Raw genomic sequence first — 230,686 nt, forward strand, 5'->3', positions numbered from 1 at the left:
AAAAAACCGCCGTCTCCCTCGAACGTAACGTTCAAGAAGAGACGGCGGTCATTAAATTGAGCATAATTATTGACGGGAAATAACTTATTTCACATAAGGGGCAGCAGCCTGAGTGAACCGCTCCAGCGCTTCGGCAAGAACGGAACGCGGACAGGCCAGATTGATGCGCAGATGGCCTTGTCCTTCCGTTCCGAAGACAGAGCCTTCGTTAAAAGCCACCTTGGCCTCGCGGTACATCAGGTTCTTGAGTCCGTCCGCATCCAGCCCCAGGGCCCGGCAATCGATCCACAGCAGATAGGTAGCTTCGGGTTTCATTGGCTTCACCTGTGGCAAATGCTCTGCGAGGTAGCTGATGGCATACTCCGCATTGCCGCTGATATGCTGCACCAGCTCATCCAGCCATTCTCCGCCTTCATTATAAGCCGCCTCAACCGCCTCCGGCGTGAAGAATGCCGACATATGCAGACTGAGTGCCTTCAGCTTGTACTCGAATTTCCGCTTCAGCTCGGGACTAGAGGTTACGATATACGAAGTTTGCAGGCCCGGCAGATTGAAGGTTTTGGTCGCTGCCAGCGTAGTCAGTGTAATATCCGACAGCTCCGGCGACAGGGACGCAAACGGGATATGCTTGTAGCCCGGCATTGCCATATCGCAATGGATCTCATCCGAGATTACCGTTACACCATACCGCAGGCACAGCTCACCAAGACGCAGCAGCTCTTCCCGCTCCCACACTCTGCCGCCAGGATTATGCGGACTGCACAGCAGCAGCAGCTTGGCGCCGCCGGCCATCAGCTCTTCAAGCTGGATATAATCCATAACATAATGGCCTTCTTCCAGCTTCAGCGGGTTAATCGCCACCTTGCGGTCATTCATCCGGATTACATCATAGAAAGGATAGTAGACCGGCGACTGCAGAATCACCTGATCTCCCGGCTGGCTGAACAGCTCTACGGACAGGCTGAGCGAGGTCACAATTCCCGGAGAATCGGTGATCCATTCCTTCTGAATCTCCCAGTCATGACGGCTGCGGTACCACCCGGCAATCGCCTCCTTGTAGGAGTCACTCGTCACACTATAGCCGTACACCCCTTCCTGTACACGGCGCAGAATCGCTTCCTTCACGGCAGGGGGACTCTCAAAGTCCATATCCGCGACCCAAAGCGGAAGAATCTCCTTGTCTCCGAACAGCTTCTCGGACTGGTCCCATTTGTATGAGCGGGTATTGCGGCGGTCAATGATACGGTTAAAATCATACTTCAACTAAAATCACCCCATCCTTTCTGCTTGTCCGTTTATTGTAACATGGAGAGAGCCTTCCGGCATCCTGATTCAGTCTGGCGCTTCAGCTTCCCTTATGCAGCCGTTCGAGTGACTGGCCCAGGCGGACCTCCTCCAGGGGCTTCAGCACATAATCCACAATGTCTTGGTCGAAGGCCCATAGGGCATGCTGTTTGCTCTCGGTGACAATCACAATCTGAATATCCGGCAGCTTCTTTTTTACACGTTCGGCTACAACTATTCCCTGCTGGCCGGGCAGTTGAAGATCCAGGAACAGCACATCCGGCTGCAGCAGGACAATTTTGTCCACGACGTTCTCGGGATAGGCCGACATTCCAATCACATTCACCTTGCCTGTATGCTGCAGCATGGAAGACAGCTTATAGAGATCCTTCTGGTTCATATCCAGCAGAAATGCCTTGATCACTCGGGTTCCTCCTCCTTCCGGACGGGTGAATTACGCAGTCTATCGGTACAGGTGTCTAAAAAAAGTGCTGTCCCCCCGTTTGCTCCAAACGTCAGAGGACAGCCATTGTTATTATTATTTTGCAGCCTTCATTGTTGTCTGAGCTGCTTCTGAAGTGAACTTTACTTGAAGGACGCCGGCAGCAGGCTGCGCAGATCCTCCATATTTACAACCAGATGAATGTTGTTCATGGTCCGCAGAGAACCGGAGATAATTCCCGCAAGCTGGCCATGTGTATCCAGCAACGGACCTCCGGACATCCCGCTTGCCACCTGGGCCGAAGTCAGAATCCGGCTTCTTCCATTGATCTCCGCAGCAGGCGTGTTGACAATTCCTTCGGTGATGATCGCTGTATTCTTAAGCGGATAGCCCAGTGCGAATACAGCTTCTCCATGCTTCAGCACGTCTTTGCGCAGAGGAAGATATGCATATGCATTGCCCTTCTGCTTCATAGCAGCAGGACTCGGCAGTTCAAGGACAGCCACATCCTTAAGCTCATCGAATTTCGTGACTTTGATCGGACTGATAATACTTCCATCCGCCATCACCCCTTCCATCCGCTCCGCGCCTTTGACCACGTGATACGCCGTTGCCGCTGTTCCGGCCGGAGACAGGATAATTCCTGTCCCCGTGGAACTTGCGGTACCGTCACTTTTGAGTACCCGCAGATAGAACATGGCTTCATTCGCAATTCCGTAGCTCTGTTCAGCGTTATACACACTTGGTGTATCGGCGCTGGTAGTGCCTGAATAGAAGAGCACTGCCGAGATCAACGAGAAGATCAGGCTTACGGCAAGCAGTTTTGTTTTCATCCGCCAATCTCCTTCATAAAAGAATTACAAATTATTGCACAACCGACATGATATCTTTGTAAGCCCAGTGTGTTGCCGGAAGATCCTTGAAGCGTACTGCTGTTACAGCCAGCTTCTTCGTACCGGCAATCCGGTTGATCAGCACTACAGCCTGAGCACGGGTAATCGGTGATCCCGGTTTAAATGTGCCGTCAGGGAAGCCTTGCACATAACCTGCTTTGGACAGGGCATTCACATAATTCTCTGACCAGTGGCCCTTCAGATCCGATTGCTTCGTAACTCCGGTATCTGTAACATCCAGCTTCAGCACTGTAGTCATGATCTTGGAGAACTCGGCTCTCGTTAAGCCCTTCGTTCCGCCGAAGCCGCCGTCCGGATAGCCTTCAATAATGCCTGCCGAAGCGAAGAATCCGGTCAAAGCCTCGTTGCCTGCACTTACATCATTGAACAGGTTTCCTACATTCACGTCTTCCATATCCAGCAGCGGAGCAAGGGATTGGATCAGCTCATATCTGGTAATGGCTGCATTAGGCATAAACAAACCATTCGGATAAGCAGCGATGTACTTAATTTCTCCCGCATTGCTCTTCAGGCTGTATTTGGCATTCTCCACTACATACTCAATGGTAGTCACAGTATCATCTTTATCTGTGATCATTTTGATCGTCATGGTCTTGGTAATCAACAGCTCACCGGTATATTTCGCGCTGTTTACTGTCGGCGTGCTTCCGTCCGTTGTATAGTAGATCGTCTGCCCTTCCGGAGCGGTCAGCTTCAGCTTGCTGTTCTTGGCAATCTTCACTGGAGCTTCACTGTCTCCATTCACCGTCGTAGTACCGGCAATAGCGGTAATCACCGGAACAGGAGTTGGTGTTGGGGTCGGCACAACTGCACCGCCACCGCCACCGCCACCGCCGCCTCCACCACCGCTGGAAACTAATAGCGTCCAGGTCCAGGCCGATACCTTGCTGTATTCTTTACCCGGAACAATGGTGATGGCTTTAACAGTCGTCTTGTCCTTCAGCACAATCGCTTCGCTGTATAGCTGGGAAGCTTCCGTAGGATCTGTGCCGTCGAGCGTGTAATAAATTTGGCCGCCCGGCTCCGCTGTTGTCAGCTCTACTTTCACTTCCGTCGAGAAGCTCAACTCCGCAGGTGTTGCAGTTGGTGCAGCTGCCGAGCCAGGGTATTGCAGTGCAGCCGCATTAACTGTAATGCTTCTGCTCTGTCCTCCGGCTGTTGCCTTCAGTACTGCGCTGCCGCCCTGTTTCAAGTTTCCTGCAGCACCGTTCACATCTGCCTTGGACGGATCTGCACTCCATACCAGTGCTCCGCTGCCGCTCAAGCTGAATGCTGAACCTACACGGTTAATCAGATCCTGCGGGTTCAGTATTACGGCCGCTGAAGCAAGAGTTCCTTCTTCTGTTCCGTCAAAGGCCAGAAGTACCGGATAGAAGGTGTTCTGTGCTGTCCAGATTCCGGCATCCAGACCTGCTGGAAGATTCGGGCTGGTAAGCTCTGTGCCAAGCAGCCCCATTGCACTGCTGCTGTTGCCAGCCACTGCTTGGCCATCCAGATTGTAGAAGGCGATATTATTCTTCAGCATTTGTCTGTTGAACAAGGATTGGCTGATGGTTGCATGATCAGACTTCTGTCCGGCAATCCCTCCGAAGAAGGCCTGCAGCGGAAGAATTTTGCCTTTCACTCCAGCTTTCACTTCTCCGGTATTCAGGGAAGAAGTAATCACTCCGCTCTCCGCCAGACCGGCGATACCGCCAGCCCATGCTGTAGACATTCCTTCTGCGTAAATGGCACCGGCAGAATAGCTGTTCTTGATCTCTCCCGCGTTCAGACCGCTGATCCCTCCGGCTATAGCCTGGGCCGAAGCCACATGGATATCGCCATAGACAATCGACTCTGAAATTGTACCTTCCGCACTGTTCTCACCAGCGATGCCGCCGGTTGCCAGTGTGGCAGTAACATCAATATTGCCTTTGGACACTGCCTGGTGAATCACTCCGGCGTTGCGTCCGGCAATTCCGCCTTTACGGCCTTGTCCCGAAAGAGTCACTCCGTCATTAGCAGCCTTCTCAATGAGGCCTAGATTCACACCTGCGGCTCCGCCTGCCGTGGCACTGCCAGCTACAGAACCACTGACGTTAACCTTGCGGATTACTGCACCTGTGTGATTGATCCCTGCAGCAATACCGGAATTTACTGCGCCGGAAATATCCGCTCCGGTAAAGTTAACATTCAGAATCTGGCCATGGTTTTCTTTTATGAATCCGGCCGTCTGCTGCTCTGGGGTTATCAGTGAAAGTCCGCTGATCGTATAGCCTTGACCGTCAAATACTCCCTTAAAGCTGTCGAATGCGGTCCAAGTGCTTCCGGCAAGATTAATATCCGCCCCAAGCAGGATGGTTGCCAGCTCCGGTTTGTCGTCAGCTGTTCTGTTGAACAGCTTGTAATAATTCAGGCCTGTCTCGTTATAGAACATGACTGCACCCGAGAGCTGCAGCGGAGTCTGAACCGTGATTGTTCCGTCTGTCAGTTCGTTCAGGAAGGAGGTATCATAATCCATAATCCATGTGCCTGAGCTGAGCGGATTAACCGCTGCTGAACTCACAGCGCCAGCTGCCGCACCTGCATTGTGGCCTACTGCCTTCAGTCCTGCCGTAAGCGTACCTGTCGTATACGATGAACCGGAAATTTTGCCGTCCCGGAAGTTATAGCCGACCAGTGCGCCTGTAGAGACGTTATTGCCTGCTACATTAACGGAAATCTCCGGAACATTGGCATAGACGCCTGTCAGAGTCCCGTCATTATAACCGGCAAAGCCGCCGTTGTAAGAACGGGTCGAAGACTTCACTCCGACTGTAGAAATCTTGTTCTGCAATGCGTAAGAATTGCTGATGCTGCCGCTTCTCTCCACCGCTGCTGCGAAACCGCCGCTGCGTGTGTCGAAGCCGGTATTGCTGATGTCACCGGAAGCATAAGAGTCCGTAATCGAATAATGATCTACAGAACCCGCGAAGCCGCCGACATAAGAGCCTAATCTGCCGTTGACATTCAGCTGGCCTGCTGCATAGGATTTCTGAATTTGTCCCGCAAGCGTACCATTATCACCCAGAAGTCCGGCAAAACCGCCCGCATAGATGGTATTGTCCTGATTGGTATCGGTGATTTGTACCGGAATATCCGTATGGGTATGCGTAATTTTGATAGTATCCCCCATACCGATTACCCCGCCGGCATGTGTCGCCGGTACAGATTGACCCAGCGTTAACGCTGTGCCAACCGTCAGAGCTTGTCCAGATCCGGCGATCACCTTGCTGTAATGAATCTCGCCGCCTGATCCCCAGCCGACAAGTCCGCCGGCATTATACACTCTGCTGGTATCCGCATGCAGACCGGTCTTCACGATGGTATCTACAATGATACCGCTGCTGTATCCGGCAACTCCGCCTGCATTTACTGTGTTGCCGCCGGTTACATTCAGCCCGGAAGCAACCTCAGAACTATAGATTGAGGCATTGTCGTTCTTGCCTGCCACACCGCCCACATAGAGATCAGCACTATTGTCTGCTCCAGTGACCGTTATCTTGCCGCTTTGAACTTTGGCAATGTAAATGCCGCTGTACAGCGGATAGGCTTTGCCGAAATCATAGCCCCGGTGGATATCATCCGCAGAGACCGTTCCGGCAATCCCGCCGACTGCTGCATCGCCGTTCTTCGCTGCAACCTGAAGATCAGGTGATGCATCTGCATGGTACAGGATAGAATTCACACTCTCTCCCAGGATACCTCCCGCAGTAATGGCTTCACCTGCGGCCTGCAGAGAAGCATTGAACCGGACATCATGGATCGCCGTATGGACAGCCGATCCGGCAATCCCCCCGATAACAGCCTTCAGGCTGTCGCCCGTAGTAGACAGCTTTACGCCTTCAACTGCTGCATGTTCAATGTCAAAGCTGTTTCCCGGATCAATGGACCGGGCCAACATTCCGCCCAGCTTGCCTTCTTTAACACCTACAACACCACCGGCAGTACCGTTGGCGGTCAACTGCACACCGCTTCCGAAGCCTGTCACTGTGACATTGCTGATGCTGTTTCCGGCATCCGATTGGCCGATGATGCCGCCGAGAATCGAGCCGAGTCCGCGTGCTTCAAGCGTTCCATCAGCGAAGGTCAGCGTAATATCCTTCGCCTGGCCCGAGGTGAATTGGCCAATGAGTCCGCCGACAGTGGATTCCATCCCCGTAGCCGAAACCCGGTAACGCGAATTCACTTCATGCTCAAGACCTGTTACATCGCCCGTCTGGACTCCGATAAGTCCGCCGACAATCGCATGATCAGCAGCGCTGCCGGTGCTTCCGTCTATATCCTTAATGGTATAAGTCCCGGTTGTGAAATCTGCTGTATTCTCACCTATCAGTCCACCGGCAATGCCGTGGTCAGCAACCGTCTCAATCCGGCTTCCGCCGTCCAGCGTAAGGTGGAGTCCGGTAATACTGCCTGAGTTGCTGCCGATCATCCCCCCGACAATTCCGCCGCTGACCTTCACGCCGCCAAGCAGCTTAAGATCCACATTGTTCACTGTACCCAGGTTCATCCCGGCAAGGACTCCGGTATACTGGTTGCCGGCAACAGAGAGCGGCTCCAGATTGATATTCTGGACGATCGCCTTCGTACCGATGACTCCGAACAATCCGGAATGAGTGTACACCGGCTGCAAGGTTAAGCCATCGATCAAGTGATTGTTTCCTTCGAAGGTTCCTTCAAAAGGATTGGCTTCCTTGTTGCCGATCGGCACCCACTGCTTGGACTGGATATGGATCGGATTCATGATCGTCACCGTTCTGTCCGTGAAGTCGAATTTGTCCGCTCCGGCAATCGTGCCGTTGACAATTGCTGCCAGACCGGCAAGCTCTGCTTCCGTAGTAATCTGGAAGTTGATAGCATCCTTATCCTTCATGTACCAGTTGATATTGGCATTAACATCATTGCCGATATCACCGCCGGTATTGGCTGCACGGTTTACTTCAGGATATTGGTATACTGCGTTAAGCGAGCCGTATTTCCATGCGCCTTCAAAGTCCCAGCCTGACAAGCCCGGGAAGACCGTTCTGTCCTTCAGCGTTTCCGAGAGGATCGTAGTCAGCCGCACATGCACATTCAGCCAGCGGTGATTGCCCTCTGCGAAATCAGGCAGGTCAGAGTTGATGTTGAGCGCTTCATCTTTAATGTAATAAGACTTGTAGAGCAGCTCTTTGCTTGCATTGTCATAACGTCCGGCGAAGCCGCCGGCATAAGCGCCCGAACCAGCAGTAACTTCCGCCGCCGAGTATACATTGTTCACTTTACCGTTAGTTATTCTGCCGATGAAACCGCCAACGTAAGAATTGGCTTTGGCAGCTGCTACACTTTTGGCTACATAAGAGTTCTTGATGGTACCGCCGGAGTGTTCCCCGACCAGACCGCCAACATTCGTATATACGCCGTTTGCCGTAACCTTGGAGGAGGTATAAGATTGCTCCACCGTACCGGCTGTGTTTCTGCCGATCAGTCCGCCCAGGTAGACCGAACCGCTTGCTGTTCCAGTTGCATTGCCTGTAACATCGATATCTACATAGGAGCCGAGTACTGCCCCTGCATTCTCACCAGCCAAGCCGCCAGCCAGTGTGCCTACACCCTCAATGGTCAAGTTGGCATTGGAGTACGTATAGTAGAGAGTTCCTGATGCCGTGTTCACCCCGGCCAAGCCGCCGATGATGGAAGAATTGCCTCTGGAGATTACTGTGATTTTATCAGTAATGCTGTTATTGGCAATCAGAGTGCGGTTCTCGCCGACCATCCCGCCCACGATTGCAGTAGGTGAAACAGCGGATACAGTACCAAGTGTGCGCGTATTCTGAATCGTACTAACCGCTGTGGCCGGATTCAATACGGGATCAATTGTCTGGGCATCATTCAAGCCTACAATCCCCCCGATATAAGATGAAACTGCTCCGGCGTTAGCCTTCAGATTCAGAGCACTTATATAACTGTTCGCAATAATTCCTGAAGAACTACCGTGGTTGTACCCTGCCACCCCGCCTGCAGTAGCACGTGGTGCATTAATCGTCAGATTAACCGTTGTACCTACCAGACGGTCAAGCTTGGAGGCTTCATTGTAGCCGACAATACCGCCAATATAGGCATCTGTAGCGGCTGGCGCTACCAGAATCAACATGTTTTCCAAGTTCACTATTTTGCTGTCACTGTAGATAGCGCTGTTCTCAAGTGTACCTGCCAAGCCGCCGACAGACGGTTTAGCTGCCTGCGCTTGAATGAACACCTGCGCGTCATCCACTGCGTTCACCTCCGGATTAGTAATATCCGTAGTTTTCGCAGCCCCTACGATCGCTCCTGCTTTGGATTCCACAGCAGTCAGCGTAATCATCGGGTCATACCCGGGAACATTCAGCACAGCTGACTTCATTCCCGCCCGGTCAGCAGGAGCTGCCGGTCCTTCCGAATGTCCGGCAATCCCGCCGGCTTCAGCACGTACACCATTCGCCTCAATAGACAGGCGGGTAACGGTAGCGTTAACCAGTTGACCGGTATTGAGACCGGTATTACCGCCGAGTACGTTATCCGCACCCGTTGAAGTGATGACTACATTCTCCGCATGATTGAACGGAGCCGCTGCTGCCGAATGGTTCTCACCGAACATTCCGCCAGCTTTTACCGAAGCACCTGTAGCTTTAATTTCAGTACGGCTCGTGTGTCCGTTGAACTGGGCAGCCGAGTTATGCCCTGCGCCGCCGCCGAAGCTGACCTTGTCGGCCTTCAGTTCAACCAGCAAATCCTGTACTTCCGCAGGCACGGTGACAGTGCCGATTACCGCATCCGCTGTAAGCTTACCGGCTGCGCCGCCGATGGTATATCCGCTTTTGCCGGCCTCATTCAGGAAGCTGATCCGGGCAGCCTTACCGCCCGTCAGAACCAGAGGCTTAGTGTTCACGCCTACAAGTCCGCCGAACGTGATGTTATCCTGGCCGTCTGCCGGAGCAGCTACCACAGCTTTCAGAATTAACGTGCTGTAGCTTGCCGAGGAAGCATCTCCGGCAGTGATGTTGTTCATGGTTCCTTGTGCATTACCGGCAACCCCCCCGGCAATCCCGCCTGCAGAAGTTACCTGCAGTGTTGCATATTTAACAGAAGAATCATTCAGGGTACCTTCCAGATAACCGGCGATTCCGCCGATTGTACCATCTGAAGTTATCGCCAGAAGATCGCTTGCGGTTTTGCCGGTTACTGATGATGTAATCGTTCCGCCGGCTTCATACCCTACGATACCGCCGGTGTATACATCCGCTGTACCTTTTACATTCAGTGCACCTGTGGAGGAGGCCTGGCCTATATTCCCGCCGGCATCATAACCGGCAATCCCGCCAGTATAGATTCCTGTTCCTCCGTTAACCGAGACAAGCGCTTTATTCTCAAACACCCCTGCTGCAGCGTTGCTGGTTACCAGTCCGCCTGCAGCATGTCCGACAAATCCGCCAGTGGATACATTTTGTGTACCTGTAGCTGTAATCGGCTGCGTGTTGATGTAAGCATGTGTCCAGGTGAATTTGCTGCCGATGTATCCGGCAATTCCTCCTGTGTATACATTCTTGCCGCCGTTATTCACTACCGGTGCGGTATTTACAAACGTAATCCCAACCTCCGGACTGACCACCGCACCCGTTGCTCCTACAAGCGCTCCGGCTGCCGAGCCTTCTGCCGCAGATGCATTAACCGTAACTGCACCCTTATTGGTAGTCATGTTAGAGAATACTACGGTATTGTCCACTTTACCGGCAATTCCGCCTGCCACAACCCGGTTTCCGCCGGCGATGGTGACAGAAGCATTATTGATGATCGGAGTATCTTCATCATTCAGACTAAGCGGTCCTGTAGTATGACCAGCAATCCCGCCTGCAGTGAGAACGGCACTGTCAGTACCTTGTGCGAGAATTGCTGCATTATTGACCACTTTTTTGATGATGATGCCTCTGGATTCACCGTAGCCCAGGATCCCGCCGATATCAGCTGAACCTTGCGCCGTAATGGTTCCGTTGTTGATAGAGTTAGAGATCATACCTTCGCCCATTCCGACAATTCCGCCCGTGAAGGAGCGGTACGGAGAAGCGTGAGTGCTGATACTGATATTGTTGGTAATATCGAAAACGATGCTGCTGCCGCTCATTTTACCTACTGCAGAGCCTGCATATACATCATAGGTTACACCGGTAACAGTGATGGAGCCAGACTCTTCAAAAGTCAGACCGCCGACTGTCCCGCCCTCCATATTTCCTACCAGACCCTGATAGGACAAATTTGTAACGACATTCATATTGGAGATTTTCTTGATTAGACCACCCTCAGTGATCAGAGTACCCTTGAATGGATGTTCGGCTGTACCAATGGGAATCCATTGATAGTTTTTGAGATCCATGTCTCGCGTAATTTCAAGAATTTTGCCTTGCAGACCATTCCCAGTGCCTTCATTAACCAGCTTGGCAACACCCGCAAGCTTATCCTCACTATCAATTTTGAAGGTATCATTGGTAGATATATACCATTCGGTCTTTGCCATGCTGTCCCAGGTCTGCGGATCAGCCTTAGCCATGATTCCGCCGGCAACTGCCGCAACGACAACCACTGCCAGCGCTATTAAATACCCTATAATTGATTTCCGCTTCAAAGCCATTTTGACACCACCCAAATAGTATTATGAATTCCCAGCAGAGTGTGCCCGCACTCCACAATAGGCGGTACGGGCACATTCTTGTTATTGCTTGGCTGTAATCAATTGATCAAGTCTGATAGCAATGGCTGCCGCCTGTTCACGCGTAAGCGGACTGGACGGATTCACCTTGTTGCCTTCCCCAAGGATAATGCCGTTCTTGATGCTCAATGCTACTGCTTGTCTTGCCCATGCGGGAACTTTATCTTTATCGGTGAAACCAGCCAGAATTGCTGTTACTTCTGCATCACTGATCTCACTGCCTGGGCTGACAAGGGTGAGCAGTCTGCCCAGCATCGTCATGGCTTCCATTCGTGTCAGCGTACCCTGAGGCGCATACTTGCCGCCTTCGAATCCGGTGACAATACCCAGCTGTGCAGCAATGGAGACGCTGCGGTTATACCAGCTGCTGCTGCCGACATCACTGAAGCCTGCAGAAGGTGCCTGCTTGTTCATCAGACCTGCGACGCGCAACAGAATCGTTGGATACTCTGCTCGGGTCACTTTGCCGGTCGGATCAAAGGTATCTGCAGATTTGCCTAATACGAACAGCTTGGCGGAGGCTGCTGCAATACCGTCCTTGCCCCAGCCTGCAGGCATATCCTTGAAGGTCTTCTGATTGCGGATGAAGTAGAGGCTGCCTTCTCCGGTCAGTTGCACATTCACTGCCGTACCGCTGCTGTCCAGTTTCCATGGCACAGTAGTCCAGTTACCGGCTGCATCCTTCAGCACAATTGCTGTAATTTCGTTTGCTGCAAGCGGCGAAGGAATGGTAATCTTGGCTGCAAGTGCCGGTGTCCAGCTGCCTGCTGGCAGGTTAGCCGATACCGTAACACCCTGTCCTGCGGCCATAAGCGTGAAGCCCTGCTGATCGGCTATGGTCTTCATGGCCTGCTGATCTGCAGCGCTGTTCTGGCCAATGCCCACCACAAGTTCACCATTCACAGCGGAAAGATTCTCAGGTTCAAGAACCAAACGACCCATCGGCACCTCGATAATCACTTTCTTCTTCGCTGCAACGGCCTGCTTGACAACACTCTGATCCACATGGATACTGAATGCTTTTGCAGCCGGATCTGCGGAACTAACCGTGAGATCGCTGCCCGCTGCGGCTTCTTTATCGGTAATCCGGATTACCGCTGTAAGCCCGTTCCATTCTGTGACAACCGGCTGTCCGTTAACAGTTACTTGTGCGGCTGTATCTGGTGCTTGCTCTTCTACTACGCCTGGTGTGGCAGCTCCGCCACCACCACCGCCGCCACCGCCACCGCCTGTTCCAGCACCGCTGCTGGACCATACAGTTGCTGTAACCTGACCCGCTGCCTTAACCAGCTTATCGGTAGATGTCCGCTTAGCGAGCACGATTACATCACCGTAAGAAGCGCTGATTATACCGTCCAGCGGAAGGAGCGGCCAAGAGCTGACATTATCATCGAAGGCCGGCAGCACGGCGCCGGAACGATATACCTTATACGCAATCTGCTGTCCGGTCATATCCCCGGAGGAAGTAATGGTGATCTTGGTACGGCTGCTGTCTGCATAAATATAAGAAGTGCTGGCTTGAATTGCACCAAGCTTCTCTGGTTTCGGTACGGCTACTGTGGCCGCAACCATGCCTTTGAGCGTTACACCCTCGGACACCTTATACTCTGCTTCAATTAAGCTGGAGCCTGTGGCAAGCGCCGTAACACTGCCTTCTGCCGACAAGGACACTGCATCGCCTACGGCGACTGTATAAGTCAATTTCTGCAGATCCTTATCTGCAATTGGCTCATCCTTGAATTTCGGCTTGCCGGTATTCTCGTCCTGTCCATCCGAGACCTTGAGATAAGCCTGAACTTTGCCTGTCTGCCCTGGCACCAGGTCCTTTTCCATTCCCTTCAAAACCAGTGCTACAGGAACCTTGTAACCAGCGTTCGTGATAACCACAACCGCTGTGTTCAGATTCTTTGCCTCATCGGAGGCAACAATGTTAAGTGCCACGGAAGGCTCATCGGATTTGATCTCCACAGTTCCATTAAAGTCCCCCGTCAGCGGGTCCACCTTAAGGGTAGTAGGAATCTCCACTTCCTTGTATTTGCCATCCGGCTGCAATTGGTTCACTGTATATTTCGCTGTCAGCACAGTTCCTGTTGTTGTAGTTCCTGCTACATGAACAGCGCCGTTTGCGGTACGTTCACCCGTTACCGGCTGATCAAGATACAAGACTGGAGCGATCGTATCTACAGTCATATACAGCATCGTGACCGAAATATCCTTGGTCGTCATGTTTCTGGCTCTCAGTTCAAGAGCGAACGGCCCGTCTGTCTGGAACTGGTCGAGATTCAGAACGCCTTGGCTTCCGCCGCCGGCCTTGTTCGTCAAAGCTACCGACCCGATGGACTTCTCAGCATTAAAGACCTCCACCGTCACATTGGACTGGTCTGAAGTGAGCGTCAGCTTCTGCTTCGTTTCACTGGTCAGCAGGTTAATGTAATTTCCGGTATCCTGTACGGTACCAGATCCGCTTGCCACAGTAAGCTTCGGCAGGCTTGGAACCGGCAGCAGCTTCTTGCTGCTGTTCTGGTGCTCAGCATAGTGATAGTTCTGATTCTTGTCCGCATCTTCAGTTGGAACTGTTGCGGCAGTGACACCGACAACATACTCCGTTCCAACTTCCAGACCGGTATACTTCAACTTGGTCACATCTGTAACCGTTCCTTCAAGGCTGGTCGTATTCACTTCATCCGAAGTGGATAGGGCCTTCCAGCCTCCGATCAGAATACCTTCATATTTACCGGTTGCTGCATTCCAGTAAGGCTGAAGTTCTTCTTCGGTGTACAAAATTTCGCCAAATGGAGAATAAGTCTCCAGCTTGCCGTTCACTTGGACCTGAGCATCAATGACGAAGCTATGCTCGTAAGCGTTATGTCCCGCTTTTTTGGCTCCCGGCTTGAAAGAGAGTGAGAACAATCCATTACCGGCAGGTACAACCGAGACATCACTGACAACCTGCGGTGCAAGCGGATCAATGAGCTCGAATCGCTGCGGTGAAGTCTTCGTGCCGAAGGTAGCGCTGGATTTCAGCTCGGCCCGCAGATAATAATTGCCTTGTCTGAGCAGCCCGCGGATATCCTCGGGATTGCCCATCAGCGTTACATTCGTTACATCAATTACTGTACTGCCGCTGGTTATGCCACCACTGACAGAACCGCCGGCACCAACCGGCACATCTTTGGCAATCAGCATCCCCGGATCTCCCGGTGACAGCACCTCTTGCCCTTCCACGATAGTCTTTTCAGTGGTTACCGCATCTTCAGCCAAGTACAGATTCACTGTATCTCCTTCTGCTGCGTTGGCTACTTTCCAGGATGCCGTGAATTTATTGACATTCGAGCTATCCTTCGCGAGATTTACTTCGCTGAGCTGAGGCAGGGTTGGAACATTCATCAGCTTGGTTTCTACAGCCGAGACTGCAGTAAGCGTCCAGGTTCCGCCTTTCTTAGCTTCATTCTCAGGGATAATAATGTAAGCTCTGCGGATATCCACTTCAGCATTAAGCTTGGATGGATCCGGTGATACATCACTGGCAGGAATATATTGTGTAAAAGCATTAGCTTTAGGATTAGGCTTGTCCGGATTCGCAAAGGTTTCGAATACCACCGGATAATCCTTGCCCGCTGCATCCTGCAGCTTAAATTCCGGCATATCCTTACTGCTGTATTCCATTTCGATAATGGCATTACCGGTTGCAGCCCCCATATGAATCTCATGGATTCTGCCGCCGTTCTTGACCGTAATGCCGCCTACGCCGACATTAACCGATCCGTTCTCAACAATTTTCACACCTTCTGCTACTTCACGGTAGATAATCTCCTGATTCTCTTCCTCAGCAGCAGGGGCGGCCGAAGTGGCAAGAGTCTCTACACCTTCACCAATAACCATCAGGCGCGGTCCATTATCGGGATCATCCACTACGAGATGAATCATACCTTCCGGCAGCTGATCGCTTGATGTACCGAACTCTATGCCTCCGCTCCAGTAGTAGGTAATACCCAGCGAGATGAAGAGAATGCCGATACTGCCCCATACCTTATCATTGTTGACCCCGAGGAACATACTGGACAGCGGCATTCCACCGACAACCGGTACACTATTTGGGATCTGTACTTTGGAGCCGATATAGCCTTCAAAGTCAGTGCGGTTCTTCTCCAGATTCTGTCCGACGAAGATTCCCGCCTTACCGATGATGATAACCCAGCCGCCGATATCCATAGCTGCCTCTACCCGCACGAACCATGGAGTCACCCATTGCGCTTCAAGCAGCGCTTTGGTGAGCATTGGAAGCCGGTCATCCTTCTCAGCTTCTGCGTCTGCGGAGAAGTCAAGCCGTCCTTCCACCTTGAGGCCGGTACGCTTCACCGTCAGGTCAACATCCCCGAAGAAGTACGCCGGGGCAATCCCGAACCGCATGCCTACGCCAGCTTCAATCGTCAGCGGGAACGGGTCCTGCGCCGTACCGCCGGCAATGGTATCCGCCAGCTCGCGCACTGCACCGCGTACAGCGGTCAGATAGGTTGCACCGGTGACAATAATACCCGGAGCCGGCAATTCAGCCCCAAAGGCGATTACATCCGGAAGAATCCGGCCGTCTTTTACCTTTTTGAGCGAGAATTCAATCTCCACACCCAGCATGTTCTTCAGCTGTGCCGCGAACTCCAGGCCATATTCATTACCAACTCCGCCGCCCTGCACGGCATGTTTGATGGTAACCTTACCGCTGGGAGCATCCGGACCTTTCTTCTTATCCGCGTCTTTCTTCTTATCCGGTCCGAACAAGCCCATCTCCTGATTCAGATCGAAGCCGAGTGAGGCATCTACGCCATAGAAGCCTGCGCTATTGAATATGACATTCTTAATTTCTGAGTTAATGATCTTCAGGGACAATGAGCCGCCGAAGGAAATCCCATTCTCTCTCAGAATGAAATCATTGAAGGAGAAGCCAAAGCCGTCAATCGCGAAGCTTGGAGCCCCAAACAAGGACTGCTTGTTGAAGTACACATCCCCGATCATGACCTGGCGCAGCGGATTCAGTCTGTCGCCCACACCGCCGATAGCCCATTTCAGACTGCCGTTCTGGCTGTCGTCTTCCGGATTACCGTCATTTCCTTTATCTTCCTTACTGCCTTCTTCCTCTTCATCGTCATCCTCTGGCGTCTCCACCTTGGACGGATTGTAGTTCTCATCTCCAAGGGATTTGGAGAAGCCGTTGAAGAAATCAAGCGTCCATTCGCCCTTATGGAAGACGAAGCCGCTGCTCGCTACACTGAGCGTTCCGTCACCCTTGATGAACAAGGTATCCAGGAAGGGAAGATCGCCCGGAAGGCTGTTTCCGAAGATGTCCAGCTTGCCGCGTACAAAAGCCAGATCCTTGCCTGTATAGGCAACAGCATCATTAATAATTGCCGGTTCTGTCTTGGTATCCACGATGACCTGCTCTTCATCACCCGTGCCGACCTGCTTGATCATTCCGCGGACCGTAACCAGAACCTCACGGTCGAATTCCGGGTCCTCGGATTCTGATTCTTCCTGGAAGGCTTCAAAATCCTCTTCTGTTGCAAACAATTTGTAGGCATACAGCGGAGTCTCTTTGAGCGCTTCATCATCCATGAATTCACTGATATCGAATTCAGGATCAACCGCCTTGCTGGCTGCTCCGAACAAGGCCTTGGTCTTCTTATACTCGGTGACAGCTGAGTACAGGAACGAGCCGTTCTTAAATGGCTCACCCGGGAACAGCGAGTTCAGCTGATCCAGCAAGTCATCCTTTACAGAAGCGCCGTTCGCGAGGCCGCTGATATCCACAGCTTCCCTGTACACAGCCATAACTCCGGCTTCACGGATCCGCGTCTCATCATTATCTGTAACCAGGAAGGATTGAGGGGTAGTAATATCGTAAAGGGCTGCTACTTCCTCGTCGCCACCGGCATCGCCTTTATAGTCGATCTCCACTGCGTATTCACCCAGCGGCAGCTCGGGTCCCAGTCCGGATTCCAGCACATTGCCGCCTTCATCAACCCGTTCCCCGCCGCGGTAAGTAATCCGCATGGCACCTGAGAAACCATCGTCTGTAGGCTGCATAACCACTGCATCCTGCACATTCACCTTGTACCGGCTTCCGGATACCAGATCCTTGAGGTACAGGTCAAAGTTCGGTGCTGTGGTTGCATTGCCCGTATTATAGGCTTCAATGTTCGACAGATTCACAGTCAGATATTTCACATCTGAGCTATACAGCTCTGCCGGTGACAGAGCGTATGAATACGTAGCCGTTGCTTCGCCTACCGGCGGCAGCAGAATGAAGTTTGTACGGCTCGACTCATATTGGGCTTTGATGCCTTCATCCTCAATGCCCTCAATCTTGCCCTGTGTTTCCGGGCTTCTCGCGGAAATCATGTAATCCCGCGTTACCGGCCAAGGTCTGCCTTTAGCCTGAACACGGAAAGTCGCAGTGATGGCATCACCCGGCTTGTACTTCGGCTCAATTCCCAATGCAGCTTCCTCAGGAGAGGCTGACTTTTTGAATTCCAGCATTTTGCTGCGGTCATTCTCCAGGACTGGCTTGCCATTTGCGTCCAGGACGTCTTTGCCGCTCTCATCCTGCCTGACGAAGCTGAGACCGCTCTCCAGCGTCATCTCCACTTCGATCTTGGAGTGCTCCATATTGTAGGCTTGCAGATTCTCAACCTCGGCTGTGATCGTGAAGACTCCGTTATCCACGTACTTCGACGGAACCGTCTCCCCTTGTTCCAGCGCAGCCGTAGCCAGCTGTTGAACCTGATCTACATAGCGGATTGAGAACACTTTATCCGGAGCAGTTATTTCTCCAAGTCCATAGACAGTTTCGAAGCTCTGGAAGCCTCCGGCTGCCACTTTATCCGGGTTCCAATAGAAGGCAACGGCGGAGTCCGCCGTGCCGTAATCATTGGTGTCTCTGGTGAAGTCCAGGTTGGGATGTACTTCATAATCCCATTTCGTATTCGCCAGGCCGTTCCAGTGACCGACAATCATTTCATCCACAATATTAATGTTCTGTTCGGCAAAGTTATTGAAGCCATAGGCAACGACATTGGTTGCCTGGGGATTAGTCAAATCCAGCTTGTCGCGCATTACCCAGTAAGAAGGAATCTTGAAGTAAGCTCTGTCCTCTTCAGGGATTCCGGCATTATCCTCCGGATTATGCACCAGCTTCCGCTCTACCTGCAGCGGTGACTTGTAAGCTGTTCCAATCTGGAACTGCGGCCCGTCGTTGCCGCCGACCATCGTATCCAGCAGGATCCGGCTTCCGATCTCTACCTGCGCATTGCTCCGGTTATTCACTTCATAGCGGATGTTGACATTTCCGGAATTGACAGCATCCTTGCTGTCGGTGTAGAGCATCAGAATCTGCTTAATCTCTACGCCTTTAATCTTCCAGATCATCTCCAGCTGCTTCGTGCCATTCGAATTCTCTACCACCTTGGGTGTAGTAGTCTCTGAATAATGACTGTTGTCAAACTTGTACTTATTCCCGTAAATATAATCAGTTCCGTCAATCCGGAACGTCGTGAACGACGTTTCCGGATCATCTCCCTGGAACAGCAAGTTTACGTTGTTGTCATTCTTGCGGATGGGCTGGCCATCCACGGTCCGAATCCCGTAGCGTCCGGTTTCATTATCCACAGTAACCTTAATAAAGTTATTCTCTACAACAGTTGTCTTTGTACTGCTGGCCGCCTCCACAAGCGCATGAAAGCTCTCGGAGGTGGACAGAAATACCATGATTATTGTGAGCATGAGCGCGGTAGCGCGTTTGAGCAGCTTCACCATGTATTCCCCCTGTTTATCTTTCATTTATTTCATGTTGCCAATAAAGAAGGTGGCAAACTCGCGGTCCCGCTCCTGTGTTCTCACGACAATCGTGTACCAGCCTGTTTTCGGGAAGGTGACTTTAAATTGACTGCTCACGAGTTCGTCATAAGTCAGCTTCTGCTTCACCAGCTTCAGCTGTCCTTCGCGGTACAAACCAGGGTAATACAGAATATCAAATGTTCCTGCCTGATTGACCTTGTCTACTCCGGCTACCTTCATAATGTTGTAGCCTGATACCTTAAAGGTAAGTGTATTGGTATTGAACAGTGCAGACTCGCCGGAGGATGCCGAGATTAAGGTATCGTTACCGAAGATCAGCAGTCCGCCATCCTTCACGACCACCACATCCTGATATACAACCGTCTCATTCCCTACCTGGTCAACCGCCGTATAAGCTACACGCTGGCGTCCAAGCTTGCTCAGATCCAGCCCGCTGACCGATACCTTCACACCCGCTGCTTCCGATACATTATCGGAAACTGTGAAGCCGCCGAGATCTGCGCGGAAGTTAAAGTCCTTCTTGTTCTGGACAATACCTGCTGTTTCGTTATTCAGTGTCAGCTCAGGCGGTGTGTTATCAAGACCCGCTATGGTAACCGGAACCTTGTTCACATTGCCCAGAAGATCCGAGATGGCGACTACCGCTGACCCGCTGCTCTCAAAGTCACGTGAGTAGCTGAACGTTCCATCAGCTTTACTGATCTGATTCGAATACGCCGCTCCGCCCTCAATAGGTCTTACTCCGAAGAACATTTTATTAGGTGCTGTGACGCTGCCGCTAATCGTAACCTTCACTTTACCCTTGGCATATTTCTGTCCGCCGATCGTAACAATCTGATCGGCCGGAACCGCTTTGCCTTCCGCATCTACAAAGGTGTAGGCAATTTTATCAGCTTCAGGCGGTGCGGAGAGAATATTCGTAACCTTCTCTTTAATGACTGTCGTATTGCCGTACTCATCTACAACTGTGAAGGAGGCTGTTCCATTCTCAGTCAGTGTAATGCTCTTGGCCTGACTGATAATGTTAATAGCTTTAGCCGAGGCATCTGCCTTCTCAACCGTTACTGTAGTGCCGGTGGAGAATAGTACATTGCCGTTATTATCCTTCACGGTATTGAAGGTGCTGCTGCCGTTCAGGCCATATTGGTAGGAACGGACCACTTTCACCTTCGGAGCTTCTTTGTTAATGTTCTTTACCGTGGCTTCGACGGTATTTGTATTCCCGGCCGCGTCCTTAATCTCAAAGACGAAGGTGCCATTTTCCTTGAAGGTGTAGGCATTTTTGCCGCTATTATTAGTAATCGTTACAGGCTCAGAGGTGCTCTGAAGATAAGCAACCACATTACCGTTCGTACGCTCCATGTTCGAGTATTCAACCGTTCCCTCTGGAGGCGTACCGTCAATATTCTTCACAACCAGATACAGGGTATCTGTCCGGTCCGGATCACCGAGATCGGTCAGATCGAAGCTGTAATAGCCATTCTCATAGATCTTGAATGAGTTTCCGGTCCGCACAGGCACCGAAGGGTTAATCTTCGAAGGCATCACGCGGATACCCGGCGGAAGCGTGAACTCAATATCTGCCCCAACCGTGGCATTTACCGGACTGTTCACGCTGAGCGTTGCAAGCGCATAGACGGGCTGTTCGGTTGTAGAAGCGCCTTCGATATCAAGCTTGGCCGCTTCACTGATCAACCCGCCCGGTGTTCTGTACTTGACCCACACCTGCAGCTGTGTCGGATCACCAGTCGGAACCTTCACGGCTACGAAGTTGGTATAAGGCTTCCAGTTGATCCAACTTGCACCGTTATCAGGTGATACCGAATATTCATATCCCGTTTTGTCCTCTGTCTCGAGGCTCAGCTTCACAATCGCTGTGTATCCATCCTTTGCATCACCGGACAGATAGATAAGAGAAGACTTCGCATCGGATACAGGTGCCTCCGGTTTGGAAGATGCTGATACCTTGAAGGTTCCTCCGCTTGCCGTCACAGAGCTGTTGCCTGCCCCGTCAACCGCGAGTACATATAACCGGTATTCAGCAATTTGTCCCGCGTCCAGCGATTTGTCGTCTATGGACACCGAACCGCCTGCCGGAACGTCCTTCCATTCTGTAGAAGACTCTGTAGGTACTTCTGCACCTGTTTCTTGTTTGACCCATTTATATTTGCTGACAAGTCCTGTTTTGCTATAGAATTCCGACACGCTGATCCGCGTTTTCTGCTGCGGCAACGGGTAAGCAATAGCATCAGGGCTGAAATACACCACCGGTGCTTCATTGTCAAAATAATAAGCTTTCGAATAGTAATACGTTCTGTCGCTGTGCTTCACCATAAGATGAATGTATTGCGTTCCGTTCAATTCAGATTTAGCCGGAATGACATAGCTGTAGGTGGCTTCACTTACAGAAGCATTAAGTCCCATCGCTGCCAGCTTGGAATCCGTATTATCTTCTGCCGGCTCCGCTGCGCCTACTGCTGCCGGTTCAGTGGCGCCTGCTGAAGCAGCAGGTGCAGTTGCCGGCTCGGCACCGCTCTCTGGTGACGGAGTTTCTTCAGCCGCCAGTGGGGTCAGTTCAGGCTGAACCGGTCCTTCGGACAGGAGCTTAAGAATAGCCACCGGTCCGATGTTTGCCGTAACTTCCGGTTCTGCCGGAGCATTCGGCTCTGCTGGAGCTTCAGGCTGAGCAGTCTCTTCCCCGCTGTCTAAGGAATTGTCCACGGACAGAGGTTGTATCAGCTCCGTACTTGCTTCAAGGCCTGTATATTCATTGTCGGACTCAGGATGAATGGAGCTGCTGCTGAAGGCATAGCCCACATAATCCGGGGTCACTCCGCTGATCTGGAACATAACATCATGACTCCGAACGTAGTCAGGATTAGCTTCCGGTGTGAACTGCGTCGGAATCGTAGCCTCTGAACTCACAACAACCGCCTTTTCCTGCGGTGTCTTGACCGTTTCGTTGCCCGCATTATCGAGTGCCTTCAGATAGAGCCAGTAAGCGCCATCCTCATCAATATCCTCATAAGTAGACCGGGTTACGGTATTCCCGGAGTATGATGTATCGGCCCACTTAATGTCCTGCGGTGAATCCCCGTCCTTCACCCATTGATACTGCACGTTCTTGACGCCGCTATGCGGGTCCTTTACAAGTGCTTGCACAGTGGTGCTGTCCTCGGCGGCCATTGTAATGGCAGGTCCCTGATTGTCCAGCTTCAGGATACCTACTTCATGGGTCCAGTTGGAATCATCCTGTTTGAAATCGTCAACCTTCCAGACACTCAGGTCGCCGTATTGTCCAACAGCGGCCAGTGCCTGATTGTCAGCATAGAAGATTTTATCTGCCTTCGAACCCGGTGCTTCTGCAATCCAGGCATCATACTGCGACTGATGGCTCGCCACATAAGCTTTTTTCTTCTCGTACTGCATCAGTTCTCTGGCCGAATCCCAGGTCATATCCGCTGTCCAGGTATGCAGGTACCATTCACCGCTGTTTCCGGCTTCGAACGCTTCAGGCGGAGGAGAGAGCAGGTTGGTCTTGTTATTCACTACCGACAGCTGTACATTCTGGAATTCTCCGGGATACAGCTCTTCCGACGGTTGTTTGGCAGAGAGCGCGTAACGCTTGAGTGCCGCGTTATTGTCTCCGGCTACAGAAGCAAACGGATCCGCTTTATCCTGACTCCACCAGTAGTAGACAAGTCCAACGGAAGGCGATGCTTCCGCACTCATATTCGAAGGCCGGTAGATTCCACGGCTCGGCCGTTCTGCACCACGGTCTGCTTCAGTCGGATCAAGGTGGGGTACTTTAATCGAAGGATCATTGGCATCGATCGTTACCTTACCTTTTTTCGAATAGGCTGTATCACTCGCGCCCTGTGCCTCGAACCGGTACCCGATAATCGGCTTTGTATTGTCGATGAACAGGTTCGCCCAGTCAATCTTGGAGTTGGCGAGCGAGAAGTCACCACCATCAATATTAGGAATCTTCTCTTCATGTATTCCATCGAAGTTAGCGGGCTGAATCATCAGGTTGCCCGCGTAATCCTGGATAACATCCGTATCCATATTGATAGGCAAGCTGCCGCCCTTGGCATCATTAGATACGGCGATGGCCTTGAGCAACGGTGTTTCCACAGTTAGTCCGTCAGGCACTGTCATACGGAAGCTCCAATTTCTTGTATTCTTGCCTGCAACATAATAAGCTTTCATTCCGTTATTGAACAGGATGAAGGTTTTCTTCTCATCCCAGCCGGTTTTGGCAATTGCCTCTTCCGTCATCTGCAGGGTGAAGTCAATAACATCTCCCTTATTCAGCGTCACACCAGTCAGAATCTCCGGTTGAATGCCGTTAGCAGTCTTGGAATACTTCGGTCGCACTGCATCCACGATGACGCGAAAGCCGCCCCGATCGAAATCAAACGGGTTCCCGCTTTTATTATTCAGCCAGGCATTGCTGCCGCTGCTCGGTACAGTGTTGAGATTTACAACTGCTTTATTCCCCGCCGCATCACTGAGCACGGCTTCTTTCAATTTATTATCCAGCGACAGATCCATTTGCGCCCCGCCGGTGGTTCCCCCGGTAATTAGCGGTCTCAGAGGAAGATTACTGCTGTTATGAAAAGGAACTCCTGTATATTTATAGGAAATTTTCTTTTGGTAGGAAGTTAAAGTGTCCCTAGTAAAGCTTGTATTCTGCAGATACTGCTGCTGTCCGGCTGCCGGAAGTCCGGTGTCCGGATCATTAATGAACAGTTTGTGCCGCAGGAAGTAGTCAGAGTTATCTTTCACTACCGTAGTCGGTCTGACCGGCTCACTGAAATTGTAGCTGAGCGTGATGTTCTCATCTCTTTTTACATACAGCTCTTGCTGATTAATATTCTCGTTCAGCCGTTCAGCACCGTTGCCGGTGAATGTATAGTTATCGATGACCGGACGCTTGAGATCCTGGAACTTGAGGTAGAACCCGCGCACACCCGCTGCTTCACCGTCGTCATCGCCTTCGCCCCAGACCTCAATGGTAATAACAGAATTAGGTTTGATGATGGCCTTGGCCGACTTGTTATACCGCTGGCTGCTGCCTGTTCGTTCATTGATAATATTTTTTCCGTCAATGTTTACGGTAATGGACGAATGACGGGTCCATAAGAACCCGGAGTGACGCCGTAGCACGGCAAACCCTGTAAGCATCTCGGCATGTCCGCTCTCCGCCATATTCCTTAGAATGGTATTGTCGGCTACATTCACCTGGAATTTAACCGTTGCTTCATTATCATCGACACCGGCAAAGATATCTCCTTTGGCCCAATCGTATTTGGCATCCTTGTCTTCCTCTGTCTGCTTGAAGCCTTCCACCTTGGTATAAAAGTTGAGAAATGTATTGTCCGCAGCGTAGCTTAGATTGCCGACATGTTGTCCGTTCGCAAACGTTACCTCAAAATCATCACCCGCAGCTTCTGCCAGGCCACTAAAGGAACCGGGTATTAACGACAACAACATGCTGAGAATCAAACTTAGCGAGGTATATTTCTTCAATCTCCTGCTCATTAACAATGTGATGCTCCCCCTTATTCGTTCATCATTTCCTGTCCGGCGTGTAGCAAGATTCGCTGCAGTATCTATTAGCTCCCTTAGCTCCCGCATTCTCCTTTCACTTGCCTTCCCGCGGACCAAAAACAATTAAATTCTTATTACTGCAATTATCATATCTGCGATCCATTCTATCAGGCCGCTCTAAACAAACTCTTAACAAATCTCGACAAAAGTCGTTTCAAATGGTCCTGAATAGGGTAAATGTCCCGAAAATATGAAAAAAGTCGCGTTTTCTTTAAAAAAAATGTCTAAAAACACAAAAAAAGCAGCCCCAGATGAACTGGTGCCGCTTCTTAACATCCCTATCTTTTACGATCTCACAAACCATCCGCTAAAATAAAATCCTTACTTCCCCACCGGAGCCCGGCCAATTGCCGCGCCTACCTTATGCAGGATATTCGCCATGGAGGCAGCATCCTTCACATCATATTCGTCAATGTTCAGTCGCAGCACCGGGCAGGCACTGAACTCGTTAATCCACTGGGAATACCGGCCATGCATATGCTCCCAGTAGGAGACATCCGTCTGAATCTCCATCTCGCGCCCGCGCTCATTGATCCGGGTCAGAATCGAAGGCAGGCTGCCTTCAATGTAGATCAGCACGTCAGGATGCGGGAAATACGGCGTCATCACCATCGCCTCGTACAGGCTGGTGTAAGTTTCATAATCGGTTTTTGACATCGTGCCCTGATCGGCATGCATTTTGGCAAAAATCCCTGTGTCCTCATAAATCGAACGATCCTGCACGAACCCTCCGCCCAGCTCGAACATCTTCTTCTGCTCCTTGAAGCGTTCCGCGAGGAAATAGATCTGCAGGTGGAAGCTCCACCGCTCAAAGTCATGGTAGAACTTCTCCAGATACGGATTATGATCTACCTGCTCAAGTGACGTCTGGAACTGCAGGCGTTCCGCCAGTGCTGCGGTCAGTGTCGATTTGCCGACGCCCACCGTGCCGGCTACCGTGATAATTGCATTGTCCGGGATGTTGTATGAGTTCATTTCATAAGCTCCTTTAATTGTTCTGCGATTGCGGCGAAGTCTTCCGGGTTCTCTACAAAATCGACTTTGTTGCCATCGATGGTAATAATGACCGTAGAGGGTTCGCGGCGGGCCAGTGAAGCCATCGCATCGTCATAATCCTCGATCAGCTGCTGCAGATAAGCAGGCGCAATGATCTCTTCGAACGTACGGGCGCGTTTGGCAATTCTGGCCAGCAGCGTATCCAGATCGGCACGAATGTAGAAGATGATATCCGGCTTCGGAAAATCATCAGTCAGGATATGATAGATCTCCCGGTATTTGTCCCGTTTCGATCCCTTCAATGTCCGTTCCCCGAAGATCAGATTCTTATAAATATGATAATCCGAAATGACCGGCTTACCTTTATCTATGTACTGGGTCGTAGTGTCTTCAAGCTGCTTAAACCGGTTGCAGAGAAAAAACATCTCCAGCTGGAAGCTCCAGTCGTCCATATTCTGATAGAACTTGTCCAGAAACGGATTTTCATCCACGATTTCTTTAATGACCGGAAGCTGCATTTCGCTGGCGAGCATCGTGGCGAGGGTTGTTTTACCGGCTCCAATTGGACCCTCCACGGCTATAAAAGGTGCATGTTTCATTAACGCTGATTTCCTCCTCAAATACGGACAATGCCGGGTACAGCTTATTAAATATCGGTGCACAAATCAAATTCCACAAAAAACAGACTAAATCATTGTAACACAGGAGGGCCGGCTATGAACGGTTAATTTTCAAAGAAACTTTCCGCCCTCATACAGCGTCTATATGGAAGGAAATATATTCTTTTATTTACCTATATCAGTAAAAAACATTGAGGGTAGAGGATGCTTTTATGAAAAAAAGAAATCTGCTTGTGAGCTTGATCATGGGTCTGACCGCGGTTCTGAGCATTGGTAATCCTGAGACGGGCTCAGCCGCAAGTGCTTCCGGGATCGCCTCTTATGGAGCCAATGATCTGATTAAGGATGATGGTTCCCTCTGGGTCTGGGGCGACACCAAATCTGTCCCTACACAGGTTCAGGGGTTAAGTGATGTACAAGCTTCTTTTCCCCTGTGGAACAGCGCACTGGTTACGGCCAGGGACGGCTCTGTCTGGAACTGGGAGACCAACGCCCGGACGTTGGAAATAGAAGTGACTCCGATCGCTGAATTAACGAATATGACGGACTTCTTAAGCCTGGAGAGCCGCCGAGTAGCAATCACCGGAGAAGGCAAGGTGTTTATTGCTGTGACGACACCTGACGGTGCGGAGACGACTTCTTTTTCACCAGTCCCCGGTATAGATCAAGTTGCTGCTGTCTCCGGATACAGCGAGAGTAACGGGCAAAGCTATTGGCGGCGTTTCCTGTTCTTGAAGACGGACGGTACAGTATGGACCACCTTTGACGAATTTGCCACCCTCACGCCTGTAGCTAGTCTGACGGACATCACCCAGCTTGAACAGAATTACGCGCTCCGCAAGGACGGCAGCGTCTGGACCTGGCCTATCCAGAATTCTTATCAACCGGAGACTCTAGGCGATGCTTCTAAGCTTACAGCCACCCGCATGCCCGCCTTATCCAGCGTAAGTATTCTGCGCAACAACGGACGTACCCGGCTCGCCATTGACGGGCAATCCCGTTTATGGTTCTGGGGCTCAACGGTCACAGGATACTCCGATGGAACTACTTATGCGGATCAACCCGTTCCCGTCCTTTTCTCAGGAATCAGTAAGGTGACCGATACTTACATCGTCGAACACTCTATTGTTGCGCTGACCTCAGACGGTAAGGTATACGCGGCTTCTACTGAGACGACCCGGATGTCCCCGGACGCTCCGTTCACTCTGCTCACTTCCGATGTTCAGTCCATGAAGGGCGGCGGAAGACATATTATTATGCAAAAGAAAGACGGCACCCTCTGGGGCTGGGGTGTGAACAAGAATGCTCAGCTCGGGTACGGCACCTATGAGTTCAGCTATAAAAACCCTGTCCTGATGCAAAAACCGATTTCTGTCACCCTGAACGGCGAATCTGTCGCCTTCACGAACGGGGTAATTACCCGGAACGGGCAGAATTTCATTCCGCTGCGCTCGTTGTTCAGCAAGATGGGGGCCACCGTCGGTTATTCTATGGATAAGATAGCGACCATTACCGGCACCGGGAAAGATAAATCGCCATTGACGATTGTGATTAATACCGTGAGCGGAGCCACAACAGTAAATGGTAAAAGCATTACACTGCTTACTCCGCCTTTTGTAGTCAATGGTGCCGTCTATCTGCCGCTGCGCTTCATCAGCGAACAGCTTGGGGCCACGGTTGAATGGCTGCCGCAGGAGAGCAGAATTGCAATAAGTCTGAAATAGGGGGAGCAGCAGTCTATGCAAGATAACGAATGGTATGTTTATCACATTGTAACCCGGAACAAAATGAACCTGGGGCAGATCATCAATTTTGACCAAAACCAAAAAAACACCTTATATCACTTCTTTTTTGAGAAGGAACAGATGAATTCCAAAGGTGAAGACTTTATGCAAATTTTTCACGGTCACTATACAAATGACGGCATAAGCATGGATAAAGAGAATGCAGATGTGGCCCTTAGATATATGGGGCAGACCATCCGGGCGATAAGAGAAGCACTCGTTGAAATGGTCAGATTGCAGGAATATCCTGAATATCCTTCCCGGTTGTCGTGCTTGTATGCTGCAAAGAGCTATGAAGACGCTCTGAAATGGAAAGAAATCTTCGTATCTCATCATCGAAAAGTATTGCAGATCGTTAAACTTCGCGTGAACGGGAGGATCTTTGAAGGTGACGGTACTCTTTTGCCAAAAGAGGATGGCCTCCCTTTCTCCCGCAAAATCGAACAAGCCCGGGAATATTGGAAAGGCAATAACCATAACCAGCTTCCTGAGCTGCTGATTAACGGTATAATCGAAGTCGTAGAAATCATTGATGAATTCTAATGTAGTATAATGTTAGTTAAATAAAACAGCGACAGTCCAGGACTTCATTCTTAAGTCCTTTGCTGTCGCTGTTTCAGTTTCCAGGTAAGCCTACTACTGATTTGTCTGCTGACACCACTCAGCCGGGCCGGGCCGCTGTACAGGTCAGCTTAATTCCAGATTATGCTTACCCGATCGGCCCGCCAAACCGCGAAGCCCTGGCCGCACATGCATTTGCCAGCCGGCTTCGCAGCGAAGTCAGCCAATCCGGCTCATTCTCTGCCTGCTCCGCTGCGGATCTCAAGATCCGTGCATAGCCATACAGATCGGCGAACCGTCTGCATGCTGCCATGGAGGGTCCGTCCTGCGGCAGCGGGCGGCGGCTGACATAGCCGTTCATGAAGATCTGCTTCTTGCGCTCATATTCCTCCGGCGCTGCATCTCCCTCCAGGCTATCCAGTGCCTGTTCAATATCCATAGCGTACCAGTGGTACATCGCATCATCGAAATCAATGGCGTTGATGGTATCCGAGGCCTCGTCATAGAACACATTGTCGGGCTCAAAGTCATAATGGATCAGCCCGTAATTCTCAGGCGTGACAGGTTGTCCGGCAAAATATTCTTCCAGCAACCATGTCTCGGCCACAGCCGCTTCTTCCCCGGGAAAATCAGCCAACACGGACAGAATCCATTCCAGCACAGCCTTGTGCGTCCATCTGCCAGGCTGTAAAGGCGTGTATTCATTGGACAATTGATGAAGCCGGCCCAGCGCTTCACCATATTTATATATGATGTGATCATTAAGCTCTGTGCTGCCCAGCTGCACCCCAGCTACCCGCTTAAATACGGAAGCATAGTATGGCCCCCATGGGGTCTCTGCTTCAATAAGCTCTGATCCTGTGCGCGAGGCTACTGCTTCAAGCACACCATACCCGTGCTCACGCAGGTAAGCGATGAACTCAAGCTCTGCCAGTATATTGTCCTTCTGCTTCTCAGTTACTGGCGCGAACCGCAGCAATTGGCTATGCCCTGTGTTCTCAAACGGATACACCGCATTGGAAGAGATCCGGTAATACTGGAACAGATGCAGCGACTCCGGATCATGTTCCCAGTTCCCCAGCAGCATCGCCGCCAGTTCCTCATTCTTGTGTAGATATTGTAATTTCAGCATGCATAGCAGCTCCCTATAGGTTAGTCAACAGAGGAAGACGCAGCATTAACTTGAATGGCCATTCTTGGGCTCGCAGTCTTCAGCTTTCTTTCTCTATCCTCTGTCCTTTATCTTTATTCATTGTTCTACTCTGTTCCTTCTTCCGTCTTGCGCTTCTCTCACCGCAACTGCTGCAGCTCCCCGTTCGTATAACCCGGCCGATCTTAATCATGCCGCTCACTCCCTTCACGTTCAAATCATTCTCTGTTCAATGCTACGCCAGATGCAGATTAAGGGCAATGTAACAAACTTTTTTAAGTATGTTTTACAAGTAAATCTCGCCGAAAAGAAGCCAGAACACTTCACATCAGCAGTGTCCCTTCTCCCGCAGTAAAAACTCACATTAGGGAGTTTTTAGGTTTTTTGTTTCCTTTGACTGTTTTGATTCTTTTGATTCTTTTGATTCTTTTGATTCTTTTGATTCTTTTGATTCTTTTGATTCTTTTGATTCTTTCACTTTCTTCGCTTCCTTCGCTTCCTTTTGGAGCTCAACGGAGCTAAACTGTTGTACTTTTCACAAGATTTTCGCCCATTTGGCGGATGCATACACAAATTGTTGTACTTTTTACAAGATTTTCGTCCATTTGACGGTCGCATTCACGAATTGTTGTACTTTTTACAAGATTTTAAGCCGATTAGCCGATCTAGACTTCAAAATGTTGTATTTTGTGCAAGATTCCCCTTATTTAGCCGATTCGCGCCGCGAATTGTTGTATTTTATGCAACATTTCCGGCAGGTCGGCGGATTAGGGAGCAGCAGGAGTGGCGGGCTGTAAGTAGTGGGTTGTATTGATGTGGTTTGAGCTGGGTTGTACGCTGACCTTTATCGTAGGTTGAATGTTGAGTAGTATCGTGTGTTGTATGGTGAACAGTATGGTGAGCAGTATCGCGTGTTGTACGCTGAGCTTTATCGTGGGTCGTATGGTGCGTTGTATGGTGTTGTACGCTGACCTTTATCGTGGGTTGTATGGTGGGCTGTATGCTGACCTTTATCGTGGGTCGTATGGTGGTTATATGTTGAGCAGTATGGTGGGCTGTATGGTGAACAGTATGGCGTGCTGTACGTTGAGCTTTATCGTGGGTCGTATGGTGGTTGTATGTTGAGTAATATGATGTGTTGTATGGTGCGTTGTATGGTGTTGTACGCTGACCTTTATCATAGGTTGTATCGTGCGTTGTATGGTGTGTTGTATGGTGTGTTGTATGGTGAGCATTATGTTGGTTGTAAGTAGTATAATGAGCGGTTAATGGACAATAGGCAGCAGGTGGTGAGCAGTCAGGCGCAATGGGCAATACACAGTGTGCAAATAGTAAACAGCAACCAGACAGCCGCAGGATCGCAGCTCCGGGCTGAGCCGCTCCCCCCTCAAACCGCAAAAAAGCGCCCCATCAGCCGCAGCTGATGGAGCGCTTCTATACTTACTTAAGACAAACGGCCGCTAAAATCGCTATATTCGAACTCGCGGATGACCTTGATGCCTTCTTCCTCATTATAGGAAGAGATGGCCGGCAGGTTCACACCGTTGAACATATGGTTCTTCACCATGGAATAATGCGCCATGTCGAGGAAAATGAGCTTATCGCCGTATTTCAGCGGCTCCGGGAAGGAATAATCCCCGATGACATCGCCTGCCAGGCAGGTCATGCCGCCGAGTCTATAGGTATGGGCGAATTCGCCCGGCATTCCGGCACCGATGATGCCCGGACGGTACGGCATCGCCAGTACATCCGGCATATGGCATTCGGCCGAGGTATCGAGAATCGCGATATCCATACCGTTATGCATCGTGTCGAGTACAGTCGCCACCAGGTAACCGGTGTTAAGGGCAATTGCTTCGCCCGGCTCCAGGTAAATCTCCACGCCATAAGTTTCCTTCATATGCCGGATGCACTTGATCAGCGTCTCCAGGTCATAGTCAGGACGGGTAATATGATGCCCGCCGCCGAAGTTCAGCCATTTCATGCCGTGCAGATACTGGCCGAACTTCTCTTCCACAACCTTAAGCGTACGCTCCAGCGTGTCTGAATTCTGTTCGCACATCGTATGGAAATGCAGCCCGTCGATGCCGTCCAGCTCCTCCGGCCGGAAGTTCGGCAGGGTTACGCCCATGCGGGAGTAATTGTAGCAAGGATCATACAGCGGAACTTCAATCTCGGAGTACTCCGGATTGACGCGGATGCCGCAGCTGATCTTCTTCGGTGCGTTCTGCACCCGTTCCTTGAACCGGCTCCATTGGTCAAACGAGTTGAACACAATGTGGTCGGTGTAGCCGAGCAGCTCATCGAACTCGCGGTCTACATAGGCCGGCGCATACACATGGACCTCTTTGCCCATTTCCTCGAAGCCCAGGCGGGCTTCGAACAGGGAGCTGGAGGTTACGCCATGCAGGTATTTACCCACCAGCGGGTACATGGAATGCATCGAGAAGCCTTTTTGCGCGAGAAGAATCTTCGCTCCACTCTGCTCCTGCACGTAGTTCAGAGTTTCCAGGTTCTTCGTCAGCAGACGCTCGTCCACGAGATAGGCAGGGGACGGCAGCGCGCTGATATCAATATCTATATCCTTCATGACTTAAGCCCTAATCCAGCAGCGTCGGCGAGAAATCTTCTTGCCAAGGCAGCCCGTGTTTGTTGAGTGCATCCATGAACGGATCCGGATCGAATTCTTCGATGTTGTGTACGCCCGGTTTGTTCCAGATGCCTTTGATAATCATCATAGCCCCGATCATTGCAGGAACGCCGGTAGTGTAGGAAATGGCCTGGGAGCCAACCTCTCTGTAGCACTCTTCGTGATCGCAGACATTGTAGACATAATAAGTTTTTGGCTGGCCGTCTTTGGTACCTTGAATGATACAGCCGATGTTCGTTTTACCTTTGGTTCTTGGTCCCAGAGAAGCCGGGTCAGGCAGAATGGCCTTCAGGAACTGCAAAGGAATGATCTCTTTACCTTCATAATTAATCGGCTCAATCGAGGTCATGCCAACATTCTCAAGCACCTTCAGGTGAGTCAGGTAGTTCTGCGAGAAGGTCATCCAGAAGCGGATTTTTTTCACGCCAGGGATATTAACAGCCAGGGATTCCAGCTCTTCATGGTACAAAAGATAGATATCCTTCGGACCGATCTCCGGGAGATCGTAGACTTTTTTCTCGGACAGCGGTGCAGTTTCAATCCACTCGCCATTCTCGAAGTAACGTCCGTTCGCTGTAATTTCGCGGATATTGATTTCAGGATTGAAGTTGGTCGCAAACGGATAACCATGGTCACCGGCATTTGCATCCACAATATCAATCGTATGAATTTCGTCAAAATAATGCTTCTGCGCATACGCCGTAAATACACCGGTTACGCCTGGGTCAAAGCCGCTGCCGAGCAGCGCCGTAATTCCGGCCTTCTCGAATCTTTCCTTGTACGCCCACTGCCAGGAATATTCGAATTTCGCGGTATCCTGCGGTTCGTAGTTAGCTGTATCTACATAATGCACTCCGGTAGCCAGGCAGGCATCCATGATCGTCAGATCCTGGTATGGGAGAGCGACATTAATCACGACATCCGGCTGGAAGCTCTTGATCAGTTCAATGACTTCTTCCGTGTTGTCAGCATCAAGCTTGGCCGTAGAAATCTTCGTCAGGCCCCCGTCCAGTTTCTCCTTCAGAGCATCGCATTTTGACACCGTACGGCTGGCAATGCAGATCTCTTCGAATACATCCGGGTTCTGGCAGCATTTATGAACAACAACGCTCGCTACACCGCCAGCGCCAATAATTAACGCTTTTCCCAAATTAATAACCCCCTAATTTTGCTTAAGTTATTAGTTATTAGCCTTGCTGCTCTGGATCCGTTTCGTTGTCAGTCGTTTCGTTTCATCAAGCTGAACAGGCTACATCCTATGAAAAATCAACAAGGCTGATTATACAGAAACCTTCTCAATAAATCAATAAAAAACGACAAAAAATGATATGTTCCGTGTAAAATCTGTTGGTTTCTCCATTAATACTCTGTAATTCACAGCAATACACTGGAATGCTTCGTTTTCCTGCGCTTATTAGCTTCATTCAATCACGGGCTCATCAAGAGCACCGGACGATTAACCATGCACAAGGCCAACTGGATAATTGTATCACAGCAGAAGAAATCTTCATACGATTTATTTTAAAATTAAGTGGAAACGGCTGGACTGCCCTTTATTACAGGCCGATCTGTTTCAGCAAAATCTGTTCACCTCCCGGCAGCTCTTCTAGCTGTAAAGAAAGCACATTATAGTAACTTACCCCTTTTTCGCGCCGCACTAACTGCTTGACCGGCACAGCTGCGTCAGGAAGTGCCGGCAGCAGCTCCATAAGGTTATTATGTGTAACGCAGGTAATCCAATACTCTGAACGCAGAAATAAACCCCGCAGACCAGGAGTCCGAGGGGCATTATGCTTTTATATAAATTTGCCGTGCATGCGTAATTTCGCCCAACACATTTGTCGCCATAAGAAAAAGTACAACTGCAAAAGCCAGAGCACCGCAAGGCTGATGCCAATAGCAGATAAGAGAGTGCAGGACTGGAGCTAGGTGATCATTTGAAGCTAACGCGCCAGACTATAACTGCATTTACTGCAACTAAATTCACCATCCGCTGTAAGATATCAAGTTTAATTGCACTCTATACAGTTATATTAGCTGACCTGTCTCAAAAAATCATCTTTCGCTGTTTTTAGTTGTACAGAATACAGTTAACCGCCCAAATCCGATTTTTATCCGTCTTTTAAGTGTACGAAATACAATTATCCGCTCCAAGCAAATAAGTACAGGAATAAAAAAAATAAGGAACGGCATCTCTGCCGTCCCATTCATCACAGTTATTATAAACAAGCAAGTCCGTCTGCCGCTTCACCCAGCGTTCCCCCGAACCGGACCGGCTTCCCCTCCGCCAAACAGCCACCTCAGCGCCGGCGGGAACTGCCGGCTGAAGAACATCAGGTCATGGGTTCCCTGCGGATCACACTCCAGCAGTAAATCACCGCCGCTGAAGCCTTGTTCCAGCAGCAGCTGATGCGCCGCCCTGGAGCGTCCGGCCATTTCCTTCTGCGCATTGGTCTTATAGCAGCCTTCCAGCTCTCCGTAGTACATATATATCCGCTGCCCTGCTCTGTCTACGGGATGATCCCGCATGTAGTCCAGGATACCTTCATACCAGAAGGATGCCGATAACAGGCCTATCCGCCCGAACACTTCAGGATAGCGGTAAGAGGCATACAGCGAGATTAGTCCACCGAGAGAGTATCCGATAATCCCCGTGAACCGGGCTTCTTGCAACGTAAGATAATGGCTGTCGATATATGGTTTGATCTCCTCCGCCAGTGCCCGCAGATAATCATCTCCCCCGCCGCCGAACGAAGGTGCTCCAGGAGTCACTTCCGGCAGCGGCCACGGGGTATAATCATGATTCCGGTCCTTGGATGCAACGCCGACAAGGATCAGCTCATTCAGCTGCTGCGATCTGAACAAATGGTCCAGGTAATTCGCCGTATGCTTCATTACACTGCCTTCGTCCTGCAGGTACGCTACCGGAAACCGCCTGTGCTCCGTACCGTAGCTGAATGGCAAACGTATAGTCAATTTCCAGCCGTGTATCTCTATGTGAATATACTTTATTCCCATTCTGTGACTTCTCCTTTAGGCCTCCGTCAGCAAGCGGTGCGTTTATCTGGCACGGTTTCTGAACAGCAGGAATATGAAATATGGCACACCGATGATGGAGATTACAATGCCTACCGGCAGCTGAACGGGAGCGAATACGGTTTTGCCGATAAAATCACCAATAATCACCATCAGCATTCCAATCAGGCCGCACAACGGCACGATGTACTTGTAGGTATTACCGATCAGCCGCCGTGCAATATGCGGAGCAATCAGTCCGACGAAGCCGATGCTGCCCGACACGGACACACAGGCGCTGACCAGCCCTACACAGCACAGCAGCAGAATCTGCCGTTCCCTGCCCACCGCCACGCCCACGCCTTTGACACTGACCTCATGCAGCTGCAGCAGATCGAGCACCGCCGCGCGGCGCCAGATTACCGGAGTCAGAATGAGCAGCCACGGAAGTGTGGAGAGCACCTGTCTCCAGTTCGCATTATACACGCTCCCGGCCAGCCAGACGGTAGCCATCTCGAAATTCTCCGGGTCCATTCGCAGGGAAACATATAGCGTTACCGCACCGAAACCGGAGGCCAAAGCGATCCCGACAAGAATTAATTGCTGCGGGTGGAACTCCCCCTGATTTCTTGCGAACAGGTAGAGAAGAACGATGGAGCACAGGCCCCCTATGAATCCGAACATCGGCATACTCATGACCGAGACCCAGCCGGGCGCTTTCATGGTGCCGCCAACAAAGAACATGAACACGACGACAAAAGCCCCGGCAGCGGCATGAATGCCCAGAATTCCCGGGTCTGCCAGGGAGTTGCGGGTAATGCCCTGCAGTACAGCCCCGGCGATTCCCAGCCCGAAACCGACCAGTGCCCCGAGCAGAATGCGCGGAAGCCGGAATTCGAAGATGACGAGATCATGATCCGCCACAGGATGAATCCGCAGCAGAGTGCGCACGACATCCTTCGCCGAAATATCAAAGGTGCCATTGGTCAGACTGACATACATCCCGCAGACAATCAGAACAGAGAGCAGCAGGAACAGCCCCCAGAAGGCCAGTGCCTTGGATTTGGGCTTCATTAACAGCGAGTTCTTCGCGTCCTTAGAATTGTTCGAATCCTTGGAATGTTTACGAATGATGGCCTCCCCCTCTCGTTTTGATTAGATAGAGGAAGAAGGGGACGCCGAATAACGCGGTAACCACACCGACCGGTGTCTCAAACGGAAAGTTAATATACCGGCTGATCAGATCGCACAAGGCCAGGAAGAGGGCTCCGGCAAACGCAGTGAACGGAATGATCTTGCGGTAATCCTGCCCGACCAGAAAGCGTACAATATGCGGAATAATGAGGCCGATAAAAGCGATTTTGCCGGCTATCGCTACGGAAATTCCGGTCAGCAGCACCACACTCAGCATCGTCAGCATCTTGATGGTTCCCACCCGAAGTCCAAGGCCTGCGGCCGTTTCGTCTCCGAGCGAGAGCATCGTCACCGGTCTTGCCATCAGCAGTGCGAGCACCAGACCGGCGGCGGCAAACGGAAGCGCCAGTCTGATCACAGCCGGGTCCATCATATGCAGCCGGGCATTGTACCAGAAGCTGATATTCTGCGACACCTGAAAGTAGACAGCCAGCGCCTGCGAGACACCGCCGAGGAAGGTGCCGATGATCGTGCCGAGCACTGCCAGTGTCAGCGGAGATACGCCGCCGGGCAGCAGCTTGGCCGTACCGAAGACGAGTAATGCCCCCAGCGCAGAGCCGGCCAGCGAATACACAATCATGGTCATGGAGGAAGCGCCCGGCAGGAATACCATGCACAGCGTAACAGCAAACACTGAACCGTCGCTGATCCCCATAATGGACGGAGAAGCGAGATAATTCCGCGTCATCCCCTGCATCAGGGCTCCCGACACTGCCAGGAATGCCCCGATCAGCAGCGCTCCTGCTGTGCGCGGGATACGTGAAGTCCGCACAATCACATGGTCAATATTCTCAGGATCGGCGTGGAAAATGGCATTCAGCACCGTACCGAAGCTCATTGGCTTCGTTCCGTAAGCTACAGATAACACGCTAATAATAATGATAAGGACAACCCCCAGCACCAGCAGGGAGGCCGTCTTAATTCCGCCTGTCCATTTCATGTCATCCCACTCTTTATGCACATTTGTATTGATAATGATTATCAATTACGAGTATAACGAAGCGGGGTCCCCTGCACCATGGACAAAATGCGGAACAACTATGGACGATTGGCCGGAAGCAGCTGAAGGATCTGCCGCAGCATCCGCAGCTGCGCATATGCGGAATCCTCACGCCAGGGATCAGAGCTCAGGACATGTACGTGATGCCGCTGAACTGCAAGAATCTTCATCCACTGGGGGTCGTTCTGCAGCTTCCTCCACTCCCCAAGCGTGTCATATTCCTGACGGATCAGCATCAGCAAATGGTCCGCTGGCAGCTCCGCGAGCATCGCCGGAGTGACCGGAACATTATAAACCTCAGTCCCGCACTCATAAGCCGGGTGCAGTTCCAGCTCACGGTACAATATGCTCGCCATTCCCTCGTTGCAGTGCAGGAACAGCTGGCTGCCCAGCATACGGATAACTGTAACCTTCTGCTGGCCCAGCCCTTCGTGCAAGCGGTCTTTAGCGGCGTTCACCTCCCAGTCGAAGGCAGCAAGCCATTGCTCGCGCTGCCACTCTTCACCCAGCAGCCGGGATAATTCGTGAAATTGCCCGCGCCAATCTGCGCTGTCGCTGGTCAGATAATTCACAGGAGCAACCTGCTCCAGCGCTGTCCGTTCATCATCTGCCAGACCTGCCGGGGCCAGGATAAGCTCTGCGTTAGACTGCTTAAGCACTTCAATATTGGCCTGCCAATCCTGATTGTTGCGGTAGGCGCTGATATGTACAGGAATATCGGCGCGGTAGTTCCGGTAGTAATATTCGGTCCATTTCGGATGCAGTGCCGCCGCATATGGAGTGATATTCAGCGGCAGCAGCTGTCCAAGCAATCCGGGCGTGTAGGCGGCCAGCTTGCGCCGCCGGCTTTTCATATAGACTGCGGGCGGCATGCCGATCATCTTCTTGAATTTGCGGCTGAAATAGAATTCATCGGCATAACCGACCCTGTGGGCGATGTCCCGCAGCTTAACGCCGCTCTCCGCCATCAGGCGCTTGGCCTGCCCGATGCGCAGCTCAGCTGCGTATTCCAGCGCGCTTTTGCCATATTTCTTCTTATACAGGTCAACGAAATATTTGGCGCTGAAATCGGCGGACTGAGCCACCTGCTCTACGGTTAACGCCTCTGTATAATGGGCCTCTATGTACTGCTTCGCCTGCTCCAGCGCCGAATTCGTATCTCTGGGCCGGTGCTGGCTGCGCGTGCGGAGATCGTACAGCAGCTCCTGAAAATCAAGCTGCGCCCGGAAGCCGATGCTCTGTTCACCCTGTTCGGAGAGCAGAAACAGCCTGCTGCATTTGGCCGACATCTCTTTCGACGGATGAAATGGCAGCCTGCCGTCCCCCTGGTATAACCGGCTATCCTTAACCGGCAGACAACTTCCGCTATCGCCTGACTTGCCATAACAGTACACATCGAAATAGAAAATATACATCTCCAGTCCCCCGGCCGGCTGTACCGTTCCGCAGGTCTGATCGGGCAAGCAGAGCACCGCTGAACCTGCCGCCAGCTCATACTGGTTGTGATCACTAATGAACTGGACGGAACCGCTTGTCACGACTGCAAGGGCATAAGAGAAAAGCAGCTGTTGTGCGAGATGGACCTCCCCCGTTCCCTTCAGCACCTGTACAGACAGAAGCCGGAAAGACAACCGGTCCCAATCGACCGGATCATCTTGATTATCTATAGAAGTTCTCTGTTGGATAAGTTCCATTACAGTGCACACCACCAAATCTAAACGAATGTTATGAAAACTACCCTTAGTATATTGATAATCATTCTCATTGGCAATGTCACAGGAATTATTTTAACCGGTACGCATTATCCACTCTTCCCGTGGCCTTGGGGCCGCATAGCCGAAGGCGGCTGCCCGTTCTGTTGTTTGAAGCTTTTGCTGAAGTGAAATTCGTCGCTGTAACCGCAGGCCGCTGCAATCTCCTTCAAGGTTAATCTGGTGTACAGCAGCAGCTTCCCCGCATGCTCATAGCGGATTTCACTTAAGTAGCTTTTGGGGCTCCTGTGCAGATATTGCTGAAAAAGACTGCGTAAATACGAGGAGGAAATCCCGTAACGCACCGCCAGCTCGTGAATAAGCAAAGGCTCACTGTAACGGCGTTCAATATCATCCTTGATCCGCAAAAACAGCTCATAGCCCTGCCCCCGGCCCAGCTGGACATTCGCCTGAACCTGCAGCAATTCGTACATGAGCTCATAGAGCAGGGACTGGGTCTTCAGCTGGCTCCCGGTGCTTCCGGGGACCCAATCCGCAGCAATTTTATGGAACAAATGACCAAGCTGCTTGCCCTGTTCCCCCTCCGGCTTCAGCATGAACTGCAGCGGCAGCACATCCAGCGGCTCTATCCTGCCCTGATTATCCGCCGAAGGCGACAAGGTATAGAGTGAGAGCAGGATCATCGTGATCCGCAGAGGCTCCTCCCTTCCGCAGCTCATCTCCATAGCCAGCCCCGGCTGCAGATAGAACAGCATTCCCGCCGATACCGGATAGTCTTGGTCCGTACGGAAGATCCCCTGACCTTCCTGAATCCAGTAGAAGCTATGCACATTGATATTCTGGCGGATATCCCTCCAGTGCGGGAACGTGATCTTATCGTGAATCCAGTGAATATCTATGGCCAGATTCTGTACAATCTTCTCCACCCTCTGACTCCCCCGTTTCTGCAGCATCTCTGAAATCAGCATAAGATGTTGAAGCGTTTTTGACAAGCTAATCATGCTCTTTATGCCATGTCCCTTCCCTTCCTCTACTGCTACACTTAAGTAAATAATGACTTATGTTATAGAGGAGAGACTGAGATGCCCGAACAACGTTCCGCCTCACGTAAGGCGCTCGATTACATGCCCTGGATCGGCCCCTCCGCACAGGAGCAGCAAGAGCAGATCCTATACCAGCAGCAGCTAACCGCTGAATACTCCTGTACCTTCGGTGAAGCCTGTTATGTCTCGCCGCAGGCGGTGGTATTGCCGGATCAGCTTCAGATGGGCGACCGGAGCTATATTGCCGGCGGAGCGATTGTCCGCAGTGCCCGGCTCGTCATGGGCAACGACTGCTCACTCAACAGCTACAGTGTGCTTTCAGGCGATATTACCATGGGAAACGGCGTAAGAGTTGCTTCACATGCAAGTATGTACGGGTTCAATCACGGATTCGCCTCCACAGATATCCCTGTCTTCCGCCAGCCTTGCACTGTCCAAGGGATTGTCATCGGGGACGACGTATGGATTGGAGCCAATGCCGTTATTCTGGACGGTGTACAGATCGGTTCGCACAGCATTGTCGCCGCCGGTGCCGTAGTTACCAGAGATGTGCCGGCCTACAGTATTGTGGGCGGCAATCCGGCCAAGCTCATCCGCAGCCGGCTGGCCGGGGATACAGCAGCAATTGCCCCGGCAGTTGAACAAAAGGAGGATATAGGGATGACAATGGATGAACAAGCTGGAGGAAAAGCAGTGAAAGGAGGTACGGGTACAAATGCGGCTGATACAGCTGTTACAGCGGATAGGGACACTGCCGTAAACACGAAACCAGTTACTGAAAGTGTACCGGCATACAGCCTGCTCTCACAGCAGCTGGCTGACTTCGGCAGGCTGGCAGGAGACCAGCTGATCCCGCTGCTGGAGTACTACTCAGAGTCAACGGGGGAAGAGAAATTCTTCCGCGACCGGCCCGGATATAAGCGGACGGTTAGAGCTTACTGCGATGCGGTGGAGATTGCCGCGATGTTCGGCAGCCTGCCGCCCGGCTGGACGCGGGCAGAGCTTACCGCTGTATTGCAGGGATTCCAGGATGCAGGGACAGGATTGCTGCCCGATCCGTGGTCTCCGCCCGGACCGGAGGATCAGCCTGAGCTGTTAACCGACCATCTCTCCCGGTATCATCTTCTCGCTGTAGGCTACGCACTGGAAGTGCTAGGTTCTGCGTTGCCTCATCCGGTTATCGTTGCTGAGAATATGGAAACCGCTGCGTTGTATCCGTATCTGAATGATCTGCCATGGGAGGACAATGCCTGGGGCGGCGGAGACTGGATCGACTGCTATGCCACAGGTCTGTACCACAACCTGAAGACATTCGGCTCCCGCAAACGGCCGGATGATCTGTTCGGCTGGCTGGCGACCCATTGCCGCCGGGACTCAGGCCTCTGGGGCCTCCCTACCGAAGAGGAAGGCTGGCTGCAGCCGGTGAACGGTTTCTACCGGCTCACCCGCGCGACCTATGCGCAGTTCGGTCTTCCTCTGCCGTATCCGGAGCGCAGTATCGATACCGTGCTGGCCCACAGCAGGGACCGCCGGTTCTTCCGTGCAGAGGTGCTTAACGCCTGCAACGTGCTGGATGTGGTCCATCCGCTCTGGCTCTGCCTGAAGCAGACCGATTACCGCCGTGCAGAGATCCGCAGCTGGGCGGAGAATATGCTCAGCGAAGTGCTGAAATTCTGGGTTCCGCAGCGCGGCTTCGCCTTCCATTTATCACAGCAGCAGGACACGGGTCTGCAGGGAACCGAAATGTGGCTGAGCATCCTCTATCTGCTGGCTGACCTGTGCGGTGTAAGCTCATCGCTTGGATATACTCCCAAAGGTGTGCACCGCCTGGACCCTGCCTTCTCACTGCCCCCGAGATAGCGGCTCCCATCTCCGCTTCCGCTGTGAATGAACCTCCTTACCAGCTTCAGCCTTCAACACAAACAAACCGCCGTATACCGGAATGATATTCCGGTATCGGCGGTTGTTTGTGCTCTTGGGGACCCATCACCTGATCCGGACCAGCGGCAGGAAGATATCATCAATAATACCGGTGATTGTCTCATCAGAAACAGGTTCATGGGTGGTAAGCAGCTCGTAGCGGAATAAATCGGCGGGAAGCATAATTACCCGGTCCGGAATGCGGTCCAGCCGGACCTCTCCCCGTTTCTCCGCATTCTCCAGAATCGTTCTCATAATCGCGTTCAGCTTGCCTCCGCTCTTGGGAGGCAATATCTTCGGCAGCAGTGCAATAAGGTTATCGCCGTGATACTCCACCAGCAGACCGTGGATCGTCTCCGCTCCGATGCCCTGCAAAGGCCTGGCGAAGCTCTCAAACAGCTGAAGCATATCCGTACGGAGATCTCCTGAATCGGGAGCGGCCAGAGCAGTCTTAGGCATATGCTTCTTAATCGCGGCTGCAACAATCTTGGCTTTATTCGGCCAGCGGCGGTAGAGTGCGGTTTTATTGGTCTGGGCCCGGACCGCAATCCCTTCCATCGTCAGGCGGGCATAACCCGCTTCGCCAAGCTCTTCCCAGGCAGCCTGCAGTATGGCTTGTTCGAGAACCTCCCCGCGGCGGCGTCCGCCTTTGGGCTGATTTTCTTGTTTGATATCGTCCATGTCATTTCCTACTTTCGGGATATTTCAGTATAGACGCGGCTTGCCTCTGGCGGACAAAATGGGCAGAAAATTCTCTTGTTGCATTCTGGCTGCTTTTACTCTATCTTATTCACATAAGGTACGCAACGTACCGTACCTTATTATGTTGAGAGGAGCAATTTTATGTCAGACCAAAGAACCAAGCCCAAGAAAGCACAGAAAGAGAAGCTTGATCCCGCCATTCTTAAAGTAGCCCTCATTCTCGTCTTCGGTGCACTCGCGCCGTTATTCGACTCCACGATGATCAATGTTGCCATCAGGACACTTACTTCAGACCTGCAAAGCTCCGTTGCCGTTATCCAGTGGGTCATTACCGGTTACGTCCTGACCATGGGTATGGCAATTCCGGTGTCCGGCTGGGCTGTCAACCGTTTCGGCGGCAAAAAAGTATACATGTTCTCACTCGCCGTATTCCTGGCCGGTTCGGTCCTCTGCTCCCTGGCCTGGAATCCCGGCAGCCTGATCGGCTTCCGCCTCCTGCAGGGCGTAGGCGCAGGAATATTAATTCCGACCCTGCAAACCGTGCTTGTCCAGACTGCCGGGGGCCGCAACATCGGACGGATCATGTCCATCATCAGCATTCCCACCCTGCTGGGGCCCATTCTCGGTCCCGTGCTGGGCGGGGTCATTATCAACAGCCTGGGCTGGCGCTTTATTTTCTACGTGAATATTCCCATTACCCTTATCGCAATGCTGCTGGCCTGGCGCGGAATTCCGGCGGATGAGCCATCCACACGCAAACAGACGCTTGACCTTACCGGTCTGCTGCTGCTGTCCCCTGCTTTTGCTATCCTCATCTACGGGATCGCCCAAATCAGCACCTATGGGGGGCTGCACAGCAGCAAAGTGGTGATTCCCCTGGTGATTGGCCTTGTCCTCATGGCCGCGTTCATTGTCTACGCTTTGCGGACGCGCATAGAACCGCTGCTCGATCTGCGTCTGTTTAAGTCGCGCATTTTCTCAGCATCGAATGTCACCGTATTCCTGTCCGGCATGGTCATGAACGGGGCTTTACTCCTGCTGCCATTATACTATCAGCAGGTACGCGGTGAAAGTGTATTGTATACCGGAATGATGATGATTCCCCAAGGAATAGGTATGCTGCTCACCAGAAGCTGGATCGGCAGTCTGTCCGACCGCACCGGTTCGCGGATCATCGTCATTCTAAGCCTGCTGGTCACTATATTCGCGACACTTCCTTTTGCCTTCGCCGGTTCGGATACGAATCTGATCCTGCTCGCGGCAGCACTGGTAGTCCGGGGGGCTGCCCTGAACGGACTCCTGATTCCGGTAATGGTATCCGCATATATAGGGCTGCGCAAGGATCAGATCCCCCATGCCAGTATCTCCATGAGGATCTGCCAGACGATCGGCGGCGCCTTCGGGGCAGCGATTCTGGCCACTGTATCCCAGCACCAGTTGGCCGGGCAATCAGCCTCAAGTCTCCAGAGCATTGCCGGGGCATACGATGCGGCCTTCTGGTGGTCGATCGGCTTTGCCGTGATCGCTTTGATTCCTGCACTCATCCTGCCCTCGCACCGCAGCAGCCCTGCGGCTGGCTGAGGATAAACCTCAAGCGGATATTAAGCCCCAATAGCAGCTTGAGCAGCAATATCAGCTTCAGCTGCACTATGCCAAACCAAAAACCCCCGGTTCTCCCTGATAGAGCGGAGAACCGGGGGTTTAGATTGCTTTTACCAGGATGTACTGTCTACTGCCCGAAACCGACACGCGGCCGTTCCCGTTCTTTGGTCTGCACATCTACGGCACGGATCGAGGTGATTGGAATGTAGAGGGTCTGGAACTCCGTGCTGTACTTCACGAACCTCTCATCCAGTTCTTCCAGAACCCCTCCTCTGACGCTGGTTCCATCCAGAAAATGAATCGTTACTTCCTGCCCTTTCAACGCTGATAACATCTTAATCCGCTCCTTCGTCTACAGATGGGTAATAATCGTGTCGATGATCCCGTATTCCAGTGCTTCCTCAGCTGACATGAAATAATCACGGTCCATGTCCTTCTCCACCTTCTCCGCCGGCTGGCCGGTACGTTCCGCCGTAATCTGGACTATCTTGTGCCGGATTTGCAGAATACGTCTTGCGCTGATGGCGATATCACTGGCCTGGCCCTGTGCACCGCCATGCGGCTGATGGATCATGATCTCGCTGTTCGGCAGCGCGGATCTTTTGCCTGTAGCTCCTGCCAGCAGCAGCAGCGAAGCGAAGGAAGCCGCAAAACCGGTGCAAATCGTATTCACCTGCGGTTTGATTACCTGCATCGTATCATAAATACCAAAGCCGGCGGTAGTCGAGCCCCCGGGGCTGTTGATGAACATCTGGATATCCTTATCCGGCTCATCCGCCGCCAGGAACAGCAGCTGGGCAATAATGCTGTTGGCCAGCCCGTCATCGATTGCCGCACCCACGAACACAATCCGGTCCTTCAGCAGCCGGGAATAAATATCGTAGGACCGTTCGCCTCTGGAAGTCTGTTCAATGACATAAGGTATAATACTCATTAGGTTGTGCCTCCTCTGATCTGTCTAAGTGTATATATCCTGTAAACGGACCAGGGAAGCTTAAAGATACGGGCATGCGGAATTCGGCGGGTATACAAGGATAGCGTATCTTTTACAAAGTGCCGTTCGTTTATATAATAGAAGCAATGGCTATATCATCTGAATACAAGAAAATAACAAAAAAGCACAAAGGAGAGGGCCAAGATGACGATTCTTGAACATCACCGTATGCCGGACAGGGCGGATATGGATAAGCAGAGTCTGCAGGAGCTGGGGACTGCGCTGCACCGGTATTGCCTGTCGCTGACCCGTTCCCCATTCGACGCTGAAGATCTGGCCCAGGAGACCTGGACCAAGGCACTCGGATACAGCAAGTTCACCTTGAGCCCCAATCCTGAAGCCCTGCTGCTGCGGATTGCCAAGAATACGTGGATTGATGCCGCACGGCGCAAAGGCTCCCTGATCCGTGCGCTTGAACGTTCAGAAACCCCGGCCGATTCAGCCCTTACACCGGCTGCGCAAGGAGATCGCACCGAAATCGAACTGGCCTTTCAGGCCTTGATCAAGCATCTCTCCCCTTTGCAGCGGACCGCCTTCGTACTCCGTGATGTTCTGGGCTATTCAGCCGCCGAGACAGCCGGAACCTTAAGCACTACCGAAGGGGCAGTCAAGGCAGCTCTGCACCGGGCACGCCTGTCCTTATCCAGGGTCCGGGAAGAACTGGCTGAGAATGAGGGGCCCGCTCTTCCGCCGGATGCTGATTACCGGGCTTATCTCCGTGCGCTGGCCCATGCCTATGAGCAGGGTCAAATTCCGTTGATGCTGGAGCTGCTCCGCCAGGAGACTGCCGCAGAAGTAACTGTTGCTGTAAGCACCGCCACAGTGCATGCCCTGTATTCCGGAAGCGGAAGCTTCTCCTATCTGAATGGAAGCAGCACCTATGCCGGGCTGCGGATGGCAGCTTAACTTTATTCATTGGAATCTTAGCCCGTACACAAAATATTAGGAGTGTAGCCAAATGAAGAAGATACTTGTACTCGGAGGAACGCGGTTTTTTGGTAAAAGACTGGTGGAGCTGCTGCTCCAGGACGGGGACAGCCGGGTAACCATTCTGACCCGTGGTGTAACAGAGGATGATTTCGGTGACCGGGTAACCCGGCTGGCCATGGACCGCACCGATGAAGCTGCGCTGGAGCGTGCTGTAAGGAATATAGACTGGGATATCGTCTACGATAATATTTGTTTCTCACCGGATGAGGCTGCGGCTGCGGTGCGGATATTTGCCGGCCGGACGAAGCGGTATATTCTGACTTCAAGCCTGTCTGTCTATAATCCGCAGCCGGATATCTTGACTGAAGCGGATTTCGATCCTGCACACTATCTGCTGAAGCTGGGCGGGAAGGCCGCTTTCAGTTACCAGGAAGGCAAAAGACTGGCCGAGACCGTTCTGCTGCAGACGGCGGACTTCCCGGTGGCCGCGGTGCGGTTTCCGATTGTGCTGGGCACGGATGACTATACGCGCAGGCTGCATTTTCATATAGAGCATGTGCAGGCAGGGCAGCCGATCGGCATCCCGAATCCGCAAGCGGAGATCTCGTTCATCCGTTCCGATGAAGCCGCTGATTTCCTGCACTGGCTGGGCAGTTCCACGTTAACGGGTCCGGTGAATGCCTGTTCGGACGGTACACTGACCATCGGCGGAGTTATCTCCATTGTTGAAGCGGCAACAGGTAAACCTGCCGTGGTCCGGCGGGAAACCGCAGATTCGGACAGCTCTCCCTTTGGCATCGAAGAATCCTGGGTCATGGATACGGCAAAAGCCCGCTCTGCGGGCTTCAGTTTCCTGTCATTATCCGATTGGTTCCCGGAGCTGGTCACATCGCTGAATCATTCACTTCGCCAGCACCAGTAAATCAGCCTCCGATTCACTCCGCCCGTCTGCGGATGCGGATTCCTCCATCACCCGTAATACTCCAGACTGAGGCCGGTGAACTCCGGCTCCGGTCTTTTTTTCAGGCTCCGCAAACGTTCCGGCTTCTGACTTGGGTTCCGGCTTCTCCGATGTCTGCTCCTTAGTCTTCTTCTCAGTTTTCTCTGGCGCCTCGTCCACTTCTTTCGTATACGTATTCGTCCTCGCAACTTCTGTCGCTTCTATCTTCGTCCCAGCCTTTGCCGCTGTATCTTCGTCCACTCGTACTTCAGGCCCGTCCGCAATTTTGAACACATTGATCTCCCGGAACAGCCGCTGCGAGATTTCATGAATCTCCTCCGCCTGCCGTGCAATGTCGCTGATCGCCTGATCCTGCTGGGTGCTGGAGGCATTCACTTCCTGTACCCCTGCCGCTGTCTGCTCCGCCACGGAGGCTACGGAATGCACAGATTCGGCAAGGCGTGAGTTGATCGTACGCGTCTGTTCCACCTTCTGGTGAATCTGCCCGATCTGTGTGCTGATGCCCGCAATGGATTCATCGATCGCCCCGAAGGATGCCAATGTCTCCGCCACCTGGTGATCCTGCTGCTCCAGACTTTCTCTGGTCTCCATCATATATCTCTGGAAATCGGCCATGCCGGCCTGAAGCTCCTGGATAATCCGGCTGATATGCACGGAGGAATCATTCGTTTGCACGGATAAATGTCTGACTTCATCGGCAATAACGGCGAAGCCTTTTCCCGATGCCCCGGCCCGCGCTGCCTCAATCGCAGCATTGAGCGAGAGAATATTCGTCTGCTTCGAAATCTCCGTGATTGAATTGGTGATGCGTGAAATATCCTTGGACTGGTTCACCAGTTGCTCCAGCGCCACATAAACCTTGCTGATCGACTCCCGGGAACGCTGTGAAATCTGGCGCAGGGCAGTAACGGTATCTGAACCCTGCTGCGTATTCCGGTTAGCCGCTTCACTTGTCGTCAGCATCACATCTGTATACTCGGTAATATCCTGAACCCCGCGGGCCAGCTCCTCCAGCAGCAGCGTACTCTGCTCAGACTGAACAGCCTGCTGGTCGGCACCCAGCGAAATCTCCTGAATCGTCCGGACAATATCCCGGTTCGTATGCGCGGTAATCGCCGATGACTGCTGAAAAGAATGCGAATAGTCAGCCAATGAGCCTGCAGCAGACAAGGTCTGCCGCAGCATGCCCTGAACTCTGCCCACCATATGATCGAAGTGATGGCTCAGCCGGCCCAGCTCATCATTATACGGGGAGTTGATCTGCTGCCGCAGATCCCCGTCGGCAATCTGCCTGAGTGCAGCCTGCAGCCTGCCGACCGGCGACAGGAAGGAGCGGATCAGCAGCCAGGCCAGCACCAGCATGAACAGGAACACTCCGCCTGCAGCATAGGCCACGATTGAGACCGTATCATCCAGCAGGTTAAAAGAAACCGTCTGCGCCTGCTCTGCATTGTCGGCGGCTGCCTTATACAGCTTCCCGTTTGTCTCAAGCATGGATTGATTCAGCGCAAGCGCCTTCGTATGTATATCATCAATCTGTTCCAATACAGTTAGTGGATCAAGTGTTTCATCCGACATTGCTCCGAGCAGTTCCGTAATGAATTCCCCATATTCTGCGGCCTGAGTGCCCAGAAGTCCAAGCATAGTGAATGCTGGTGTGTCCTGCTCAAATTCCACCTTGGCAAGTTCAGCCAACATCTGCTGCTGTTTCTCCTGTAATGGCTCCGCCAGCTCCAGATCACTGGATTCAGCGAAGGAAGTCTCCGCACGGTTCAGCTCCTGCAGCAGCTGGGTGATGGTTGAGACTGTAATTCTTTTCTCCATTTCGCTCTTCTGCTGTTCCATAGATAGCTCTACCTGGTTAATTTTATGTCCTTGGTACAGAGCCACGCCCAGAAAAATGAGCGTAATTGCCGAGAAACTGAAGATTAGCTTCCATTTCATCGAAAAGTGCAGCAGGTTCCCCTTCAAAAGTATCATCCCTTCATATCTAGCTTGTCTTTACAATAGGTATATTCTGCTAATATCCTCATTGTAGAAGCCGGATATTAACTATTCTCTTAAGTTGTGTATGCTGAGCGTAAAGAATATGTTGCGAAACTGTTAACAAAACGTCAATATTTAAGGAAATAGAACCAATGGACGGGGATGTATACCTATGAAACTGGAACGGCTGATCTCTATAATCTATAAGCTTTTGAATCACGAGGTGTTGTCTGCGGCCATGCTGGCTGAAGAGTTCCAGGTATCGCAGCGGACCATCTACCGGGATATCAATGTAATCTGTGCAGCGGGCTTCCCGGTCGTATCGTATCAGGGGATGAAAGGCGGATATGGTATGATGGACGGCTACAAAATGGATAAAAGCCTGCTCGGCACTTATGATGTTAACGCCCTGATTACCGTGCTCCGCAGTCTTTCTACCGTGTTTGAAGACGGGCGTGCGCAGGGGACTATTGAGCGGCTGCAGACCATCGGACCGGAGCATCTGACGCAGAGCCTGTCCGTAGACCTCGACACCCTGCGGACGGAGCCTGATGCGCTGCGCCATATACGGGCTGCCATCAACGGGCGCATAGTAATCCGCTTCGATTATATCGACACCATGAATGAACGTACGGCCCGTGACATCGAGCCGCTGCGGCTTCATTTCAAATACCGGAACTGGTACATTTACGGATATTGCCGCACCCGTCAGGCTTACCGCGAGTTCCGCCTGTCCCGGCTGATGAATTTGATGCTGACCGGGGATACTTTCGGACCGCACCCGGAGGTGCCGGAAGAGGCAGCTCCCTCAGAGCACGCACGGCAGAACCAGCTGGAGGATGTAGTGATCCGGGTAAGGCCGGAAGCGTTGGCCGACGCGCTGGATCAGTTTCAGCAGATGGACAAACAGTTTCACGAAGATGGAAGTATGACGATACGCATTCCGGTATATCAGCCGCTCAGTGCACGCTGGTTATGGGCCATTCTGCTCAGTTTCGGCAGCGGTGCCGAGGTCCTCGAACCCATCCCCCTGCGCGCCATCATCCGAGAGCAGCTCCAAAACGCACTCAAACCTTATGAAGAAGTATGACACGCAGTTGTCAAACTTCTTTTTTTATGATGTAAGCAGACTTAAACACACGAGGAGGACATTATGTTTAATGTAATTCAGGAGATCAATGGGTTGGCTGTTGTGCTCGGGACGCTGGCGCTGTCTTTGGTGGGAGGCCTATGGTTCACTGTGGTCTGGGGCAAGGCGTATGCCTACGCTCTGGGAAAAGAGCATTCGCCAAATGAAAACGGCGTTGCCGTCCTTAAGGAGGACGGTATCGGTTCAGCGGGAAATGGAAGGAATGTTAATCATACGAAGCAACATATGAATCCTTCTATTTCCAAAGAAAAACCGGCGCTCCGGTTCATCTTGGGTCCCCTGGTATGCGGACTGATAACAACAGTGGCGATGGCGGTACTGTTCTATGCGTTCGAGATCGAAACCCTTGCCGATGCTCTCATCTTTGGCGGGATTGTCGGAGCAGGACTATTGGCGGCCACAACCGTGAATACCGGGATTAACCCCAATATTCCCCGGCCGCTGGTCTACGGACTGGTTAGCGGGAGCTACTTTTTCCTGTCCGGGCTGATTGTCAGTATAATTCTTGTAGCGATGAGTTGAAAAGTCGATGTTGTTGTACGTTTTGCAACATTAATTCATAGTTACTGGGGTAGCCGTAAGGATTCTTGTACGCGGTACAACAATTTCCCCGTTTAGCTGCTTGGTGGAGGACAATTGATGCCTTTTGTGCAACAATTTTCGATTAGGGCCGGTTTTGATGAGGGGAATGTTGTAGTTCGTGCAGGATTACCTCAACAAACCACGATCGGTTCTCCACCATTGATTCACCTTTAAGCTAATCTGCCTGGTCTTCTTGTGAGGGCCTGGTTGAAATCTATTGTCTATTGCAGATCGCTCTGGAATAGGTGAATTTGGGCAGATAGCTGGAAATCAATTGTATGAAATACATTAAATTTGGTTTTAGCGCAGGATAACGTTGAATCTGTTGCAGAAAGTGCACTCAATGAAGAGCTAGCTCTACCGTTCTCAAGCGGGTTACGCCTAGCGAATAGTTGTGTATCTTGCAGGGACAGCTCAATATAATTGTACAAATTGGACTAGGAGAAACTACAGTTAGCACTTAAGCGGGAGTCTTCCCGCCATACAAACTGCCATTCACGTAAAACGTCCGTGCAGGTTCCTGTTGGGGTAATAAAGTTGACAGAAGGGAGTGTACAGTAACTATGAGCGCTGAAAATTGGATTGCGGCTACATCAAGGGAAGATTTGCGGAATTGGCTGCTTATGAATAGTATGGCTGAACCCTTTTGCTGGGTCGAAGCCACTATGAAGCCAATCCCGGGTACGCTGCTGTACCTGGACGCCGTTGAAGAGGCTTTGTGCTTCGGCTGGATCGATGGAGTGAAGAAGATGAACACTGAAGCGAAGCTGGTGCAGAGATTGTCTCCCCGCAGCAAGCGGAGCTCATGGACTGAGCTTAATAAAGAGCGTGTCCGCCGCCTGGAGAAGCTGGGCTTGATGCGTGAGGAAGGACGGCGGGTCCTTCCTGATATGGATATCCGCTCTTTTAGAATAGACAAGGTTATCGAACAGAAGCTGAAAGAGGAAACGCAGGTGTATGAGAACTTCATGGCCTTTCCGGCGCTCTACCGGCGGGTGCGGATCGACACCATACAAGGCTATATCCATCAGCCAGAAGTGTTTCAGCGCAGACTGGAGAAATTCATCGCAAACACCAGAGAGAATACTATGTACGGCCAATGGCATGATAACGGGCGCCTGCTGGAGTATTAAGTCCTGCACTGCTTGTATTTAGAGAAGTTGGCGGGAGAGTGATTTAGAGGACTGGCGGGGACTCGGTGGGGCTGGGCTGTGCTGGGCCGGGACTCGGCGTGGGCGGGGCGGGACTCGGCAGGAGCTGGGCGAGGCTGGGCGGGACTCGGCGGGAGCTGGGCGGGACTCGGCGGGAGCTGGGCGGGACACGGTGGGAGCTGGGCCGGGACTCGGCGTGGGCGGGGCGGGACTCGGCAGGAGCTGGGCGGGACTCGGCAGGAGATTGGCAAGGATTTGGCGGGGACTTGGTGGGAGCTGGGCGGGACTCGGGGGGGTGGGCGGGACTCGGCAGGAGCTGGACGGGACTTGGGGGAGATTGGCGAGGATGAATAGCTTCACGATCGTATACGCTCGTGAATAGGACTGAGAATCCGCTATTTGGGTAAAACAGGCGGTTTTACGGGCCATGCGGACTCAGAATCGCTTATATGGCTGCCGGCTCCACATTTTAGGCTCGAATGAACAAAATAACTGATTCTCAGTCCGTTTGGGCGTTGAATGCAGTGTTTTGGGCAAAATAGCGTCTTCTCAGTCCGCATTCCCCTGCTGATCGCCATCTGCTGAGCTAACGGTCCTGCCACGCCAAGGCAATTCGCTCCAGAACACCACCAGTAATCTGTCTTTCAGGTACGCCTCCTCCATTCTACAATGCCCGGCTTGGTACAATCTCAGAACTAATGAAATGAGTTCATTTCATGCAGCAATTTATGTGTTCGGTTTCAGCTTCAACCGGAAACTTAAAGGATAGTTGTACATTGTACAACTAAAAACCGCGAAAAGGCAGGCATGCCTCATATAAGTGTATTCTGTACAACTATATCTGCCCGAAGCGGCGTAAACCATCTATAAGGGACAGTTTAATTGCACGGAATACAACTAAACGAATAATTGGTTGAAAATCAGGCGATTTAGTTGTACAAAGTGCACTTAAGCATACCGCGAACCGTAATCGTGTCACTGCAAACCCGGCTAGGCCTAGGAGAACTCTCACCATATTCCTCTAGAATCAAACAAAAAACAAGCCCCCGCATCCGAAAGCCTGTCCTCATGCACACCTATATCCACTATGCTATTGCACGCTCTCATCCATATACATGACTTCCCACAGATGTCCGTCGATATCCTGAAAGCTCCAATTGTACATAAACCCATGGTCGACCGGATCATTGAACGGTTTCCCGCCGGCCCCAAGTGCCTTATGCACCAACTCGTCCACCTCTGCCCTGCTTGCTGCGGAGAAGGCGAGAATGACCTCCGTGTGTCCGGCAGTATCCACAACCGATTTCGAAGTGAAGGTGTTGAAGAATTCTTTGGTCAGCAGCATGGCGAACGTATTGTCATTGATGATCATACATGTTGCGTTCTCATCCGTGAATTGCGGGTTGAACTCAAATCCGAGTGCGGTAAAAAAGTTGATCGAATCCTGCAGATTACTCACCGGCAAATTAACAAAAAGCTGGCCTGCCTTATATCCCACTTTCTAATCACCTCTGCATCCATGGAGTGTGTTCCGCACCATTATAGCATGAACTTGTCTCAGGCAAAAAGTTGTGGGTGGCGGTGCGATCGCGGGGGCAGATGCAAGTGCGTTAGCTAGTGCGGATGCGAGGGCAGATGCAGATGCAGGTGCAGGGGCGTTAGCTAGTGCGGATGCGGGGGCAGATGTAGGTGCAGGTGCGTTAGCTTCTGTGGGTGCGGGGGCAGGTGCGTTAGCTAGTTCGAGAGCGGGTGCTGATGTAAGTTCAGGTGCGGATGCGGATGCAATCGCGGGTACGGGTACGCGTGCGGGGGCGGGCGCAGCACCCCGCAGCCCCTCCCGGCAAAAAAACTACCGCCGGGCATTAGCCCCGGCGGTACACCCATTCGCCGGCTTTGCAGAGCGCCGCCAGCGACGGCCCGGCGCTGCCCCGGCGGAGCAGCGCAATATCCGCCGGCGCGCCGGCGGCCAGGCCCGCTGCCTCCGGCAGGGCCATGAAGCCTGCCGGGTGCACGGACGCCATGTCCCAGGCGTCCGGCAGGTCGGCCAGGCCCGCGGCGCTAAGGCGCGCAATGTGGCGCAGCAGCATCTGCGCCGAACCGGCCAGCAGCCCGGGCTGGCCGGCGAGATGCAGCCGGCCCTCCGGGGTCAGCACGACGCGGCCGCCGACCGGCGTGTCGTAGCTGCCGGGCGGCAGGCCGGCGAGGGCAACGGCATCGCTGATCAGCAGTGCCCGGCTGCCCTTGACCTTCATCGCCACCTTCAGCACCTCATCCGGGAGGTGGAAGCCATCGGCGATTAGAGTGCACCACAGCTCTTCTTCCGCGAGCTGGGCCCACAGATAATTCGGATGGCGCGGCAGCATAGCATGCGCCCCGTTGCCGAGATGCGTGGACAGCCGCGCTCCGGCAGCGGCCGCCTCCGAGATCTGCGCCGGGCTTGCCGAGGTATGCCCGATGGAGACCGTAACGCCCTGCCGCACGCAGTGGCGGATGAACTCCGCACTTCCTTCCCATTCCGGGGACATCGTCACGATGGATATCCGCCCGCCTGCCGCCTCCTGCCACTGGTCGAACAAGGCCGTACTCGGCGGACGGATATGCTCCAGACTATGCGCTCCGCGCGGACCGTCTTCGGGCGAGAGAAATGGCCCCTCCAGATGGATGCCGCCAATCGTGGCAGCGGCGGCAGCATCCTCTTCACAGGCCCGGGCAATCGCCCGCATGGCGCCGTGAATCGTATACGCAGCACCGGTGATCACGGTCGGATAGCAGGTGGTTATCCCTTCGGTCCACAAGGCGCGGATGGCTTCCTTGACAGCCTCCGCGGTCAGCACCGGATGATTGAAGTCATGTCCCCCATAGCCGTTGATCTGCAGGTCTACCAGGCCGGGCGCGGCTACCGGCAGCTCCAGCAGCTCGTCCGGCGGCAGCAGCAGCGGTCCATCCAACGGTTCAATGGCAGCAATAATGCTGCCCTCCAGATGGATACGGACCGGCTCGCCTGTACGGTAATGCAGTGCATCCACAATCATCGCACAACCGCTCCGAAGGAATCTGTGTCCACAAACAGCCGGCAATCCCCGTGGCTGCGCAGGATTGTGGACGGGCAGGCTGTGGAGACGGATTCATGCAGCGTACGGGTAACTGCACCGCGCTTCGTCGGACCCGGGACCATGCAGAACAGCCACTTGGCGGAGAGCAGCACCGGGATCGTCAAGGTCAAGGCCTGCTGCGGAACCTCCTCCAGACTGGCGAAGCATCCGTCATTCACCTGCTGGGTGCGGCAGGCGGCATCGAGGGTCACCGCTTTGACCAGCCGGGGATCATGAAAATCCGCAACCGGAGGGTCATTGAAGGCCAGATGGCCATTCTCGCCAATGCCGAGGCAGACAATATCGATGGGAGCCTCCGCCAGCAGCCTGCCATAACGCTCACATTCAGCCTCAAGCTCTGCGGCAGGATTGATATAATGAACTCTGCCCGGCTTCACCTTGTCGAACAGCGCTTCCCGGAGGAAGCTGCCGAAGCTCTGCGGCGAGCCTTCCGGGAGTCCGAGATATTCGTCCATATGGAAGGCCGTAATCCGGCTCCAGTCCAGATCCTTGGCTGCGGCAAGCTCGGCAAGGAATTCATTCTGGGAAGGGGCGGCGGCGAAAATAATTCTTACGAAGGTCTTGGACGCCAGCAGCGCCCGGATCGCCGCGGCTGCTTCACGCCCTGCCGCAGATCCCAGCAGCTGCCGGTTCTCAAACACACGGACAAGCATGGAACCTGCCATTTCGGTATGGATTGGTGTCACTTTCAGCATGAGTAGTTCCTCCCTGTGCCTTGTGGTTGTCCGTTCCTTGTTCCTTCCTCACCCCGGAATTCACCCGGAGTGAAGCCTGTATGCAGCTTGAACAGCTTGGTGAAATAGCTTTTGTTCTCGTAGCCCAGCTGCTCGGCGACCTGCTCCACACTTTGCGGAGACTGGTCCAGCAGCTCTTTGGCATGCTCCATCTTGGTATGGGTAACATAGTGAATGAAGCTCATCCCGGTTTCTTTTTTGAACAGGCGGCTGAAATAGCTCGAATTCAGATGAGTGTATTCGGCTACCTCCTCCAGCGTAATTTTACGGTTCAGATGCCGGTCCACATACTGCTTCACCTTCTTGATCTCATCCCGCCGTGTCTCCTGGTACATCTCCCGGATTACCGGCAGACGTTCATAGAAGAATTGCAGGGACCACTCTTCCAGGCTGTCAATATGCTCAATGGCAGTGATAGTGTCATGCAGCATCTCCAGGGAAAAGGTTGACTGGAACTGTTGACGGGCCATCAGCCGCATCTGGTTATCATAGAGCAGCTTGAGCACCCATTCCTTGACCTGGCGCGGAGCAAAACGCTTCACCCGGATATAATCCATCCATTTGGACAGCAGCTCCTCCAGCCGCCCGGCCGATTCCTCCAGGAACGCATCCCGGATCTCCCGGGAGGCTTCGGTGTAATGCAGAAACAGATCCTCACCGGTGAACGGCTGGAGCTCCTTCAGCCCGGTCAGCTCGCCCGGCTTCAGATAAAAGGCATTCTCCCGCCCCTGTGTAAGCAGCGTTATAATCCCTTCACGGAAATGCCCGCTGCCGGGCGGAATACACAGATATTGAAAGGATGCCCCTACCCCCGGCATGCTCTGAACCGCAGAACGCAGCTTGCCGAGCATGGAGATATGGCCGGCACTTGCGCCATTACCCATCCCTCCGGTGAAGACCAGCACGCAGTCCCGCCCGCTGTAGGGCAGACATACGGCGGCCGTTCCATCCTGAAGCACCGCTTCGGCAGCGGATTCCACCAGTGCCATTAGCGCAAGATCATCCCGGACCGGCTCCCCGGTACTGCCGCTGACCCGGCATAGGACGGCTACATTTGCCGTCAAATCGGGTATAATCCCCAGCTCGGCGGCATCCGGAAGCCATTCGGTGTCCGGCAGCTCCCGGGCGGCAATCCGCCGCAGCACACTCTGCTTCAGCAGCACCTTTTGATTCTCCGCCATGCTTTTCCATTTCAGCGTCTGGGCTTTGTCCGCATCCCTGCGCCGCAGCTCATCGCCAATCTCCTGCAGCAGACCGGTAATCAGCTCGCGGCTGATCATCTCCTTGAGAATGTAATCACTCACCATCAGCTTCACCGCCTGCTGCGCATACGTGAAATCATCCATACATGACAGCACCACAACGCGTAAATCCTCGTTCATCAGCTTCAGCTCGCGGATCAGCTCAATGCCGTCCATATAAGGCATGCCAATATCCGTTATCACAATATCCGGCATACCAGCCTGCGCTTTCTCCAGGGCAACCAGACCATTTTTGCAGGCCGAATGAAGGGTCAGTCCAAGCTCGTTCCAGGGAATTACTGCCGAGAGAAAGTCCAGTACCGGATAATCATCATCCACCAGCATCACGCTATACATCGTTCTCACTCTCCCTTTCCTAACCTTGATCCGGAATTTCTTCAGGAAGCACAAACAGGAAGGTTGTCCCTTGTCCGGGGATACTGTCAATGGTAACCTGGAAGGCTGAACCGTACGTCAGATACAGACGCTCGTATACGTTCGACATTCCAATATGAGCCAGTCTGCTGGACGGCATGGCTTCCAGCTCCGGCGGCTCGGAGCCAACCTCTGCCCGGAGCCGGTTCAGGGTCACCTCATCCATGCCCCGGCCGTTATCTTCAATCGCGATGAGCAGCCGGCTGTCCTGGGTCCAGGTGCGGATCAGAATGCGTCCGCTCTCCTGGCGCAGGCCGTGAATGTAAGCATTCTCGATAACCGGCTGCAGCAGGAAGCGCGGGATTTTTACCCCAAGGCTCTCCGAGGTGCAGTCTGTATCCAGCGTAACTTCATCGGCCTGGCGGAAATTCAGCAGCTCCACATAACTCCTGACAATATGCAGCTCATCATGCAGAGAAGTATACTCATCGCGCTGTTGAATGGTCATCCGCAGCAGCCGGGACAGCGAGAACAGCAGCTCCGCATTCTCCTCATCCCCCCGCATCATAATGCGCAGGCGGATGGAATTAAGAATATTGAACAGGAAATGCGGATTGATCTGCGATTGAAGCATCGCCAGCTCGGCCTTGCGCTTCTGCGCCTGCTCCACCTTAATCTGTTCGATCATTTTCTCCACCCGGTCCAGCATATGGTCAAAAGACTTGCCAAGCCGCCCAATCTCGTCATACCCGCGCACGCCGGAACGGATGCCAAGCTCACCCTGCTCCACTCTGGCCGCTACGCTGTCCAGCCTGATTACCGGCTTCGTGAACTGACGGACCAGCAGGACCAGGATCAGCAGGAAGAACGCTCCCGATACGATCTGCACGACTGTACTCCAGCGGTGGGTTGCACTGATCTGGCTAACCGCCTCACGGTAAGGCGACAGGCTGACGATCCGGTAATTTCCATAGGGAATATCCAGGCTGCTGAGCAGATATTGTTCATTCCGGTAGTCCATGAAACGTGAATCAGCTGTACCACTCAGTTCATCCGCAAGCGCAAACGGCTGACCCAGGCGCGTCTTATCCCGGGAGGCCAGTACCGTTCCGTCAGGTGCAATCAGCAGTGTCTCCTGGCCTTTACGGTTATCATTGAAGATCTGGCTGATCCGGCTCTCGGCGATACTGATAATGACCGTCGCATAAGTGGAATTGGAGGACAGCTTGAGATTGCGGGCAATCGTCAGCACCTGCGGGCTGGTCTGGGCAACGGTAGGAATATAGTTATCGAGCACACCTGCCCAGTAGAGATCGAAGACAGGCTGCTGACGGGCTTTTTCCATCCAGGGCTGCTGCAGCAGGGCGCCGACATCCAGCTTGGCGTAAGGATAATTCGAATAATATTGGCCGTCTGAGGTAAGCACGGTGACAAATGTTTTCTCCATCATGGAGGTCACGCTTTCGAGCTTTTCGGTAACCTCTTTGAACTCCAGTACATTCTTGGCTGTATCCGGCTGATGCAGCTTACTGCGCTGCCAATTTTCTTTGAGAATAAGCGTAATCCCGGGATCGAACTGAATGTAATTCGACACCAGCACCATATTGCTGAGAAGGTTCGAGATATACATGCTCTCCTGCTCCAGCGAACGGCGTTCATTCTGAATCACCTGGGAGCGGAGGATGTGCTCGGTATAGGAATTGGAAATATACAGGGTAATGGAGGCGGGAAGCAGCAGACAGAGCAAGGAAGCTACGAGCAGCTTGTTGCGAAAACCGAGTTTCCATCCTTTTGGCAGCAATGGCAATCCCCCCTTCACAATCAGACGATCGTTTTCTTTGCTTCTATCATATCAGCTTTCCGCCTCCAGTAATTCATTTCCCAGTAATATTTCGACAAAATATGACGGTTCGCTTCATTTACTTATTGGCGTCCACGATCTTTTGCAGTTCAGCTTGCGCTTTGCTGACCGTAGTTTCCAGATCCTGCTGTTTCAGGATGTACAGCTCGGTTTCTTTGGTAAAAGCAGTTTCCAGCTCGCCCTGATAGGTCGGCGGTACACTCAGCGGAGCTGGCTTGGCATTCTTGATTACGTAGGCCAGTGAGGTTTCGTCAATCTTGTCCGGGCTCATGGCGGATGCCTTCACTCCGGCGATGTATTGATCGACATCCTGCTTCTTCCAGGCGGAGTATACATTCTGCATCTGCTCGCCCTCTGTAGAATACCAGCGGATGAAATCATAGGCTTCCTGCTGATGCTGCGATTTCTCCAGAATGCCCACATAGTTGCCGTTGGCAATACTGACTCCGGCAGGCTGTCCGGCGCTGTTGGAAGGCATCGGTGCAAAAGCAGTGGTGAACGTAGCCGGGAATTCCTCCGATCCGCCCGCTTCTCCAATCATCCAGTTGCCGGTCACAATCATCGCGGCATGTCCGGTGAAGAATTCAGAACGGTAAGCCAGCTTCTGGGAGATGGTATCTGCATAAGGTACAGCCACTCCGGATTCCTCCGCCTTGCTGCGCAGCTCCAGGGATTGTCGGATACCCGCGCTGTCAATATTTACGATGCCGTTATTGACCAGATTGTTGTCCTTCTCCTGGTTGATGATGGCCAGCTCCCAGTACATCGCCCAGGTATGGAAATAAGTGCCGAAGGTCTTGGACGGCCCGGTACCGCTGGTCAGCTTGGCGGAGTAGTCAAGATAGTCATCCCAGCTCCATTCCGTAGGCACAGCCAGTCCAGCCGCATCCAGCTTGTCCTTGTTCAGCAGGACGAAATAATTCTCCAGGGTATCGGGAAGTGCATACACCTGTCCGTCTACGGATGGATCAATCGTATATTCATCCGCCAGCGTGATGCCTTCTTTGCTGATCAGGTCATTCAACGAAGCCAGCAGTCCGAGTCCCGCACGCTGTGAGTAGTCGGTTGCACCCGGCATGAACACAACGTCCAGGTTCTCGCCGGAAGCAACGAGGAGATCCAGCTTCTTCATCCCGGCCACGGAATCGCCGTTGTCAGCCAGCTCCACGTATTCCAGTGTAATTCCCGGATGGGAATCCTCATACGCCTGCAGAATAGGTTCCATATCCGCCGCAGGTGACCAGTTGGCGACTTTGATCGTGACAGGTTCTGCAGAAGGTGCAGCACTCTCCGCCGCATCCGGTGCAGCAGTGCTGCTATTAGTGGGAGATGCATTATTAGTGTTGTTCGAATTGCCGCAGCCCGCCAGGGCTACAAGGAGCACGGTGATCCATACCAACGCGAATACATTCTTTTTCATTAATAACACCCCTTCTAATGTGAGTTCTCCCTGCCTATGAAGCTTGTCCGGCAGCTGTTCCTTATCGTCTGGACTTACCGATGTATACACTGACAGTCACGTCCGCTCCACCCACCTCCGGTTATGCAACTTCCGGGAACTTGCCAGCCTTCACCCCTTCACCCCCCCCAAGGAAATGCCTTCGATGACCTGCTTCTGGCCGAGGATGAACACTACGAGCAGCGGTACGATTGCAGAGACGGAAGCCGCCATGATAAGGGAATAGAATGCGCCGTTACGGTCAGCGAAGGCATTCATGCCAAGCTGAAGGGTATAGAGCGTCTTGCTGTTCAGAAAGACCAGCGGCGTCTGAAAATCATTCCAGGTCCAGATAAACCGCAGAATGGCATAAGTGGCAATCGCCGGCCGGACCAGCGGAAACAGAATGGAGAGGAAAATACGGATATGGCCCGCCCCGTCGATCTGCCCGGATTCGATGTATTCATTCGAGAGTGAAGCGAAAAACTGGCGGAGCAGGAAGGTTCCCAGTACGCTGAACCCGCCCAGCAGAATCAGGCCCAGATGGGTGTCGTACAGCCCGATAGTGCGGAACATGATGAACAGAGGCACCAGCGTGGCTTCCGCAGGAATCATATAAGTGGCCAGCACCACTACAAATAATGCGTTTCTGCCCGGGAAGCGGATTTTGGTGAAGCCGTAGGCGGCCATGCTGGAGACGGCTACGGACAGGAGTGTCGTGAGTGCTGTGACTTTGATGGAGTTCCAATAATACAGGGTAAAGTTCGCTTTGCCAAACCACACAGAGTGGTAGTTGAACGATGCCCTCCAGGTTTGCGGAATCCATTCGATCGGATATTTGAACACATCAGCCTCAGGCTTAAGCGAAGCGGACAGCATCCATATAAAAGGGAGCAGGAATACGATGCCCAGCAGCGCCATGAGTAGAGTGATGACCGCTTTTCCCCAGTCCAGATTCTTTAATTTCACAGGGGTCCCTCCCTTTCTAGTAATTGACCCAATAGCGCTGTCCCAGCCACTGCAAGCCGGTGATGGCGAGTACGATAACGAACAGAACCATGACCATGGAAGAAGCATAACCCGTCTGGAGATCCACAAATGCGGTCTGATACATGTCGTAGACGACGACTGAAGTAGAGTTGGCCGGACCGCCCTCCGTCAGCACCTTGACCAGCGCGAAGGATTTGAAATTGCCGATAATTCCGGTCACCAGCAGGAAAAAGGTCGTCGGCGTCAGCAGCGGAAAAGTAATGGAGCGGAACTGGGCAAACTTCGAAGCACCGTCGATTGTCGCTGCTTCATACAGATCGGCAGGAATATTCTTGATCCCGGCAATGTAGATAATCAGCGAGACCCCGAGGTCTATCCAGATCATCAGCAGCATGACCGATGGAAGCGCATACGAAGGATCGGCCAGCCACTTGGGCGGGTTGTCTACTCCGAGTGCCGACAGGAAACCGTTAACCGGACCGTAGGAGGGATGGAACAGAACCTGCCACACTACTGCGACAGCGACGACACTGGAAATCTGGGGCATGAAGTAGATGACCTTGAACGCACCCGGCGCGTAGACATGATTGGTGATTATCACCCCCAGGATCAGCGCTATAGCCATTCCCACCGGTACCGCCAGCAGCATAATGAAATTATTGCCCAGCGACTTCAGAAACACATCATCCTGAAACAGCTGGCGGAAGTTGTCCAGTCCGTTCCAGCGGATCTTGTCAAACCCGGTGACGAACGACCACTTGGTGAAGCTGAGTATGAAGGAGAAAATCATAGGGATCAGCGTAAATACAATTACTCCGAGCAGCATGGGCCCGGTGAACAGATAACCCATCCATATTTCTTTCCATTTCCGTTTGTTTCGGCGGATGACCGGATTCTCCCGGGACTGTGGCAAGGCAACTGACGTCTTCAAGGCTCTGTCCCCCCTCTTGCGTGATGTTATCTCTCATTATAGAAAAGCAAAGAATTTTACATAAGTCACGATCCTGACCCGTTCAGAAAAATTTTTACCTGCCGTTGTCCCAATCAGCGATTTGCACACATCATGGCATGCAGCTGGCCAAATCAGTCAAAAACGGTGCCGATTTGCGCAAAATAGTTGATTTACTCCGCCTGCCCGCTTTGTTATCTTCTAGGCAAGCGGAAGCTTAGGCTTACAAAACTTAAAGCGTATGCTTCCGAAGCCAGTTTTGCGAAGAGACTCAGGAAGCTTAGGCTTACAAAACTTTTAGGAGGAATGTAAATGAACGCAAAGTCAGATATTATGTCCGCTTATATGGAAAGCATTGTGGAGTTGCTGAATGAGATACGGAGTGAGCCGAGGGAGAAGCTGGTGCAGGTGGCAGAGCTGCTTGCGGATCATATTGCAGAGGATAAGCTGGTCTATCTGTACGGTCCGGGCGGGCATTCCAACATGAATGCGACCGAGGTCTTCTTCCGGGCAGGCGGCCTGATGCATATCAGCGCTATATTAGATGAAGGCACGATGATCTCGAACGGCGCACTGCGCTCGATGGCCGTTGAACGTACTCCCGGCTACGGAACACTTGTTATAGAAGATAACCGGCTGGGCGAAGGTGACATCCTGATTCTTGCCAATGCCTACGGCATTAACACCGCCTGTGTCGATGCTGCCCTGGAGGCGCGGCGCCGGGGGGTTATAACGATTGCCGTTACCTCTGTCGGCCATGCCGAAGCTACCCCCAAGAATCATATTGCCCGCCATCCTTCGGGGCAGAACCTCTATGAACTGTGCGACTATGTTCTGGACAGCAAGGTCAAGCCGGGCGATGCTGCACTGCATATTGAGGGGATTGAACCGAAGATGGGCTCAACCTCAACCTTCGCCAACGCTTTCCTCCTGAATTCACTGATGATGACCACGGCTGCCTGTCTCGGGGCAAAAGGGATTGAGGTGCCGGTCTGGCGCAGCGGCAACGCTCCGGGCGGGGATGAATGGAATAACCGCTTCATTGAGCGCTTCAAGGGCCGGGTCCGCTGGCTATGAACATTCCATTGATTCCGCAGCCTCAGGTGGTGCAAAGCCGGGGACCGGAACCGGTCAGCGGCATCCGCGGCTGGTCGGTGCAGCTATGGAGTCCCGGGAATGATGTCCGGTTATTGGCGGCAGCGCAGGGAATATTCGCGGGGGTGACAGAGGTTCAGGAGCCTGGAGGCAGCGCAGTATATGCGCTGGTCTCGGAGGGAACCCGCTTCAATCCCCGCATGGCCCGGCGGGTAGAAGGCAAGCATGACGGTTACGTATTGGTAACAGATACAGACCGGGTTGAACTATACGCACTTAGCGCTTCCGGGCTTTTCTACGGGATTAGAACATTGGAGCAGCTGCTGGATAGCGGCGGAGGCGCCGTACCTGCACTGACGGTGGCCGACTGGGCGGATCTGCGGCTGCGCAGCGATTATCTCGATCTGCGCACCGTCTATCCGACCTATGAGCATATGCTGGAGTATATCGCAGAGCTGGCCAGCTACAAGATCAATACGCTGATCATCGAATATGAGGACAAGCTGCCGTTCCGCAAGCTGAGCTTCCTGCGCCATCCCGAATTCGCCTTCACCGAAGAAGAACACAGTCAGCTCCTGCAGACTGCACATAACCATTTCGTCACCGTGATTCCGAAGCAGCAGTCCTTCGGGCATCTGGAATATATTCTGAAGCATCCGGTCTATATCGGGCTGCGCGAAGTCCCCGAGACCGTGTCGGAGCTATGCCCGCACCGCGCAGGCTCCTTCGAGATGATGGCCGGCATTCTGGAGGAAGTGGCTGCGCTTCATCCGCACAGCGATTATCTCCATCTGGGCTGTGATGAGGTCTGGACGCTCGGCACCTGTGAAGACTGCCGGAATTCCGGGCTTACTCCGGAGGCCTCCTTCATCCGCTTTGTCAATCAGCTGGCTGAGAAGACAATCAGCCTCGGCAAAACACCAATGATCTGGCATGACATGATCATGCACGCCACCCTGGACGAGATCGCCGCACTCGACAAGCGTGTCGTAGTGGTAGTCTGGATCTACGGCGGGCACCGGATGAAGGCGGATGCCCGGCTCATTCTCCACAAGCTGCGCGACGCCGGCATCGAGACCATCGGCGCCTCCTCTGTCCGCTGCTGGGATGATAACGGCGACCAGAATTATCCGGTCATTCATAACCGGATCAAGAATGTGCTAGACTGGATTCAGCTGGCGCAATCGGAGCAGCTGGACGGGATCATTCATACGAATTGGGGATGCCCGTTCTCACTGGGCAGTCCCTACGGCCTGTTCGAGACCTCGCGTTATCCGGCGTTTTTTGCCGCAGAGCAGAGCTGGAATGCCAAGGCGGATATTTCATCCTTCCTGGCCCGTTTTCTGCACCAGTTCCACGGGCTTAATACGGCCCAGCTGAGTGGAGAAGAATGGGCAGATTATGCGGTAACCGACTATTATGCCCTGATTCCGCAGCTGCTTCCGGCTGTGAAGAAGAACCGACTCACTGCCGAGTTGATTGATGCAATGATTCAGTATGAGATCCCGGCGCAGCGCCGCTCTCCGCTGCATACGTTCCTCTTCCGCGGAGCGATGTCGCCAGGCAGTGAGGAAGTCATTACCTTCCTCCGGGATAAGTACAGGAGCGGATACGGCGATCTATTCAGAGCCAAGCAGCGGATGCAGAGCGTGCTTGCAGAGCTGCTCCCGCCGCAAATGGCGGAGCTGTTCATCCGCTCCCGGTTCTACCGGCCGGAATTATTCGAAGCAGACCTGCGCGGGATGATTACAGATCTTGAGATGATTGAACAGAAAGCGGGGGATAGCTGATGCCTGATATGCTTGTGAAGTTATATGATCTGCCGGATAATAGTGCGCTGCTGAAACGTCTGCGGGGAGAAGGAATTGCCATTAAACGGGCGATGACCGGGGATAAGCAGGCCATTGTGGATTTTGTCGGCCGCCATTTCACGAATAGCTGGCGGAATGAATGCGAGACGGCCTTCTCGCATCTGCCCGTCCATTGCTACATTGCCGTGAAGCAGGGCGAAGTGATCGGCTTTGCCTGTCACGATGTTGTTGTGAAGAACTTCTTCGGCCCGACCGGCGTGCTGGAGGATTACCGGGGCCTCGGCATCGGGAAGGCACTGCTGCTGGAATGCCTGTCCGCGATGCACCGGAACGGCTATGGCTACGCCATCATCGGCTGGGTCGTGGACGCAGTGCCTTTCTATGAGAAGAGTGTCGGCGCGATTGCGGTCCCTGATTCTTTTCCCGGCGTATTCCGCGACTTGATCAGTATGGACTAAAACAGCCCTTTGATACAGCAAACAGCGGCAGCCAAGGACCAAAATGTCCCTGGGCTGCCGCTGTTTTATTGTCGTTACAGATGACCTATCCGCCGAGCTAGCAGAAATCGAAAATCGGAAATCCTTTATTTTCTGCCCAAATGCAGGTCGATTGTATCATAAATAGTTAACACATCACCGGACTTCATAATCGCCGCTCTGATCTCTTCCTCAAACGGCTCTTTAATAGCAGACGGCATGCTTCTATGGTCTGAATATGTATTAAGCAGGGCAATGTAATCCGCCGAGGAGAAGCTTCTGGTTAGGTGATACAACTTGAACTGGATATCTTTGAACCCGTAGGTACGCAGATTCTGTGAGATGGCCTGGTATTTTTCCGTATCATGTTCGATTAATTTGGTATTCGAGGGTCTGTACTGCTGGTAAATACGCTGAATATGCTGATGTAATTCGTCATCCTCCCGCGCTGCAAAAGGCCGGTTCCAGAATAAGGCCACTGTTCCGCCCTTCTTCAACAATTCACGAACCTTCGGGTAACCAACGTCCTCTGGAATCCAATGAAATGCAGTAGCGGAGTAAATGAGGTCTACGCTTTCGTCCGGGCCTGTGAATTCTTCAAAAGTCGTATTGTGCACCCTGAAATTCTTGTGTTCCCGGAACTTTAGTTGTGAGTACTCCGCAAGGTCTGCCCCCAGTTCAATGGCCGCTAATTCGCAGCCCGTTTCCAGAAAAGGCCGGGTAGCCTGGCCCGTTCCGATCCCGATTTCAATGACCTTCCCGCCCTGCCCGATCCGGGAATACGCTATAATGTCCCGGAATAATTCCGCACAATAAGCCGGTCTCCATTTATCGTAATTCGCCGCATCCTCATTGAATGTTAACCGTTTATCCATACATCCTCCTCCTTCAGTAAATAACCGGCACCATTCCCCCATCCATGCGGATTGGAGAACCTTTAAATGCTGCCGCATAGGGACTGCATACAAAAGCAGCCAGCCTGCCGATCTCCATAGGCTTGATGAAACGCTGTAATTCAGATTGCGGCAGACTTGCAGCCATAAATTTCTTCTCTTTTTCTGCAAACGTCAATTTCCCGTCAGGATACATCCCGTCAATGATTTGTTGCACATTCTCAGACAGTGTAGGTCCAGGCATGATTGTATTAACCGTAACCTCAGTTCCTGCTGTCAGCTTGGACAGACTCTTGGACAAGGACAGCAGCATGGATTTGGTCATTGCATATTGAGGCATCTGTCCTGAAGGCATGACGGCTTCTTCACTGGCGATGAAGAGGATACGGCCGTAGTCTTGTTTCAACATTCCAGGGATATATAATTTCGTTAATCCGTTTGCAGCAAGCACATTCGTGCGGAAATACTTCTCCCATATGTCATCGTCAACATCCTCATACTGCATCAATTCATAAATGCCCATATTGTTGATCAGAAGATCAACGCTGGGGAATTTCGCGAATAAAGCTTGTCTTTGTGCGGCGTCCACTATATCAGCAGCGGCATTCTGAGGAGTGGTGTCCGGGAAATTCATCTTCAATTCACTGACGGTCCGCTCTGCCTCTTCGTAATTCCGTCCATTGACCAATACGTTAACGCCTTCCTTGGCAAGCTCTATAGCAATGGCTTTCCCTATGCCTTTCGTAGATCCTGTAACTAATGCTGTTGTGTTGTTTAATCCCATATCCATAATTCACTTCTCCTTATTCGAACATTCCTGTGTTCCGGATAGTGATTATTGTACCCCGCCGGGATTGTTCAGTAACTAGCCCCTTGTGCCAAACTTCTTGTTTAACACGCCAAAAAAATACTGCTCACGAAATGCCGGCATCCGGAAGATGCTCAGCACGCCACTTCGAAGGAGTGTCCCCCTCCCACAGACGGAAAGCACGGTAGAAGGAGTTCTGGTCCTCGTAGCCAAGCAGGTAAGCCACTTCTTTAATATCAAGCGAAGGGTCTGCCAGATACTCACGGGCCTGCTCATGCCGTGCTTCTGTCAACAGCTGCTTGAAGGTCGTATTTTCGTCAGTCAGCCGGCGCTGCAGGGTCCGGCCGCTCATCTTAAGCTGCTTCGCAGCGGCCTGAATGCCGGGGCATCCTCCTGCGAGGCTGTGTTTAATGACCATTTTGACTCTTCCGGTAATAGAGCGGTTGTCATGCAGTTCAACGAGTGACCGGTCCAGAGCGGGTGTCAGGATCTCCAGCAGCTCTTCGTTATACGATACAAAGGGAAGATCCAGATCACTTCGATGCAGCGTCAGCCGGTTAAATTGCCCGCCTGACTGGATTGCACAGCCGAAGTAGGCTTCGAGGACCCGTTCATCGCCCATGGACTGCGTAAATTCGACGGACTGTGCCTTCAAGGGACGGCCTGTCCCCTTCCTCCCAAGCTCCAGAAGAAAGGCCAAAGTGATCCCCGCCAGCACCGGAGGACCGGATGCTTCGGTATTCAGCCATTCCAGTTCAACTGTACAATGCCCGTTCTCCTCCGTGATCCGCAGGCTTTCGGGAGGACACAGCTGCTTGTATCTGGCCATCCGGTATAGAGCATCGCGGTAGTCACGGGCGTGATACGTTGCTAAGACGGTCGGAGGGTACTGCGTGGTTTCAAAGGCGGCTGCAAGCTTGATGATCCCCTCTGCAGTGTCTCCGGTGAGCTCGGAATACGCCTGCCAGATTGCGAAATATTGGGCAGTGGTGACTGAGGATTCCGTTGTTATCGATAACGGCAGCTGTGCATGGCGGGCCACGTCGCGGGAGGCAATTCCTAAGTGATTTATGCCTGCCCAGAATCCCGGAGGTATTCTAATAAGGTCAGAGAGAAGGGACTTCAAATGTACGGACCTCCTAATGCCAGTTGTAAATTCATAGCTGTGGTTGTATTAAAGCCATATAAGAATACTCTTATGCCCGTTGCAATGTCTACAGGTGGAATAAAATTCATCCACATTTCTCATTTTGTTTTAACATGCAGGCGTTACAATGGATTCAGATCATAACTAAGCTGAGCTCACAAAACCTGTAGGAGGATTAATCATGCCTAATATCTGGATGCATCTCGAATACGGGCAACAGCTGGCCGGGGAATTCCGCAGCCGGTTCCCGTTCTTACATAAGTTTCAGCCGCAGGAACAGTTGTATAATCTCGGCTGTCAGGGCCCGGATTTCCTGCTGTATCATAGTTTTCTGCCCTGGAGCAAGGATGCGGGGGCCCTTCATCTCGGGGATCTGATGCATACGCAGCACTGCGGGCCTGTGCTTATTGATAGCTGGGAAGCTGCGCGGACTCTCGAAGGGCCGGAGGCAGACCAGGCCCGGCTCTACTTCCTTGGCTTCCTGACCCATCATCTGCTGGACCGGAACCTGCATCCGTACATTAACTGGAAGGCAGGCTACAAATTCCGCGATCACCAGCGGTTCGAAATCGATTTGGATACCTTGTTCATGAAGCGGCTGCGGGGCGTCAATACCTGGCAGAATGCCGCCTGGACAAGAATAGACGCAGGTCCCCGGCTGCCTGAGCCGGTTCATCATATTCTTCACACCACTGCATTCCGGCACTACCCGGAAGCCATGGGCAAGCTGCCCTCCGAGATCTGGCAGAGCTCCTACCGGGATATGGTGCTGGCTCACAGATGTCTTTATGATCCGAAGGGCTGGAAGAAGGCACTTGCCTGGGGCCGTACCCGCCGTCTGTTCTCCCGGAAGCTGACTGCCCATGAAGAGCAGCTGGATTATCTGAATGACCGGCACTCCGAGTGGCGGCATTCCGCACTGTATTCCGAGGTCCGGACGGAATCTGTCTGGGAGCTGTGGGAGCAGGCGCTGGAGGAAGGCCGGACCGTGCTCACCGCGCTCGCCGATTGGCTGGAATGTACGGACGCCGCCGCGGCAAGGCATAAGCTCGATCAGTTCATCACAGTACTGGGCGACCGCTCTTATGATACGGGCAAGGAATGCAGCATGAACCTGCAGAACCAATATGCAGAGCCCATCTGGACCAGCCTGCCTGGCAGCTGATCGCAGTCAGCGTCTCACCCGGCTCTGCCGCCGTTTCAACCGGGCAATGAAGCCGCCCAGGGGGGCGGCGCGGGGAACGGGTGGGCGCTTCGCAGAAACTTGGGCACTCCCGGCGGCGCTTCGCAGTAACTTTGCCGCTCCCGGCCGCGCTTTGCAGTAACTTCGCCGCTCCCGGCCGCGCTTTGCAGTAACTTCGCCGCTCCCGGCCGCGCTTTGCAGTAACTTCGCCGCTCCCGGCCGCGCTTCGCAGTAACTTGGCCGCTCCCGGCGGCGCTTCGCAGTAACTTCGAGGCTCCCGGCGGTACTTCGCAGTAACTTTGCCGCTCCCGGCCGCACTTGACGGTCACTTCATGACCCGTCAGCTGATGAAGCGGACTGAAAATCCGCTATCTGAGCAAAACAAGCCGATTTCCCGCCCAACCGGACTCAGAATCGCTTATTTGTCCGACTACTCCTCATTTCAGCCCCATTTGAACAAGATAGCGGATTCTCAGTCCGCATACCCGCCATATGGAGGTTTTTTGCTGAAATAGCGGAATCTCAGTCCGCTTCAGCGAAAAAGACAAATCATATTACTGGCGCGAAGCAACTACAATGTTTACTTTGGAACAACATCATCCCGCCCGCTTCCGGCGCCTCCAAACCGAGTTATCGCATATTCCAACTGTATAAATCTCCCAAGCAGCCAAAAAGCGCCCGGTTTCCCGAACGCTCCTCGTAATCCATCCTATATTTTGCTATCATCACGTACTGTTCCTATAATTACTGGTAATGTTCCTATTGTCACGTATTGTTCCTATTATCCCGATGTCGTGATAACTCCGATGCCGTTCCATGCCCGGCTTATATCAACAATTACAGCGGCTCCCTCGGAATAATCTCCGGCGGGGTCTGCGGAATAATTTCCGGCTGCTCCTGCGGAGGAACCTCCGGCGGAATTACAACCGGTCCCGGTTCAGGGATCATGTCCGGCTTCACTTCGGGTACAACTTTCGGTGGAACCTCTGGCGGCAGATCTTTATTCATATCCTCTTACCTCCTTCATTCCTGATACCTATGTATACCCGCTCCACCCCTTCTTGAAAAAAAAGCGGATTCGAAACTCCCCAATCTTCCTCTATGCCAGATGTTTAACCTGCGGTTGATCTCCATGAAATATTCGCCTGCTAAGCTCAAGGCAACAAGAATACAGGGAGGGATTCCGATGCGTCTGGCTCTATTCACGGACACGTTTCTTCCGCAGACCAATGGTGTTGCCCGCACGCTTAGCCGGTTAACCGGCCATTTGCACCGCAGGGGGATTGAGCATCTGTTGTTTACCCCTAAGTCCGCACCGGAGAGCAGCTACCCAGATCCCGTCCGCCCCATCGCCAGCATCCCGTTTTTTCTGTATCCCGAGTGCAGGCTGGCCTTGCCGGGCATGTCCTCTATTCAAAGTAAGCTAACGGCTTTCGCCCCTGATCTGATCCATCTGGCCACCCCGTTCAACATCGGCTTATCCGGCCTCCGCTATGCCCGTAAGCAGCAACTCCCTCATGTTGCCTCCTACCACACCCACTTCGACCGTTACCTGGAATATTACAAAATGCGAAGAATTGTCCCGCTCTACTGGAAATATATGAAGTGGTTTCACCGTTCCTGCGATGCTGTGCTGGCCCCTTCCCAGGAGACATTAGCCTCGCTGCGCGCAGAGGGCTTCATGAGACTGCGCCTGTGGTCCAGAGGCGTCGACTGCACTCTCTATTCCCCTGAGAAACGAAGTGAAGAGTTGCGGGAGCGGTATGGTATGCGCGCACCTCTGGTTATGCTCTATGTCGGGAGGATTGCCCCGGAAAAAGATATCACCACCCTGCTGCTCGCCATGCAGCTTCTGCCGGAATCCGTACGCTCCGGTGTGCAGCTGCTGATTGTCGGAGACGGGCCGCTCCTGCCTGAGCTCAGATCACAGGCACCGGACAACGTAACCTTTACCGGTGCGAAGCATGGCGAAGAGCTGGCGGAGCTGTACGCTTCAGCCGACCTGTTTGTCTTCCCTTCCTGCACGGAAACCTTCGGCAATGTCGTGCTTGAAGCCATGGCTTCGGGGCTGCCGGTCATCGCCGCAGATGCTGGCGGTACCAGGGATCTGGTCGTTCCCGGTGTCACCGGGAATCCGTTCGAACCCCGTAATCCGGCAGCGCTGGCACGCGGGATTAGTATCCTAGCCTCCCAGCATGCACTGCGGGCGTCTATGGGCCGGGAAGGGCGGCGCCTCGCGCTCGGACGTTCCTGGGAGCATATTTTCGACGGATTGATCAAGGATTACGAAGAGGTGATCGAGAGCCGGAAGAGCAAAGGAGGGGCGGGTATTTTCACTGCCTAGTCCAGCTTCAGAAGCTTAGCGTCTCCTATCACCATCTGCAAAAATTCGGGAGAGCGTTCCTGTTACATTGGGGATGCTTTTTCCTGTTGTTCACTGTTTCTACCAATCACACTCTTGACCGGTGGTATAATGGCGCATATTATACACTTATAACATTAAGGACCTAAATTATGGTATTAGATTGGTGGTGTTTCTTTGGAGCCTGCAGCCACGATTCGCAGTCAATTAGAGGCTTATCTCTCTGCACAGCATATGTCCATTAATCAATTCTCCATACAGACCGGCATTAATTCGGGAACGCTCAGCCGTTTGCTTAACGGCCAGCAGCCGATCGCCATGAGTCATTTGGAATTGATTACCCGGGGGATGGGAGTACCGGAGGACCATTTCTATAGTTTGTATGTGGATGAATGCTTCTATCATTCAGCACCAACCTGGCGGCGACTGCGCCCGTTCATTCTGAGTTCAGCAGCGCTTGGGCGGCTTGACTGTATTGAACTTGTGGTTAGGAATCTGCTCGACAATTTAATCTATGCACCCATGCTGTTTAAAGTGGCCGAAGGCTTGTTTCAGGAGGGCCAATGGCAGGCAGCTGCGGTTCTGTACAAGAATGTGAGTGCAAGTGAGAAGTATCAGCATTCCGAACGGCTTGCTATATGCCAATACCGCTTATTCCGCATTTCCATTGGTGACAGCCAAGTCCTCAATCTGCAGGCGGCTCTTCTTTTTGAATGCTATATTGAGCGGTTAGAGGTAGCGGATCAGCTGGATGGGCTGAAACACCTGATGCATGTCTATTATTCACTGCACAAGTGGGACAAGGTAGATGAGCTGGCACTGGAGATGCTCCGTTTGGCTACGCTCAGCTACAATTTCCAGCATCCCTCAGGCCGCAAGGACAGAAGCGAGAAAGCTCCTGAGAAACCGTTATACTTCTACATTCTATATTCCTATCTTATGCGCTCCAGTGTGCAGGAAGAGTATGGGGACTATACAGCAGCGCTGAATCTTATTCCACAATATATGGAGGCAGACTGGATACAGGAAGACAGTGATGAGGTCCGGGAGACGTTAGCTCAATTTAAGCTTTGGGGAACGGCAAACACCCACCTCTACCGTGTAATGGCCGGGCAATATGAGGGGCTGCAGGATTATGTAGACTATATCTCTAACCACGAGGGGCAGGTTTTTACAGCTGTCTATAATATCATTAAATCAGCAAACCGCTACGGATGGAATATAGATTACATTCTTGCCAGGTTTTCCAAGTATGTTCCTTATGAACCTTACAACTCCGGCTTCGGCAAATATAATCATCAGATTATTGCAGACCAGCATGCCAGATTCCTCACTGAGCTAGCCATGTATAATCTGCACAACAAACGGCACGATGGAATTAGCGTAATACTCAAAAGTTTGGAATCATCCGTTAGAATCAATAATGAAAGCCTAATCATTAAATGTGTGAATTTGTTTGAGCAGCACCGGCATCAGGCCAGCGAAGAAGAGCAAGTGCAGTATAAATTTCTAATCAGAGAGGTGCAGGATCCAAATGACCAAAAAGTTCATCATGTTTCTAACTTCGTTTAGTCTGCTACTTGTAATTATTTTACCGGTTGGAGGTATCGGATTCACAACAGATCTTAATAGCTCCCAATTAATTTCTACTATGGGTCATGGTGCGGGTGAGGGTTAGGTCTGTATATATTTGAATATTATTGTTAAGAAAATAGTATAACGATACTCCTAAGATGCTCCCGGACCCGGGAGTGTCTTTTTTGCGGAGATAGACTTAAATTTGAAGTATAGTGGAACTGCCAGCAACTAATCAACCGGCGGAGCTCGTTCTGACACCCCTCCTATCCGCGCGGACTTCCCGTCCGACTCGCATTACGCGGAAGTGAAAGGCCACCGTCTCCACTATATTGACAAGAGCAGCCGCAGGCAGTAGGTGAAGCTATATTTGATTTGATTTGATTCAGAGGCTCGATGCCCTATAAAAGCTAGGCTCAGCACAATCCCATAGGGTTACCTGCATCGGGGTCCGGCTGGCCTTTCAGAATTGTCTCATACCGTGACAGCTTCATATTTACCGCTGTAAAAGCCCGGTCCAGCTCCTCCTGTCTGCGCTGAAGCTCGAGCTTGTGGGCTTCCAGAATGGCTTGCCTTTCGGGTATCGTGGAATCTCCTTCTGCGGCAAGGTTAACGATCTGCTTCAGTCCGGCCACTGGCATTCCTGTGGCCCGGAAGCAGGTCATAAGCGAGATCCAGTCCAGATCACCCTGTTCAAAAACACGGTTCCCCTGCCCGTCCCTCTGTAGAGAAGGCAGCAGCCCTTCTTTCTCATAATAGCGGATGGTATGGGCGGGGAGCCCCAGCTTGGCCGCAGCTTCTTTGATCAATATACTCAAAGCGGTCACTTCCCTCAGATCACGGCAGTGATCAAGTTTTTCCTATAGTATAGGGGTTAAAATGCACTTTAAGTCAAGCTTGAGTGCTTGAGTACCTGGGTGCCCTGAGCCAGCGTTGTGCTTCCCCTAGCTTCTCACCTGCGGATCGTCCGCTGAATTCCCGCAGCAGAATATCCGCTTAAATCGCGAATTCCACTCCTGTCAGCTTCTCGCTGAGCGTCCACAGCTGCTCCGCAATCTCCCGGTCTACTGCCCAGGGCCATACCCCGGAGCCTTGCACACTGCCAGCCGGGACAGCTTCGGACAGATCAACATCCTCGCAGTAGACTCCCCCCATGCCTGCCAGTTGTTCACTTACTGCGCACCAGACGCTGGTTGCCGCGCCCTGCTCCACCGTCTTCATCCGGTCTGCTCCGGCACTGCCAGCAGGCTGTTCATGCTTCACACCCTGCGCCTCCGGGATCGGCTTGACGCCAAGCTCTTCCGCTTCCAAGAAACGCCCGATGCCGGAGGATGGAATTAATCCCGGATGCACTGCAAAGGCCCGGATTCCCTCACCTTTAGCCTTCTCATCCAATGCTATGGCGAACAGCACATTTGCCGTCTTCGACTGGGCATAGGCGGTCCATTTGTCATATTCACGGTGGATGAAATTAGGATCGTCCAGATCGACACCGCCCAGGCGGTGTGCCCGCGATGTTACGGATACAACACGGGCATTGCCTGCCTGCTTCAATGCCGGCAGGAGCCTGGCCGTAAGCTGGAAATGCCCCAGGTGGTTGGTGGCAAACTGGGATTCATAGCCCCGGGTATCCCGCGCCAGCGGTGCAGCCATAATGCCGGCACTGTTAACCAGCATATGCAGCGGCCGTCCTGAATCCAGGAAACGCCGGGCGAAGCTGTCGATGGAAGCAGGGTCCATGAGATCAAGGGCTTCAAGCTCCAGACGCGGAATTCCGGCGACTGCAGCCTTGGCCTTGTCCGGTGTCCGTGCCGGTACAATGACTGTAGCTCCGGCACCGGCGAGTACACGTGCAGTTTCCAGGCCAATGCCGGAATATCCGCCGGTTACGATGGCTATTTTCCCGCTCAAATTAAAGTTGCCGATTACTTGTTCCGCCGTAGTCCCGGCACCAAAACCGCTCCCAATCGGAGCCTGTGGTGTTGCGCTGCTATTTATATACTTGTGCATAGTTGTACCTCCTAAGTAAAGTTTCTTTCCAGGCGCATGGCCGGCTACCCGGCTCTACATAACTAATAGGAACCGACAAACTCACCTGCCTCAGCGCCTTCGCCTTCATGAACCATCATAATCCTTAAAGTGCACTTTAAAGCAAGCATCCATTTATCCCCTTCATATCCGCCTCAAGCCCTCTCCCCCCCCAAATAACGGTGCTTAACTCCAAAGCAATAACAAAATCGCCCGGAGGACGAATCAAGCGCGGCACATCAAAAGTAAAATAACTCGGCTCATCTACCCTACCATTGGCACATTGTATTCGGTTTTTCGCATACATTCGGCTCGTCTCCACTCTCGTTCTCTTAAGCCCCTAATCAAGGCGTACGAAGCAGCAGATGCTCCCCCGGGTAGGCGGCTCCAAATCGCTTCTAAAAAAAAGACCTTCCTCCACCCCTAAGGGATGGAAAAAGATCTTTATGGCTTATTGCTTATAGCTTATAGCCTTTTACTTATTTCATACCGCAACCTACACATACGAAGCCAGCGCCCCCTCAAAATAAACAATCTGCGCAATCCGTCTATGCAGCGAACGGTCCTCCAGATTGATCTGTATAACCTTAAAATTCGCCAATCCATGACCGGTCATCCTGCCAGCTCGCTGGTATACCGCTCGGCGATTTCCTTGAATTTATGCTTGTTCTTCATGAATACCTTCACGATGTCAGGATCGAAATGTATTCCGGCATCGCCTACTATAATGCCGACCGCCTCCTCATGCGGCATTGCATCTTTATATACCCGCTTGCTCGTAAGCGCATCGTAGACATCGGCTACCGCCATCAGCCGGGCTGACAGGGGAATCTGTTCACCGGCAATCTGCTCGGGATATCCGGTTCCGTTCCATTTCTCATGATGGGAATAGACAATTTCCTTGGCGAAGCGCAGAAAAGTCTCCGGCTTGTCCATAAGCCGTTCTGCCCGCAGAATGGCTTCCCTGCCGAGTGTCGTGTGCGTCTTCATCACTTCGAATTCCTCGCGGGTCAGCGCCCCCGGCTTCAGGAGGATGTGGTCAGGAATGCCCACCTTGCCGATATCATGCAGCGGCGCGGAAGTCACAATCAGGTTAATATGCTCCGGACTCAGCACCTCCGCATATTTTCCCGTCCGGCTTAGCTGGGTGGCCAGCTCTTCAATGTAGAGCTTCGTGCGTTGAATGTGATTGCCGGTCTCCGAGTCACGCATTTCGGCAAGCGCCGCCATCGCCATAACCGAGACTTCCTGGATGAGCGAGATTTCCTTAATCCGCCGGGAGATTTCCGCCTCAAGGAACTCATTCTTGTCCGCAAGGAAATCCTTGGACTGCTTCAGGGTGAGATGCGTTTTGACACGGGACAGCAGAATCGGCGAACTGATCGGTTTCGTAATATAATCTACGGCCCCCAGATCAAATCCCAGATTCTCATCCTCCACCTCTTCCTTGGCCGTCAAAAAGATTACCGGAACCTCTCTCAGCTCCCCGTCTTCCTTAAGCCGGCGGCAGGTCTCGTAGCCATCCATGACCGGCATCATAATATCCAGCAGGATCAGATCAGGAGGTGAGGCTTTGGCCACCTGCAATGCTTTTTCCCCGTTGGTGGCTACCTTAACTTTGTATTGCTCCTTCAGCAGCCCGCTGAGAAGTGAGATATTGTCCGGCGTGTCGTCAACTACCAGGATTACAGGTCTAGTGTCCAGCATTTATATCAACCTCTGTTCATAATTACTTTCTTGTATTACCGTTTCAATCATTTCTATCGCAGCCTCATATTCGAACCGGTTCAGACAGTCAGCCAGCTGAACCAGCTGCTCTGGCTGCATATATCCTGCAAGCTGGCTATGCACCGAAATGAAATAATCAACGGCTTCGCTGTCACTGTCCATCAGCATTCCGAGCAGCTTCCCGGCCATAGGAGCCAGCAGCTGTGCAACCGATTCCGGATCAAGCTCAGCCATCAGGGCGGCAGAAGGCTCGTCAGACCCCCATTGCCCGCGAATCGCTGTACAGCTCTCCAGCACAGCCGCCTCCAGCCTCAACACCAGCGCCTCAAGCTTCTCAGGCTGCTCATGATAATTCGGCAATCTGCCCAGCGAATCGGCAAGCTTCTGCACTTCTTTTACCCCCAGGTTCCCGGCAACTCCCTTCAGACTATGAGCCAGCATATACACGGCTTCCTCATCCCCCTGCTTAATGAAGCTGCGGAGCTTCCGGGCGGTATCGCGCTGGCTCTCTGAATATTTCAGCAATAGCTGTATATATAACGCCTCATTATTTCCGACACGTCTCAGGCCGTTCTCCGTATCAATACCTTCTATGCGGAATCCGGAAGTCCCTTGCGCCTCCTGCGGACAGCCGTGCTCACGTTCATCGTAATCCGGCTGCTCCTCCCTGGAAGCATCCGATGTCCACCTGCTAATCTTGGCAAAAAGGATATCCGGATCGACCGGCTTCGCCACATGGCCGTTCATGCCAGCCGCGAAGCTTCGTTCCCGCTCCTCCTGCATGGTCCTAGCGGTCATGGCAATGATCGGCAGCTCAGCTTCTGCGGCCCTGATCCTCCGCGCCGCTTCGAACCCGTCCATGACCGGCATCTGCAGATCCATCAGCACCAGCTGATATGGCTGATCCGCGGACATCTCCTCAATCTTCTGCACGGCTTCCGCTCCGTTGCCGGCAATGTCGATGATCATTCCCTGGCTCAGCAGCAGTTCTTCCGCAATCTGCTGATTAATCTCGTTATCCTCCACCAGCAGTACCCGCACACCGGACAGGCCGTAATCCTTGTCCTTCACACCAGTTGCTTCCTCTCTCATTGCCCTTGCCCCTGAGTCTTGCACAGCAGGAATTCCGAACCAGGCCGTGAAGGCGAAGGTACTCCCTTGCCCTTCCTCACTCTCGACCCACAGGCTGCCGCCCATGATCTCCACCAGCTTCCGGCTGATGGCCAGACCCAGTCCTGTGCCCCCGAACCTTCTTGTAGTAGAGCTGTCCGCCTGCGTGAACGCCTGGAACAGCTTACCTTCACTCTCCTTGCTCATGCCGATCCCTGTATCCCGCACACTGAATTTAAGCTTCGTCATGCTGTCGATCATGCTGATTCTTTCTACCAGAATAACCACTTCACCCTTCTCGGTGAATTTAACGGCGTTGCTCAGAAGGTTGGTAAGAATCTGCCCCAGCCGCAGCGGGTCGCCGCTGAGCTGGCGCGGAACATCCGGAGGGAGCTGAACGGACATCTGCAGCCCCTTGTCCAGTGCAGTCTGTCCTGAGATATCTACCACATTCCCGATCACATCCGGGAGCTCAAAATCAATATTCTCCAGCTCCAGCTTCCCCGACTCCACCTTGGAGAAATCGAGGATTTCATTAATAATACCGAGCAGTGAGGTTCCGGCATTATGAATCTTGGAGATATAGTCACTTTGCCTGGGGTCCAGCTCTGTCTTCAGCGCCAGGTAAGCCATCCCGATAATGGCATTCATCGGCGTCCGGATCTCATGGCTCATATTCGCCAGGAACTGCGATTTGGCAGCTGTCGCCTCTTCCGCCAGATTAAGTGCATATTTCAGCTCCTCCTCCTTGCGCTTCACTTCAGTAATATCCTCGGACACACTAAGGAGGTAGAGGGGCTTCCCCTCTGCATCCAGAATCGGCACCTTCGAAGCCAGCACATATTTCAGATTGCATAGCTCGGCATCATCGGTAACAATCTCAATTTCGCTGAAGAGCCTGCCCGTCTCCAGTACCTTCCGGTCACTGCCGTTCAGCTTGCCCGCCAGCTCTTCAGGGTACAAATCGTAATTATCCTTGCCTTCCATCTCCTCCGGAGTCATACCGAGGAAGGACGCTCCCGCCTGATTTGCCTTGAATATCTTCAAGGATTGCGCATCCTTGACGTTAATCATGACCGGGATATGGTTGATAATCGCATCCAGGAAATTGCGGCTGTTGAGCAGCTCCTTCTCTTTATGCTTCAGATCACTGATATCTGTCAGAATCCCGAGGTAACCGCCCACTGTACCGTCAGATAACCGGTAAGCAGACAGGGAATAGAGAATATCATGCTCTTCCCCGGTGGCGAAGTTGCGCTGGATCTGCCGGGTCGCCGGCAGTCCGCTGGCCGTCACTTCATCCTTCATCTCACTCAGAATTCCGAAGCCCTCCTGCGAGAGATGCGGCAGCCGGCTCATCGGAGTTCCCGTAAAGACCTTACGGGATACCTGGAACGCTTCTTCATAGGCCGTATTACAGCCGAGAAAGTTCCCTTCGGCATCCATATAGAATAACGGATGCGGTAAAGTATCCACCAGCTGGGAGGTGAAATACAGCTGGTCCGACAGCTCTTTTTTGATCCGCTTATATTCCGAGACGTTCTCCTTAATGCCCACATAATGTGTGGTCTGGCCCCGTTCATTCTTAATAGAAGAGATAATGACGGCTTCCGTGTACTCTTCCCCGCTCTTCTTACGGTTAATGAATTCCCCTTGCCATTTGCCTTCAAGTATCAGCGTCTCCCACATATTCCGGTACGTTTCAGCCTGGTTCTTGTCCGACCTCAGAATCGACGGTTTATTGCCGACGGCCTCCTCCTTGGAATAACCGGTAACTTCCGTGAAATAAGGGTTTATGTATTCGATGAGGCTATCCATATCGGTGATGACTATAGACAATGGGGATTGTTCAACCACATCCATGTACAGCCGCAGCTTCTCGCTGTACTCCCTTTCGGTGTCCAGCAATTTTCTCGTATAGGCGATCTGTTTGGCATACAGCCGGACGATGAAATAAGCCATGATAATGATGGTGAAATATAGAAACACATATACAGAGAATCCTTTAATTATAAAAATCAGTGCCGGATACGCCATGAACAGCACTCCGCTCTTCAAGGTCCGGCCTTCCGTCACGGGCTGGGGTTCGGCAATGCCTTGCTCCGCCTGTATCGGATACTGGCGCACCAGAATCCAGCTTGCGGCTATGCACACAATGGATAATTTATAGAGCCCGTCTATGAGGTAGCCGGACATAATCCCATTATTCAGCGCCTGGACCAGATCCACGGAGGATACCAGGGCAATGGAGGCAATCAGCAGCTTGAAGCCCGTTGTACGGTATTCCCGCTTCATGTACACCCAGATCAGCATCAGTGAGGCCAGGGTCAGCAGGGGGGCCAGCAGATAGAAGAAGAGGATCAGGGTACGGTAATTCATATCCGCCAAACGGAATGACCCGTCCTGAAAAAAAACAAACCAGATACTGCCCACAATGCATTCCAGCGTTGTGATCTGATCCCACAGCACCTGTAATTTATTGATGCCCTGTCTGAAGATTCCATACATCTGCAGGACTGCAACAAGAATAATCGTTCTTGTGACCGAATAGAGCGTAAGTGCGGTAAGGGTGAAAGTTGACGTGTCGTCAGCTGAGAAATGGAAGCTGTATAACCCTGTCAGCAGCAGCGCATCACAGATCATCCACAGGAAGAACCCGTAACTGATCAGCCGGAAGGGCCTTCTCAGCAGCGCGGGAGGCGGGCCGGATATCCGGTAATACAGACAGGCCAGCATAGGCGCTATGACTGTGACGATTCCAAACATCAGATTATTATCCAGCAGCACCGCTGCCAAATAGGCAACAATGTAGACGGCCAATCCTCCTAACCATGTGTTGGCTTTATGTGTATCCATCTGACGTTACCACCCTTGCCTCAATCAATTTATCATTCTGCAAAAGAAATCTGCGCTTATCTATTCTATACGCAGATGTCATCGTAGCTCTACTCTTTTTTTCGACATTGTTCAGCAAAAAATTTAGCCCTTCCTGTACTCCAAAGGGGAGACAAAAAGGGCTGAGACAAATAATACTATTCATTTACTTTTAATTGGATCTTTTCAGATAATAATCGCTATAGCCAAAGCTTCCGTTCAGCTCTAAGCGATGGTACCCCTCCTGACGCAGCACACGAATCCGCCGTTCTGCCTGCGGCACTGCTTTGGTCACAATCCCGCTGAATTCAAACCATTCACGGAAACGTTCTCCTGCTAGAGAGATAAGCTCGCACAAGTTCTCTTCTGTCTCATAGCGTGAGGCCAAATCCAGCCGCAATACGCCTGTACTCTGCTCATCCCCGCCCACTCCGCTTCTGCAGAAAAATTCAATGGTCCCTGCAGTTGTGCCCGCTAATTTATCCACAACACTGAAGCGTATATAGGCTCTTTTCTCATATTCCCCGAGCCATACCCCGATAATATTCTGCATATCCTTCAGGGTGTTCAACCGGAAATCTGAGCGGCAATTGTCACTGTTAAACAGCAGGCTGGCTTCAGGGTCACTGTAACAGCCCAATAAATCCTCTGCATCCTCCAGTTGTACCCGTCTGATCCGGAACCGCTTGGTTTCAAACACCGGACTGGTTACGTAAGGATCTGATATTTCTATTTTCATGCTAAGCTCTCCTTATGCTATGGAATAAATCCATTATAGAGGGCTATATAAGACAGCATTCTGTCTTCATTCAGCTATAGGTATCCAGAATCATTCTGGCCCTGGCCAGCAGCTTCTCCCGGAGTGACTCCGGTTCCAGAACAGTGACCTGATGGCTGTGCTGCAGGATAATGCCGAACCAGCCCTGCTCCTCCCCGGGTACCGTAAAGCCCATCACCAGCTTCTGCCCGCGTGTTTCCAGCAATCTGGCATTCGGCAAAGCCTCTTCCAGCAGCACTCTATACTCTACCGGACAGAGCAGCTTAATATGTATATAGACCCGGTTGTCACTATGCCCAGCCAGCAGAAGCTCCGCATCTCCATGATCCGAAGGGAACGGTTCGGGCAGAGGCAAGATATCACGCATCCGCGACAGACGGAACAGGCGGTAATCCTCCTGCTCACAGCAATAGGCAAATAAATACCAGGCATACCACTTGTACGTCAACAGCAGCGGTTCTACCCGTCTGCAGGAAGCCTTGAGACGGGCATTCGTATACAGGAACTGGACAGCATGTTTCTCACGGATGGCTTGTTCAAGTACAGCGATGGTTTCGCCGGTCCCCACACCTTCCTTAAGCACCCCGAGATTCAGCTGAAAAGCTTGCGGAACCGCCGCATTATCCGGCGACAGCGCAACCATTTTCTCCACCGTATCCTGAGCCTGCCTGCTGTCATAGCCGGACACGAAACCTCTCAGCGCTGCCAGAATGTACGCATAATCCTGCGGCTGAAGCAGCTGCCTGTTCATCTTGAAGCTGTCCATGATGTAGTAGCCCCCGTTCAGCCCCTGCAGCGAACCTACAGGAATCCCGGCCAGACTAATCGCTTCAATGTCCCGCTGAATGGTCCGCGCCGAGACCTCGAACTTCCCGGCCAGCACCCGCCCGCTGACGGTCTCCCGGTTGAGCAGATAGACTACGATGCCCAGCAAACGATTAATCTTCATGGTCAGCTCCACGCTCCATCCTGATCATAATCTTCATTTGTCCCTTGTAGCTTATCCTGAAGTCCCGGATTTTTCCATGATGCATCTAACTGCTCCCATTAACGGCAAAAGGGGTGTCCAGAAGCCGCTTCACGGCCTCTAAACACCCCTCATGAATCATTTAAAATGGTTTATTACTGCACTGCTTTGAGCAGTTTGGCTAACATATGCGCCGTTTCCTCACGTGTAGCAGCAGCCTTCGGCGCGAAGCTGACACTGCCGTCAGCGCTTGCCTGACCGGAGAGTATGCCGGCCTGCACTGCAGCAGCTGCGGCTTCCACCGCATAAGAGCTAATCAACTGCTGATCTGCAAAGGCCGTTGAGCCGCCGTTTGCCGGCAGACTCCATTTTAATGAATCTGACAAACGGATCATCATTACCGCAAGCTGCTCGCGTGTGACCTCTGCCTTGGGCTCAAATCTTCCGTCTCCCGTTCCTTGGACAATTCCGCTCTGATTCGCCCAATCCACAGCGGCCGCATAATAGTCCCCCGGCTTCACATCCGTAAAGCTGCCGGCAGCTGAGGACTCCAGCTCTGCCCCGGCCAGACGGGCCAGGAGCAGCGCGGCATCGCCGCGGCTCAGCTTGCCTTTCAGGCCAAAGTTCTCGGCGGAGACCCCGGTAACAATGCCGCGTGCCGCAAGATACGTAATGGAGTCCTTGGCATAACTGCTTGCCGTATCCGCGAATGCAATCTTATTGTAGCCAACCGCGTACACCGAGAAATGATTCGTGCGGAAGGAGAGCAGGCCGTTCCCCGGATCATAGCTGCTGCCTGGAAGGACAACGAGTTCGCCGCCTGCGCTTACCTGATAGGCAGTAACCGCATTGGCATCTTCACCGGACGCCAGTGTATAAGGGATGCTCACATCCACCTTACCTTCACCGAAGCTCGAAAGCATCTGCGTTCCGGCCTGAACCATTAGACTTAGCACCGGCCGGCTGCCAATGATGCTGGCTGAACCCGCCGCTTCCTGACCGGTCAAGGTACTGCCGAGCTCGGCTTTGGCAAGGGTCAGGCTGATATCTTCGTTGCCTGCCGCCGTGTGAATGGCGGAGAAGGCAACCCGGTCGAAGGTAACTGTACCGGGTCCTCCGGTCACACTCACTGCCTCCAGTGAACTGCCGGCAATCTGAGCCCATGCTGCGGCTGGAATCTTCAGGGACACCGCTTCGGCCGCATGACCCGAAAGGATATGCAATACAAGCTCTCTGGCACTTGAAGTCTTCAGGGTCTCAAGTGCTGCTGCCACTTCAGCAGCGGTTACCGACAGGCTGAGCTTACCCTCAGCATCTACTTGTCCCTTCAGCTCCATGACCGCTTTGCCGCCTTCTATAGTAACTGCAGCACTTGCGTTTGCAGCCCCTGCTACAGCTGGTGAAACCCCGCTTCCACCGGAAGAACCCGCCCCCGGTAAGCTGGTAACCGGACCAGCAGCCGCAACCGTCACCTGAGATTCAGCTACACCGTAGCCGTCCGCACTGTATACCGAGACAACAACCGTTCCCGCGGCATGCGGTGTTACTTTGCCTGTCTGATCAACAGAAGCTACAGCAGCATTGGAAGAGCTCCAGCTGAGCGTGCCCTCCGTGCCTCCGCTGGCCTGGGCCGTCGCCTTGAGCACTGCTGCCGTTCCTCCGGCTGTCAGAGACAGCGAAGACTGGTCCAGTGTAATTTTCGTCACGTTCAGCTGGTAGACGGCAACCGTTCCCCCGACCTCGTTGGCGACCAGCACGAGCGGCAGACCGGTCGGACTGGCCGTTGCCGGGATGAAATCAATCCCTTCCGGCCCGGTGTCGGTCTCCAGATTATTCTTAGGCGTGAATTCACGGGAATTGATATAATTCACAAACTGCGGCTGCCCGGGATTGGTTACATCGTAGGTCATCAGACCGCCGATACGCTCTAGTCCGGTGAAGGCCAGCGCCCTTTTCCCCACCATGCCTACCTTGACATATTCAGGTTCCGGCCCTTTTTTGGAGCTGCGGCTGTCAATTGTCGTGTTGCTGTTGCTTGCGTTGAAATAGCCGGGCAGACGTTCTGCAGTAATCTGCTCAAAATCGCTGCCGCTGTCATAAACCTGCGTCATGTCCGCCGCATCCCAGACCGAGAAAGAACGGCCTCCGTACAGATAGATGTCCTCATTGCCCATATCCGACATCACTTCTACCCCGTCATATTTCGTGGTGCCGTTCAGGAACTTGGCCGCAGCAGATTCCGGGTTCAGCAGACCTTTCAATTTGCTGATCTTAGTTGCATTCTCCTTGCTGTCCCATTCGGTGGCATCCCCTTCGTTGGCTGTGAACAAATAGGTTTTGCCGTTTACTGTGTATTGGCTGATGCCGTCCGGCATGTAGACTCCTTTAAACGGCACATTCTCCAGATGGATCGTACTGTCATTTATCAAATCAAGCTTATTCTCCGGCTTGCTTAAATCCTTGAATCCAAGACCCTTGACCCATAGCAGCTTCCCGGAGACAACATCAACCGCGGCAATCGCGTTATTCTCCTGAAGCGAGACATACGCTGTTGCCTGATCCCCGGACAGCTCGATGAACTCCGGCTCCAGATCGCGTATGGCATCCGCCTTGCTCCCTTTCCCGGTAATCAGCTTGGTCTTGGGATCAACAGCACCACGGATGTGCACAAGGTCATCAATAACCCCCGGATCGTCGAATTTCACAAGGTTCACTGCTTTTGTAGCCGTATTGATGATCGTTACACTGCCTTCAGGATCACCTGCAAGTGTACGGGGCTCAGCCTCGTCTGCCGTAAGAATATAACGGCCGTCTTCCGTATATTTGAGCATATCCGGCTGTACGCCGGTTTCATATTGTTCCAGCAGCCTGCCGTCATAATCCAGTACAAGCACTTTACCGTTCTTCAGCGCATCTTCTTCCTGTACAGCTACAGCAATCCGCTTGGTGGCCGTGTTGATATCGACACTCGTCAGGTCACCGTAGCTGAAGCCCCCGGTTTCTGACAGCTGCTCCACATTGATGCTGGTTTCCTTCTCCGGGTGAATGCCATCCTTCAGATTCACGATGTCCACCGATGCCGGATGGGTCGAGCCGTTGACAAGGTAGAATTTCCCGTTATCACGGTTGTACTTAATGATCTCGGCTACACCGCCATCCTCACTGGTCGTACCGACCGCATACCCGCCAATTTTGGTGATGCTGATGACATCCTCCGTAAGCGGAGCAGCTTCAGGTTGGACCGTCAGCGGGAGCATCGCATCAGCCTTAATGGAAGGAGAAGTGCTGTCGTACACTGAGAAAATGACCGTTGCCGTTCCGGATTTCAGCGGAGTGCCGCTAACTGCACCGGATACGGAGTCAATGCTCAGCCCGTCAGGCAGACCCGCTGCGGAGTAGAAATACGGCTGTGTTCCGCCATATACTGAGAGCGATACGGAATAGGGCGACCCTGCAGTCGCCTGAGGCAAGGAAGCGGTCGCTATGCCCAGGGCAGGAACCGTTATCCCCCACGCGCCATCGGCACTGTTATGCGGCTTCATCCGGTTCATTGCCGCCCCATCAAGATCAGCGAAGGAAATCTGGGCAAGATCCGCTTTGTTGTTGTCGGTGTCCACGTAATCCATGCGGCGCACTGACTTTTGCTTGGAGGTGCCGCCGGTTTTGCCGGTCGGGTAATCCGCCTCATAGCCATCGATCGTAGCACCGTTGTCATTTCCTGCTGTACCGATCATATCTACATAAGCCGGTGACTTGTCCAGGAACGGATTTGCGTTCTCCAGCAGGGCGGAGCTGCTGAGAAGGACCACCTTCATGCCTTGATTATTAAAAAGAAGTTCATCCCAGCTCTGATCACCCTTGCCGCTGAGGTCACTTTGATTGACGGGATTCACTTTACCGTCCGTAATGAGGTAGGAAGAATGTGCTTTAATGATACCGGTCAATGCAAGCTTGCTCCAGGCACCGTTCTTGCCGGGATCGGAATACTGCACCGACCAGCCGCTGAGATTCACATCCGCATCTGTAGGATTGTATAGCTCAATGAAGCCTTTGGAGAAGTAGCCCTCTGTTGTCCCGGCATCCCCACCGCCGTAAATCTGGTTGACGACAATGTGCGGAACGGCTACATCATAGCTGCCGGAAGCATTATACGGAGTGCCTGACTGTATCGAAGGGGCGGCGGCTACCGGGCCTGCTGCCCATGCGGATCCGGCCGCAAGCTCTGCGGCGAGGAGAAGAGAAAGGATGGCTTTACTGGATGAATTCAAGTGATTGTCACTCCTGTACTCTATAGTTTATTTTTTAACTACTTTTTTAACTACTATAGGAGACGAGTATTTGCTCACTTGAAGATTTACATAAACTGAATGTAAAGCCGCTGCCGTATACGTGAAATAGCCCCACACCGTGGGGCTGTGGGGGGCTATCTTCGAAGATTTTGTAAAATAAAATCCTGCACGAAATACAACATTCTCCTCACTATACCAGTCCAAAAACCAATATTGTTGTAGAAAATGCAACATTTCTCTCCCACTTGGCGGTTTAGCAGAACTATTGTTGTATTTCATACAACAATCCTCCCGAACACCTAGATATTCAGGAATCAAAGCTGCACAATGTACAACATTTATGCCCTTAGTGCTAACTTAAGAGTCTCCATTCTGCCGGAAACGAATCTAGCATGAGGAATGGACGAATTCTGCCAGCCTCACAGCGATCTGCTGCTAACATCATCCCTTTGGTTCATACTCATCCACTCGCTCCCAAGCAAACCATAGGCATAGGTATCATGCCATCCCGGGTTGCCCTGTTCATCAGGCTTGAAATAACCTGTCTGCAGAAAATGCCCCTCCCGGCGCAGCTTCAGCCGCTCGAGCAGCCGCCATGACGGATGATTATCCGGATCACAATGTGCGGTTACACGTCTGATTCCAAGCATGCCGAAGCCATACGCCAGCAGCTCACGGCAAGCCTCTGCCGCATAGCCTTTTCCTTGATAGTTACTGTTGAACACATAACCCAGCTCCCAGGTCTGAAACTGCGGCGGGTTCTGCTGCTGGAAATACAAGTTCCCGATCAGTCTGCCGCTGTCCTTCAGACATACGGCCCAGAAGGCGTGATCGGTTGCCCGCCGCTCTGCCTCGGCCTTACTTGCAGCCTGGTCATATACACCGTAAGGCTCGAATCTCACAACCTCTTCCTGCGAGAGATAGGCATGCAGATCGTCCCCGTCTTCTGCTCTGAAGCTCCGTAAGATTAACCGCTGCGTTTCTAATACATCCATCTTTGTTTCCCCCTGCATGCAGTGTATACTTTCCCTAATTTCAACTTTCGGGTATCTGATCCATATCCATATAGAGCACATTCCAGCGGTGTCCGTCGGGATCAGCGAAGCCTGCGCCGTACATCCAGCCTCCGCCCGCCGCCTTCGGCCTGCCAAAAACATGTCCGCCCGCCTCCTCCGCCTTACGGACAAGTTCGTCTACTTCCTCCCGGCTGGCAGCATCGATCGAGAAGAGAACTTCTGTCCCTTGCGAGGTGTCAGCAATCTCCTGCCCGGTGTATCTGCGGAACGTTGCTTCCGGAACCAGCATTACCAGTACTTTCTGATCCCCGATGACTAGTCCCGCCATCTCATCACTGCCTTCATGCCGCGGATGAAACGCAAATCCCAGCTTGCCGAAGAATTCCCGCGAACGGTTAAGATCCTTTACAGGGAGATTAAGCCAAAGCTCTTTGGTCATATGATTCGCTCCTTTTCGGATGAAAGCGCTATTCTGCCACTCTAAACAACATAGTAGCATATCCACAGGAGACTAGGCATACTCAACATCACTTCGTCCATATTTTTACAAACACCCGAAACCTTCCAAGGTTATATTCGTCTATATATTCGTCTATATGGAACAGAAGATTAATGCCAGAGCCATGGCAACCACGCTTTCATAGAAAGGATGGGAACGATGAAGATTACCCGGCAAATATTACTCCTCCCCGCACTTGCGCTTGCAATGGCAACGGGCACACCGGCAGTCCCGGCTTCCGCCAAGTCTGTGTCTGAGGTAAAGATCTACTTTACCTATAGCAGTCAGAGCGGTATATCGGGGAGTTCAGCGGGGAACGCACAGATCAAGAATGGAATCTCCTACATGCCCGCCAATCTGGTGAAAGCTACCGGAATTGAGATCCTGTGGAACAATGTGTCTAAAACTGCAACATTCAGCGGCTGGAATAAAAGCTTCAGTGTGCAGCTGGGCAGCTCCACCGGTGTGCTCGACGGGCAGAAGGTTCCGCTAGGCGGCACTCCGTATATGTCAAATCAAGAGCTGTATGTACCTGTTAAATTTATTGCAGCGGCACTTGAAGGGGGACCTGTCCGGTGGGACCCTGCAAAGAAGACTCTGCTGATCAATCATCTGCATATGTACCGCAGCTATTCGGAAACCTTCGAGGGCGGAGTGTATTCCCTATCCCTTGACAGCGGTGAGTTGTACCTCACCACCAAGCAGAACACGAAGCACAAGCTTGCTACGCTGGGCAGAGGTCTGGATGTTATTGACTTCACCTTCGAGCATACACCGGCAGGCCTGACTTTGCTGCGTGTAAGCAATGTTTATGGCGAACCGCATCTGCATGCCGGGTACTACACCTATCTTTTGAAAAATGGGAGTGTCATCCGTCAGGGGCATATAGATACCTACACCTCCTTCGGCACAGCCGCCGAATGGTCTGAGGGGAAGCTGGTATTGAATGACGGGCAGACTTTGCGGCTGATTGAGGATGGAACGGGAGCGGTCAGTGAAACGATTGATTTACCGCACCTGATGGGTGCAACCGTCACAAAAGATGTCTACTATAATGCCGAAGCTGTCTACAAGGATGTCCTGCTGGTCCGCCCTCTGGATACAGCCCTCCTGACACTCGTCAATCGTACTACCGGCGAGCAAATCCCGCTGTACAAGGAGCTGCTTAGTGCTGAACGCCAGCTTGATGTGGAGCAAATAGATTATATGTTCCCCGGGGACCATATTAAGTTCACCAAGCGTGAGGGCAATATGTTCACCTTCACGGTTAACTATCTGGACGGCAGCAAAGAAACTGTGCACACCTATACACTGCCTGACAGCGGAGAGTGAATAGAACAAATTCAAGACAAGCTAACAAGTGGATAAACGTCAACTAATTCCGGGGAAATCTTCCTCATTGGAGTTGCAGTTGGATAAACAACACTTAATTTAACCCATCTTACGGGATATCGGAGATATGGGCAGAATTAAGTGACGTTTTTCCATCTAAAAGCTTACTGAAAGGAGCAAACCAGACGAATGAAGAAGTTCATTATTGCCGCAAGCGTAATTTTCCTCACAGCCTGCTCTTCTGCCGGCCAAGAAGTACAAACCCCGCAGCCGGGTCCCTCTAGTCAACATGTAGAGGTCCGCACTGCGGGGTCCATTGCCTTTCCATGTGTCAAATGGAATGACCGGATTTATCAAATTACGACAACAATGGTTACTGATGTAGGGGAACAAATCGGCGAAATCACATTGCAGTCCCTGGAGCCTATCGCAGATACTCCCAACAACTTCTCCACTACCTTCTCTGAAGGCAGCAAGCTATACGCCATCAATGATATCCCTACAGCAGAAGCAATCGCCGTCTTAAACAGTGAAGGTGAATACATTAAAGTCGAGGTGCCCGTCAGGGAGTAAGCTCCATTCTATCCCCGCATACCGCCCAGGCTGGCTCCGGGAGCAAATACCCGCTGTATATTCTTCTGCACCTCAGGGTCGGGGATTAACGGCGGCGCCTGATGCGGCTTCACCCGGGCATCGATAATGATATTATCGCAGGCCCAATGTTTATGCTCTACCCTGCTGTTCACCCCGTGGATATCATGGGAGGGATTGCTCCGTGTAAAGGTCGCCCACAGGAAATTGTTCAGATGCTCTGACATGAACCCGCTGTCGTCGCACAGAATGATCATCGGGCAGGAATCGGGCGGCCCCTGCTCTGCAATGGCAGCACACAAGCTGGCGATTTCCTGCGCGGCTGACTGATAATCCGCGAACGGCTTGCCCTGCAGCGCCACAATACCCGGCATAATCATTGCCGCCGGTCCCCAGCTCTGCTGTGCCTGCAGAATCTCAGGCACCTCCGTGCATAGGCTCCGCTTCTGCTCGCCTACCGCAGCGAATACCACCTTACTGCCGCTGTTGATTCCGGTGCCGGAGTAATCCAGTGTATCTATGGTGGTATTCGTCTGGAAGTGAATATCGCGGTGCAGATTAATCCGCTCCATGATATACGTCAGGAAACCTTCAATATCATGCGTGCTGACCGGCTGGTCCTCTTCTGCAGTGATGAACAGATATTTCGCCAGACTGAGCTGTCCGGTTCCGAGAATCCGGTTGGCGATGGTCAGCAGCTCCGCCGGCTGCTTAAGCTGCTGATAAGGTGTATAGCGTTCACTGCCGATGGCGAATAGCAGCGGATGCACGCCAGAAGCATCTACGGCATGAACTTCCTTAACGCCGGGAATCTCAGACTGAATTGCCCCGCCCGTCAGCTCATGAATCAATTCTCCGAAGGCGGTGTCTTCCTGCGGCGGACGGCCGACGACCGTGAACGGGAAGATGGCTCCTCGCTTGGCATAGACCTTATGCACTCTCATCACCGGAAACGGATGGGTCAGGCTGTAGTAGCCCAGATGATCCCCGAACGGACCTTCCGGCTTCGTCTCACCGGGATGGATCTCTCCGGTAATTACGAAATCGGCATCACTGCTGATGCAGAATCCGTCCACATAGGTGTAGCGGAAATGGCGTCCGGCCAGCAGCCCGGCAAAGGTCATCTCGCTGAGGCCCTCCGGCAGCGGCATCACCGCCGACAGCGTATGCGCCGGAGGCCCGCCGATGAAGCAGCTCACCTTGAGCGGCTCGCCGCGTTTATTGGCCTGGGACTGATGTATGCCGATGCCGCGGTGAATCTGGTAATGCACACCGACCTCTTTGTTCATCTCGTACTCATTGCCGCTAAGCTGAATCCGGTACATCCCGAGATTGGAGTTCATGATCCCCGGCTTGTCCGGATCTTCCGAATACACCTGCGGAAGCGTAACAAATGCCCCTCCGTCTCCCTGCCAGTGCTTGATCTGGGGAAGATCGGAGATTTGAATCTCCTCGAAACCGGCAGGAGCACTGCCCTGTTTCTTCAGCGGAAGTGCTTTTCTGGCTGCAAGGGCGGTTCCAATATATCTGAAAGGCTGCTTGAGCGCCTTCATGGGATTGCTGCGCAAAGCGATAACATCCTGGGAGGATTGCCAGGTATCCCGGAAGATGAATTTGCTGCGCTCGATCGTTCCGAACAGATTCGATACCGCGCGGTACTTCGAGCCCCGGACATTCTCGAACAGCAGCGCGGGACCGCCTGCTTCATAGACCTTCATATGGATCGCCGCCATCTCCAGATGCGGGTCAACTTCCTCATGTATGCGAATTAAATGCCCGTGCTTCTCCAAGTCAATAATGCATTCTTCCATATTACGATATGACATGCTTCTACCCCGATCCTGTAAAGAATATGAACCTCTATATTATCCGTGAGAGCGCAGCCCAGGTCAATTGCCGCCGGAATGAACCTGGATTAATCCACCTGCTGTCTTGCCTTCTTCTATCCAGAGCCTTTATTATACTTGATAACCGGACTGCTCCGGTAAACATACGGCAAAGGAGGCTTGCAGAATGATTATCAAAAAAGTAACCTGGCTGGAGCTCTTCTATGATTTGCTGTTTGTCGCTGCGGTCTCCAAGGCCAGCCATGTGCTCCTGCATGTAGAAGACGAGGTTCTCTCTCTTGAGACACTGGGCAAATTCGTACTGATCTTCATTCCGATTTGGTGGGCCTGGGTAGGCCAGACGCTTTTCGTCAACCGTTATGGACAGGATACGGTGGCGCACCGGATTTTTCTGATCATCCAATTATTCTTCGTGCTGATCATGACAGCCAGCCTGTCTGTGGATTTCGATGCCAACTATCTGCCGTTTCTGATTGGCTATCTGGGACTCCGGATCATGACCGCCGTCCAGTATCACTACGCACATTCCAAAGAAAGCGGCCATCTGCGGAACACGGCCCGTTATTTAGGAACACGCTTTTGGATCGGACTGGTGATTTCGGCATGTTCGCTGTTCTTCGATTCCTGGCTCCGGTATGCCGTGCTGTACGCCGGGATTGCGCTGGACATTATCCTCCCGCTGACCGGCCGGCGGATTCTTGTGAAGACTCCCGCCAATACGCATCATCTGCTGGAGCGGTTCTCACTGTTCGCTTTAATTCTCCTGGGTGAATCTGTCGTCAGCATTCTTGCCGTACTGCAGTCCAGTACCTGGACCGGACAATCTGTCGGCTTCGCCGCCCTCACCTTCGTATTGATTATCGCGATGTGGTGGCAGTATTATGACAACCTGGAGAAGAAGGTCGATATGCATATTCAAACAGCCGGACAGACCATTATCTACGGACATCTGTTTATCTATCTGTCGTTATGTATGCTTGCCGCATCGATCCAGCTGCTCTTCCTGAATAAGCTTCATTATGACCTGATGCTGAATCTGCTCTTCGGCTCAGTCCTGCTCTACTTCGCTTCGACTACACTGGTCTTCCATGTCTACAGACATAAGCAGCACCGGCTGGGGGCTAAGCATCTGGTACTGCTCACCGCTATCCTGATCTGCTTCTACGTGCTGGATCTCGTAATCCATGTTCCGAATGTGCTGATCATGGGCGAGCTGGCGCTGTTCTTCGCGGTGTATGCCAGGATCACAACCTAGACCCGGCTGCCAGGCAGCAGCATGTGAGCACCAGGCCAATTCTCTGGACACGCTCCACAGCACAAAGGCTGTACCAAAGGTCTTCCTGACCCCCGGTACAGCCTCTTCTTGTATTACTTGCCGGTAAACTCAATCTCGTCGTAATCATAATACGCCTGCAGGGTCTGCTGGCGGTCATCCATGAACAACTGGTCGGCTACACCACAGACAAGCTTCGGTATCGCATTCTTCAGGCCGGAGATCGCCGAAGCCGACAAGCCGCAGCTGACCAGGGCCGAATAATTGAAGATGAATATTCCATGCAGCAGCTTGCGGCCTGCCTCATCCCGGCTCTGCAGCGCAAACCCCGGGCTGAGGTACGGATGCGCGTCCAGCAGCGCATTCGCCGCTCCGGCCGGCGCCTCATAACGGTCGCACCAGCGGGCAATATGAGCTTCGACCTGCTGCAGCTCCGGCCGCAGGGCGGGATCACTGAGCAGCCCGGTGCTGACAATCAGGAAGTCGTAGCTGAATTCACCCTTAGGCGTAGTCACTGCCGCTTCTTCTCCGGAAGCCGCCACACTAAGCCAGGGAGAACCGAGATGCAGCCGGAAGCCGGGCCAGGCCGCCGCCCGTGCAAAGGTGTCGTTCGTTGGCGGCTGATTATAATTGAAGAAATGCGAGATCACCGCATATTTATCTGCATCCCCTAAGGCATGGAACCGTTCAATCATGCCCGAAACCTCCATCTGGCGGATCGGATTGACATTCGGCAGCTGTTCGCGGCGGACAAACACATGCGCTTCCGCCGCTCCTTCAGTAAGGACGAAGTTAGCATTGTCGAAGGCCGAGGCCCCGCCGCCGAGAATCGCTACCCGCTTGCCGCGGAGAGCGGCGAAATCAATCTTCTGCGAGGTATGTGCATACAGATGCTCCGGCAGATGCTCCGCAATCATCGGCGGGACATGCCACTCGCCACCGCCCTGGATACCTGTGGCCAGTACGATCTTACGCGCCAGCAGCAGACCGGACGGGGCACCCGCTCCGGCAATCCGCAGCCGGTAGATCCCGTCCTCACCAGGCTCGATCAGCTTAAGCTGCACCTCATTGATCACCGGCAGCTGCAGAATCTGCCGGTACCAGCGCAGATAATTCATCCAGTCGCCGCGGGGGATTTTGCCTAATTCATCCCAGGCCGCTGTTCCCTTCTGCGCTTCCCACCAGGAGCGGAAGGTGAGCGATGGAATGCCCAGATCAATGGAGGTCAAATGCTTGGGCGTGCGCAGAGTCACCATCCGTGCGTACGTTTCCCAAGGACCTTCCAGCCCGTCACGGTTCTCATCAATAATCAGAATGTTGGATATCCGTTCACGCAGCAGGCCGAAGGCTGCGCCCAATCCGCTCTGCCCCCCGCCTACAATCACTACATCATAGACATGGCCTTCAGGATGCTCCAGAGGGCGTACCCAGTCCGTGCCGCCATAGGCAAGGTAGGAAAGATCGGTCTTCACACGTTCATTCAAGGCTTCCAGGCTCATCATCCTCAGACCTTTCGCTGGCATCTTTAGGCTGCGTAATTACGGGCAGTTCCGCACTGTATCATACCTATACCTATGGCCACATTATATCTTTAATGCTCCGGCTTTGAAATGTTCATGGCAGGTTTATTGTCATTATAGCTAAAATTTGCGGATTGGTTTGTATAATCGAACAATATTTTATAAATATCACGCATTGAATCTTGACAAAAGCTACAGAAGACCGTACAAGCCGCTCATTCGCGGCATGAAATCTGTCATACCTAAAGAAGCTGTTACCGCAGCTCTTATGGCCGTGATAACAGCTTCTATAATTATCATATCGCTACTCCACATCCCTAAGCGTTGTCGTGCCGTTGATATCTACCGTAACCTTAAGGTCGAGCTCTGTACTCCCGATGATATTCCGGCCGGCGGGCTTAGGATATTTCCGGTCAAACTTCTCCTGGATATCAAAAATATCGGTCCCTTTGTCCTTCCATCTCTGAAACAGCGCCAGACAATCGGCTCTGATCTTCGCTGCCATGGACGCCTCCAGCTTCGCAATATTCTCCTCATTCAGCTTCAGCTTCCCCTGGATTAAGGATACATCGGTGTTCAGCTTAAGGATGATCTCCATCTTTAGTATGCCGTCTTTATAATCGAGCCTGGACTTGTAGCGGTTATTCTGCAGCAGCAGGCTCACCGTCTTCGTCCGGTCCTCGGGATTCTGTGTATTGATATTGCCCGATACCTCGTTATCGAGCAGGAAGTTGAAGTAGATGGACTTCTCGCTGCTCAGTCTGCCTACCATTCTATATTCTTTAATCAGCGCCAGTCCGTCCAGGAAATATTGACCCTTGGTATCCTTATCCTTGGACACATTCATGATCGACATGGAATTCACATGATCGCCGATAATCTTCTGATTCATGAACTCCTTGATGTTCAGCTTGACGCCATAGGAGGTTACGGATGCTTTGTTGCCCAGCATGTCATAGAGATACAGGCCGGTCATAACCTCTTCCTCGTGGTTGGGCTTGATGAAATCCTCTGTCTCTCCTACATACACGCCCAGAAGTGTACGTGTGCTGGATTCCTGCCACCGGTCAAAAATATCAAATGCCTGGTCCAGCCCGCCCGCCGCAAAACGTTCCGTGAAGAGGATTACTTTGTTGTGGGCAAGGGTAACCGGGGCACTGGTGTGGGTCTCCAGCCGGTTGATTGCATCACCCGGATTCTGGGTCGCTATTTTATATACAATCCGCTCCTCCTGGTTCGCCTCTTTGGAGGAGTTGCGGATGGAGTTCAGCGTCTCAAAATAAAAAACGAGATTCTCCTCCTCATCCTGATCAATCAGAATCGAGGTCACGAATGCGATGTGGTCAAGATCCCTGTAGCCCAAGCAGGAAGCCAGCAGGACGGGCAGCACCGCCAGCATCAGTGTGACGAGTACTATTCTGCGGAGTGCCTTGATCATTTTCTGCCCCGGTACAGGAAGGGTTTCGATACTTTGCTCAGCGGTCCCCGGACCAGCACATCCAGATTGGCGGCGCGGAACGATTTCTCGGTGCCCAGCGGGAACAGATACGGATAATCACAGGATCTCAGTGATCCCAGATGGGCCACCAGCAGGATGAATCCGAGATAGAAGCCGTGCAGCCCGAAACAGGCAGACATGATGATAGAGAACACTGCCCATACAGAAATGGCCGAGGTCAGGCGCGGATTAATGAACGAGGTAATGGCATAAATCCCTGTCACGACCACCGTAGCCTGGGAAGCCAGTCCGGCGCCGACAGCGGCATCGCCCAGAATCAGGGCACCTACAATGCTGAGCGCTTGTCCGATCTGATGCGGCAGCCGCCGTCCCGCTTCCCGGGAGAGCTCGAAGAACAGGAACATCAGGACCACTTCCACCACTGTCGGAAAAGGCACTCCCGAACGGGACACGGCAAGCTTGAACACAAACGCCGAAGGAATCAGCGAGAAGTGATGCGTTGTCAGCGCCACATAGAATCCCGGCAGAAGCAGCGATACCAGCACCGAGCCGAATCTCACACAGCGCAGCAGCGTAACAAACAGCCTGTTGGTGGCATAATCATCCGGGGACTGCAGGTTCTCAAAAAAGAAACATGGCGCGGTCAGCGCAAACGGCGTTCCATTCACAATTACGGAGATTCTGCCCTCAAACAGCTTGGCGACTATCGCATCGGGCTTCTCTGTGTATCCAATGGTATCGAACAGCGTTTTGCCCGGACTTAAGGCTTCCGCAACATACTGTGCGCCCAGCACGAATTCATTGTCCATAGCCTCCAGCTTCTGGCGGACAGTCGCGACAAGATCCTCCGGAGCCGTCCCCTCTATATAGAGCAGAACCGCCTGCGTCTTCGACTGCTTACCCAGATTATGGCTTTCGATCTTCAGCGTCTGCGTAGCCATCCGTTTGCGGATCAGGCTGACATTGTTGACCAGCAGCTCATTGAAGCTCTCGTTCGAGCCGACGAGCGACGCTTCGAACTGCGATTTCTCGACCGGACGGGATTCCAGCTTGCGGGCGTCAAAATAAACAGCATACTGGAGCTGCTCAAAAATCAGCACCGGATCACCTGCCAGCAGATGCTCAAGCGCCTCGTCCGCATCCCGGACCTCCCCGAATTTAGCGGCATAGATGGCCTTACCCACCTCTTCCCTGCTGGTAACCCCCCCTGACGCCTGCGACAGCGGCTCGATAATATATTGGCTGATATAGGTAGAATCACAAATGGTCTCTATATAAAAGAGAGTAATGACAGCATCGTTCATCACGATATCCCGCTTAATGAAATCAAAGCAGCCGCTTAGTATAGAGGAAAGCTCACTCGCCTGTACGGTCATCCGGTTTCCCGCCCTTCTTAAGTGGTAGGGATAGTATGCCGGATTCCCGGAATAATATTCCTTACAGCGGACCATACTAGAGGTTAAGTCTAGATTTTTCTGAGAGAAGGCGTACTAGTGGGAAGTATGAACTCCAAACATCTGTTTTTCATCATCTGCAGCCTGGCGATTGTCACTCTTAAGACCTTCCCCTCGTCATTCATCCGGCTAGGCGGAAGAGATACCTGGATTGCCATGATTGCCGCTTCAGCCTGTATTCTTGTTTACATGTGGGTTATTCTGACGATTAAGAAGAGGACTAAAAATTATAACCTGCTCGACATCTATGCGAAATCGCTCGGCAAATGGGGCGGCGGCTTTTTTTCCGTGCTGTTTTTGCTGACCCTTCTATTAACTATATTTGAGAGTGCGGGCGCCGAGGCCAGTGTCATTCACACCGGTTTCCAGCTGTTCACGCCCGTATGGGTCTTTATACTGGTGACTGCGGTAGCCACGGTCTATGTGGTCAAAAAAGGGATTGCTTCCGTAACGATTACGACAATTGTGGTGATCTTCTTCATCAGCCTGTCCGGTATGCTGCTCGCCTTCCTGACTCATAAATACAAAGACATGAAGTATATCTATCCGATCCTGGAGCATGGAGTAACCCCTGCACTGCTGCTGAGCACCCTGAAGATTCTCGGCGCACTGAGCTGTGTCACCATTATGATCCCTTACCTGGACAGTGTGCGGGACAAATCCAAGCTGCTCCTGCATACGTCGATTGCCCTGCTGTTCATTATCCAGATGCAGATTTTCTCGATACTTGGCGTCATTACTACCTTCGGGCCGGACCGGGCAGTCAATCTGCTGTTCCCCAAGCTGACACAGACCCAGATTATCAGTGCTTTTGGCTTCCTGGAGGCGGGTGAGCTATTCGTCATGCTGCAGGTGGTCGCCGGCTGGTTCATCCGTTATATCGTCTGCTTCTTTGCACTGATGGAGCTGATCCGGCTGTCGGGCCTGAAGATCCGGTTCAAGGAGCATTATGTCTGCGCGCTGACGATACTTTTCTCGTACCTGTTCTCGCGGGATTTGTTCGATATGTTCAAGCTGCTCGACTATCTGCTCTATATTCAGCTCGCCAACTTCCTGGTCATTCCGCTGATCCTCTATAGTATTTATTATTTCAAAAAGACTTCAGCTCACGGTTGATTGTCTCCAGCATTCTTCCAATCGTATGTGTATCAAAGAATAAGCCCACACCAGCCGGTTTCGGCTCAGCGGTAAGGTGATTGAAGCGGGCAAAATCCCCGTCCGGCAGGATATGGTACACCCGGGCCTCTTCATGCAGATCAGCCCAGGTCTCAAGCTTGGCCTGCTTGCTCAAATCGACTACATATACGAGCTTCCTGCCGAGATCCAGATACAGATAATCCCCATTCCTGCGCGGCGGCTTAGGCCATCCCGAGCACAGCAGAACCGGACGGCTGAATTCCTCCTGGGACAGATGAATGCTAATGACTTCCATGGTGCCGGAATCCACGGCAAGCGTCAGATGCGGCGCGAATCCGGCCAGGAAACGGAGCATCAGGGAATCCTTAAGGGAATCCTCAAACCTCCAGCCCAGCGGATCCAGCCCGAAGTTCTCCCCCGGCGGTTCAAGATACAGCTTATGCAGCAGGGCTTGCAGCTTCTCTATTTCCGGCCCTTCACAGGGTTCAAGCTCCGCACGGTTAACGGTATAATTCACAATACTCCGCTTGCCGGCATCCCATACACCGATATCATGATGCCGGTACAGATCTTCCATTAACGGCAGCGCTGAAGTACTTGCAGCCAGGAAAAGTGCTTTGGACGCCGGCTTCAGCTTCTGCAGAACCATCCCACTTCCTCTGTCCGCAGCAGTGTACTGCAGAACCTTGTTGAAATGCGGGCTAACCTCTTCCAGCACCCGCTTCGCGGCTTCTTCATTGCGCATGGGGATGGTAATAGACATATTCTCCGTTAGCCAGGCACTGGCAGCTATGAAATATTGCGCGAGTGCAGTCATTTCAGCAGGCTGCTCCTGCGGCTCCATTCTGCGGATACGCTCCTGCTCCGTCACGCTGCTGAAATCGAAAGGCTCCAGCTCCGTGATATACTCAAGTCTCGTATGATTCTGAATCCAGTTAAACACAGACTTACCTCCTCTTAGCGAAAAGTCTCTGACATACATCTCTCAACCTCAGCTATATACTTCGCCTGCTCTTCATCCGGAATCATATGCCCGGACTGTGTAAATTCGACTACAGTGCAGCAGGGCACCAATGTGCGGTACTTCTCCATTACTTCATCTGATATATCGGATGGGATCATAGATTCAGGATTCCTGCCGGCAAACAGCGTGACGGGAATTGCAAGCTGCGGCAGTTGTGCCGAGAAGTCCACTTCACGGGCTTCCCGCCCCATTCCCTGCAAAGCCTCCCGGCGGATATAGTTCAGAAGAGGCACCTGCTGATAGACAAGGCTGCTCCAGAACTCCACCGTTTCAAGAGACATGGCCCTGTGAACAGGCGGTTGATCAACCAGGATAAGGCCCCTCATCTGATCCTGATGCCTTAGGCTCCAGCCAAGAGAATAGGCAGCGCCCCGGGAGAAGCCGAGTACAATATAGTTTGTAAGACAGCTATGGTTAACTACAGCCTCAATATCGGATAAATGATCTTCCAGATCATAACCTGAATCCGGTGTAGAGCTTAAGCCGCGACCGCGGAAGCTGAAAGCCACTACATGACCCGGTAAATGGCTGAGCAGCGGAATCGCCCGCTCCGCCCGCTCCCACAATCCGCTGACCACGAGCAGGGACGGCGCTTCAGCACCCGGCATCCCGCTCTCCAGCACATACAATAAAGCAGTTCCAGTATGAACAAAATAGCTTTTCATCGTTGTTCCCCCTGCTATGTATGAAAAAACTCTTTTTTTCTATAATTTCACATTTCGCTTAAACGTACAAGGAATCATATCTATTATTCTGTATAGTAAAAAGCACGCCCCGTATAGAACAGGACGCGCCGGCCTTTTAGAAACGGGCTACAAAGAACTCACGGTTGGCAGGGACGTTTCTTTGAGCGAGCAGGCTATTATCTGCGTCCCGTATTCTCAGCGTGTAACTTACAGTAGTTGGTGCATTTACACCATTGAATTGGGCTACACCGAACTCATCGAACAATGCGGAGAATGAAGCACCAGTGGTTCTAGTCAATGTAGCCGTCCAGCCTTGCGTTTCATAAGGTATGTTGCTTGTATCCACAGCAAGTACAACGAAATTCGAGAAAATCTGTTTGATCCGCCGTCTCTTAGGTCTTACTACCGCCGATGATTTTGCTTTTTTGGCCATGAGGAGACGTTTTGCCATGAGTGCTTTCTTCTCTGATTCTTTCAATTGCTTCACCACTTTCTGTTGGAATACAGTAGTAAATGCAACTGAAGAACCGGCTGACACGCGTTATTGCCTGTTATTCATAGAAATGTAGCACTGTCCTATATTAATAGATTCGTACCCACTGTTCACCCGGCCGCATACTATGCTTCCATAGAGGTGATCACATTAATGACTGATAAGTTATGGGTTCAGCATCATGCCGCCAAGCTTAACCGTCCGCTGAAGCAAAAGATCCGCAAGTCCTATACATCCACCGTGAAACCGGCTGCCATCCCGGTCATTATACAGTTCAAGCATCCGCTGACTCCAGCCAGAATGAAGGCTCTGCAGAAGCATCTGGGGACACACGCTTTTCCAATTAAACATCAATTGCCCCTGCATCGCGCAGTTGCCTCCCGGGTTACGCTCAAATGTCTGGAGCAGGTATGCTGCTGGAGCGGGGTGCATAAGGTCTATCTCGATGGCATCAAAAAAACCACCTTAAATATCGCTACCCCGTCCATTGGTGCCACCGCCGTTCAGCGTTCAAGAGGGCTTACCGGCAAAGGCATCAATATCGCTGTGCTCGATACCGGTGTGTATCCGCATCCCGATCTGACCCGGCCTGTGAACCGGATCATTGCCTTCAAGGATTATATCAATCACCGGAAGTGTCCGTATGACGATAACGGGCATGGCACACATATTACTGGCGATGCCGCAGGGAACGGCTGGTCCAGCAAAGGTAAATACAGAGGGCCGGCACCAGAAGCAGGGATCGTCGGAATTAAGGTGCTGGACAAAAACGGCGACGGTTATGACTCCACCATCATTAAAGCCATTGAATGGTGCATGGTCCGCCGCAAAAAACTGAAGCTGCGCATCCTGTCCATGTCCTTCGGCGGACCGGTGAACCCTTCTGCCAAGGACGATATCCTTGTCCAGGCGGTTGAGAAAGCCGTCAAAGCCGGACTCACTGTAGTCATCGCCGCCGGCAACAGCGGACCCGGGCGCAGAACGGTTGAGTCGCCCGGAATTAGTCCCTCCGCCATCACCGTCGGAGCGGTGAATGACCGCCGGACGGTGACGCAAAAGGACGACCGTATCGCCGTCTACTCCAGCCGCGGACCGGCTCCCGGCGGTAAGGTGAAGCCCGATCTTGTTGCTCCCGGCGATTCGGTGATCTCCCTGCGCGCACCCGGTTCCCAGCTGGTCCGCGAACTGCCGGGAAACAAGGTTGGCAGGAAGTATTTCAAGCTGTCCGGCACCAGCATCTCCACGCCGATCGTGTCCGGTGCAGCGGCGCAGCTGCTGCAGCTCCGCCCTTGCCTGACGCCCGGCCAGGTGAAGTCCTTGCTGAAGCGGAACGCCTTCTCCCTTGGCCTGAAGCCTAATACAGCAGGCAGCGGCGAGATAGACGTGCGCTTCCTGAAGCGCTGCGCCTCTAAGCCTGCAGGCAAGTAGAAACAGCCCTTTAGCGTTACGGGAGCAGCCCTTAAGCATAACGGGAACAGTCCGCTTCCGTTTTGCTAAAGGGCATTTTTTATCCCAAAGCAACGGTGAACGGCCCGTAGTCAAACTGGAGGTTGCTAAATGTTGTATAGATTACAACTCGAATGCTGAGTTACCTGAGAGTTTAGGAGAATTGTTGTACGAAATACAAGAATCTCCCCGTTAATCTGCTGGGCGGAGAGGAAATGCTGTATTTTATACAACAATTTGGGATTTGGGTCGATATTCTAGCGGAAATGTTGTATTTCGTGCAGGATTTTAACTTATACAACAACACCCACAGGTCATCTCTGGTCCAAGCCTCCAGACGGTTCAATCCTTTCACTCAATTATTTCATCCTTTAACGTATTTTCAGAACCATTTCTTTCTCCAAATGCTTAAACCCTAATTTCTCGTACAGCATTCTCCCGTCTGCGGTGTAATCGAGGAATATTTCAGCTATACCGAGGCGTTCAGCCTCTTCAATTAGTGTATGGAGTACACGGGTGGACAAGCCCTGTCTCCTGAACGCTGCAGCAGTATGCACATTATAGAGATATCCTTTTTTACCGGAGGGGTTGCCTACTGTGGGCAGAACTTCATAGGTGCTCATGACTGCTATGGAGATGATTCTGTCCTGCTCAGTAGCGATATAACAAACCAGCCTCCCATTGGCGAGATTCTCCTGAATATAAGCATAAGTCTCTTCCTTGAAATTTGCCGGCAATACGGCATGCGTGACCTCCTCAATAAAAACAAGCCTATTCTCCAAAATGACCGCCGCATCAGCTACAACAGCTTTTCTTATTTCCATAGGTCCCTCCTGAGTATGTATTTAACATCCGCAATTTCTGTCCGGCATTCCACTTCAGGCTTCGTTATAATTGTAGATAATTCTATTATCCAACTGGAGTGAACGCTATGAAAATTCGCAGAGCTGTGCCGGAAGATGCCGAACAACTGGCTGCGGTTATGAAAAGAACATTTGACCGGGAAATGCAGCGCTGGCTGCCGGGGGAAGCGCTGCAGGACAACAATCTCCGCCCGCCGGGTTATGATTCAATTGAGCAACACAGATATGCCATAAGAGAAACTGATTATTATGTAATTGAAGACAGCTCGCAGATCATTGGTGGTGCAAACGTACATATAGTAGGCAGACATGCCCGGGTAGACAAAATTTACATCGATCCGTCCTATCAAGGCCGGGGTTACGGTTCGAAGATTCTCTCCTTCCTTGAAGAGCAGTATCCTGCAATGCGTACATGGAAGCTGGAAACCTCAAGCAAACAGCTAAGCAACCACTATTTCTATGAAAAATCCGGGTATATGCGAATCTACGAATCCCCGGATGAATACGGCTATGAAAAAATAACCGGATCCCTGGCAGCTCCAGAGGAGCAGGGAATCCGGTTTGAAGATCAGCGGCTCTCCGGAGCGGAATTTGAGAACTGTGCAATGGATAAGGCTGATTTCTACAACATGAATCTTGCGACGGCCAGCTTCAATAACAGCAATCTGCACGGCAGCCTGTTTACGGACTGCAACCTGAGCGGTGCGAAATTCACGAATCTTAATCTGACCGGCATACTGATTGCCGACTCCAGATTAAGCGGCAGCGAAATTGCTCTGGCTGCATTGGATGGTGTGCATTTTCATGATACGAGTCTGGGAGCCTCTGGTAAGCCCGCTCAGTTCGAGCGCTGCGATCTGTCAGGAAGTCAGTTCAGCGGCTGTGATCTGTCCGGCGTAAATATCTCGCAATGTGAAATCTCCAGCCTGCGGATTAATGATATCCCTGTGGAGAAATTGCTGGAAGCTTATGCTCAAGTGGAGAAATTGAATCAAAGCTAGTCAGCTTGAATCCGAAAACCTCCACATTGGCGGGAACTAAGCTTCTGCACTATTGTAAGCAATGTGCGGCCAGAGCTCCCGCGCCCAAGCCAGCAGTGTCTCGTCCTCTCCATAGGTGCCGATGCACTGGAAGCCGAGCGGCATACTCCCGATCGTTGCAGCCGGCAGACTGATTGACGGCGATCCGGCGAATCCCCAGATTGCCGCCATTCCTGCCCAGCCTGTATTATTCTCCTCTACCTTGGGCGCCGTGCCTCCTTGGGCCGGCGAGACCCACAGGTCAATCCCCTCTTGAACCATAAGTTCCTTCAGATCACGCCGCAGAATCATCTGCTGTCCCCGGTACTGCTCCAGCTCCTCATCCGTAATCTGCCTGCCTCTAAGGATAGCTTCCTGAACTGGAAGTCCGTATTCCTCCCTATGCTCCGCGAACCAATGCTCATGCTCCCGCGCCAGCTCTCCCTCGATAAACCGAATCATGGCATCCCCGTAGATGAATTCATCCTTCCAGGGCATATCCACGTGGCGGACTTGGTAGCCCAGCTGTTCGAGTATCCCTATCTGAGCGATGAAGACAGCTTTTACTTCCGGACTCATTAACTCCATGTACACCCCGGCGGGAACGCCGAGGACCGGCTTGCGGGCAGATATAGCGGGAATGGCCTCCCAATCCGGTACAAGCAGAGCTGCTGCGGCCTCCATTCCAGGCAAATCTTGAGTGAAGAACCCGATGGTGTCAAAAGAAGGCGAGAGCAGCAGCACCCCGTCCAGCGGAACCCGGCCATAGCTCGGCTTGAATCCGACCACGCCGCAGAAGGATGCAGGCGCGATCACCGAACGCAGCGTCTGGGTACCGACCGCCAGCGGGCAGATTCCCGCAGCAACCGCAGCGGCTGAGCCTGCACTTGACCCGCCGGGAGTATGCGCGGTGTTATGCGGATTACGCGTTGCAATAGGCCCGTTATAGGCAAATTCCTCGGTAACTGTCTTCCCGGCAATCAGCGCGCCGAGGAAGCGGAGTCTTAGGACCAAAGAGCCCTCTGGTCCGGTCAACAGATCAGCGGGTAGCTGCGAACCGGCCCGGGTAGGTAGTCCCTCCACATGCAGCAAGTCCTTAACCGCCACAGGAACGCCGAATAAAGCCGGTTTGCTGTCCGCTTCGCTGTAAGTATGCAGCAGCAGCGCTTTTTCCCGGCCAAGCCTTAGTTCAGCGTCCGCTTCAGGAACAAAAGCGCGGATCTGCGGCTCAAGCTGTCCGAAACGCTCCATGTACAAATCAAGTGATCTCTCAAGCCGGACTTCTGGTTCACCCGTACCATTCATCATCTCTATCAGTGATGATCTGTTAAGCAGCATGATATCAGCTCCATGGAAGATTATGTATAACACCGTCTTAGTTACGCTTAATTTGCAGAATGGTAACAGGATTTTTGTGTGTTTTCGAAATAAAATAAACCAAAATAAAAAGCCTCCCTGGCAGATCCGGCACCGGGGCGGCTTTCGAATATTCGCTAATAAGGCTGCACTTGTTGAGGCTAACCGCTAACTTCTTACTGCTTATTTGTCCCCGTCCTTCTTATACTCCTCCAGCTTCTGATTCAGCTGCCTGGCTTCCCTTTTGCCGTCGATATGCATCATAGTGTACACCATGGCTTTAACCACCAGAATCACGATGACGAACGGCACCAGCACCCCTTTATCCATCAGCGGGCCGTCAGCGAACAGCCACAGCCAGAGGATCACAAACAAATCAGCAAGAATGTAAAAAATATAAAAGCTTATCGTTTGTGCCTTTTTTTCCACCTCATGCGTATTCACCAGCGCGTATCTGAAACAGGTAAACGCCGAAGCCCCCAGGAACAGCTGCACAAGCAGCGAACCACTGATCGTCTCCGTAGAGCTCAGAGCCAGCACAACCGCCGCAAGCACCGTCAGAAACCCGCAAGCGACTAACAGATCCTTCACGAAAAAAGATAGATATTTACTGGTTTTAATCATGATCCTTCCTCCTAAATATATACTTTGGCAGCCTCGCTATAACCCTAATTTGTGTTTAAGCACAGGGACATATTGTCTGGAGATATAGACCTTTTCACCGTTTTGGAGCAGCGCCTCATATCTGCCGTATAGCACCGGGCTGAGTGATTGGATTCGGGCAACATTCAGGATGGTCGATTTGGATGCTCTGAAAAAATCCCCATGCTCGTAATCCATCTCCAGCTCATACAGCTTCAGCCGGGATTCGTACACCTTCTCGTGGCAATAAATGAACACCTTATGATCAACCGCCTCAAAGTAATACACATCCCTTGGACTAATGATATGCAGCTGCAAATCGCTCATCCCGATTAGCTTTCTGGAGCTGGAGTTCACAGAGTAGATCAGCCTCAGCAAGGAATCATCCGGGTTGTTGCACCTTAGGATAATTTCAGGCTCCCCGCCCTCCGGAACGTTCTCAATTGTAATTTTCATCGCCCATCGCCTCCTGCGCTTCTCCTTACAGTTACAGTATATTTTTGCTAAAAGACTTATACAATGGCCTTTGCGCAAGCTGCGCTACAGCGGCTTCAAGCTGCAATTTCAGCAGGTCAGCTTGCTATGTACAAAAAGAAACGGCTACACCGTCCTTGGATTAGGATAGTGCGCCGTTTTCTTCTCAGCTCCCGCTGCAATCGCTAGTGTGCCACCCAGAAAATGTACGCTATTGTGGTAATTTAGCCCATGTCTCGTTCAGCCACTGTGCAAACTTCTCTTTCTCTTCAAACTGCGGATAATGCGCCGACTGGTCGAACACCACGAACTCCTTATACGGCGCCTCCAGCTCATCCAGGTATTTGCGCGCCTCGCTCACCGAGGTCATCAGATCATACTTCCCCATGACAAAATATACGGGGATATCCATGTGATCCACCAGCTCGGTAATATCATGCTCTGACAACTCTGGCTGCAGGTTAAGCTCCGAGATCGAATTCCCCTTGAAAAAGCGGACGGCATCCAGCAAATTATACTCCGTTCCGAACAATAAACCTTTGAAGAGATCCGTGATGTCGTCAATCTGTCTTACTGAACCGCCGTATTTGCTGATTTTGTCACGGGGACTAATCGCGTCTCCTGTTGTAACCGGTTCCCTCAAGTGCTCCAGTTCCTCCGCCTCTGCGTTATTGCCGGCAAGCCTCGCCTGATCGATCATGAATTGCAGACTTTCCAGCTCGCTGTTAACCCAATTGGCCGTCTGGCCAATCCCGATATAGGCACTGAACTTGTCCGGCGCCTTACTTACCGCCTGTGTTGCTATGTATGTACCGTAGGAGTGGCCGATCAGCAACACTTTCTTCTGGCCAAACTCCTGCTCAAGATATTCTGTGAGGGTCAATAAGTCCTCCACCAATAATTCTGAAGTCAAATTCGAATAATCCTCGGAGAAATGATAGGACTTCCCGCTGCCCCTCTGATCATACTGGACAACCGTGAAATTCTGCTCCAGCAGATTCTGATATTTCCGTACATACGGAGTCTCCGGGACCCCTGGCCCGCCATGCACAAAAATCACCAGCGGATTACTCCGGTCCATCCCCCGTATCATCACTTCCTGCCTGGTGCCGTTAATGGTGATCTGCTTAAGGATGCTTACGCTATTACTGCCTTTGATGCCTGGAGTCCATGTCGGGAAGACTAATCCGCCTCCTATGAGCAGGACGATTAGCAGCAGGCCAATCATCAGTATCCGCAAAGCGGTTCTCCGCTTGCTTCTGTGTTTCTTCAATCTTAAATCCTCCTTAGTATTTACTAAGTCCTGATTTCCCACCTTATCACATCATTGGCAGATCAAGTATGATCCAAGTCGCTTTCTGGCCTGAATATGGGGAGGTATAATAACCAGTATAGGTCGTGAAGCACACGCCGCCGCAATAGAACGTTTGTCTGGAGCTAACCTTCCAGATACGTTGTATTGCGGCGGCTTTTCTTGTATTCGGATCGGATTGGATCAACTCAAACTCGTGGGTCAAACTATTCGCAAGGGAGATACGGCAATGTCGAGATTTGAACAGTACTATGATGAATGGCTGCAGGAACAGATTCATGCAGAGACAGGTGCAATACGCTTGGAGCTGCTCCAAAAAGGCCTAGGGCACGGAACCAGAGAATTTCTGCGCTCTGTCTGGTTTCCCGCTATCGGGAATTTCAATCATCTCTTTCCGGAATGGGAGGTCCGGGATTTCAATAACGGCTACCGCTATTTGGATCTGGCGTATATGCCAGGTGGAGCAAAAGGCGGAATCGAGATCCAGGGCTTCGGCCCCCACGCCAGAGATCTGGATGTCAGAAGATTCAAAGACCTGTGCAGACGGCATTGTCTGCTGGCACTGGATGGCTGGACCTTTCTGCCCATCGCATACCCGTCCATCACCGAAGAACCGCAGCTATGCCAGCAGCTGGTGCTCGCTTTTATTGGCAGATTCATAGCCACGGACGTATCCGCATCGTTATCCTGGCTGGAAGCAGAGACCGTCCGCCTGGCCCGGCGCATGCTGCGGCCGCTGACTCCGCTGGAGCTTGCCCGGCACCTCCGGGTATGTGACCGTCAAGCCAGACGTATCCTGCATGATCTCGTAGAGCTGCAGATCCTTGATGTCGCGAGTGGTTCACATCGGGTGCGGACTTACACGCTTCGGCTGTAACAGCGGGAATCCCTTGCAAGCCCAGGAGTGCCCCGCCCCGCAAGCGAATAACTGTTGAGCTGCACTCCTGTAGGTACGCCCCTCCAATGAAGCGGACTGAGATGCGCTTATTTTGCTGAAAGTGGGGCTTTTCCACTAGCTCGCGGACTGAGATTCCTTTATTTGCTCCTGAATCACTCCAAAACACCCGTTAGAGCAGAAATAACGGATTTTCAGTCCGCGAACAACCTAAAACCGTCCATAAATCCAAAATAACGGAATCTCAGTCCGCGCCGTTATTCCGCTACGTACAGATTGCCACTGCACCTACGTATGCTCCCTGATCAGCTTCCACTAAGCATAGATTCTCAGCTGCACCTATGCATGCTCTCTAATCAGCTTCCACTATGCACAGATTCGCCAATCGCTCACTCTATTGCATACTTTCTTGCCGGATTTTCCCCGTTGACCGCCGACCGTTCACCTCTCCCTACACGCAGCACTCCAGCGCACCCGTTCTATGCATCCTCATCACACAGACACCTGCTAATCCAGTAGATCCAGCAGGTGTCTGCCGCAGTTACATTGTCCTTTACCGGCTGGCAGTTGTTCCAAGCACACTGCTGAGGTACCGCCCGGTGTGGGAAGCCGCCACCTTAGCCACCTGCTCCGGTGTTCCTTCGGCGACCACATACCCGCCCTGGTCTCCGCCTTCCGGGCCCATGTCAATGATATAATCCGCGGACTTGATCACATCCAGATGATGCTCAATGACAAGCACGGAATGTCCGCTGTCTACCAGCTTGTTCAGCGCCACCAGCAGCTTCTTGATATCTTCCAGATGCAGACCCGTTGTCGGTTCGTCCAGGATGTACAGGTTGTGGGCGCCCTTCTTGATCTTGGCCAGCTCATAGGCCAGCTTCACCCGCTGCGCCTCACCGCCGGACAGGGTGGTTGAGCTTTGGCCGAGGGTCAGATATCCGAGTCCAAGTTCATTCATAATGGCGAGCTTGTGCTTAAGATACTTATGCTCCCCGAAGAAATCGGCGGCTTCTTCGACCGTCATTTCCAGTACATCGGCAATGCTTTTACCCCGGATTTTAATCTCAAGGCCCTCTTCTGAGAAGCGCATCCCTTTGCAGACAGGGCATAGTGTTTCTATATCCGCCATGAATTGGAGATTCGTGACCAGAATCCCGTCGCCAGCACAGTGCTCGCAGCGGGTACCGTTTGCGTGAGTCAGGCTGAAGTCGATCGGCTGATACCCTCTGGCTACCGCTTCGGGCTGCATGGCATACAGGTCACGGATTCTATCATAGATACCGATATAAGTCGCCGGATTGGATTTGCTGTTACGTCCAATGGCGGTCTGATCAATATTGATGACATGATTCAGCTGATCCGCTCCGAACAGGAAATCATGTTCCCCGGCGACAATCCGTGCAGAGGTTTTGTCTATCCGCAGCTGTTTCGAGAGAATCCCGTTGATCATCGAGCTTTTGCCTGAACCCGAGACCCCGGTTACACAGATCAGCACACCAAGCGGGATATCCAGGTCCACATTCTTCAGATTGTTCTCGCGAGCCCCCTGGATCGATAGAAAGGCGTCGCCCAGCCTGCGCCGCTGTTCAGGAACAGGGATAAACGCTTTGCCCGATAAATATTGCCCGGTGACTGACTCCGGCTGGTCCATGATGCTGTCCACGGTTCCGCAAGCCACTACATTCCCGCCATGGATACCGGGACCGGGACCGATCTCGATGATATGGTCTGCACTGCGGATCGTATCCATGTCATGCTCGACCACGATGATCGTGTTGCCGAGATCACGCAGCTTCTTCATCGTGTCGATGACCCGGTGGGAATCCCGCGGATGCAGGCCGATGCTGGGTTCATCCATGATATACAGCATCCCCATCAGCTCGCTGCTGATCTGGGTGGACATTTTGATCCGCTGCATTTCACCGCCCGAGATACTATCGCTTCTGCGGCCCAGGCTGATGTAGTGGAGCCCGATTTCGATCAGTAACGAAATCCGGGACTGCAGCTCACGGACAATGGTGTCTGCGACCTCACGGATGACCGGCTCGAAGCTTAAGGTATTCAGGAATCCAAGCAGCTCATGCAGCTGCATCCGGCTAAGCTGGTCAATATTCTTATTCCCCACTGTAATCTGCAGCCGCTGCCGTTTGAGTCTCGCGCCGCTGCATTCCGGGCAGACCTTCTCGATCATGCAGTCTTTGATGAACGCCGGCTCGAAGGCCTCCGAGGTTGAGGTCTTGCGGATGTAGTGCTTGTACCAGCTCTCCATTTCCTGGACGAAGCCGCCAAACGGCCGGTCCCGGCCGGTCATCCAGTTCTTCTTGGCGGAATTCGGGGGTTGAAGCATAGGAACTAGCTCGCCCTTGGTACCGTAGAAGAGCAGATTATGAACAGAGGCCGGCAGCTCATGAAACGGGACATCCAGACTGAAGCCATATTTCTCCGATAAGCTGTACATCAGCACTGTGCGGTAGCTGTCCTTACCTGCGGGATTGAACACTGTGTTCTTCAGCGCGCCTTTGTAAATGCTTTTCTCAGGGGCCACCACCAGAAACCGGGGTTCTACCACATACGACATCCCTACCCCAAGACAGGTATGGCAGGCGCTCGCTGACGTATTGAAGGAGAAATGGAACGGCTGCATATCACAGAGGAAGTAATGATGCTCCGGGCAGCCGAAGTGGTCATAGAAGCCCTTATCCTCCCCCTCACCAGTCCCTCCAATAATCTCTGCCTTAATCATAATATCCTCATCCAGTGCCAGCATCGCCGACTCTATGGATTTGGTCAGCTGAATATACGTTTCATCCTTCAATGTGAACCGGTCAATGATCATCTCGATCCGGTAGGAACGGCTCTCGTCCAGCCCGGATTCATCCGCCAGTGAGACAGGCATGTCATCGACAAGCAGATGCTTGAAGCCTTTTTCCCGCAGCTTCTGGAAGGTATAGCTATACTCCTCGCCATATATCTTATAGACCGGCGCCCGTAGTTCAACAATCGTTCCCTTCGGCAGCGAGGAGATATGCTCGGCAATCTGGGCAGCGGACAGCTGCCGCAGCGGCTTGCTGCAATCCGGGCAATGCCCGGTGCCTGCAGTGGCGAACAGCAGCCGCAGATAATCATTGGTATCCGTTACCGTACCGACCGTGGAGCGGGGGTTATGGTTGCCTTTTTTCTGCTCAATCGCGATTACCGGGGACAAGCCCCTTACTGAATCCACCTTCGCCTTCTTCAGCTGGCTGATGCGCCCCTTGGCGAAGTTCGAGATGGAATCGAGAAATCTCCTCTGCCCTTCTCCAAAGATAACATCAAAGGCGAGCGAGGATTTGCCCGAGCCGGACACTCCTGTAATGACAGTCAACTGGTCACGCGGGATCTCCACGGATATGTTCTTGAGATTATTCTGCCGGGCTCCCGAAATATCAATCGTTGTACGGATAGACACTGACTGCTTCCTCCTCTTGTTCTCCACCCTTTAAGGGATGTACATATAGCCGATTTCTTCAACAGACGGTCTGCTCTTTGGGGTAATACGGATGGTTTGCGACACCTTCTCGATGATCCCCTTATCCGCCAGATACTCCAGAATGTTCACAAGAAAGTGGCTGGCCAGCTTAAAATGCTTCGCAAGCAGCGTTACGGTTCTAATCTCCCCGTCTGCCAGGTAATCAAGGACAGGCACCTTCAGGAGATCGAGCTTCCCGTCAATAAACAGGCCAATTCCATCAATCGCCGCTCCGATTTCCGCTTCAGTTAGCCGGCGGGACATCGCCTCAGAATACAGAGGAGCCACTAGCTCAGGCTTCGTATCCAGAACTGTAAGGATAGACTCCCGGATCGGAGGTTTGCCCTGCGAGCAGACCTCCATCTTGGCAATCAGCTCCGCCGCCTTCAGCAGATAATACTGCGCATAGAGCAGGTCTCCGCGCACCGTAAGCCACTTCCGGCTTTTATGGAACAGATCGATCAGCTCACAGGCATCTCGTAATAAAGACAGGGCTATATCGTAGCTGCCCAGCAGCTTGAGCTCCTCGAAATACTCATGCAGACTGTCATCAGCCGTATACAGGATATGTCCTTTGGCCAAGTACGACTGCGGAATAGAGCCTCCAACCATCCGTTCGAAACTTCTTTTAAACCTGCTTCTCTCATAGAGCTGAACATTAATCGTTATCCCGTCCTCGATGATGCAGTAGGAGTACTGCTGGAGCGGCTGATCACGCACAATGACGTCCATATCGATATCGCTTTTCTCCCAGACCTGATCGTAAGCCAGACTTCCGCACAAGACGACCGCAATGACATTCGGATCATCTTTCACCTTCTCTACAAACTCTTCAGTTGCCGCTAAATACCGGTTCTTCAGCTCTGCCTGGCTGCTAGCGTTCATTAAGCCGACCTCCCCTTCCTTTTCCTTAATCCAATCAATATTGTTATGCTGCTCCTGGTCTCTGTGGTAAAATTATACTGTACGCCTCCTGGCAAAACAGGACAAAAATTGCTCGGATAAGGAACCTGCGATGGATCATTATTTGCTCGAAACATTGAATACAACAACTGCATATATGGAAGAACATCTGCTGGAGCCGCTGTGCCTGGATGATATCGCGGCAAGGGTGAATATCTCCAAATTCCACCTGCTGCGCATCTGGAAGGGAGCCACAGATACCGGGCTCATGGAGTATGTCCGCAGAAGACGGATTGCGCTCTCCCTTGGCGACCTGCTTCACCACCAGAACAGCATTGATTTCATCTCAGCGAAATATTCCTTCGGCTCAGAACGGGCCTATAACCGGGTCTTCAAGGATGAATACCAGACCACACCAGCCAAGTGGCGCAGAAATCCCGCTCCGCTGAATATTCTGGACCGCTTTAATCCGGGCCTGCTCGGCCGTGCGGCGGAAGGGCTGGTATACTTCCGCTCCATGAGCGTCCTGCCGGCCTTCTCCATTGCCGGACATGCAATGAGCATTAACGGCCGGGAGAACGCCAGCTCTCTGGAAGCAACAGAGCGGGCTGTGCATTTCTTTTACCATGACCGCCCGAGAATTGAGAATCCGGTGCACAAGGATGTCTATGTCGGCTTCACCTCAGTTCCGGAGCCATTCGAAGGTTCAACCTTGTACCAGCCCTCCCTGCAGATCAGCACCAGCAGCATTATCCCTCCGGATATGCAGGTCCGGCATGTCAAGGCGCATAAATACGGTGTGTTCACCTATATCGGCCTTCATCGTCCTGAGGATCTCTCGGCCTTGACTCTGCAGGAGGTCTGGAAATATATTTTTGAGACCTGGATGCCCGCTATGCAGATTGATATCCCTGAACGTTTCAGCTTTGAAAGGGTTAACTACGCCAAGTGCAGCAAGCATTACTGTGAGTGCGATTTGTATTTTCCAGTTTCGGCGTTATGATTTGTCAGATAAAAAACGCCGGACACGAGGACTGTCCGGCGGTTTTTTACAATTATGCATTTCTATGGTTATCGGGTGTTATCCTACGTTTAAGCCTGCGCTGCAAAATCCTCTGCCGATATCTGATGTCCGTGCTCCTTCAGGAACTCCAGATGCCTCCCGATCAGCGCCGCAACCGCCACATCATTGTGCTTCCGGCCTGTCCGCAAGCCATCTGCCATTGATGTCATAAATGCAGCACCTTCTAATGCTATTTCATTCATATGTTGCGGCTCTACAGGAGCTGAATCCAGCAGTTCATAATCATAAGTTTCTTTCAGATACTCATTCTGTTCCTGCAAGGCTGCTTTCCAATCCTCTTCTCGCTCGAAACCTTTAAACAGTTCCTTATCCTCCATTGGTTCTCCTCTTTCCCGGCTCGTTTTGGTCTTGTGCAGCGTTTCGATAATCCGTTCAAGCCTCTGCTTGCGTTGTTGAATCCGTTTTTCCTGCTCCTCCAGAATGGTTGAACGGTCCGGATTGCCCTGAAGCAGCTCCTTAATTTGTTCCAAAGTGAAATCCAGTTCTCTGTACAATAGAATTTGCTGCAGACGTTCCAGTGCTTCCGTTCCGTATAGACGATAGCCGGCACCGCTGATTTCAGTCGGGATAAGCAGACCTATTCTGTGATAGTGATGCAGCAGTTTGACGGTTACCTTCGATAATTCAGCTACTTCCTTTACGGTGTACAACAGCTGAGTCACGCTCCTTTCAAGCTTCAGTGTATTGCCTCCCCTTAGAGGAGAGTCAACACTTTCATCACATTTTCACCCCCGTTCTTTCTCCCAGATGGTCATCTCTGCCTCCAGCGCAAAGCCAATCCTCCGGTAAAAAGGCTGCATAGGCCCCGTATACGCTTTGACCATGCCCAGCGTCCGCAGACGGTTCAGGCCTTCATATATCACGGCTCTGCCCAGCCCCTGTCTTCTGTAATTCACATGTGTTCCAACCGGCTCGAGCATGCCAATCCTATTCGCTTCATCCACAAAAATATTGCAGAAGGCCACGACCTCTCCCGCAGCGTTCACCAGCGACAGATCCAGCCCGGGGCGGTACCCCGGTGCTTCACGAAGTCCGCCATAATGCTGCAGCGTCTGCTCCGCTTTCTTCGTGCCTGCATAGTCAAAAGCCATAATATGCCCCTGCGCCTTCGCACGGTCACTGACTTCATCCCCGCAGCAAAGGGTGAAGCCATGGGGAAGGTCTGCCCGGAATTCCTGATCCAGCGCGACCGAAATGATATTATCACTTTCATTGCGCAGCAGCTTATATCCCCGGCTGCGCGCCATCGCTTCCAGCGCGGGCATGAATTTTGGAATGGCCAGCTTAGGGCTGTCCGGACTGGAACTCTTTTCTATGAAACCGAACATTTCGCTCAGCAACTCCTCCTGCGGCTCCAGCGTATCCAGCTGAAAATAGTAGTCTCCGTCACGGCAGACAACGGCGGCCAGCTCACCCGCCTCATCTTCCCACAGTCCTATATGCTGCTCCCAGCCGCGCAACATGCCCGCTCTCTTGTGAATAAAGAATATTTCAAACTCCCAGCGGGCAATGGACCAGCTGTTCAGCCGTTTCAGCCTGGAGTAGACACGGGAAATATACTCCCGCACCTTCATCCTATCTTGCGGAGTATAGGCTCTATATTCTGCTCTACCTGCTCTATCTGTTCTCCCTGTTCTCTTAGTCATTTCATCCTCCAGAGGCTCTGTCATGCCTTCATTCTACGGAACAGGCAGAGGACATTATATACCAAGCTCTTCTAGAATTGTTTTATCTCACAGCAAGAACCCGCAGATCAGCTCTGCGGGTTCTTGGAATATACGATTTTTCGGATGCTGTCTATGGATAATCCATATTGCTCACACAACTGGCTCATGTCCGCGCCTTCACGGAAGCAATTGCGTATCTCCCCGTTCCGGATCTTATAGTAACCGGCAGCACCGGAGCTTTCGCCCCATTTTCTGCGGCTGCTCGGACGGGTGGGGATATACAAGGCTTCCCCATGAATATATTGCTGAATTTCCTTCAGCAGGTGGTCTGGCAATAACGTTGCTGCATTTACACATTTCATCTTTGGCCCGCTCCGTGAACTACACACCACCTATTAGGTGGTTGCTTCTTGGTCAATAGAGCTAACGCTCCAAGTTTACCCAAGCTTACTGGCTCGTTCCTAGCCCATAGTGCCATTTACATGGCTAGTTTCAAAAGATTGGAAGCCGCATTGCGATCTCGATCGTGCTCCGTATGGCACTCTGGACAAGACCATTCCCGTACAGCCAAATTCTTGACTTCTGCATTTTTGTAGCCACAACAGGAACAGAGTTGACTGCTTGCATAGTTTGGAGGAGCAATGATCAATTGTCTATCATACCATTTCGCTTTGTAGGTCAGCAGTTCTCGGAATAACCTCCAGGAGACTTCGGATATGGCCTTCGCTAATTTATGATTTTGCAGCATGTTCTTTACACGCAAGTCCTCCATTACAATCACTTGGTTTTCGTGGATCATTCGGGTGGACGTTTTGTGCAAGAAGTCTTTCCGCTGGTTTGCTATTTTTTCATGCAGCTTCGCCAATCTGAGTTTGGCTTTGAATCGGTTGTGGCTTCCCTTTTTCTTTCGGGATACGTTTTTATTCAGCATTTTTAATCGTTGTTCCGATTTCCGCAGATGTTTCGGATTCGCAATTACTTCACCCTCCGAGGTCACCGCAAAGCTTTTCAGTCCTAAATCGACGCCAATTTTCTTGGCAGCTAAAGGTAATGGCGTGCTTTCTGTTTCAACTCGGATGGACGCAAAGTATTTGCCGGACGGTGTTTTAGAGATAGTACAGGATTTGACCCGTCCTGAGAAGGGGCGGTGTATCTGGATTCGGATTCTGCTCTTTAGCTTGGGGATTTTGAGCATCCCATCTTCAATTGCTATCGTTCCTTTTTGATTGTTTGTTGTAAAGCGGTCTGTATGTGTTTTCTTGCTTTTGAATCGGGGGAAGCCCATAGTATTCTTCTGAAAAAATTGTTTGTACGCTTGGTCCAGATGGAGCTGGGCATTGGTCAGGGCCAGGCTGTCGATTTCTCGGAGCCACGGGAAATCTTTCTTGTAACCCGCAGGTTTTGTATGGAGCATCGTTGCTGTGATTTGGTAATGTTTAATCTTATCCGATAACATTTTATTGTAGATAAAACGGACGGCACCGAATACGTTAGCGAAATAGTGCTGCTGCTCACGGTTAGGATAGATACGGTATTTATATGCTTTATAGATAAGCACACGATGCACCTCATTTCCAAACATTCACAAAACAATTATAGCACGTACGTTCTTATAATAGGATACTTTTTTCCATATACGAAGAAAGATAGTAGTCATTCATCCCGCCACTTTAGAAGTCGGGGAATTCTGACAACCTAAAATTCTAAAATAATACCATCCGTAACACAACGTGGAAGTTTCACTGTCCTTTCGCCTTGAGAAATTAAATATAATTAAACTTTACTGTCTAAAAGTTGGTTTTTTGCGGGAGTCGATTATATAATGGGGTTTATATGGTAAAGAAAGGGTGCTGATAATCCAATGAAATTCTCAGAATACCGTTATGAACGTCCGGATGTGGAGCAATTTAAGACCGATTTCACAACCTTACTGAAAGGCTTGGAGAATGGCAGTCTGGAGGAGCAGAAGGCTGCGGTTGCAGCTATGAATGAGCTCCGCAGCAAATTTGGTACGATGGAGACCCTGGTCAGCGTCCGCCACTCGATTAACACCGAGGATGAGTTCTACAAGGCTGAACAGGATTACATGGACGAGATCGGTCCGGTGGTCCAGGAGTACATAACGGATTATTACAGAGCACTTGTAAATTCCAGGTACAGAGCCGAATTTGAACAGGAATGGGGAACGCAGCTGCTAAGCTTGGCCGAAATTTCCCTGCGTACCTTCAGCCCTGAAGTTATCGGAGACTTACAGCTTGAGAACAAGCTGTCCTCCGAATACGCCCAATTGATCGCCTCAGCCAAAATTAGATTTGACGGTGAAGAGCGTACCCTGGCCCAGCTGATCCCTTATGATTCATCGACGGACCGTTCTGTGCGCCAGGGAGCTTTTGAAGCCAGATATGCCTTCATGTCAGAGCATGAGCCGGAGCTCGACCGGATTTATGATGAGCTCGTCAAGGTACGGGCCAACATAGCTGCCAAGCTTGGATACAGCAGCTTTGTGGAGCTGGGGTATGAACGGATGATGCGTACGGATTACAATGCCGGGATGGTTGCTAATTTCCGCAAGCAGGTGCTTGAGAAGATCGTTCCTCTTGCAACGAAGCTGAAGCAGCGCCAGAAGGAGCGTCTGGGTCTGGATGAATTGAAATTTTACGATGAGGGCATTAGCTTCAATTCCGGGAATGCTACACCCAAGGGCGATCCTGACTGGATTGTGGCTAACGGTGCGAAGATGTACAAGGAGCTGTCGCCGGAAACCGATGAGTTCTTCACCTTCATGCTGGACAATGGGCTGATGGATCTGGTCAGCAAGAAGGGCAAGCAATTCGGCGGTTACTGTACCTATTTCAGCGACTATCAGGCACCGTTTATTTTCTCCAACTTCAACGGAACCTCAGCGGATATTGATGTGCTGACCCATGAAGTGGGGCACGCCTTCCAGGTGTATTCCAGCCGCAACTCCGGTGTTCCGGAATATGCTTTCCCGACCTTTGAAGCCGCAGAAATCCACTCGATGAGTATGGAATTCTTCGCTTGGCCGTGGATGGACCAGTTCTTCGAACAGGATGCGGACAAATACCGCTTCAACCACCTGGCAGAGAGTCTGTTGTTTATTCCTTATGGTGTCTCTGTCGATGAGTTCCAGCATTTTGTCTATGAGCACCCGGAGGCGACTCCGGCTGAACGTAAGCAGGCCTGGCGGGAAATCGAGCAGAAATATCTGCCCCACCGTGATTATTACGGCAACGTCTATCTGGAGCAGGGCGGCTTCTGGCAAAAGCAGGCGCATATCTACCGTTCCCCGTTCTACTATATTGACTATACGCTGGCCCAGCTCTGCGCCTTCCAGTTCTGGAAACGCTCGAATGAGGATTTCAAATCCGCATGGTCGGATTATCTGCGCCTCTGCAAGGCTGGAGGAAGCCAGTCCTTCACGAAGCTGGTAGAGCTTGCCGGACTAATCTCACCGTTCGAGGACGGCTGCGTCAGCTCCGTCATCGGGGATATTGAGAGCTGGCTGAACAGCATTGATGATAAGACGCTGTAAGCAGGGAATCTCCTATGGCAACAAAGCCACTGAACAATTAACTTAAATAAAAGATACTAATAACGAGCCTCTGGAATCACTTCCAAGGCTCGTTTTGCATTCCGGGAAGATGTGCTCCCCCATTTTTCAGTTTTTTAGAATAGGATGGTTTATCAAGTGGCTCCGTTATCGGGTGTGGTTTGCTTACTTCACTGAAGATGTTATGCTTACTCTCAAAAGTCCTTAAGGACAGGGGGAAGGCGAGGCTGCGTTTGGACATCAACGATCTAATCACTCTATGGAATCAGGCGAATTGCAAGGTCATAGATATCCGCCGGATCACAATCAGGGCTGGTGAATCCCCGCTCTCTTATAAAGTACCTTCCACCCTATTCCTCATGTCGATCCGGGGGAATGCTACAGCGGAATTGGACCGGCAAATTTATCGCATAGAGCGCTTTACAGTACTTCATGCAGGAAAAGACAGTGTACTGAGCCTTGCTGCAGGCAGCGAGGGCTTGGATTACTATACCGTTTATTACAGAGCCGGCAGTAATCTTCCGGCTTTATCAGAACTTGACGGGCGACCGGAGCAGGCTCACCCCTTTGATCATTCGTACAGCATTACGCCGGAGAATCCGATAGTACTGCATCAGATTTTAAGTGAAATGTATAAGGATTGGTGGAAGCAGAAACCGCTCGTCCAGCTGCGGGCCCGGACTTTACTCTACCAGTTCGTATATGAACTGCTTCATCAAATGCAGGCGCATGTGATAAGTCCGGCTAAGCGCGATCTGGCTGCCCGGGTTGCTGCGTTCATCCATGAGCATTATGCCGAGTCTATTACGCTCGAATCGCTATCGGACAACGTGAACTACAGCATCCCTCATTTATCCTCCTATTTCAAAACCCGTACCGGGCTAAGCCCCATTGATTATCTGATCAAGGTACGCATCGATAAGGCAGCGTCCCTGCTGCTTGAAACGGATGCTACGCTGAAGGAAATTGCAGCTGGCGTCGGCTATCAGGACCCGAGTTATTTGGGCCGGCTGTTCAAAAGATATAAAGGCGTTTCTCCCATACGCTACAGAGAAGTATATGCCACCAGGAACATACCAGAAGATCGTCCTGTCATAACCATGGAATCCTCCATTGTCCCTCCTGAACCCTTTGACTATACTAATATAATTGATAACGATTATCAGTTAGATCGTATAGAAGAGGGAGATGTATTCATGTTTAAACATTCAAGGCCTACGCTGGCATCGCTATTGCTGCTAAGCTTCATTCTGGTGCTGAGTGCATGCGGCACGAACGGGGCAGCCGAGCAGCCGCAGACCAAAGTAGTTTCGACCGTTAACGGAGAGGTGGAGGTACCCCTTCACCCCAAACGGATTGTTGCCGGTGAGTATCTGGGCAGTCTGATTGCGGTGGGCATTACGCCGATCGGAACCTCCGATCATCATATTAAGAATCCTTATTTCCAGGAATATTTGAAGGATGTTGAGAACATAGGGGAAGGCAACGGCAACGTAGAGAAAATTCTGGCACTTGAGCCGGATTTGATTATTATGGACGATATGTATCCCGAACTGAATGAGCAGATGTCAAAAATAGCGCCTACTGTCGTGATTCCGTATGCTTCCTTAAAGACCGTACATGAGGAGGTCGCTTATTTCGGCGATCTGCTGGGCCGTGAAGAGGAAGCAAAGGCCTGGCTCACCGACTATGACACCCGTACCGCCAGCGCCAAAGAAAAGGTGCTCCAAGTCATACCTGCCGACAGCACCTTCTCCGTTATTGAATCGAGCGACAATAGCCTGATGGCCGTCGGAACCTCTTTCGGCAAAGGCGGCCAGCCGATATACAACGGATTCGGGTTCAAGCCGCCTGCGGAGATTGCAGCAGAAATGGCCGATCCCGGCTGGGCTTCATTCTCTGCGGAGGTCCTGCCCAAGTATGCGGGAGATTATATTATTCTGACCTCCGATTCGGAAACGCTGGATGAACTTCAGGCGGACCCGATCTGGGGAGCACTTCCCGCAGTCAAGAATAATCATGTGTTCTTATGGACAAGCGACCGTTCCGGTTACTGGGACCCGATAGCTATTCTTAGCCAGACCGAAGAATTGGCCGCATGGCTTACAGGCTTATAAATTATTCGGGAAACAGGTAGCCAAGCTATACCCCAAACCCCAAAAAGCACTCCCGGCCAGTACCAGCGGCGGAGTGCTTTTGGGATGTAATCTATGTATAACAGCTCTATTCCAGCGGCGGCTCCTGCAGGGCAAACAGAGTCTCCACCGGCTTGAAGTAGAGATGGCCGTCCGGCCATGGCTGGAAATGCAGATCCATCCGCGAGTCTGCCCACACTTCCGGAGTTCCGGATGTAGCCAGCTTCCCCAGCAGCACGGGTACCTCCACCACTGCCGGGAACTCCTGATAGCCGAACAGGAGGTTCTCATGTATTCCGATCACCTCGTATTTCGGTCCATGGAAAGCCTGTTCCTCCTGCAGCTGATAGTGATAATAGACATAGCTCGCTACCCTCTCCGGCTTCAGATGCGCCACTCTTCCGACCATCTGCTCAGGCTTGGTCTTGCGCCGCCAGTGCGCAGCATCCGCTGGCGCATTGAAGTGAAACACATCGATCAGCGGAATCCATTGGCGGGGCTGAGCTTCTCCCGGCCAGTCGGCCAGATACTGCGCCGCCTGCGGCAGCAGTGCTTCCGGCAGGATCGCTTCCTCCATACATTCATAGTAGAGGAACACATTGTGATTCCAGCAGAATCCCGCAGCCGTCATCAGGCGGCCCTCCCGGATCATTCTTGCCGCTTCACCGCCGGACCGCAAATATTCCTTGCCTGCTTCGCCTGAATCCTTCAGGCATGCTCTTGCCATTACCCTGATCATATGTTTTGTTCAGCCTCCCGTTCTGCCTGAAACCACTTATTTCTTCTTCTGTGCCTTACCCGCTGCCTGCTGCTGATTCTCTTCCACTCTGAATTTAACGATCCTCGTAATGAGTTCATACGGAAGCGGCTCATGAAGCGGAAATTGCACAGAGCCTTTGGCCCCTTTATATTTCGCAAGTTCCTCTTTGAACGCTTCAATTCCCTGCGGTGCCGGATAGAATCCAATGTGATTCTTGAATGCGGCGAAATGCACCAGATTCTTATGCAGGAAGAAGGTCGGCATCTGATAGCTGATCTTCTCTTCTGCCTCTGGCGCTGCCTCCCGGATGACCTTGCGCAAGGTCTGCAGAATCTCCTGGACCTCTGGTGCATAGGCAGAAATATATTGATCGACAGATTCATAGGTGACTTTATTCTCTTCCATCGGGGCCCAACTCCTTCTATTTCATACTTAAGTTCGTAAGCCATTGCAGGCAAAGCGGAATGAACGCTTCGTAATCCTTCAGCGCTTGCAGCGTAGGCAGCACCTGGCTTGTCCCAAGCTCCCGCTCCGCTTCATCCGGGCCTTCCAGCCCCAGCGACCGCCGGATGCTGTAATCCAGCCAGCCCAGCTTCCCGTGGTAACCGCTGCTTAGCACCTCCGGCCAGGGGTCACGTGTCCCTCCCCCATGATTACGGTAAGCCTGAATCAGCGCACAGAAGGCCTCCTTGCGGATGTGACCACTCTCAAAGTCTGACCAATAGAGTGCCACTTCAACCAGCTCCTGCGCCGGGTTGATCCAGCCCGCAGCCTCCCAGTCAATAATAACGGGCCGGCCGTCATGATCCCACAGCACATTCTTCGGGTCCAGATCCCGGTGGCTGATGATCCTGTTGCCATTAAGGATCGGCATAGCAGCATTCACCAATTCCTCATAGCGGTAGAGCTTGTCCAGAGCATCCATAAGGGAAGCGGACCATGGAAGATCCATCACTTGACCTTGTACGGCATACCCTTTCCAATCGGTCTGCAATTGTTCCGCTGTGCTATCCCTATGGAGCTCATTATGGAGCGGAGAGAAGTCCGTGGCATGTATAGCCGCGAGAGCTTCCCCCATAGTAACGCAGTGCTCCAGCCCCGCGTTGCCTGCAGATATAGAGCGGCCTTCAATCCATGGAAACAGCAGATAATACTGCCCGTCCACTTCATGTACACAGCTCCCCTCATGTAGCAGTGCCGGGAGAGCATTGATTCCATGTCTGCTTGCCAGCTCCGCGGCCTTCTCGGCGGCTGTCAGGTTATTCATCACTGATTCCCGCAGCATGATCTGCGGATTCAGCGCTTTCACTGCGTACTCTGCCTGATCCGTGGTCATCCGGTACATCCGGTGCAGGAACCCGCCGAAGATTTGCTCCGGCTCAGTGCGCAGTGACCCCAAGTTATATGTAGCACATAGCTTTTCAAAATTCAATTTATAATTCGTAAGCATCATCGTCAGTTAGTCCTTCCGGCATAAAAAATCAAATACTCATCCAAGTGGGCTCTCCAATACTCCCCGTCATGTTTCCCTGCTCTTAAGTGATATTCAACCGGCACGCCCTTATCCTTAAGCAGTGTATATAATTGCTCTGCACCTTCATAGAACCGGTAGCTGTCCTCTTCCCCGCAATCCAGGTATACTGCTAGCCCCCTTAAATCCCTATCCTTCGCCAAAATAAGCGGATCACGCTCCTGCCGCTCCGCTTCTGTCGGATACAGGAATCGGATCAGGCCGTATTCACCGCCCACCGAAGACCAGTCATCCAGAAACAGCGCCGGACTATGCCCGCCTGCCCTGCTGTAAACATCGCTGTGCAGCAGCGCGGCATGCAGGCTGACAAAACCGCCCATTGAAATACCGCCAATATAGCGCAAATCCCGCTCAGCTATTGTGCTGAAATGCGAATCCACATAATTCACAACATCCTTCACCAGATAATCTTCATACATCCCGTTATAGGTCGTCAGGGGATCACCCGGATCGTTCACTGCATAGGTAGGAGAAGAATTCAGCCCATAGCTGTTATCCATCTGCGGGGAGACGATAATGAGCGGATGGATCTGACCTGCTTCAATCAGCCTGTCTGCATTCAGATGCAGCCCCAGACCGGCGATCATATCCGTTTCTTTGCCGCCGTAGCCGTGGATGAGATAGAGGACCGGATAATGCTGCTCCGTGCTGTACCCTACGGGCAGGTAAATACTGAGCCGCATCTCCTGATCCAGCGCCTCACTGTGGAATGTTAAATTTTGAATTCCGGGGGTCTGCAGCGGTGCTGCCGACGCAGTCCCTTCAGCTTCGGCTGCTGACGCTTCCGGGGAAGCTGTCTGGACGGCCGCTGAATCTGTACCGGAAGAACAACTCACAAGGGACATGCAGCATATTAGCATGATTAGCATCGTTAGCACCTTTAGCTTAGACCCGGCATTTCCGCGGCTTTGCATAAATCGCCTCCAATATTCCATTTATCCCACCGTATAATAACGCTTACAATAAACATTATCACATCAATGAATATTTATGTTATGACTATTCTGCCGGCTGGAGCCGGATCAAGCTGGAGCTCAGTCCGCTTCAGCAAGAATATCCGCTTTGAATAATATTATTTCTAATACAAGCATGTACAAGCACATACAAGCACGAAAGACCGCAGCTTCCGCGGTCTTTCGTCCCTATCTATACACAATCTCCATTCGCATCCCGGTCTGATGAGCGGGAAGATGGTATAAGCCTTAGAGTTATAGCCAGGCTACCCTAGTTAATCTTGGTGAGCAGCCACTTCTGGGCATCTGTTCCGTTGTCGGTCCATTGCTGCACTGCCGCACCATCCGCTGTAGAGGACGAGGAGACATCCATAGCCAACCCGCTCGCTTTGGATATAAGCTTGTAGTAGCCGCCGCCTACATCGATGATGCTCCAGCGCTGGGCATTGCTGCCATTGTCATTGGCCTGCTGCAGCTGGACTCCGCTTGAAGTGGAGGCATTCGGAACATCCAGCACCTTGCCGCTATGCATCGCAGTAAGCTTGTAGAAGCCGTCCCCTGTACTCTCCACTCTGAATTGCTGGTTGCTGGCAGTATAATTAGTCCACTGGTGCATTTTGGCCCCGTCTGCCGTGGAGACATCCTTCACATCCAGCACTTTGCCGCTTACTTTGGACATTAATGTGTATACTCCGCCGCTGACAATGCCGCTCGATGGAGCGCCTTCCTGATACACACGCACATAGTCAACCAGCATTTGTGCCGGGAAGCTGGTAGCACTGTTCGGTGCGCCCGGCCAATTGCCGCCTACCGCAAGGTTCAGCAGCAGGAAGAATGGTTTCTGGAATTCCTCTGTATTGCCTGTTCCGTTCTCAATATAGAATTGATTGAACTGGTTGCCGTCCACGAACCACTTGATATATTTCGAATCCCACTCCACGCTGTACACATGATACTGGGAGAAATCCAGACTTCCGGACACCTGCCCATATTCGGCATGCCCGCCTGCATCCCAATGCACTGTACCGTTGACGAAGGCGTTATTATTCACCCGTTCCATAATATCCGTTTCCCCGGAGGCCGGCCAGCCGGCCGTGGTAATATTGGAGCCCAGCATCCAGAATGCAGGCCATAACCCCTGACCGGAAGGCAGCTTGATTCTGGCTTCTATTTTGCCGTAGGTGAAATTCTTGAGGCCCTGCGTCTTGATCCGTGCTGAGGTATAATTCATGCCGCCATAGGATTCCTTCTGCGCTGTGATTACAAGGTTGCCGCCGGTAACCTGCAGATTCTGTGTCCGGTTCGTATAATATTGCAATTCATTGTTTCCCCAGCCGCCGCTGCCGGTGCCGGTCTCGGCAGTCCAGTTGGCGGTGTTCAGGGAAGAGCCGTCGAACTCATCGCTCCAGGCCAGATTCCAGGTTGAAGCTGCGCTGGAATTCCCCGTAGGCACCAGTGCGATTAAAAGCGTGAACAGCAGAAACAAACTTAAGACTTTTCCTCTTCTCAACATCGTTGTCCTCCTCTTTGCTATTCAAGGTTGCCCATCCTATTTCAATGCACGCGTACGTTCGTGCAGTTGAAACCTAACCCAACCGGTTTCGAAATATGGCATTTGAGAACGTCTTCATCCGCTACACCCCATATATATCGTTTTTACTCCCGGTAAGAACTGTAATTTTGACAATTCAGCGAACCCGGCAGAAACGGAAGGAGAAGTGACCGTGTGGACCTATACACTCTTAATTTCGCAGCAAAAGACCGCTTCCATAGAGGAGCGGCCTGTGCTTATCTTATGCTCTTACCTGCATTTTACTCCATTCCGTGCTCTTCACGGATTTTGTACAAGCCCTGCAGCAGCAGCTCCGAAGGATCGCGGTTCAGCTGCAAATGCGTCAGCAACAGATGAAGCGGGATCGCGCATACGTTGTTCCCGTCAGTGATTGCAGGGAATCCTGCTTCAAAGACCGGGCCGTGCTCCGGGTTAAAGGCCAGGCCTGCATGGACCTGCTCCGGTGCGAACTCTTCACGGACAGCGGCGATGCACATAGGAACCAGCACATTATCAACAACGGCCTTGGCTTCCTCTTCATTCGGAAGAGGTTTAGGCAAGGAGTTGCCTCCCTTGGTCTTCATCAATTCGTGGAAGAAGGAGGCCATCCAGATCTCCGGACTGCTTCCGGACTGGAATCTGCCGGCCAACTCACGAAGGAAGAACCCGCAGTAATAATCATCATTGGCACTGTCCTTGACACGATACACAAACACCGGGCCGTAAGTATCCAAATTCAGAACCTGGCCTTCCACTTCACTGAAACTCATTTTTAGAGCTACAATGCCGTTATGAAAAACAGCCTTCAGCAGCTCGTTCCATTTCTCTTCGGTCATGACCTTCTCGGAAGCTTCTGCTTCACCGTTTGTTGCCTCATTGGTTGTCTCACTGGCTGTCTCATTGGTTGTTTCATTTGTCATAATTATTTTCACCCCGCTTCCTATCATACCATCCTATTGAACAAGGTAACATACCATATCTCTCAACTCAAATGGAAAGCTCTGCCGGCTCAAATGTATGTCCCTAACCAAAAGTGCTATACTAAACAGATGGAGTCACCATTTCATTTCGTAGAAGGGAAGGACAAATATCCATGAATACGAAACAATTGGACAGAATTCACACAGGAAAGGGCTTTATAGCTGCTCTGGATCAGAGCGGGGGAAGCACACCCAAAGCGCTGCTGCAATACGGCATTAAGGAAGACCGCTACTCCGGTGACGAAGAGATGTACGCGATGGTCCACGGGATGAGAACACGCATTATTCAGAGTCCCGCATTTAACTCGGAGCATATCCTCGGCGCTATTCTTTTTGAGAACACGATGGACCGTTTCATAGACGGACAATTAACCGCCGATTATTTATGGGAGCAGAAAGGCATCGTGCCTTTTTTGAAAATCGATCAGGGACTGGCCGCGCAGGAAAATGGGGTTCAGCTCATGAAGCCCATTCCCGGTCTTGATGACCTGCTGGAACGGGCGGTCAAGAGGAACATCTTCGGCACCAAGATGCGCTCAGTAATCCATGAAGCTAACGCGGAGGGTATCCGGCAAGTCGTAGAACAGCAGTTTGCTGTCGCGGGGCAAATCGCCGGTTACGGGCTGGTTCCGATTATCGAACCGGAAGTAGACATTCTCAGCCCGGACAAAGCAGAGTCCGAGCAGCTGCTGAAGCGCGAACTGGCCGCCCAATTATCCGCTCTGGAAGAGGGCGTCAAGGTCATGCTGAAGCTGTCTCTTCCGACTGAAGATAATCTGTACAGCGAACTCGCCGCAGATCCGCATGTAGTCCGCATCGTGGCATTATCCGGTGGCTATACCCAGGCAGAAGCGAATGAGAAGCTGGCCCGCCAGCATGGACTCATCGCCAGCTTCTCGCGCGCCTTGTCCCAGGGCCTCAGCGATCAGCAGAGTGACGATGAATTTAATAGCATACTTGCTGCGTCCACCCTTGCAATCTACGAGGCTTCCATAACTTGAAGCCTCCGCTGCTCCGCCTTTTCTCTTAAGTTTCCCACCCAATCTATAGAGTTGCTTGATTAGCAGACGAAGACCCCGGGACTAATGTCCCGGGGTCTCTTGGTTATATAAGCCAAACATAAGACTAATCCCAAAGCAGTAACCGCCCCATCGCTAAAGGTCCATCGGAACGGAATAAATCTAAAATGTTGTAAGGATTGCAACTTTAAGCCTGCGATGCCTGGGGCTACGGGTGAATTGTTGTATGAAATACAGGAATTCTCCCGCTAAACCACTTGATGGAGGAGTAATGCTGTATTTCATACAACATATTCCGATTATGGCCGGGTTAGTGAAGAAAATGTTGTACTTTGTGCAGGATTTTGCCATCAACGAGAAGTTTCTCGCGGAAACAGCAGCTATACGTTCTTCAAGCGCGCAGCTTCCGCCCGCACTAGTGGCGCCACTTCAGTTCCGAAGAGGCGGATCGCCTCCATGACCTCCGCATGCGGCATGGAGCCGTGCGGCACATGCAGCAGGAACCGCGTAATCCCTACGTGCTGGTACAGGTGGATGATTTTGCGGGCAACCGTCTCCGGATCGCCAACATATAACGCTCCGTCAAAGCTGCTCGCCGCTTCATAATCCGCACGTTGATAAGGCGGCAGCCCCTTCTCCACCGCCCGGACATTCGTCCGCGCGTGAGTGGACGGGAAGAACTTCTCTAGCGCCAGCTCATTGCTCTTCGCAATGAAGCCATGGGAGTGTGAGGCAATCGGCAGCTGTGACACATCATGACCGGCCTTGGCCGCTGCTTCCTTGTACAGCCGTACATGCGTGGCATAATCCGAAGGATTCACATTGCCGATAATCGCCAGGGCAAACGGCAAGCCCAGTGTGCCGGCACGGACCGCAGACTCCGGACTTCCGGCACTCGCAATCCATACAGGCAGGAGATTCTGCTCCGGACGCGGGTAAATCCCCAGATTATGTATCGCAAGGCGGTGCTTCCCGCTCCAGGTCACCTTCTCCGACTCGCGGAGCTTCAGCAATAAATCGAGCTTCTCGTCAAACAGTGCTTCATAATCCTTCAGATCATAGCCGAATAACGGGAATGACTCCACAAATGAGCCACGGCCTACCATAATCTCGGCACGGCCGTTCGAAATCCCGTCCAGTGTGGCGAAATCCTGAAATACACGCACCGGATCAGCTGACGAGAGAATCATGACTGCACTGGTTAGACGGATTCTGTTCGTCAGCGGTGCAGCAGCAGCCATTAGAACCGCAGGCGATGAAGCTGCAAAATCAGGCCGGTGATGCTCACCTACGCCGTATACATCCAGTCCCACCTGATCCGCGAGCACGATTTCCTCCACCACTTCACGCAGCCGCTGCGCGTGGCTCAGGGTCTCACCGGTATTCACATCAGGCGTTGTCTCGACAAAGGTGCTTATTCCAAGTTCCACTTGTTGTTCCTCCTAAAAGTTATGTTAGCATCTGCTCCATGGGAGTCCCCTTAGCAAAACTTGCTTCGAAAGCATACGCATAGTCAGTAATCCTTATATTTTAAATCTAAATAGTTAAATATTCAAAAACTAAATTTCCTCGCGGCAAAAAACCGGAGTCCTCCGCCGCCTTGGGCTGCCTTACTGATTAACCTAGGGCGAGCCCGGCATAACCGGTGGTCTGTAATAGCCTTCTGGAGATACATCACCGCTACTCTATAACCTGAAAACAGTCCCGGTTATGTTAACCGGGACTGCAGAAGAATACGCCAATTACTTCACCAGTTCCTCCAGGCTGCCGAATAGATCCCGGACCGATTTCAGCTTCGACTCATTGCCGACCACACAGAAGTAATTCTGCTGCGTCACTGCCTGAAGCAGGCCGGCATATTGCCTGATATCCCCTGAGGTTGTTGACAGAATTTCATTCCGTTCCTGCTGCAGGTCTGCAGCGGTAATCTGCTCGAAATAATGCCGGTCCGCCTGCCGGCCCTGTGCGCCGGGACTCAGCGGCTGGTCAATCATCGCCAGCGTGCCGATGACCGCCTTCGTCATCTCCTCTTCATCTGCTGCAAATTCTCCGGCAAACCGATACGCCCGGTCATAAATCTCCAGCGTCTCCTGCAAATTCGGATCACGGTAAGAAGTAAAGAGAAGCACACCGTCTCTGCGCAGAACGAGATTGCCGCCATAAGCTCCGCCCTTGACCCGGACAGCATTCCACAGATAGGTCAGGCTGAGGATTCTTTTGAGCACCTGCAGCTTGCCGGAATAAGCAAACCCCAGCTTCGTGAAGTCATATCCTTTGACCACATACTGCACCTGGCTGGCAGACATGAACCCTTCGTTGCCCGCCTGGTCCAGCGCAGACAGCAGCGGCAAGAACTGAACCTGCTGGTCCCGCAGGTCCAGCTGCGCCAGGTGTGCAGTGAATTCCGCATACGTATCCAGCGTTCCGGTTACGGACAGTGTTACATTCTGCGTATTGAACAGAACCCCGCAGATTCCCTTCAGAGTGTCAGCAAGCAGTTCAGCCTGCTGGTCAATCCGGCTGGCCAGCTCTTTGATGAAGCGGTAATAGGCCATACCCCCGAGCTGCTCCTCATACATCCCTCTATCCGTGAAATAAGAGAGCACCCGGCCGGCTGCGATTTCATTGCCTTTCTGGTTCAGCATTGCTTCCATGCCGGAGGCTTCCCGGCGGACAATCTCCTGCAGCTTGGATAAATTATTCAAGTTGCTATTGTAGAGCAGCTCGTGCAGCAGCTTCAGGGAACCGCCAATGTTGCCCTGCATGACCTTGATGCGGGCGCTGAATTTGGGCTGGTAGCTTCCTTCGCCAGCTTTGCCGGCCCCAAATATCTCATTCTGAAACCGGATGCCGCCGGTTGTGATCCCGATTTCACTGGTCAGCTCTTCAATGCTGTAGGCCGCAGTTTCCAGTTGCCCCAGCACCCTCGCCAGCAGTTCCAGATAAGGAATCTGTTCTGCCGCCAGAACCCGCGTGTCCCAATACAGCTTAATATAGGCGATGGTTCCCGCAGCCGCTTCATGATGCAGCACTCTGATTCCATCCAGCCTATGCTCCTGGGTGGGTACCCCGGTTGGAGCGCTGCGGTCAATATCCTGAAGGGACAGCTTCGGTAGCTTCTGCAGATCCTCCGCGGCATCCGGACGGTTCTGCCGGGCCAGCAGCTTCTGCGTATTCAGCACCAGCTCTTCGCACTGTACCGGCGTCAACGAGGCTTTATATTCAGCCAAACGGCTGCGGGCCGCCCCCTCCTTGTCTGCCGCAAGGGTCTGGGAAGGCTTCAGGACAACAACGCTGCAGTGATCGCTATTCAGCAGGTAGGTCTCGATCAGCCGCTCGAAATACCGGTTAGCACTTTGTTCGCGGATAGACGCAATTGCAGCTTCATACTCCAGATACGTGGACGGCAAGCCGTCATACAGCCAGGCCTTCATCACTTCCATATTATAGGTCAGGCCCTTGGGGTACTGGTTAAAGTCTGCTTCCCGCAGTTCAAATTCCTTGCTGTTCACCGCAGCCAGCACCAGCTTCTCATCCAGGCCGTCCGCGGCAAGGCGGCTTAACGTCGTTCTGACCAGATTCACGAAGGCCTCTTTGGCAGAGGGATTAGAATGGGTCAAGGCGATGCCAAGCATAGGCTGGACCATACTGTCGGAGTAGAAAGAGACGACATCCTTGCCGAGTCCGCTCTCCAGCAAAGCCTGTTTCAGCGGAGCGGCGTTGCTGTCCATCAGCATGCTTTTCAGAATGGCAAAGGCCAGATTCAGCTCCCGGTCCAGGGAGGTTCCGATTACATAGTTCAGGCTCACGTAAGTCTTGTCAGCGGCGGTTTCGGACTCCAGAATGGGATACTCCGCCGTAAGCCCGGTTATTCCTGTCGGCTGCTGCAGGGCAATCCCCGTATCGATATCCTTGCGGTTATACCGGCTGAGATATTCCTCGTGGATTAATTGCAGCCTCGCTTCGATATTCAAGTCTCCATATAGATAGAAATAACTGTTGGACGGGTGGTAATAACGGCTGTGCGCCTCCAGGAACTGCTCATAGGTCAGCGCAGGGATATGTTCCGGGTCTCCGCCGGAGGAATGGCGGTATACCGTATCCGGGTAGAGCGACTTCTTGATCCGGTCGATCAACACCGTGACGGGTGAGGAATAAGAGCCCTTCATCTCGTTGTAGACGACACCCTTATAGATCAGCTCATCCCCGGAATGCGGCAGCTCGTAATGCCAGCCCTCCTGCTCAAAAATCTCCCGCTGGCTGTAAATGTTCGGCTGGAACACGCTGTCCAGATAAACCTCCATCAAGTTGGCAAAATCCTGTTCATTCCGGCTGGCCACCGGATACATCGTCTTGTCGCCAAAGGTAAAGGCGTTCAGAAATGTTTTCATCGAGCCCTTCAGCAGCTCTACAAACGGTTCCTTTACCGGATATTTATCCGAGCCGCACAGGACCGAATGCTCCAGAATATGGAACACTCCCGTGCTGTCCCCAGGCGGAGTCCGAAAAGTGACACTGAACACCTTGTTATCATCCTGATTCTGTACGTATAGCAGCCGCGCGCCGCTCTGCTGATGCTCCATCGTATATACCGAGGATTCGATTTCCCGGATATACTCCTGATGCATGACTTGAAACCCGGAATAGACTTGGCCTGTGATTAAGCTGCTCATAGATTTCCCTCCTTGGTTCAGGGCTGGCCTGATGCCATGAGCTTAACATATCCGGGCTTTCGGGTTCCACTGGGGAATGTGCAGACGCCTCTTTTACCGGAGCCATTCCTCCAAATGCGCTGCCACGAATTCATCATCCGTGAGATGGGGATAATCCCTGGTGACTCTGCTGATCTCCTCCAGCTGCCCGGGTGAGAGCTGCTCCTCCGGATTCAGGCACCATAAGCCTTCAAGCAGTCCCTGGCGGCGCAGCGCCTCATGAATGCCCGGAATACAGCCGTGAAATTGATGGGCCGGATCAAACAAGGCCGCGTTGCTGTCGGTCACCTCAATGCCAAGGGTCAGCCAGCTGGATGACAGGGTAGCCTCATTGCGGATTTTTCGGATCGTATCCAGAAGCTGAACCGCTTTGCTTGTCCAGACCGCCCAGTGACCGAGAAGCCCGCCGACAATTTTCTTCTCCATGGGTTCCCCGTTAACCTTGAAGCGGTAGGTGGTGAGCAGATCCGTAACGATATTATCGTCATTGCCGGTATAAAGAGCGATTTCGCTGCTGCGGCTGGACTCCATCACCGCCCGGACCACATCGAGGCTCTGATAACGGTTGAACGGTGCCATTTTGATCGCGATAACGCCTTCAATCTCTGCAAAGCTCCGCCAAAAGTCAACGCTTAAGATCCGGCCGCCCACAGAAGGCTGCAGATAGAAGCCGAAGACGGGAATCACATCCGCCACTCTCCTTGTGCGTTCCAGCAGCTGCGCCTCGCTCCAGTCCTGCAGTCCGCCCATGCTGAGAAGTCCTGCTTCATAGCCGAAGCCTGCCGCGAGCTGCGCTTCCCGGACAGCCTGCTCCGTGTCTCCGCATATGCCTGCCACCTTCATGAAAGGACGGGTAAGGCCGGCACGCTCCACTTCTTCCGCAGCCAGCCTGAGCACCGGCTCCAGCAGCCCGATCCCGGGGTCCCTGATTTCGAACTGTGTGGAATGCACGGCCACAGCAACTCCGCCTGCCCCGGAGGCGATATAATAACGGGTCAATGCCCGCTGGCGGCGCTCATCCAGCTTGCGTTCTGCCGTCAGGGCCAGAGGATGCGCCGGAATCGCCAGACCTTCATGCAGCGCTTCATAGAGCTCCAGAGTTAACGGTTGTCTGCTCGCTCCCATTAATAGTTGCCCTCCCGTTCCTGAAAATGTGTCGGCTTGTTCCAGGTCTCGCTTCCCGAAGCCACCCAGTCCGCGACCCAATCGATCATCTGTGCCAGCGATACCCGGGGATATCCGAAGGAAGCCGCGGCCTTCGCAGCATTGCTCAGCAGGGCTTCCGGGGCTTCTGCACCCGTGAAGACAGGCTCAGTTCCCAGCCTGCGGCCGATTTCCGCGGCCGCCCAGCGCAGCGACACCGTCTCCGGTCCGGTGATGTTCATGACATTCGGCGGCGAGCTGCAGCGGAGCAAGGCGCGCAGGGCAAGCTCATTGGCATCCCCCTGCCAGATGACATTGGCGTGCCCCATCGTCAGATCGATGGGCCGCTGCTCCTTAACGGATCGGGCAAGCTCAAGCAGAACGCCATAGCGCAAGTCTATGGCATAATTGAGCCGGTAGATGAACATCGGCGTATTGTTCTTATGCGAGAAATGCTCGAAGATCCGCTCCCGCCCCAGACAGGACTGTCCATACTCGCCGTTCGCATTCGGTGAGGTGCGTTCTGTTGCTCCGCCTTGGCCCACCGGCGTGAACGGGTAGACATTGCCTGTCGAGAAGACGACAATCCGCGAATCGCGGAAGCGCTCCGCCACACGCCCCGGCAGATAGGCGTTCATCATCCAGGTGAAATGCTCATTGCCTGTTGTGCCGAATTTATTGCCGGCCATGTACAGGATATTCTTCGTATCAGGCAGTGCCCGCAGCGCGCTGTCGTCGGATAAATCCGCCGCGATCACCTCCACACCGGCTTCAATTAATTCTTGCTTCAATACCTCATTTGAGAAGCGGGAGACACCAATTACCTTCTTGTCCAGCCCGGCCTCCCGGATGGCATTCACGGCCAGCCTGGCCAGGCTCGGGCCCATTTTGCCGCCTACTCCGAGCAGCATGATATCCCCGTCGAGCCGGGCGAGCTCCTCCAGCAGTGCGGCAGACGGACGGGCCAGCCGGTCTTCCAGCTCCTGAACAGACCGGATCACAGCTTGCGTTGGCATTTGCATAAGAATTCTCCTTTAGGTGGATAAAATTTATGGTTAGTCCTGCTTGGCTCCGTCCAGCAGCTCCCGGCGAAGCTCTGCCGGCAGCAGGAAATCGAAATCACAGCCCAGATTCGCCTGCAGCACGCGCTCATGGAACAGCAGGCCATAGCCTCTGTCATAATGGGGCTCCGGCGCCTTCCAGGCAGCCCGCCGCCGGGCCAGCTCCTCATCCGGCACCTTCAGGACCAGTCTTCTCGCGGCAATATCCAGCTCGATTTCATCGCCGTCCTGTACCAGCGCCAGCGTTCCTCCTACAGCCGCTTCCGGCGCCGCATGCACGATCAGGGCACCGTAGGAGGTGCCGCTGATCCGTGCATCAGAGATGCGGACCATGTCTCTTATGCCGCGCACCAGCAGCTTCTGCGGGATCGGGATCTGCCCGATCTCCGGCATCGCGGGCGCACCTTTGGGGCCGGCGTTCTTGAGCACCAGTACACTGTGCTCATCTACCGCAAGCTCCGGGTCGTCGATCCGCAGCTGGAGATCCGCCGGGCTCTCGAACACCACGGCGCGCCCGGTGTGCCGCTTCAGATGCGCTGATACCGCCGTCTGCTTAATCAGCGCGCCGTCCGGGGCCAGATTGCCGCGCAGCACGGCAATTCCGCCCTCTCTGTCCAGCGGCTCCGCCACGCTGCGGATCACCTCCCGGTCCAGCGTGACCGCCTGGACCAGATTCTCCGTAACCGTCCGCCCGGTTACGGTCAGGCAGCCGCCATGCAGCAGCGGCTCCAGCTCCTTCATCAGCGCAGGCACGCCGCCTGCTTCGAAATACTCCTCCATCTGATATTTGCCCGAAGGCCGCAGATTCAGAATGAACGGCGTCCGGCGGCTGATGTCATCGAATGTCTCCAGCGGCAGCTTCCGGCCCAGCCGCTGGGAAATCGCCACCAGATGGATGATGGCATTCGTGGAGCCGCCGCTGGCCATCGTGACCGTGATGGCATTCTCCATTGCCTCTGCCGTCATGATGTCGCGCGGGCGGATATCCCGCCGCACCAGCTCCACAATCTGCTTGCCGGTCCGCTCGGAGAGATGCCTGCGGCGGCTGTCCGGCGCGGGGATGGCCGCGCACCCCGGCAGCGCCATGCCAATGGCTTCGGCAATCGAGGCCATGGTGCTGGCTGTACCCATCACCATGCAGTGCCCGTCGCTGCGGCAGATGGCGTCCTCCGCCACCGCCAGCTCCTCGTCCGTAATATTTCCCGCTTTATGCTCCAGCGTGAAGCCGTAGCAGTCGGTGCAGGCACCCAGGCTGCGTCCGCCCAGGCGGCCGTTCAGCATCGGCCCGCCCGTAAGCACAATGGCCGGAATGTTCACACTGGCGGCGGCCATCAGCTGGGCAGGCACTGTTTTGTCACAGCCGCCGAGCAGTACCACCCCGTCTATGGGATGGCCCTTCATCATTTCCTCCGTGTCCATCGCCATCAGGTTGCGCAGCAGCATCGTCGTCGGCTTGACATAAGGCTCGCCGATCGAAATCGTCGGGAATTCCATCGGCACCCCGCCAGCCTGCCAGACCCCGCGCTTCACATAATCCACCAGCTCATTAAAGTGCGAATGGCACTTGTTCAGCTCACTGAAGGTATTGCAGATGCCGATGACCGGCTTGCGCAGATCCTCCTCGGTATAGCCCATCGACTTCGTAAACGAACGGTGAATGAAGCCCCACAGATCTTTTTCCTGGAAATAGGCTTCACTCTTCAGTCTGCGTCCGGCAGCACCGCTCCCGGCGCTGTCCGCCCGGCTGGTTTCCGTATGCTCCTCCATGCTCCATCTCCCTTTGGCTTCCAGCCTGCTGTTGTACAAATTAGACCAGCCCGAGGATTTCCGGTGTCGGCCGGTGAATAATGTCTTCAATGAAATCCTCCGCTACACGCGGCAGCCTGGTTCCCTCCACCAGATCATTGATCCGGTACAAGGCATCCAGCATCTGCTGCGTACCGAAAAACGGATAATCCGAGCCGAACAGCAGCTTGTCCTGCACCCCGTATTCCGCAGCGGAGACCAGTGCATTATAGAATTGCCACGGACGGCTGCCGAGTGCAGACACGTCCATGTACAGGTTAGGATGCTTGCGCACCAGCGAGATGCATTCATCCACCCAAGGGTGACCCATATGGGCTACGATCATTTTCAGCTTCGGAAAAGCCCTGGCAATTGGATCAAGCATCGCCGGGCGGGAAGCATCCAGATATCCCTCCGGGACAAAGGATGTTCCCTGATGCCATAGAACCGGAACGTTCAGTTGCTCCGCCTTAGCATAGAGCGCCATATGCTTCGGATCCTCCGGATAAAAGTTCTGATAGATCGGGGCCAGCTTCAGTCCCTTCAGCCCCAGCTCACGGACAGCAGTTTCGAACTTGCCTACACAGTCCAGATCATTCGGATCTACGCTGGCAAAACCAAACAGCCTTCCCGGGTCCGTACGGCAGTATTCCGCCACATATTCATTCGGCACCACCAGCCCGGTGGCAGACGCCGCCATCGCCAGTACTATGGCTCCCGAGAACCCTTCCAGGTTGCCCCGGTGCTGCTCCGGTGTAGCCTCAATATTCATATCCGGGCCCCAGGCGCGCTTGATCGCGGCATCCGTAGGTCCGGCCACCATTCCCGGTCCAAACAAATGAGTATGTGAATCAAAAATCATCTCTGCACCTCCTTCAAGCTACAATTCACTTCCGTTAGCCAGATGTCCGCCATCTACACGGACCGTTTCTCCCGTCACATACGAAGCTTCGTCTGAGGCCAGGAAGAGAAACACGCTGGCAACCTCCTCTGGAGCCGCTGCCCGTTTCATCGGAGTATGCTCCGAATGGGATGGCAGTCCGCTTTCCTCGCGCAACCTGCGGTCCAGCGGGGTATCCACGAAGCCCGGCGCCACTGCATTGACCCGGATACCATACGGAGCCAGCTCTACCGCCATAGACTCTGTCAGCAGGATAACGGCTGCCTTGGAAGCATTGTAATGGGCAAGCTCCGCGCTGGCCGATATTCCGTTTTTGGAGCTCATATTAATAATTGCACCACCGCCGCCCTGGCCGATCATCTGCCTCGCGGCCAGCTGGCCAAGCCTGTACACCGCACGGACATTGATCTCGAAGACTGCATTCCAGTGCTCCAAGGAAATATCGAGAAAGGATTCTCTATAGGCAATTCCTGCATTATTCACAACGATGTCAATTCCGCCAAAATGCGCGAAGGCCCTGGCCGCAGACGCCTCAAGCTGTGCCGGGTCGCGCAGATCGCAGACCTCCGTGGTCCAGCTTCCGCTGTAGTCTGCCAGTTCATCAGCGGCAGTAAGCAGCTCTGCTTCGCTGCGGTCCAGCAGGACCACGCGGGCCCCCTCCTCCAGGAAACGGCGGGCAATCGCCAGCCCGATGCCCCGCCCGGCGCCGGTTACCAGCACTCTTTTTCCAGCCAGCCTCATGATGTAGACACCCCGCCTTCGTGGTTTAGAGTACTCCGTATTTATCGTAGACCTGCCGCAGTGTGGAGCCCGCCAGCAGCTCATCGCGTGTATGATTCTCGCGTGTCGCCTTATCCGTCGCCAGTGCGAACACTTCATCAATCATGGCGCCCGGTATCACCACGACACCGTCACGGTCGCCGAAGATAATGTCGCCGGGATTCACCAGCACACCTCCGCACAGCACCGGAATATCGTAGTCGATAACGATCCCGCGTCCCTGCGAATCTACCGGCTTGGTGCCGGTGGCGAAGACGGGAAAGCCCAGCTCCAGAATTTTGGCCGTATCCCGGATTAAGCCGTCCACAATGGCACCCCGCCCGCCGCGCATCTTGGAGGCCGTTGACAGCAGCTCCCCCCACAGGCCATTCTGCCTGGATTCATTCGTGCAGCCGATCACAATCTCTCCCGGCTTGACGCTGTCTACCGCTTCAATTTCCTTAGTGTAGGGATCTTCGGGCAGATGGTGGATATCCACCGACAGAATGGTTTTGGCACGTCCGGCCACCACCCAGGAAGGATCGACCGGATTGATATTCTCGCGCATCACCTGATTGCGGTAGCCCAGCTGATCCAGCGTATCGGAGATAACCGCCGAATAGAGCGTTTCACACATCGTATCGAATAGCTTCTGATCGTCCATTGTTCATCCCGCCTCTTTAATGTGGTTACATACCTTCAAATCCCGGCATTACCTGTGCAGCTTAACCGGTTGTCCTTCCTGTACGGAACGGTAAGCATTCAATGCGACCTCCGCCGATCTGAGACCATCCAGTCCGGTCACCGGTACCGGCGTGCCTTCCAGCAGTGCCTGCACGAATGCCTGCAGCATCAGTCCGTTCATATCGTCTCCCCAGAAAGACCAGCTGCCTTTGCCGGATGCTCTGCCATACACATTGTTCTTCTGATTGAAGGCATCGATGGAGATGACTCCCTCTGTCCCGATGATCTGCAGGGTCACATCCCCCCAGGTGGGGAATCCGGGATTACGCGACCAGCTCGGGTCCAGAACGCCGAACACGCCATTCGCAAAAGTGACATGCACCATGCCGGAATCATCAATCGTCCGCTTGTGCTCAGGATCGAATAAGGTTCCCGCATAGGCATAGACCTGCTCGACCGGTGAGCCGGTGAACCAGTTCATCAGATCCATCACGTGAACTGTATGATCCAGCACAGCGCCACCGCCCGAAAGTGAAGGCTCGGCGAACCACGCCGGACCCGGGAACGAGCCTCTGTTGGTTCCTTTAAAAGCTATAATCTCTCCGATCTCCCCCCTGTCAAACGCTTCCTTGGCCCGGACCACCGGGGTCAGAAACCGGCAGGGAAAAGCGGTCATCAGCTGGACCCCCTTGGCTTCACAGCCTGCAATCATTCGCTCCATCTCCCCGGCAGAGAGGCCAAGCGGCTTCTCGCAGAGAACATGCTTGCCTGCTTCAGAAGCGGCAAGGGTATGCTCCGCATGATGAACATTCTCCGAGCATATGATCACCGCATCTATCGACGCATCGGCCAGCAGTTCGCGGTAATCGCTGTAGTAAGGGATGGCATGGCGCATGGCCAATTCCTCTGTCCGCTCCGGCACGGGATCAGCGATTCCGCCTACCGTCACCTCCGGCATCTGCTGAAGACAGGCCAGATAATCATAGGCATGGGCATGGGCGAAGCTGAGCATTCCCACATTGAGACGTCTCATAGAATCCCTCCTTTGGCATCGAGCTTAACGGGAAGTCCGGTTGCCCCTGAGCTCACGGCAGCTTCCGCCCAGCGTACAGCCTGAACGGCATCTTCGGCCGTGACCTTAGGCTCCGCACCACTGGCAATGCACCGCAGGAAATGCTCCAGCTCTTCATAGTAGGGGTCTTTCAGCAGCACGCTTGCCGGGGTCTCCACGAACCCCGGAGCAGACCCCGAGGCAGCTGCCCGCCGGACATGCACACTCTCCCCGTCCGGGGTTCCGCCCGAGATAATGACGTCCGCACCGGCATATTCAAACGCAGTATGAAACGCGCCAGGATACCCCCAGAAGGCCTCCAGTTGGGCAAGGGTTCCGTTCCCGAAGCGGAAGGTCGCGGAAGCATAATTCATCGTCTCCGTCCGATGCTCGAAGGCATATACCTCCTCCGCTTCACCAAAGGTCCCGCGGATATAGTCGATATCGTGAATCATCAGATCCACAATCACGCCGCCGCTCAGTGCCGGGTCGCGGAACCATTCCTGAACCTGGCCGGGATGCGAGCCTGCTCTCTTGGCATGGTAGATGCCTCCCCTGCCTCCACCATGCTGCCTGATCCCTTCCGCAAGCTGGCTGTAGGCGGGGAAGAAGCGGACCACATGTCCGACAAATAACCGGACACCTTTACCGTTACAGTAACGGACCGCCTCCTCGGCTTCCGCGGAGGTCAGCGCCAGCGGCTTCTCGCAGATCACATGTGCACCGTAGTCCGCTGCCAGCCGTACCATGGGCACATGCAGATAGGTGGGTACAGCTATACTGACCACCTCCGGTTTCTCCCGTTCGAGCATTTCCTGTGCCGACAGGTAATACTTCACACCTGCCAGCAATCCAAGCCTCTCGGCTGCTTCCCCGTTGATATCGCATACCGCGATAAGCTGAGCCTCAGGCATGGACATATATCTGTCCGCATGAATGTTCCCCATCCCGCCGCAGCCGATCACTGCTGTCTTGATCATTCCGTTTCTCCCCTTTCCGAATGTAACTCCTTATTACAAAAGAACAGCCTGTCCGTATCATCGGGTACGATTAAGCTCCTTACAGAAGCACAGTCTGCCCCGTTACTCTGCTCTCATTAGCCGCTTCCAGAAAGCGGATCAGCTCCAGCGTAACCGCCGGGCTTACGGGCGGAGGCGCTCCACCCGCCATCAACAGAAACTGCCTCAGCAGATTCTGATGGCCTGCTTCATAGTGCCCGCCCAGCGCATTCACTGCTATGCTGCCCCGTTCCCTGTGCAGCACAGCAGTGAAATCCGGGCCGCCCGTCCGGTTGCCGCGCAGAGTTCCGATCCGGCCGTCACTCCACTGCCCGACTGCCCATTCCTGGACTTCATTACTTAGGGCTCTCACTGATATGCAGCCTCTGCCAAGTGCCGCGTACAGCATCTCTGCGGTATGAATGCCGTACCAGAATAATCCCGGCTGGGTTGGCTGCAGCTCGAACGGGCCGCAGCAATCTGCCCCTACGATGGAGCCTGCACTCTCATCCTTAAGTGCCGCATGCAGCGGGCCGCCGAACCGGACCATCGAGCTGGAGAAAACGGGTGTCCCGTAGCTTGCTGCAAGCTCCATGATGTCCCGGGCATCGGCGCTGGTGACCGCAAGCGGTTTGTCGATGAACACCGGCTTGCCGTAGGGTGCCAGAACCGCGAACTGTTCACGGTGTACTCTTCCGTCTACAGAAGTCAGCAGGACCGCATCTGCTCTCTCGGCTACTTCAGCAATGGAAGACACCAGCTCGACACCGTAGTGCTCCTGCAGCTCCCTGCTGATCGCTTCCACCCGTGAGGCGCTTAACGGGAAATCCGCCGAGCCTCCGGCATACCCGCAAGTCAGCCTCCCGCCGGGTACATGCAGCGGATGGGACGCATGGTTCAGCAGCGAAGCATAGATTCTGCTGTGTGAGGTATCTATACCCACCATACCAATGTTCAGCTCTTTCAACTCTGCACCTCCACCCCGCGTAGACTTGGGTTAACTAGTACTTGCAGCAACTGATGTGTTCTGTTCCAAATGGATGTTCAGGGATAGTTGTATATAGTTGTATAATGTACAATTAAAAACACCGAAAAGAGAGGCTGGCCTCTTATAACTGCATTCTGTACAACTAAATTTGTTCGAATGAGCCAAAACCAAGGTAGCGAGGCAGATTAGTTGTACGAAATACAACTAAACGGATTATTGGCTGAAAATCAGGCGTTTTAGTTGTACAAAGTGCAATTAAGCCTACCGCCTACCATTTACCGTTTACAGCTTACCGCCTACCGTCTACCGTTTATCGTTTACCGTTTACCATTTACCGTCTACCGTCTACCGTCTACCGTCTACCGTTTACCGTTTACCATTTACCGCAAACGCCTAGGCATTTACCGTAATCGGGTCATGGGTTGCCGTGACTCCAAAGAATATTTGGCCCTCCGGCCGCTGCCCGTCCCCAGGTTTCTTGATCTAATCCGCTGTTCGCAGTGGAATTTCTCAGACAGCTTATGCTTCCGATGCTAACTTTCCTATGGATAGCTTTCAGGCGGATGCTACCTTCATACAGTTCCAGTTCAAATTTCCCATCCGCTGCTTTTTCCAGTCCGTATATTATTAAGTTCAATCTATATAGCAGTTAATGAACGCCCCCTTGTGCCTGCGGACAATGAAGATTAACTGTGGTATGCACGCTCCCTTACGTAACGTTCCAGCAGCGCCATGTATGCTTTTCCAACCTCTTCAATGCTGTACACCGTTCTTGCCTTCTGCTCGCCCAAGATCATCAAGCGTTCCCGCAGGGCGTTCTGTTCGAGCAGCAGGGCCACACGCCGGACACATTCCTCTTCATTTCCGGAAGCATACAGCGATACACTCAGCTCATCGTCCAGCAGCTCAGGCAACGCTCCGACCTCCGGCACGACAACCGGACACCGGCAGGCCATCGCCTCCAGGACGGTCATCCCGAAGGATTCATTGCTGGTAGTACTGACATACACCCCGCCACTCCCGGCAACCGCTGAATAATAATGGTGTATCTCTTCATAATCCACTTTGGGCAGCCACTCAAAATTCCGGATTCCCAGCTCCTGCACTCTCGCCCGGAGTTTGCCGGTAATTTCTTCGGGAGCGGTGTAACCGCCGACAAGCAGGAACAGCAGGTCCGGGAATTGCGCATTCAGCCTGCCTGCTATGTTCATGAAGGACTCCCAGTTTTTATGCCGGTCCAGCTTGCCTACCCACAGAATGGTAGGCGGCCGCTCGCCAGAGAGGGGTTCGTATTTGAATAATTCCGTATCCAGGCAGTTATTGATATGACAAGCATCTGTAATCCCGATTCCCTCCAGCATTTCCTTCATATACGCAGAGGGTGTGATGACATAGTGAAAGGGCAGGGTATCCCTGGATTCAGCCAGCTTCCGCAAGGGCTCTTCATAGGTGGTGTGCACCTCGTGAATGATCAGCTTCCGTTCTTCCGCCGGGCCCAGCGCTTCATACAGCTCATAGGTATCAATGGTGATGATTACGTCAAAGTCATGCACCTTAATGTAGCTCCTGATTTCATCAGTTGTTCCGAGGATACGGACATTCGCATAGCCTTCAAAAGCGCCGGCTCCGCCGTAGTCCTCAAGAAAAGCAAAATGCACCTCCGCACGGCCCCGCAGAAACTTAAGCCTGTTCGCCAGCTGCGTGGTGACTCCGCCCAGCAGGCAAAATTTATAGAAATATAGGATTTTCATGATTTCTCCTGACTTGCCGCCAAGGCCTGCATCCGGTACAGCGCGGTTGTTCTGGCAAAAAACAGTCCGCCTTCGACGTCCACCGCAAGCAGCCGGGCATCGTCGTCCAGCACCTCAAGCCTGCCCTGGCGCACATCATATTGGAACAGTGTGTTCATTGCGGTCCCGTACAATATGCCTTCCCTGTACAGCAGCTCGTTGCCTCCCCGCCAGAAGTGGGTCATTCCTTCCCAATCCGCCGGACATACCGGAATCGTCCTTTCAGTCTCCAGCGTTAGCGGATTAAACAGGAAAAGCAGCCCTGCAGTGAGTCCCCATACCTTGCCCTCATCATCCAGCGCCAGCGCCGGGATGGCCTTTTCACCCGGTACCGGAACGCCCTCCCACACCTTGCGGCGGCTGTTCACATCCCAGATCATCAGGGACGCTTCCGTCCGCTCCGGCGCTATGCCGAGCCCTCCCCAGACAGAGCCTCCGGCGAACAAAAGGTCTTCACTTGCAGCCAGTGACACGATGCTCTGCTGCGGCAGCAGCCCCCTGAATACTTCACGCGCCCCAGTTTCTGGATGCAACAGGGTTAACGCACCTCCATGACGGCCGTAGGACGGTACGGTTCCGATAGCCAATTCTTCTCCTGCCCGGGTCCAGGCAAAAGCACGGTCCTGTTCTTCGCCTTGCAGGGAGAAAGCCAGCCTGGGATTAAGGCCGGGATTCCATTCCCGTGACGGGTCATAGGCGAAGATATTCGCTTTGGGGTACACTCCCAGATACATAATGCCGCCGGCTTCCATCATGCCCTCGATCTGCCCGATCCCCCGGCGGGAAACGATTTCCGAGGTGGCCGGATCGTAACTGGCCAATCCCCCGGCGAAATAACCGCCGGTATACAGCTTCCCTTCCGGCCCCCAGGCCAGGGACTGCAGGTGAACCGGCTGCCCCTGCAGCATGAAATCCATGACCGTGTGCCGATCATGCTCCGGATCATATATCCAGCAGGTCCCGTCCCTGTGCACACCTGCCAGGCAGCTGCCCTGCGGATTCAGCGGATGGCCCTCCAGCCAGCCGTAGTCTCCTGCCGGTTCCGGCATGTCAAATGAAGTAGGGGTAAGCACGCCCGTTGCCAATGCATAACGCTGCAGAACATCATCCTTGATGAAATAGATGTTCCCGTGACGGTCAGGCGGCGACACACTGAGTCCACTTACATGATCGATAGAATTCTCCCACCGGCGCAGCTTCAGATCATAGATATACAATCTCGAACTCGGTGTTATCCGAATTATCAGCTTCCCGTGTACAATATTCAGATCATACACCAGCTGCTCTGTGCGGCTCTCTTCCGGCAGACTGATCTCAGTCCGTTCACCTGTCTCTGTGTCCAGTTCCACAATATGCGGACACCGGGTTCCGGCCCCCACGTACAGCTTGCCCTTCCAGGCTTGCATGCACCGGGCGTATTGCTCCCCGTCTACCATGACACCGTAATCTCTGAACTGTCCCGTGGACGGGTTATATCGAAAGACTTTGCCGCCGGGATAGCAGCCTCCATAGATGTTGCCTGCGTTGTCGGCGGCAAGCCGCCAGGTGTAGAATTCGCCTGGAATCATCTCCCCCAGGTTCTCGATGCCCTGTTCATGCGTAAATCTGTAGAGAATCCCGCTGCCGCCGATGTAGATTCCGCTGGCCGCCGCAACCACTCCCCAGCAATGATCCGAGCCTTCCAGCGCGAATTGCTGCACCGGCTCGGTACCAGCAGGATCAAGTACAAACAGCATGCAGGGACTGCCGGAGGATACGGCATAGATCCGGTCTTGCCCCTGCCGCTTGCCATAGGCCGATGCCCATACCGCAAGCCCGTTCAGCGGCTCGCCGATCCGCAGCGCCTCCATGATTATTGCCCCTCCCGGGCTTGGGCTGCAGCAGGCTCGGCCTCCTGAACACCGGTTACAGGATAAGCAAGCACCGCCCCCAGCAGCTCTGCCGGAGATTGTGCATACTGTAAGAACGCATCGGCTGAACGCTCCAGGGGGAACACCTTGCTGATCAGCGGTCCTACCTGAATATCGCCTTCAGCGATCAGCCGGATGTATTCCGCCATGTTGCGTCCTTCGGTCCAGCGGACGTAGCCGTAAGGATAATCAATCCCTTGCTTTTCATAGACAGGATCGTAACGGCCCGGACCGCCTGCTCTGGAGATCAGTACCTGCGCTTCCTTCCCGAACATCAGCTCCCGCGAGAAGTCCGCCTTCACATCTCCCACCAGCAGCACCTTCCCCTGGTTCCTCACCCATTCCAGCGCCTGATCGACAAGCCCGCCGGATTTGCCCCCGGCACAGATCATTACGGCATCCGCTCCCATTCCCGCCGTCAATTGTTCCAGATGCGAGCTGACCTGCTCCGGACTCACTGCAATGTGGCGGATGCCCAGGCTCTCAGCGACGCTGCAGCGCGCTTCAAGCAGATCATAGACGATGACCCGGCAGCCGGCAGCCCTGGCAATTTGCGCAATCAGCTGGCCGAGAATCCCTGCTCCAATCAGTACCAGCGTCTCGCCGAACTGCAGGTCAGCCTGCCTTACGGCATGCACTGCGATGGCTCCAAGACCCACCGTTGATGCTTCCACCGGACTGACATGCTCCGGAACCGGCACCATGAGATGCTGTGGCATCAGCAGCCATTCCGCGTGTTTCGCATAAGGTCCCCCGTAACAGGCCACCCGCTGACCAACTGGCCAATGCTCCATTCCCTGTCCCCGGGACCGGATGATCCCTACTGCACTATATCCGAGAACTATGGGTTTCGGGCGGTGAGCACCATTCATCATCATTTCTGTTCCGGGACTGATGGCCGAATATTCTGTCTCAACGAGCACGAATCCGTCCTCCAGCACCGGAGCGGGAATCTCAGCCACGTTAATTTCACCATTCTGGGATAGTACCGCCTTCATATAGCCTCTCTCCTCCCGACTGCTTCGCGCAGATTACGGTGCGAATGTTGTTTTCTCTATTTATGCTCTGTTTTTGCCCTGTTTCTGCTCTGTTTCTCTCTCTTGTCCGCTTACTCTTTCAGCGCTCCGATCATGACGCCCTTGACGAAATACTTCTGCAAAAACGGATAGATCATCAGAATAGGCACCGTTGCGATAATAATCGTCGCGAACTTGATAGATTCACTGATGCGGAACACCTCATCCTGCGTAACGCCGGCCAGCATATTCTGCGCGGAGGACTGAATCAGAATTTCCCGCAAAATCAGCTGCAGCGGAAACAGATCACGGTCCTGCAAATAAATCATCGCCGAGAACCAGCTGTTCCAGTGTCCCACCGCATAGAACAGCGTCATTACCGCCAGTACAGGCATCGATAACGGCAGTACAATCCGCAGCAGAATGCGGAAGTCATGGGCACCGTCGATTTTGGCCGATTCCACGAGGCTCTCAGGTATGGACTGGAAGAAGGTCCGCATTACGATCAGGTTAAAAGCACTAACCGCGCCCGGCAGCAGCAACGCCCATCTTGTATCGTACAGTCCGAGCTCACGCACATTCAGATAGGCCGGGATCAGCCCCCCGCTGAAGAACATCGTGAACACGATGAACGCCATAATCAGGCTGCGCCCCTCCAGATTTTTTCTGGACAGCGGATAAGCGCCAAGTGTGGTAAGTACCAGGTTGATAAAAGTGCCCGCGATGACATAAATGAACGTATTTCCGTAAGCGGTCCAGATCCGCTGGTCCTCAAAAACCAGCTTGTACGCATCCACATTAAAGCCCTTCGGCCAGAAGCTGATCTCGCCCGCGGCGATGGCATGCGCATCACTGAACGAGGATACCAGTACATACCACATGGGATACAGGAACAGGAAGGAACAGAAGATTAGGAACAGAACATTGCAGCTGTCAAATATCAGTTCCGGAATGCTGCGTTTGATTACCACTGTCTTCCCTCCTAAGAGTTTAATGGAGCTATACTTCCTGTGTGAACAGCGTAATTAAACTTGCTTCGGAAGCATAGCCCTTCTCACCATAAGCTGCTCTCGGTGGTCTTCCGGCTGATCCGGTTCGCCAGCACCAGCAGCGTAAAGTTGATCACGGAGTTGAACAGTCCCACCGCCGCCGAGAAGCTGTAATCGGCTTCCATGACACCGCGTCTGTAGACAAAGGTGGAGATGACGTCTGCCGTGACGTAGGTTCCCGGATTATACAGCAATATAATTTTGTCCCAGCCCACATTCAGCAGGGTCCCGACATTCAGAATCAACAGGATCAGCACTGTGGGCAGAATTCCCGGCAGTGTAATATGGGTAAGCTGCTTCCAGCGCCCGGCCCCATCGACCACTGCAGCCTCATAGAGGCTCGGGTTAATGCCGGACAAGGCTGCCAGATAGATGATAGAGTTCCAGCCCAGGCTCTGCCACATGCCTGAACCGACATAAATGGTGCGGAACCATTCCGGCAGGATTAGAAACTGAATCGGCTCAGAGATAATTCCGATGCCGAGCAGCAGGCTGTTGATAATGCCTCCGGGTTTCGTGAAGTCAATAATCATTCCGCAGATGACAATTAGTGAAACAAAATGCGGAAGATATGACACCGTCTGCAGGAAAGACTTCAGCTTTTTGATCCGCAGCTCATTAAGCAAAAGCGCAAAGACCAGCGAAGCCGGAAAAATGAACAGCAGCGAATAAAAGCTCATTAGGAAGGTGTTCTTGAGCAAACGGAAGAAATAATAGCTCTCAAAAAACTTTTCGAAATTTTTGAAGCCCACCCAGGGGCTGCCGGCTACACCTGCGAAAGGATTGAAATCTTTGAAGGCGATTATCGCCCCGTACATCGGTTTGTATTCAAAAATGAGGAAATACAGCACAGTAGGCAGCAGCATGAGATAGAGATAACGGTTAGCCATCATACGCTTCAGCGAAAAGGAACTCCGTTTCGTCTGCTGTTTCCTGCTTTTAGCCTTGATTGCATTTACGGGTACTGCCATAGGGGGCTCCTTTCCCGGACAGAGGCGAGGGTACCGGTTATCTTAGTGCCAGGAGGCTGCCGGAATATCCGCAGCCCGCCCGGCTAAGACAGCCCTGCTCCGCTTATTTTCCTTTAAAACGCTCATATGCAGCCTGGTACTGCTTCAACACCTCACCAATCCCCATTTGCTCCAGCTGCTTCATGACTTTGTCATAATCCTCAAAGCTCTGGCGTCCCATAATCTGGGCATTGATCGTTTCAGCCACATAGGTCTGAATGTCAGCCATAAGCGGAACCACAATTTCATTTTCTTCAGCCGTGAATTGTACTGGCGGCAGCTTCGCGTCAAAGTCAATATAATCCTTGTAAATCTCCAGCGGATTCTCCGTTTGTCCGTTCGCTTCACGGATCTGTTCGGCATAACGGGTGTCAGCCACTGTAGCCCAGCTTCCGCCGCCGATGGTATGATTCAGCAGCTCCTGCGTATTCGTCAGCCCGTTGGTAGGATGAGTAACCTCTTCCTTATATACCGGCTCGCCGTTCACCAGATCATAAGACTTGCCTTCCACCCCGAAATTGTTCAGCAGAATGCCTTCTTCAGAATACTGGTAGTCCAGCCACTTCATCACTTCTTCGGGATGTGCAGTCTTTGAGGATACGGCAAGTCCATGGGCCGCAGCCTGCCAGCGGAAGGAGACATGGCGCTGATCACCGTTAGGCCCCTTTGGAGGAATAGCTGCTGCAATTTTGAAGGTGTCATGCTTGCCTTCCATCAGCGTTGTGAAGTTCCCCATGTAGGACCCCGACCAGCCGAACCAGGCACCGGCCACATCCGTGGTCACCTTCTCGGTCAGCGTCTGGAACGTCGTGTCCACCAGATAGTTCGGGTCCAGCAGCTGTTCTTCATATAGACGGTTCAGATAGGCAACAACATCCTTGAACCGCGGATCATTAGGCCCGAATTTCACTTCACCGTTATCCACGAAGAACCCGTATTCGACACCAAAGGCCGGTGCGAACAGCATCATTATGTTCTCCAGATTGACGGTGACGAGCGGAATTTCATCTTTTTTGCCATTACCATTGGGATCCTGCTCCCTAAAGGCTTTAAGCATGTTATACCAGTCTTCTGTAGTTTGCGGCATCTGGAGTCCCAGCTTCTCCACCCAGTCACTGCGGACCTGTGGGAACATTTGGGTCAAGTCCTGGGAATCGAGTACGAGGTTCGGCAGATAATAGATATGCCCTTCAGGCGAAGTGATTTGTCCCCGGATATCCGGGTGGTCATCGAGGAGCTTTTTGAAGTTCGGTGCATATTGGTCAATCAGATCTTCCAGTGGAAGGAGCGCTCCCTGAGTGCCGTATTTGCCGGAGTCCGTCCCCCACAGATCGTTATAGATAATATCCGGAAGCTTGCCGGAGGACATCAGCAGACTGAATGCTTCTGCGCTGGCTTCTGTACTGTGCTGAAAGTTGATATGAATGTTGGTGTTCTCTTCCATTTGCTGAAAGGAGTACTTCTCATTAAAATCGGTTCCGCGGAAATTGCCCCCGCTCGGGGACCAAAGGGACAGCTCCAGCTTGTCCGCCACAATCGGTACCTGAAGGCCGCCAACGGACCGGCTTCCTTCAACAGGAGCAGCCGTTTCACTCTGAGTACCCGAAGAGGCCGATGGTTCAGCGGCGTTGCCTCCATTATTGTTTGACCCTCCACAGGCGGACACCAGTGTAACGAGCAGTGTCAGGACCGGCAACAGCAGAGCTAGCTTCCTTTTAGCAACATTCATAATTCAGCCCCCTATTAATAAGTAAAAGTAAGATAATTCCTATGAGATATTTACTAACACACGATAAGGGAATCAACAGTACATCAACATTTCGTTTTTACGGAATAGCTATCAGCGCCTTTCCTCTTGTTTTTCTCCTTCAGCCTGTACATTTCTCAATAATTGTGACGTTTTTCTCAATCTTGACTTCTTTTTGATTCACATCCAAGCTATTCAGATCTATACTTTCGCATTACTGATATACATCTGATGTATATATTATATTTTCACCTTCCATTGAAGTCAATTAAATTTTGACTATTTATCAGCATTTATGTAATTATACATCACATTAATATTTCATCAATCGAATTTTCCATCTTAATATTGTGAAAAAGCTAACATGAATTGATATGAAATATTTCATTGTTTTCATTTCATGTTTTCTTTTTACACCAGTTCTAGTAGTAAACACAGCAAAAAAGCGTAATAATAGCAGAATCCCGCTATCATCACGCTTAATCTCCGACCCAGAACCGCTGCAGCCGCACTCAGGTGGACGTATCCGCTGACCTATCCGCTTTCGCCCTGTTTTCTTCTGCAATCAGCCGGCCCATTTCCTCATACATAGAGGTTTCATCAATCATTCTGGACCAATACGCATTCAAAAGCTTGCGGAAGCTTTGCAGTACAGCAATAGGAAGCCCCAGATCTCTGAGGTATGAAAATGTTGGAAACAACTCTCTGTACATCAGATATCTCGAAGGACGGTTCAAATGATCATCCACGGTCATTTCAGCAATCCGTTTGCGTGCCGGAATACTGACCGAACGTTCGCGGATCATCCGCTGCGCCTCTGCCGAAGCCAGGAAGCTGACGAATTGCCGTGCAGCCTCTTTCTGCCTGGAGTTCCCCACAACAGCCGCACCGATGGTGACGAGCAGTGTTTTTTGCGGGTCCCTAGCTTTGAGCGTTGGAAGCGGGGCCAAGTCATAATCCAGGGGAAGATCCTTGAACTCGTTCAGATTGTAGTAGGTCGCCAGGATCATCGATACCTGCTCCTGCACAAACAGCGATATCGTCTCATCCTCGTGATTGCCGGCCAGATATTTGGGGAATATCTGATGATTGTTCACCAGCCTGCTGTATATATCCAGACTATTGGCGGTCTCGGGACTCAGTGTGGGATGGTGTCCTCCGTCCTCCGTGATCCGGATTCCGCTCTGCAGCAGAAACACCGAATAGCGGTTCTCGGAGGCGGGTACAAAATACACGGCATGCCGCCCCCGTTTCTCCGACAGCTGCCGTGCCGACTCCATCAGATCATCCCAGGTCCAGTAACTGTCCGGTTCAGGCAGGTCCGCCTCACGGAAATGGGCTTTGTTATAGCAGAGCACCACCGGAGAGAAGGAAATCGGATACGCAAACAGCTGTCCCTCATGCAAAAAGGCTTCGCTGGTAATCGGATACAGCCCCGGATCGGGCTCCAGCGCCTCCAGCAGCTCTGCGGACCCGTTCTCGGCCATCTCCTGAAACTGGGTGCTGTTGAGGGACAACACATCGAGCATTCCGTTATTCATCAGCTCCAAGGCCGAATTCACATGATCGAAGTCATTCAAGGCGAGCGGCAGAACATGAATCCCGGGATGCAGCCGGTGGAATTCTGCTATGAGATCGTCCAGCTTGAAGTCCTTGGTCAGGGAAGAGCTGCAGCCGAAATGGATGCGGATCCGCTCCCTGACCGACTCCATTACCACGCTGCCTACACGGTCAATCTTCAGAATCAGACCTTCTTGTACAAGGACATCCAGTCCTCTGCGGACGGATTTGTTACTGAGCTCAAACTGTTTGGCCAGCAGGCTCTCGGCAGGAAGATACGCTCCCGGCTGCAGAATACCGCTAAGAATATCTGTGCGGAGCTTGCTTACCATATAATCCAATCTTTCCCGGAAGGACTGACGACCTGATTTATTATTCATGTATTATTCTCCCTGCACCACTTAAATTTACATCATCACCTTTTTATTGTGCTTCAACATGGAAAGGTTGTCAAACGCAAATCGGGCTGCTCCTTAACCTTTAGAATCTCATTCTCCAACAGAATAAGATTGTTGAGAATCCTCTGATCATCCGGGAGGTATCCGGAGGCTATCTTGTTATGATGATAGGATAGTTCATACGCATTAAGGTGGTAGTAGCACATCCCCAACTGCATGTGGGGCAGCCATGTTCTGGCCACATCATTTGAGATGGCCCAAGGATTAACAGGCGGCGGCGATTCGATAGCCAGCTTATACCAGTACACCGCCTGTTGAAATTGCTCCTTTTCCAAAAAGAAATAAGCCAGCCGGCAGCAGAATTCCGGACGGGGAATATCGTAGGTGAACGATTTGAATATCCACTCCTGCTCCTTATCCCGGTTGCCCATGTGGTAATAACAATCTGCCAATTTCGAACAGACATGAATTATATCTTCTATTGTACGTTGATTAGAGTCTATGAATTGCTGGTAATAGAGAACTGCCTGTTCATAGAAGCTATGCTGATGCAGCTCCATGGCATAATGCAACGTATCCCGTGCTGTAAATTCCACCCCGGAGGACAATAGCAGTTCATAAATTCTCAGGTTCCGCTTAGTATCTGAACGGCTATGATTCTTCCGATGAGTGATCACAATATCACTGTCCAGACAGCCGCCTTCTTCTATCGACAAATCCTCATGCACCGCCCCGGTCCACTCGTAATTCCGGGAGCGTCTGACCAGCCTTACGCGCCGGACCTTTAATGTGGCATGCCCGTATTCATCAAAGTCGCAGTGATAGGGCATAGACACCCGATCAATGTCAGGAGACAGAGAATGTTTGAGCTCCAACAGCTTCTGCAGCTCCGCAGGCAGCAACACATCATCTGCATCAAGCCACAAGATATAATCCATTGCCGCTTGCTCAAATGAATAGTTCCGGGCATCGGCGAAATGATGCTTCCACTTATAATCCCGGACATGAGGCGTCCATCGCCCGGCTATTTCTTTGGTGCTGTCCGTTGATCCGGTATCCACAATGATGATTTCATCCACCGCCTCCTGTACAGAGTGTATACATCGTTCCAGTGTAGCTTGCTCGTTCCTCACTATCATGCACAGACTAATCGTAATCATCGCGCTCACCTCTTGTTAAGGATTGATCCCTACTCCTAAAGGGGTGGTACCTACTGTTATGCTGGAAGTGACAGTATTTCTGTTCCCGTCGATAACGGAGATCGTATTGCTCCCGGCATTCGCCACATATGCACCATTGGTCAGAGGATTTACCGCTACACCGAGCGGACTGATCCCCACTGTAATGGTGGCGGCAACGGTATTGGTACTTCCGTTAATGACGGACACATTGTTACTGCCCTGATTGGCGGAGTAAATCAGATTAGTGTTAGGATTCAATCCGATGCCGCTTGGTACTATACCTGCCGGAACCGTAGCGATAATGGTATTTGACAAACCGCTGATCACCGAAACATTGCTGCTGTTTGAATTTGTCACATAAATCCGGTTGGTACGGGTATTCACCGTTACTCCTACAGGAACAGCCCCAACAGCAACCGTAGCAATAACGGCATTGGATATTCCGCTGATGACAGAGACATTATTGCTGCCTGTATTTGCTACATAGATCCGGTTGGTGATCGGGTTCACCCATGCACCGAATGGCCCGGCTCCCACGGCCACACTGGCAATCACTTCATTGCTGCCCCCGTCAATCACTGAGACATTATCACTCCCTGAATTCGTAACATAAATCCGGTTGGTATTGGAATTTACCCTCACCCCGTTTGGTGTAGTCCCCACAGTAACAGTAGCTATAACCGTATTGGTGCTTCCATCTATCACCGAGACATTCCCGCTATCCTCATTGGCTACATAAATCCGGTTGGTTACAGAGTTCACCTCTACACCAAACGGCCCTGCACCTACTGCAATCGTAGCTACAACAGTATTCGTATTCCCGTCTATCACAGAAATATTATCGCCACCGTTGTTGGTCACGTACATCAGATTAACCGAGGCGGGCTCCGCAGATCCTGTAGCTCCGGTTGAACCGGCACTCCCCGTTGCTCCTGTCGCACCCGCCACTCCAGTCACTCCCGTAGCTCCCGTGGCTCCTGTCGTACCAGCAACTCCCGTGGCTCCGGTAACTCCTGTGGCTCCGGTCTCTCCACTCGCACCCGTAGCTCCTGTAACTCCCGTAGCTCCAGTCGCCCCAGTCACTCCCGTAGCTCCAGTCGCACCCGTTGCACCAGTCGCTCCCGCTACTCCCGTGGCTCCAGTCGCACCCGCCACTCCCGTGGCTCCAGTCGCACCAGCCACTCCCGTGGCACCCGTGGCTCCAGTCGCACCAGTCACTCCTGTCACTCCAGCTACTCCCGTAGCTCCCGTGGCTCCCGTCACTCCAGCTACTCCCGTCACCCCAGTCGCTCCCGCCACTCCAGTCACTCCCGTGGCCCCCGTGGCTCCCGTGGCTCCCGTCACCCCCGTCACTGTTCCTAATAATTCAGCGGAAACCAGCCTGTGCGCCGTCACCAAATTACCCGTAGCATCTTTTCCCCATATAGAGATCTGGATCTCATCGTTCACGGAAGCAGATGTGGTGAAAAGAAATTCAAAGGCATCCAAATTCGCGTAATAAGTTCTGGTTATCACTTGATTCGGGACCAGGTTCAGAATCTCACTCACATACAACGTTCTTGTCCCATCCAAAAAATAGCCTTCGACCACAACCGTCGAACTGGAGACACTGCTTCTGTTATCGACTTTGACTGTCACCTGCTGCGTAGGTCTTACTCCGGTTGAGGCTGAGACATTGTTCTCAATCGGTCCCGTAGATAATAAGCTCATCGTCACCACTCCCCTTTCACTCAGATTGATATAAAACTATTTTTCAATATAGTAGTATTCAAATTTAATAGTGACGGTATAGACGTAATGTCTTTTTAGCGCATATTGTTCTCCTGCCTCACTGGAAAATACAAAAAAACCGATCCAGCCGGATCGGAGTTTGTATTATTCCTTATTATGTGAACCTACACCTTACTTAACTGCTCAACCGCCTGCTGCTCATCCGCCAGGAAAAAAACATCCTTCCCGTTATTGCATTCATAAATGAAGTCACGCAGACTCCGGCTCGTGTATCCACTGAGATCTCCTACTACCGCCACCTTCAGCTGATAATTGATGAACTTCTGTAGAATCTCACCGGCCAGCCGTGTCTTCAAATCAAAAAAGCTTTCACTCAGCAGAGCTTTATGTATGACAATCCGGTCGCAATCGACTTCATACCGTACCGTTGCCATTAGATCCAGCGCATCCTGAACATCACTGACTAAGGTCTCGCTGCCGCTCACTACGGCTATCGTTTTTCCGCCATGTATTACTGGTGTTATATTCATTACCAAATCCTCCTAATATGTACTTAGAACTCACAATCCATTATAGACTCAGCATAACCTTGCGGATCCACTCCTCATTCTTCAAAACCTCAGGTTCATAACTCTCCGGATAGGCCGTTGGATAGCGGGATTCGTCCATCAGCACATCCGGCGCAGTCCCGTAGATTTCATTAATCCGGCCTTCGGCGTTGCTGTTCAGGTCCGTTTCGAGTTTAAATATAATCCCGCTGTTCGGCAGAGCGTACCTGTAAGGCTCCATATAGACACAGGCTCCACCCGCCGTATTCGTTCCGGCCACCGTTCCCAGGCCCAGCTTGCTGACAGCGGCTGTGAAGTTGTCTGCTGCCGAGAAGCTGTCACCGTCTGCAAGCACGTATACCTTTCCGTCAAAGAGAAAAGAATCTTCCGGCTGCCAGTGCTTGGTCACCGTATAAGTGTCCCAGTCCGCAGAGTCTACTCCCGGGAGCTGCTCTTTCTTAACCTCTGTTACGTCATATCTGTCCTTATTGGTAAGAGTAGAGCTGACGAATTGTTTGTACAGGCGAAACCGCAGCCCAAAACGTTCACCGAATGATTTCTTCACGCTTGCGGATTGCTCGTAATCCACGGGCGCTTTTAACAAAGGCTTCAGCAGATTATCCGCCCAATAATCATCATCACCGCCGCCGTTCCTCCTTAGATCAATAATCAGCTTACTGTATTTCCCTCCCGACTTCTTCATGAAATCCTGAATAACCAGTCCGTCCTGCTCCTTATACATATCTGCAAAGCTAAAAATCCTTATATATCCGGTCTGGTCATTCAGCTCAACGGGGATAACATTGCTGTCAGGCTGTTCATTCCGGTATGGCGCCGCATATCCCTTGTACACCAAGAAATCCCCCTTGGCCATCTTGCCATCCGGGCGGACCGCTTCAATCATCCAAGCACCGTTCCCCGGATCAGCACTAAGTAGCGTCTGCAGGTATCCCCGATGAAGCGCAGCATCCCAAACCAGATGAAGCTGTGTCTGCAAAGACTTAACATAATCCTCAACGGCCAGCCCGTTAATTCGCTCAATTATTGAACCTTGTGGAAAAAGAGTCTCTCTCGCCTGATAATCCTGCGCCAGCACATATTTACCCTGCTCATAGTGGATGTCTGCTTTGCTGTGCACATACATCTCCACACCGGACGCCATGTTAAGCCAGTAGTCTCTGGAGCGGTAGGCTTGTTTATCAATGTTATAGAAGAAAGCAAGCATAGGATTGTACGGTTCATCAAAGACCACCTGTGCATGGCCGGCTTGCCCCAGGAATGTCATGTATTCATAGAACAGCCGGAGAAATTCAGCATTGTCGGCAGATTCCCCGGCCCGGGTTATGAATGCCTGACTGATTACGTCCATATTCTCAAGACCTTTATCCTGCTCAAGCGCCTTATCCAGCGGATAAACCTCCTTCACGAGCTTGGCCAGATATTCAAAATCCTCCCGCTTCCGGGCCGCTGTTAATTCAGGCACATCTTGTTGCGGACCCTCGCGCCATATCGTTCCTATGAAGGCCAGCAGTCCCATAAGTACTAGAAATATCAAGAGCAGCACATACTTCCTCATCTTCCGGCCTCCGGCAATATAACAGAATCATTCCAGATAGATTATAACGTTACCGGCAGACTGTGTATGTTAAAAAAGCCGTACACATAGCGTATAATAGACACTACCAAAATTCACAGCAAAGGATATGAGAATCATGAACTTGAGTATGAACTGGATTACGCTCAGAGTGCGCGATCTGGAGGCTTCGCTTGATTTCTATCACAGGATTCTGGGCCTTCCCATTGAGCGCAGATTTGAGAGCAGAGGCAGGCAATTTGTCATGCTGGGTGCAGAAGGACAACCGAAGATCGAGCTTATTCAGGGAAGTGATCAGGCGCTAAAGCCGGAGTGCGGTGTTTCAGTAGGTTTCGAGGCAGGTTCACTGGACGAGGCTATGAAGGAGCTTAGTAACGAGGGAATTCCGGTAGCACGCGGACCCGTCTCGCCGAATCCGCATCTGCGGTTCTTTTACATTCTGGACCCAGATGGCTTCGAAGTACAGATTGCAGAGCATTGCTAGCTCCTGTTCTGACAAGCATGATCAAGTTTAATTTCAAGCGAATCAGCAAACTACGCTACCGAATTGAGTATAGGCTAATGCTAATAAATGAGTCGTGCTTAGAGATTGCCGCCGTAGTTTAACCAGTATATAGAGTATTAAATGGAAAAACGTATCTTAATTTCGCTCTTTTGACTAATTTCAGGATTTTAGTTGGAGAAACGTCACTTAATTTCTCACATCCAATCTACTTTATGGCATTTACCGCAAATTAAGTGCTGTTTATCCAACTGCTGTCCGCTCAGGGCCCCTCCATTCATCAGCAAGTGGAGAAAATCCATAACTATTCCCGGCGCTCATACAGCCTAACCCTCACCAATGCTACTCCCGGATGCCTTAGCCGCCTCTTCAGCGATATTCCAACTTTATTATTCACGCCTTAAACGACAAAAAAAACGGCATCTCTGCCGTTTCTTGTGTGATGGACTCTCAGGGGCTCGAACCCTGGACAAATAGATTAAGAGTCTACTGCTCTACCAACTGAGCTAAGAGTCCGTATGTTGTCTATGTATTCTGATCTACAAGACGATAATCTCTAAGCTGTGAACACCCGCTCAAAAGATACTTTCATAGTATACTTAATATAACTGCCCCTGTCAACAAATAATTATATTTCCTCTTGCTCAGCTGTTAACTGCTGCAGTACAAAGCCCTGAAGCACCCCGCACTGCGCAGTTTATTTCATATTCAGCTTACCCTCGGACAATCTGCGAACTTACTCTATACACGGTTTTTCCGGATCATCACATAATAAATCGGGAGTCCGGCCAGCGTAATGCCGATCCCCACCAGCGAACGCAGCGGATCACTGATGATCGTGCTGGCCAGAATATAGATTCCGCCTGCCACGCCAAGTATCGGGGTGAACGGATAGAGCGGCACGCGGTAGCGGCCTGGTTCATGCGGCATTTTCTTGCGCAGGATGAACACGCCGAACACACCCATCGTAAAGAAAATCCACAGGACAAACACCAGCAGGTCTGTCAGCGTATTGAAGGTACCCGAGAAGATGTAGATCACCGCCAGCACACTCTGAAAAATAAGCGCATTCGCCGGAGTCTGGAACTTCGGATGAATATTGCTGAGCACCCGGGAAAATGGAATCTGCCGCTTCTCCCCCATCGCCTGCGGCACCCGCGCAGCGGTCATCAGATACCCGTTCAGCGCTCCCAATACGGAGACAATGATGCCTGCTGTAATAAAAGCTCCGCCGCCGCTGCCGAACAGTGCTTCTGCCGCATCTGCACCCGGAGTCTGGGAGGAAATAATCTGATCATAGGGCAGCGCTTTGAACACTGCAATGTTGAACAATACATATACAGCAATTACAAATATAACGCCGATCGAAATGACTTTTGGCAGTGTTTTGGCCGGATTGTTAATTTCACCCGCCATATTGGTCACGCTGATCCAGCCGTCATACGCCCAGAGTGTGCCCAGAACCGCCGCCCCGAAGCCCGCGCCTGCCGCTGATGCACTGATTCCTCCAAAGCCGGGAGCCAGATCCGAGCACAAGCCTACGCCTACGATGCCCGCTACCGGAATCAGCTTGCCCACAGTTGCCACAGTCTGGATGATTCCGCCGAACCTTGTGGCGATGACGTTCATCAGCAGAATGAAAGCCAGAATACCCACGGCCAGCAGCTTCTGCTGCCAGTGATTCAGCGGCAGGAAGTAGCCGGAGTATGTGGCAAAAGCAATCGCCAGCGCGGCAACAGAAGCCGGATAGGAGATCACAGCCTGCACCCAGCCGAGCAGGTAGCCGAATACCCCGCCATACAATTCACTTAAATATGTATACAAACCTCCTGACTTCGGAATCGCGGCAGCAATTTCCGCCACGCTCAGCGCCGAAGCCAGTGTAATAATCCCCCCGGCACCCCAGGCCAGGATACTCATCCATGGAGTTCCCGCGTTATTCAGCACAATCCCGGGCTTCAGAAAGATCCCTGATCCGATAATCATCCCGACCACAAGGGCCAGGGCTTGCATGAAGGTGATACTTTTGGTTAACGGCTTCAAATTCATAATGTGATTCATTGTCCTTTCATTCTCAGGTTTTTATTTATCAAACGTCCTCCAGGCTAAATTCAACTCTGCACTCCCCTATTCTGCAGGAAAAATTTCTGATGAGGGTAATTGAATTCTTCCACCAGCTCCGCTTCGGTAAAGCCGATTTTTCTATACAATGAACGCGGGGCAATCCCCTTGCTGTCATTCTCCCTAAAGGTTATTACAGAGATATCCGCATCCTCCGGAAATAACGGCAGCATCCGCTGAATCATAGCTTCAGCAATACCTTGTCTCCGGTGTTCAGGATGGACAGCCATACAGGAGAGGCACTTGGCATTATATGAAAATAACAGAAGTCCAACTACCTCATCGGCAAGCTTGGCACACACCGCAGTTCGCCTGTTCATATTCTTAATTACCGTCTGCCTGTAGCCTGCCAGTAATTCATCCGTATCTATACCCGGAAAGTTATCGCGGACGATATCAATCATGTGCATCCAGGAATCGAGATCTGATAATTCCGCTAACTGAACCGTGTATTCATCATTCATGCTTCATCCCTCCAGAATGGCATTGTCGCATGGAATTATAAGAAATACCATTACAAAGTTAACAGGCCATGTGAAAATTACCTGCAGCACAAAAAAAGGAGCGGATGAATCGCCCCTTCTCCCTGTATGTTCTTATTGCGGCAGCAGCATGCGGAACAGCAGAGCCGCCATCTCCTGTTTGCTCAGCGCACGTTGTGAACCGTAGTCGGATATGCCGTAAGGCTCCGTAACCTCCGGTCCATGCAGCTTCCAGCTAACAATTGAACGGACAGCATCGGCAGCCCACTCCGACGTACCCGGTGCAAGCACGGCTGTAGAACCCGGTACCCTGATCCCTGTTGCTGTAAGCAGGCGGTAGACGATTGCTGCCGCTTCTTCGCGCAGAATCGGACGGTCCGGCTCGAACAACCCGTTCCCGGTTCCATTCAGCATGCCAGCCTCGACAGCAGCTTGAATATCCTGCCCGTACAGTGAATTACCGGTGTCCTTGAATAAGGACGGATTCGATGACTCCGGGATGCTCCATATCGTATTAAACGTATGGATGAACGCTCCGCGGGTAACTTTTTGCTCAGGCTCAAACGGCTCCGAAAGCTCCTCTGTCAAGAAGCCCAGTGACCGCAGGCTCAGAATATAGCCGGCATACGGATGATTGGCCGGCACATCCGGAAATCCGGCTGGATTCTCCGGGAGTTTGGTAGCATAGCTATATAGATTGGAGTATTTCATATAGAGGATATGACCTTCATTATCCGCTTTGAAGGCCAGCGGATTCCCCCCTTCATCCACGAACAGCAGCTCGCCAATCTGCTTCATCTGATGACGGTTGAGCATATCACTCACCGTTAGGGTGCCGTCTGCGTTTGCTTGAACTTTCGTCAGCAGCTTAATTCTTAGATCGGAGTACAAGCCCTCGAACCTGGCCAGTTCCGCCGCAGCCTGCACCTGATACCCCTTCGGTGCATAAGGCGATTGTCCCCCTGCGTAATAATGATTCATAAATGCGGTGAACAGATCATTACGCAAATCCTGATTGGTATTGTATGATACGAACACTCCAGTACGTCGGTCAGGCAGAATCCACAGCAGAGAGCTGTAACCTAGAATGTCTCCGCCTTTGGAGATCACCTTCTCCCCTTTCGTCTGGGCCGGGATTACAGGCGATTCAAAGCCATAGGTCGTATCCGGCAGATCGGGATGGATAACCATCCGGTAGGAAGACATCGCCTTAACCGATTCCCCGGACAGGATTACCGTACCGTCAGCAGCCTTGCCGCCATTCAGAAAAGCTTCCATGAATAGCGCCATATCAGATGCGGTTGATAACATGCTGCCTTCAGGCCACTCCGCCGGAGAGAAGCCGTATAGCGGTATAGCGCCGCCCTCCCCGTCATAGGAAGGAACGAGCCGGTCTGCCAATTCAGGAGTTACACTGAAGCTGCTTGAATTCATGCCAAGCGGCTTAAACAGATGGTTCTCCACATAGCTCCCGAAGGATTCTCCGCTTACCTGCTGCACGATATATCCCTGTAGTCTGGAAGCGAAATTATCGTACATGTAAGAGGCTCCCGGCTCGCGGACCACAGGAGGAAAGACATCATAGATGCTTTCCTTTAAAGAAACCGGCTTACGGGAAGTGTCGTACAGATAGCTGGCGTCGGCAGGTTCGCGTACTTCAAAACCTGTCGTATGCGTCAACAGATGTTCCACTGTCACCGGAGTATCATAAGGTTCGGCATGCAGTTTGATGGAGGCTGGACTCACTGAAGATTCCGGCTGCTGAGCATAGGCACTTCCCACATTAACACAACCCAGTATAAGCAGAGCGCTTAGAATGCCGGACTTGATACGGGTGTTACCCCTTTTGTTATTCCTTTTGATATACCCTTGTTTCAACTGCAGCCTCTCCCTAATGTCCTTAAATTTGGAGTTCCAAAGGGCGGAGTGAAGTGTCCGTTCCAGCCAACTCCTTCATTGTAGGGGTTCGGGTAAGCACTGTCGTGCGATTCACCTGCTAATTAAGAGGTCTCATGTGACATTGCTGTCACTTCACTTGCAGGCTTTAAGCTCCGTAAGTCTCTCTTAAGAACTCCACGGACTGCTGAATTAACTCCTTCAAGACCTCGAAATCTATATCATCCAGCTTATTAACGTATACGCAGGCTTTGCCCACCGTGTGCTTCCCCAGCCTCTGCAGCAGCTCTTCCCGCTGGGCATCACCCGTTGCAAAGTATAGGCTGATCTTCGCTTTTCTCGGCGAGAAGCCTACCAGCGGTGCATCCCCTTCATGCCCTGTTGCATACTTGTAGTGGTACGTTCCGAAACCAATAATGCTCGGGCCCCACATTTTCGCCGGATACCCCGTAGTTTCGCTGAAAATATCTAATAATTTATAAGCATCCTCACGTTTCCCTGGACTCTCTATTTGTTCAATAAACCGGGTGACGCTCTGCTCAGTTTCTTTCGTTTTCTGCTCGTACATAGGTGATTCACTCCTTTAATATATGTTCAACACGAACATTCCCCGCCATCCTGTCTCTCCCTGTTAATTTCCCACCACTATATCACATTCTTGTTATTCCATAACAGCAGCACGGATTTCTATCAGTGACTAGTATTACATCTACAAAAGCGCGGCTTCTTAGAATATCGAATTTTGTTGGTGAACACATAGCTTATGTATATGGCGAATAGTAAACAGCCCTTCCCCCGTCAGAAGACGGAAGGAAGGGCTGTTTTTGTAGTGATTATTCTGCTGTGTGATCCACCGATGCCGCTTGGATATTGCTAAATGCCCAATATTGCGCAGGGACGTCGGACCATCGCGGTGCTGCGCTTGTCAGCGGCGTGATGCCCAGGGCACGGTTAACGATGGTTACGGCCTCCGCACGGGTTAACGTTTGGTTCGGACGGAAGGTTCCATCTTCGTAACCGGTGATCATGCCCGCTTTGGCCGTCACTTCAACGGCTGCCTGTGCCCAGTGGCCGGCAATATCGCTGAAGCTGACTGCATTCCCCTGACCGTTAGTAACCAGCCGGAACAGAATGGTTGCCATTTCGGCTCTGGTGATCGTTTGGTTTGGTTTGAAGCTGCCGTCAGCGTAACCTTTCATAATACCGCTGCTGCTCACCAGATTAATTGCATTTGTTGCCCAGTGGCCGGCAGCAAGATCTGTGTATGCAACGCCGGAAGTACTGGCTGACGGGTTGAAGGTACGGGCAATGATGCTGGCAATTTCTGCACGGGTAATGCTCTTGCCCGGCTGGAAGGTGCCGTCAGCGTAACCCGTCATATAAGCCTTCACTTGTACCGCAGGACCTTGGGCAAGAACAACTGTAAATGTACTGAATTTATTGACATTAAATTGAATTCCGGACTTGCCGGTTTGACCGAAGGGTACAATTTCGCCCTTAACCAGTTCTTTGGTACCGTCGCTATGCTCAATGAAGACCGCCAGTGCCTTCAGCTGTTCTGCAGTTAACGAAGTGTTGTTAATCGGCAGCACCAGCGTCACCGGACGGCTCTGCAGATTGGTATCAATCGTTACCGGACGGCCTACCAGCGTCACCGCCCCACCGCCGGATAGACTTTGAACCTGTGCTTTTGCACGCGCTTCAGCATCTGCACTCTGCTGCTGCGTTTTTAAGGGTACCAGGTTGAAATAAATATCTGTACCAAACCCTACCAGAGAGCTTCCCGGCACCTTCACTTCCGCATTAACCGTGAAGATGTCCAGACTGATTTGATTATCGGCAAATGCCTTGCTGGAAGCGGCTGGAATCGTCAGTCTAGTTTCCGCAACCTCATCATTGACATCAGGAACAATGATTCTGGCAATATTGGAGCCAGCCGCCTTAAGCTCATTAATCGCTCTGAGCGCTTGATCCAATGCGAACGTAATAACATCACTTTTCACACCATTTGCATCCTTCGTACGGCTAACGACAACGGAGGATACATTGGAGCCTTGGGTTGAGCCATTTTCAACGTTTAGATTAATGGTTTCGGTCTGCGTGCTTGGTGTTGCTACAGGTGCCGCTCCTCCGGAACCTCCTGAACCCGATGCGGGTGGATCTGTTGGCGTGACGGGTACAGGAACGGTTGAGAAGTTCCAGACGGTTTTATCCGCAACCCCCGCAAAGCTGTTCCCTGACTCATCAGTAAATGCACCCGGGTGAATCAATACATAATAGCTGCCGCCCTGCTTCAAAAGACCGCCTGTATTAATGCTGACGGTAGCATTCGTAATGGTGACAAGCGCCTGATTACCCGCTTTAATCGTCGTTACGATCATATCATCCGCCGCATTCACAATATCAATATTGGCATCCCCGGCTAATACATTCTCGTTAAAGGTCAATGAGAGCGCAGCGGATGTGGATACTTGGGTTGCATTGTCTGCAGGACTATATGCTGTCACCAGCGGTGCTGCTGTATCAGGCCCGCTGGCTGTCACAAACCGCCAGGCTGTGATGCCTGCAATACCGGCAAAGCTGTTGCCTGCATTATCTCTAAATGCGCCTTCTGTAATCCGGACAAAGTAGCTTGTACCATGCTCCAGATTGTCAGCCGGATTAATAGTTACAACATTATTCTGAATCGTTACGATGTCTGATGTGACGGGAATCGTCACTATCGGATGAATCTCATCTGTGCTTTTGAAAATCTCAATGCTGCCTTCCGCTTTCTTTACATTCTCGCTGAAGGTAAGAACCAGATTAGCGCCAAGTGCTACTTCCGTTGCCCAAGGCTCCGGTGAATACGTGCTCACCGTTGGTGAGGTTCTATCGGGTACACCGGTTGTTGTAAAGTTCCATACTCCGCTGTCGTTGATGCCAGCATAGCTGTTGCCTGAAGTATCTTTGAACGCCCCGGTTCCAATCCGTACATAGTAACTTGTACTATACTTCAGATCGTCACCCGGATTAATCGTCACTACATGATTCTGGGTGGTTACATTTCCGGAAGCAGCGGGAATTGTAGCTACCGGCGCATTATTCGCACTATTGTAGATCACGATATTGCCTTCCCCCGCCGTTACATTCTCGCTGAAGGTAAGAGTAAGATTGGCATCAATCCCCACTTCCGTTGCCCCAGGCTCAGGTGAAAACGCGGTTACTGTTGGCGCTGTCGTATCTGGTGCAGCAGCTGTTGTAAACTGCCAGGTTGTGCTGTCAGAGATGCCTGCAAAGTAGTTGCCCGCTGTATCTGTGAATGCATCGTCCGTGATCTGAACAAAGTAACTTGTATCATACTCCAGATTGTCAGCCGGATTAACCGTCACTACATCATTCAGGATGGTCAGGTCACTGGCAGAAATCGTAGCTACCGACTTGTCAGACGCACTGTTGTAGATCACAATGCTGCCTTCACCCGCCGATACATTCTCGCTGAAAGTAAGCACAAGATTGGTCTCAACCCCTACACCTGTTGCACCGTTAGCAGGTAAATACGCGCTTACGGTTGGTGCAGCCGTATCCGGTTCACCGGTTGTTGTAAACCGCCAGGTTGTGCTGTTCGCGATGCCGGCATAATTGTTGCCGGCCGTATCTTTGAATGCCCCGGACCCGATCTTCACAAAGTAGCTTGTGCTGTAGTCCAGCTTATCCTCCGGATTGATCGTTACCACGTTGCCTTGAACCGTTACATTTTCGGAAGTGACAGGAATGGTCACAGCCGGGGTATTGCTATTCGCACTGTTATAAATCTCAATGCTGCCTTCTGCTTTGGTTACATTCTCACTGAAGGTAAGGGTCAGGTTCGCGCCAGTGGCAACCTCTGTTGCTCTATCCTCAGGCGAATAAGAGCTCACCACCGGTGGTGTAGTATCCGGCGCCTCTTCTGTTGTAAACTGCCAGGTCTCGCTGTCCGTGATTCCGGCATAATAGTTGCCTGCCGGATCAATGAATGAACTATCTCCAATATTCACAAAGTAGCTTGTATTGTATACCAGCTTAACCGTCGGATGAATTGTAACCACGTCATTAAGGATCGTAACATTATCCGATTGAACTGGAATCACCACTACCGGAACAACGTCATCCGTACTTTCGTAAATCTCAATGTTGCCGCTCTCCTTCGTTACATCCTCGCTGAATGTAAGCGTCAGATCCGCGTCAATGGCTACTCCCGTTTCTCCCTTATCAGGAGAATAAGCAGTTACAATAGGAGCTGTTTCATCCAGCTTGGCTACTGTCGTAAAGCTCCAGTCATCACCTTCAATCGCTACATTCCCAATTTCACTCTCGTTGTAGAACGTATCGCTGTCAATTGTGACTGCATATTTAGTCCCTTTATCCAAATCCTTTTCCGGATTAACCGTTACAGTATTATTCTGTACGGTTACCCTGGTGCTGTCGTCCACCGGGATGGTTTCAACCGGAGCTGACAGATCCGAAGCTTTGTAAATGTTAATATTTCCACTGGCTGCTGTCACCTTCTGATTGAAAGTCAGAACCAGCTCAGCATCGGTTGCTATATCTTTCTCAGCATTCTCTGGAGACTGACTTATAACCCGCGGAATGTTGAGAACCGGATAGGACACAATAATCACGCCGGGGTCACCGACTGCGATAAAACGATCTTGCCCGGCAATAAACCCGATGCCGTTAAGTTTTTTAGTCGTGCCTGTAGTCTCAGGGTGCCAAGTCTGGCTTGGATCAGCGGTGTAGTAGACATTCCCGCTGTCTCCCGCTGCCATAAATACGCCGCTTCCGGATGCAACTCCATTCAGATTCACTTGGCCGTCAATGGTTCTGGCCGACCATCTTGAGCTATCCGCAGAGATTACGACCGTTCCGGACGCGCCGACCGCCACGAATAAACCGCTGCCGTAGCTGATGCCGTTCAACAATTTACCGTTCGTTTTGGAATCTTCCGGTTTCCACTCCGCTCCATTGGAAGAAGTTACGATGGTACCGCCAGCACCTACAGCCACGTATTTGCCGTTGCCATAGGTAACAGCATTTAAGTGATTCACGGTCTTACTGTCGGAGATCCTCGCCCAGTTGACTCCGTCTGAAGACACTACAATTTTCCCGCTATTGCCTACTGCAACAAAAAGGCCGCTGCCGTAAACAATACTATTAAGTGTAATAGCGTCCACTGAGGTTCCAGTTGTCCAACTAGTACCGTTGTTGCTGGAGGTCAGGATTTGGCCGTTCGAGCCGACCGTTACGAACTTGCTGTTGCCATAAGCAATGCCGTTAATAGCATTAGTAGTGCCGCTAGCAACCTTCGACCAGACCTTACCGTCGGTGGAAGTGCCGATCAATCCATCCGTACCAACGGTAATATAGGTATTATTGGCGTAGGTTACCGTCTTCAGTGCACTGGAGGTGGGGGAGCTGAATTTTTCCCAGCTGCTCGTTCCGCCAGTACTTGCTGTCGCGAAAAATACAGTACCCTCTGAGCCAACGATAAAATAACCAAAATCGGTAGCCTTGATTTTCATCAGATTATCCGTAGCTCCGGCTACTGAAACTGAACTGCTCCAACCGTTCGTTCCGGTGGCTGAATATATCAGTTTGCCTGCATCGCCGGCAATGAAAAATCTGTTATTTCTAAAAGATACACTATTGAAATCCGACTTAATACTATTCGTTCCCTTTGTCCATGTGCCCAAAGCGTTCGGGGCGCTTAGGATCTCACCTGCAGCTCCGGCCGCAACAAATACATTGCCGCCATAGCTGATGCCGTTCAAATCATTAGTAGAACCGGAAGTCTGCGGCGTCCAGGCCAGCCCATCCGAAGAGTTAATAATTTTCCCGCCATCGCCAACAGCTACAAACTTGCTGTCACCATAAGCAATAGCGTTCAGATTCACACTAACGCCTGAGGTTGAAGCAGCCCAAGTGACGCCGCCATCGCTAGACGTAATTATTTTGCCTGAATCGCCGACTGCGACTAAACTGCTGCCGCTGTAAACAACTGCATTCAAGTTTTCAGATATATTTTCAGATATGCCTGTAGTCTGAGTGGTCCAGGAAGCACCATCTGTTGACGTTATGACGGTTCCCTTGTCGCCTACAGCAACAAATTTGGCGTTAGCCCCTGAGCCTATATTAATAATATCGTTCAAGTCATTAACTACCCCTGAATTACGGATCGCCCAGGTCGTGTAGTTGCTGAACGTACCCACGCTTCCTCCTTCACCTACCACAACGACTGTATTTGCGCCTATAGTTACTCCCATTACTTTGTTGCCGCTTGGCAGCGGGCTTAGGTTCTCCCAGCTTACCGGAGCTGTATTCTCCGTACCTGCAGACGCGGGCAATGCTCCTGTCACAAATAAACTGATTACGAGTAACAACGAGAAATACTTCTTCAATCCCCTGCTCATTAACAATGTATCGCTCCCCCTTATTCATTCATCATTTCCCGTCCGCTGTATAGCAAGCTTTGCTGCAGTTTGTATACGCTCCCTTAGCTCCCGCATTCTCCCTTCATCTTGCTTATCCGCGGACAAAAAACAATTAAATCTAACTAGAAATTTTCATATCTGCGGTCCATTCTATCAGACAGCTCTAAACAAACTCTTAACAATTCTCGACAAAAACCGCCTCACCAGGTCCTACATGGGGGAAATCTCTCGAAAAAGCGAAAAAAAATCTATTCCCCCCGAAAAAAATGTCTAAAACAAAAAAACGCAAGGAGCTTTCGCTCACATGCGCAATTTTATCGTATATCATATATCCCTACTAACGTAAGGCTGCAATTAGCTCCGGTTTTTCATGTCCTCACCACTGGCTGCATCCGTATTCTCTTCTCCGCGTCCGTACCGTTCCTGATAATAGCTGGGTGTACATCCGGCGTATTTCTTGAAGATTGCAATAAAATATTTATAATCCTTATAGCCTACATCTGCTGCAATGGCATATACCTTATCCTCACCGCTGCGCAGCAGATCCATCGCTTTCTGGATGCGGTAACGGTTCAGGAAATCATTGAAGGTATAGGTCGTTTCGCTTTTGAACTTCTGATTCAAATAGGTAGCACTAACGCCCAGGCTCTCCACCAGATCCTTGATCCCGATCTTCTCCGCATAATGGTCCTGAACATACTGGATCATCCTGGACACATAACGGGAAGACTTCCCCGGCAGCTTAATGACGGATGCCTGGAGAGCTTCCCCGTTTCCGGCTCCAGAGGTAAGCATTGCTGTATATTGCCGCTTCATCTCCAGCTGGCTTTTGGCCCGCTCCAGGGCTGCGAATAACTGTTCCTGTTCCAGCGGCTTCAGCAGATACTCGGTAACCCCCAGCCGGATGGCGTCCTTGGCCAGCCTGAATTCATCATAGCCCGAGAGGATGATATAGCTGCAATCCGCTTCCTCCACGCTCTGCTCAATCATGGCAATCCCGTCCATCAGCGGCATATTGACATCAACGATCACAATATCGGGGCAGAGATCCGCAATCTGGCGGAGCCCTTCCTCCCCGTTCTCTGCTTCACCCACAACCACGCAGCCGGCTCCCATCCAATCAAATGTAAAGCGCAGCCCTTTGCGGATCATCTCTTCATCCTCTACCAGCAGCACCTTGAACATCCGTCTCCTCCTTCCGGTATGGCAATCTAAATGTAACGGCAGTGCCTTCTCCCTGAATGCTGACAATCTCAATACCGTAACGGTCCCCATACATCAGTACAAGCCGCCGGTGCAGATTATGCAGCCCGATATGCGGAGCGCGGTTATTCTGCGATCCCATAATAGCCCTTACTTCCTCCAGCCGCTCCCGGCTCATTCCCCCGGCATCATCCTTCACCTCGATGATAAGATCCGCGCCTTCTACCCGGCCTACTACAGTTAACGATACGGATTGGCGCTGACGATAGCCGTATTTGATCGTGTTCTCGATCACCGGCTGCAGCATCAGTCTGGGAACAAGCGCAGCTTGGGCCTCTTGATCTACCTCTTCCCGGTAATGGAGCCTGTCCTTGAAACGGATCTGCTGCAGCTTCATATAGCCTGCAATATATTCCAGATCCTCCCCGAGCACCACATGGTCCCGCTCATTGCCTATACTGTAACGCAGGTGCCGGGAAAGTGTAAGCACCATATCCTGGGCAAGCTTGTTGTCCACTACTATGGCATAACGGAGCGTCTCCAGCACATTGAATATGAAATGCGGATGAAACTGCGACTGCAGATGCTTCACTTCAATTACTCTGCGCAGATCAGACAGCTCTATGTTCTGTGCGACCAGTTCATTCAGACGCTGTAGCATCTGATTGTATTGATTCGCTAGCGTCTCGAACTCGTCACCGGTTCCTATGTAAACGTAGGAATCCATATTGCCGGACTGAAGTTCCCGGACAGCGTAGATCAGCTTGTCTATCGCCCTTGACTGGCGGGTGGAAATAATGCGGGCAGAATATTGAATGACAATCCAGAGCAGCAGACTGGCCATCGCAAAAAACACTGCCAGAGACCAGTAAGCGCTGCGGTTTCCTTCAGCGGCACTTAAGGTATAAATCCGCCATTGCAACAGCGGTATGTATGTTTCTTTACTATAATACTTCCCTTTATCAATCCACACGTACCCCTTGGAATCACTGGCCAGGCTGTATTTATTCATCAGCCCCTGGGTCAGATTATTTGTAGTGGCAATGATGGTCCGGTAAGGGTCGGTGACCACAGCGATTTCGTTATTCTGCACGAAGAGCAGCTTCTGCAGATCCAGCTCGTACAGCTGATAGATCAGATAACCAAGCACAGCCCCGCCGTCACGGATTTCTCTGGCAAACGTATAGGCGGTGTAGCGGTCATGCGAGAAGCGGATATGGTTGGTCTCGGCCAATTCCGCCAAGCCCTGATTGTGCATCCGCCGGGCAATCGCCTGCAGTGCAAGGTCAGAGGATTCGGAGGTATAGTTGGCAGACGACGCCATGATATTTCCGTCCGCACTTATGATATACATGATGCTCTTCACCCGCTGGCGGTTATTGAAGTCATAGAACCGCTCAAATACCTCCGGGCCTTGAGCCCGTGATCCGGTAAAAGCAACAACAGAATCCAGCGTTGCTGCTTCATTCATTTCCTTAACGTAAGAGCTGTAGACTTCTTCCATCGCCGATTTGATTTTTTTACCCGCATCCGTCGTCTGGTTGATTAGCAGAAACCGCGAATTGATCATCATGAATATCAGGAACAGCACAAATAGAATAGAAATCGGCACAAGGGTATGCAGCAGAAACAGCCTGCGCAGCGAATCCTTGAAGCTCCTTTTTGCCATTGCCATACTGCTTCCCCCTCTCATTAGTTCTACTATCATACACGGGCAGCCGGAATCGGGATACCTTGCAAAATATCGGCAAAAGCCTGATAGACAAAAGCCGGTACCCGCTTACCCGGGACCGGTCTTCAATCACATGGTTACTTCTTTTTTACCGGAGAGCTTGAAGAACAGCAGCAGTGAAACCACAGTGATTGCCGTCAGCAGTGTTGATAACGCAGCCGCAACCCCATAATTGCCGCGGACAACCTCTGTGTAGACAGCAACCGTCATCGTCCGGGTATTCCCTGTATACAGAATAATAGAGGTACTAAGCTCCGTGATAATGCTAATCCAGCTGATAATCGCCCCGGCGAATACACCGGAGATCATCATCGGCACCGTAATCTTGAAGAAGGTCCGCATAGTAGAGGCTCCCAGACTGATCGCCGCCTCTTCAATGCTGTCATTCACCTGATGAAGCACGGCAGCACTGGAGCGGATCGTATACGGCAGACGCCGGATCACAAAGGCAGCAATCAGAATCACGGACGTGCCGCTCAGCACCAGCGGTTCCTTATTGAAGGTAACCAGCAGGGCAATCCCCAGAATAGAGCCCGGTACGATGTAAGGCAGCATGGTGAAGGTATCCAGAACATTCGCAACCGCACCTTTACGCTTCACCGTTACATATGCAATTAGTACAGCAGCCAGCGTAATGATGATAATCGTTATACTGGCCATCATGAAGGTATTGTAAATGGAATCTCCTACTTTGGAGAAAGCCGCGCGGTAGCTGTCCAGGGAGTAGCCGTCAACAAATATTTTGCCCGAGGTCTTCAGGAAGGATGTATAAGCTACATAGGCCTGAGGCATGAGCGCCAATAACGTGAACAAATAGACATAGGCATGAGCCGCCAGATTGGCAATGCCCTTCAGCTTTTTGGGTTCAATCGGGTTCAAAGCACTCATACTGTAGGATTTCCGGTTCGCAACGTACTTCTGCAGCAGAAAGACGGTAACCGCGAACACAACTACAATTACACTGATCGCTGCAGCAAAGCCGTCATCTCCCCCGACCTCACTGATAAATTCATTGAAAATCAGCACCGGCACGGTCCGGTACCCCTCGCCGATCAGCATTGGTGTGCCGAAATCCGCGAACGCCCGCATGAAGACAAGCAACCCTCCGGCGAGAAGTGTCGGCATAATCAGCGGCACGAGTATTTTCCACATTTTACGCAGACCCGTGCAGTTCATACTCTCCGCAGCTTCCATCAGGGAGTTGTCGACATTCTTCAGCGCCCCTGATACGTACATGAAGATCAGCGGAGACAGCTGAAGCGTCAGCACCAGCAGAATACCGGAGAAGCCATAAATGTCTGGCATGCTGAAGCCGAATACACCGGACATGAACTTCGTGATCACCCCGCTGCGTCCCAGCAGCAGTATCCAGGCATAGGCACCGATGAACGGCGCCGACATGGAGGAGATCAGGATCAGAATGCGCACCGTAGCGCTCCCTTTAATCTTGGCAATCGTCATGATGTAAGCCAGCGGTCCGGCGACCAGGATGGACAACAGCGTGACACTTACAGTCACCTTAATGCTGTTCCACACAGCGTTCATATAGTAGGCCTTGCTGAAAAATTTATGGAAGTAGGCAAGTGAGAACTCGCCGGTTGTCCCGTCAAAGAAGCTTTTGATCAGCAGCATGAATAAAGGCAAGGCCAGAAATACCAGATATCCGGCAAAAATAATGAAGGTAATCAGCGACCAGATATCCCAGCGCTTCATGCGGCCGCTCATAGGTCTAGCCCCCGGTTCAGATTGCGCTCCCCGGCTGCATCGTAGACATTAACCGTTCCCGGGAGAATGGCGAGAGTCACCTTCCGGCCAATGTCCACCACTTCAGTAGTCGCCGACTGCTGGATGATTTCCACTTCCTGGCCGTTCTCAAGCGCGACAACCAGATGTGTGCTCAGTCCCAGGAAAATGTTATTTACAACCGTTCCCGTAAGGCCCGCCCCTTCCTCCGCCAGCACGAATTCCTCCGGCCGGACTGAAATTTTAACCGCTGCCGTTCCGGAAGACTTGAGTTCCGCTTGTAGCCCCGGCACCGCCAGCGAGTAGCTGCTGCCAATATGCAGAACCGCTTCACCTTCAGCCCCGCTCTCCAGCTTCGCCTCAATGACATTGGTCCGCCCGATGAAGGTAGCAACGAACAGATTGGCCGGGCGCTGATAGATATCCCGTGGTGTTCCCACCTGCTGGATGATCCCGGACTTCATAACCGCGATCCGGTCAGATACCGCCATTGCCTCTTCCTGATCATGCGTCACGTAGACCGTGGTAATCCCGACCTCACGCTGAATCCGCTTAATGGCATTACGCATATCTACACGAAGCTGGGCATCCAGATTGGACAGGGGTTCATCCATCAGCAGTACGTCAGGATTAATAACGATGGCCCGGGCCAGGGCGACACGCTGCTGCTGGCCGCCCGACAGATTCTTGGGCATTCTGTCTTTGTACACCTCAATCTGCACCGTATCCAGAATCTCCTCTACTCTGCGCTGCAGCTCCCCCTTAGCCACTTTACGGTTCTGCAGCCCGAACGCAACATTCTCAGATACGCTTAAATGCGGAAAGATCGCATAATTCTGAAATACCATTCCGATATTCCGTTTGCCCGGAGGGACGTTGTTCATTACTTTATTATTGAAGCCGAGATTCCCGCCTTCAATACTGTTAAAGCCGGCCACCATCCGCAGCAGTGTTGTTTTCCCGCAGCCTGAAGGACCCAAAAGGGTGAAGAACTCACCCTTTTGAATGTCCAGGGACAGCTCGGGGATAACGGTGGTGTCGCCATATTTTTTGACAATGTCCTTGAAGGATATCGCAACGCTCATGTTATTCACCCGCCTTCTCTCTGATTTGCTGTTCCGGTCTTGAATTATTCAGCAATATTAGTAAACAGCTCGGTATAACGCTCCACAATAGCTGCCTTATTCTCTGCAACGTAGGCTACGTCCTCATCAATCACCTTGATTTGGTCCATCTGTGTCATAAAGTCTCCGATCGCAGCATCGGTGCGCAGCGGACGGTTGGTCGTTTCTTGTCCTAGCGCATCCTGACCTTCTTTGGAGATCAGAAAGTCGATGAACTTCCGGGCATTTTCCTGATTGGGAGAACCTTTAACAACTCCGGCTACCGCATCGAGGAACACCGTTCCCTCTTCCGGATATACAACCTTTACCGGCGCACCGTCTTTTACGTAGCTGACTGCCGGATCCTCGTAGGTTAACGCCACTACATATTCGCCGTCAGCAACACTCTTGTGCGCTTTACTGGAGCCGCCCGCAATTTTACCGTCCAGATTCTCCAGCAGCTTGCCTACGTAATCCCAGCCTGCATCGGAAGTATAATCCCCGCCCATAGCTCTAAGCATATTCGTCAATTGGGCGAACGCCGAGCTGGAATTGGCAGGGTCCGCCATCGCGATCTTACCCTTCAGCTCCGGATTGAGCAGATCCTCGTAACCGTTAATTTCAATATCACCTGCAAGGTTCGTATTCACCAGCAGAACACTTCCGTCCGACACGTAAGAGGTCATGATGCCAGTCGTATTCGTGTGGCCTTCCAGCAGATCCTTATCATTAGGGGAGACATATTCCTCGAATAGCTCGGCATTATCATTGAACAAGGCATAAGCTCCGCCGAACATGACGTCAGCGTACGGGTTGGTTTTCTCTGACTGAATCCGCTTGATCAGCTCGCCGCTGCCTGCCGATACCAGCTCCACTGTAACGCCAGTCTGCTTCTCGAATGCCGGGATAAGTGCATTAATCATCGCTTCACTATTCGGGGTATAGACAACCAGCTTGTCCGAACTACCGCCCGATGCGCTGTCATCTGCTTGGTTTCCTCCACATGCCGAGAGCACAACCACCATCATTGTCATAATAAGTGACACCGTTAACCACTTTTTCATTTCCTCTTCACCCCTTGTCTGGATATAGGTCTATTCTATCAGCTTGAAATTTCATTAAAATCCTATTATTCGACAAAATCATCTAAAATGCACAACTAAAACGAGCTAATATGTTATATAACATAACATTAAAATACATAAATTGGATTTTCGGCTGCCTTTAACATTTTTCCCGCAGTTAATATCCTTAGACAAGGGACTCGCACTTCATTTCATTCCAATCAAAAAAAACCCTGGAAGTATTCCCAGGGCTGATTGTAAATTTATTTGATTTGTGTAGTCCGAAGATGAAAATTTCAGGGAACATTTGTACTTACCCATTTACCATAATATGCTATACTGATTGAACAATAGAAGGCTTGCAAGGGCGGTCGGCTAATCTCCCATGAAGGGAGGTGAGGCCAATGGAGGTTCATCAAGCGTTGTCTCTGATGATCATGTTCGGCATGTTCATTATTGCATTGCTCAACTACCTCAAAAAGAAATAGACCGCCCTAGTCCAAAGGATGCGGTCTATTTCTGCCCGTAGCACCTAAAAGCCTCCGCCCTTAAAAGCGGCTATTGCTCAGAGAGTCGTGTTGACGCGTTCAGTACAAAACCTACATTGAGGATTTCGCGGACTACATGCCGGCAGGTTATTCATCTTCGTCCTCATATTCTTCTTCGTCTCCGAAACCTCCATATTGATTAGGCACCTCTCCGTTACTCTCCATAATCATCGGTAATTTCTTACCCGGACTCACCTCTATAGTTCCCAGATACTGAACAATAAAATGCCATTCATCGCCGTAGTCGAATAAGAGTAACATCTTTTGTTTAGGAGTATGGAATACTTTATTGATTTTTGCCCTGTTCACGCCGGGGAACTTCGTCTTCTCACCGATATCGGCAAACAGCTCGTAACCTTCTTCAGAGCGTGTCCAGTTTTTGATATTATCATAGAAACCAAAGGCGTGATCCAGATCAATTCATTGTAAATAATCAACCGTGCTCTCCCAAGATTCCCCATCTTCTGCTATGCTAATAGAAATCCCAATAAGAAGCAGGAGGCACGAACTTGAATGGATGCATTTCAATATGAGCTTACTTCAGAGACTACGATTAATCTGAAATATGAGTATGGAGGCGAGTACTTCACGTTCAGCCTGTACCGGGATGACAGAGGCTGGGTGCTTCACCCCTTTGACGGCATTCTGCTGAGGAATCCGGCAATGTGCTCTCTTGTCGCCCAAGAGCTGTTCAAGCACAAGCCTTTTCAGGTCATGCTGGCAAAAGAGGGAATTCTTTTCACCGATATACGTTCCACTGTTAACCTCGATAATGTGAACACTCCGGTTGCCGCGCGCAATGAGCGGGAGTCCTACGATAACCCGGCTGATGACCTGATGGAATTTGTTCAGCAGCACTCGGTGGAAGAGGTCATTGATTACGAATGTAGTCTCGTCGAGAACCGCATCTCCTTTTATAGAGAAATCCTGCAGCGGATGTTCATGGACAATCTGGGCCCCTCGGATCCGGAGTTCCAAAAGGTGCAGGATATTGTACGTATCTACGAACATTCTTTAGATAAGCTATCCAGTCTGAATGGTCCGAACCTCGATGCCGGAAGACGCGGCAGATTCTAAGCTCCTTCACATATTCATTCAATTCTACTAATCTTCTGAAAGGCTGGTTCCAATGACTGCTCAGCTGATAAAGGGACAAAAATGCAACTTAACAAAAGATACGCCTCTCCTTACCCGTATCATCGTCGGAATGGGCTGGCACAATACGGGCTCTGCGGTTGAGGTTGATTTTTCCGCCTTTTTGCTTACGCCATCCCAGAGCGTCTCAAAAGATGAGGACCTTATTTTTTATGGCAACCCTTCTACTCCGGACCAATCTGTATGTGTATTGCAGTCTGATAAAAAAGCCTACGCAGGGTTAACCGATAACACACAAATCGCTGTCAGTCTCAGTCAGATTCCTGCAGAATACGAGCGGATTGCATTTGCACTAACGATTTATGAGGCTGAGAAACGGCAGCACAGCTTCTCGCTGCTGGACGATGCATATTTACGGATCATCAATGCTGCTGATGGAACTGAGCTTCTCCGCTACAGGCTCGGTAAAGCGTTCACTGTAGAGACCGCGATTGTCGCCGGAGAAATCTACAGATACCAGAATGAATGGAAATTCAGCGCAGTGGGTTCCGGATATGCAGGCGGTTTAGCTGCCCTATGCCAAAGTTATGGGATTCGGGTCAATGACATTCTTCCGTCTGTTCAGCCCGCCAGCCGGGTGGTTCAGCCGCAGCAGTCTCCCCTTATTCTCCCGGAGCTGAGGTCAAGGCCTAAACCGGCGGGTAATTTCCCCCCTTCTTCACCAGCTTCACCTCCAGCATCGCCTCCAGCCCCTCCATTAAATCCTGGTACCCTCCTGCTTAAGAAACGCGGGGAGCGGATCAATCTGCAGAAAGGGGCAGGATCACTAGGCGAGATCCTGATTAACCTGAACTGGGTGCAGACCCAATCATCCGGCTGGTTCGGCAGCAAAGGTATCGATCTTGATCTCGGTTGTCTGTTTGAATTGAAAAACGGGCTTAAGGGCTCTGTCCAGGCACTCGGTGAGTCCTTCGGCAGCTTGAACCGGCCGCCCTACATTTCCCTGGACGGGGATGACCGCACCGGATCGATCGCCACAGGTGAGAATCTGCGGATCAACGGCCATTATCTTTCCGAGATCAGCCGGATTGTTGTCTTTGCCTTTATCTATGAGGGAATCACGAACTGGTCGCAGGCTGACGCCCGTGTGACTATCAGGCAGCAGAACGGGCCTGAGATCGAGGTCCGGCTGGATGAGCACAACAATAATAAGGGAATGTGTGCCATCGCCATGATTCGTAATCAGCAGGATGAGACCTTCAGCGTGGAGCGGCTCGTAGAATATTTCGCCGGACACGAGGAATTAGATCAGCACTATAACTGGAATCTGAGATGGGAAGCCGGGAGCAAATAGAGCGTTCTTAACAGCAAAAGAACGGCATCTCTGCCGTTCTTCTGTGATGGACATTTCAAGGGGTTCGAGCCCCTGAACGCATCCCTGCCATATTGGCTCTTTTCTCTAGACTGAACCGGCTGCGGGTGCGAACAACGAGCTTGCAAGCTGAAATACCGTTTGCTCATATACAACATGCGCCGCTGCTACACTCCCCAGATGTCCTCCAATGTACAGGTGAATGACTCCGTGAAGAGAGGACCAGATTGTACCCACAATTAATTCCGGAGTGGAATTACCAGCAATAAGCCCCTTCTCTTGAGCGCTGACAATTACGGATAACAACCGCCGCATAGCGGTAACAGTGCCTTTCATCCCCTGCTCATCCGGTTTGAAATCCGCAAATGCTCCTCCAAACATCAATTTATAATAGCTTGTGTGGCGTTGGCCGAATTCCCAATACACCTCTGCCAGATTCAGTAAATACTGCTGCAGATCTTCTGACTGCGAAGTGCTTTCAAATTCATTGGAGAGTATTTTGCAGCCATCCAGATATAATTGCTGGGCTAATCCCTCTTTATTCGTAAACAGACTGTAAATGATCTTGGTTGAGCAATCCATCCTCTGCGCCACTTTTCGCACGGTTACAGCTTCCGGACCTTCTTCCTGAAGGATTATAGCTGCTGCATCTACTACAAGCTGACGAAGATTCGCAGTGTTCTGCAAGCGGGCCTCCTGATAGGTTGTCACCTTTTTAGGAGCTGCTTCAGCATGATTTCCTTGTTCATTCAACGTAATCGCCTTCTTTGGTTATGATGTTGTTCCCCGGAAACACAGTTTCCCATTCATATACCACGCATTGTATACAGTTGGTTCCACAAAGTCAATCCTCCAACCAACCACACTGGTCCTACATATAATTAAAAGAAGGTTTGACTTTCTCCAGATAACAAGATACTATGATTTCATCGGGTAACAGTGTTACCATATAAAATCTTAGTTCCCTAAGATGCACACTCGGTACCTACGTTTCTGATGATTACATTCAATTTATTAGGAGGAATACGTTATGAATATTCAAGGGAAATGGTCGCTAATCACGGGAGCTTCTTCCGGTATCGGCGAACAGTTTGCAAGGCAACTGGCTAAGCAAGGAAGTCATTTGGTGCTGGTGGCTAGAACTAAGAGCAAACTGGATACGCTCGCAGCAGAACTCGGAAGAAAATACAACATCAAGGCCGAAGTGATAGCTATGGACCTTGCGGAAGCAGACGCCCCCCGCGATTTGTTCCAGCAATGCCAGCGGTTGCAGCTGGAGATTGAACTGCTGATCAATAATGCCGGATTTGCGACCCATGGATTGTTCGAACAAATCTCAGGCCAGCGGCAGCATGAAGAGATCATGTTGAATGTTGCTGCGGTTGTAAATATGACTCATCTATTCTTACCGGATATGCTGCGCAGAAGCTCAGGCACTGTCATCAATGTATCTTCCACTGCAGGATTCCAGCCTCTCCCCTATATGGCTGTGTATGGGGCAACCAAAGCATTTGTCCTATCCTTTACAGAGGCGTTATGGTGGGAGAACCGTGACCGCGGAGTCCAGTTCTTTGCACTTTGTCCCGGTTCTACAGATACAGACTTCTTCGCTGTTGTGGGAACGGAGGAAGCTTCCATCGGGAAAAAAGCAACTCCGCAACAAGTAGTGGAAACTGCGCTGCGCTCGCTCGCCAACAAGAAGATATACACAGTTCCAGGATCGCAAAATTACCTCGGAGCCCAGCTGTCCAGATTCGTTACCCGTAAGCAGAGTCTGCGGATAGTCGGAAACATGCTCCGGCCCCGTTCGTAGCCGGTTCCTTTAACAGTATTCCCTGTCCCCGGACAACGGAAGGAATGGAAGTTCTGGAGTTCTTAGCAAGTTCAGTCGTGCAAGCTGAAATCTGACCAATATAGCCCCAGCTCGTGTAGATCAGCAGTTATATGTGCGGGGAGGCAAGTAGTACTGCAGTGATAAATATACTCTGAATTCCTATACGGGCCGGCAATTTCGGCACAGGCTTGCCGCCGATTGTCAACTTGTTGCGGGCGGCATAGATATTGGCGGGGAGCATTGCGATAAGAAGCAAAACGAGGCACACAGAAGCCGCTGGTGAGAAAGCGGGCAGAAGGATACCGATAGCTCCGGCAATTTCCAAGATCCCGGTAACCGTCACAATCCATTCTTTCTGCGGAAAAGCATGCGGCACCATTCTTACCAAATCAGACCGCCGCCGCCCCCAGTGAGCAGAAGCACCCATTAGCAGCATTATGGATACTGCCCATTGAATGGAGGTATGCCAGTCATTCCAATAAGTCACGCCCAGGAGACCAACCACCCGAAACAGCAAAAAGGATAAGATGAGCGCTATAAAAGGAACCATTTTATAATCCTCCCTTAACTTTATTTTTTCAGAATTCCAGCCATAAAGTCCGATACCTCTTTCGCTGCAACTGACTTAGATGATGGGCGCAGGGATGCCCGCACACGCAGACCCAGTGACAGCAGGACGAACAACTCCGCCGTCTCATCAGGGTTCACGTTTTCTTTGATCACCCCGTGCCTTTGACCCGTTGTAATCCACTGCCTGGAGACTGATACCGACCGCTCATGAAAATGCTCAAGCACTTCCGCTACCGCCGGTTCATTCTCCTTGCCCAGCAAGTATAGAAGAACCTTATTGGTCGCTTCATGGCTGTCTTCCAATCCTGCAAGGCTCCTGGAGATGGCCAGCATCGGCCCGTCGAACGTTTTGTTAAGGCTGCCTGCCACTTCTTCCTCAAAACGTTCATTCACAGCTTCAAGCCTCTCCTCCAGCACCCAGGCAAAAATCTCATCCTTACTCTTTACATAATGGAATATTGCACCCTTCGATAATTGCGATTGCTCCATGATATCCTTTAAGGTGATCGCATGGCAGCTTTTGACCCGCAACAATTCCTTGGTTGCATCCATTAGTTGCCGGATGGTCTGCTTCCGGCGGTCTGAGTTCTTCATGGCGATTCTCCTCCTTCGTCCTGCTTTGCTTTGACTTTAATTTATCATGATTATACATACCGACCATCGGTTTGTAAATAGAAACAAAGGCTCAGATACCCGAGACAAATAAAAAAGAACAGCAGCTCTGCCGTTCTTGGGGACAATCAAGCCTTTCTACTCCCAGGCCTAATCTGTATATCTCGCCATCATATATGTACTGTAATATTTGCCGTCTGACAGGATACGGTCCTTCTTCAGTATCCCTTCAACTTCAAAACCAAGGCTTTGGTACAAGCGGATCGCCTTCTCATTGGTTTCCAGAACGCCGCTTAGAATGATCTTGGTTATTCCGTTTGCGTCAGCCCAGGAAATGGACGCCTGCAGAAGGTTTTTACCTACTCCGAAGCCCCAATATTGTTTCAAGACTCCTACCCCGAATTCCACCTTGTGCTTAAACCGCCGAAGATCATGTCCTTCACACCGGGAATAACCAATGATTCTGCCGTCCGCTTCCGCAACCAGACATATATTCCGCGAATGGTTCGTATCCCTCTCGATAATTGTTTCAAATCCGGCTTCATCAATAAAAGCTTCTCCCGGCACCCGGTCCATATGCTCGGTCTCCCCGTCAACCTGAAGCCTTACCCCGGACAGAGACTTCGCGTCTGCCTTAACTGCTGAGCGGATCGTGTAGTTTAAACCTTTAACTTGGTATTCCTGATTATTAATGATCATGGAAATATCCCCCTCCAGACAACAAAAAAACGGCATCTCTGCCGTTTCTTCTGTGATGGACTCTCAGGGGCTCGAACCCTGGACAAATAGATTAAGAGTCTACTGCTCTACCAACTGAGCTAAGAGTCCGTAGTATGGTGGAGAATAGGGGGCTCGAACCCCTGACCTCATCGCTGCCAGCGATGCGCTCTCCCAGCTGAGCTAATTCCCCATACGCTTGATTTCGAATCACATTATGTATTCTGAAATCCATTTTGAGCGGTTCGCTCAAGTCGCTTTCAAGTTGTTATGTTTCGTAGGCGACTTCTATATAATACAGAAATTCAGCATCAGTGTCAACACTTTTATAAAATTAATTAATTTCTATGCAAAGGCGCTTCACACAGAGGCCAGCCTCACAATATCAAGGCTAGCCCCTTTATGCCAGGAATGGCACATTACCTCTTCACAAAGCCTCCTACAGCCCGTCCAGCTCCTCAGTCCCCTTAGAGAGTAGTCCCTTCAGTTCCTTCATAAACATGTTGATGTCCTTGAACTGGCGGTACACGGACGCGAAGCGGACGTAAGCTACCTCATCTACAGGATAGAGCTGCTCCATGACCAGCTCGCCGATCTGGCGGCTCTCGATCTCGGCCAGGGCGATGCCGCGCAGGCTTTTCTCAACCTCGGATACGATGACTTCCAGACGCTCTACGGAAACGGGACGCTTCTCGCAGGCACGGATGAGGCCACGGAGGATTTTGTCACGGCTGAATTCTTCGCGGCTGCCATCTTTTTTGATAACGATCAGCGGGGTCTCTTCAATCATTTCGAAGGTGGTGAAACGGCGGCTGCACAGTTCGCATTCGCGCCTGCGGCGGATTGACTTATTCTCATTGGCTGGACGGGAGTCAAGCACTTTGGTATTGGTGTGATCACAGTAAGGGCATTTCATAAGCTTCATCACTTCCTCATAGTAAGAATGGGTATGCCCCGCTCCTGAAAAACCAGGCTCTACGGGGCTTATGTTAATTTCCAGAAATCACCGTTTATTTGTTGTTATGAATATGGCAAGTCCGGCACATAATACAGTTACCAACCGATAGGAGGTGAACAGCAATGAGCCAAAACAACAGCTCCAATAACCTGGTAGCTCCAAATTCACGCGGTGCCTTGGAACAACTGAAATTCGAAGTTGCCCAAGAACTAGGTATCACCCTCTCCCCAGATGGATACCAAGGCAATAAAACATCTTACGAAAACGGTTCGATCGGTGGATACATCACTAAACGTCTTGTAACCCTGGCTGAACAGCAATTGGCAGGTCAATACAAATAACCTGTCTCCATAAGCTTGCCTAAAGAAGTATTGAACGGCCTCCGGGCCGTTTGATGCTTCTTTTTATGTCGGCACAAACGCAATATTTAAAGCAGAGCCTCAGAATTCACTGTAGAGCTCCGTGTATTGGTCATAATAATAAATGACGCGCTGTACATAATGACGGGTCTCGCCGAACGGGATATCCTTCACAGACGCTTCTGTTCCGTCCCACCGGCCTTCATCCAGCCAGCTCTGTACTTTGCCGGGGCCGGCATTATAAGCGGCTATAACCGCTGTCCGGTTGCCGTCAAACTGCCGCGAAAGCGTAGACAAATACCAGGTGCCCAGTTCGATATTGGAGGATGGCTCTTCTTTTAGCCGCTCAAGCGACACATCGGGAAGCTTGGCCTTTTCCAGCGCCCACTTGGCGGTATCCGGCATCAGCTGCATCAGTCCGATCGCACCTTTTTTGGATTCGCGTCCGGTCTTGAAATTGGTCTCAACGCGGATAATCGACGCCACCAGGAACGGGTCCATCTCATAAGTAAGGCTGTGTTTGCGGATCTCATCTTTATAATGTATCGGATAAAACCAAGACATCCAATTGGTGCCCAGGAACAGGATCGCTGTAAAGCCGATAAACAGCACCAGCAGTACTCTTTTTTTGCGCAGCCACTTCATCATGAGAGGCCCAGCCTGTCCCACAGGCCGGCAACCTGCCGCTCCGTAGCTACGGGATCACCGCTGTTGTCGATCACATAGTCGGCTTTCCTGCGTTTTAGTTCGATGTCCATCTGCGATTTCAGCCGGTTCTCGGCTTGTTCCAGCGTCATTCCGCTCCGCGCCATGAGCCGGGCCAATTGGACTCTGCGGGGCACATAGACCACAATAATCTGATCGAATAAATTGTCCAGCTGTGATTCATAGAGCAGCGGAATATCCACAATAACCAGCCGCTGCGGATCTTCCTGATCTAACGCATACATACGGTCCTTAATTTCTGTGCGGATCGCCGGATGTGTCAGATTGTTCAAGGTCTGAAGTGCTTCCGGATCCCGGAAAACCATCTCCCCCAGCCTCGCCCGGTCCAGTGTTCCGTCCGGCTGCAGAATCGTCTCTCCAAAAGCCTGTACAGCAGCGGCCAGCACCGGATGTCCGGGGAGCATAACCTCTCTGGCGATAACGTCGGCATCCACCAGAGCAGCTCCCTTGGCGACAAACAGTGCGGACACGGTGCTTTTTCCGGAGGCAATCCCTCCGGTTAAGCCCATAATCATGTACTCACCTCATAATAGCTTCATTATACCCATTGCAATTAATAATAACGCCGGCAGAACAGCCGCATGCTTCATCCAGTAGCTGCCTGACAATCTTAGTCCTGTCTTCATTCCCAGCAGCAGAAATGTTCCGCTGAACACTGCGATCATCAGCGAGGTTGACACCGGGCTGAACCCGAGCAGCGCAGCGCCGAGACCGGCACCGAAGGCATCCAGCGACAACGCAATGCCCAGGACCATGGCTTCCATGGAGGAAATACTCCCGGAAGCATCCATATCGGCGGAAGACGGGGTGCGGAGGATCTGAATGACTACTCCCAGATGCCGGAGCTCCAGCGAGAATACAGCCGGCTTCAGCGGTTCATCCTCTTCCCCAATCGCAGCGGCAGCAGCCGTCTCCAGCAAGGCTTGCCGGTCTGGGAGCCCCTCTCCCGCGCCCAGCTCTGCTTCCCCCTGCTCCTTCTCTTTCTGTGTCAGCATCTGGAACAGCGACCAGCAGCCCATCAAGACGAGAATAACCGCTCCGATACTGGAAGCGGCATGCGGTGAGACCACCTTGGCCAGCAGCACGCCGACCTGCATAGACACACAAATGACTACCCCCGAACAGAGCGAGATAATCATAATTGAGAGCAAAGGAATTTTCATTTTACGCAGTCCATATGTAATGCCTACACCAAATCCGTCCAAACTAAGAGCAAACGCAAGCAGCAGCAATGACAACAATGGGCTCAGCACCCGCAATCCCTCCCGTGAAGAACCGGAACCTGGCAGCCTTGTTAGCCGGGATCCGTTCGCCTTAATCAGCAATCTTCACACATTATATGGGCGGGACGGGCAGTGAGTGCCTGCCTTTTGATGGAGCATGGACAACACCGCTTAGAATTCCCTTATAAATCCACTTCATAAGCCCGGCTGAATGCTTACCTTATCTGCACCGGTACAGGCTGGCAGCTCGGACAATAATGCGTGCCCCGGCCGCCGACAACACTTTTCTCAATCAACGTTCCACAGGTAGCACACGGCTGATCCTTGCGTCCGTATATGCGGTGCTGATCCTGATAGTTCCCGCTCTCCCCCTGGCCGTTGACATACGATTTCACTGAGGAGCCTCCCGCATTCACTGCCTCTGTCAAGGTTGCAACGATCGCATGATGCAGCCTGGCCAGATGGTCCTCCGAGAGAGAGTTTGCGGTTTCTTCCGGATGAATACCGGCACGGTGCAGAGATTCATCCACATAAATATTGCCGATACCGACGATATATTCCTGATTCAGCAGCAACGGCTTAATTTTGGTGCTTCTCCGCGAGACAATCTGCTTGAAACGCTCCAGGGTGAACTCTGCATCCAGCGGTTCCTGTCCCAGCTTATTCAGCGGCTTCAGCAGCAGATCCTCACCCGGCTGGAATAGATGCATCGTTCCGAACTGGCGTACATCGGTATAACGCAGCTCCGTACCATCGGTGAAATGGAAAATCACATGAGTATGCTTGTCCAGCGGCTCGCCCTCCCGGTACACCCCGTAACGGCCCTCCATCCGCAGATGGGAGACCATCACAAGTCCATCGAAGACGAACCGCAGGAACTTGCCTCTGCGCTCAACCGTTACTACGCTATGGCCTGCCAGCATATGGGCAAAAGCCTGAATATCATCCGGCCGCTGAATAATCCGCGGCAGCCGGACGGTGACATGCTCTATCTGCTTGCCTGTAATTAAATCATTAAGTGTTCTTCTGACTGTTTCGACTTCCGGCAGTTCCGGCATAATGGCTCACCTCCACTCCATTATACCGGATATCCAGCGGATGCGGGGAGCCTATTTCGCTTCATACCAGTTACTGCCAAAACTTACCTCTGCCTTCAATGGAACGGACAGCTTCAGCGCTCCGGCCATAATCTCCGGCAGCAACTGCTTCATCTGCTCCAGTTCATCTTCCGGCACCTCGAATACAAGCTCATCGTGCACCTGCAGCAGCATTCGGCTCTTCAGCCCGCGCTCGTACAGGGCCTTGTCCATGTGAACCATTGCCAGCTTGATAATATCGGCAGCCGTTCCCTGGATCGGCGTATTCATGGCGGTACGTTCGGCGAAAGAACGCAGATTGAAGTTCTTCGCATTGATCTCCGGCAAGTAGCGGCGGCGCTCCAGCAAAGTGGTCACATACCCCTGCTTGCGTGCCTCGACCACGATATCATCCATATAGCGGCGGACACCCTTGAATACTTCGAAATACTGCTCAATGAACTGGGCCGCTTCCTTGCGCGGAATGTTCAGGTTCTGTGACAGGCCGTAATCGCTGATGCCATACACAATCCCGAAGTTAACCGCCTTGGCGGAACGGCGCATATTGCTGTCCACCATATCGGCTGTAACGCCGAATACGTCCATCGCGGTCTTCGTGTGAATATCCATGTCTTCTACAAAAGCTTCCTTCATCCGCTCATCGCCGGAGATATGTGCCAGCACCCGCAGCTCAATCTGCGAGTAATCCGCCGCCAGAATCGACCAGCCGGGTTCGGAAGGCACGAACACCTTACGGATCTTGCGGCCTTCTTCCAGCCGGATCGGAATATTCTGCAGGTTCGGGAACTGGCTGCTGAGACGTCCCGTTGCGGCAATCGTCTGCCGGTAGAAGGTATGGACCTTGCCGGTCTCGGGCGAGATTTCCTTCAGCAGGCCTTCCACATAGGTGGATTGCAGCTTGGCAATGGAACGGTATTGCAGGATCAGGCGCACAGCGTCATGGTAAGGAGCCAGCTTCTCCAGTACCTCGGCATCGGTGGAATACCCGGTCTTCGTCTTCTTGACGACAGGCAGGCCGAGCTTCACGAACAGGATTTCCCCCAGCTGCTTCGGTGAATTGAGATTGAATTCTGTTCCGCAGATCGAATAGATTTCTCCAACCAGCCTGGAGATCTGTGCTTCGAATTCTTTGCCGAGCTCTATGAGGTCATCTTTGTTAACCGCAATACCCTGCTTCTCCATATCGGCAAGAATCCGCGAGAGCGGCATTTCCAGATCCTGAAACAGTCCGGTCATCGCGGTCTCTTCCAGCTCCTCCTGCTGCTTCTGCACGATGCCGAGCACGGTTGCGCTCTTGCGGGCTACGTGGTTTCCGAGAATCTCAAGCTCCGGTATTCTATATTTGGCCCCTTTGCCGAATACATCTTCATCAGGCGATAAGCGGGGCAGTCCGTATTTGCTCGTGAGGTCATTCAGATTCTGGTTCGCTTCCGTCGGGTCGAGCAGATATGCGGCAAGCTGGACATCATTAGCAGCTCCGGCAAAAGCAATCCCCTGCCAATGCAGCGCCAGATCGGCACGGTGCAGGTCATACCCGCTCTTCGGCGCTTTGTCATCGCCGAGCCAGTCCCGCAGCGGCGCCGCTGCGGCGCTCTTCAGCAGGGAAAACGGCACGAAGTAGTGCTGCTCCGGCGAAGACAGCCCGAGGCCAATGACCTCTGCACGGTGAGGATTTTCACCATTCGATTCCACATGCAGCGCCGAAATGCCCGGCAGCGCAGCAATCAGGTCAGCCAGTCCGGCTTCATCCACAATAGTGATATTAAGCGCTGCCGCTTCCACCGCTGCTGGATCTGAACTGCTGCCATCGGCTGCATGCGAATAAGCGCTCAGCGACAGGCGTTCGAGCAGGGATTTGAATTCGAGCTTAGCGAGTGCAGGACCGGCCGTATCCGTATTGATACCGCTGAAGACCATATCCTCCCAGGCATGCGCCAGCGGAACTTCGCGGTAGATCGTCGCCAGCTTCTTGCTCATGATGGCGCTGTCAGCATGCTCCTCCAGCTTTTCCTTCATTTTGCCCTTCAGCTCACCGGTTCCGGCCAGTACCCCTTCTACTGATCCGAACTGCTGAAGCAGCTTGAGCGCTGTCTTCTCCCCTACTCCCGGCACACCGGGAATATTGTCACTGGCATCGCCCATCAGCCCTTTCAGATCGATGATCTGCTCCGGGGTAAGATCATATTTGTCCCGGATCTGCTGCGGCCCGTACAGCTCTACTTCCGTAACACCCTTACGGACCAGCGCGACGGTTGTATGCTCGGACGCCAGCTGCAGCATGTCCTTATCCCCGGACACAATCATCACCTGCCGCCCTGCGGCATCCGCCTCGCGGGAGATGGTGCCGATAATATCGTCGGCTTCATAGCCGCCGATCTCAAACTGCGGCACCCCTAATCCCTGCAGCAATTCCTTCAGCAGCGGGAACTGTTCGGACAATTCCGGCGGAGTTTTTTGGCGTCCGCCCTTATAATCTTCATACCCTTCATGCCGGAAGGTAATCTTCCCGGCGTCAAAGGCTACAATCATATGACTCGGCTTATGCTCTTCAATCAATCGCAGAAGCATCGTCGTGAAACCGTACACCGCATTCGTCTGCTGTCCTGCTGTATTCGTCAGCGGCGGCATCGCGAAAAACGCCCGGTAAATGATATTATTTCCATCAATCAGTATCAGCTTGTCCACTCTAGCACCTCGCCTTTATCTTGCTTACTTCTTATATAGTACCATATGCCCCGCACCAAGTTGAAACATAAGGATGATTGATTTTAGTGAAGCCTATTCATGAAGCCCGCCGGATTCACACGGGTCTGCAGCTTATGGCATCCTAAGCAGGATTTCCAATCAGACGGCGCTTTAAAACAAAAAAGGCAAGCCTCCGGGGATGAAGGCTTGCTGTCGTGCCTTATGCTTTTATTGATTCAGATCCGGACGTTTGCCCGTTACAAGATAAACTACGCTCTCGCCAATGTTGGTCGCATGATCTGCGATACGCTCAATATAACGGCCAACCAGCGTAAGCAGCATCGCCTGATTAACCGACTCGGGCTTCTGAACCATGTAAGTGTACAGTTCATTAATCATTGCACTGTACAGCCCGTCGACCTGATCGTCGTCCTGCGCCATTTTGTAGGCCAGATCCGTATTCTCATCCAGATAGGACTGAATTGCCTCTGAGATCATTACCGTAACAATCTCGGCCATCCGCGGAATATCCACAAGCGGTTTAATCAGCTGCTGCCCCTGGATCCGCATCGTTACCTTAGCCACATCCAGTGCCAGATCGCCCATACGTTCGAGGTCACTGGAGATTTTGAAGGCTACAATGATGCGGCGCAGATCCTTGGCTACCGGCTGCTGGGTGATGATCAGCCGTGAGCCGATCTCCATAATCCGGTCTTCCATCGCATTCAGCCGTAAATCGTTCTTAACAATTTCCTGTGCCCGTACGGTGTCCAGATTCTGCAAAGCGAGTACAGCACCTTCCAGCGCATCCGTAACATGCTCGCCCATCTGCTCCAGCAGATTGCGCAGCTCTTCCAGATCTTTATCGAATTCTTTTCTGCGAATCATATTGAAAACGATCCTCCTCAAAAACATATGGTCATATAGAGTGAACTTAAGAATACGCCGTAAAGCATTCTTAAGTTCAGCTTATACCGCTGATTTCCTTCCGGGAACGGATTCCTCTGCCGCTTAACCGAAGCGTCCGGATATATAATCTTCAGTGCGGGAGTCTTTGGGATTCGAGAACAGCAGTTCCGTATCCTGAGCCTCCACGATAACGCCGTTCAGGAAAAATACGGTACGCCCCGACACCCGGGCGGCCTGATGCATATTATGCGTGACCATTACAATCGTATACTTATCCCGCAGCTCCTGTACCAGCTCCTCAATCTTCAGCGTGGACACCGGATCAAGTGCGGAGGTGGCCTCGTCCATCAGCAGAATATCCGGCTGTACGGCAAGGGCTCTGGCGATGCAGAGACGCTGCTGCTGGCCACCGGACAAGCTGAGGGCAGACTTTTTGAGGAAATCCTTCACTTCCTCCCAGAGTGCGGATTGGCGCAGGCTTTGCTCCACAATGACATCAAGCTCGGCTTTGCCCTTCACCCCATGGAGGCGCGGACCATAAGCTACATTGTCATAAATCGACTTGGGAAAAGGATTGGGCTGCTGGAACACCATCCCTACCTGCTTACGCAGACTTTCCACTTCAATCTCGTCGCTGTAAATATTTTTACCGCCGATGTTTACTGTTCCTTCAATACGCGTGCCGGGAATCATGTCGTTCATTCGGTTTAGGGTACGCAGCAGCGTGGACTTTCCGCAGCCGGAAGGACCGATAAAAGCGGTAACCTGTTTCTCCGGAATTTGCAGATCCACATTCTTCAGCGCGTGAAATGACTCATAGTAGAGATCAAGTTTCTCTATGTCAATGATGGATTTCATTAGTTTCTGTTGTCTCCTTCTCATCATCTTCGTTCCCCATGATAAGCTTTCAGTGTAAATAGAGCTCCAGAGAATTGTTAACGCTGTGTAAAATCAAAATTCAGCAGGACAGGTGTATCAGAAAAAGAACACCGCCATATCAAATGACTGGTGTTCTCTTCTTGTTCACGACCAGCTTATAGCCCACGCCGCGGATGGAATCAATATGAACAGATTCAGGATCAAGCTCAAGCTTCTTGCGCAGCGAGCTGACATGAACGTCTACAGTACGCTGGCCGCCGATATAATCGAAACCCCAGACCGCATTCATCAGATCATCACGCGTCAGAACCACACCCGGCTTCCGGGCCAGATACAGCAGGACTTCAAACTCCTTGGGACGCAGATTAATACTCTGTCCGCCCAGCGAAACTTCATAACGTTCCGGGTAGATTTCCAGCTGTCCCAGGATAATGGTCGAAGCGGATACTGCCGTTTCCGGCGGGGCCTCCTCGGCAAGGCCGGATATCCGGCGCAGGACCGCACTGACGCGGGCCAGTAATTCGGAGACGCCAAACGGCTTGGTTATGTAATCATCGGCCCCCGATTTCAGGCCCCGGACTACATCTTCTTCGGCATTCTTGGCCGTCAGTACAATGACCGGTGTACGTATGCCCTGTCCACGCAATTTATCCAGAATGTCAATGCCGTTCATGCCGGGCAGCATAAGATCCAGTACGATTAAATCAAAAGGTTCTCTAGTCGCACGGTCATATCCTGCCGTTCCATGATCCTCCACCGTCACTTCATAGCCTTCTTGTGTCAAATTATAAGACAGCAGCCGGGCCAGTGTCGGTTCGTCTTCAATGACAAGCAATCGTTGTGCCATAGGTTCCCCCGTCTTTTCATAGGTTATTAAATTTACAAAACTGCACACATGCACATCATAGCACCACAATGTTAACTTGGTGTAAAATTACGAATTTAATATTACCCCTTTGCCGGCATACAATCAAATCAGGACATACGCCCTATCTTACAGGCTAAAGACGGATGTCCTGCCAGAATTGAATCGTTGCTTGCAGGTTACTCGTTCTCTTCCTGCAGCAGCGGTAATTCCAGGATAAAAGAGCTGCCGATGCCCAGATCGCTCTCTACCGTAATTGATCCTCTGTGCAGCTCTACCAGATGCTTCACGATGGACAAGCCCAGGCCGGTTCCGCCGGAGCTTCTGGAGCGGGCTTTGTCCACCCGGTAGAAGCGCTCGAAGATCCGCGGCAGATCCTTGCGCGGAATCCCCATGCCCGTATCGCTCACGGTAAAGCGCACACTCTCCGTTCCGTCTGCCTTTTGAACGTTGACTACGGTGACCCTTACATTTCCCCCGTCCTGCGTGTAGTTAATCGCATTCGAGAGCAGATTCATGAAGATCTGGCGCAGCTTGTCTTCATCCCCCTCGATAAACAGCTCCGCAGGTACATCCGAGCTCAAGGTGATCTTCTTTTTCTCCGCCACCTTGCTGAGTGTTTCCAGCACAGAATCGAAGAACTCGATCAAATGAACCGGCGAGCAGTCCAGCTGGACGCGTTTGGATTCGATTTTGGATAATTCCAGAATATCTCCGATCAGACGGTTGAGCCGTTCATTCTCATCATAAATAATCTGCAGGAACGAACGTGCCGTCTTCTCATCCGTAACGCCTCCGCCGAGCAGGGTTTCGGCGAAGCCTTTTACCGCAGCTACCGGGGTCTTCAGCTCATGGGAGACATTCGCGACGAATTCGCTGCGCATTTTCTCCAGACGGCGGATTTCCGTCACCTCCTGCAGCAGGAACAGCATTCCCCGGGTGGAGCCGTCCTGAATCATCGGCACTCCGTCCAGGCGTACAATCCGCTCCACCGGATTATAGATAATACGCTCTTCATGGACCGGTTCATTACGGGATACGCCTTCTTCAATCAGCCGGGTCAGCTCATAATGATGTTTGATCTCTTTGTAGGAATGCCCGGTCATCTCGCTGTTCTTCACATCAAGCAGCCGCTCTGCCGCACGGTTGAGCAGGGCAATCTCCCCTTCAGCGTTAATCATCACGATCCCGCCGGTCATGTTATCAAGTACGCTTTGCAGCAGATCCTCGTTGTCGCGGATAGTCTTCAATTGGGCCTGCAGACTGTCTGCCATCGCGTTGATCGCTGTCGCCAGCTGGCCGATCTCATCCTTGCGCTTCATCGGCACACGGGCATCGTAATCCAGATCGGTGATACGCCGCGCAACTCTGGTAATCTGCTCTAGCGGTGAGGTCATGCTGGAGGCTACCTTATAGCTCACAAAAGTGGCCGCAATAAACAGCAGCACGAGTCCCCCGGCCATAATCATCCACGCCCGGTTCAGTCCTTCCGTCACTGCGTCCAGTCCCATGGAGAGCCGGATATATCCGTCGAAGCCCTGGTCCGAGACTACCGCACCAGCTACATAGAGCATTTCGCGGTCCAGCGTATCACTGTAGCGGATTGCCCGGCCAATCCCTTCTTTCGCAGCGAGCAGCTCCTCTTCCCGGGTGGAGTGGTTGTCCATTTCCAGCGGATTGCGCTCCGAATCGCCAATCACCCGGCCTTCCTTCGTAATGAAGGTGATGCGCGATCCTGTCAGTGTGGATATCGTCCTTGCCTGGTCTGTATAATAATCCATGGCGTCCGGACTGTGCATATCCTTGAACGTAAACGTGCCGGAGAGCAGATTTATTTCCCGGGACATGTTTTCTTCCAGTACGGAAATATGTGAGTCCTTAAACAGCTGGGCCATTGTAATGCCAGCCCCGGTCATGGATATCCCGATCAGGGCCATGAGTATGAATGTAAGCCGAACGCGGAACGGTTTCATCAGTAGTAGTCCTCTTCCTTATCATTGTGTCCTTGTGAACATCCTACCTCCATTTTCGGCAAAATACCAGTTCCGGCGGCGATTATCAACGGAGTGTAAAACGAACCGTTGTTCTGATTGGAGTACGAGGGACGTTTGAACTTGCTGTGAACGCTACGCAAACGGACCGTTGTTCCGATCGCTGTTGTTCCCGGATTTTATTTATTCTCCTTAGCGGTGAAAATCCGTGAACAAAGGCGAACGCTATCGCTTCTCCACAATCAGTCCGTCCGCTCCGCTGTTTAAGAGGGGGAGTTACGGGAAACCTGTAGACCTTTTAAACCCTTGGAAGCTTCAAACCCACAGCCCTTCAACCCTTCAACCCTCAAATCTCAACCCACCAACCTCTCAACCTTCACTCCTCCAACCTTCCAACCTTTCAACCTCTCAACCTCTCAACCTCTCAACCTTCAACCTCAACCTCAACCTCAACCTTCAATCCTTCAACCTTCAACCTTCAACCCTCCACCCTCCAACCCTCCAATCCTCCAATCCTCCAATCCTCCAATCCTCCAACCCTCCAACCCTCCAACCCTCCAACCCTCCACCCCTCCACCCCTCCACCCCTCCAACCCTCCAACCCTCCAACCCTCCAACCCTCAACCATCAACCCTCAACCATCAACCATCAACCCTCCAATCCTTAATCCCCCCATAAAATAATAGAAGACAAGAAATCGCCCCTTTTAAATGGCTGGACCACACACCATTTAAAAGGAGCGATTCTTTTAACACACTTTATAGTCTATGGACCAATATTCTTCCTTTAACTGGTATTAATCAGCAATAAATACCGATGCAACCGCTTAGTGAGCTCAGATCAGATAGGTTTTTATAAAATCCTGCATAAAATACAACATTTTCTTCATTATATTGGCCAAAATTCAAAATTGTTGTACTATATGCAACATTTTCCCTTCTACAAGATGTTTAGCGGGAGAATTGTTGTATTTCATACAACAATCCTTCCGCACATCCAGATATCTAGGGTTCAAAGTTGTAAAACATACAACAATTATGCCTTCAGAGCTTCTTTAGAGTCTCAATTCTGCCGGTAGCTAATCAGGTGTGAAGAAAGAAATGAAATATTGCGCTAGTCCCACCAGCGACTACTGGCACCTTGTGGGGTTGTTAACTAAAGTGTAGTTAAGAGAGATCATTTCTTTCAGCTTCTAATTAGATGAACCAACTTTTCGTGCACGGAATGCAGTCCAAATTACTGATCCTTCCAGCGCTGCACGGTCAGCGTGACGGTCTGTGCTCCCCCCGCCGGAGTTAGCGACCTGTTCGCAATATCTGCCCCACCGGATGCGGTCTCCACCGAAGCCCAGCTACCGCGCGTCAGCTTATATGTCACTGCTGTTCCTGCCGGAAGGCTCACGGTGATGGAGTATACACCATCGCTGCCTTTAGTCAGCAAGTACGCCGGATCTGCTGCATTCCAGCTGTTGAAAGACCCCGTTAGATAGACTGGCCCGGATGCTGGTGTAGAACCCGGAACGGTCACCCTGAAGGTTACGCTGTCTGCCTGCGGCTCTCCGGTGATAAGACTTCCGCCGGTCAGACTCGAGCTGCCAACATTAAAGTGATAATTGCTGCCGCCGTTATTATCCCAGGTTCCGCTGCCGTTATTAAAAGCTGCAGTCAGGCCTGTTGCGGTTCCGAGCTGGATGGTAATCGCCTTGTAACCGCTAAATGCGGATGCCTGCATCTGCACGCCCGGCGAGGTCGTCCAGACGGTTGCCCCATCCAGCTTGTAATGAATATAGGAATTGCTGTAGGCCGAATTCTTGTAATAGATCGTGGCCGTATTGCCCACCGGCGTGGCCGTTGGCACCGGAGTCGCGGTCGGCGTAGCCGTCGGTGCCACTGTAGGCGTAGCCGTTGGCGCCACTGTCGGCGTAGCCGTTGGTGCCGCTGTAGGCGTGGCCGTTGGCGCCGCTGTCGGCGTAGCCGTCGGTGCCGCTGTCGGCGTGGCCGTCGGTGCCGCTGTAGGCGTAGCCGTCGGTGTCGCTGTCGGCGTCGCCGTTGGCGCCACTGTCGGCGTCGCGGTCGGCGTCGCGGTCGGCGTCGCGGTCGGCGTAGCCGTCGGAACAGCCGGGGCGCCAGCCTGGATTTGCCCGGTAGGGGTATAGGTCCAGGTGCCGGTGCCGAACAGATAATTGCTTCCGCCGTTGCTGTCCCAGGTTCCGCTGCCGTTATTGAAGCAGGCTTCCAGCTGGGTGGCGGAGCCGATATTGATGGTGATTTTGTTATAGCCTGCCACTTCAGCCGCAGGAATCGCTACACCCGGCGCTGTCGTCCAGGTGCCCGCAGCCGGACGGTAGTGAATGTATGGTGTGGTGTAGCCCTTCTTGTAATAGATCGTCACATTATTCCCCGCTGGTGTTGTGGCCACTGCTGCTGCACTAAGTCCGGACAGATTGCCCGAAGCGTCATACGCTTTGACCTTGTATTCATAAGTCGTAGAGGAGGACAAGCCGCTGTCTGTATACGAAGCAGACGGTGATGTGCCGATCTTGATGCCATCGCGGTAGATCTCATACCCTGTCACACGGATATTATCGGTAGCTGCATTCCATGTCAGCAAGGCCGAGGAGGCATTGACCACAGCTGCCTGAAGATTAGCCGGCACAGACGGGGCTTCCGTGTCCGGAACTGCAGGCACATCGGTAATAAACGGATGCGTGCCCTCAACGGTTCCCTGCATGCTCTCGGTATATTTTCCGTTTGCCAATGTGTATTTGCCGGCTCCGACATAGACCTGCTGGATATCGCTTTTCGTTACATTACCCTTAGCGTCTGTGGCTTCAATATAGTAGTCCACCAGCTGGTCACGATAATCCGAGATATAACTGAAATACAGATTGCCAATGTCCGTAACCGGAACCTTCTGCATGATGGCCTTGCTGCTTGGCTGCCAGTCGACCCCGTTGATATCGGTGCTAAGGTCGCGGACCGTCATCGGGTATTCCGTCCAAGCACCGACCTTGGCAGGGTCAATATTGGATATTCCTGCTGCAGCCAGACCCGCCGGGTCATAGACCTTAAAAGTATTGTCCGCAGCATCTGCCGTCTTGTCGCGGTGTGCCCGGACCTTCACCTTGATATCGCTGATTCCGCTGGTGTCGAAAGCGTAGGTATAGATGGAGAATACATTATTGAAATGCTGCAGCGTCCAGCCCTCCGCCTTGCTGACATTGGCGCTGCCCGGATTGTACGGGTAACGCTGCGGCCACCATACGGAGGGGCCTGTTTTGTCTTTGGCCAGCTTTTGCGTAACATAAGGCTTGGAGAAATACAGCGATTGGTTGAAGGACAGAGCAGGCTTCACGCTGTCATCCACATTCTCGTCGTAATAACCGAAGCCGGAGTCCATCGCCGGGAGCAGGAAATACCAGGCCAATTCAGCCGGATTGGCGCCGCCGGCATAATCGCTTGAGGTGTTCCCTTTTACCGGATAAGAGATCATCCAAGGGTTGAGCTGATTGCCCTCATAAGTCACCTCGCGGTCAATCGGATTGACCGGCTTCCAGTAATTCGGATGCTCATCCAGCCAGATCTGCTCGGCTGTCTTGGCATAATTCAGGGAAGCCTGCAGCAGGGCGAAGTTACGCTCCAGATAGTGGTACCCCTTCTCGAACGATACAGTCATGCCTTCTTCGACACCGGACAGATTCTTCTTCGGCGCATAAGAGGTGCCGTTCACCTGATTGAAGCTGGCAAACTGGCTTTTCCAGATGCCGAACGGCAGATGCCAGTGGTACCAGGTCGGATCGGAGGAGGAATCCCGGGTATCAATCCATGAGCCGTCCTGAACATGGACTACATCGGAGGCGGCTGGTGTATTATTGCGCAGATACTCGTCAATTCCCATACCGGTAACACCGCTGCTGGCATAGGTCACATTCCCGGCATTGCGCCAGGTCTCCTCGGAACCTGCACGGCCCGAAGAATTATCCCCGTCATGCGCGACCACAAAAATCTGCTTCTGCGCGACCAAATTCTCATACGGCTTAAGCACATCTGCTTTTACCTGGCCCAGATATCCTTCTTCCCATGACTGCGCCTGTGCAACCGGAACGCCGACCACTTTGGATTCTGCACCGGTTGCCGGGTCCACATAACGGACCCAATGGGCAGTGGAGGCAAAAGGATACTTGTTGTAAACAACCTGCTGTTCGTTGAACATCGGTTCATTCACCCAGGAGCCTACGGTGCTGACATTCTGCAGATCACTGCGGTTGGGCGGTGAGACCATCGTATCCGTGCCGGGACTGTTCAGCAGCGGATAGTCCTTAAGCGTACGGGAGAAATGGTTGTTGCCGATTACGGACCACTGAATGCCGAGCTTTTGCAGGACGGGGATTATCCGTTCAGAGAAACCCAGCTCTGTCGGGAAGAACCCCTTAGAAGACTTGTAGCTGCTTCCGAGAAAATAAGGCTGGGCCAATGTGGCTCCATGATAGATCATATCCTTGAGCAAATAGTCGTTGCCGACCAGCGGACCCATAGAGTGATGCCCGGAGAAATGGATCAGATCGAGCATGTTGCTGCCGTTTGTTGTTTTGAGCTGATCGACGGCGGTCTTCCAGGGAGTACCCCAAGCCGGATTATTGTATCCGCTTACATTATCTTGTTGAATAATGCTGTTCACGTTATTTACAACAGATCCGGACATTGTAACATGCATCTGCGCCTGGGGATAATTGCTGTGCAGCGTGTTAGCCACGCTCCAGGGCCAGGTTAAGTACGCCCCTGTCTTGGCGTGATGTGAATAATAGGAGACCAGATCATCATGCGGCATCGGGGAACCGTTCGGCAAATAATAGGTATATCCCGCAGGAGGGTTCTGCTTCAACTGGATGACTTCACCATCATACGTATAGCGGATCGGGCTGCCCACAGAAGCGGAATTATAGGAATTCAAGTCATAGTACGCCCAGAAATTCGGCATATGGTTGTGGTACACATGCGTAGCGGCAATATCTGCCGAGACATTGGTGACTGTTGCCGGAACAATCAGAAGCATGCCCAGCAGCAGGGCTGTGATTTTGCGCCAATACCTGGATTTCTTCATAAGCAACCAGCTCCTCTCTCTTCAACCACATCAGCTTATTTAAAAGAACGGGGGCGCCGGAATTCATCCTTTGCCCCCTGTCATTCCTTATTGATCCTTCCAGCGCTGCACGGTCAGCGTGACGGTCTGTGCGCCGCCCGCCGGTGTGAGCGCACGATTCGCAATATCTGCTCCGCCTGATGCTGTCTCTACCGTAGCCCAGCTGCCGCGCGTCAGCTTATACGTCACTGCCGTTCCTGCCGGGAGGTTCAAGGTGATGGAGTATACACCGTCACTGCCCTTGGTCAGTTGGTATGCGGGGTCAGCCGCGTTCCAGCTGTTGAACGACCCGGTCAGATAGACAGGCCCGCTCGCTGGAGTGGTGGCCGGAACAGTGACCCGGAAGGTCACGCTGTCCGCCTGAGGCTCTCCGGTGGTAAGGCTTCCCCCCACAAGGCTTGAGCTGCCTGCGCCAAAGTGATAATTGCTGCCGCCATTACTGTCCCAGGTTCCGCTGCCGTTATTGAACGCTGCAGTAAGTCCGGTCGCGGTTCCTAGCTCGATGGTAATCGCTTTGTAGCCGCTGAATGTGGATGCCTGCATCTGCACGCCCGGCGAGGTCGTCCAAGTGCTTGCCCCATCCAGCTTGTAATGGATATAGGAGTTGGTATAGGCCGTATTCTTGTAGTAGATCGTCGCTGTATTCCCTACCGGAGTGGCGGTTGGCACCGGAGTTGCTGTCGGCGTAACCGTTGGTGTCGCGGTCGGTGTGACTGTTGGCGTAGCGGTAGGTGCTACTGTCGGTGTCGCGGTCGGTGTAGCTGTTGGTGTTGGTGTTGCGGTCGGCGTTGGCGTTGGCGTCACCGTTGGTGTCGCTGTCGGTGATGCGGTCGGAACAGCCGGCCCTCCTGCCTGGATCGTTCCTGTCGGAATATACGTCCAGGTACCGGTACCGAACAGATAATTGCTGCCGCCGTTGCTGTCCCAGGTGCCGCTGCCGTTATTGAAGCAGGCTTCCAGCTGGGTGGCCGCACCGATGTTGATCGTGATTTTGTTGTAACCTGCCACTTCAGCCGCAGGAATTGCTACGCCCGGCGATGTCGTCCAGGTTCCCGCAGCCGGGCGGTAGTGGATGTAAGGTGTGGTGTAGCCCTGCTTGTAATAGATCGTCACACTATTTCCGGCAGGCGTGACGATCAGTGCAGCCGCGCTGAATGCCGAGAGGTTGGCGGCGGCGTCATACGCTTTTATCGTATACGAGTAGTTCGTACTGCCAGATAAGCCGTTGTCTGTGTAAGAGGTAGTGGCCGAGATCCCAATCTTGACCCCATTGCGGTAAATCTCGTAACCTGTAACCCCGACATTATCGGTGGAAGCCGTCCAGGTCACAAGCGCACTGGAGGCATTCTGCACAGTGGCTGTTACATTCGCCGGAACAGACGGCGCCTGGGTATCAACTATTGGCTGCGTCTTGGAGTAGATTTTGGCGGAGTTCGCACTGAGTGTGACTGTAATTTGCTTCCCGGTTGCCCCGCCGGATTGTACGGTTACCGTGTCTGAGGTGTTCAACTGGTTAATCAGTACTGTTCCCACAGTCAGAGTACTTTCGGCGCGCAGCGGAATCGTAACGGTCTGCGATCCGCCCGAAGCATTACTGAATGCGGAGATGACTTCCTGTCCCACATTGGTCCCGCTGTCAATCCGGCGGGAGAACGCGTACAGGTTCTGGGCAGACCACATTTCACGCTGGGTGCCGGTGCGCAGAGCCGGGTTGTTTTTGCGGATTTCATTAAGCTTGGCTACATGCTTGTAGGTGCTGGCGTTCTCATTGAAATAATTCTCCACCACGTTGCCGCTTGCATCACGCTTCACCATGGACCAGCGGTTCCACGTATCGGCAATGCCGCCAGTCATAATCTGGCCGTTCCCGTTGCCCTTATTCTGTTCCGTACCCTGGAACACCACCGGGGTTCCGCGCACAGTGAAGATGAAGGACAAGGCATTCTGCAGCTTCTCTACACTGCCTCCGGCCTCTGTCAGGAAGCGGTTGCGGTCATGATTATCAATGAAGGTAACCATATGATTCGCATTGCCGTTGTAATAGGAATCAAGAGCCAGTGTACTCTTAATATTGGAATCGAAGGATTGGCCGTAAGCAAAGCTATTCAGCACGGAGAAGAACAGCGGGAAATCAAGCATGCCCCATTCCTTGCTGCTGCCGACCCAGCGGGAGACAAATTCGGCATTGCCGTCAAAATTCTCTCCGAAGGTGTTCACGCCCAGCAGCGTCTGCAGCTCCCCGATATCCGTCGGCTTCATCAGCTTGGCCGCGTCAACGCGGGCACCATCCGCACCTGTATAATCAAACCAGCCTTTAATCGAGCTGAAGATGGCCTGCTTGGCGGCAGGAACATCGAAGTCGATATCATCCAGTCCTCCCAGATCGTGATTCTCCAAATAATCCTGGGCCCACTGATCATATCTTCCGTCTGCCAGCGACCAGTTGATATCCCCGTTATGGTGATACCAGGCCGGATTATTGAAAGGGGCAACCGGCTGCAAGGCAGGTATATCATAATAAGCCTGGGTACCCAGCATATAGTCGCCGATATGGTTCGGAACGACGTCGATGATGACCTTGATTCCGAGCGCATGCGCTGAATCTACCAGCTCCTTCAGCTTCTCTTTTGTACCGAAATAAGGATTGGCCGCATTGGGATCTTTGACATTGTAGCCGTGGTAGGCTGTGTTCTTCCCTGTCCCGTTATTCTCCCGGTTGGTCATCTGCGGTTCGGCAACCGGAGAGATCCAGATCGCCGTATAGCCCATATTATGAATATAGGGGAGCTTATTGATAACCCCCTGCCAGTCTCCACCCTTCATATAACGAAAATCTTCTTCAGAGGTCTCTCCATAGCGGATGGCGGCTCCTGTGGCATTATTGGAGGAGTCTCCGTCATTGAAACGGTCAACCATAATCTGATAAATCGTGTCATTCTCTGTAACCGTGCCGATACTGGCCGCTTCAGCCTTAACTGGAGGCAGAACAAATAAATTAATCGTGATCGAAAGAACCATGGATGTGATAAGGACGGGGATAAGCCAATGTTTACGTTTCATTCTTCATCTCCCTCTCATAAATGCGTATGCACAACACTTTCTGCCAAAAAGAACAAGCTACCGTCTAGAGCCTCATTTTACTCATTTCAGGGAAACCGGTTTCCCCACTAAAAATTAACATGGACTTGTATGCGCTGTCAAGACATATAAATTGTTCTTCCTCAGAACCCGTATCCCATATAGGATAACGACTCTGCAATACGCAGAGAATCCCCCGTTTAGCATCAGCCGGCAGCATGCTCCTCCGCGGACAGGCACCGGTTTCGATTTCATTCAGAGCCACACCGCAAAAAGACCCCTTTCATCAAACTGAAAGAGGTCTTACTATCACTGAATAAATATACTATTTGATTCATATCATCCAACAAATCACTGTCACAGGGAGCATTGCTAAGCAGTTTATTTAAATACCGGCTCCCGGAACTGGGCCAGCTTGGCCGCGGAATCCTTCTCCACATCGGCATGCAGGCTGTTGCCATGCGCATCCATGGTGACGATAGCGGCGAATCCGTCTACCTGCAGATGCCACATGGCCTCCGGAATTCCGAACTCCATGAAATCAACCGCGTTAACCTTCTTGATGCATTCTGCATAGTACTGGGCTGCACCGCCAATGGCGTTGAGATAGACGCCGCCGTGTTCGCCTAATGCCTTCAACGTTTTCGGGCCCATCCCGCCTTTGCCGATTACGGCACGGATGCCGAATTTCTTAATGATATCGCCTTGATAAGGCTCCTCGCGGATACTGGTGGTTGGACCGGCAGCCTTCACATGCCAGCCCTCTTCATCCTTCAGCATGACCGGACCACAGTGATAGATGACCGCACCGTTCAAGTCCACGGGAGCGTCGTGATCCATCAGATATTTGTGCAGGGCATCGCGGCCGGTGTGCATCTCGCCGGAGAGAATAACTACATCACCAACGCGCAGGCTGCGGATATCCTCCTCGCTGATCGGCGTGGTCAGGCGGATTTCGCGCGAACCACCCGATATGGCGGAGCCTGCGGCTGCAGGTTCGATTACCTGGCCATTACCCGGGATAGCAGCATCAGAAGCAGCTTCCCCAGTTCCTGACAAGATGGCCGGAGCCGCAGGAATCGTTGCATCCTCTGGAATCATGCCCTGCGAAATGCCGTCAGCAGCAGAGACCGCTACCGGTTCAGTTACTTGCACTAAGGCTTCTTCCCCTTCTACAGAAATGCCTGTGCCACTCTCATAGAGCCATTCCTTAATGTCCCCGGTTGCCGGATTTACCAGTATTCCCTGACGGCGGAAGGCCCAGCAGTTATAAGCTACCGAGACAAAAAAGCTCGCCGGCAGCCGGTTCATCACCCCGATTTTGCAGCCCAGCAGCGTAACTTCACCGCCGAAGCCCATCGTGCCGATGCCGAGCTTGTTGGCATTCTCCATAATGTAATCTTCCAGCTTACCCAGATCTTGGGTGGTATTCACATCCTCGACCTTGCGGAACAGCTGCTTCTTGGCCAGCTCATAGCCCGTTGTACGATCACCGCCGATGCCTACGCCAATGAAGCCTGCACTGCACCCCTGACCCTGCGCCTGATAGACCGAATGAAGAATACATTTGCGGATGCCGTCAAGATCACGTCCGGCTTTGCCCAGCCCCTCCAGCTCTGCCGGGAGACTGTACTGAATATTCTTATTCTCGCAGCCGCCGCCCTTCAGAATGAGCCTTACATCAATGCCTTCCTCTTCCCACTGCTCGAAATGAATCACCGGCGTGCCTGCACCCAGATTGTCCCCGCTGTTCTCGCCTGTAAGGGAATCTACGGAATTGGGCCGCAGCTTGCCGTTCTTCGTCGCCCGGATTATCGCGCTATGAATATCCTTCTTCATCTCTATCTGATTCACGCCTACCGGCGTATGAATTATAAAAGTCGGCATCCCTGTATCCTGGCAGATCGGCGATACCTGGAGCTCGGCCATGCCGATATTCTGGGCAATCGTGGTCAGCGCCAGTCCGGAGCGGGTCGCCTTGTCTTCCAGCGCACGCCCTTTAGCAACCGCCCGGCGGACATCACCCGGCAAATTCGTGGAGGTCTCTACGATCAGATTATAAATGCTGTCTTCAAAATGCTGCATCTTCATTCAGTCTCCTCTCCATCTGTTTCAAGCTGCCCTAACTCTGTTACAATTAGTTATTATCATATCATATTAAGCCGCTCATGAAAGGGGTTACTTAAAAATTGAACTACCATTTCTCTGCCTATCTCTACCGGCTGCAATATATCCAGCGCTGGAGCCTCATGCGCAGCACCGCCCCCGAGAACGTGGCGCAGCATTCGTTCCAGGTGGCCCTGCTGGCGCACATGCTGTGCACCATAGGCAATGTCCACTTCGGCCGGTCGCTGAACGCCGACCGCGCATCCACAATGGCGTTGTTCCACGACGCCACCGAGGTATTCACCGGCGATATCGCCACGCCGGTGAAGCATAACAACCCGCTTCTGCTGTCCAGCTTCCGCGAGATGGAGCGGGTCGCCGCTGAACGCCTCGCGGCGATGATCCCGCCGGAGCTGAGCGCAGTCTATGTGCCGCTCCTGCAGCCGCAGGACAGCCCGCCCGGCTCCGAGGATGCCGGACTGCTCCGCTACGTCAAGGCGGCGGATGTGCTCGACGCCTATCTGAAATGCGTCTGGGAAACCGCCGCAGGCAACCGCGAATTCGCGGCCGCCCGGGAGCAGACGGCCGCGAAGCTGCACGGGCTCGCCCTGCCGGAGATGGAGTATTTCCTTACCCATATGGCTCCGGGCTTCGAGCTGTCTCTGGACGAGCTGTCTTCAAGTATGAGTCCTGAGAAGCCAGCCGACTAGCCGGAAACCGTGCGGCCTCTTGAAGAATGCAGCATCGCACCGTCCGTTTGGCCCTGCAATGCAAATAACCCGCCTCACGGCGGGTTATTTGCATCAAGTTAAGGCATAGCTAACGGCTCATCCAGGCTGTCCCAGTCCTTGAACACCGGCTGCAGCCCTTTTTCCTCGAGCATCTCCTTAATCTCCTGCACGCTGCGGTTGTCTGAGATTTCAAACTGCGGGGTGCCGCCCTCCAGAGAATGTCCGCCTACTTCGGTGGATACCCCTGCAGACATCCTGGTGATGCCGAGATGGACCAGATGATCGCGCAGGGCTGCCGGCTCCCGCGTGGACAGTGAAATACCGGAACGCGGCAGAAACAGGCGATAGGCCAGGATAATCTGCACCAGCGCACGGTCGGTTACATCACTCGCAGGATTAAATTCCCCCAGGTACGGCCGAAAACGGGGAATGGACAAACCGATTTCGCACTCCGGATACTTGTCCTGTAAGTACCTGGCATGCAGTGCAGTCGCGAGAGCCTCCTGACGCCATTCGTACATTCCCAGCAGGGCTCCGATATTTACCGAGCGGAATCCGGCCAGGCAGCCGCGCTCGGGCGCATCCAGACGGTTGCGGTACACCCGCTTGGGACCCTTCACATGCAGCTGGCGGTAAGTCTCCTGATGATAGACCTCCTGATACAGCGTCAGACCGTCTACTCCTGCCTGTCTGAGATCAGCGTATTCTTCGGTAGTGAGCGGATTCACTTCAATGCTGACTGAAGAGAAATAGCCGCGGAGCACCTCCACGCAGTCTTTCAGATAACTGACCGGACTTTCATTCCGGGATTCTCCGGTCAGAATCAGAATGTGGCGCAGCCCTGTGGCTGCGATCGTCTCCGCTTCCCGCCGGACCTCCTCCAGTGTCAGTTTTTTGCGCGGAAAATCATAGATAGAGCTAAAGCTGCAGTAGGTACAATGGTTGACGCAGAAATCAGCCAGATACATCGGTGTAAACAGCTGCATCACATGACCGAATTGAGCACGTGTCAATCTATGGGCTTTCTGCGCCATCTCTTCGAGGTAAGGCTCCGCTGCCGGTGACAGCAAAGCCATCACCCCGTCCTCGTCCAGCTGCTCCAGACGAAGCGCCCGCTTCACATCAAGCGCAGTATACTGCTTCCATACCCCCTCGTAGGGAAGCTTGTCCAGCCGGGTCAGCCTATCATAAAAGCTCATGTCCTTCCTCCCTCTTCATAAACAGCATCAGTCAGGCCAGAAATCCGGTCAGCGGCGAAGAAGCTGCGGCTGTCTCTTCCACCGGTCCCAGCCCGGCCAGATAGGCCTTCCGCCCCGCCGACACCGCTTCGCGGAAGGCCTCCGCCATCAGCTGCGGGTCCCGGGCGGTGGCAATTGCCGTATTCAGCAGCACAGCGGCTGCGCCCATTTCCATCGCCTCAGCAGCCTCAGAGGGTCTGCCAATACCGGCATCCACGATGATGGGCAGACCCGTTTCTGATATCAGAATCCGGATTAGCTCCTTGGTCTGCAGCCCGCGGTTAGAGCCGATCGGCGCTCCCAGTGGCATGACGGCTGCAGCTCCGGCCGCCTTCAGCCGGAGTGCGGCTGACAGATCAGGACTCATGTAGGGCAGAACAATGAAACCCTCCGCAGCTAGGATTTCCGTGGCTCGGATCGTCTCGGTATTATCCGGCAGCAGATATTTCTGATCATTGATAACCTCAATCTTCACCCAGTCTCCCAGCCCCGCTGACCTTGCCAGCCGGGCAATGCGTACGGCTTCTTCTGCGGTGCGCGCACCGGAGGTATTGGGCAGCAGCGTCATGTGAGAAGGAATATGGCTGATAATATTGTCCTTGCTCTCCGGATCTACCCGGCGCAGGGCAACCGTAATGACCTGTGAACCCGAGCGGGCGATCACTTCGGGAATAAGAGTGTTGCGGCTGTATTTTCCGGTCCCGATGAACAGTCTGCTCGTTAAAGTAACTCCTCCGATAATCAAAGGATCCTGCATCATATCGCCTCCTGTGATAAGTCGTTGCCTTTATCTTAATTGCGTATTGGCATTCTTGCGTCTACCGCACACCGCACACACAGTTACCTTCGCTAGCCTCCGCCGACAAAATGAACCAGCTCAACTCGGTCACCTTCATTCAGCAATGTATCTTCATAAACCTCTCTGCCGGCAAGCTCCCCATTCAGCTCCACAATAACCAGCTTCCCGGTCCACTCAGGCCGGGCCAGAAGATCAGCCAGCGTCCGGCAGCTCTCTTCATACCTTCCTCTGCGTCCGTTAACGGTCAAATTCATTCCAGTTCACCTCCTTTGCCCGGTAAGGGAGCTTCATTCAGGACTTCAGCATATGCTGCGGCCTGAACGGATGATCTGTAAGCCTGAGCGGCGCCAGCAGGATCCGTCGCTCCGCATATCCCGGACATTACGGCTATTCCGGCAGCCCCCTTCGACAGAACGATTCCGGTATTGCCCGGTGTGATGCCTCCGATAGCAATCAGCGGTATACTGCTGGAGCGGACGGCCAATTCCAGCTGCGCCAGGCCCCGTTCCCGCTGTCCGGGCTTGCAGGCCGTGGGGAATACATGTCCATACAGACAAAAGTCCGCTCCCTGCTGTCCGGCGCGTGCCGCTTCCTCCGGGGAATGCACCGACCTGCCCAGCCGCAGGCCCGGGGCAATGCCGCGCGCCTTGGCAGGCGGCAGGCTGTGCCAGGCCAATTGGACGCCGGCTGCCCCTGCTGCCAGAGCCACATCAATCCGGTCATTAATAACCAGCTTTGAGGGCGGAACCCCCGCTTGCAGCAACCGCTCTGCGGCAGCCAGAAGCTCCCGTGCGGACAGGGCTTTTTCCCGGAGATGGATATAATCCACCATGGTATGTACTGCAGCAGCCAGCCCCGCAAACTGCTCCGGATTCAGCCTCCCGTCCGAGATCAAATGGATTTCTTTCAGCACCTTCACCTTCCCCTCTATACGGCATTCCGGAAAATACAAAAAGACCGCCCCCTGTATCAGGAAGCAGTCCGGAATATAAGCAGGAATACCGGGTAAACCGTTACCCCTGCTGCATTATTCATTCTCCACTTCCCTACGCTGGTATAAACCAGATCAGGTTCAAAGGGTCCAAACAGATATGTTCGTCTCAGCCTTGCGGCACCCCTAGTGATCGTTCATATTCTATTGTTCTTGCAGTTTGTATATTAGCATATTATTCCTGTAAGAGCTATTCTTTAATAGATTCAATCATTTGCTCCAAGCGGATGAAGCGGCAAAAAAGCCAGCCTTCCGGCTGACTTTTCATCTGTTGAACGTTTGATTCTTTAAACCAGTATAAACTTATCCGGCTTACAAAGCAGTGCCAATGGTCAGCCGTTAACGATCTCGCCGCCATTCACATGCATGACCTGTCCGCTCACATAAGAGGAATCATCGGAGGCCAGATATACATAAGCCGGTGCCAGCTCCTCGGGCTGTCCCGGACGCTTCATCGGCTGGGTGCCGCCGAATTCACTGACCTTCTTCGCGTCAAACGTAGACGGAATCAGCGGCGTCCAGATCGGGCCCGGTGCTACCGCATTCACGCGGATGCCTTGGTCTGCGAGATTCATCGACAGGGAGCGGGTGAAGCTGAGAATTGCTCCTTTGGTGGACGAATAGTCCAGCAGCTGCGGGCTGCCGCGGTACGCCGTGATAGACGTAGTGTTGATGATCGTGGAGCCTTTTTTGAGATGGGGCATCGCTGCCTTGGTCAGATAGAACATGGAGAATATATTCGTCCGGAACGTCCGCTCCAGCTGCTCGGCGGTAATGTCCTCAATCTTATCCTGCGGATGCTGCTCTGCCGCATTGTTGATCAGGATGTCCAGCTTGCCGAGTCCCTCAATGGTTTTATTAATCAGATCCTGACAGAAGGCCTCGACCCCGATATCACCGGAGATCAGAATACACTTCCGACCCTCCTGCTCCACCTGGCGTTTGGTTTCTTCCGCATCTTCATGCTCATTCAGATAGGATATCACCACATCTGCGCCTTCTTTGGCAAAATGAACGGCAACCGCACGCCCGATTCCGCTGTCCCCTCCGGTAATAAGCGCGGCCTTGCCCAGCAGCTTGCCTGCTGCCTTGTAAGCCGAGGTTTCAAACTCCGGAAGCGGGTTCATCTCGCTTTCAATTCCGGGCTGCTGGTCCTGTACCTGCGGAGGCAGGGTTTTGACGGGTTGTTTGCTGGTGTCTGGCATAATCCATTCTCCTTTCGCTGTACCGTTATACTGTTTTACTAATCATGTTAGGTTGGCTAAAAGTCTGGTGTTTATGCATCATACTTGCCTAGCAAAAATCGCTTTACGTTATTTTACTTACCACATAGGGAAGCCGGCCAAACAAAAAATCTTCAGTCCAACGCGTTCCCGGTCCATTATAGAGCCTGTAGAAGGAGAGTTATCCTCATGTCCAAAAAATCAAAAACCATCATCGTTGCCGTCAAAGGTGTCATCCTGTATCAGGGCAGAATCCTGCTCGTCAAGCGGGCTGCCGCCGATTCTGCAGGTGCCGGAAGCTGGGAATGTGCCGGAGGCAAAATCGAATTCGGTGAAAGCCTGGAGGCTGCACTGGAAAGAGAAATTCTTGAGGAAACCGGACTGGCGGTTACGACAGAACGTATCCTTTATGCGGTGACCCTGCTCACGGACCCTGCTAGACAGGTAGTGATTATCACCTATTTATGCCGCGCAGCCCGTGGCGAAATCCAGCTCTCGGAAGAGCATACCGATTACCGCTGGTGCACCGTGAGCGAAATGAACGCCCTGCTGTCACCGCAGATTATCGCTGACTTTCAGGAGCACGGCATTTTTGAGCTGGAAGGGTTGTTACGGTAAGTAATGAACGGTTTCTGGCTCACCCCGATGCAGATTATCACAGCCGCCACTTCAACCGGTGCGAAGATCTGCAATCTGGCACCTGAGATTGGAACGATTGAACCGGGCAAGAAGGCGGATCTGTTTGTAATTGAGGGCAACCCGCTTACGGATATAGACAATCTCCGGAAAGTCAGATTTGTGATGATGGAGGGCAGGATCGTATCGAAATAGAGGTTATATAGTTTGATTAAAGGCCGCTTTTCACGAGGAAAACGGCCTTTTTTTCATTTTAATATGCCCAGTATGGTTCTCTGTAATTCTGTCTATAGCTGATCCGCAGCTGCCTTCAATGCAATAATTTTGTTCGCCGCCGTTACCTCCAGCAGCACTTTCTGCGCATCCGTCAAGCCCGTGTATCTACCGTATGTCCAGTTCACAGCTTCCTTGTCCGCCAAGGTTAAGGCCGCAGCTGCGGGCAGTTGATTGATCTTGTAAGCTACAGTATCCGCAGCCTGCTGATCGGTCAGCACACTTGCCCCCTGGTAATATCCAGCCACATTCATCTTATCGTCATAGAACACTATCATATACTGTTCCTGGAAATCAGGTACCGTGTAGAATGGCGCTGCATAGTCAGCAAAGCTCTCAATGGATATGCCATACACATCATTTGTAACTTGTTCCAGATACAGAATCTGTGAAGAAACATGTTTGATATTGAAATCCCTTGCGGCATTTGTAATGTACGGAAGCTGAGTATTAGCTATATATGAATAAAATTTCGCTTCAGGATGTTGCGCAATCCACTCACCGTCCACGGCGATCCGGTCACGTATAAGTCCATCCCTCACGTCTCTCGTAATCCCCACTCCGCTGGTGAAGCGTATCGCCTGCTCGTTAAGCACTGCATACTTCGCGCTCAGGTCCAGTTTAACCACGTTGTATCCGATAGCTTTATTACTACGATCATACAGAATAATCGTCATATAATCTTTAAGATGCTCGGGACTGACCGGGAACGAGAATCTTACCGACATATCCGGCAGATGACGGGTATACACATTGACCGGATTAGGGACAGCTTCTGCGGCCGCTGTAAAATAATAACCCGGATGATCTGCAGCCGCCCGAATATCAGGGGACAGCCCTTCAAAATTCAACAGTACAGCGGCTGAATTGGTGTACATATTTTCGGGTCCCTGGGTTACCGTAATCCCGCTTATAAGCGGAAGTGCTGCCGGAGTTGTTGTATTGCCGCCAGTACTGCCACTATCACCATTACTGCCGTTACTGCCGCCACTTGATGCCACCGCCGGTAACGCTGCGGAGATGGTGATGGAATCCTTCTGGCTGCCGTCCAGACTTGCCGGTTTATTGGCAAAGGAAGACCCCTTCGCCCCCTCGTTCACAGTAGCAGCCAGAACCCGTCCCGCCCCCGTAACGTTCGTTGCCGCATTCAGAATAGCCCGCGTAACCGTTGTGCCTTGATCCAGCTCCACCTTGAGTCCGACCGCTGCTGCAGCCACATTAAGTGTGCTTACCGAGCCTTTTTTCAGGTGCAGGACTGACCCTTTGACTTCAATGTTCACCGCTCCAAAAATGCCGCTAAGCGTCACCAGGGTCCCCGCTGGAAGACTTACCGGCAGGTTAATCTCGGTAAAGCCCGCTCCGGCTCCGCCGCCCTCCTCCAGCTCAACACCGGACTGTGCAGAGACCGATGTCACAAGAGTTGAGCCTTCGGCTACAAGACGGGCGGTTCCATTCTTTTTCTGCACAATTATCTGTTTCAGGGCCGAGTCTTTGAGATGCACCGAGTCAGCCCCGTGGACAATGACCTTACCTTTGACCTCCACATTGGTCAGAGTAACCTCCCCTCCGCCAATCGCTTCATCCAGCAGCAGGTCGCCGTGGATCAACAGGTTCTGTAGAGTAACGCCGTAGGTGGATATCGTGACATTCTTATAATCCCTTATAGCAGTCGGATCAGAAGCTCCCAATACGGCTGGAGTAGTCACCGTTGCATCCGGCATGCCGCCACCAACCGGAATCGTGAAATTGTCGAGCAGTGAAACGGCCTCAGCCCTGGTCAAAGCCTTGGCTGGAGCGAATCTTCCGTCAGGATAACCTTTCATTGCTCCGGCATTTACCGCTGCCGTAACTTCGGATCTGCTCCAGATTGCAATTTGATCACTGTCACTGAACTGGGACAAAGCCTCCTGAGCAGGGGTCTCAAACTTCATCAGCCTGAATATAATCATTGCCGCTTCCTGGCGCGTAACAGGCGCATTAGGACGAACCGCACCTTCATAGCCTTCAATGTAACCGGCTCCTATCGCTTTGGAGAACTCGCCGTATGCCCAGCTTGTCTTCGGCAGGTCGCTGAAGACCGCGGCTTTTCTCCCGTCTGTAATCTCGAAGCAACGATTGATAAGCGTTACGAATTCTGCTCTGCTGATCTCCTGATCCGGCTTCACTGACCCGTCTGCAAATCCTGTCAGCCATCCTTGTTCAAGCCATCTGTTAATCTGCTTCTGTGCCCAGTGCCCTTCATAATCTGTGCCGGCAGTTCCGTCTGCGGCTGCATAGCTGTTGCCGGACGATCCAAGCACCAGACAAAGACTCAGACCGACGGTTACAATACTTCTGAAATTCATTCCATACACGCTCCCCGGGATCTATGTATTTCTAAATTTTTCTAGTTAACCATTATCAGTTTAGCCGAACGAATGACCGGTGGGAATAGATTCCATAAATATATTTTCCATGTAAAATAACCCCACAAGTTGTGGGGTTTATCTTCGCCCTAACGGCTGAATAAAGCCGGAGCTTATGCGGCCTATGCAGCTCATGCAGATATTAAGGCCAGCTCAATAATGCTCCACTCAGACTACTCCCGGGGCAGTCCCGGGGAATTCAGGGGCACTAATGCCCCTCATTCCTGCCTGTCGCCCACTTTTGGCGGATTCAGGGGCACTAATGCCCCTCATTTCCTCTTCCCGCCCGCTTTTGGCGAATTCAGGGGCACTAATGCCCCTCATTTCCTCTTCCCGCCCGCTTTTGGCGAATTCAGGGGCACTAATGCTCCTCATTTTCTCTTCCCGCCCGCTTTTGGCGGATTCAGGGGCACTAATGCCCCTCATTCCTGCCTGTCGCCCACTTTCGGCCGATTCGGGGGCACCAATGCTCCTCATTTTCTCTTCCCGCCCACTTTTGGCGGATTCAGAGGGATTTATCCCTTTAATTTCCTCATACCGCCCACTTTTGGAAGATTTAGAGGTATTTATCCACTTAATTCACCCATACTGCCCACTTTTGGAAGATTTAGAGGTATTTATCCACTTAATTCACCCATACTGCCCACTTTTGGAAAATTTAGAGGGATTTATCCACTTAATTTCCCCATACTGCCTAATTTCGGCGGATTCAGTGGGGATTCCTGATACAAGAATACATTCGTCCTCTGACGGATCTGCTCCAGTTTCTTAATCAACAAAAAAGCTCCAGCAGCCGCAGCCGCCAGAGCCATTGGTTTATCCGTTTCTCCTGCTTACCAGGGCCCAACCTTAAATAAGGCGCCGGTACACCATGAAAAAGATCATGATAACCAGTACGACCATCAGCAGCAGGCTCATGGTCCGGATCTTCGCGGTTTCGGCAGAGACATCACGGTTCTCCCGCATTCCGGCCGCAGCCAGGCGCAGGGGTCTGCTCATGATGCCGCCAAGCGCAAACATCGCCAGGAGCAGCACAACAACAACGATCATCCAGGCGACAGAATAGTCACCCTTGGTCATCATATAGCCTCCGGTCAACAGCTGGATAACTAGTCCATACTGGGCAAAGCGGTTGAAGCCGCCGATGGCGCTCAAGGTGCCTTCCTTCGCCGGGGCGGACAGCTTCGCCGTCCCGCTCAGAATAAACGGCAATACCAGATAGAAGCCAAGCGCCAGTGTGCCGATCATATGCAGGAAAAAGAAAATACGGTCCATATCAATCTCCTCCGATTACATTGTAGGATTAAATAGCAGCAAAGCCCAATCTCTGCCTGCAAAAAGGGGCTTCAGCAGCTGCTCCGCTAACGTTACTTACACAGTTACTGCCGAAGTGACCGCACGGACAGAATCGGCTGATTTATCCAGAGCGGCCTTCTCTTCTGCCGTAAGCTCCAGCTCGAAGATCTTCTCGATGCCATCTGCACCCAGGAGTGCCGGAATACCCATGAACAAATTATCGTAACCATATTCACCTTCCAGCAGGGCAATTACAGGAATAATCCGTTTCTTGTCCTTGAGGATTGCTTCTGTCATCTGAACCAGTGATGCTGCAGGTGCATAATAAGCGCTGCCGTTACCCAGCAGGCTGACGATTTCACCGCCGCCGACACGGGTACGCTGCACAATCTCAGCGATGCGCTCCGCAGGAATCAGCGTATCGATTGGAATACCGCCCACACTGGAATAACGCACAAGCGGAACCATATCATCACCATGGCCGCCCAGTACGAAACCGCGTACATCCTCGACCGAAACATTAAGCTCCTGGGCAATGAAAGTACAGTAACGCGCTGTATCAAGTACGCCGGATTGACCGATTACGCGATTCTTTGGAAAACCAAGCGCATTGTAAGCCACATAAGTCATCGCATCGACCGGATTGCTCAGAATGATCACGATGGACTCGGGGGCCACGCGCTTCACATTCTCACACACCGACTTTACGATACCCGCATTGGTGTTGACCAGATCATCACGGCTCATGCCGGGCTTGCGTGCAATCCCTGCCGTAATAATGACGATATCGGAATCGGCTGCATCTTCGTAGCTGGAGGTTCCGGTGATCTGGGCATCGAATTTCTGCACAGGTCCGGCTTCCAGCATATCGAGTGCTTTACCCTTGGTTGGATTCTCCAGCTGGGGAATATCGAGAAGCACTACATTGCCAAGCTCCTTCTGGGCAAGCATAAGCGCCGTAGTCGCACCGGTGAATCCGGCACCTACGACAGTGATTTTATAACGTTTGATGGCCACGGGAAGACCTCCTAAAAGTTGTGATAGCATAGGCTTCCTTGATCTCACTTCGCAAAGCTGCCTTGGAAGCACATACTTCATTTGGATAGCATAGACTTCCTTAATTGCACTTCGCAGAACCCGCTTCGTAAGCATAATCTTCAGCGGGCAGGCCGCTGCACAAGCTTAAGCTGCACGATCATGACGATCGTGCAGCCCATACTTGCAATATAATTGCTTATAGATTGCTGATAATCTCGTCAGCAAAGGCGGAGCATTTCAGCTCTGTAGCGCCTTCCATCTGGCGGGCAAAGTCATAAGTAACCGTCTTATTGTTAATCGCGGTGCTCATTCCCTTGTAGATCAGGTCAGCCGCTTCCTGCCAGCCCAGATGCTCAAGCAGCATAACGCCGGAGAGAATAACCGAACCCGGATTTACAACGTCCTTATCCGCATATTTAGGCGCTGTACCATGAGTAGCTTCAAAAATAGCATGTCCCGTAAGATAGTTAATGTTCGCTCCCGGAGCGATACCGATGCCGCCGATCTGGGCAGCCAGTGCGTCGGAGAGGTAATCCCCGTTCAGGTTCAGCGTCGCAATGACATCGAAATCGGTCGGACGGGTCAATACCTGCTGCAGAGCGATGTCGGCGATAGCGTCCTTGACAATAACTTTGCCGGCTGCTTCGGCTTCCTTCTGGGCAGCATTCGCTGCAGCTTCACCATCACGTTCCTTGATGACATCATATTGGTTCCAGGTGAAGACCTTGTCGCCGAACTCCTGTTCAGCCACTTCGTAGCCCCAGTTCTTGAATGCACCTTCGGTGAATTTCATGATATTGCCTTTGTGTACCAGCGTCACACTCTTGCGTCCGTGCTTGATGGCATACTCAACCGCAGAACGCACCAGGCGCTTCGAACCTTCCTCAGAGACAGGCTTAATGCCGATACCGGAAGTTTCCGGGAAGCGGATCTTGTTCACGCCCATTTCCTTCTGCAGGAATTCGATAACCTTCTTCACTTCAGCGGAACCTTCCTGATATTCAATCCCGGCATAGATATCTTCAGTATTCTCACGGAAAATAACCATATCCACCAGCTCCGGATGCTTCACCGGTGAAGGAACACCATCGAAATATCGTACCGGACGCAGACATACATACAGGTCCAGCTCCTGGCGCAGCGCCACGTTCAGAGAGCGGATACCGCCTCCGATCGGAGTTGTCAGCGGGCCTTTGATGGCTACAATATACTCGCGGATTGCTTCCAGAGTGTCATTCGGCAGCCATTCACCATATGTATTGAAGGCTTTCTCGCCGGCAAAAACTTCGTACCAGGCAATCTGCTTCGCGCCGCCGTAAGCTTTCTCCACGGCCGCATCCAGCACACGCTTGGAGGCTTTCCAAATGTCACGGCCTGTACCGTCACCCTCGATAAAAGGGATAATCGGCTGATCCGGAACCAGCAGCTTGCCGTCTTCGATTGTAATTTGTTCGCCTTCTGTGGGCAGATCGTACTTTTCCAGTTTCAACATTAGTGGGAATTCCTCCTAAAAGTATGATGTACAAGCAATAATCAATAAGCAGTTGCTGCATATATTATAGTTCATTGTACTAAAGGGGTGGAGCGGCCCGCAAGGGGCCGCCCTGTTATCGTTCGTCTACAGGGACGTATTTCATGTCGGACATGCCGGTATATTCCGCACGCGGCCGGATAATCCGGTTGTCTTCATACTGCTCGAGAATATGCGCAGTCCAGCCCGAGGTCCGGCTGATCGCGAAGATCGGAGTGAACAGCTCACGTTCAATACCCAGCTGTGTATAGACGGATGCCGAATAGAAGTCGACATTCGGTTTGAGCCCTTTTTGCCCCGTAATCAGCTCTTCAACCTTGACTGACATATCATAGAGCGTAGTGTCGTTCTTCATCGTGCCCAGCTCATAGGACATCTTCATCAGATGTTTGGCCCGCGGATCGCCGTTCTTGTATACACGGTGTCCGAAGCCCATGATCTTCTCACGGCGTTCCAGCTTGCCTTGGACATACGGCTCAACGGCATCAAGCGTGCCGATTTCCTCCAGCATCTTCATCACGGCTTCATTCGCACCGCCATGCAGCGGCCCTTTAAGCGCGCCAATAGCCGAAGTAACTCCGGAATAGATGTCAGAAAGTGTTGCCACAGTTACCCGTCCGGCAAAAGTGGAAGCATTCAGCTCATGGTCCGCATGCAGCACGAGGGCTGTATCCAGCGCCTTGACGGATACGATATCCGGCTGCTCTCCCCACAGCATGTAGAGGAAGTTCTCGGCGATGGTCAGGCCTTCTTTGGGCGCTACCGGCTCAAGTCCCTTACGGATGCGCGCCAGTGCGGCAACCACAGTCGGAATCTGTGCCTGAAGCTTCACAGCTTTGATCTGATTCGCTTCACGGCTCATATCATCCGCAGCCTCGTCGTACAGTGCCAGGGCGGATACGGCGGAGCGCAGGGCCGCCATCGTGTTGGCTTCCTTCGGATACAGCTTCATCTGGGCAAGCACCTGATCCGGGATCTGGGCTGAAGCGCTCAGGTCGCGGCGCAGCGCTTCAAGCTCCGGTACTGTCGGCAGATTGCCGAACCACAGCAAATAAGCGGTCTCCTCAAAGGTGGCATTATCCGCCAGATCATCAATATCGTAACCGCGGTAAGTGAGCACTCCATCCACAATGGAGCTGATCGATGAGGTCGTTGCAACGATGCCTTCAAGTCCTTTAGTAGCTGTCATAGTATCTCTCTCCTTTGCCAACAAGGGTATATAATGCTGGTTCTAACCTCATGAAAACATTTACATTTTTAAGTATTTCAATTCTCCGCAAAAGGCGTCAGGACAGGGGCTGAAGATTGCAACTATATTTCTGCTGTTTAACCTGTAATAATCATACCGGATTTTGACGGTTATGTGAACAACGTGGGAGCTTTGCAGCGGATCAAATGATTTTATCGGAGAGATAGAAAAAAACTAACGAAAAACCTGTTTCATGATTACGCTTTCAGGTTAGTAAGCTTCTCCATTCTGCCCTTTTCCGTCCCTGCTAGTCTTTTCGCATGCTCTATGAATATACATAAGACGAGCAGTTATTCCTTGTACACCCGTTAGAGTAGGAGGGACCGGATATCGATACACTTGTACTCAAAAGAGTGCTGCGCGGCCTGTGGGTCGTGCTTGCCGCCGCCGTGATTCTACTGGCGGTTTATGTACTGCTGCCGCTCCTCTATCCCCTGCTACTGGCCTGGCTGCTGGCTTACCTTATACATCCGCTGGTGCTGATTCTGCGGGGGCTGAAGCTCCCTGGCTGGCTGGCGGTGGCCCTCTCGCTCCTTTTTTATATTGGAGGTACGGGCCTCGTACTGACCGCGCTGATTACCCGGCTGGTGAAGGAGCTCATTGTGCTGCTCCAGACCTTCGACCTCCATACTGACCAATGGCGCGAGCTGCTGCTGAAGGTTAGCCGCAATGCCAGCATTCAGAATATTATTAACCAGATCAACCAGTTTTACCACGACAATCCGGGTTACCATGCCACGATTGACAGTAATATCAGCAGAACCACGGAAACTGTAGGCCACGCCATGACACAGCTGATCACCGGATTCTTCAACATGATTCTGGGGCTGATCTCCTCGCTGCCGAGCCTCGGAACGATTCTGATCGTGATCGTACTGGCCGCCTTCTTCCTCAGCACCGGCTGGGAACGGCATAACGCCAAGCTGCTCTCACTCCTTCCCGCTCCGCTGCTGCGGCCGGTCTCGGAGATCTGGAAGGATCTGCGCAAGGCGCTGTTCGGCTACCTCCGTGCCCAGCTCGTGCTGATCTCCGTAACTGCGGTGATCGTGATCATCGGCCTGCTGCTGCTGGGCGTAGACTCTGCCTTCGCCATTGGCCTGACCATCGGCATTGTCGATCTGGTGCCTTATCTCGGGGTTGGCATCGTGATCCTCCCCTGGGCGCTGTATTCCTACATGACCGGGAACCTGGCTCTGGCGGTCGGCCTTCTGGTGCTGTATGGCATCATTCTGATCACCCGGCAGGTGCTTGAGCCGAAGGTACTGGCCAGCAGCATCGGACTGGACCCGCTCGCCATGCTGATCGGCATGTTCGCCGGACTTCAGCTGTTCGGCATGCTCGGCCTGATCCTCGGCCCGGTGCTGCTCGTCATACTGGACGCGTTCGGCCGCGCCGGCGTGTTCCGCGCACTGCGCAGCTACATCCTCAGCGGCCGGCTGCATTAGCTTTATACGCCAACACCTCACAAGCTCCTTAAATGCCAGTAGAGCAAATATCCGGTCACGGTCTGGACCTCCGTCCCCATACACCGAGCCCGTTTATGCTATCCGGCACACATTGTATTCGGTTTTTCGCATACATCGGGCCCGCTCCTCGTTCATCGCATTTCCCACCGCATACTCCTGCATAATCTGCAACATTTCGCTACATCCGGCTCGGCTGCAAGTAGAAAAGCGCTCAGCCGCATCCCCCCGCAGCCGAACGCTTTTCACAAAATTCGCGGCGCCCCCGGCTCTACCTGCGGTAGAAGGTGAAGGTGCCGTTTTTCATCTTCTTCTCGATCCATTTCAGCAGAAAAACCCGGTATAGCGGCCGGGTCAGCGGAAATACCAGTGTAAAGCCGATCAGATCCGTGACGAAGCCCGGCAGAATCAGCAGCAGACCGCCAAAAAAGATACATAAGCCGTCCAGCATGGTCCGTCCGGGCACCCGTCCTTCCTGCATATGTGTTCTGCTGTCCTGCAGCACTTTTTTGCCTTCAAACCGCATCATGAGCAGACCGATGACCGAAGTGGCCAGCATGATCAGCAGGGTCTTGGGCGCTCCAAGAAAACTTGAGACATAGATGAAACCGAATAATTCCACGGCCGGGACGGCGAATAATGCAGCCCACAGCCATTTGTTCCTGATCATACTGCTCCTCCTTCTTCTTCCTTAAGCGCCGTAGTGATAGCGCGGAACAGCTCAGGCTGCGCCCTGTCGATACGCACAGGCTTCCATTCCTTGTTCAGCCAGACATGGCTCGTCGTGCCGCTGACCAGCAGTTCGCCGGGAAGAGGTTCACTGTCCGCCGGACGCGCCATACGGGTCCCGGAAGCACCTGACGCTCCGCCTTCTCTGTGCTCTTCCGCCACCCGGCGGATTTCATATTCATAGACAACCCTTAGCGCCGAGAAGGTTGTTAACCGTGCATACACGGCAATAAGATCATCATATCGCGCCGGGCTTTTAAATTGCAAATCTGCAGAGGTCACTGGCAATAACAGCCCCAGGCTCTCAAGTGTGCGGTAGGCAAAGCCCAGTCCCCGGAACATCTCCGTACGCCCGCTTTCAAACCAGGTCAAATAATTGGCATGATAAACCACACCCATCTGATCGGTTTCCTGATAACGCACACGAAATGAAGTCTCATGCCAGCGGCTGGACCACCCCGGTTTGTGTGAATTCATATTCATGCTCCTTTCTGTAATGGCAGGCGGGCAGCTAAGCGCTGACTCCGCCGGAAGAGGCCTTCAGCGGCAGCTTGCTGCGTGAGCTCCGGGCGACATAGAACAACAGAGCCGCGCCGGCCGCCGCACTCAGCATACAGGACAGATTCATAAGGCCGACCCCGCCCTGATTCAGCAGCATTCCGTTCAGCAGATTGCCCAGAATACCGGCAAAGCCGGAGAATACGATGTTAAATACGCTTTGTCCCGTCGCCTGCATCTCCGCAGAGGTAATCTTCGATACATATTCAACTGCAGCAATATAAAAGAAGCCGAAGGATAGGCCGTGCAGCACCTGTACCCCAATCATGACCGATGGATACGGGAAGGCTACCTGAATCCCCCAGCGCAGCACATAGATCAGCGCACCCAGCAGCAGCGTCCGCTCCATGCCCAGCCTGCGGATAACCTTGGAGGCGAAGAACATGGAGGGTACGTTAGTGATCGACGCCAGAAACAGGGCGATCCCCGCATAGCTGGTCGAGCCGCCGACCGACTGGAAGGCTAGAACGAAATAAGTACCGAACGCCGTCATCGTCTGGTTCACCAGGAAGCTTCCCCCGAGAAAGGCCAGGAATATACGGTTGCCGAGCAGCTTTTTGACGCCCTGGGAGAAGGACTGGCTCATCATGTGATTCTCTTCCGCCTGCTTCGGCAGGGTGAAGGCAATGGCCACTGCAACGGCATTCAGCAGCAGAAACGGCAGCCAGATCGTGGATACCGAGAATTTAGATACATATTGCCCCCCGGCTATGGCTCCTACAGCGGCTCCTATGCTCATCATCATCCGGATGCTGCCGTAAGTCGATCCGGCTCTGTTCGCCGCTGCTATGGCGTAAGAGTCGGCAATAGGAGCCTGTGTGGAGGAGAAGATCGTGGATACCGTGTACACCAGCATCAGCACAATGAAATACTCCGACCGGTACAGCACCGCAAGCAGTGCCGGAACCGCCACACTCAGAAGAAGCACCAGCCGCGCCTGGTTATATCTGTCGGAGATCACTCCCCATAGGGGCTGGACACAGATCGCGATCAGTGTGCCCGTAGCCATCAGCATGCCGATCTGGCTGACGTTAAGTCCGTTCGATTTGAGCAGCAGTGACAGATAAGAGCCGAAGGAGCCCCCGGCGAGTCCCAGAAACAGATAAAACCCGCGCAGCTTCGATATTTTTTCCATTGGAGTTATAAGTCCTCTCTCTTCCTTTTTAACAGAATACCCAACCTTAAGAGCCTCTTACCGCATTAAATAGAGCAGAACATATTATGAGGCGGTGGACAAGTGGGCCAAGTCAATAGATTGCTAAGCAGCAAACCCTGTCTGAAAGATAAACTCAACACAGGCAGAGCCGTCAGCTCAGGCTTCGGCTGGACATCCAGCAACTGGAGCGGTTATGCCATCTCGGGCAAAAAAGGCACTTACCGGCGGATATCGGCCGACTGGATCGTCCCTTATGTAAAACCTACGGTCAAAGCCACGTATTCTTCGGCCTGGATCGGCATCGACGGCTTCCGGAACAGCAGCCTGATTCAGACCGGAACCGGCCATGAATCGGTAAACGGAACCGTCCGGTACTATGCCTGGTGGGAAATTCTGCCCGCTGCCGAGACCGTTATCCCCTTGCCTGTATCTCCCGGAGACCATATGCGTGCTTCTATCGTCAAGCTCAGTCCGGGTAAATGGTGTATCACTCTGCGCAATCTCAGCAAAAACTGGGTTTTTCGTACAGTCCAGCGCTATCAGGGGCCGCAAACCTCTGCCGAATGGATCATGGAAGCTCCCCAGGTGGGACAGAATATCGCACCGTTGTCCAAGGTATCACTGGTAAGATTCACCTGCTGCCGGGTTAACGGATGCAGTCCCAAGCTCAAGGCTCAAGACGGCGGAATTATGGTCCAGAACAAAACGCTGCTGGCCGTGCCGACTCTGCCGGGTCCCCGCGGCGATTCCTTCTCGGTCCGGCGGATCTACCGCAAAAGCCATCCTGCTGTGTACTCCAGAAACCCTATATTTACAAGAACCTGATTGCCCGGTTTCTCAAAACTCTCAATTCAATATATACATTTGCACCATTTATATCAACCCGCAAGTGGAAACGGCTATGCTTTCCTGCACAATAAAAAGAGCAGCGGCTAAGAACGCCACTGCTCTAATAGGTGTATTCTGTTAATGCTGCAGAACCTCTTCCAAATCCTAGTCGGCTGGAATCGTGTCTACCTTCACCAGGTTAGTGGAACCGGAACGGCCCAGCGGGATACCTGCAGTAATGACTACAAGATCTCCGGCTTTTACCAGACCGGAAGCTTTACCGCCTTGAAGTGCAGTTTCCAGCAATTCGTCAGTCGAAGTAGCTTCTTTGCCGAATACTGGAGTTACGCCCCAAACCAGCGCCAGCTGACGCATAGTTCTTTCCTGGGTAGTTACAGCAATGATTTGTGATTTAGGACGGTATTTGGAAACCACGCGTGCAGTGTGGCCAGTTACAGTCGAAGAAATGATAGCTTTAGCGTTCAGATCCAGAGCGGAAATCGCTACAGATTGGCTGATCGCTTCAGTTACCGTAGTTTCTTGAGCAATTTGCTGCTTCATGAAGATTTCACGGTGGTTCAGGGCAGATTCCGCTTTCTCAGCAATGCGGGACATTGTGAGTACGGATTCTACCGGATATTTCCCGGCAGCAGTTTCACCGGACAGCATGATTGCATCTGTTCCGTCGAAGATAGCGTTCGCTACGTCACTCGCTTCAGCGCGGGTAGGACGCGGGTTGCGCTGCATGGAATCCAGCATTTGGGTAGCTGTGATTACCGGTTTGCCGGCGATGTTACATTTCTGAATCATCAGCTTCTGAGCCAGAGGCACATCTTCAGCAGGAATTTCTACGCCAAGGTCGCCGCGGGCAACCATGAGGCCGTCGGAAGCTGCCAAAATTTCATCAAGGTTATCGACACCTTCTTGGTTCTCGATTTTGGAGATGATTTGAATGTGGGAAGCGTCGTGCTTCTCAAGCAATGCACGGATTTCCTGAACGTCGCTGGCTTTGCGAACGAAGGAAGCGGCGATAAAATCGATGTCCTGTCCGATCCCAAAAACGATATCATTGGTGTCTTTTTCCGTAATACCCGGCAGGGAGATGGATACTCCTGGTACGTTAACGCCCTTCTTGCTCTTGATTGTACCGCCGTTAACAATACGGGTCTTGATTTCGGTGCCTTGAATGTCGACAACAGTAAGACCGATAAGGCCGTCGTCGATCAGGATAGTCGATCCAACTTGAACATCGTTAGGAAGGTTGTTATACGTGATGGAGATACGGTTCTGGTCGCCCAGGATTTCTTCCGTAGTCAATGTCAGGTATTCGTCCTGAACCAGTTCAATCGGTTCTACTTCCAGCTTACCAGTACGAATCTCAGGTCCTTTGGTGTCGAGCAGAATGGCAACAGTCTTGCCAAGTTCTTTGGAAGCTTGACGGATCGTATTGATCCGGGCACCGTGCTCTTCAAAATCGCCGTGGGAGAAGTTCAGACGGGCCACATTCATACCAGCCAAAATCAATTTTTTGATATTCTCCAACGATTCACTTGCAGGTCCGATCGTACATACAATTTTACTTTTCCGCATTAGGTTTTCCTCCGTTTTTTCGTTCTCTCTGTCTCACTTTTTCCAACTACAAAATCTACTATAAGGCTTGCTCTCTGTATAGGAACTTTATCACATGTAGTCACATGTACCTTTTATTGCGCCCTTATGAATATTACTGCAAGTTGAAGACAAAATCAATGTTAGTGCCTGTTTTTGCTGTAAATTAAAGTCGAATTTTATAAGAATGCCGTCAAAATAAAAATCACCCCGCAAAGTCGGCGGGATGATCGGGGTGGGAATAAATGGTTAAAGTATTCCGACCGGCTTACGGACAGGAATACACTGGAATATGTCAGAAAGTGCAAATGATAAGTGCAGATTACTCTACACTCTGCACTTCCTCCTGAGGCGCATCCTGTTCCTGGAGGGACTCCGAGAACTCGCCGATTTTGCGGAATTTAAGGTAACGGTCTTCCTTAAGTTCTGCCGAATCCATCACGGATAATTCCTGCAAATGACGCCATACCGCATCCTTGATTGCCGCTGCCGTTGCCTCGTAGTCACGGTGTGCCCCGCCTTTGGGTTCAGGAATGATCTCCTCGATCACTTCCATCTCCAGCAGGTCAGACGCCGTAATCTTCATTGCTTCAGCTGCCTGCTCCGCTTTGGTGGCATCCTTCCACAGAATGGACGCCGCCCCGTTGGGGGAGATCGCCGAATAGATGGCATGCTCCAGCATCAGGACCCGGTTGCCCACGGCCAAAGCCAAGGCACCGCCGCTGCCGCCTTCGCCGATAACGACGCAGATGACCGGTACGGCCAGCTGAGACATCTCGTACAAATTCCGGGCGATCGCTTCGGACTGTCCGCGTTCCTCTGCCGTATTGCCGGGATAAGCCCCTTTGGTATCGACAATGGTGATAATCGGACGGCCGAATTTCTCTGCCTGCTTCATCAGACGCAGTGACTTGCGGAAGCCTTCCGGATGCGCGCTGCCGAAGAAACGCAGAATGTTCTCCTTCGTATCCTTGCCGCGCTGCTGTCCGATTACGGTGACCGGACGGCCGTTCAGCTTGGCGATTCCGCCGACTACGGCAAGATCATCACCATACAGGCGGTCGCCATGCAGCTCCATGAAATCGGTGAAGATAAGTCCGATCAGATCCAGTGAGGTCGGACGGCCGTGATGCCGGGCCAGATGCATCTTCTGGGCCGGGGAGATATCCGAATATACTTCATTCTCAAGGATGTGGTAACGCTCCTCAAGACGGGCTACCTCATCTTTGAAATCAATACCCTTCTCTTCGCCAAACTGCTTCAGTTCAGCAATTTTCTTGCGCATTTCTACCAGAGGCATTTCAAAAGGCAACTCTCCTGCCAACCTAAAATCCCCCTTTCACATCATGCAGCTCCAGCAGCTTGGTTAACGTGGAGCGCATTTCCTTGCGGTGCACAACCATATCCAGCTGGCCGTGCTGCAAATTGAATTCTGCTGTCTGGAAATCTTCCGGCAGCTTCTGGCGGATCGTCTGTTCAATCACAATCCGTCCGGCAAAACCGAATACCGCACCCGGCTCGGCAATAATAATATCACCCAGGCTGGCGAAACTCGCCGACACCCCGCCTGTGGTCGGATCAGTAATTACGGAAATATACAGGCCTCCGGCTTCACTGAACCGGGCCAGTGCGCTACTAGTCTTCGCCATCTGCATGAGACTGAGTATGCTCTCCTGCATTCTCGCTCCGCCCGAAGTAGAGAAGATCAGCATCGGAAGTCTCCGCTCTGTTGCTTCTTCAACCGCTCTGGTAATCTTCTCGCCGACTACGGACCCCATGCTCCCGGAGAAGAACTCAAAGTTCATTACCGCTACAATAACCGGATGGCCGCCAATGGTGCCCTGGCCGGTGATTACTGCTTCAACCTGTCCTGTTTTGGACTGCTGTTGTTCCAGCTTAGAGGCATAGCCGGGGAACTGCAGCGGATCAACGGATGCCATTTCGCTGTCAAACTCAATGAACCCTTCAGGGTCCAGCGTCATCGCAATCCGTTCCGAAGCGTTCAGGCGCATATGATAGCCGCAGGATGGGCATATTTTCAAATTCTTCTCCAGTTCCTTGCTGTACTGGATCGTTCCGCATTTGTTGCATTTGTTCATGAGTCCCTCGGGAATCTCACGTTTGGGGCGCTCGCCTTCCGCCGGTCCGCCACTTCGCTCCAGACGCTCTGAAGGAATGATCGCGTACTTCCGTTTTTTCTGAAATAAATCTTTGAACAAGGGTCGCACCTCTTCAGCCGTTTATTTGCGTAGATAGCAGCTTGCCGCTGTCATGACCGCTCATGTATCTCTAAGTTGTAAATCTCAAGGATGCAGAATCAGATTCAGGACCTCCTGCACTTCTTCAAGCTCTCCTGAAGGAACCAGAATCTCAAACTGCTGCTTGGACATATTAATCGGACGGCATTTTATCAGAAATCCTTCTTCCGTAAGCTTCCTCTGAATCATCTCCGCCACTTTGGCGGTCGGCGCTATATAGATTACCGTCCACATGCCCTGCAAGGCCTCCCTAATCTCAAATCCCAGCCGTATCCTGTATATAATGGAATCATGATAACACAGTTTTCTTTTTTCCCGCAACAGGCTCGGCAGGATGGCTGCTTGACCGGGAGGCTGCTTCCAACAAATGCAAGAGCTGCAATTATGCCTCTCCGGAGGCAGGAGAATAGACCTTCGCCCCTTCGTGGCGGTGGGCAATTCTGGCCGATGCCGCAGCTGCAATCCCGGCTACCAGATCATCAAGAAATACATGAATGCTACCCTTATCATCATTCAATTTGCCGATAATTCCAAGCTTTATTTTGTCCAGATAACCGAAACCTGTCAGCCCGATCATCCCGTATACACCCGTGATGCCTAGCGCCAGAGTCTCGTCCGCCCCGTAGAGCGATTCATCCGCCTCCAGCACTGCCTGAAGCGGCTGCGGCAGCAGCTTCTTCTCCGCCAGCTCATCCAGCGCGACACCTGTCATCAGCGTGTACTGTACTTCTCTTTTGCCCAGCACCGCCTTGACGCTTACGAGGCACTCTTCCTCAGTCAAATCGGGATAATAGGCCGATTGCAGAATATATACGATCTCAGCGATAGAATCAAGCGAAACTCCCCGGCGCTCCAGCAGGTCTGCTGCCAATTGATAGGACATGATGTGATTCCCCTTTCCGCACGGGACAATGCCCTGTGGTTCCCTAATGTATGCGGAAAAGGGCGGAAATGTGCTTATTTTAAATATAACAAAATATGTTTAAGCGTTATGGAAATTCCCCGGTTCATCCGCTTTTTACGGCAGAGACCGGATTACTTTGCAGAATCCTGCACAACGTGCAACATTTTCCTCATTTAACCGGTTCAAATCCAAAATTGTTGTATAAAAGGCAGCAATTCCTCTTGTCCAGGCGGCTAATTATGAATCAAAGCTGCAAAACGTACAACATTCTTGTCTGCAGTGCTTACCTGGAAGTCTCTATACTGCCGGCAGCGAATCTAGTGTAAGCAATGAACGTATTCCTCTAACCCCACGGCGATTGATCCGTTACTTATTGGGTTGAACCACATACCTTTGAAGCGGATACCTGAAAGGGGGACGTTGTATCGCTGCTTCGGAAGCAAAGCCTCCTTAGAGGCGGCAAGCCGTTACTACCTGATCCTGACGGTTCCGGCTCCCAGCATGCTCTCTATTGCCGCAAACAGCTCCTCCGAGGGCTCGATCCGGTAGCTGTCGCTGAGCGCCAGCACCTTCTGGTTGCGCTCGTAGAACAGCAGCGTCGCAGCTGGTCCCGGGTGGGTCTGCAGCAGCGCCTGGAGGCGCGGCAGCAGACCCTTGAGCTCAGCGCCCGGCGTGATCTTGATGAAGACACGCCGGCTGCTCTGCGCTGAGCTTGCGGAGCGCTC

At 52.3% G+C, this 230,686-nt stretch carries 174 protein-coding genes, 3 tRNA genes and 1 riboswitch (1 of these 178 only partly in view); of the genes, 38 read left to right on the forward strand and 139 right to left on the reverse strand.

Annotated features, from left to right (window positions below; translation table 11 throughout):
• Positions 1–84: 84 nt before the first annotated feature.
• The 8 genes from GC101_RS19120 to GC101_RS19155 form a co-directional block, all read right to left on the reverse strand.
• Positions 85–1,263 carry a MalY/PatB family protein gene (locus tag GC101_RS19120; RefSeq protein WP_171718520.1) on the reverse strand — a complete coding sequence of 393 codons (1,179 nt, stop codon included), beginning with the start codon at positions 1,261–1,263 and terminating at the stop codon, positions 85–87.
• Positions 1,264–1,345: 82 nt separating this feature from the next.
• Positions 1,346–1,708, reverse strand: a complete 363-nt coding sequence (locus GC101_RS19125; RefSeq protein WP_171718521.1) for a response regulator — start codon at positions 1,706–1,708, stop codon at positions 1,346–1,348.
• Between the two features lie 161 nt (positions 1,709–1,869).
• On the reverse strand, positions 1,870–2,559 hold the full coding sequence (locus GC101_RS19130; protein ID WP_039303936.1) for a S1 family peptidase: 690 nt from the start codon (positions 2,557–2,559) through the stop codon (positions 1,870–1,872).
• A 31-nt stretch (positions 2,560–2,590) separates the two neighbouring features.
• Positions 2,591–11,299: a chitobiase/beta-hexosaminidase C-terminal domain-containing protein gene (locus GC101_RS19135; RefSeq protein WP_171718522.1), complete on the reverse strand. Its 8,709-nt coding sequence runs from the start codon at positions 11,297–11,299 to the stop codon at positions 2,591–2,593.
• 81 nt (positions 11,300–11,380) lie between these two features.
• Complete coding sequence (locus GC101_RS19140; RefSeq protein ID WP_171718523.1) at positions 11,381–19,183, reverse strand: S-layer homology domain-containing protein; 7,803 nt, start codon at positions 19,181–19,183, stop codon at positions 11,381–11,383.
• A 24-nt stretch (positions 19,184–19,207) separates the two neighbouring features.
• A complete protein-coding gene (locus GC101_RS19145; RefSeq protein ID WP_171718524.1) occupies positions 19,208–24,772 on the reverse strand; it encodes a hypothetical protein in 5,565 nt (1,854 codons plus the stop codon).
• 390 nt (positions 24,773–25,162) lie between these two features.
• The gene (locus GC101_RS19150) at positions 25,163–25,816 is read right to left on the reverse strand and encodes a deoxynucleoside kinase (RefSeq protein ID WP_039303943.1); all 654 of its coding nucleotides are present in this window, start codon (positions 25,814–25,816) and stop codon (positions 25,163–25,165) included.
• A complete protein-coding gene (locus GC101_RS19155; RefSeq protein ID WP_039303946.1) occupies positions 25,813–26,436 on the reverse strand; it encodes a deoxynucleoside kinase in 624 nt (207 codons plus the stop codon). The genes GC101_RS19150 and GC101_RS19155 overlap by 4 nt, the downstream gene beginning before the upstream one ends.
• 233 nt (positions 26,437–26,669) lie before the next feature.
• On the opposite strand from GC101_RS19155, the gene GC101_RS19160 reads away from it, so the two are divergent.
• Together GC101_RS19160 and GC101_RS19165 are read left to right on the forward strand one after the other, a co-directional pair.
• Complete coding sequence (locus tag GC101_RS19160) at positions 26,670–28,181, forward strand: stalk domain-containing protein (protein ID WP_171718525.1); 1,512 nt, start codon at positions 26,670–26,672, stop codon at positions 28,179–28,181.
• A gap of 15 nt (positions 28,182–28,196) precedes the next feature.
• Entirely contained in the window at positions 28,197–28,784 is a 588-nt protein-coding gene (locus GC101_RS19165) for a DUF2441 domain-containing protein (protein ID WP_171718526.1), read from the forward strand.
• 166 nt (positions 28,785–28,950) lie between these two features.
• On the opposite strand, the gene GC101_RS19170 is transcribed toward GC101_RS19165, so the two are convergent.
• The 8 genes from GC101_RS19170 to GC101_RS19205 all read right to left on the reverse strand — a co-directional run bounded on the left by GC101_RS19170 (position 28,951) and on the right by GC101_RS19205 (position 40,449).
• Positions 28,951–29,934, reverse strand: coding sequence for a phosphotransferase enzyme family protein (locus GC101_RS19170; RefSeq protein WP_171718527.1), 984 nt, complete (start codon positions 29,932–29,934; stop codon positions 28,951–28,953).
• Between the two features lie 1,462 nt (positions 29,935–31,396).
• Positions 31,397–32,533 (reverse strand): carboxynorspermidine decarboxylase, encoded by a 1,137-nt coding sequence (gene nspC, locus GC101_RS19175; RefSeq protein WP_171718677.1) that lies wholly within the window; start codon positions 32,531–32,533, stop codon positions 31,397–31,399.
• A gap of 19 nt (positions 32,534–32,552) precedes the next feature.
• Complete coding sequence (locus tag GC101_RS19180; protein WP_036702452.1) at positions 32,553–33,752, reverse strand: saccharopine dehydrogenase family protein; 1,200 nt, start codon at positions 33,750–33,752, stop codon at positions 32,553–32,555.
• Positions 33,753–34,849: 1,097 nt separating this feature from the next.
• Positions 34,850–35,620: an alpha/beta hydrolase gene (locus GC101_RS19185; RefSeq protein WP_171718528.1), complete on the reverse strand. Its 771-nt coding sequence runs from the start codon at positions 35,618–35,620 to the stop codon at positions 34,850–34,852.
• A gap of 42 nt (positions 35,621–35,662) precedes the next feature.
• Positions 35,663–36,691, reverse strand: coding sequence for a FecCD family ABC transporter permease (locus GC101_RS19190; RefSeq protein ID WP_171718529.1), 1,029 nt, complete (start codon positions 36,689–36,691; stop codon positions 35,663–35,665).
• 49 nt (positions 36,692–36,740) lie between these two features.
• On the reverse strand, positions 36,741–37,751 hold the full coding sequence (locus GC101_RS19195) for a FecCD family ABC transporter permease (RefSeq protein WP_039303966.1): 1,011 nt from the start codon (positions 37,749–37,751) through the stop codon (positions 36,741–36,743).
• Between the two features lie 98 nt (positions 37,752–37,849).
• A complete protein-coding gene (locus GC101_RS19200; protein WP_171718530.1) occupies positions 37,850–39,505 on the reverse strand; it encodes an AraC family transcriptional regulator in 1,656 nt (551 codons plus the stop codon).
• 107 nt (positions 39,506–39,612) lie between these two features.
• Positions 39,613–40,449, reverse strand: a complete 837-nt coding sequence (locus GC101_RS19205; RefSeq protein WP_171718531.1) for a helix-turn-helix domain-containing protein — start codon at positions 40,447–40,449, stop codon at positions 39,613–39,615.
• Between the two features lie 156 nt (positions 40,450–40,605).
• Between GC101_RS19205 and GC101_RS19210 the strand changes: the two genes are divergently transcribed.
• Positions 40,606–42,426, forward strand: a complete 1,821-nt coding sequence (locus GC101_RS19210) for an acyltransferase (protein WP_171718532.1) — start codon at positions 40,606–40,608, stop codon at positions 42,424–42,426.
• 126 nt (positions 42,427–42,552) lie between these two features.
• Here GC101_RS19210 and GC101_RS19215 read toward each other — a convergent pair whose 3' ends face one another.
• A complete protein-coding gene (locus GC101_RS19215; RefSeq protein WP_171718533.1) occupies positions 42,553–43,167 on the reverse strand; it encodes a TetR/AcrR family transcriptional regulator in 615 nt (204 codons plus the stop codon).
• Positions 43,168–43,329: 162 nt separating this feature from the next.
• Between GC101_RS19215 and GC101_RS19220 the strand changes: the two genes are divergently transcribed.
• A complete protein-coding gene (locus tag GC101_RS19220) occupies positions 43,330–44,769 on the forward strand; it encodes an MDR family MFS transporter (protein ID WP_171718534.1) in 1,440 nt (479 codons plus the stop codon).
• A gap of 148 nt (positions 44,770–44,917) precedes the next feature.
• Here the strand turns inward: GC101_RS19220 and GC101_RS19225 are convergent, their stop codons facing one another.
• On the reverse strand, positions 44,918–45,124 hold the full coding sequence (locus GC101_RS19225) for a hypothetical protein (protein ID WP_039303983.1): 207 nt from the start codon (positions 45,122–45,124) through the stop codon (positions 44,918–44,920).
• Positions 45,125–45,142: 18 nt separating this feature from the next.
• Positions 45,143–45,724, reverse strand: a complete 582-nt coding sequence (gene clpP / locus GC101_RS19230; RefSeq protein WP_039303986.1) for an ATP-dependent Clp endopeptidase proteolytic subunit ClpP — start codon at positions 45,722–45,724, stop codon at positions 45,143–45,145.
• A gap of 204 nt (positions 45,725–45,928) precedes the next feature.
• Here clpP and GC101_RS19235 point away from each other — a divergent pair, with 204 nt between their 5' ends.
• Together GC101_RS19235 and GC101_RS19240 are read left to right on the forward strand one after the other, a co-directional pair.
• Positions 45,929–46,690 carry an RNA polymerase sigma factor gene (locus tag GC101_RS19235; protein WP_171718535.1) on the forward strand — a complete coding sequence of 254 codons (762 nt, stop codon included), beginning with the start codon at positions 45,929–45,931 and terminating at the stop codon, positions 46,688–46,690.
• Between the two features lie 52 nt (positions 46,691–46,742).
• On the forward strand, positions 46,743–47,636 hold the full coding sequence (locus GC101_RS19240; RefSeq protein WP_171718536.1) for an NAD-dependent epimerase/dehydratase family protein: 894 nt from the start codon (positions 46,743–46,745) through the stop codon (positions 47,634–47,636).
• On the opposite strand, the gene GC101_RS19245 is transcribed toward GC101_RS19240, so the two are convergent.
• The gene (locus GC101_RS19245) at positions 47,616–49,646 is read right to left on the reverse strand and encodes a methyl-accepting chemotaxis protein (protein WP_171718537.1); all 2,031 of its coding nucleotides are present in this window, start codon (positions 49,644–49,646) and stop codon (positions 47,616–47,618) included. The genes GC101_RS19240 and GC101_RS19245 overlap by 21 nt on opposite strands.
• Positions 49,647–49,833: 187 nt before the next feature.
• Here GC101_RS19245 and GC101_RS19250 point away from each other — a divergent pair, with 187 nt between their 5' ends.
• From GC101_RS19250 to GC101_RS19265, 4 genes are all read left to right on the forward strand, one after another.
• Complete coding sequence (locus tag GC101_RS19250; protein ID WP_171718538.1) at positions 49,834–50,751, forward strand: helix-turn-helix transcriptional regulator; 918 nt, start codon at positions 49,834–49,836, stop codon at positions 50,749–50,751.
• A 63-nt stretch (positions 50,752–50,814) separates the two neighbouring features.
• Positions 50,815–51,333: a DUF1761 domain-containing protein gene (locus GC101_RS19255; RefSeq protein ID WP_171718539.1), complete on the forward strand. Its 519-nt coding sequence runs from the start codon at positions 50,815–50,817 to the stop codon at positions 51,331–51,333.
• 623 nt (positions 51,334–51,956) lie between these two features.
• A complete protein-coding gene (locus tag GC101_RS19260; protein ID WP_171718540.1) occupies positions 51,957–52,526 on the forward strand; it encodes a YdeI/OmpD-associated family protein in 570 nt (189 codons plus the stop codon).
• 190 nt (positions 52,527–52,716) lie between these two features.
• Complete coding sequence (locus tag GC101_RS19265) at positions 52,717–52,926, forward strand: hypothetical protein (RefSeq protein WP_171718541.1); 210 nt, start codon at positions 52,717–52,719, stop codon at positions 52,924–52,926.
• A gap of 708 nt (positions 52,927–53,634) precedes the next feature.
• Here GC101_RS19265 and GC101_RS19270 read toward each other — a convergent pair.
• The 8 genes from GC101_RS19270 to GC101_RS19305 all read right to left on the reverse strand — a co-directional run bounded on the left by GC101_RS19270 (position 53,635) and on the right by GC101_RS19305 (position 63,146).
• A complete protein-coding gene (locus GC101_RS19270) occupies positions 53,635–54,042 on the reverse strand; it encodes a VOC family protein (protein WP_171718542.1) in 408 nt (135 codons plus the stop codon).
• A 364-nt stretch (positions 54,043–54,406) separates the two neighbouring features.
• Positions 54,407–55,576 carry an N-acetylglucosamine-6-phosphate deacetylase gene (locus GC101_RS19275; protein ID WP_171718543.1) on the reverse strand — a complete coding sequence of 390 codons (1,170 nt, stop codon included), beginning with the start codon at positions 55,574–55,576 and terminating at the stop codon, positions 54,407–54,409.
• Positions 55,573–56,352 (reverse strand): glucosamine-6-phosphate deaminase, encoded by a 780-nt coding sequence (locus GC101_RS19280; protein ID WP_081969917.1) that lies wholly within the window; start codon positions 56,350–56,352, stop codon positions 55,573–55,575. Before GC101_RS19280 ends, GC101_RS19275 begins: the two co-directional genes overlap by 4 nt.
• On the reverse strand, positions 56,346–57,989 hold the full coding sequence (locus tag GC101_RS19285) for a response regulator transcription factor (protein ID WP_171718544.1): 1,644 nt from the start codon (positions 57,987–57,989) through the stop codon (positions 56,346–56,348). The genes GC101_RS19280 and GC101_RS19285 overlap by 7 nt, the downstream gene beginning before the upstream one ends.
• Positions 57,990–58,008: 19 nt before the next feature.
• Positions 58,009–59,808: a sensor histidine kinase gene (locus GC101_RS19290; RefSeq protein ID WP_171718545.1), complete on the reverse strand. Its 1,800-nt coding sequence runs from the start codon at positions 59,806–59,808 to the stop codon at positions 58,009–58,011.
• Positions 59,809–59,926: 118 nt separating this feature from the next.
• The gene (locus GC101_RS19295) at positions 59,927–61,288 is read right to left on the reverse strand and encodes an ABC transporter substrate-binding protein (RefSeq protein WP_171718546.1); all 1,362 of its coding nucleotides are present in this window, start codon (positions 61,286–61,288) and stop codon (positions 59,927–59,929) included.
• 150 nt (positions 61,289–61,438) lie between these two features.
• Positions 61,439–62,227, reverse strand: a complete 789-nt coding sequence (locus GC101_RS19300) for a carbohydrate ABC transporter permease (RefSeq protein ID WP_047013965.1) — start codon at positions 62,225–62,227, stop codon at positions 61,439–61,441.
• A 64-nt stretch (positions 62,228–62,291) separates the two neighbouring features.
• Positions 62,292–63,146, reverse strand: coding sequence for a carbohydrate ABC transporter permease (locus tag GC101_RS19305; RefSeq protein WP_171718678.1), 855 nt, complete (start codon positions 63,144–63,146; stop codon positions 62,292–62,294).
• Positions 63,147–63,557: 411 nt separating this feature from the next.
• Here GC101_RS19305 and GC101_RS19310 point away from each other — a divergent pair, with 411 nt between their 5' ends.
• Genes GC101_RS19310 through GC101_RS19320 form a run of 3 tightly spaced genes read left to right on the forward strand, consistent with a single transcriptional unit; the run spans position 63,558 to position 66,609 of the window.
• Positions 63,558–64,322 carry a sugar isomerase domain-containing protein gene (locus tag GC101_RS19310; protein WP_171718548.1) on the forward strand — a complete coding sequence of 255 codons (765 nt, stop codon included), beginning with the start codon at positions 63,558–63,560 and terminating at the stop codon, positions 64,320–64,322.
• Entirely contained in the window at positions 64,319–66,130 is a 1,812-nt protein-coding gene (locus GC101_RS19315; protein WP_171718549.1) for a family 20 glycosylhydrolase, read from the forward strand. The genes GC101_RS19310 and GC101_RS19315 overlap by 4 nt, the downstream gene beginning before the upstream one ends.
• On the forward strand, positions 66,130–66,609 hold the full coding sequence (locus GC101_RS19320; RefSeq protein ID WP_171718550.1) for a GNAT family N-acetyltransferase: 480 nt from the start codon (positions 66,130–66,132) through the stop codon (positions 66,607–66,609). Before GC101_RS19315 ends, GC101_RS19320 begins: the two co-directional genes overlap by 1 nt.
• Before the next feature lie 125 nt (positions 66,610–66,734).
• On the opposite strand, the gene GC101_RS19325 is transcribed toward GC101_RS19320, so the two are convergent.
• The 3 genes from GC101_RS19325 to GC101_RS19335 all read right to left on the reverse strand — a co-directional run bounded on the left by GC101_RS19325 (position 66,735) and on the right by GC101_RS19335 (position 69,454).
• A complete protein-coding gene (locus GC101_RS19325; protein WP_171718551.1) occupies positions 66,735–67,502 on the reverse strand; it encodes a class I SAM-dependent methyltransferase in 768 nt (255 codons plus the stop codon).
• A 13-nt stretch (positions 67,503–67,515) separates the two neighbouring features.
• On the reverse strand, positions 67,516–68,310 hold the full coding sequence (locus GC101_RS19330; protein ID WP_171718552.1) for an SDR family NAD(P)-dependent oxidoreductase: 795 nt from the start codon (positions 68,308–68,310) through the stop codon (positions 67,516–67,518).
• A gap of 124 nt (positions 68,311–68,434) precedes the next feature.
• Positions 68,435–69,454, reverse strand: a complete 1,020-nt coding sequence (locus tag GC101_RS19335) for an AraC family transcriptional regulator (RefSeq protein ID WP_171718553.1) — start codon at positions 69,452–69,454, stop codon at positions 68,435–68,437.
• Positions 69,455–69,656: 202 nt separating this feature from the next.
• Here GC101_RS19335 and GC101_RS19340 point away from each other — a divergent pair, with 202 nt between their 5' ends.
• Positions 69,657–70,640, forward strand: coding sequence for a zinc dependent phospholipase C family protein (locus tag GC101_RS19340; protein ID WP_171718554.1), 984 nt, complete (start codon positions 69,657–69,659; stop codon positions 70,638–70,640).
• Positions 70,641–71,495: 855 nt separating this feature from the next.
• Here GC101_RS19340 and GC101_RS19345 read toward each other — a convergent pair.
• The gene (locus tag GC101_RS19345; RefSeq protein WP_160311840.1) at positions 71,496–71,666 is read right to left on the reverse strand and encodes a hypothetical protein; all 171 of its coding nucleotides are present in this window, start codon (positions 71,664–71,666) and stop codon (positions 71,496–71,498) included.
• Between the two features lie 178 nt (positions 71,667–71,844).
• Between GC101_RS19345 and GC101_RS19350 the strand changes: the two genes are divergently transcribed.
• Complete coding sequence (locus GC101_RS19350; RefSeq protein WP_171718555.1) at positions 71,845–73,002, forward strand: glycosyltransferase family 4 protein; 1,158 nt, start codon at positions 71,845–71,847, stop codon at positions 73,000–73,002.
• A gap of 195 nt (positions 73,003–73,197) precedes the next feature.
• The gene (locus tag GC101_RS19355; RefSeq protein WP_246354401.1) at positions 73,198–74,592 is read left to right on the forward strand and encodes a helix-turn-helix domain-containing protein; all 1,395 of its coding nucleotides are present in this window, start codon (positions 73,198–73,200) and stop codon (positions 74,590–74,592) included.
• 419 nt (positions 74,593–75,011) lie between these two features.
• Here the strand turns inward: GC101_RS19355 and GC101_RS19360 are convergent, their stop codons facing one another.
• The 11 genes from GC101_RS19360 to GC101_RS19410 all read right to left on the reverse strand — a co-directional run bounded on the left by GC101_RS19360 (position 75,012) and on the right by GC101_RS19410 (position 89,824).
• A complete protein-coding gene (locus GC101_RS19360; RefSeq protein ID WP_042135528.1) occupies positions 75,012–75,413 on the reverse strand; it encodes a MerR family transcriptional regulator in 402 nt (133 codons plus the stop codon).
• A gap of 178 nt (positions 75,414–75,591) precedes the next feature.
• Complete coding sequence (locus tag GC101_RS19365) at positions 75,592–76,605, reverse strand: SDR family NAD(P)-dependent oxidoreductase (RefSeq protein WP_171718556.1); 1,014 nt, start codon at positions 76,603–76,605, stop codon at positions 75,592–75,594.
• A gap of 136 nt (positions 76,606–76,741) precedes the next feature.
• Positions 76,742–76,930 carry a hypothetical protein gene (locus GC101_RS19370; RefSeq protein ID WP_171718557.1) on the reverse strand — a complete coding sequence of 63 codons (189 nt, stop codon included), beginning with the start codon at positions 76,928–76,930 and terminating at the stop codon, positions 76,742–76,744.
• A 305-nt stretch (positions 76,931–77,235) separates the two neighbouring features.
• Complete coding sequence (locus tag GC101_RS19375; protein ID WP_171718558.1) at positions 77,236–78,330, reverse strand: response regulator; 1,095 nt, start codon at positions 78,328–78,330, stop codon at positions 77,236–77,238.
• Positions 78,331–82,317: a PAS domain S-box protein gene (locus GC101_RS19380; RefSeq protein WP_171718559.1), complete on the reverse strand. Its 3,987-nt coding sequence runs from the start codon at positions 82,315–82,317 to the stop codon at positions 78,331–78,333.
• A 190-nt stretch (positions 82,318–82,507) separates the two neighbouring features.
• A complete protein-coding gene (locus GC101_RS19385) occupies positions 82,508–83,074 on the reverse strand; it encodes a GNAT family N-acetyltransferase (RefSeq protein ID WP_171718560.1) in 567 nt (188 codons plus the stop codon).
• A 70-nt stretch (positions 83,075–83,144) separates the two neighbouring features.
• On the reverse strand, positions 83,145–84,062 hold the full coding sequence (locus tag GC101_RS19390; protein ID WP_171718561.1) for a helix-turn-helix transcriptional regulator: 918 nt from the start codon (positions 84,060–84,062) through the stop codon (positions 83,145–83,147).
• 173 nt (positions 84,063–84,235) lie between these two features.
• Complete coding sequence (locus tag GC101_RS19395) at positions 84,236–88,348, reverse strand: choice-of-anchor I family protein (RefSeq protein WP_171718562.1); 4,113 nt, start codon at positions 88,346–88,348, stop codon at positions 84,236–84,238.
• Positions 88,349–88,375: 27 nt separating this feature from the next.
• Complete coding sequence (locus GC101_RS19400) at positions 88,376–88,648, reverse strand: hypothetical protein (protein WP_171718563.1); 273 nt, start codon at positions 88,646–88,648, stop codon at positions 88,376–88,378.
• A gap of 140 nt (positions 88,649–88,788) precedes the next feature.
• On the reverse strand, positions 88,789–89,364 hold the full coding sequence (locus GC101_RS19405; protein ID WP_171718564.1) for a GNAT family N-acetyltransferase: 576 nt from the start codon (positions 89,362–89,364) through the stop codon (positions 88,789–88,791).
• 40 nt (positions 89,365–89,404) lie between these two features.
• The gene (locus GC101_RS19410) at positions 89,405–89,824 is read right to left on the reverse strand and encodes a VOC family protein (RefSeq protein ID WP_042135519.1); all 420 of its coding nucleotides are present in this window, start codon (positions 89,822–89,824) and stop codon (positions 89,405–89,407) included.
• Positions 89,825–90,043: 219 nt separating this feature from the next.
• Between GC101_RS19410 and GC101_RS19415 the strand changes: the two genes are divergently transcribed.
• Together GC101_RS19415 and GC101_RS19420 are read left to right on the forward strand one after the other, a co-directional pair.
• Positions 90,044–91,216 carry a copper amine oxidase N-terminal domain-containing protein gene (locus tag GC101_RS19415; protein WP_246354402.1) on the forward strand — a complete coding sequence of 391 codons (1,173 nt, stop codon included), beginning with the start codon at positions 90,044–90,046 and terminating at the stop codon, positions 91,214–91,216.
• Positions 91,217–91,405: 189 nt separating this feature from the next.
• The gene (locus tag GC101_RS19420) at positions 91,406–91,789 is read left to right on the forward strand and encodes a hypothetical protein (protein WP_171718565.1); all 384 of its coding nucleotides are present in this window, start codon (positions 91,406–91,408) and stop codon (positions 91,787–91,789) included.
• Positions 91,790–91,797: 8 nt separating this feature from the next.
• Here GC101_RS19420 and GC101_RS19425 read toward each other — a convergent pair whose 3' ends face one another.
• On the reverse strand, positions 91,798–93,633 hold the full coding sequence (locus GC101_RS19425) for a UbiD family decarboxylase (protein WP_171718566.1): 1,836 nt from the start codon (positions 93,631–93,633) through the stop codon (positions 91,798–91,800).
• A gap of 187 nt (positions 93,634–93,820) precedes the next feature.
• Here GC101_RS19425 and GC101_RS19430 point away from each other — a divergent pair, with 187 nt between their 5' ends.
• Positions 93,821–94,909 carry a low temperature requirement protein A gene (locus tag GC101_RS19430; protein ID WP_171718567.1) on the forward strand — a complete coding sequence of 363 codons (1,089 nt, stop codon included), beginning with the start codon at positions 93,821–93,823 and terminating at the stop codon, positions 94,907–94,909.
• Positions 94,910–95,022: 113 nt separating this feature from the next.
• On the opposite strand, the gene GC101_RS19435 is transcribed toward GC101_RS19430, so the two are convergent.
• The 3 genes from GC101_RS19435 to GC101_RS19445 all read right to left on the reverse strand — a co-directional run bounded on the left by GC101_RS19435 (position 95,023) and on the right by GC101_RS19445 (position 99,282).
• Entirely contained in the window at positions 95,023–96,426 is a 1,404-nt protein-coding gene (locus GC101_RS19435) for an NAD(P)-binding domain-containing protein (RefSeq protein ID WP_171718681.1), read from the reverse strand.
• A gap of 325 nt (positions 96,427–96,751) precedes the next feature.
• Positions 96,752–97,885 (reverse strand): Ger(x)C family spore germination protein, encoded by a 1,134-nt coding sequence (locus GC101_RS19440; RefSeq protein ID WP_171718568.1) that lies wholly within the window; start codon positions 97,883–97,885, stop codon positions 96,752–96,754.
• Positions 97,882–99,282: a spore germination protein gene (locus GC101_RS19445; protein ID WP_171718569.1), complete on the reverse strand. Its 1,401-nt coding sequence runs from the start codon at positions 99,280–99,282 to the stop codon at positions 97,882–97,884. Before GC101_RS19445 ends, GC101_RS19440 begins: the two co-directional genes overlap by 4 nt.
• A gap of 126 nt (positions 99,283–99,408) precedes the next feature.
• On the opposite strand from GC101_RS19445, the gene GC101_RS19450 reads away from it, so the two are divergent.
• A complete protein-coding gene (locus GC101_RS19450; protein WP_246354419.1) occupies positions 99,409–100,476 on the forward strand; it encodes a GerAB/ArcD/ProY family transporter in 1,068 nt (355 codons plus the stop codon).
• On the opposite strand, the gene GC101_RS19455 is transcribed toward GC101_RS19450, so the two are convergent.
• The 3 genes from GC101_RS19455 to GC101_RS19465 form a co-directional block, all read right to left on the reverse strand.
• Positions 100,451–101,440 carry a hypothetical protein gene (locus GC101_RS19455; protein WP_171718571.1) on the reverse strand — a complete coding sequence of 330 codons (990 nt, stop codon included), beginning with the start codon at positions 101,438–101,440 and terminating at the stop codon, positions 100,451–100,453. The genes GC101_RS19450 and GC101_RS19455 overlap by 26 nt on opposite strands.
• 14 nt (positions 101,441–101,454) lie before the next feature.
• Positions 101,455–102,186, reverse strand: a complete 732-nt coding sequence (locus tag GC101_RS19460) for an alpha/beta fold hydrolase (RefSeq protein ID WP_171718572.1) — start codon at positions 102,184–102,186, stop codon at positions 101,455–101,457.
• Between the two features lie 136 nt (positions 102,187–102,322).
• The gene (locus GC101_RS19465; RefSeq protein WP_171718573.1) at positions 102,323–102,658 is read right to left on the reverse strand and encodes a hypothetical protein; all 336 of its coding nucleotides are present in this window, start codon (positions 102,656–102,658) and stop codon (positions 102,323–102,325) included.
• Positions 102,659–102,853: 195 nt separating this feature from the next.
• On the opposite strand from GC101_RS19465, the gene GC101_RS19470 reads away from it, so the two are divergent.
• The gene (locus GC101_RS19470) at positions 102,854–104,128 is read left to right on the forward strand and encodes a S8 family peptidase (protein ID WP_171718574.1); all 1,275 of its coding nucleotides are present in this window, start codon (positions 102,854–102,856) and stop codon (positions 104,126–104,128) included.
• A gap of 389 nt (positions 104,129–104,517) precedes the next feature.
• Here GC101_RS19470 and GC101_RS19475 read toward each other — a convergent pair whose 3' ends face one another.
• A complete protein-coding gene (locus GC101_RS19475) occupies positions 104,518–104,970 on the reverse strand; it encodes a GNAT family N-acetyltransferase (protein WP_171718575.1) in 453 nt (150 codons plus the stop codon).
• 107 nt (positions 104,971–105,077) lie between these two features.
• Here GC101_RS19475 and GC101_RS19480 point away from each other — a divergent pair, with 107 nt between their 5' ends.
• Entirely contained in the window at positions 105,078–106,010 is a 933-nt protein-coding gene (locus GC101_RS19480; protein ID WP_171718576.1) for a GNAT family N-acetyltransferase, read from the forward strand.
• 36 nt (positions 106,011–106,046) lie between these two features.
• On the opposite strand, the gene GC101_RS19485 is transcribed toward GC101_RS19480, so the two are convergent.
• The 4 genes from GC101_RS19485 to GC101_RS19500 all read right to left on the reverse strand — a co-directional run bounded on the left by GC101_RS19485 (position 106,047) and on the right by GC101_RS19500 (position 109,728).
• Positions 106,047–107,366: an amidase gene (locus GC101_RS19485; protein WP_171718577.1), complete on the reverse strand. Its 1,320-nt coding sequence runs from the start codon at positions 107,364–107,366 to the stop codon at positions 106,047–106,049.
• A gap of 201 nt (positions 107,367–107,567) precedes the next feature.
• A complete protein-coding gene (locus tag GC101_RS19490; protein ID WP_171718578.1) occupies positions 107,568–108,008 on the reverse strand; it encodes a hypothetical protein in 441 nt (146 codons plus the stop codon).
• 36 nt (positions 108,009–108,044) lie between these two features.
• Positions 108,045–108,482: a LytTR family DNA-binding domain-containing protein gene (locus tag GC101_RS19495; RefSeq protein WP_171718579.1), complete on the reverse strand. Its 438-nt coding sequence runs from the start codon at positions 108,480–108,482 to the stop codon at positions 108,045–108,047.
• A gap of 229 nt (positions 108,483–108,711) precedes the next feature.
• On the reverse strand, positions 108,712–109,728 hold the full coding sequence (locus GC101_RS19500) for an alpha/beta fold hydrolase (RefSeq protein ID WP_171718682.1): 1,017 nt from the start codon (positions 109,726–109,728) through the stop codon (positions 108,712–108,714).
• A gap of 313 nt (positions 109,729–110,041) precedes the next feature.
• On the opposite strand from GC101_RS19500, the gene GC101_RS19505 reads away from it, so the two are divergent.
• Positions 110,042–110,689, forward strand: a complete 648-nt coding sequence (locus GC101_RS19505; RefSeq protein WP_171718580.1) for a transcriptional regulator — start codon at positions 110,042–110,044, stop codon at positions 110,687–110,689.
• 571 nt (positions 110,690–111,260) lie between these two features.
• On the opposite strand, the gene uvrA is transcribed toward GC101_RS19505, so the two are convergent.
• Both uvrA and GC101_RS19515 read right to left on the reverse strand, forming a co-directional pair.
• Positions 111,261–114,158 (reverse strand): excinuclease ABC subunit UvrA, encoded by a 2,898-nt coding sequence (uvrA, locus tag GC101_RS19510; RefSeq protein ID WP_171718581.1) that lies wholly within the window; start codon positions 114,156–114,158, stop codon positions 111,261–111,263.
• A 30-nt stretch (positions 114,159–114,188) separates the two neighbouring features.
• Positions 114,189–115,103 (reverse strand): helix-turn-helix domain-containing protein, encoded by a 915-nt coding sequence (locus GC101_RS19515; protein ID WP_171718582.1) that lies wholly within the window; start codon positions 115,101–115,103, stop codon positions 114,189–114,191.
• A 130-nt stretch (positions 115,104–115,233) separates the two neighbouring features.
• Between GC101_RS19515 and GC101_RS19520 the strand changes: the two genes are divergently transcribed.
• A complete protein-coding gene (locus GC101_RS19520; protein ID WP_171718583.1) occupies positions 115,234–116,124 on the forward strand; it encodes an AraC family transcriptional regulator in 891 nt (296 codons plus the stop codon).
• A gap of 89 nt (positions 116,125–116,213) precedes the next feature.
• On the opposite strand, the gene GC101_RS19525 is transcribed toward GC101_RS19520, so the two are convergent.
• The 4 genes from GC101_RS19525 to tnpB form a co-directional block, all read right to left on the reverse strand.
• On the reverse strand, positions 116,214–116,867 hold the full coding sequence (locus GC101_RS19525; RefSeq protein WP_343049765.1) for a MerR family transcriptional regulator: 654 nt from the start codon (positions 116,865–116,867) through the stop codon (positions 116,214–116,216).
• Positions 116,868–116,930: 63 nt separating this feature from the next.
• Positions 116,931–117,851: a GNAT family N-acetyltransferase gene (locus GC101_RS19530; protein ID WP_171718584.1), complete on the reverse strand. Its 921-nt coding sequence runs from the start codon at positions 117,849–117,851 to the stop codon at positions 116,931–116,933.
• A gap of 107 nt (positions 117,852–117,958) precedes the next feature.
• A complete protein-coding gene (locus tag GC101_RS19535; protein ID WP_171718585.1) occupies positions 117,959–118,234 on the reverse strand; it encodes a CD3324 family protein in 276 nt (91 codons plus the stop codon).
• Positions 118,235–118,350: 116 nt separating this feature from the next.
• Positions 118,351–119,430, reverse strand: coding sequence for an IS200/IS605 family element RNA-guided endonuclease TnpB (gene tnpB, locus GC101_RS19540; RefSeq protein WP_342423583.1), 1,080 nt, complete (start codon positions 119,428–119,430; stop codon positions 118,351–118,353).
• A 303-nt stretch (positions 119,431–119,733) separates the two neighbouring features.
• On the opposite strand from tnpB, the gene GC101_RS19545 reads away from it, so the two are divergent.
• Together GC101_RS19545 and GC101_RS19550 are read left to right on the forward strand one after the other, a co-directional pair.
• Positions 119,734–121,425: a M3 family oligoendopeptidase gene (locus GC101_RS19545; protein ID WP_171718586.1), complete on the forward strand. Its 1,692-nt coding sequence runs from the start codon at positions 119,734–119,736 to the stop codon at positions 121,423–121,425.
• 251 nt (positions 121,426–121,676) lie between these two features.
• A complete protein-coding gene (locus GC101_RS19550; protein ID WP_171718587.1) occupies positions 121,677–123,560 on the forward strand; it encodes an AraC family transcriptional regulator in 1,884 nt (627 codons plus the stop codon).
• Positions 123,561–123,666: 106 nt separating this feature from the next.
• On the opposite strand, the gene GC101_RS19555 is transcribed toward GC101_RS19550, so the two are convergent.
• The 6 genes from GC101_RS19555 to GC101_RS19580 form a co-directional block, all read right to left on the reverse strand.
• Positions 123,667–124,317 carry a hypothetical protein gene (locus GC101_RS19555; protein WP_171718588.1) on the reverse strand — a complete coding sequence of 217 codons (651 nt, stop codon included), beginning with the start codon at positions 124,315–124,317 and terminating at the stop codon, positions 123,667–123,669.
• Between the two features lie 36 nt (positions 124,318–124,353).
• Positions 124,354–124,743: an iron chaperone gene (locus GC101_RS19560; RefSeq protein ID WP_171718589.1), complete on the reverse strand. Its 390-nt coding sequence runs from the start codon at positions 124,741–124,743 to the stop codon at positions 124,354–124,356.
• Between the two features lie 16 nt (positions 124,744–124,759).
• Complete coding sequence (locus GC101_RS19565) at positions 124,760–125,737, reverse strand: phosphotransferase enzyme family protein (RefSeq protein ID WP_171718590.1); 978 nt, start codon at positions 125,735–125,737, stop codon at positions 124,760–124,762.
• 56 nt (positions 125,738–125,793) lie between these two features.
• Positions 125,794–126,783, reverse strand: coding sequence for an alpha/beta hydrolase (locus tag GC101_RS19570; protein ID WP_246354403.1), 990 nt, complete (start codon positions 126,781–126,783; stop codon positions 125,794–125,796).
• A 310-nt stretch (positions 126,784–127,093) separates the two neighbouring features.
• The gene (locus GC101_RS19575) at positions 127,094–128,335 is read right to left on the reverse strand and encodes an RICIN domain-containing protein (RefSeq protein ID WP_171718591.1); all 1,242 of its coding nucleotides are present in this window, start codon (positions 128,333–128,335) and stop codon (positions 127,094–127,096) included.
• Positions 128,336–128,634: 299 nt separating this feature from the next.
• Positions 128,635–129,294: a hypothetical protein gene (locus tag GC101_RS19580; RefSeq protein WP_171718592.1), complete on the reverse strand. Its 660-nt coding sequence runs from the start codon at positions 129,292–129,294 to the stop codon at positions 128,635–128,637.
• Positions 129,295–129,467: 173 nt separating this feature from the next.
• On the opposite strand from GC101_RS19580, the gene GC101_RS19585 reads away from it, so the two are divergent.
• On the forward strand, positions 129,468–130,355 hold the full coding sequence (locus GC101_RS19585) for a fructose bisphosphate aldolase (protein ID WP_171718593.1): 888 nt from the start codon (positions 129,468–129,470) through the stop codon (positions 130,353–130,355).
• 398 nt (positions 130,356–130,753) lie between these two features.
• On the opposite strand, the gene GC101_RS19590 is transcribed toward GC101_RS19585, so the two are convergent.
• The 22 genes from GC101_RS19590 to GC101_RS19695 form a co-directional block, all read right to left on the reverse strand.
• Positions 130,754–131,803 carry an Atu2307/SP_0267 family LLM class monooxygenase gene (locus GC101_RS19590; RefSeq protein WP_171718594.1) on the reverse strand — a complete coding sequence of 350 codons (1,050 nt, stop codon included), beginning with the start codon at positions 131,801–131,803 and terminating at the stop codon, positions 130,754–130,756.
• Between the two features lie 312 nt (positions 131,804–132,115).
• Positions 132,116–135,046, reverse strand: a complete 2,931-nt coding sequence (locus tag GC101_RS19595) for an insulinase family protein (RefSeq protein ID WP_171718595.1) — start codon at positions 135,044–135,046, stop codon at positions 132,116–132,118.
• 93 nt (positions 135,047–135,139) lie between these two features.
• Entirely contained in the window at positions 135,140–136,210 is a 1,071-nt protein-coding gene (locus tag GC101_RS19600) for a dihydrodipicolinate synthase family protein (protein WP_171718596.1), read from the reverse strand.
• Entirely contained in the window at positions 136,210–137,226 is a 1,017-nt protein-coding gene (locus GC101_RS19605) for an NAD-dependent epimerase/dehydratase family protein (RefSeq protein WP_171718686.1), read from the reverse strand. Before GC101_RS19605 ends, GC101_RS19600 begins: the two co-directional genes overlap by 1 nt.
• Positions 137,227–137,283: 57 nt before the next feature.
• The gene (locus GC101_RS19610; RefSeq protein WP_246354405.1) at positions 137,284–139,146 is read right to left on the reverse strand and encodes an IlvD/Edd family dehydratase; all 1,863 of its coding nucleotides are present in this window, start codon (positions 139,144–139,146) and stop codon (positions 137,284–137,286) included.
• Entirely contained in the window at positions 139,097–139,936 is an 840-nt protein-coding gene (locus tag GC101_RS19615; protein ID WP_171718597.1) for an amidohydrolase family protein, read from the reverse strand. Before GC101_RS19615 ends, GC101_RS19610 begins: the two co-directional genes overlap by 50 nt.
• Before the next feature lie 18 nt (positions 139,937–139,954).
• Positions 139,955–140,716 (reverse strand): SDR family NAD(P)-dependent oxidoreductase, encoded by a 762-nt coding sequence (locus tag GC101_RS19620; RefSeq protein ID WP_076242773.1) that lies wholly within the window; start codon positions 140,714–140,716, stop codon positions 139,955–139,957.
• 25 nt (positions 140,717–140,741) lie between these two features.
• Positions 140,742–141,398 carry an RraA family protein gene (locus GC101_RS19625; protein WP_171718599.1) on the reverse strand — a complete coding sequence of 219 codons (657 nt, stop codon included), beginning with the start codon at positions 141,396–141,398 and terminating at the stop codon, positions 140,742–140,744.
• Between the two features lie 48 nt (positions 141,399–141,446).
• The gene (locus tag GC101_RS19630; RefSeq protein WP_171718600.1) at positions 141,447–142,451 is read right to left on the reverse strand and encodes a Gfo/Idh/MocA family protein; all 1,005 of its coding nucleotides are present in this window, start codon (positions 142,449–142,451) and stop codon (positions 141,447–141,449) included.
• Positions 142,448–143,449, reverse strand: coding sequence for a Gfo/Idh/MocA family protein (locus GC101_RS19635; protein WP_171718602.1), 1,002 nt, complete (start codon positions 143,447–143,449; stop codon positions 142,448–142,450). Before GC101_RS19635 ends, GC101_RS19630 begins: the two co-directional genes overlap by 4 nt.
• 79 nt (positions 143,450–143,528) lie before the next feature.
• On the reverse strand, positions 143,529–144,434 hold the full coding sequence (locus tag GC101_RS19640; protein WP_246354406.1) for a Gfo/Idh/MocA family protein: 906 nt from the start codon (positions 144,432–144,434) through the stop codon (positions 143,529–143,531).
• Between the two features lie 707 nt (positions 144,435–145,141).
• Positions 145,142–146,206, reverse strand: coding sequence for a glycosyltransferase family 4 protein (locus GC101_RS19645; RefSeq protein ID WP_171718603.1), 1,065 nt, complete (start codon positions 146,204–146,206; stop codon positions 145,142–145,144).
• The gene (locus GC101_RS19650; RefSeq protein WP_171718604.1) at positions 146,203–148,095 is read right to left on the reverse strand and encodes a WD40 repeat domain-containing protein; all 1,893 of its coding nucleotides are present in this window, start codon (positions 148,093–148,095) and stop codon (positions 146,203–146,205) included. The genes GC101_RS19645 and GC101_RS19650 overlap by 4 nt, the downstream gene beginning before the upstream one ends.
• Positions 148,096–148,097: 2 nt before the next feature.
• Entirely contained in the window at positions 148,098–149,153 is a 1,056-nt protein-coding gene (locus GC101_RS19655) for a zinc-dependent alcohol dehydrogenase (protein ID WP_171718605.1), read from the reverse strand.
• Positions 149,154–149,263: 110 nt separating this feature from the next.
• On the reverse strand, positions 149,264–150,142 hold the full coding sequence (locus tag GC101_RS19660; RefSeq protein WP_042135479.1) for a carbohydrate ABC transporter permease: 879 nt from the start codon (positions 150,140–150,142) through the stop codon (positions 149,264–149,266).
• An 83-nt stretch (positions 150,143–150,225) separates the two neighbouring features.
• Complete coding sequence (locus GC101_RS19665) at positions 150,226–151,191, reverse strand: ABC transporter permease (protein ID WP_425497151.1); 966 nt, start codon at positions 151,189–151,191, stop codon at positions 150,226–150,228.
• Between the two features lie 103 nt (positions 151,192–151,294).
• Entirely contained in the window at positions 151,295–152,959 is a 1,665-nt protein-coding gene (locus tag GC101_RS19670) for an extracellular solute-binding protein (RefSeq protein ID WP_171718606.1), read from the reverse strand.
• Between the two features lie 530 nt (positions 152,960–153,489).
• Positions 153,490–154,917, reverse strand: coding sequence for an extracellular solute-binding protein (locus GC101_RS19675; RefSeq protein ID WP_171718607.1), 1,428 nt, complete (start codon positions 154,915–154,917; stop codon positions 153,490–153,492).
• Between the two features lie 53 nt (positions 154,918–154,970).
• Positions 154,971–156,095, reverse strand: coding sequence for a glycosyltransferase family 2 protein (locus GC101_RS19680; protein ID WP_171718608.1), 1,125 nt, complete (start codon positions 156,093–156,095; stop codon positions 154,971–154,973).
• Positions 156,096–156,110: 15 nt separating this feature from the next.
• Positions 156,111–157,826, reverse strand: coding sequence for a YVTN family beta-propeller repeat protein (locus GC101_RS19685; RefSeq protein WP_171718609.1), 1,716 nt, complete (start codon positions 157,824–157,826; stop codon positions 156,111–156,113).
• Between the two features lie 185 nt (positions 157,827–158,011).
• Entirely contained in the window at positions 158,012–158,377 is a 366-nt protein-coding gene (locus GC101_RS19690) for a DUF4180 domain-containing protein (protein ID WP_171718610.1), read from the reverse strand.
• A gap of 40 nt (positions 158,378–158,417) precedes the next feature.
• Complete coding sequence (locus GC101_RS19695) at positions 158,418–159,971, reverse strand: S41 family peptidase (protein WP_171718611.1); 1,554 nt, start codon at positions 159,969–159,971, stop codon at positions 158,418–158,420.
• A gap of 136 nt (positions 159,972–160,107) precedes the next feature.
• Between GC101_RS19695 and GC101_RS19700 the strand changes: the two genes are divergently transcribed.
• Entirely contained in the window at positions 160,108–160,473 is a 366-nt protein-coding gene (locus tag GC101_RS19700) for a VOC family protein (protein WP_171718612.1), read from the forward strand.
• Positions 160,474–160,934: 461 nt separating this feature from the next.
• Here GC101_RS19700 and GC101_RS19705 read toward each other — a convergent pair.
• The 11 genes from GC101_RS19705 to GC101_RS19755 all read right to left on the reverse strand — a co-directional run bounded on the left by GC101_RS19705 (position 160,935) and on the right by GC101_RS19755 (position 178,284).
• Positions 160,935–161,007: transfer RNA gene (locus GC101_RS19705), tRNA-Lys, on the reverse strand.
• Between the two features lie 225 nt (positions 161,008–161,232).
• Positions 161,233–162,552: an APC family permease gene (locus tag GC101_RS19710; protein WP_216626670.1), complete on the reverse strand. Its 1,320-nt coding sequence runs from the start codon at positions 162,550–162,552 to the stop codon at positions 161,233–161,235.
• Positions 162,553–162,602: 50 nt separating this feature from the next.
• The gene (locus GC101_RS19715) at positions 162,603–163,076 is read right to left on the reverse strand and encodes a GNAT family N-acetyltransferase (protein WP_171718613.1); all 474 of its coding nucleotides are present in this window, start codon (positions 163,074–163,076) and stop codon (positions 162,603–162,605) included.
• Between the two features lie 132 nt (positions 163,077–163,208).
• The gene (locus tag GC101_RS19720; RefSeq protein ID WP_171718614.1) at positions 163,209–164,840 is read right to left on the reverse strand and encodes a serine hydrolase; all 1,632 of its coding nucleotides are present in this window, start codon (positions 164,838–164,840) and stop codon (positions 163,209–163,211) included.
• A gap of 298 nt (positions 164,841–165,138) precedes the next feature.
• The gene (locus GC101_RS19725; protein ID WP_171718615.1) at positions 165,139–165,558 is read right to left on the reverse strand and encodes a DUF1801 domain-containing protein; all 420 of its coding nucleotides are present in this window, start codon (positions 165,556–165,558) and stop codon (positions 165,139–165,141) included.
• Positions 165,559–165,823: 265 nt separating this feature from the next.
• The gene (locus GC101_RS19730; RefSeq protein WP_171718616.1) at positions 165,824–171,418 is read right to left on the reverse strand and encodes an Ig-like domain-containing protein; all 5,595 of its coding nucleotides are present in this window, start codon (positions 171,416–171,418) and stop codon (positions 165,824–165,826) included.
• Between the two features lie 375 nt (positions 171,419–171,793).
• Positions 171,794–172,624: a response regulator transcription factor gene (locus GC101_RS19735; RefSeq protein WP_171718617.1), complete on the reverse strand. Its 831-nt coding sequence runs from the start codon at positions 172,622–172,624 to the stop codon at positions 171,794–171,796.
• A complete protein-coding gene (locus GC101_RS19740; RefSeq protein WP_171718618.1) occupies positions 172,596–174,317 on the reverse strand; it encodes a sensor histidine kinase in 1,722 nt (573 codons plus the stop codon). The genes GC101_RS19735 and GC101_RS19740 overlap by 29 nt, the downstream gene beginning before the upstream one ends.
• 126 nt (positions 174,318–174,443) lie before the next feature.
• Positions 174,444–176,099, reverse strand: a complete 1,656-nt coding sequence (locus GC101_RS19745; protein WP_171718619.1) for an ABC transporter permease — start codon at positions 176,097–176,099, stop codon at positions 174,444–174,446.
• Entirely contained in the window at positions 176,096–177,202 is a 1,107-nt protein-coding gene (locus tag GC101_RS19750; RefSeq protein WP_171718620.1) for an ABC transporter ATP-binding protein, read from the reverse strand. The genes GC101_RS19745 and GC101_RS19750 overlap by 4 nt, the downstream gene beginning before the upstream one ends.
• Before the next feature lie 44 nt (positions 177,203–177,246).
• On the reverse strand, positions 177,247–178,284 hold the full coding sequence (locus GC101_RS19755; protein WP_171718621.1) for an ABC transporter substrate-binding protein: 1,038 nt from the start codon (positions 178,282–178,284) through the stop codon (positions 177,247–177,249).
• Between the two features lie 404 nt (positions 178,285–178,688).
• Between GC101_RS19755 and GC101_RS36570 the strand changes: the two genes are divergently transcribed.
• Positions 178,689–178,772 (forward strand): putative holin-like toxin, encoded by an 84-nt coding sequence (locus GC101_RS36570; RefSeq protein WP_281365902.1) that lies wholly within the window; start codon positions 178,689–178,691, stop codon positions 178,770–178,772.
• Positions 178,773–178,919: 147 nt separating this feature from the next.
• Here the strand turns inward: GC101_RS36570 and GC101_RS19760 are convergent, their stop codons facing one another.
• Complete coding sequence (locus GC101_RS19760; protein ID WP_171718690.1) at positions 178,920–179,252, reverse strand: IS1096 element passenger TnpR family protein; 333 nt, start codon at positions 179,250–179,252, stop codon at positions 178,920–178,922.
• Positions 179,253–179,345: 93 nt separating this feature from the next.
• Between GC101_RS19760 and GC101_RS19765 the strand changes: the two genes are divergently transcribed.
• The gene (locus GC101_RS19765) at positions 179,346–179,909 is read left to right on the forward strand and encodes a hypothetical protein (protein ID WP_042135460.1); all 564 of its coding nucleotides are present in this window, start codon (positions 179,346–179,348) and stop codon (positions 179,907–179,909) included.
• A gap of 52 nt (positions 179,910–179,961) precedes the next feature.
• On the forward strand, positions 179,962–181,281 hold the full coding sequence (locus GC101_RS19770) for a TerD family protein (protein ID WP_171718622.1): 1,320 nt from the start codon (positions 179,962–179,964) through the stop codon (positions 181,279–181,281).
• Positions 181,282–181,386: 105 nt separating this feature from the next.
• On the opposite strand, the gene GC101_RS19775 is transcribed toward GC101_RS19770, so the two are convergent.
• On the reverse strand, positions 181,387–182,052 hold the full coding sequence (locus GC101_RS19775; RefSeq protein WP_171718623.1) for a TetR/AcrR family transcriptional regulator: 666 nt from the start codon (positions 182,050–182,052) through the stop codon (positions 181,387–181,389).
• 277 nt (positions 182,053–182,329) lie between these two features.
• On the opposite strand from GC101_RS19775, the gene GC101_RS19780 reads away from it, so the two are divergent.
• Positions 182,330–183,112, forward strand: coding sequence for an SDR family NAD(P)-dependent oxidoreductase (locus GC101_RS19780; RefSeq protein WP_171718624.1), 783 nt, complete (start codon positions 182,330–182,332; stop codon positions 183,110–183,112).
• Between the two features lie 127 nt (positions 183,113–183,239).
• Here GC101_RS19780 and GC101_RS19785 read toward each other — a convergent pair whose 3' ends face one another.
• The 6 genes from GC101_RS19785 to nrdR form a co-directional block, all read right to left on the reverse strand.
• Positions 183,240–183,683, reverse strand: a complete 444-nt coding sequence (locus tag GC101_RS19785) for a DoxX family protein (RefSeq protein ID WP_171718625.1) — start codon at positions 183,681–183,683, stop codon at positions 183,240–183,242.
• A gap of 20 nt (positions 183,684–183,703) precedes the next feature.
• Positions 183,704–184,297: a TetR/AcrR family transcriptional regulator gene (locus tag GC101_RS19790; RefSeq protein ID WP_171718626.1), complete on the reverse strand. Its 594-nt coding sequence runs from the start codon at positions 184,295–184,297 to the stop codon at positions 183,704–183,706.
• Positions 184,298–184,465: 168 nt separating this feature from the next.
• Entirely contained in the window at positions 184,466–185,014 is a 549-nt protein-coding gene (locus GC101_RS19795) for a GNAT family N-acetyltransferase (RefSeq protein WP_171718627.1), read from the reverse strand.
• Positions 185,015–185,070: 56 nt separating this feature from the next.
• Positions 185,071–185,143 (reverse strand) — tRNA-Lys (locus tag GC101_RS19800).
• 6 nt (positions 185,144–185,149) lie between these two features.
• Positions 185,150–185,225, reverse strand: a tRNA-Ala gene (locus GC101_RS19805).
• A gap of 246 nt (positions 185,226–185,471) precedes the next feature.
• Positions 185,472–185,948, reverse strand: coding sequence for a transcriptional regulator NrdR (nrdR, locus tag GC101_RS19810; RefSeq protein ID WP_039305242.1), 477 nt, complete (start codon positions 185,946–185,948; stop codon positions 185,472–185,474).
• Positions 185,949–186,112: 164 nt separating this feature from the next.
• Here nrdR and GC101_RS19815 point away from each other — a divergent pair, with 164 nt between their 5' ends.
• Positions 186,113–186,331 (forward strand): alpha/beta-type small acid-soluble spore protein, encoded by a 219-nt coding sequence (locus GC101_RS19815; protein WP_039305013.1) that lies wholly within the window; start codon positions 186,113–186,115, stop codon positions 186,329–186,331.
• Between the two features lie 99 nt (positions 186,332–186,430).
• Here GC101_RS19815 and GC101_RS19820 read toward each other — a convergent pair whose 3' ends face one another.
• From GC101_RS19820 to GC101_RS19875, 12 genes are all read right to left on the reverse strand, one after another.
• On the reverse strand, positions 186,431–186,994 hold the full coding sequence (locus GC101_RS19820; RefSeq protein WP_171718691.1) for a lytic transglycosylase domain-containing protein: 564 nt from the start codon (positions 186,992–186,994) through the stop codon (positions 186,431–186,433).
• Complete coding sequence (gene coaE / locus GC101_RS19825) at positions 186,994–187,590, reverse strand: dephospho-CoA kinase (protein WP_171718628.1); 597 nt, start codon at positions 187,588–187,590, stop codon at positions 186,994–186,996. Before coaE ends, GC101_RS19820 begins: the two co-directional genes overlap by 1 nt.
• 9 nt (positions 187,591–187,599) lie before the next feature.
• The gene (locus GC101_RS19830) at positions 187,600–188,328 is read right to left on the reverse strand and encodes a manganese efflux pump (protein WP_171718629.1); all 729 of its coding nucleotides are present in this window, start codon (positions 188,326–188,328) and stop codon (positions 187,600–187,602) included.
• Between the two features lie 185 nt (positions 188,329–188,513).
• Positions 188,514–189,356: a DNA-formamidopyrimidine glycosylase gene (gene mutM, locus GC101_RS19835; protein WP_171718630.1), complete on the reverse strand. Its 843-nt coding sequence runs from the start codon at positions 189,354–189,356 to the stop codon at positions 188,514–188,516.
• Between the two features lie 51 nt (positions 189,357–189,407).
• Positions 189,408–192,080, reverse strand: a complete 2,673-nt coding sequence (gene polA, locus GC101_RS19840; RefSeq protein WP_171718631.1) for a DNA polymerase I — start codon at positions 192,078–192,080, stop codon at positions 189,408–189,410.
• Positions 192,081–192,308: 228 nt separating this feature from the next.
• A complete protein-coding gene (phoU, locus tag GC101_RS19845; protein WP_039304983.1) occupies positions 192,309–192,968 on the reverse strand; it encodes a phosphate signaling complex protein PhoU in 660 nt (219 codons plus the stop codon).
• Positions 192,969–193,091: 123 nt separating this feature from the next.
• Positions 193,092–193,847 carry a phosphate ABC transporter ATP-binding protein PstB gene (gene pstB / locus GC101_RS19850; protein WP_039304980.1) on the reverse strand — a complete coding sequence of 252 codons (756 nt, stop codon included), beginning with the start codon at positions 193,845–193,847 and terminating at the stop codon, positions 193,092–193,094.
• A 139-nt stretch (positions 193,848–193,986) separates the two neighbouring features.
• Positions 193,987–194,715, reverse strand: coding sequence for a response regulator transcription factor (locus tag GC101_RS19855; protein ID WP_039304977.1), 729 nt, complete (start codon positions 194,713–194,715; stop codon positions 193,987–193,989).
• 197 nt (positions 194,716–194,912) lie between these two features.
• Positions 194,913–196,706 (reverse strand): two-component system histidine kinase PnpS, encoded by a 1,794-nt coding sequence (gene pnpS / locus GC101_RS19860; protein WP_171718632.1) that lies wholly within the window; start codon positions 196,704–196,706, stop codon positions 194,913–194,915.
• Between the two features lie 1,254 nt (positions 196,707–197,960).
• A complete protein-coding gene (locus GC101_RS19865) occupies positions 197,961–201,824 on the reverse strand; it encodes a carbohydrate binding domain-containing protein (RefSeq protein ID WP_171718633.1) in 3,864 nt (1,287 codons plus the stop codon).
• 87 nt (positions 201,825–201,911) lie between these two features.
• A complete protein-coding gene (locus GC101_RS19870; protein ID WP_171718634.1) occupies positions 201,912–204,923 on the reverse strand; it encodes an alpha-amylase family glycosyl hydrolase in 3,012 nt (1,003 codons plus the stop codon).
• A 399-nt stretch (positions 204,924–205,322) separates the two neighbouring features.
• Positions 205,323–207,026 carry a fumarate hydratase gene (locus tag GC101_RS19875; RefSeq protein ID WP_171718635.1) on the reverse strand — a complete coding sequence of 568 codons (1,704 nt, stop codon included), beginning with the start codon at positions 207,024–207,026 and terminating at the stop codon, positions 205,323–205,325.
• A gap of 104 nt (positions 207,027–207,130) precedes the next feature.
• On the opposite strand from GC101_RS19875, the gene yfbR reads away from it, so the two are divergent.
• Positions 207,131–207,757: a 5'-deoxynucleotidase gene (gene yfbR, locus GC101_RS19880; RefSeq protein ID WP_171718636.1), complete on the forward strand. Its 627-nt coding sequence runs from the start codon at positions 207,131–207,133 to the stop codon at positions 207,755–207,757.
• A gap of 98 nt (positions 207,758–207,855) precedes the next feature.
• On the opposite strand, the gene thiH is transcribed toward yfbR, so the two are convergent.
• From thiH to GC101_RS19905, 5 genes are all read right to left on the reverse strand, one after another.
• Entirely contained in the window at positions 207,856–208,977 is a 1,122-nt protein-coding gene (gene thiH / locus GC101_RS19885; protein ID WP_171718637.1) for a 2-iminoacetate synthase ThiH, read from the reverse strand.
• Positions 208,978–209,008: 31 nt separating this feature from the next.
• Positions 209,009–209,773 (reverse strand): thiazole synthase, encoded by a 765-nt coding sequence (locus GC101_RS19890; RefSeq protein ID WP_171718692.1) that lies wholly within the window; start codon positions 209,771–209,773, stop codon positions 209,009–209,011.
• Between the two features lie 92 nt (positions 209,774–209,865).
• On the reverse strand, positions 209,866–210,069 hold the full coding sequence (gene thiS, locus GC101_RS19895; protein ID WP_076242751.1) for a sulfur carrier protein ThiS: 204 nt from the start codon (positions 210,067–210,069) through the stop codon (positions 209,866–209,868).
• A complete protein-coding gene (locus GC101_RS19900) occupies positions 210,066–210,728 on the reverse strand; it encodes a thiamine phosphate synthase (protein ID WP_336099959.1) in 663 nt (220 codons plus the stop codon). The genes thiS and GC101_RS19900 overlap by 4 nt, the downstream gene beginning before the upstream one ends.
• 113 nt (positions 210,729–210,841) lie before the next feature.
• Positions 210,842–210,944: riboswitch (TPP riboswitch) on the reverse strand.
• Between the two features lie 194 nt (positions 210,945–211,138).
• Complete coding sequence (locus GC101_RS19905; RefSeq protein ID WP_171718638.1) at positions 211,139–212,011, reverse strand: SDR family oxidoreductase; 873 nt, start codon at positions 212,009–212,011, stop codon at positions 211,139–211,141.
• A 207-nt stretch (positions 212,012–212,218) separates the two neighbouring features.
• Here GC101_RS19905 and GC101_RS19910 point away from each other — a divergent pair, with 207 nt between their 5' ends.
• Both GC101_RS19910 and GC101_RS19915 read left to right on the forward strand, forming a co-directional pair.
• Positions 212,219–212,647 (forward strand): NUDIX hydrolase, encoded by a 429-nt coding sequence (locus GC101_RS19910; protein WP_171718639.1) that lies wholly within the window; start codon positions 212,219–212,221, stop codon positions 212,645–212,647.
• A 3-nt stretch (positions 212,648–212,650) separates the two neighbouring features.
• Complete coding sequence (locus GC101_RS19915) at positions 212,651–212,860, forward strand: amidohydrolase family protein (protein ID WP_171718640.1); 210 nt, start codon at positions 212,651–212,653, stop codon at positions 212,858–212,860.
• Positions 212,861–212,952: 92 nt separating this feature from the next.
• Here GC101_RS19915 and GC101_RS19920 read toward each other — a convergent pair whose 3' ends face one another.
• The 5 genes from GC101_RS19920 to GC101_RS19940 form a co-directional block, all read right to left on the reverse strand.
• Positions 212,953–215,283, reverse strand: a complete 2,331-nt coding sequence (locus tag GC101_RS19920; protein WP_171718641.1) for an S-layer homology domain-containing protein — start codon at positions 215,281–215,283, stop codon at positions 212,953–212,955.
• A gap of 909 nt (positions 215,284–216,192) precedes the next feature.
• The gene (locus tag GC101_RS19925) at positions 216,193–216,618 is read right to left on the reverse strand and encodes a hypothetical protein (protein ID WP_039307717.1); all 426 of its coding nucleotides are present in this window, start codon (positions 216,616–216,618) and stop codon (positions 216,193–216,195) included.
• A gap of 96 nt (positions 216,619–216,714) precedes the next feature.
• Positions 216,715–217,656, reverse strand: a complete 942-nt coding sequence (gene mdh, locus GC101_RS19930; protein ID WP_039307689.1) for a malate dehydrogenase — start codon at positions 217,654–217,656, stop codon at positions 216,715–216,717.
• 217 nt (positions 217,657–217,873) lie between these two features.
• A complete protein-coding gene (gene icd, locus GC101_RS19935) occupies positions 217,874–219,169 on the reverse strand; it encodes an NADP-dependent isocitrate dehydrogenase (protein ID WP_171718642.1) in 1,296 nt (431 codons plus the stop codon).
• Between the two features lie 115 nt (positions 219,170–219,284).
• Positions 219,285–220,397 (reverse strand): citrate/2-methylcitrate synthase, encoded by a 1,113-nt coding sequence (locus GC101_RS19940; protein ID WP_171718643.1) that lies wholly within the window; start codon positions 220,395–220,397, stop codon positions 219,285–219,287.
• A gap of 389 nt (positions 220,398–220,786) precedes the next feature.
• Here GC101_RS19940 and ytvI point away from each other — a divergent pair, with 389 nt between their 5' ends.
• Positions 220,787–221,902 (forward strand): sporulation integral membrane protein YtvI, encoded by a 1,116-nt coding sequence (ytvI, locus tag GC101_RS19945; RefSeq protein WP_039307681.1) that lies wholly within the window; start codon positions 220,787–220,789, stop codon positions 221,900–221,902.
• A gap of 289 nt (positions 221,903–222,191) precedes the next feature.
• Here ytvI and GC101_RS19950 read toward each other — a convergent pair whose 3' ends face one another.
• The 3 genes from GC101_RS19950 to GC101_RS19960 are packed head-to-tail and all read right to left on the reverse strand — an operon-like array spanning position 222,192 to position 224,342.
• Positions 222,192–222,590: an FxsA family protein gene (locus GC101_RS19950; RefSeq protein WP_036695825.1), complete on the reverse strand. Its 399-nt coding sequence runs from the start codon at positions 222,588–222,590 to the stop codon at positions 222,192–222,194.
• Positions 222,587–223,126: an acyl-CoA thioesterase gene (locus GC101_RS19955; RefSeq protein ID WP_171718644.1), complete on the reverse strand. Its 540-nt coding sequence runs from the start codon at positions 223,124–223,126 to the stop codon at positions 222,587–222,589. Before GC101_RS19955 ends, GC101_RS19950 begins: the two co-directional genes overlap by 4 nt.
• 34 nt (positions 223,127–223,160) lie before the next feature.
• On the reverse strand, positions 223,161–224,342 hold the full coding sequence (locus GC101_RS19960; RefSeq protein ID WP_042135415.1) for an MFS transporter: 1,182 nt from the start codon (positions 224,340–224,342) through the stop codon (positions 223,161–223,163).
• 102 nt (positions 224,343–224,444) lie between these two features.
• On the opposite strand from GC101_RS19960, the gene GC101_RS19965 reads away from it, so the two are divergent.
• Complete coding sequence (locus tag GC101_RS19965) at positions 224,445–225,188, forward strand: G1 family glutamic endopeptidase (protein ID WP_052421761.1); 744 nt, start codon at positions 224,445–224,447, stop codon at positions 225,186–225,188.
• 168 nt (positions 225,189–225,356) lie between these two features.
• On the opposite strand, the gene pyk is transcribed toward GC101_RS19965, so the two are convergent.
• The 6 genes from pyk to GC101_RS19995 form a co-directional block, all read right to left on the reverse strand.
• On the reverse strand, positions 225,357–226,781 hold the full coding sequence (gene pyk, locus GC101_RS19970) for a pyruvate kinase (RefSeq protein ID WP_039307670.1): 1,425 nt from the start codon (positions 226,779–226,781) through the stop codon (positions 225,357–225,359).
• A gap of 340 nt (positions 226,782–227,121) precedes the next feature.
• On the reverse strand, positions 227,122–228,123 hold the full coding sequence (locus tag GC101_RS19975) for an acetyl-CoA carboxylase carboxyltransferase subunit alpha (protein WP_171718645.1): 1,002 nt from the start codon (positions 228,121–228,123) through the stop codon (positions 227,122–227,124).
• A gap of 1 nt (position 228,124) precedes the next feature.
• The gene (gene accD, locus GC101_RS19980; protein ID WP_039307665.1) at positions 228,125–229,018 is read right to left on the reverse strand and encodes an acetyl-CoA carboxylase, carboxyltransferase subunit beta; all 894 of its coding nucleotides are present in this window, start codon (positions 229,016–229,018) and stop codon (positions 228,125–228,127) included.
• Between the two features lie 84 nt (positions 229,019–229,102).
• Positions 229,103–229,291, reverse strand: coding sequence for a hypothetical protein (locus GC101_RS19985; RefSeq protein WP_036700684.1), 189 nt, complete (start codon positions 229,289–229,291; stop codon positions 229,103–229,105).
• A gap of 148 nt (positions 229,292–229,439) precedes the next feature.
• Positions 229,440–229,940, reverse strand: coding sequence for a phosphatidylglycerophosphatase A family protein (locus tag GC101_RS19990; protein ID WP_039307658.1), 501 nt, complete (start codon positions 229,938–229,940; stop codon positions 229,440–229,442).
• A 491-nt stretch (positions 229,941–230,431) separates the two neighbouring features.
• Positions 230,432–230,686, reverse strand: partial view of a DNA polymerase III subunit alpha gene (locus tag GC101_RS19995; protein WP_171718646.1) — the 3' end only. It continues 3,504 nt past the right edge of the window; the window shows 255 of its 3,759 coding nt (coding positions 3,505–3,759); its start codon lies beyond the right edge, outside the window; it ends in the stop codon at positions 230,432–230,434.

Origin of the sequence: Paenibacillus phytohabitans (genome assembly GCF_013141775.1) — a bacterium.
In the GTDB taxonomy this organism is placed as follows: Bacteria; Bacillota; Bacilli; order Paenibacillales; family Paenibacillaceae; genus Paenibacillus_AQ; species Paenibacillus_AQ phytohabitans.

Bases quoted from the DNA above. Each gene is read 5' to 3' on its own strand.
- GC101_RS19130 (WP_039303936.1), bottom strand. From the start codon at position 2,559: ATGAAAACAAAACTGCTTGCCGTAAGCCTGATCTTCTCGTTGATCTCG.
- GC101_RS19135 (WP_171718522.1), bottom strand. From the start codon at position 11,299: ATGGCTTTGAAGCGGAAATCAATTATAGGGTATTTAATAGCGCTGGCA.
- GC101_RS19140 (WP_171718523.1), bottom strand. From the start codon at position 19,183: ATGGTGAAGCTGCTCAAACGCGCTACCGCGCTCATGCTCACAATAATC.
- GC101_RS19145 (WP_171718524.1), bottom strand. From the start codon at position 24,772: ATGAGCAGGAGATTGAAGAAATATACCTCGCTAAGTTTGATTCTCAGC.
- GC101_RS19150 (WP_039303943.1), bottom strand. From the start codon at position 25,816: ATGAACTCATACAACATCCCGGACAATGCAATTATCACGGTAGCCGGC.
- GC101_RS19155 (WP_039303946.1), bottom strand. From the start codon at position 26,436: ATGAAACATGCACCTTTTATAGCCGTGGAGGGTCCAATTGGAGCCGGT.
- GC101_RS19160 (WP_171718525.1), top strand. From the start codon at position 26,670: ATGAAAAAAAGAAATCTGCTTGTGAGCTTGATCATGGGTCTGACCGCG.
- GC101_RS19165 (WP_171718526.1), top strand. From the start codon at position 28,197: ATGCAAGATAACGAATGGTATGTTTATCACATTGTAACCCGGAACAAA.
- GC101_RS19170 (WP_171718527.1), bottom strand. From the start codon at position 29,934: ATGCTGAAATTACAATATCTACACAAGAATGAGGAACTGGCGGCGATG.
- GC101_RS19185 (WP_171718528.1), bottom strand. From the start codon at position 35,620: ATGGGAATAAAGTATATTCACATAGAGATACACGGCTGGAAATTGACT.
- GC101_RS19190 (WP_171718529.1), bottom strand. From the start codon at position 36,691: ATGAAGCCCAAATCCAAGGCACTGGCCTTCTGGGGGCTGTTCCTGCTG.
- GC101_RS19195 (WP_039303966.1), bottom strand. From the start codon at position 37,751: ATGAAATGGACAGGCGGAATTAAGACGGCCTCCCTGCTGGTGCTGGGG.
- GC101_RS19200 (WP_171718530.1), bottom strand. From the start codon at position 39,505: ATGGAACTTATCCAACAGAGAACTTCTATAGATAATCAAGATGATCCG.
- GC101_RS19210 (WP_171718532.1), top strand. From the start codon at position 40,606: ATGCCCGAACAACGTTCCGCCTCACGTAAGGCGCTCGATTACATGCCC.
- GC101_RS19215 (WP_171718533.1), bottom strand. From the start codon at position 43,167: ATGGACGATATCAAACAAGAAAATCAGCCCAAAGGCGGACGCCGCCGC.
- GC101_RS19220 (WP_171718534.1), top strand. From the start codon at position 43,330: ATGTCAGACCAAAGAACCAAGCCCAAGAAAGCACAGAAAGAGAAGCTT.
- GC101_RS19225 (WP_039303983.1), bottom strand. From the start codon at position 45,124: ATGTTATCAGCGTTGAAAGGGCAGGAAGTAACGATTCATTTTCTGGAT.
- clpP (WP_039303986.1), bottom strand. From the start codon at position 45,724: ATGAGTATTATACCTTATGTCATTGAACAGACTTCCAGAGGCGAACGG.
- GC101_RS19235 (WP_171718535.1), top strand. From the start codon at position 45,929: ATGACGATTCTTGAACATCACCGTATGCCGGACAGGGCGGATATGGAT.
- GC101_RS19240 (WP_171718536.1), top strand. From the start codon at position 46,743: ATGAAGAAGATACTTGTACTCGGAGGAACGCGGTTTTTTGGTAAAAGA.
- GC101_RS19250 (WP_171718538.1), top strand. From the start codon at position 49,834: ATGAAACTGGAACGGCTGATCTCTATAATCTATAAGCTTTTGAATCAC.
- GC101_RS19255 (WP_171718539.1), top strand. From the start codon at position 50,815: ATGTTTAATGTAATTCAGGAGATCAATGGGTTGGCTGTTGTGCTCGGG.
- GC101_RS19260 (WP_171718540.1), top strand. From the start codon at position 51,957: ATGAGCGCTGAAAATTGGATTGCGGCTACATCAAGGGAAGATTTGCGG.
- GC101_RS19275 (WP_171718543.1), bottom strand. From the start codon at position 55,576: ATGATTGTGGATGCACTGCATTACCGTACAGGCGAGCCGGTCCGTATC.
- GC101_RS19280 (WP_081969917.1), bottom strand. From the start codon at position 56,352: ATGCTGAAAGTGACACCAATCCATACCGAAATGGCAGGTTCCATGCTT.
- GC101_RS19285 (WP_171718544.1), bottom strand. From the start codon at position 57,989: ATGTATAGCGTGATGCTGGTGGATGATGATTATCCGGTACTGGACTTT.
- GC101_RS19295 (WP_171718546.1), bottom strand. From the start codon at position 61,288: ATGAAAAAGAATGTATTCGCGTTGGTATGGATCACCGTGCTCCTTGTA.
- GC101_RS19300 (WP_047013965.1), bottom strand. From the start codon at position 62,227: ATGGCGCTGCTGGGCATCGTATTCCTGCTCCCTTTTATATGGATGCTG.
- GC101_RS19305 (WP_171718678.1), bottom strand. From the start codon at position 63,146: ATGGGTTATCTGTTCACCGGGCCCATGCTGCTCGGAGTAATTGTATTT.
- GC101_RS19310 (WP_171718548.1), top strand. From the start codon at position 63,558: ATGAACGCAAAGTCAGATATTATGTCCGCTTATATGGAAAGCATTGTG.
- GC101_RS19315 (WP_171718549.1), top strand. From the start codon at position 64,319: ATGAACATTCCATTGATTCCGCAGCCTCAGGTGGTGCAAAGCCGGGGA.
- GC101_RS19320 (WP_171718550.1), top strand. From the start codon at position 66,130: ATGCCTGATATGCTTGTGAAGTTATATGATCTGCCGGATAATAGTGCG.
- GC101_RS19325 (WP_171718551.1), bottom strand. From the start codon at position 67,502: ATGGATAAACGGTTAACATTCAATGAGGATGCGGCGAATTACGATAAA.
- GC101_RS19330 (WP_171718552.1), bottom strand. From the start codon at position 68,310: ATGGATATGGGATTAAACAACACAACAGCATTAGTTACAGGATCTACG.
- GC101_RS19340 (WP_171718554.1), top strand. From the start codon at position 69,657: ATGCCTAATATCTGGATGCATCTCGAATACGGGCAACAGCTGGCCGGG.
- GC101_RS19345 (WP_160311840.1), bottom strand. From the start codon at position 71,666: ATGAATAAAGATCTGCCGCCAGAGGTTCCACCGAAAGTTGTACCCGAA.
- GC101_RS19350 (WP_171718555.1), top strand. From the start codon at position 71,845: ATGCGTCTGGCTCTATTCACGGACACGTTTCTTCCGCAGACCAATGGT.
- GC101_RS19365 (WP_171718556.1), bottom strand. From the start codon at position 76,605: ATGCACAAGTATATAAATAGCAGCGCAACACCACAGGCTCCGATTGGG.
- GC101_RS19370 (WP_171718557.1), bottom strand. From the start codon at position 76,930: ATGTATGCGAAAAACCGAATACAATGTGCCAATGGTAGGGTAGATGAG.
- GC101_RS19375 (WP_171718558.1), bottom strand. From the start codon at position 78,330: ATGCTGGACACTAGACCTGTAATCCTGGTAGTTGACGACACGCCGGAC.
- GC101_RS19380 (WP_171718559.1), bottom strand. From the start codon at position 82,317: ATGGATACACATAAAGCCAACACATGGTTAGGAGGATTGGCCGTCTAC.
- GC101_RS19385 (WP_171718560.1), bottom strand. From the start codon at position 83,074: ATGAAAATAGAAATATCAGATCCTTACGTAACCAGTCCGGTGTTTGAA.
- GC101_RS19390 (WP_171718561.1), bottom strand. From the start codon at position 84,062: ATGAAGATTAATCGTTTGCTGGGCATCGTAGTCTATCTGCTCAACCGG.
- GC101_RS19400 (WP_171718563.1), bottom strand. From the start codon at position 88,648: ATGAAATACAACAATAGTTCTGCTAAACCGCCAAGTGGGAGAGAAATG.
- GC101_RS19405 (WP_171718564.1), bottom strand. From the start codon at position 89,364: ATGGATGTATTAGAAACGCAGCGGTTAATCTTACGGAGCTTCAGAGCA.
- GC101_RS19410 (WP_042135519.1), bottom strand. From the start codon at position 89,824: ATGACCAAAGAGCTTTGGCTTAATCTCCCTGTAAAGGATCTTAACCGT.
- GC101_RS19415 (WP_246354402.1), top strand. From the start codon at position 90,044: ATGAAGATTACCCGGCAAATATTACTCCTCCCCGCACTTGCGCTTGCA.
- GC101_RS19420 (WP_171718565.1), top strand. From the start codon at position 91,406: ATGAAGAAGTTCATTATTGCCGCAAGCGTAATTTTCCTCACAGCCTGC.
- GC101_RS19425 (WP_171718566.1), bottom strand. From the start codon at position 93,633: ATGTCATATCGTAATATGGAAGAATGCATTATTGACTTGGAGAAGCAC.
- GC101_RS19430 (WP_171718567.1), top strand. From the start codon at position 93,821: ATGATTATCAAAAAAGTAACCTGGCTGGAGCTCTTCTATGATTTGCTG.
- GC101_RS19435 (WP_171718681.1), bottom strand. From the start codon at position 96,426: ATGAGCCTGGAAGCCTTGAATGAACGTGTGAAGACCGATCTTTCCTAC.
- GC101_RS19440 (WP_171718568.1), bottom strand. From the start codon at position 97,885: ATGATCAAGGCACTCCGCAGAATAGTACTCGTCACACTGATGCTGGCG.
- GC101_RS19445 (WP_171718569.1), bottom strand. From the start codon at position 99,282: ATGACCGTACAGGCGAGTGAGCTTTCCTCTATACTAAGCGGCTGCTTT.
- GC101_RS19450 (WP_246354419.1), top strand. From the start codon at position 99,409: ATGAACTCCAAACATCTGTTTTTCATCATCTGCAGCCTGGCGATTGTC.
- GC101_RS19460 (WP_171718572.1), bottom strand. From the start codon at position 102,186: ATGAAAAGCTATTTTGTTCATACTGGAACTGCTTTATTGTATGTGCTG.
- GC101_RS19465 (WP_171718573.1), bottom strand. From the start codon at position 102,658: ATGGCAAAACGTCTCCTCATGGCCAAAAAAGCAAAATCATCGGCGGTA.
- GC101_RS19470 (WP_171718574.1), top strand. From the start codon at position 102,854: ATGACTGATAAGTTATGGGTTCAGCATCATGCCGCCAAGCTTAACCGT.
- GC101_RS19475 (WP_171718575.1), bottom strand. From the start codon at position 104,970: ATGGAAATAAGAAAAGCTGTTGTAGCTGATGCGGCGGTCATTTTGGAG.
- GC101_RS19480 (WP_171718576.1), top strand. From the start codon at position 105,078: ATGAAAATTCGCAGAGCTGTGCCGGAAGATGCCGAACAACTGGCTGCG.
- GC101_RS19485 (WP_171718577.1), bottom strand. From the start codon at position 107,366: ATGCTGCTTAACAGATCATCACTGATAGAGATGATGAATGGTACGGGT.
- GC101_RS19490 (WP_171718578.1), bottom strand. From the start codon at position 108,008: ATGATTAAAACCAGTAAATATCTATCTTTTTTCGTGAAGGATCTGTTA.
- GC101_RS19495 (WP_171718579.1), bottom strand. From the start codon at position 108,482: ATGAAAATTACAATTGAGAACGTTCCGGAGGGCGGGGAGCCTGAAATT.
- GC101_RS19500 (WP_171718682.1), bottom strand. From the start codon at position 109,728: ATGATTGGCCTGCTGCTAATCGTCCTGCTCATAGGAGGCGGATTAGTC.
- GC101_RS19505 (WP_171718580.1), top strand. From the start codon at position 110,042: ATGTCGAGATTTGAACAGTACTATGATGAATGGCTGCAGGAACAGATT.
- GC101_RS19515 (WP_171718582.1), bottom strand. From the start codon at position 115,103: ATGAACGCTAGCAGCCAGGCAGAGCTGAAGAACCGGTATTTAGCGGCA.
- GC101_RS19520 (WP_171718583.1), top strand. From the start codon at position 115,234: ATGGATCATTATTTGCTCGAAACATTGAATACAACAACTGCATATATG.
- GC101_RS19530 (WP_171718584.1), bottom strand. From the start codon at position 117,851: ATGACTAAGAGAACAGGGAGAACAGATAGAGCAGGTAGAGCAGAATAT.
- GC101_RS19535 (WP_171718585.1), bottom strand. From the start codon at position 118,234: ATGAAATGTGTAAATGCAGCAACGTTATTGCCAGACCACCTGCTGAAG.
- GC101_RS19545 (WP_171718586.1), top strand. From the start codon at position 119,734: ATGAAATTCTCAGAATACCGTTATGAACGTCCGGATGTGGAGCAATTT.
- GC101_RS19555 (WP_171718588.1), bottom strand. From the start codon at position 124,317: ATGATCAGGGTAATGGCAAGAGCATGCCTGAAGGATTCAGGCGAAGCA.
- GC101_RS19560 (WP_171718589.1), bottom strand. From the start codon at position 124,743: ATGGAAGAGAATAAAGTCACCTATGAATCTGTCGATCAATATATTTCT.
- GC101_RS19570 (WP_246354403.1), bottom strand. From the start codon at position 126,783: ATGCAAAGCCGCGGAAATGCCGGGTCTAAGCTAAAGGTGCTAACGATG.
- GC101_RS19575 (WP_171718591.1), bottom strand. From the start codon at position 128,335: ATGTTGAGAAGAGGAAAAGTCTTAAGTTTGTTTCTGCTGTTCACGCTT.
- GC101_RS19580 (WP_171718592.1), bottom strand. From the start codon at position 129,294: ATGACAAATGAAACAACCAATGAGACAGCCAGTGAGACAACCAATGAG.
- GC101_RS19585 (WP_171718593.1), top strand. From the start codon at position 129,468: ATGAATACGAAACAATTGGACAGAATTCACACAGGAAAGGGCTTTATA.
- GC101_RS19595 (WP_171718595.1), bottom strand. From the start codon at position 135,046: ATGAGCAGCTTAATCACAGGCCAAGTCTATTCCGGGTTTCAAGTCATG.
- GC101_RS19600 (WP_171718596.1), bottom strand. From the start codon at position 136,210: ATGGGAGCGAGCAGACAACCGTTAACTCTGGAGCTCTATGAAGCGCTG.
- GC101_RS19615 (WP_171718597.1), bottom strand. From the start codon at position 139,936: ATGATTTTTGATTCACATACTCATTTGTTTGGACCGGGAATGGTGGCC.
- GC101_RS19620 (WP_076242773.1), bottom strand. From the start codon at position 140,716: ATGAGGCTGGCTGGAAAAAGAGTGCTGGTAACCGGCGCCGGGCGGGGC.
- GC101_RS19625 (WP_171718599.1), bottom strand. From the start codon at position 141,398: ATGGACGATCAGAAGCTATTCGATACGATGTGTGAAACGCTCTATTCG.
- GC101_RS19630 (WP_171718600.1), bottom strand. From the start codon at position 142,451: ATGAGACGTCTCAATGTGGGAATGCTCAGCTTCGCCCATGCCCATGCC.
- GC101_RS19635 (WP_171718602.1), bottom strand. From the start codon at position 143,449: ATGATCAAGACAGCAGTGATCGGCTGCGGCGGGATGGGGAACATTCAT.
- GC101_RS19645 (WP_171718603.1), bottom strand. From the start codon at position 146,206: ATGAAAATCCTATATTTCTATAAATTTTGCCTGCTGGGCGGAGTCACC.
- GC101_RS19650 (WP_171718604.1), bottom strand. From the start codon at position 148,095: ATGGAGGCGCTGCGGATCGGCGAGCCGCTGAACGGGCTTGCGGTATGG.
- GC101_RS19655 (WP_171718605.1), bottom strand. From the start codon at position 149,153: ATGAAGGCGGTACTATCCCAGAATGGTGAAATTAACGTGGCTGAGATT.
- GC101_RS19665 (WP_425497151.1), bottom strand. From the start codon at position 151,191: ATGGCAGTACCCGTAAATGCAATCAAGGCTAAAAGCAGGAAACAGCAG.
- GC101_RS19670 (WP_171718606.1), bottom strand. From the start codon at position 152,959: ATGAATGTTGCTAAAAGGAAGCTAGCTCTGCTGTTGCCGGTCCTGACA.
- GC101_RS19675 (WP_171718607.1), bottom strand. From the start codon at position 154,917: ATGAATAATAAATCAGGTCGTCAGTCCTTCCGGGAAAGATTGGATTAT.
- GC101_RS19680 (WP_171718608.1), bottom strand. From the start codon at position 156,095: ATGATTACGATTAGTCTGTGCATGATAGTGAGGAACGAGCAAGCTACA.
- GC101_RS19685 (WP_171718609.1), bottom strand. From the start codon at position 157,826: ATGAGCTTATTATCTACGGGACCGATTGAGAACAATGTCTCAGCCTCA.
- GC101_RS19690 (WP_171718610.1), bottom strand. From the start codon at position 158,377: ATGAATATAACACCAGTAATACATGGCGGAAAAACGATAGCCGTAGTG.
- GC101_RS19695 (WP_171718611.1), bottom strand. From the start codon at position 159,971: ATGAGGAAGTATGTGCTGCTCTTGATATTTCTAGTACTTATGGGACTG.
- GC101_RS19700 (WP_171718612.1), top strand. From the start codon at position 160,108: ATGAACTTGAGTATGAACTGGATTACGCTCAGAGTGCGCGATCTGGAG.
- GC101_RS19710 (WP_216626670.1), bottom strand. From the start codon at position 162,552: ATGAATCACATTATGAATTTGAAGCCGTTAACCAAAAGTATCACCTTC.
- GC101_RS19715 (WP_171718613.1), bottom strand. From the start codon at position 163,076: ATGAATGATGAATACACGGTTCAGTTAGCGGAATTATCAGATCTCGAT.
- GC101_RS19725 (WP_171718615.1), bottom strand. From the start codon at position 165,558: ATGTACGAGCAGAAAACGAAAGAAACTGAGCAGAGCGTCACCCGGTTT.
- GC101_RS19730 (WP_171718616.1), bottom strand. From the start codon at position 171,418: ATGAGCAGGGGATTGAAGAAGTATTTCTCGTTGTTACTCGTAATCAGT.
- GC101_RS19735 (WP_171718617.1), bottom strand. From the start codon at position 172,624: ATGTTCAAGGTGCTGCTGGTAGAGGATGAAGAGATGATCCGCAAAGGG.
- GC101_RS19740 (WP_171718618.1), bottom strand. From the start codon at position 174,317: ATGGCAATGGCAAAAAGGAGCTTCAAGGATTCGCTGCGCAGGCTGTTT.
- GC101_RS19745 (WP_171718619.1), bottom strand. From the start codon at position 176,099: ATGAGCGGCCGCATGAAGCGCTGGGATATCTGGTCGCTGATTACCTTC.
- GC101_RS19750 (WP_171718620.1), bottom strand. From the start codon at position 177,202: ATGAGCGTTGCGATATCCTTCAAGGACATTGTCAAAAAATATGGCGAC.
- GC101_RS19755 (WP_171718621.1), bottom strand. From the start codon at position 178,284: ATGAAAAAGTGGTTAACGGTGTCACTTATTATGACAATGATGGTGGTT.
- GC101_RS36570 (WP_281365902.1), top strand. From the start codon at position 178,689: ATGGAGGTTCATCAAGCGTTGTCTCTGATGATCATGTTCGGCATGTTC.
- GC101_RS19765 (WP_042135460.1), top strand. From the start codon at position 179,346: ATGGATGCATTTCAATATGAGCTTACTTCAGAGACTACGATTAATCTG.
- GC101_RS19770 (WP_171718622.1), top strand. From the start codon at position 179,962: ATGACTGCTCAGCTGATAAAGGGACAAAAATGCAACTTAACAAAAGAT.
- GC101_RS19780 (WP_171718624.1), top strand. From the start codon at position 182,330: ATGAATATTCAAGGGAAATGGTCGCTAATCACGGGAGCTTCTTCCGGT.
- GC101_RS19785 (WP_171718625.1), bottom strand. From the start codon at position 183,683: ATGGTTCCTTTTATAGCGCTCATCTTATCCTTTTTGCTGTTTCGGGTG.
- GC101_RS19790 (WP_171718626.1), bottom strand. From the start codon at position 184,297: ATGAAGAACTCAGACCGCCGGAAGCAGACCATCCGGCAACTAATGGAT.
- GC101_RS19795 (WP_171718627.1), bottom strand. From the start codon at position 185,014: ATGATCATTAATAATCAGGAATACCAAGTTAAAGGTTTAAACTACACG.
- nrdR (WP_039305242.1), bottom strand. From the start codon at position 185,948: ATGAAATGCCCTTACTGTGATCACACCAATACCAAAGTGCTTGACTCC.
- GC101_RS19815 (WP_039305013.1), top strand. From the start codon at position 186,113: ATGAGCCAAAACAACAGCTCCAATAACCTGGTAGCTCCAAATTCACGC.
- GC101_RS19820 (WP_171718691.1), bottom strand. From the start codon at position 186,994: ATGAAGTGGCTGCGCAAAAAAAGAGTACTGCTGGTGCTGTTTATCGGC.
- coaE (WP_171718628.1), bottom strand. From the start codon at position 187,590: ATGATTATGGGCTTAACCGGAGGGATTGCCTCCGGAAAAAGCACCGTG.
- mutM (WP_171718630.1), bottom strand. From the start codon at position 189,356: ATGCCGGAACTGCCGGAAGTCGAAACAGTCAGAAGAACACTTAATGAT.
- phoU (WP_039304983.1), bottom strand. From the start codon at position 192,968: ATGATTCGCAGAAAAGAATTCGATAAAGATCTGGAAGAGCTGCGCAAT.
- pstB (WP_039304980.1), bottom strand. From the start codon at position 193,847: ATGAAATCCATCATTGACATAGAGAAACTTGATCTCTACTATGAGTCA.
- GC101_RS19855 (WP_039304977.1), bottom strand. From the start codon at position 194,715: ATGGCACAACGATTGCTTGTCATTGAAGACGAACCGACACTGGCCCGG.
- pnpS (WP_171718632.1), bottom strand. From the start codon at position 196,706: ATGAAACCGTTCCGCGTTCGGCTTACATTCATACTCATGGCCCTGATC.
- GC101_RS19865 (WP_171718633.1), bottom strand. From the start codon at position 201,824: ATGAAGAAATCCAGGTATTGGCGCAAAATCACAGCCCTGCTGCTGGGC.
- GC101_RS19870 (WP_171718634.1), bottom strand. From the start codon at position 204,923: ATGAAACGTAAACATTGGCTTATCCCCGTCCTTATCACATCCATGGTT.
- GC101_RS19875 (WP_171718635.1), bottom strand. From the start codon at position 207,026: ATGCAGCATTTTGAAGACAGCATTTATAATCTGATCGTAGAGACCTCC.
- thiH (WP_171718637.1), bottom strand. From the start codon at position 208,977: ATGAGCTTTTATGATAGGCTGACCCGGCTGGACAAGCTTCCCTACGAG.
- GC101_RS19890 (WP_171718692.1), bottom strand. From the start codon at position 209,773: ATGCAGGATCCTTTGATTATCGGAGGAGTTACTTTAACGAGCAGACTG.
- thiS (WP_076242751.1), bottom strand. From the start codon at position 210,069: ATGAATTTGACCGTTAACGGACGCAGAGGAAGGTATGAAGAGAGCTGC.
- GC101_RS19905 (WP_171718638.1), bottom strand. From the start codon at position 212,011: ATGCCAGACACCAGCAAACAACCCGTCAAAACCCTGCCTCCGCAGGTA.
- GC101_RS19910 (WP_171718639.1), top strand. From the start codon at position 212,219: ATGTCCAAAAAATCAAAAACCATCATCGTTGCCGTCAAAGGTGTCATC.
- GC101_RS19915 (WP_171718640.1), top strand. From the start codon at position 212,651: ATGAACGGTTTCTGGCTCACCCCGATGCAGATTATCACAGCCGCCACT.
- GC101_RS19920 (WP_171718641.1), bottom strand. From the start codon at position 215,283: ATGAATTTCAGAAGTATTGTAACCGTCGGTCTGAGTCTTTGTCTGGTG.
- GC101_RS19925 (WP_039307717.1), bottom strand. From the start codon at position 216,618: ATGGACCGTATTTTCTTTTTCCTGCATATGATCGGCACACTGGCGCTT.
- icd (WP_171718642.1), bottom strand. From the start codon at position 219,169: ATGTTGAAACTGGAAAAGTACGATCTGCCCACAGAAGGCGAACAAATT.
- GC101_RS19940 (WP_171718643.1), bottom strand. From the start codon at position 220,397: ATGACAGCTACTAAAGGACTTGAAGGCATCGTTGCAACGACCTCATCG.
- GC101_RS19950 (WP_036695825.1), bottom strand. From the start codon at position 222,590: ATGATCAGGAACAAATGGCTGTGGGCTGCATTATTCGCCGTCCCGGCC.
- GC101_RS19955 (WP_171718644.1), bottom strand. From the start codon at position 223,126: ATGAATTCACACAAACCGGGGTGGTCCAGCCGCTGGCATGAGACTTCA.
- GC101_RS19960 (WP_042135415.1), bottom strand. From the start codon at position 224,342: ATGGAAAAAATATCGAAGCTGCGCGGGTTTTATCTGTTTCTGGGACTC.
- pyk (WP_039307670.1), bottom strand. From the start codon at position 226,781: ATGCGGAAAAGTAAAATTGTATGTACGATCGGACCTGCAAGTGAATCG.
- GC101_RS19985 (WP_036700684.1), bottom strand. From the start codon at position 229,291: ATGTGGACGGTAATCTATATAGCGCCGACCGCCAAAGTGGCGGAGATG.
- GC101_RS19990 (WP_039307658.1), bottom strand. From the start codon at position 229,940: ATGTCCTATCAATTGGCAGCAGACCTGCTGGAGCGCCGGGGAGTTTCG.